General features: G+C 60.8%; 183 protein-coding genes and 7 tRNA genes (1 of these 190 cut by a window edge). 121 read left to right on the forward strand and 69 right to left on the reverse strand.

All coding sequences use genetic code 11. The features are described 5' to 3' along the window. Positions 1 to 1,235: the 3' portion of a DNA topoisomerase IV subunit A gene (parC, locus tag AB5Y51_RS04920; RefSeq protein WP_368178119.1), read on the forward strand. It extends 1,060 nt beyond the left edge of the window; 1,235 of the gene's 2,295 nt are visible here — the last part of the coding sequence; its start codon lies beyond the left edge, outside the window; it ends in the stop codon at positions 1,233 to 1,235. A gap of 172 nt (positions 1,236 to 1,407) precedes the next feature. On the opposite strand, the gene AB5Y51_RS04925 is transcribed toward parC, so the two are convergent. The 7 genes from AB5Y51_RS04925 to AB5Y51_RS04955 all read right to left on the reverse strand — a co-directional run bounded on the left by AB5Y51_RS04925 (position 1,408) and on the right by AB5Y51_RS04955 (position 6,112). Beyond that, complete coding sequence (locus AB5Y51_RS04925; RefSeq protein ID WP_319909311.1) at positions 1,408 to 2,097, reverse strand: hypothetical protein; 690 nt, start codon at positions 2,095 to 2,097, stop codon at positions 1,408 to 1,410. Between the two features lie 566 nt (positions 2,098 to 2,663). Then, positions 2,664 to 3,035 (reverse strand): hypothetical protein, encoded by a 372-nt coding sequence (locus AB5Y51_RS04930; RefSeq protein ID WP_319909312.1) that lies wholly within the window; start codon positions 3,033 to 3,035, stop codon positions 2,664 to 2,666. Positions 3,036 to 3,093: 58 nt separating this feature from the next. Next, positions 3,094 to 3,345: a hypothetical protein gene (locus tag AB5Y51_RS04935; protein WP_005305289.1), complete on the reverse strand. Its 252-nt coding sequence runs from the start codon at positions 3,343 to 3,345 to the stop codon at positions 3,094 to 3,096. Between the two features lie 222 nt (positions 3,346 to 3,567). Then, entirely contained in the window at positions 3,568 to 4,470 is a 903-nt protein-coding gene (locus AB5Y51_RS04940) for a hypothetical protein (protein WP_368178120.1), read from the reverse strand. Between the two features lie 11 nt (positions 4,471 to 4,481). After that, complete coding sequence (locus AB5Y51_RS04945) at positions 4,482 to 5,249, reverse strand: hypothetical protein (protein WP_010672787.1); 768 nt, start codon at positions 5,247 to 5,249, stop codon at positions 4,482 to 4,484. Between the two features lie 12 nt (positions 5,250 to 5,261). After that, positions 5,262 to 5,804, reverse strand: coding sequence for a hypothetical protein (locus AB5Y51_RS04950; protein WP_323913773.1), 543 nt, complete (start codon positions 5,802 to 5,804; stop codon positions 5,262 to 5,264). 23 nt (positions 5,805 to 5,827) lie between these two features. Continuing rightward, positions 5,828 to 6,112 carry a DnaJ domain-containing protein gene (locus AB5Y51_RS04955; protein ID WP_024943298.1) on the reverse strand — a complete coding sequence of 95 codons (285 nt, stop codon included), beginning with the start codon at positions 6,110 to 6,112 and terminating at the stop codon, positions 5,828 to 5,830. 267 nt (positions 6,113 to 6,379) lie between these two features. On the opposite strand from AB5Y51_RS04955, the gene AB5Y51_RS04960 reads away from it, so the two are divergent. Further along, complete coding sequence (locus AB5Y51_RS04960; RefSeq protein WP_368178121.1) at positions 6,380 to 6,790, forward strand: EF-hand domain-containing protein; 411 nt, start codon at positions 6,380 to 6,382, stop codon at positions 6,788 to 6,790. A gap of 76 nt (positions 6,791 to 6,866) precedes the next feature. Here the strand turns inward: AB5Y51_RS04960 and AB5Y51_RS04965 are convergent, their stop codons facing one another. The 4 genes from AB5Y51_RS04965 to AB5Y51_RS04980 are packed head-to-tail and all read right to left on the reverse strand — an operon-like array spanning position 6,867 to position 10,624. Next, a complete protein-coding gene (locus AB5Y51_RS04965) occupies positions 6,867 to 7,391 on the reverse strand; it encodes a protein disulfide oxidoreductase (RefSeq protein WP_042014965.1) in 525 nt (174 codons plus the stop codon). A 3-nt stretch (positions 7,392 to 7,394) separates the two neighbouring features. Next, on the reverse strand, positions 7,395 to 8,135 hold the full coding sequence (locus AB5Y51_RS04970; RefSeq protein WP_113069041.1) for a DsbA family protein: 741 nt from the start codon (positions 8,133 to 8,135) through the stop codon (positions 7,395 to 7,397). A 10-nt stretch (positions 8,136 to 8,145) separates the two neighbouring features. Further along, the gene (locus tag AB5Y51_RS04975; RefSeq protein ID WP_368178122.1) at positions 8,146 to 10,188 is read right to left on the reverse strand and encodes a protein-disulfide reductase DsbD family protein; all 2,043 of its coding nucleotides are present in this window, start codon (positions 10,186 to 10,188) and stop codon (positions 8,146 to 8,148) included. Positions 10,189 to 10,243: 55 nt separating this feature from the next. Next, on the reverse strand, positions 10,244 to 10,624 hold the full coding sequence (locus AB5Y51_RS04980; protein WP_103244692.1) for a hypothetical protein: 381 nt from the start codon (positions 10,622 to 10,624) through the stop codon (positions 10,244 to 10,246). Between the two features lie 163 nt (positions 10,625 to 10,787). Here AB5Y51_RS04980 and AB5Y51_RS04985 point away from each other — a divergent pair, with 163 nt between their 5' ends. The 4 genes from AB5Y51_RS04985 (at position 10,788) to pspG (ending at position 12,860) form a co-directional block, all read left to right on the forward strand. Beyond that, positions 10,788 to 11,516, forward strand: a complete 729-nt coding sequence (locus AB5Y51_RS04985; RefSeq protein WP_039039739.1) for a 1-acylglycerol-3-phosphate O-acyltransferase — start codon at positions 10,788 to 10,790, stop codon at positions 11,514 to 11,516. Positions 11,517 to 11,722: 206 nt separating this feature from the next. Then, positions 11,723 to 12,385, forward strand: coding sequence for a phage shock protein PspA (gene pspA / locus AB5Y51_RS04990; RefSeq protein WP_010672795.1), 663 nt, complete (start codon positions 11,723 to 11,725; stop codon positions 12,383 to 12,385). A gap of 2 nt (positions 12,386 to 12,387) precedes the next feature. Then, a complete protein-coding gene (locus tag AB5Y51_RS04995; protein WP_010672796.1) occupies positions 12,388 to 12,594 on the forward strand; it encodes a PspC domain-containing protein in 207 nt (68 codons plus the stop codon). A 47-nt stretch (positions 12,595 to 12,641) separates the two neighbouring features. After that, complete coding sequence (gene pspG / locus AB5Y51_RS05000; RefSeq protein WP_010672797.1) at positions 12,642 to 12,860, forward strand: envelope stress response protein PspG; 219 nt, start codon at positions 12,642 to 12,644, stop codon at positions 12,858 to 12,860. A gap of 50 nt (positions 12,861 to 12,910) precedes the next feature. On the opposite strand, the gene AB5Y51_RS05005 is transcribed toward pspG, so the two are convergent. Further along, complete coding sequence (locus AB5Y51_RS05005) at positions 12,911 to 13,246, reverse strand: GIY-YIG nuclease family protein (RefSeq protein ID WP_045523126.1); 336 nt, start codon at positions 13,244 to 13,246, stop codon at positions 12,911 to 12,913. Further along, positions 13,243 to 14,136, reverse strand: a complete 894-nt coding sequence (gene rarD / locus AB5Y51_RS05010) for an EamA family transporter RarD (RefSeq protein WP_183149261.1) — start codon at positions 14,134 to 14,136, stop codon at positions 13,243 to 13,245. Before rarD ends, AB5Y51_RS05005 begins: the two co-directional genes overlap by 4 nt. Before the next feature lie 102 nt (positions 14,137 to 14,238). Between rarD and AB5Y51_RS05015 the strand changes: the two genes are divergently transcribed. Beyond that, positions 14,239 to 14,829, forward strand: a complete 591-nt coding sequence (locus AB5Y51_RS05015; protein WP_010672800.1) for a uracil-DNA glycosylase family protein — start codon at positions 14,239 to 14,241, stop codon at positions 14,827 to 14,829. On the opposite strand, the gene AB5Y51_RS05020 is transcribed toward AB5Y51_RS05015, so the two are convergent. Beyond that, the gene (locus AB5Y51_RS05020) at positions 14,826 to 15,683 is read right to left on the reverse strand and encodes a DMT family transporter (RefSeq protein ID WP_010672801.1); all 858 of its coding nucleotides are present in this window, start codon (positions 15,681 to 15,683) and stop codon (positions 14,826 to 14,828) included. The genes AB5Y51_RS05015 and AB5Y51_RS05020 overlap by 4 nt on opposite strands. A gap of 91 nt (positions 15,684 to 15,774) precedes the next feature. Between AB5Y51_RS05020 and AB5Y51_RS05025 the strand changes: the two genes are divergently transcribed. Then, positions 15,775 to 16,692: a LysR substrate-binding domain-containing protein gene (locus AB5Y51_RS05025; protein WP_042014956.1), complete on the forward strand. Its 918-nt coding sequence runs from the start codon at positions 15,775 to 15,777 to the stop codon at positions 16,690 to 16,692. Between the two features lie 104 nt (positions 16,693 to 16,796). Here AB5Y51_RS05025 and znuB read toward each other — a convergent pair whose 3' ends face one another. After that, positions 16,797 to 17,576 (reverse strand): zinc ABC transporter permease subunit ZnuB, encoded by a 780-nt coding sequence (znuB, locus tag AB5Y51_RS05030; RefSeq protein WP_010672803.1) that lies wholly within the window; start codon positions 17,574 to 17,576, stop codon positions 16,797 to 16,799. Positions 17,577 to 17,585: 9 nt separating this feature from the next. Further along, entirely contained in the window at positions 17,586 to 18,350 is a 765-nt protein-coding gene (znuC, locus tag AB5Y51_RS05035) for a zinc ABC transporter ATP-binding protein ZnuC (protein ID WP_010672804.1), read from the reverse strand. 94 nt (positions 18,351 to 18,444) lie between these two features. On the opposite strand from znuC, the gene znuA reads away from it, so the two are divergent. Beyond that, complete coding sequence (gene znuA / locus AB5Y51_RS05040; RefSeq protein ID WP_010672805.1) at positions 18,445 to 19,383, forward strand: zinc ABC transporter substrate-binding protein ZnuA; 939 nt, start codon at positions 18,445 to 18,447, stop codon at positions 19,381 to 19,383. A gap of 76 nt (positions 19,384 to 19,459) precedes the next feature. Then, entirely contained in the window at positions 19,460 to 20,134 is a 675-nt protein-coding gene (locus tag AB5Y51_RS05045) for a transglutaminase-like cysteine peptidase (protein WP_182935190.1), read from the forward strand. Here AB5Y51_RS05045 and AB5Y51_RS05050 read toward each other — a convergent pair. Then, on the reverse strand, positions 20,129 to 21,070 hold the full coding sequence (locus AB5Y51_RS05050; protein WP_183149262.1) for a TAXI family TRAP transporter solute-binding subunit: 942 nt from the start codon (positions 21,068 to 21,070) through the stop codon (positions 20,129 to 20,131). The genes AB5Y51_RS05045 and AB5Y51_RS05050 overlap by 6 nt on opposite strands. Next, positions 21,067 to 22,368, reverse strand: coding sequence for a LapD/MoxY N-terminal periplasmic domain-containing protein (locus AB5Y51_RS05055; protein WP_368178123.1), 1,302 nt, complete (start codon positions 22,366 to 22,368; stop codon positions 21,067 to 21,069). Before AB5Y51_RS05055 ends, AB5Y51_RS05050 begins: the two co-directional genes overlap by 4 nt. A 270-nt stretch (positions 22,369 to 22,638) precedes the next feature. Between AB5Y51_RS05055 and mepM the strand changes: the two genes are divergently transcribed. Beyond that, positions 22,639 to 23,976: a murein DD-endopeptidase MepM gene (gene mepM / locus AB5Y51_RS05060; RefSeq protein WP_041212320.1), complete on the forward strand. Its 1,338-nt coding sequence runs from the start codon at positions 22,639 to 22,641 to the stop codon at positions 23,974 to 23,976. 63 nt (positions 23,977 to 24,039) lie between these two features. Here the strand turns inward: mepM and AB5Y51_RS05065 are convergent, their stop codons facing one another. Next, complete coding sequence (locus AB5Y51_RS05065) at positions 24,040 to 24,984, reverse strand: D-2-hydroxyacid dehydrogenase (protein ID WP_039039728.1); 945 nt, start codon at positions 24,982 to 24,984, stop codon at positions 24,040 to 24,042. A 161-nt stretch (positions 24,985 to 25,145) separates the two neighbouring features. Here AB5Y51_RS05065 and AB5Y51_RS05070 point away from each other — a divergent pair, with 161 nt between their 5' ends. After that, positions 25,146 to 25,727 carry a YjaG family protein gene (locus AB5Y51_RS05070; protein ID WP_010672811.1) on the forward strand — a complete coding sequence of 194 codons (582 nt, stop codon included), beginning with the start codon at positions 25,146 to 25,148 and terminating at the stop codon, positions 25,725 to 25,727. A 61-nt stretch (positions 25,728 to 25,788) separates the two neighbouring features. Here the strand turns inward: AB5Y51_RS05070 and AB5Y51_RS05075 are convergent, their stop codons facing one another. After that, positions 25,789 to 26,268 carry a MarR family winged helix-turn-helix transcriptional regulator gene (locus AB5Y51_RS05075; protein ID WP_010672813.1) on the reverse strand — a complete coding sequence of 160 codons (480 nt, stop codon included), beginning with the start codon at positions 26,266 to 26,268 and terminating at the stop codon, positions 25,789 to 25,791. 163 nt (positions 26,269 to 26,431) lie between these two features. Here AB5Y51_RS05075 and AB5Y51_RS05080 point away from each other — a divergent pair, with 163 nt between their 5' ends. Further along, positions 26,432 to 26,959 (forward strand): hypothetical protein, encoded by a 528-nt coding sequence (locus AB5Y51_RS05080; protein WP_010672814.1) that lies wholly within the window; start codon positions 26,432 to 26,434, stop codon positions 26,957 to 26,959. A 9-nt stretch (positions 26,960 to 26,968) separates the two neighbouring features. Continuing rightward, positions 26,969 to 28,567, forward strand: coding sequence for a BCCT family transporter (locus AB5Y51_RS05085; protein WP_010672815.1), 1,599 nt, complete (start codon positions 26,969 to 26,971; stop codon positions 28,565 to 28,567). A 70-nt stretch (positions 28,568 to 28,637) separates the two neighbouring features. Here the strand turns inward: AB5Y51_RS05085 and mutS are convergent, their stop codons facing one another. Next, positions 28,638 to 31,208 carry a DNA mismatch repair protein MutS gene (mutS, locus tag AB5Y51_RS05090; protein WP_368178124.1) on the reverse strand — a complete coding sequence of 857 codons (2,571 nt, stop codon included), beginning with the start codon at positions 31,206 to 31,208 and terminating at the stop codon, positions 28,638 to 28,640. A 263-nt stretch (positions 31,209 to 31,471) separates the two neighbouring features. Continuing rightward, complete coding sequence (locus AB5Y51_RS05095) at positions 31,472 to 31,879, reverse strand: Spy/CpxP family protein refolding chaperone (protein WP_010672817.1); 408 nt, start codon at positions 31,877 to 31,879, stop codon at positions 31,472 to 31,474. A gap of 199 nt (positions 31,880 to 32,078) precedes the next feature. On the opposite strand from AB5Y51_RS05095, the gene pncC reads away from it, so the two are divergent. The 3 genes from pncC to AB5Y51_RS05110 all read left to right on the forward strand — a co-directional run bounded on the left by pncC (position 32,079) and on the right by AB5Y51_RS05110 (position 34,263). Next, complete coding sequence (gene pncC / locus AB5Y51_RS05100) at positions 32,079 to 32,570, forward strand: nicotinamide-nucleotide amidase (protein WP_368178149.1); 492 nt, start codon at positions 32,079 to 32,081, stop codon at positions 32,568 to 32,570. An 80-nt stretch (positions 32,571 to 32,650) separates the two neighbouring features. After that, on the forward strand, positions 32,651 to 33,715 hold the full coding sequence (gene recA / locus AB5Y51_RS05105; RefSeq protein ID WP_010672819.1) for a recombinase RecA: 1,065 nt from the start codon (positions 32,651 to 32,653) through the stop codon (positions 33,713 to 33,715). Between the two features lie 41 nt (positions 33,716 to 33,756). Further along, a complete protein-coding gene (locus AB5Y51_RS05110) occupies positions 33,757 to 34,263 on the forward strand; it encodes a regulatory protein RecX (protein ID WP_041212324.1) in 507 nt (168 codons plus the stop codon). A gap of 21 nt (positions 34,264 to 34,284) precedes the next feature. On the opposite strand, the gene AB5Y51_RS05115 is transcribed toward AB5Y51_RS05110, so the two are convergent. Further along, entirely contained in the window at positions 34,285 to 34,452 is a 168-nt protein-coding gene (locus AB5Y51_RS05115; protein ID WP_368178125.1) for a hypothetical protein, read from the reverse strand. Positions 34,453 to 34,535: 83 nt separating this feature from the next. Between AB5Y51_RS05115 and alaS the strand changes: the two genes are divergently transcribed. From alaS to AB5Y51_RS05160, 9 genes are all read left to right on the forward strand, one after another. Next, positions 34,536 to 37,160 carry an alanine--tRNA ligase gene (gene alaS / locus AB5Y51_RS05120; protein WP_010672821.1) on the forward strand — a complete coding sequence of 875 codons (2,625 nt, stop codon included), beginning with the start codon at positions 34,536 to 34,538 and terminating at the stop codon, positions 37,158 to 37,160. A gap of 16 nt (positions 37,161 to 37,176) precedes the next feature. Next, a complete protein-coding gene (locus tag AB5Y51_RS05125; protein WP_010672822.1) occupies positions 37,177 to 38,424 on the forward strand; it encodes an aspartate kinase in 1,248 nt (415 codons plus the stop codon). A gap of 93 nt (positions 38,425 to 38,517) precedes the next feature. After that, positions 38,518 to 38,706 carry a carbon storage regulator CsrA gene (csrA, locus tag AB5Y51_RS05130; RefSeq protein ID WP_005315760.1) on the forward strand — a complete coding sequence of 63 codons (189 nt, stop codon included), beginning with the start codon at positions 38,518 to 38,520 and terminating at the stop codon, positions 38,704 to 38,706. 212 nt (positions 38,707 to 38,918) lie between these two features. Next, a tRNA-Ser gene (locus AB5Y51_RS05135) sits at positions 38,919 to 39,011 on the forward strand. A 4-nt stretch (positions 39,012 to 39,015) separates the two neighbouring features. Then, a tRNA-Arg gene (locus tag AB5Y51_RS05140) sits at positions 39,016 to 39,092 on the forward strand. Between the two features lie 94 nt (positions 39,093 to 39,186). After that, positions 39,187 to 39,263, forward strand: a tRNA-Arg gene (locus AB5Y51_RS05145). Positions 39,264 to 39,288: 25 nt separating this feature from the next. Continuing rightward, positions 39,289 to 39,365, forward strand: a tRNA-Arg gene (locus AB5Y51_RS05150). Between the two features lie 27 nt (positions 39,366 to 39,392). Then, a tRNA-Arg gene (locus AB5Y51_RS05155) sits at positions 39,393 to 39,469 on the forward strand. A gap of 27 nt (positions 39,470 to 39,496) precedes the next feature. Beyond that, positions 39,497 to 39,573 (forward strand) — tRNA-Arg (locus AB5Y51_RS05160). A 327-nt stretch (positions 39,574 to 39,900) separates the two neighbouring features. On the opposite strand, the gene pbpG is transcribed toward AB5Y51_RS05160, so the two are convergent. From pbpG to pepA, 6 genes are all read right to left on the reverse strand, one after another. Then, positions 39,901 to 40,728, reverse strand: a complete 828-nt coding sequence (gene pbpG, locus AB5Y51_RS05165) for a D-alanyl-D-alanine endopeptidase (protein ID WP_041214408.1) — start codon at positions 40,726 to 40,728, stop codon at positions 39,901 to 39,903. A 136-nt stretch (positions 40,729 to 40,864) separates the two neighbouring features. Beyond that, positions 40,865 to 41,530, reverse strand: a complete 666-nt coding sequence (locus AB5Y51_RS05170; protein WP_039040923.1) for a DedA family protein — start codon at positions 41,528 to 41,530, stop codon at positions 40,865 to 40,867. A gap of 18 nt (positions 41,531 to 41,548) precedes the next feature. After that, the gene (locus AB5Y51_RS05175) at positions 41,549 to 42,841 is read right to left on the reverse strand and encodes a hemolysin family protein (RefSeq protein WP_029313724.1); all 1,293 of its coding nucleotides are present in this window, start codon (positions 42,839 to 42,841) and stop codon (positions 41,549 to 41,551) included. A 207-nt stretch (positions 42,842 to 43,048) separates the two neighbouring features. Next, a complete protein-coding gene (locus AB5Y51_RS05180) occupies positions 43,049 to 45,901 on the reverse strand; it encodes a valine--tRNA ligase (protein WP_368178126.1) in 2,853 nt (950 codons plus the stop codon). Between the two features lie 65 nt (positions 45,902 to 45,966). Beyond that, positions 45,967 to 46,422, reverse strand: a complete 456-nt coding sequence (locus AB5Y51_RS05185) for a DNA polymerase III subunit chi (protein WP_010672959.1) — start codon at positions 46,420 to 46,422, stop codon at positions 45,967 to 45,969. 169 nt (positions 46,423 to 46,591) lie between these two features. Further along, positions 46,592 to 48,103 (reverse strand): leucyl aminopeptidase, encoded by a 1,512-nt coding sequence (gene pepA, locus AB5Y51_RS05190; protein ID WP_010672960.1) that lies wholly within the window; start codon positions 48,101 to 48,103, stop codon positions 46,592 to 46,594. A gap of 172 nt (positions 48,104 to 48,275) precedes the next feature. On the opposite strand from pepA, the gene lptF reads away from it, so the two are divergent. After that, positions 48,276 to 49,388, forward strand: coding sequence for an LPS export ABC transporter permease LptF (lptF, locus tag AB5Y51_RS05195; protein ID WP_029313726.1), 1,113 nt, complete (start codon positions 48,276 to 48,278; stop codon positions 49,386 to 49,388). Between the two features lie 25 nt (positions 49,389 to 49,413). After that, positions 49,414 to 50,484: an LPS export ABC transporter permease LptG gene (gene lptG, locus AB5Y51_RS05200; RefSeq protein ID WP_010672962.1), complete on the forward strand. Its 1,071-nt coding sequence runs from the start codon at positions 49,414 to 49,416 to the stop codon at positions 50,482 to 50,484. A gap of 144 nt (positions 50,485 to 50,628) precedes the next feature. On the opposite strand, the gene AB5Y51_RS05205 is transcribed toward lptG, so the two are convergent. Continuing rightward, a complete protein-coding gene (locus AB5Y51_RS05205; RefSeq protein ID WP_010672963.1) occupies positions 50,629 to 51,141 on the reverse strand; it encodes an RDD family protein in 513 nt (170 codons plus the stop codon). A gap of 143 nt (positions 51,142 to 51,284) precedes the next feature. On the opposite strand from AB5Y51_RS05205, the gene AB5Y51_RS05210 reads away from it, so the two are divergent. Beyond that, positions 51,285 to 51,369, forward strand: a tRNA-Leu gene (locus AB5Y51_RS05210). A gap of 233 nt (positions 51,370 to 51,602) precedes the next feature. Here AB5Y51_RS05210 and AB5Y51_RS05215 read toward each other — a convergent pair. Beyond that, a complete protein-coding gene (locus tag AB5Y51_RS05215) occupies positions 51,603 to 51,971 on the reverse strand; it encodes a VOC family protein (RefSeq protein ID WP_045523149.1) in 369 nt (122 codons plus the stop codon). Positions 51,972 to 52,504: 533 nt separating this feature from the next. Here AB5Y51_RS05215 and amt point away from each other — a divergent pair. From amt to AB5Y51_RS05235, 4 genes are all read left to right on the forward strand, one after another. Further along, positions 52,505 to 53,932 (forward strand): ammonium transporter, encoded by a 1,428-nt coding sequence (gene amt / locus AB5Y51_RS05220; RefSeq protein WP_010673021.1) that lies wholly within the window; start codon positions 52,505 to 52,507, stop codon positions 53,930 to 53,932. 231 nt (positions 53,933 to 54,163) lie between these two features. Beyond that, positions 54,164 to 55,516, forward strand: a complete 1,353-nt coding sequence (gene rlmD, locus AB5Y51_RS05225) for a 23S rRNA (uracil(1939)-C(5))-methyltransferase RlmD (protein ID WP_368178127.1) — start codon at positions 54,164 to 54,166, stop codon at positions 55,514 to 55,516. Between the two features lie 112 nt (positions 55,517 to 55,628). Beyond that, positions 55,629 to 56,138, forward strand: a complete 510-nt coding sequence (locus AB5Y51_RS05230; RefSeq protein ID WP_368178150.1) for an N-acetyltransferase family protein — start codon at positions 55,629 to 55,631, stop codon at positions 56,136 to 56,138. Between the two features lie 81 nt (positions 56,139 to 56,219). Then, positions 56,220 to 56,390, forward strand: a complete 171-nt coding sequence (locus AB5Y51_RS05235; protein ID WP_164882078.1) for a DUF5363 family protein — start codon at positions 56,220 to 56,222, stop codon at positions 56,388 to 56,390. Here AB5Y51_RS05235 and tppF read toward each other — a convergent pair. After that, entirely contained in the window at positions 56,359 to 56,973 is a 615-nt protein-coding gene (gene tppF, locus AB5Y51_RS05240) for a type IVa pilus pseudopilin TppF (protein ID WP_029313748.1), read from the reverse strand. The two genes, AB5Y51_RS05235 and tppF, sit on opposite strands and share 32 nt — an antisense overlap. A gap of 40 nt (positions 56,974 to 57,013) precedes the next feature. On the opposite strand from tppF, the gene AB5Y51_RS05245 reads away from it, so the two are divergent. The 7 genes from AB5Y51_RS05245 to deoD all read left to right on the forward strand — a co-directional run bounded on the left by AB5Y51_RS05245 (position 57,014) and on the right by deoD (position 64,232). Continuing rightward, entirely contained in the window at positions 57,014 to 57,802 is a 789-nt protein-coding gene (locus tag AB5Y51_RS05245) for a TatD family hydrolase (protein ID WP_368178128.1), read from the forward strand. A 213-nt stretch (positions 57,803 to 58,015) separates the two neighbouring features. Beyond that, positions 58,016 to 59,290 (forward strand): NupC/NupG family nucleoside CNT transporter, encoded by a 1,275-nt coding sequence (locus tag AB5Y51_RS05250; protein ID WP_039039944.1) that lies wholly within the window; start codon positions 58,016 to 58,018, stop codon positions 59,288 to 59,290. A 123-nt stretch (positions 59,291 to 59,413) separates the two neighbouring features. Then, the gene (locus AB5Y51_RS05255; protein ID WP_010673027.1) at positions 59,414 to 59,584 is read left to right on the forward strand and encodes a XapX domain-containing protein; all 171 of its coding nucleotides are present in this window, start codon (positions 59,414 to 59,416) and stop codon (positions 59,582 to 59,584) included. Between the two features lie 387 nt (positions 59,585 to 59,971). Continuing rightward, complete coding sequence (deoC, locus tag AB5Y51_RS05260; RefSeq protein ID WP_039039946.1) at positions 59,972 to 60,745, forward strand: deoxyribose-phosphate aldolase; 774 nt, start codon at positions 59,972 to 59,974, stop codon at positions 60,743 to 60,745. A gap of 82 nt (positions 60,746 to 60,827) precedes the next feature. Next, positions 60,828 to 62,159, forward strand: coding sequence for a thymidine phosphorylase (gene deoA, locus AB5Y51_RS05265; protein ID WP_041210927.1), 1,332 nt, complete (start codon positions 60,828 to 60,830; stop codon positions 62,157 to 62,159). Positions 62,160 to 62,173: 14 nt separating this feature from the next. After that, positions 62,174 to 63,382, forward strand: coding sequence for a phosphopentomutase (locus AB5Y51_RS05270; protein WP_039039948.1), 1,209 nt, complete (start codon positions 62,174 to 62,176; stop codon positions 63,380 to 63,382). Positions 63,383 to 63,515: 133 nt separating this feature from the next. Next, the gene (deoD, locus tag AB5Y51_RS05275) at positions 63,516 to 64,232 is read left to right on the forward strand and encodes a purine-nucleoside phosphorylase (RefSeq protein WP_005341325.1); all 717 of its coding nucleotides are present in this window, start codon (positions 63,516 to 63,518) and stop codon (positions 64,230 to 64,232) included. A 64-nt stretch (positions 64,233 to 64,296) separates the two neighbouring features. Here the strand turns inward: deoD and AB5Y51_RS05280 are convergent, their stop codons facing one another. Together AB5Y51_RS05280 and AB5Y51_RS05285 are read right to left on the reverse strand one after the other, a co-directional pair. After that, positions 64,297 to 66,543: a PAS domain S-box protein gene (locus tag AB5Y51_RS05280; RefSeq protein WP_368178129.1), complete on the reverse strand. Its 2,247-nt coding sequence runs from the start codon at positions 66,541 to 66,543 to the stop codon at positions 64,297 to 64,299. A 66-nt stretch (positions 66,544 to 66,609) separates the two neighbouring features. Beyond that, positions 66,610 to 67,218, reverse strand: a complete 609-nt coding sequence (locus tag AB5Y51_RS05285) for an AhpA/YtjB family protein (RefSeq protein WP_010673032.1) — start codon at positions 67,216 to 67,218, stop codon at positions 66,610 to 66,612. Positions 67,219 to 67,411: 193 nt separating this feature from the next. Here AB5Y51_RS05285 and serB point away from each other — a divergent pair, with 193 nt between their 5' ends. Beyond that, positions 67,412 to 68,416, forward strand: a complete 1,005-nt coding sequence (gene serB, locus AB5Y51_RS05290) for a phosphoserine phosphatase SerB (RefSeq protein ID WP_368178130.1) — start codon at positions 67,412 to 67,414, stop codon at positions 68,414 to 68,416. Positions 68,417 to 68,444: 28 nt separating this feature from the next. Continuing rightward, positions 68,445 to 69,350, forward strand: coding sequence for an alpha/beta fold hydrolase (locus AB5Y51_RS05295; RefSeq protein WP_043153013.1), 906 nt, complete (start codon positions 68,445 to 68,447; stop codon positions 69,348 to 69,350). Positions 69,351 to 69,407: 57 nt separating this feature from the next. Here the strand turns inward: AB5Y51_RS05295 and AB5Y51_RS05300 are convergent, their stop codons facing one another. Then, a complete protein-coding gene (locus AB5Y51_RS05300; protein WP_368178131.1) occupies positions 69,408 to 71,783 on the reverse strand; it encodes a PilZ domain-containing protein in 2,376 nt (791 codons plus the stop codon). Between the two features lie 100 nt (positions 71,784 to 71,883). Between AB5Y51_RS05300 and radA the strand changes: the two genes are divergently transcribed. Beyond that, the gene (gene radA / locus AB5Y51_RS05305; RefSeq protein ID WP_323891685.1) at positions 71,884 to 73,248 is read left to right on the forward strand and encodes a DNA repair protein RadA; all 1,365 of its coding nucleotides are present in this window, start codon (positions 71,884 to 71,886) and stop codon (positions 73,246 to 73,248) included. Positions 73,249 to 73,301: 53 nt separating this feature from the next. On the opposite strand, the gene AB5Y51_RS05310 is transcribed toward radA, so the two are convergent. Further along, positions 73,302 to 73,688, reverse strand: coding sequence for a PilZ domain-containing protein (locus AB5Y51_RS05310; protein ID WP_029313755.1), 387 nt, complete (start codon positions 73,686 to 73,688; stop codon positions 73,302 to 73,304). Between the two features lie 102 nt (positions 73,689 to 73,790). Beyond that, positions 73,791 to 74,273, reverse strand: a complete 483-nt coding sequence (locus AB5Y51_RS05315) for an Rsd/AlgQ family anti-sigma factor (RefSeq protein ID WP_029313757.1) — start codon at positions 74,271 to 74,273, stop codon at positions 73,791 to 73,793. A 338-nt stretch (positions 74,274 to 74,611) separates the two neighbouring features. On the opposite strand from AB5Y51_RS05315, the gene hupA reads away from it, so the two are divergent. Both hupA and AB5Y51_RS05325 read left to right on the forward strand, forming a co-directional pair. Further along, positions 74,612 to 74,884: a nucleoid-associated protein HU-alpha gene (hupA, locus tag AB5Y51_RS05320; RefSeq protein ID WP_005305063.1), complete on the forward strand. Its 273-nt coding sequence runs from the start codon at positions 74,612 to 74,614 to the stop codon at positions 74,882 to 74,884. Positions 74,885 to 74,997: 113 nt separating this feature from the next. Further along, positions 74,998 to 75,423, forward strand: coding sequence for a hypothetical protein (locus AB5Y51_RS05325; RefSeq protein WP_029313758.1), 426 nt, complete (start codon positions 74,998 to 75,000; stop codon positions 75,421 to 75,423). Positions 75,424 to 75,505: 82 nt separating this feature from the next. Here AB5Y51_RS05325 and AB5Y51_RS05330 read toward each other — a convergent pair whose 3' ends face one another. Both AB5Y51_RS05330 and dusA read right to left on the reverse strand, forming a co-directional pair. Beyond that, on the reverse strand, positions 75,506 to 75,655 hold the full coding sequence (locus AB5Y51_RS05330) for a hypothetical protein (RefSeq protein ID WP_082180920.1): 150 nt from the start codon (positions 75,653 to 75,655) through the stop codon (positions 75,506 to 75,508). 2 nt (positions 75,656 to 75,657) lie between these two features. Further along, positions 75,658 to 76,644 (reverse strand): tRNA dihydrouridine(20/20a) synthase DusA, encoded by a 987-nt coding sequence (gene dusA, locus AB5Y51_RS05335; protein WP_323891683.1) that lies wholly within the window; start codon positions 76,642 to 76,644, stop codon positions 75,658 to 75,660. Between the two features lie 136 nt (positions 76,645 to 76,780). Between dusA and zur the strand changes: the two genes are divergently transcribed. From zur to AB5Y51_RS05350, 3 genes are read left to right on the forward strand one after another with little or no spacing between them, the layout of a single operon-like run. Further along, the gene (gene zur / locus AB5Y51_RS05340; protein WP_010673042.1) at positions 76,781 to 77,239 is read left to right on the forward strand and encodes a zinc uptake transcriptional repressor Zur; all 459 of its coding nucleotides are present in this window, start codon (positions 76,781 to 76,783) and stop codon (positions 77,237 to 77,239) included. Further along, positions 77,229 to 77,690, forward strand: coding sequence for a chemotaxis protein CheX (locus AB5Y51_RS05345; protein ID WP_010673043.1), 462 nt, complete (start codon positions 77,229 to 77,231; stop codon positions 77,688 to 77,690). The genes zur and AB5Y51_RS05345 overlap by 11 nt, the downstream gene beginning before the upstream one ends. 5 nt (positions 77,691 to 77,695) lie before the next feature. Next, the gene (locus AB5Y51_RS05350; protein WP_039039956.1) at positions 77,696 to 77,923 is read left to right on the forward strand and encodes a hypothetical protein; all 228 of its coding nucleotides are present in this window, start codon (positions 77,696 to 77,698) and stop codon (positions 77,921 to 77,923) included. Positions 77,924 to 78,012: 89 nt separating this feature from the next. On the opposite strand, the gene brnQ is transcribed toward AB5Y51_RS05350, so the two are convergent. Together brnQ and AB5Y51_RS05360 are read right to left on the reverse strand one after the other, a co-directional pair. Further along, positions 78,013 to 79,320, reverse strand: a complete 1,308-nt coding sequence (gene brnQ / locus AB5Y51_RS05355) for a branched-chain amino acid transport system II carrier protein (RefSeq protein WP_041211055.1) — start codon at positions 79,318 to 79,320, stop codon at positions 78,013 to 78,015. A gap of 190 nt (positions 79,321 to 79,510) precedes the next feature. Beyond that, the gene (locus AB5Y51_RS05360; protein WP_052816059.1) at positions 79,511 to 80,221 is read right to left on the reverse strand and encodes a tRNA1(Val) (adenine(37)-N6)-methyltransferase; all 711 of its coding nucleotides are present in this window, start codon (positions 80,219 to 80,221) and stop codon (positions 79,511 to 79,513) included. Positions 80,222 to 80,348: 127 nt separating this feature from the next. On the opposite strand from AB5Y51_RS05360, the gene srmB reads away from it, so the two are divergent. Continuing rightward, positions 80,349 to 81,569 (forward strand): ATP-dependent RNA helicase SrmB, encoded by a 1,221-nt coding sequence (gene srmB / locus AB5Y51_RS05365; protein WP_041210934.1) that lies wholly within the window; start codon positions 80,349 to 80,351, stop codon positions 81,567 to 81,569. Positions 81,570 to 81,756: 187 nt separating this feature from the next. Here srmB and yaaA read toward each other — a convergent pair whose 3' ends face one another. Genes yaaA through tapT form a run of 3 tightly spaced genes read right to left on the reverse strand, consistent with a single transcriptional unit; the run spans position 81,757 to position 84,730 of the window. Next, complete coding sequence (gene yaaA / locus AB5Y51_RS05370) at positions 81,757 to 82,530, reverse strand: peroxide stress protein YaaA (RefSeq protein WP_368178132.1); 774 nt, start codon at positions 82,528 to 82,530, stop codon at positions 81,757 to 81,759. Positions 82,531 to 82,562: 32 nt separating this feature from the next. Continuing rightward, positions 82,563 to 83,672, reverse strand: a complete 1,110-nt coding sequence (locus AB5Y51_RS05375; protein ID WP_010673049.1) for a PilT/PilU family type 4a pilus ATPase — start codon at positions 83,670 to 83,672, stop codon at positions 82,563 to 82,565. A gap of 23 nt (positions 83,673 to 83,695) precedes the next feature. Continuing rightward, a complete protein-coding gene (gene tapT / locus AB5Y51_RS05380) occupies positions 83,696 to 84,730 on the reverse strand; it encodes a type IVa pilus ATPase TapT (RefSeq protein WP_010673050.1) in 1,035 nt (344 codons plus the stop codon). 39 nt (positions 84,731 to 84,769) lie between these two features. Here tapT and AB5Y51_RS05385 point away from each other — a divergent pair, with 39 nt between their 5' ends. The 5 genes from AB5Y51_RS05385 to AB5Y51_RS05405 all read left to right on the forward strand — a co-directional run bounded on the left by AB5Y51_RS05385 (position 84,770) and on the right by AB5Y51_RS05405 (position 87,731). After that, entirely contained in the window at positions 84,770 to 85,471 is a 702-nt protein-coding gene (locus AB5Y51_RS05385; protein WP_368178133.1) for a YggS family pyridoxal phosphate-dependent enzyme, read from the forward strand. A 123-nt stretch (positions 85,472 to 85,594) separates the two neighbouring features. Next, positions 85,595 to 86,419 (forward strand): pyrroline-5-carboxylate reductase, encoded by an 825-nt coding sequence (proC, locus tag AB5Y51_RS05390; RefSeq protein WP_368178134.1) that lies wholly within the window; start codon positions 85,595 to 85,597, stop codon positions 86,417 to 86,419. Positions 86,420 to 86,442: 23 nt separating this feature from the next. After that, positions 86,443 to 86,994: a YggT family protein gene (locus AB5Y51_RS05395; protein WP_010673053.1), complete on the forward strand. Its 552-nt coding sequence runs from the start codon at positions 86,443 to 86,445 to the stop codon at positions 86,992 to 86,994. Beyond that, positions 86,994 to 87,293, forward strand: coding sequence for a DUF167 family protein YggU (gene yggU, locus AB5Y51_RS05400; RefSeq protein WP_010673054.1), 300 nt, complete (start codon positions 86,994 to 86,996; stop codon positions 87,291 to 87,293). Before AB5Y51_RS05395 ends, yggU begins: the two co-directional genes overlap by 1 nt. 18 nt (positions 87,294 to 87,311) lie before the next feature. Next, positions 87,312 to 87,731, forward strand: a complete 420-nt coding sequence (locus AB5Y51_RS05405) for a DUF4426 domain-containing protein (RefSeq protein ID WP_029313762.1) — start codon at positions 87,312 to 87,314, stop codon at positions 87,729 to 87,731. A 75-nt stretch (positions 87,732 to 87,806) separates the two neighbouring features. Here the strand turns inward: AB5Y51_RS05405 and AB5Y51_RS05410 are convergent, their stop codons facing one another. From AB5Y51_RS05410 to AB5Y51_RS05420, 3 genes are all read right to left on the reverse strand, one after another. After that, positions 87,807 to 88,637, reverse strand: coding sequence for a lysostaphin resistance A-like protein (locus AB5Y51_RS05410; RefSeq protein WP_368178135.1), 831 nt, complete (start codon positions 88,635 to 88,637; stop codon positions 87,807 to 87,809). A 161-nt stretch (positions 88,638 to 88,798) separates the two neighbouring features. Then, positions 88,799 to 89,089: a hypothetical protein gene (locus AB5Y51_RS05415; protein ID WP_039039963.1), complete on the reverse strand. Its 291-nt coding sequence runs from the start codon at positions 89,087 to 89,089 to the stop codon at positions 88,799 to 88,801. A gap of 49 nt (positions 89,090 to 89,138) precedes the next feature. Next, entirely contained in the window at positions 89,139 to 89,513 is a 375-nt protein-coding gene (locus AB5Y51_RS05420) for a YacL family protein (RefSeq protein ID WP_039039964.1), read from the reverse strand. Between the two features lie 206 nt (positions 89,514 to 89,719). Between AB5Y51_RS05420 and AB5Y51_RS05425 the strand changes: the two genes are divergently transcribed. The 7 genes from AB5Y51_RS05425 to AB5Y51_RS05455 all read left to right on the forward strand — a co-directional run bounded on the left by AB5Y51_RS05425 (position 89,720) and on the right by AB5Y51_RS05455 (position 97,179). Next, complete coding sequence (locus AB5Y51_RS05425; protein WP_039039965.1) at positions 89,720 to 90,835, forward strand: sugar diacid recognition domain-containing protein; 1,116 nt, start codon at positions 89,720 to 89,722, stop codon at positions 90,833 to 90,835. A 119-nt stretch (positions 90,836 to 90,954) separates the two neighbouring features. Then, positions 90,955 to 92,217, forward strand: a complete 1,263-nt coding sequence (locus AB5Y51_RS05430) for a GntP family permease (RefSeq protein WP_323932705.1) — start codon at positions 90,955 to 90,957, stop codon at positions 92,215 to 92,217. A 9-nt stretch (positions 92,218 to 92,226) separates the two neighbouring features. Continuing rightward, positions 92,227 to 93,360, forward strand: a complete 1,134-nt coding sequence (locus AB5Y51_RS05435; protein ID WP_010673061.1) for a glycerate kinase — start codon at positions 92,227 to 92,229, stop codon at positions 93,358 to 93,360. Positions 93,361 to 93,621: 261 nt separating this feature from the next. Beyond that, the gene (locus AB5Y51_RS05440; protein ID WP_368178136.1) at positions 93,622 to 94,185 is read left to right on the forward strand and encodes an NnrU family protein; all 564 of its coding nucleotides are present in this window, start codon (positions 93,622 to 93,624) and stop codon (positions 94,183 to 94,185) included. Between the two features lie 59 nt (positions 94,186 to 94,244). Next, positions 94,245 to 94,781 carry a glutathione peroxidase gene (locus AB5Y51_RS05445; RefSeq protein ID WP_010673063.1) on the forward strand — a complete coding sequence of 179 codons (537 nt, stop codon included), beginning with the start codon at positions 94,245 to 94,247 and terminating at the stop codon, positions 94,779 to 94,781. An 82-nt stretch (positions 94,782 to 94,863) separates the two neighbouring features. Then, positions 94,864 to 95,799, forward strand: coding sequence for a LysR family transcriptional regulator (locus tag AB5Y51_RS05450; RefSeq protein ID WP_010673064.1), 936 nt, complete (start codon positions 94,864 to 94,866; stop codon positions 95,797 to 95,799). A gap of 183 nt (positions 95,800 to 95,982) precedes the next feature. Then, complete coding sequence (locus AB5Y51_RS05455; protein WP_041214468.1) at positions 95,983 to 97,179, forward strand: NupC/NupG family nucleoside CNT transporter; 1,197 nt, start codon at positions 95,983 to 95,985, stop codon at positions 97,177 to 97,179. Positions 97,180 to 97,785: 606 nt separating this feature from the next. Here AB5Y51_RS05455 and AB5Y51_RS05460 read toward each other — a convergent pair. Further along, a complete protein-coding gene (locus tag AB5Y51_RS05460) occupies positions 97,786 to 98,280 on the reverse strand; it encodes a methylated-DNA--[protein]-cysteine S-methyltransferase (RefSeq protein WP_266140393.1) in 495 nt (164 codons plus the stop codon). 26 nt (positions 98,281 to 98,306) lie between these two features. Further along, complete coding sequence (gene arfB / locus AB5Y51_RS05465; protein ID WP_053288110.1) at positions 98,307 to 98,723, reverse strand: alternative ribosome rescue aminoacyl-tRNA hydrolase ArfB; 417 nt, start codon at positions 98,721 to 98,723, stop codon at positions 98,307 to 98,309. Positions 98,724 to 98,924: 201 nt separating this feature from the next. Between arfB and glnK the strand changes: the two genes are divergently transcribed. From glnK to AB5Y51_RS05490, 5 genes are all read left to right on the forward strand, one after another. Beyond that, complete coding sequence (glnK, locus tag AB5Y51_RS05470; RefSeq protein WP_005332325.1) at positions 98,925 to 99,263, forward strand: P-II family nitrogen regulator; 339 nt, start codon at positions 98,925 to 98,927, stop codon at positions 99,261 to 99,263. A gap of 228 nt (positions 99,264 to 99,491) precedes the next feature. Next, positions 99,492 to 100,499: a Fe(3+) ABC transporter substrate-binding protein gene (locus tag AB5Y51_RS05475; protein WP_039039971.1), complete on the forward strand. Its 1,008-nt coding sequence runs from the start codon at positions 99,492 to 99,494 to the stop codon at positions 100,497 to 100,499. Positions 100,500 to 100,538: 39 nt separating this feature from the next. After that, positions 100,539 to 102,164 (forward strand): iron ABC transporter permease, encoded by a 1,626-nt coding sequence (locus AB5Y51_RS05480; protein ID WP_039039972.1) that lies wholly within the window; start codon positions 100,539 to 100,541, stop codon positions 102,162 to 102,164. 40 nt (positions 102,165 to 102,204) lie between these two features. After that, on the forward strand, positions 102,205 to 103,239 hold the full coding sequence (locus AB5Y51_RS05485; RefSeq protein ID WP_323882158.1) for an ABC transporter ATP-binding protein: 1,035 nt from the start codon (positions 102,205 to 102,207) through the stop codon (positions 103,237 to 103,239). A gap of 89 nt (positions 103,240 to 103,328) precedes the next feature. Then, complete coding sequence (locus AB5Y51_RS05490) at positions 103,329 to 104,234, forward strand: Dyp-type peroxidase (protein ID WP_323882157.1); 906 nt, start codon at positions 103,329 to 103,331, stop codon at positions 104,232 to 104,234. Between the two features lie 79 nt (positions 104,235 to 104,313). On the opposite strand, the gene argR is transcribed toward AB5Y51_RS05490, so the two are convergent. Next, a complete protein-coding gene (gene argR, locus AB5Y51_RS05495; protein ID WP_005308670.1) occupies positions 104,314 to 104,784 on the reverse strand; it encodes a transcriptional regulator ArgR in 471 nt (156 codons plus the stop codon). A gap of 200 nt (positions 104,785 to 104,984) precedes the next feature. Between argR and AB5Y51_RS05500 the strand changes: the two genes are divergently transcribed. The 6 genes from AB5Y51_RS05500 (at position 104,985) to AB5Y51_RS05525 (ending at position 109,984) form a co-directional block, all read left to right on the forward strand. Then, on the forward strand, positions 104,985 to 105,725 hold the full coding sequence (locus AB5Y51_RS05500; protein ID WP_041214472.1) for an ATP-binding cassette domain-containing protein: 741 nt from the start codon (positions 104,985 to 104,987) through the stop codon (positions 105,723 to 105,725). A 24-nt stretch (positions 105,726 to 105,749) separates the two neighbouring features. Continuing rightward, positions 105,750 to 106,487 carry an arginine ABC transporter substrate-binding protein gene (locus tag AB5Y51_RS05505; protein ID WP_042882134.1) on the forward strand — a complete coding sequence of 246 codons (738 nt, stop codon included), beginning with the start codon at positions 105,750 to 105,752 and terminating at the stop codon, positions 106,485 to 106,487. Between the two features lie 3 nt (positions 106,488 to 106,490). After that, positions 106,491 to 107,141 carry an arginine ABC transporter permease ArtQ gene (artQ, locus tag AB5Y51_RS05510; protein ID WP_042014905.1) on the forward strand — a complete coding sequence of 217 codons (651 nt, stop codon included), beginning with the start codon at positions 106,491 to 106,493 and terminating at the stop codon, positions 107,139 to 107,141. A gap of 2 nt (positions 107,142 to 107,143) precedes the next feature. Beyond that, the gene (gene artM, locus AB5Y51_RS05515) at positions 107,144 to 107,806 is read left to right on the forward strand and encodes an arginine ABC transporter permease ArtM (RefSeq protein ID WP_010673075.1); all 663 of its coding nucleotides are present in this window, start codon (positions 107,144 to 107,146) and stop codon (positions 107,804 to 107,806) included. Positions 107,807 to 108,048: 242 nt separating this feature from the next. Next, positions 108,049 to 108,984, forward strand: a complete 936-nt coding sequence (mdh, locus tag AB5Y51_RS05520; RefSeq protein ID WP_010673076.1) for a malate dehydrogenase — start codon at positions 108,049 to 108,051, stop codon at positions 108,982 to 108,984. A gap of 409 nt (positions 108,985 to 109,393) precedes the next feature. Then, positions 109,394 to 109,984 (forward strand): flagellar protein MotX, encoded by a 591-nt coding sequence (locus AB5Y51_RS05525; RefSeq protein WP_323891765.1) that lies wholly within the window; start codon positions 109,394 to 109,396, stop codon positions 109,982 to 109,984. An 82-nt stretch (positions 109,985 to 110,066) separates the two neighbouring features. On the opposite strand, the gene hmpA is transcribed toward AB5Y51_RS05525, so the two are convergent. Further along, the gene (hmpA, locus tag AB5Y51_RS05530; protein WP_368178137.1) at positions 110,067 to 111,260 is read right to left on the reverse strand and encodes an NO-inducible flavohemoprotein; all 1,194 of its coding nucleotides are present in this window, start codon (positions 111,258 to 111,260) and stop codon (positions 110,067 to 110,069) included. 111 nt (positions 111,261 to 111,371) lie between these two features. Between hmpA and AB5Y51_RS05535 the strand changes: the two genes are divergently transcribed. Beyond that, a complete protein-coding gene (locus tag AB5Y51_RS05535; protein ID WP_039039978.1) occupies positions 111,372 to 111,839 on the forward strand; it encodes an Rrf2 family transcriptional regulator in 468 nt (155 codons plus the stop codon). 30 nt (positions 111,840 to 111,869) lie between these two features. Here AB5Y51_RS05535 and AB5Y51_RS05540 read toward each other — a convergent pair whose 3' ends face one another. After that, the gene (locus AB5Y51_RS05540) at positions 111,870 to 113,150 is read right to left on the reverse strand and encodes an HlyC/CorC family transporter (protein WP_010673081.1); all 1,281 of its coding nucleotides are present in this window, start codon (positions 113,148 to 113,150) and stop codon (positions 111,870 to 111,872) included. 39 nt (positions 113,151 to 113,189) lie between these two features. Then, on the reverse strand, positions 113,190 to 113,981 hold the full coding sequence (gene ccsA / locus AB5Y51_RS05545) for an inner membrane protein YpjD (RefSeq protein ID WP_039040017.1): 792 nt from the start codon (positions 113,979 to 113,981) through the stop codon (positions 113,190 to 113,192). Positions 113,982 to 114,266: 285 nt separating this feature from the next. On the opposite strand from ccsA, the gene ffh reads away from it, so the two are divergent. The 5 genes from ffh to rplS all read left to right on the forward strand — a co-directional run bounded on the left by ffh (position 114,267) and on the right by rplS (position 117,784). Then, positions 114,267 to 115,646, forward strand: coding sequence for a signal recognition particle protein (gene ffh / locus AB5Y51_RS05550; protein ID WP_010673083.1), 1,380 nt, complete (start codon positions 114,267 to 114,269; stop codon positions 115,644 to 115,646). A gap of 179 nt (positions 115,647 to 115,825) precedes the next feature. Next, the gene (gene rpsP, locus AB5Y51_RS05555) at positions 115,826 to 116,074 is read left to right on the forward strand and encodes a 30S ribosomal protein S16 (protein WP_010673084.1); all 249 of its coding nucleotides are present in this window, start codon (positions 115,826 to 115,828) and stop codon (positions 116,072 to 116,074) included. A gap of 24 nt (positions 116,075 to 116,098) precedes the next feature. Beyond that, positions 116,099 to 116,620 (forward strand): ribosome maturation factor RimM, encoded by a 522-nt coding sequence (rimM, locus tag AB5Y51_RS05560; protein WP_039039979.1) that lies wholly within the window; start codon positions 116,099 to 116,101, stop codon positions 116,618 to 116,620. Positions 116,621 to 116,654: 34 nt separating this feature from the next. Then, positions 116,655 to 117,404 (forward strand): tRNA (guanosine(37)-N1)-methyltransferase TrmD, encoded by a 750-nt coding sequence (gene trmD / locus AB5Y51_RS05565; RefSeq protein WP_010673086.1) that lies wholly within the window; start codon positions 116,655 to 116,657, stop codon positions 117,402 to 117,404. A gap of 32 nt (positions 117,405 to 117,436) precedes the next feature. Continuing rightward, the gene (rplS, locus tag AB5Y51_RS05570; protein ID WP_005313505.1) at positions 117,437 to 117,784 is read left to right on the forward strand and encodes a 50S ribosomal protein L19; all 348 of its coding nucleotides are present in this window, start codon (positions 117,437 to 117,439) and stop codon (positions 117,782 to 117,784) included. Positions 117,785 to 117,886: 102 nt separating this feature from the next. On the opposite strand, the gene AB5Y51_RS05575 is transcribed toward rplS, so the two are convergent. Beyond that, complete coding sequence (locus AB5Y51_RS05575; protein WP_010673087.1) at positions 117,887 to 118,216, reverse strand: isoamylase early set domain-containing protein; 330 nt, start codon at positions 118,214 to 118,216, stop codon at positions 117,887 to 117,889. 83 nt (positions 118,217 to 118,299) lie between these two features. Further along, complete coding sequence (gene mutH, locus AB5Y51_RS05580; protein ID WP_042014896.1) at positions 118,300 to 118,974, reverse strand: DNA mismatch repair endonuclease MutH; 675 nt, start codon at positions 118,972 to 118,974, stop codon at positions 118,300 to 118,302. A gap of 731 nt (positions 118,975 to 119,705) precedes the next feature. On the opposite strand from mutH, the gene rppH reads away from it, so the two are divergent. The 8 genes from rppH to AB5Y51_RS05620 all read left to right on the forward strand — a co-directional run bounded on the left by rppH (position 119,706) and on the right by AB5Y51_RS05620 (position 127,352). Beyond that, positions 119,706 to 120,233: an RNA pyrophosphohydrolase gene (gene rppH, locus AB5Y51_RS05585; RefSeq protein ID WP_010673089.1), complete on the forward strand. Its 528-nt coding sequence runs from the start codon at positions 119,706 to 119,708 to the stop codon at positions 120,231 to 120,233. A gap of 13 nt (positions 120,234 to 120,246) precedes the next feature. Further along, a complete protein-coding gene (ptsP, locus tag AB5Y51_RS05590; protein ID WP_041214477.1) occupies positions 120,247 to 122,526 on the forward strand; it encodes a phosphoenolpyruvate--protein phosphotransferase in 2,280 nt (759 codons plus the stop codon). 66 nt (positions 122,527 to 122,592) lie between these two features. After that, positions 122,593 to 123,417, forward strand: coding sequence for a prolipoprotein diacylglyceryl transferase (gene lgt / locus AB5Y51_RS05595; RefSeq protein WP_039039982.1), 825 nt, complete (start codon positions 122,593 to 122,595; stop codon positions 123,415 to 123,417). After that, entirely contained in the window at positions 123,417 to 124,211 is a 795-nt protein-coding gene (thyA, locus tag AB5Y51_RS05600) for a thymidylate synthase (protein ID WP_039039983.1), read from the forward strand. Before lgt ends, thyA begins: the two co-directional genes overlap by 1 nt. A gap of 279 nt (positions 124,212 to 124,490) precedes the next feature. Then, positions 124,491 to 125,681, forward strand: a complete 1,191-nt coding sequence (nhaA, locus tag AB5Y51_RS05605; protein WP_010673093.1) for a Na+/H+ antiporter NhaA — start codon at positions 124,491 to 124,493, stop codon at positions 125,679 to 125,681. Next, positions 125,678 to 126,082 carry a hypothetical protein gene (locus AB5Y51_RS05610; RefSeq protein ID WP_041201435.1) on the forward strand — a complete coding sequence of 135 codons (405 nt, stop codon included), beginning with the start codon at positions 125,678 to 125,680 and terminating at the stop codon, positions 126,080 to 126,082. The genes nhaA and AB5Y51_RS05610 overlap by 4 nt, the downstream gene beginning before the upstream one ends. Continuing rightward, a complete protein-coding gene (gene nhaR / locus AB5Y51_RS05615) occupies positions 126,069 to 127,001 on the forward strand; it encodes a transcriptional activator NhaR (protein ID WP_219604073.1) in 933 nt (310 codons plus the stop codon). The genes AB5Y51_RS05610 and nhaR overlap by 14 nt, the downstream gene beginning before the upstream one ends. A gap of 48 nt (positions 127,002 to 127,049) precedes the next feature. Next, a complete protein-coding gene (locus AB5Y51_RS05620; RefSeq protein ID WP_029313781.1) occupies positions 127,050 to 127,352 on the forward strand; it encodes a metalloregulator ArsR/SmtB family transcription factor in 303 nt (100 codons plus the stop codon). A gap of 48 nt (positions 127,353 to 127,400) precedes the next feature. Here the strand turns inward: AB5Y51_RS05620 and rpsT are convergent, their stop codons facing one another. Beyond that, a complete protein-coding gene (gene rpsT / locus AB5Y51_RS05625; RefSeq protein ID WP_005308808.1) occupies positions 127,401 to 127,664 on the reverse strand; it encodes a 30S ribosomal protein S20 in 264 nt (87 codons plus the stop codon). Positions 127,665 to 127,855: 191 nt separating this feature from the next. Here rpsT and murJ point away from each other — a divergent pair, with 191 nt between their 5' ends. From murJ to AB5Y51_RS05685, 12 genes are all read left to right on the forward strand, one after another. Further along, the gene (gene murJ, locus AB5Y51_RS05630; protein ID WP_043153060.1) at positions 127,856 to 129,418 is read left to right on the forward strand and encodes a murein biosynthesis integral membrane protein MurJ; all 1,563 of its coding nucleotides are present in this window, start codon (positions 127,856 to 127,858) and stop codon (positions 129,416 to 129,418) included. Positions 129,419 to 129,627: 209 nt separating this feature from the next. Then, positions 129,628 to 130,602, forward strand: coding sequence for a bifunctional riboflavin kinase/FAD synthetase (ribF, locus tag AB5Y51_RS05635; protein ID WP_010673098.1), 975 nt, complete (start codon positions 129,628 to 129,630; stop codon positions 130,600 to 130,602). Next, positions 130,602 to 133,463 (forward strand): isoleucine--tRNA ligase, encoded by a 2,862-nt coding sequence (gene ileS, locus AB5Y51_RS05640; RefSeq protein ID WP_368178138.1) that lies wholly within the window; start codon positions 130,602 to 130,604, stop codon positions 133,461 to 133,463. Before ribF ends, ileS begins: the two co-directional genes overlap by 1 nt. Next, on the forward strand, positions 133,463 to 133,966 hold the full coding sequence (gene lspA / locus AB5Y51_RS05645; RefSeq protein ID WP_010673100.1) for a signal peptidase II: 504 nt from the start codon (positions 133,463 to 133,465) through the stop codon (positions 133,964 to 133,966). The genes ileS and lspA overlap by 1 nt, the downstream gene beginning before the upstream one ends. Next, entirely contained in the window at positions 133,963 to 134,415 is a 453-nt protein-coding gene (gene fkpB, locus AB5Y51_RS05650; protein ID WP_041210958.1) for an FKBP-type peptidyl-prolyl cis-trans isomerase, read from the forward strand. Before lspA ends, fkpB begins: the two co-directional genes overlap by 4 nt. Continuing rightward, on the forward strand, positions 134,415 to 135,350 hold the full coding sequence (ispH, locus tag AB5Y51_RS05655) for a 4-hydroxy-3-methylbut-2-enyl diphosphate reductase (RefSeq protein ID WP_039039990.1): 936 nt from the start codon (positions 134,415 to 134,417) through the stop codon (positions 135,348 to 135,350). The genes fkpB and ispH overlap by 1 nt, the downstream gene beginning before the upstream one ends. A 110-nt stretch (positions 135,351 to 135,460) precedes the next feature. Continuing rightward, positions 135,461 to 135,868: a type IVa pilus pseudopilin TppA gene (tppA, locus tag AB5Y51_RS05660; RefSeq protein WP_041210959.1), complete on the forward strand. Its 408-nt coding sequence runs from the start codon at positions 135,461 to 135,463 to the stop codon at positions 135,866 to 135,868. 3 nt (positions 135,869 to 135,871) lie between these two features. After that, positions 135,872 to 136,435, forward strand: a complete 564-nt coding sequence (pilV, locus tag AB5Y51_RS05665; RefSeq protein WP_368178139.1) for a type IV pilus modification protein PilV — start codon at positions 135,872 to 135,874, stop codon at positions 136,433 to 136,435. Continuing rightward, positions 136,432 to 137,433 carry a PilW family protein gene (locus AB5Y51_RS05670; RefSeq protein ID WP_113069608.1) on the forward strand — a complete coding sequence of 334 codons (1,002 nt, stop codon included), beginning with the start codon at positions 136,432 to 136,434 and terminating at the stop codon, positions 137,431 to 137,433. The genes pilV and AB5Y51_RS05670 overlap by 4 nt, the downstream gene beginning before the upstream one ends. Next, a complete protein-coding gene (tppD, locus tag AB5Y51_RS05675) occupies positions 137,430 to 137,873 on the forward strand; it encodes a type IVa pilus pseudopilin TppD (protein WP_049636457.1) in 444 nt (147 codons plus the stop codon). Before AB5Y51_RS05670 ends, tppD begins: the two co-directional genes overlap by 4 nt. Positions 137,874 to 137,938: 65 nt before the next feature. Continuing rightward, positions 137,939 to 141,460 (forward strand): pilus assembly protein, encoded by a 3,522-nt coding sequence (locus tag AB5Y51_RS05680; RefSeq protein WP_048209289.1) that lies wholly within the window; start codon positions 137,939 to 137,941, stop codon positions 141,458 to 141,460. After that, positions 141,457 to 141,741 carry a TapY2 family type IVa secretion system protein gene (locus AB5Y51_RS05685; protein ID WP_041210962.1) on the forward strand — a complete coding sequence of 95 codons (285 nt, stop codon included), beginning with the start codon at positions 141,457 to 141,459 and terminating at the stop codon, positions 141,739 to 141,741. Before AB5Y51_RS05680 ends, AB5Y51_RS05685 begins: the two co-directional genes overlap by 4 nt. Before the next feature lie 13 nt (positions 141,742 to 141,754). Here the strand turns inward: AB5Y51_RS05685 and AB5Y51_RS05690 are convergent, their stop codons facing one another. Continuing rightward, positions 141,755 to 142,258 (reverse strand): GspH/FimT family pseudopilin, encoded by a 504-nt coding sequence (locus tag AB5Y51_RS05690; protein WP_010673109.1) that lies wholly within the window; start codon positions 142,256 to 142,258, stop codon positions 141,755 to 141,757. Between the two features lie 137 nt (positions 142,259 to 142,395). On the opposite strand from AB5Y51_RS05690, the gene AB5Y51_RS05695 reads away from it, so the two are divergent. Genes AB5Y51_RS05695 through luxS form a run of 4 tightly spaced genes read left to right on the forward strand, consistent with a single transcriptional unit; the run spans position 142,396 to position 145,543 of the window. Next, on the forward strand, positions 142,396 to 144,018 hold the full coding sequence (locus tag AB5Y51_RS05695; protein WP_323944016.1) for an NAD+ synthase: 1,623 nt from the start codon (positions 142,396 to 142,398) through the stop codon (positions 144,016 to 144,018). A 9-nt stretch (positions 144,019 to 144,027) separates the two neighbouring features. Further along, positions 144,028 to 144,366: a nitrogen regulatory protein P-II gene (gene glnB, locus AB5Y51_RS05700; protein WP_005308848.1), complete on the forward strand. Its 339-nt coding sequence runs from the start codon at positions 144,028 to 144,030 to the stop codon at positions 144,364 to 144,366. 46 nt (positions 144,367 to 144,412) lie between these two features. After that, positions 144,413 to 145,015, forward strand: a complete 603-nt coding sequence (locus tag AB5Y51_RS05705) for a transglycosylase SLT domain-containing protein (protein ID WP_049636455.1) — start codon at positions 144,413 to 144,415, stop codon at positions 145,013 to 145,015. Positions 145,016 to 145,033: 18 nt separating this feature from the next. Then, positions 145,034 to 145,543 carry an S-ribosylhomocysteine lyase gene (gene luxS, locus AB5Y51_RS05710; RefSeq protein ID WP_010673112.1) on the forward strand — a complete coding sequence of 170 codons (510 nt, stop codon included), beginning with the start codon at positions 145,034 to 145,036 and terminating at the stop codon, positions 145,541 to 145,543. A gap of 61 nt (positions 145,544 to 145,604) precedes the next feature. Here luxS and AB5Y51_RS05715 read toward each other — a convergent pair whose 3' ends face one another. Next, on the reverse strand, positions 145,605 to 146,627 hold the full coding sequence (locus AB5Y51_RS05715; protein WP_041214487.1) for a GGDEF domain-containing protein: 1,023 nt from the start codon (positions 146,625 to 146,627) through the stop codon (positions 145,605 to 145,607). A gap of 133 nt (positions 146,628 to 146,760) precedes the next feature. Here AB5Y51_RS05715 and rnr point away from each other — a divergent pair, with 133 nt between their 5' ends. The 4 genes from rnr to AB5Y51_RS05735 all read left to right on the forward strand — a co-directional run bounded on the left by rnr (position 146,761) and on the right by AB5Y51_RS05735 (position 151,084). After that, a complete protein-coding gene (gene rnr, locus AB5Y51_RS05720) occupies positions 146,761 to 149,154 on the forward strand; it encodes a ribonuclease R (protein ID WP_010673114.1) in 2,394 nt (797 codons plus the stop codon). Continuing rightward, positions 149,151 to 149,900, forward strand: coding sequence for a 23S rRNA (guanosine(2251)-2'-O)-methyltransferase RlmB (rlmB, locus tag AB5Y51_RS05725; RefSeq protein ID WP_010673115.1), 750 nt, complete (start codon positions 149,151 to 149,153; stop codon positions 149,898 to 149,900). The genes rnr and rlmB overlap by 4 nt, the downstream gene beginning before the upstream one ends. Before the next feature lie 7 nt (positions 149,901 to 149,907). Beyond that, complete coding sequence (locus AB5Y51_RS05730; RefSeq protein WP_368178140.1) at positions 149,908 to 150,477, forward strand: Crp/Fnr family transcriptional regulator; 570 nt, start codon at positions 149,908 to 149,910, stop codon at positions 150,475 to 150,477. A 151-nt stretch (positions 150,478 to 150,628) separates the two neighbouring features. Next, positions 150,629 to 151,084 carry a GNAT family N-acetyltransferase gene (locus tag AB5Y51_RS05735; RefSeq protein WP_368178141.1) on the forward strand — a complete coding sequence of 152 codons (456 nt, stop codon included), beginning with the start codon at positions 150,629 to 150,631 and terminating at the stop codon, positions 151,082 to 151,084. Positions 151,085 to 151,271: 187 nt separating this feature from the next. On the opposite strand, the gene AB5Y51_RS05740 is transcribed toward AB5Y51_RS05735, so the two are convergent. After that, complete coding sequence (locus AB5Y51_RS05740) at positions 151,272 to 152,120, reverse strand: hypothetical protein (protein ID WP_368178142.1); 849 nt, start codon at positions 152,118 to 152,120, stop codon at positions 151,272 to 151,274. Between the two features lie 100 nt (positions 152,121 to 152,220). After that, positions 152,221 to 153,444, reverse strand: a complete 1,224-nt coding sequence (locus AB5Y51_RS05745) for an Nramp family divalent metal transporter (protein ID WP_323912518.1) — start codon at positions 153,442 to 153,444, stop codon at positions 152,221 to 152,223. A gap of 236 nt (positions 153,445 to 153,680) precedes the next feature. On the opposite strand from AB5Y51_RS05745, the gene rpsF reads away from it, so the two are divergent. From rpsF to AB5Y51_RS05765, 4 genes are all read left to right on the forward strand, one after another. Beyond that, positions 153,681 to 154,067 carry a 30S ribosomal protein S6 gene (gene rpsF / locus AB5Y51_RS05750; protein ID WP_005331771.1) on the forward strand — a complete coding sequence of 129 codons (387 nt, stop codon included), beginning with the start codon at positions 153,681 to 153,683 and terminating at the stop codon, positions 154,065 to 154,067. Between the two features lie 32 nt (positions 154,068 to 154,099). Continuing rightward, a complete protein-coding gene (rpsR, locus tag AB5Y51_RS05755) occupies positions 154,100 to 154,330 on the forward strand; it encodes a 30S ribosomal protein S18 (protein WP_005313392.1) in 231 nt (76 codons plus the stop codon). Positions 154,331 to 154,382: 52 nt separating this feature from the next. Further along, complete coding sequence (gene rplI, locus AB5Y51_RS05760) at positions 154,383 to 154,829, forward strand: 50S ribosomal protein L9 (RefSeq protein ID WP_010673120.1); 447 nt, start codon at positions 154,383 to 154,385, stop codon at positions 154,827 to 154,829. Between the two features lie 101 nt (positions 154,830 to 154,930). Further along, entirely contained in the window at positions 154,931 to 155,674 is a 744-nt protein-coding gene (locus tag AB5Y51_RS05765) for a ferredoxin--NADP reductase (RefSeq protein WP_052814586.1), read from the forward strand. A 54-nt stretch (positions 155,675 to 155,728) separates the two neighbouring features. On the opposite strand, the gene AB5Y51_RS05770 is transcribed toward AB5Y51_RS05765, so the two are convergent. After that, a complete protein-coding gene (locus tag AB5Y51_RS05770) occupies positions 155,729 to 156,073 on the reverse strand; it encodes a hypothetical protein (protein WP_010673122.1) in 345 nt (114 codons plus the stop codon). A gap of 25 nt (positions 156,074 to 156,098) precedes the next feature. Further along, entirely contained in the window at positions 156,099 to 156,374 is a 276-nt protein-coding gene (locus tag AB5Y51_RS05775; RefSeq protein WP_270825118.1) for a hypothetical protein, read from the reverse strand. Positions 156,375 to 156,620: 246 nt separating this feature from the next. Here AB5Y51_RS05775 and AB5Y51_RS05780 point away from each other — a divergent pair, with 246 nt between their 5' ends. Continuing rightward, positions 156,621 to 157,616 carry a Preprotein translocase subunit SecY gene (locus AB5Y51_RS05780; protein WP_128343454.1) on the forward strand — a complete coding sequence of 332 codons (996 nt, stop codon included), beginning with the start codon at positions 156,621 to 156,623 and terminating at the stop codon, positions 157,614 to 157,616. A 7-nt stretch (positions 157,617 to 157,623) separates the two neighbouring features. On the opposite strand, the gene fos is transcribed toward AB5Y51_RS05780, so the two are convergent. Together fos and AB5Y51_RS05790 are read right to left on the reverse strand one after the other, a co-directional pair. After that, the gene (gene fos / locus AB5Y51_RS05785; RefSeq protein WP_039040005.1) at positions 157,624 to 158,025 is read right to left on the reverse strand and encodes a fosfomycin resistance glutathione transferase; all 402 of its coding nucleotides are present in this window, start codon (positions 158,023 to 158,025) and stop codon (positions 157,624 to 157,626) included. A 29-nt stretch (positions 158,026 to 158,054) separates the two neighbouring features. Beyond that, a complete protein-coding gene (locus AB5Y51_RS05790; protein WP_005308905.1) occupies positions 158,055 to 158,222 on the reverse strand; it encodes a hypothetical protein in 168 nt (55 codons plus the stop codon). Between the two features lie 56 nt (positions 158,223 to 158,278). Here AB5Y51_RS05790 and AB5Y51_RS05795 point away from each other — a divergent pair, with 56 nt between their 5' ends. From AB5Y51_RS05795 to gshA, 4 genes are read left to right on the forward strand one after another with little or no spacing between them, the layout of a single operon-like run. Beyond that, positions 158,279 to 159,256, forward strand: a complete 978-nt coding sequence (locus AB5Y51_RS05795; protein ID WP_368178143.1) for an NADP-dependent oxidoreductase — start codon at positions 158,279 to 158,281, stop codon at positions 159,254 to 159,256. Next, a complete protein-coding gene (locus AB5Y51_RS05800) occupies positions 159,253 to 159,690 on the forward strand; it encodes a YqaA family protein (RefSeq protein ID WP_029313803.1) in 438 nt (145 codons plus the stop codon). Before AB5Y51_RS05795 ends, AB5Y51_RS05800 begins: the two co-directional genes overlap by 4 nt. Before the next feature lie 25 nt (positions 159,691 to 159,715). Further along, positions 159,716 to 162,529, forward strand: coding sequence for a M16 family metallopeptidase (locus tag AB5Y51_RS05805; RefSeq protein ID WP_368178144.1), 2,814 nt, complete (start codon positions 159,716 to 159,718; stop codon positions 162,527 to 162,529). A 58-nt stretch (positions 162,530 to 162,587) separates the two neighbouring features. Then, complete coding sequence (gene gshA / locus AB5Y51_RS05810; RefSeq protein ID WP_029313807.1) at positions 162,588 to 164,186, forward strand: glutamate--cysteine ligase; 1,599 nt, start codon at positions 162,588 to 162,590, stop codon at positions 164,184 to 164,186. Between the two features lie 118 nt (positions 164,187 to 164,304). Here gshA and AB5Y51_RS05815 read toward each other — a convergent pair whose 3' ends face one another. Further along, positions 164,305 to 165,624 (reverse strand): anaerobic C4-dicarboxylate transporter, encoded by a 1,320-nt coding sequence (locus AB5Y51_RS05815; protein ID WP_010673132.1) that lies wholly within the window; start codon positions 165,622 to 165,624, stop codon positions 164,305 to 164,307. Between the two features lie 131 nt (positions 165,625 to 165,755). Beyond that, positions 165,756 to 167,198, reverse strand: coding sequence for an aspartate ammonia-lyase (gene aspA / locus AB5Y51_RS05820; RefSeq protein WP_010673133.1), 1,443 nt, complete (start codon positions 167,196 to 167,198; stop codon positions 165,756 to 165,758). A gap of 473 nt (positions 167,199 to 167,671) precedes the next feature. Between aspA and AB5Y51_RS05825 the strand changes: the two genes are divergently transcribed. After that, a complete protein-coding gene (locus tag AB5Y51_RS05825) occupies positions 167,672 to 168,151 on the forward strand; it encodes an FxsA family protein (protein WP_368178145.1) in 480 nt (159 codons plus the stop codon). Positions 168,152 to 168,173: 22 nt separating this feature from the next. On the opposite strand, the gene AB5Y51_RS05830 is transcribed toward AB5Y51_RS05825, so the two are convergent. Next, positions 168,174 to 169,508: an MATE family efflux transporter gene (locus AB5Y51_RS05830; RefSeq protein ID WP_368178151.1), complete on the reverse strand. Its 1,335-nt coding sequence runs from the start codon at positions 169,506 to 169,508 to the stop codon at positions 168,174 to 168,176. A gap of 242 nt (positions 169,509 to 169,750) precedes the next feature. Here AB5Y51_RS05830 and AB5Y51_RS05835 point away from each other — a divergent pair, with 242 nt between their 5' ends. The 5 genes from AB5Y51_RS05835 (at position 169,751) to AB5Y51_RS05855 (ending at position 174,518) form a co-directional block, all read left to right on the forward strand. Continuing rightward, on the forward strand, positions 169,751 to 170,044 hold the full coding sequence (locus tag AB5Y51_RS05835) for a co-chaperone GroES (RefSeq protein WP_005309514.1): 294 nt from the start codon (positions 169,751 to 169,753) through the stop codon (positions 170,042 to 170,044). 43 nt (positions 170,045 to 170,087) lie between these two features. Continuing rightward, positions 170,088 to 171,722: a chaperonin GroEL gene (gene groL / locus AB5Y51_RS05840; RefSeq protein WP_010673136.1), complete on the forward strand. Its 1,635-nt coding sequence runs from the start codon at positions 170,088 to 170,090 to the stop codon at positions 171,720 to 171,722. 94 nt (positions 171,723 to 171,816) lie between these two features. Continuing rightward, positions 171,817 to 172,314, forward strand: coding sequence for a molybdopterin-binding oxidoreductase (locus AB5Y51_RS05845; RefSeq protein WP_029313815.1), 498 nt, complete (start codon positions 171,817 to 171,819; stop codon positions 172,312 to 172,314). A gap of 25 nt (positions 172,315 to 172,339) precedes the next feature. Then, positions 172,340 to 174,271, forward strand: coding sequence for a bifunctional diguanylate cyclase/phosphodiesterase (locus AB5Y51_RS05850; protein ID WP_029313817.1), 1,932 nt, complete (start codon positions 172,340 to 172,342; stop codon positions 174,269 to 174,271). A gap of 58 nt (positions 174,272 to 174,329) precedes the next feature. Beyond that, positions 174,330 to 174,518 carry a hypothetical protein gene (locus tag AB5Y51_RS05855; protein ID WP_010673139.1) on the forward strand — a complete coding sequence of 63 codons (189 nt, stop codon included), beginning with the start codon at positions 174,330 to 174,332 and terminating at the stop codon, positions 174,516 to 174,518. A gap of 64 nt (positions 174,519 to 174,582) precedes the next feature. On the opposite strand, the gene rluA is transcribed toward AB5Y51_RS05855, so the two are convergent. Beyond that, a complete protein-coding gene (rluA, locus tag AB5Y51_RS05860; protein ID WP_042014863.1) occupies positions 174,583 to 175,239 on the reverse strand; it encodes a bifunctional tRNA pseudouridine(32) synthase/23S rRNA pseudouridine(746) synthase RluA in 657 nt (218 codons plus the stop codon). Between the two features lie 119 nt (positions 175,240 to 175,358). Next, the gene (gene rapA, locus AB5Y51_RS05865; RefSeq protein ID WP_323891636.1) at positions 175,359 to 178,226 is read right to left on the reverse strand and encodes an RNA polymerase-associated protein RapA; all 2,868 of its coding nucleotides are present in this window, start codon (positions 178,224 to 178,226) and stop codon (positions 175,359 to 175,361) included. Between the last annotated feature and the right edge of the window lie 489 nt (positions 178,227 to 178,715).

Below are 178,715 nucleotides of genomic sequence, written 5' to 3' on the forward strand. Positions count from 1 at the left end.
TCACCGAGTGGCTGAGCTTTCGCCGCGAGACGGTGCGCCGCCGCCTGCAGTATCGCCTCGACAAGGTGCTGGCCCGCCTGCACATCCTCGAAGGCTTGCTCATTGCCTACCTCAACATCGACGAGGTGATCGAGATCATCCGTACCGAAGAGGAGCCGGGCCGGGTGATGACGGAGCGTTTCAACATCAGCGAGACCCAGGCCGAGGCGATCCTCGAGCTCAAACTGCGCCACCTGGCCAAGCTCGAAGAGTTCAAGCTGCGCGCCGAGCAGAATGAACTGGCGGAAGAGCGCGACAAGCTGGAACTGATCCTGGGTTCCGAGCGTCGTCTCAGCACCCTGCTGAAAAAAGAGATCCTGGCGGACGCCGAGAAGTACGGTGACGATCGCCGCACCCCGCTGGTGGAGCGTGCCACCGCCGTGGCTCTGACCGAGAAGGAGCTCACCCCGAGCGAGCCGGTCACCGTGATCCTGTCCGACAAGGGGTGGGTGCGCGCCGCCAAGGGCCACGACGTGGATGTGGAGGGCCTCTCCTACAAGGCGGGGGACAACTACCTCACCCACGCCTTTGGCCGCAGCAACCAGCAGGCGGTGTTCCTCTCCACCCTGGGGCGCACCTACTCCCTGGAGGCCCATACTCTGCCCTCTGCCCGCAGTCAGGGCGAGCCGCTCACCGGCCGCTTCGCGCTGGGGGCCGGTGAAGAGGTGCGTCATCTGGTGATGGGTAACGAGGGCGAGCCGTATCTGATCTGTTCTGATGCCGGTTACGGCTTCGTCTGCCAATACGACGACCTGACGGCTAAGAACAAGAACGGCAAGGCGCTGCTGACCGTGCCGGAAGGGGGCATCGTCATGGCGCCCCAGAGGATAGGCGCGCCGGACACGGATCTCTGCATGGCCATCTCCAACGAGGGGCGCATGCTGCTGTTCCCGCTCAATACCCTGCCGGTACTCGGCAAGGGCAAGGGCAACAAGCTCATCAGCATCCCGTCGGCGCGGGTGAAGGCGCGGGAGGAGTTTGTGGTGATGGCCGCCGTCATCCCGCAGGGCCAGTCGGTGACCCTGTTTGCCGGCAAGCGCAAGCTGACCCTGAAACCTTCGGATCTCGATTACTACCGCGGCGAGCGCGGTCGCCGCGGCGCCAAACTGCCCCGCGGTCTGCAGCGAGTCGATCGCATCGAGATTGAAACCGTCGTCGGCGCCGAGCCGGCAGCCGGGGAAAATCAGGAAGGGTAATAAATAGAAGGGAGCATTAATTGCTCCCTTCTTTTGAGTAAACGGATGACCTAATGTATTACCTTTGTTCTCGACAAAACAGTGCTTCCTAATTTTTAATTAAGTCTGAGTATGTACAGGTTTGATTAAAATCATATACCCCTGAATATAGCTCGGGATTTAAATAATCATGTTATTGTAGGGATATAAAGCCTTTGCCTATTGCATAAATTGAAATAATTGATGGGGCAAGAGTCTCTATGCCAAATTGAATAACCCCCAGCCTCTTATATTTAATTAAGACAGAATGTAATAACTCTAAGTTAATGCTCTTATTTGTGGCAAGGCAGTGTAATTCTTCTATAATACAATCAAGGCCGTCATTTTTTATAATCTCATCATATTCTTTTCGGTGTGATTCGTGGTCGTCACCTTTTAGAATGGACAGTTCATCATGCATTTTTTTTCTAATGTTTATTTTTTCTTCAGATTTTTTTGCTAGTAAAACAGCTCGATCATAATTAGCTTTAGATTGAGATGAATATATCCTATTTAAGTCGTTTATTTTAGCGATAGCGGGTAATATATGGTGGTAACGAATGCGATAATCAATGGCTGCCCCAAGACAAAATAGTATGAGGGTAGCGATGGAAAGTGACATTAGTATAATTGTTAGACTATCTATCCCGTTGGTTTTAAAACTAAACCATGCAACATCAGTTTTGGTTATTTCAATTATATCCATGCTAACAAAAATCAACATAATAGAAAATAATAGTAATGCTAATTGACGTTTTCGAGTTAGTTCACTAAAAGGGTCATGAAATAGAGTTTTTCCGATATTAGATATGTGTTCGTGGATATCTTGATTATCTTCGCTCATCTTTATAGCCTATTAGTATTAAATGAAGAATTAGGGCGTTGTAGGGTGATATAAAATGTCGATTCAATTTATTGGTTAGTTATTTTATTAATTTTTATCCTCGTAAATATATAAGATTATAAAAGTTAGTATGTATTGCCATGCAGATTCCTCATTTGGAGCTCAGCTGATGTTACAGCAGTTTCCGATAGCATGCAAAATCGTCTGCCCTTATTATGGTTCGATCTTTCTGGTTTTTAGGGGATTTAGCTCAGGGGAGGAACGTTCAAGTCTAAGGGTCGTAGGTTTGATTAGCGAAGCGTAATCAGACGTTCGCGAAAACAGGTTGCCGCCATTCTGCTGGTAATTCATCTGCTCTCTATACCCATAACCACGAGTCTGCGGTGTGGCCGATTACGCTTCGCTAATCGACCCTACTTGATCCAACTCTCTGCTGCTTGCCGATTGTTGCTGCCTTGATGGCTTGACGTTGGCTCGATACGGTTCCCTCTCCCTTGGGAGAGGGCTAGGGTGAGGGGGGCGGGCTGGTCGGGTGTAGCAACCTGGCGGCATTACACCTCTGAATCTCAGTTATTGAAATTCCACGCAATCGGCAGCTCGACGTCGAAGACAAGTACATCCCCGTCGAGGTGAAAGGGCAGGCTGGTCTGGTGTTGGTCGTACTCATTGATAATCAGGCAGCTCTCGGCGAAGTTGGACTCGTAGTTGATATGGGCCAACCCCTCACGGTCGTCAGCGAGTTCGATGCTGAGCACCCGCAGCGGATCTTTCTGGCTGAGCTTGACCCGGCTGTCCCCCACGTCCACCAGCCGCTCCAGCAGGGGGAAGAAGTCCTGCTTGTTCGCCTCGATGGCCCGGGTGATGGCCTGCTCCAGCTCGGCGCGGCTGGCAAGGGGGCCATTTAGCGTATAGCGGGTCTGTATCCTCTCCTGGGTCATAAACGGTTCCTCTCAGATGTTGCCGGCGGGGGCCTTAGTCCTGGCTGCGATGGGGCGCTCAGGCGGGGATGCGGCCATTGCGCACCAGCGCCCGGCGGATGTTCTTGCACAGCTTGCCGAAGCTGTAGAGCTCGTCGAAGGTGGGCGGGATGCCGCGATCGATCTGATATTGCCAGTAGCAGAGGTCCGTATCCACCAGCTCCATCAGCTTCTTGGGGCAGCCGATGCAGGTGTTGTCCGGCCCGCACTTGAAGGTATCCGGTTGGTAGAGCGGAAATTCCGCCTTCACGGCGTCGATGATCTGCTGCATCGCGGTGATCCTGTCGGGCTTTCTGCTCACGGCCTTGCTCCCCTGCGGCTTGTATGGGGGAGTCATTATATCCCTGTCAAAAATGGGGCCAATGACGCTTACGGGGTAGTTTTCTGCCGAGGGTGGTGGCCATTGCTAGTGTTCGTGCTAAAAACGGGACGCTGGATAGCACAACGCCCGGCAAGCCGGGCGTTGGAACAGCGTGAAGGGGAAAGCCCGTCATCAGAAGTCGTGATAGAGGGGCCAGCCGAGCAGGGGGTGGCGGATCCCGGCGCGCATCTCCATGTTGTCGAGCTTCTCCGGCGAGGCGTCCTCTTTTTGCAACTGCTGGTACTGACGCACAAAGCCGAGGGTATGCAGCAGGTTGGGCACAAAGCCCGGGCTCAGCTCCTGACGCAGGGCGGCGGCCATGTCGACGGGCAGCGCGCTCAGCATCAGGGTGAGCTGGGCGGCGAGGTAGTCTGTGTCGTACCAGCCCTCGTCGAGCTCAATCTCCCGCGCCAGTTTGCGCTTGAGATCCTGCTTCACCTTGAGCGGGGCGGCGCCACTGCCCTTGCCGCAGAGGATGCGGTAGAGCAGCGCCTCGGCCAGCTTGTCCTCCATGGTGGGGTGGTCGCTCTCGCAGGCGAAGAAGTGCTGGTCGATGAGCTCCATCAGGCGGCTCTTGTTGTGCTCGGTCAGCGCCTTCTCGTACTCCTGCCACCCTTGCCACTCCTCCACATCGGGCGGGCTCGAGATCTTGTCCAGCAGGCGCGCATCCACGTCACCGTAGAGGCTGTTGCCAGCCTGCTTGGGGCTGACGGTGATGAGCATGGACCAGCCTTTCTGGAACGGCTTGATGGGGCCTTCCGGTGCCTGCAACAGGGCCAGGGCCTTGGCCGGATCCCGTTGGGAGAGCTCCTGCAGACCGAGGCTCACCACGCCGATGACGTCGTGGGCGGCCTGCTCCAGCAGGTGCATCTTGTACTTGTTGTAGTACTTGTCGGCGAATTTGAGGCTCATCAGCACCGCCTTGCCCTTGATGGCGGCGAGCTGCTGCTGACTCAAGAGTTCGTTGTCGCGGCCAAAGCGCAGCACCTGGGTCAGAAAGGGGCCCTGGTTGGCATCGCGAATGACTAACTGCATGAATGGGCTCCTTAATCCAGAAAGCTGAACATGTCGTCGACGTCACCGTACTCGTCTTCCTCGACCTTGTTCTTCTCTTTGGCCTGCATCACCAGCTCGGCGGCAAACTTGTTGATGATGCCGTCCCAGGTGGAGTGCTCGTTGCGCAGCAGCGACTTGATGGATTTTTCCACCTCGGGGGCCAGCTCGCGAATGAGCATCAAGAGGCTGCGCGGGTCGTCCAGCGCATAGTCGTGGCTGTCTTCGGCCTGCTGGCGCTCGCTGTAGCGCAGGGACTCTTCGAGATCTTCCTCTTCGGCGTGCAGCACGTCGCGATAGCCTTCGTCCTCTTCATAGCGATCGCCGCGATAGAACTCGATAAAGGGGATGGCGAGGTAGAAGAGACCGGCCGGATCTTCGGCCACGCACTCGAGGATCTCCCGCTGCTTGGCCTCGCTCTCCTGGGTGCGGATCAGGTAGTTGAGGAAGTCGAAGGTGTGCTGTTGCAGCTCGTCGGCGTTGTTCTTGATCGCCTCTTCCCAGTAGAGGGGCTGCTGGCAGACGATGTCGCGGATCCGCTCCGGGGTCATCAGCTCGGAGATGATGGAGGGGAAGGAGATGTCGTGCTGGCCGTTGATCTGGGTCAGGGTAACGATATCAATGTTTTCAATCACTTCTGCCAACTGGTCGTCAGACATGGTCTTGGCGATCAGCTCGAACTTCTCGCTGGCCTGCTTCGGCTCGATGACGGCCAGCTCTTTGATCTCGATGGCGGTAATTTCTATCAGACTGTTGCTCATGCCTTGCCCCAATTAGAAACGGACTTCGTCGTACATATCCTGATCGCCGTCGTCATCACCATAGCGGCCACTGCCGCCGTGGTAGTCGGCGTCGGCATCTTCCCCGTCTTCCTCTTCTTCGTCCCGCAGCTCGTAATCGTCATCAGCGCGGTGGCTGCCGCGCGGCAGCGGGTTGTCCAGCAGGAACAGCACGGCGCAGGCCTCCATCAGCTGATCTTCGCTCTGTGCCCGCACCGCCTTGACCAGCGGCAGGATGGCGTTGTTGAAGCCGACGCTCACCTTGAACTCGTCCCAGGAGGGCTGCTCGCCGCTGGCGAGCCACTTGTTCCACTGCGACTTGGCCTTGGCCGGGAACTGCACCCGGCCATAGAGGGCGAGCGGCAGGTATTCGGGCATGAACTCCAGCATGCTCATGTCGGCCAGCAGCAGGGCCTTCATCTGGTCGGTGAACTGCTCGAGCCCCTTGGGGTCATCCTGATCCCGGTAGGATTCGATGTTCTCGCTGGCATCGCTTTGCAGGGCCTTGAGCCGTGCCTGGTCCCATTTTTTTTGCATAGTCGCTCTTCTTGCCTGGTGGCTCAGGGGTAGAACTGGTCCCACATCTCCTGCATGGCAGCAGCGGGATCGGTCACGATGACGTTGTTGAAATCCTTGATAAAGGCGGCCCGCTGTTTCGGATCGGACAGCACTTCATAGGCCTGCTTTACCTGGTGCAGCCGGGCGGCTGCCTGCTCTTTCTCTTCTTCGCTCGCCCCGTGCAGCTTGTCGGGGTGGTACTGGTTCGACAGCCGTCGATAGGCTTTTTTGATGTCGTTTTCACTGGCGTTGGACTTGACGCCCAACACCCGGAAGTAGTTGTTCATGACGGATCCTGCCTCACTGGCATGGTGGAATTCATCCTGTGTCGACCTGGTGGCGCAACGTCGGCAAACCAGGCTCGGCAAAAACCGGAGATTTTAACGGAAAGCCGGCGCCTCTGCCATGAAAGTGCGGTCTTTCTGTACGAAAAGAGCGGGCGGTGCGAGATGGCGGCGGGGCTACACTGGCAGAGGGGGGCGGCAGGCCCCGGCGTTGCCCGACCCCCTCTTGTCCGAACCATCCGGATTCTGCCGTCACAAGGAGTCATCGCCATGGTCAAGTCCGCGTTTTTCGTGCTCGCGCTGGCAGGCAGTGCCGCCTCTGCCAGCGACATATTGCCCGTCTCGCCGCTGATGGGGGATGTCACCAAGGCCCAGTTCATGGAGCGCGCCGCCCAGCGCTTTGCCCTGCAAGACAAAAACGGTGACGGCGTGCTGTCGGTTGCCGAGAAAGAGGCCAGCCTGGCAAAGCTGGCTGGCGTGATGCAACAGGCTGGCAAGCCGGTCCCGGAGCGGATGAGCCAGCTCAAGCCGTCGCGGGAGACCACCAGGGCCCAGTTCATGGCGCGGCAGGAGGCGCTCTTCTCTCGCCTGGACAAGAACGGTGACGGGGTGATCGGGGAGTCTGAGCGTCTCGACATCAAGGCCAATCTGGAGAAGCGGGCGATGGAGGCCGCCCAATAGGGCGGGTTGTCAGCCCTCTGATGAAAAAGAGCCCGGTAGCGATACCGGGCTCTTTGCATCTCTGGCATGAAGGGGACTACCAGCTTGCCCAGAGCAGCCGCAACCTGAGCCCCCAGGCGCTGCTCCAGCCGGTGGTGCTGCTCACCAGAGCCCCATCCTTGATGACGAGGAAGGTTGGTGTCACCCCCACCTGCCAGCGGGCGGCCAGATCCCCGGACTCGTCGTTGTGGGTGGGGAAGGTCAGCCCCTTCTTCGCCATCCCGGCGCGCAACGGCTCATCGCTGCCGGAGCGCAGGGCCACCGTCAGCACATTTTCGCCCTCCTGCCAGAGCTGCTCCACCGTGGGAGTGGTGAAGCGGCACACCCCGCACCAGCTGGCCCAGTAGTAGACCAGCAGGGGCTTGCCGCGGCTCTGCTCGGCCAGCGTGGTGGTGGTGCCGTCCTGCAGGGTGAAGGGGGCCTCCATGGCCCCCGCCGGCAGGGTGGGGCTGCGCCACAGATCCACCAGGGTGGTGATGACGAGCGCCATCAGCAGCAGCCAGAGCGCCTCCTTGCCCCAGCGGCGCCAGCGGGGGGCCTTTATGCCTGCATCCTCGGCCATGGCTTAGCTCCGCTTGGCCAGCTCGGCTTTGACCAGCTGCTCCAGCTCGTCATAGGGAATGGCGCCCGGCACCAGCTGGTTGCCGATAAGGGTCGCCGGGGTGCCTTGCACGCCCAGCAGGGTGCCGATGCGCAGGCTGTTGCGCAGCTCCTCGGTGGCCTTGCCTGCGGGCTTGAGGGCCAGGTTGTCGGTGGCGGCCAGCGCCTTGTTGATGTCCGTCTCGGTCAGCATCCCCTGCTTGCTCATGAGCTTGTCGTGCAGGGGGAGGAAGCGGGCAGGATCCTGTTGCCACAGGGTCAGGCTGTACTGGGCCGCCTTGGCGGAGGTCTGCCCCTTGAACGGCAGCAGCTTGATCACCAGCCCCAGATCGTCCGGATAGGCCGCGAGCAGCTTGGCGACCGCCGGGTCGAACTGCTTGCAGTAGGGGCAGTTGTAGTCGGTGAACAGCACCAGGGTCAGCTTGGGATGCTTGGCACCGAGGCGCGGGCTGGTGGGGCTGTTGAACAGCACATCCTGGTTGCCCTTGATGAAGTCACCCATCTGGGCCTGCTGGGTCGCGGCGTTCTGTTTCTCCCAGGATTCGGCTGCCTCGTCGAGGATCCCGGGGTTGGCGATCAGGGTCTCGCGAATGAGCTCCTTGATGCGGGCCTCCTGCTCCGGGGTGAAGGGGGCGGCGTGCAGCGTGGGGGTGCCCAGGGTGGCGGCTACCAGGGCGGTGCAGAGGGTCAGGGTTCGCAGTCTCATGGCATTCTCCTTAGAAATGGGTGGCATCGGCCTGAACGAGGCCGGCCTTGTGCAAGCTGTCGAGCAAGTCGGCCTTGTCCAGCAGGGGAGAGAGGATCTCCCCTTCCGGCAGGCCGGGCCCGTAGATCTGGTTGAAGGGAACGGCGGCGGCGCCACGCTGGCGCAGGAAGACGGAGATGGCATCGCTCGGCCGGCTCCAGTCGCCGCGAAGGGCTACCACGTCCGGGGCCGACAGGGCGCGCTGCACCTCGTCACGCAGCAGCACGTTGTATTTGTTGGCCTTGCAGGTGACGCACCAGTCGGCGGTGACATCCACGAAGACCCGCTTGTTCTGGGCCAGGGCGTCGGCGATGGCCTGCTCGGAGAGCGGCTGCCAGGCGATGCGATCGACGCTGCCACTCCCTTTCACCGTGAGGGCGCCCCCCAGCAGCAGGGCGCCGCCGATGAGTGCCGAGAGGGAGAGGGCCAGCGTGAAACCGCGCAGGCCATAGCGCCAGAGGATGCCCATCAGCAGCGCCAGCACCATGGCGGCCATCAGCCAGCCGGTGGCCGTGCTGCCCAGATGGTTGCCAAGCAGGCTCGCCAGCCAGAGGCTGGAGCCCAGCATCATCAGCCCGAGCAGGATGCGCAGTCGCCCCATCCAGCGGCCCGGTTTGGGCAGCCAGAGGGCGAGGCGCGGCAGGGCCGCCACCAGCAGCCAGGGCAGGCTCATGCCAAGGCCGAGGGCCGTGAAGATGAGCCAGAGCTGGCCGAGGGGCGCCGCCAGGGCAAAGGCCACCGCGGTGCCGAGGAAGGGGGCCGAGCAGGGGGTCGCGAGCAGGGTGGCGAAACTCCCCTGCAGGAAGTGGCCGCCGAGCCCCTTGCCGCCACGGGTGGCGAGGCGAGTGCTGAGATTGCTGGGCAACCTTATCTCGAACAAGCCCAGCAGGTTGGCGCAAAACAGCAGGGTGACCAGCACCATGAAGCCGATGAAACCGGCGCTCTGGAACTGGATCCCCCAGCCGACCGCCCCTTGTGTGGCGCGCAGCAGGCTGCTCATGGCCGCCAGCACCCAGAAGGAGGTGATTATCCCGGCGCTGGCGGCGAGGAACTGCTTGCGCACGCCTCCTTGTTCGCGCCCCTGCTGCTGCAACACGGTGCCGAGTTTCAGGGCCAGCACCGGCAGCACGCAGGGCATCAGGTTGAGGATGAGGCCGCCGAGCAGCGCCGCCCCCAGCAGCCATAGAAGTGGCTGCCCCGGGGCCGGCAGGGCGAGGGGATCGGCGATGGTGGCGCGGGTCTGCCAGGCCTGATCGCCGCTGGTGAGCAGCAGGCCGAGGGATTGACCGCGCAAGTCAGGGGCATCCCCCTGCCAGCCGTCGCTGACCGGCACCCGGGCGATCAGGGTGGTGCCGCTTACCTCGAGCGCGGGCTTGCCGAACTCGGCCCCCTCCAGCGCATCGATGAAGAGCGCAGGTTCCTGCCAGCCTTCTGCCCGCTCGGCCCGCAGTTGCAGCTGGTTATGCTGGTAGCCGAGCTCGACCCGGGTGTCGGCGGGCAGCGTCTGTGGCAGGGTGCTCATGGCCCGGGCCCAGGCGAAGTCAAAGCCGGCCGGCGCCTGCCCATCCGCCGCCAGGGTGAAGGGGTAGTCGGTCAGGATGCAGACATTGCTGCAGGTGGAGAGGCGCAAGGTGCCCTTGAGCGGCTGTCCGGCCGGGTAGCCCAGGTTCAGGGGGAAGCGTACCTGCTCCTGATAGCCCTGGGTGCTGAGCCCGGCCACCTCGAAGGGACGCGGAGTGGGCCAGTGCCACTGGAAGTCGCCGACCGGCTCATCCCACAGGATCTGGGGCGCTATGCCCCCTTCACCCGGGCTGTGCCAGTAGGTCTTCCAGCCTGACGCCAGCTGGACATCGAGCAGGATGCGGGTCTGATCCGGGACGCTGCGGTCGGCTTGCAGCCTGACCTTGGCGTGACTGTTCTGGGGGCGGGTGAGCCACCCCGTATCGCTGGCCAATCCGCTGGATTGCCACAGCAGGCTGCCCAGTAGCAGGGCCGCCTTGAAGAGATTCGACATGTGTTGGGTCTCGCAAAAAAATGAGTGACAGCAGGCTGAAAAAGCGCGGCTGAACTCATTCCCGCCAGACGCAGAGGGTGAGGTGCAGTCGCCGCTCCGGCGGCGAGACATTGATGGGGGGAGGCAGTGCCGGCGCGCGCCGTGACAGGGGCACCAGCAGGGCAATCACGAAGGCGATGGCGAAGAAGAGTTGCTCCACGCACAGCAGACTGGCGGCGCTCAGCCACTTGCCGTTGAGCTGGCAGCTATTGGGCTGCACACTGGCGGGCGTGCTCTTGTCGGCCTGGTCGTCGGCTGAGGCGAACTGGGGCAGGGTCTGGCAACTCACTGCGTGATCGAGCAGGGCGAGGCGGGCCAGCGGCTGGGCCGCGCAATTGAGCACCAGCAGGCAGACCAGCAGCAGGAGTCGTGTCGCCGCGCGTTGTTGCAAAATCATGCTCGCCCCGTTCATCAAGATGGCCACATCCTAGCGGGCAATGGCGGGTGGGGCAAGCCGGGGTGGCCGGTGGCGTCCGGGGCTGGTCGGTTCTGTCTGGCGAACGCTTGTTCGCTAAAAGGGGGACCAGTATACTGCGCCGAGTCAAATTCCGAGGTGTTCGATGCTCAAACTTGCCCGTGTGCTGCTGCTGGCACTGCTGCTCGTCTTCTGGTTCCTGTTCGGCCTGTTGCTTTGTCTGGTGCGCCCGCGCCACCCGAACAACGTCTATGTCTTCGCCCGCATGTATCATGCGGTCTGCCCGCTGATCGGCCTCAAGGTCCGGGTGACGGTGGCCGACGAGGTCAAATCGGTGGGACCTGCGGTCTACGTCTGCAATCACCAGAGCAACTACGACATCTTCACCGTGACCGGCGCCGTGCAGCCCGGCGTGGTGGCGGTGGGCAAGAAGAGCCTGCTGTGGCTCCCCTTCTTCGGTCTCATCTTCTGGCTCTCCGGCAACGTGCTGATCGACCGCTCCAACCGCTCCCGCGCCATCGGCACCATCGGCCAGGTGGTGGATCGCATCAAGCATCGCGGCACCTCCATCTGGATGTTCCCGGAGGGGACCCGCTCCCAGGGGCGTGGTCTGCTGCCGTTCAAAGCGGGGGCCTTCCACACTGCCGTCCAGGCCGAGGTGCCCGTGGTGCCCATCGTCTGCTCCAGCTACTTCGGTCAGGTCGATCTCAACCGCTGGGACAACGGCGAGGTGCTGCTGGAAGTGATGGCCCCGGTGTGCAGCAAGGAGCACGGCGCCGCCGGCATCCGCGAGCTCTCCGACACCTGCCGGGAGAAGATGGAAGCCAAGCTGGCGGAGCTGGATGGCAAGCTTGGCCATCGGCCGGCGGCCTGAGCCCGGTTGCAGAGAAGAGAGGGAGCCGCTGGCTCCCTTTTTTATTGGTGAAAATCACCATCTTGTTGGTTTTTTTCACCACGCTGTATCCGGTGAACATCCATCGTTAACTTTCATCTAATTGTAAATAAAGGAAAAAATATTCTGGCACGGCTCTTGTAATGTCATGGGAAGAGAGTGACACCCCATCAACAAGGAGCCAGACCATGAGCGTATTCAGCCGCCTGACCGACGTGATCAATGCCAACCTGCACAGCCTGCTCGACAAGAGCGAAGAGCCGGAGAAGATGCTGCGGCTGATGATCGAGGAGATGGAGCAGGTCCAGGTCGAGATGAGAACCCAGGCCGCCCGCGTCATCGCCGAACAGAAACAGCTGGAGCGCCATCAGCAGGCGCTGCGCAACCAGATCCAGGAGTGGGCAGCCAAGGCCGAACTCGCCATCCAGAAGGGCCGCGAAGATCTGGCCCGTGCCGCCCTCACCGAGAAGCTGGCGGAGATGAAGCAGTGCGAGCGGCTGGAAGAAGACAAGGCGCGGGTGGCCGAGGTGCTGGCCCAGCTCACCGCCGACAGCGAGCGACTGGCGGCCAAGCTGACCGAGGCGCGGGAGAAGCAGAAGATGCTGACCCTGCGCGAGCAGACCGCCCACAGCCGCATCCGCGCCCGTGCCCAGGTGGACAACCAGCGCATGCACGAGCTGGTGGCCCGCTTCGACGGCTTCCAGAACCGGGTCGATCAGCTGGAGGCCCAGCTGGAGGCGGCGACCCTGGGGCAGAATCCGTCCCTCGAGGCCCAGTTCCGCGAGCTGGAGCTGAACGACGAGATTGAGCGGGAACTGGCCCGGCTCAAGGGTCAGAAGGTGGAGGCATAACCATGACACCCTGGCCCAAGGATCTCGCCCATCGCAAGCTGACCGGGGTCTGCGCCGGTCTTGCCAGAGGGCTGGGGGTGTCCAGAGTGACGGTGCGGGTGGTGGCCCTGCTCGCCCTGATCCTGATGCCGCCGCTGGCCCTGGCGCTCTATCTGGTGGGGGTGCTCGTCATGCCTCCCCGCCGTGAACTTCAACGCTGGCTGGGGTGATCTCCGGATCGCCCCGTCGGCAAGTGCAAGCCCGTGAGGAGCACAACATGCTGGAATTTATCGTCTTGATCCTGGTGCTGATCGGCATGGCGCTGACCGGATTCACCGTGCTGGCCATGCTGCTGGTGAGCGGGGTCTTCGTGCTGTTTGGCGCCCTGGCCGGCATGTTTGCCCTCATCATCAAGCTGGCGCCCTGGTTGCTGGTGGTGCTGGTGGTGTGCTGGCTCCTCAGCAACAGGCGCAAGCAGTCGAACACCTACCGTTAAGCCTCCCTGATTTCGCATCCTTCCTTGGCCACTGCTTGCAGTGGCCCTTTTTATGGGGGCGACACAGGGTCGGTGTGCGGGGTGGCAAGCCAGGAAAGGCTCCAGCCGTGCCACAGCGCCGGCTCGTGTACCAGGCGCTCCTTGAACGCCTTGCTCTGCTGCTTGAGGCGGTACTCGAGGCGCAGCGCCTCGGGTTTGCCGGGGACTTCCTGCTGCCATACCAGGGAGAGGGGTCCCTTGCCGCGCAGGGCTCTGGCCCCCTTGCCGCTCTGGTGCTGACGCAGTCGCCGCTCGGGATCCGTGCTGATCCCCGCATAGAGTGCCCCGGTGCCGGTGCGCACCAGATAGACAAACCAGCGGGAGGGAGTGGGGGTGGCGAGGGTCACGAGGTGCGCCACCTGGCCCGCTGGCGCCCAAGCCGGTGCAGGGGCAGCAGGCTCACCAGCAGGCCGGCCCAGACGAAGGCAAAGCCCACGGATTTCACCGGATCCGGGATCTCGCCAAACCAGAAGAGGGCGAGCAGGAAGGCGAGGCTCGGCTCTATGTATTGCAACAGCCCCACCGTGCTCATGGGCGTGCGCGCCACCGCATAGCAGAACAGCCCCACCGGCAGCAGGGTGGCGGGGGCACTGCCCATCAGCAGCAGGCGATCGGTCCAGTCACCGGCCATAAACTGGCTGGTGCCCTGCAAGGTCAGCCAGCCGATGATTAGAAGGGCGACGGGCAACTGCACCAGGGACTCCAGATAGAGGCTGGTTCCGGCGTCCAGTCTCACCTTCTTCTTGATGAGGCCGTAGAGGGCGAAGTTGGCCCCCATCACGAGGGAGAACCAGGGCAGCTTGCCGTAGGAGAAGAGCATGTAGGCGAGCCCCGCCAGGGCGAGCGCCACCGCCAGGTGTTTTTGCGGGGTGAGCTTCTCTTTGAGGAAGAGCACCGCAAAAGCGATGTTGAAGAGCGGGGTCATGAAGAAGGCGAGGCTGGTGGCCAGCACCTGGCCCGTGGTCAGGCACCAGGTGAACATGCACCAGCTGATGGACATCACGGGGCCCGCCAGCAGCACAAGGCCGAGCTGCCGGGGATCGCCGCGCAGGGGCCCCCAGGGCACCCGCTGGCCGAGGAGCAGAAGCAGGCCTCCCAGCAGCACCACGGACCAGAGCACCCGGTGGGAGAGCAGTTCCCACATGTTGATCTCGGGCATGAACTGGTAATAGAGGGGCAGCATGCCCCACAGCACGAATGAGAGGGCTGCGCTGCCGGTGCCCATCCAGTTCTTCATCTCTCTCCGTTTATTAAACTAAACAATGGCGGCTGCATGATAAGTATCCGCCGCCTCTTTCACAAGCGGGAGCGGGGAGAAAACTCTGGTACTATCGGGCCCATGAACCGACTCGATCCCCTGTTTGAACAGATCCGGGCCTGCCGCCTGTGCGAGGCCCACCTGCCGCTCGGCCCAAGGCCGGTGATCCGCGGCAACGAGCGCGCCCGTCTGCTCATCATCGGCCAGGCCCCCGGCACCCGGGTACACGCCAGCGGCATCCCCTGGGACGATCCCTCCGGCGATCGGCTGCGCTTGTGGCTCGGGGTGGACAAGGCCACCTTTTACGATGAGTCCCGCATCGCCATCATGCCCATGGGGCTCTGTTACCCCGGCAGGGGCAAGTCGGGGGATCTGCCGCCGCGCCCGGAATGTGCCCCCACCTGGCACGACAAGGTACTGATGCTGCTGCCCAACATCGAGCTGACCCTGCTCATCGGCCAGTATGCGCAGGCTTACTACCTGAGGGCGGCGGCGAAAGGATCGCTCACCGAGACGGTGCGACACTGGGCGGACTATGGCCCAGCCTGGTTGCCGCTGCCGCACCCGTCCCCGCGCAATACCCTCTGGCTCAGGAAGAACCCCTGGTTCGAGCAGGCGGTGATCCCCCATCTGCAGCAGAGGGTCGCCCCCCTGCTTGACCCGGCAGGCTAGAGCGCCGGCTCGGCCTGGGGCTTGGGCTTGCTGCGGGCCATGGCGACCAGCGGCAGTATGATGCACAGGCACCCCAGCAGCAGCGGCAGCCCCGGCTGTTCGTCAAACAGCCAGACCCCGATGGCGACCGCCATCAGCAGCCCGGTGTACTCCGCCGAGGCGATCTTGCTCGCCTCCGCCTTGCGGTAGGCCATCACGCACAGCCCCGCGTAGACCATGATGAGCGCCGAGGAGCCGAAGGCGGGCCACCACATCTGCCATTGCCACTCGCCCCCTTCCCACCAGGCCAGCGCCAGGATGAAGGGCATGCTCAGCACATTGGTGAAAAACAGGGTCTGGGCGATGGGCTGCTGGAGCGGGATGCGCTTGATCAGCAGGTTGTTGACCGCCAGGGAGAGCGCCACCCCGAGCGCCGCCAGGGCGGCCCAGTTTACCTCGGTCGGGCGCAGCACGATGAGCACCCCGACGAAGCCGAGCAGCGCCGTCAGCACCTTCTGGCGCGAGAGTGCCTCCCCCGCCAGCCAGACCGCGAGCGGCACCATCAGCAGCGGGGCGGCATAGAAGAGGGCGTTGGCGGTGGCGAGCGGCAGTCGGGTGAGGGCGACCACCATCAGGCAGACGCCGACGGCCCAGATGTGGGCCCGCAGCAGGTGCCACTTGAGGGCTACCGGCGGGTTGCGCCGCCAGGACCAGAGCAGCCAGGGGGCGAGCAGCAGGGCTGCGGAGAGCTGGCGGAAAAAGACAAACTGGAAAATGGGCTGGTCCGGCTCCAGCACCTTGACCAGGGCATCGGAGAAGACCGCCACCATGTTGCCGAGCACCAGATAGAGGATGCCTATCCCGACTGCATTCATACCACCTCCAGATTCAGATGAGGGGAGGGTAGCCCGCGGCCTGTTATCCAGTAAAATGATAAAAAATCATCACGCATGAGAAATTTGGATAATGAAGCTGCCCCCCCTGCGCGCCGTTCAATATTTCGAGGTGGTTGCCCGCCTGCTGAGTTTTTCCCGCGCCGCCCTGGAGCTCAATGTCAGCCAGAGTGCGGTCAGTCACCAGATCCGTCTGCTGGAGGATTTTCTGGGGGAGCGGCTGCTGCTGCGCCAGGGGCGGCTGCTCTCCCTGACGCCCCAGGGGGAGATCTATTTCGAGGGGATCGCCGCCGGGCTGGTCCAGATTGCCCAGAGCAGCGAGCAGTTGCGCGGTGGAGGCGAGATGCGGGTGCGGCTCGCGGTCTACAGCTCCTTTGCGGTGAAGTGGCTGATCCCGCGCCTGGCCGGGCTGCGCCAGCTCTATCCCGAGCTGGATCTCAGCCTGGAGATGGTGGCGGAAGATCCCGAGCTCTCCGACAGGGTGGCGGACGGTTTCATCACCGTCTCCCCCGAAGGGCCGGGCTACATGCACGATCTGCTCTATCGGGAGCGGCTGATGCCGGTGTGCAGTCGCCGGATGTGGCAGCAGGTGGAAGGGGAGTGGCCCGCCACCCTGTGGCAGTTGCCGCTGCTCTCCATCCAGGCTATCTACCGCGAGAAGGGAGAAGATTGGCGGCGCTGGGCCGAAATGGGGGGACTGACCATTCCCCCCGAGGCGAGGGTGCACCATTTCAGCCATATCCTGCTCGCGCTGGAGGCGGCGAACTGGGACCAGGGAATGGCGCTCATCAATGACTACATGTTGCAGCCGGAGGATCCGCGTCTGGTGCGGTTGCCCCTGCACGCCCTCGAGACCGGCGACAACTTCTATTTCGTCTTCAAGCGCTCGCGCGCCCATGAACCCGCCATCAGCCGGTTGCGTCAGTGGCTGTGGCAGGAGTCGCAGGCGAGCCTGAGACCCGGGGAAAACGAGCCTCTCAGGCGCGTCTGAACGGGCTGGATGCCCTATGCAGAATGGACGGCGCAGCCCACGACGCAGGAGTCTGATTCGGAAGGCCTGATGGCACTGGCGAGACCAGGGCCATCAGGAGCGGGTCAGGTACGCTTGAACTGGCTCAGTACAAAGAGGGTGGTGGCGCAGACTACGACCGAGGGACCGGCCGGGGTGTCCTGATACCAGGAGAGGGCAAGGCCCCCCAGCACGGCGAGACAGCCTGTCAGGGCGGCAAAGCCGGCCATCTGCTCCGGAGTCTGGCTGAAGCGGCGGGCGGTGGCGGCGGGAATGATCAGCAAGGAGGTGATGATGAGCGCCCCGACGAACTTCATCGCCACGGCGATGACCAGGCCTATCAGCAGCATCAGCACGCAGCGCAGCACATCTACCCGCACCCCTTCCACCCGGGCCAGCTCTTCCGAGATGGTCATGGAGAGCAGGGGATCCCAGAGCCGCCACAGGGTGAGCAGCACCAGGGCGCCGCCGCCGTAGATCCAGAGCAGGTCCATGGGCTGCACCGAGAGCAGGTCGCCAAACAGGTAGGCCATCAGATCCACCCGCACGTTGTCCATGAAGCTCAGGGTGACCAGACCCAGCGACAGGGCGCTGTGGGCCAGAATGCCGAGCAGGGTGTCGGTGGCCACCTGCTGGTTGCGGCTCATGATGACCAGCAGCATCGCCATGGCGAGGCAGCAGACCACGACCGCCAGGGTGAGGTCCACCTGCAGCAGGATGCCGAGGGCGATGCCGAAGAGGCAGGCATGGGAGAGGGTGTCGCCAAAATAGGCCATCTTGCGCCACACCACGAAGCTGCCCAGCGGCCCGGCCAGCAGGGCGATGCCGAGTCCGGCCGCGAGGGCGTATAACAGAAAGCTGTCCACGTGAAGATCCTAGTTGTTGCGAGAGGGCAGGCGGATGACGGGAGCCTGCGGTTCATGATGATGGTGTTCGCCATCGCAGTGGTGATGGTGGGTATAGACCGCCAGCACCTCCCGCTCCGGTCGCCCGAACAGGCGGGCAAATTCCGGGTGGCGGGCCACGCTCTGTGGCTCGCCGTGGCAGCAGACGTGGCGATTGAGGCAGATCACCTCGTGAGTGCTGGCCATCACCAGGTGCAGATCGTGGGAGACCATCAGCACGGCGCAGTGGAACTCGGCGGCCAGCTGGCTGATGAGGGCATAGAGCTCGATCTGGCCCGTGATATCTACCCCTTGCACCGGTTCGTCCAGCACCAGTAGCTCGGGCTTGACCAGCAGGGCGCGGGCCAGCAGTACCCGCTGCATCTCGCCACCGGAGAGCTTCTGCATCCGGTTGTCCAGCAGATCCTGGGCACCGACCCGATTGAGGGCCTCCTCGATGGAGAGGCGGCTGTTCTTGCCAAGCTGCAGGAAGCGGCGCACCGTCAGGGGGAGGGTGGGGTCCAGATAGAGGCGCTGGGGTACATAGCCGACCCGCAGATCGCGGCGGCGGACGATGTCCCCCGAATCTGGGCGGAGCAAGCCCAGCACCAGCTTGCTCAGAGTGCTCTTGCCCGCCCCGTTGGGGCCGACCAGGGTGGTGATTTTGCCTTTGTTCAGGGTAAAGGAGACCTTGTCGAGCACGAGTCGTCCGTCAAATGAGAGACAGACCTCTTTCAGCTCCACCAGTTGGGTCATGACAGCTCCGGGGTTTACAGCCTGTGAGAGTTATAATATAACAGCGATGTTGGTTTGTTATATTATCACACACATACTCCCTGACGAGATCTCTATGCGAATTCTTGCTCTGATCACTGCCCTGATGGCGGTGAGTCTGCCTGTCCGTGCCCTCGAGGTGCTGACCACCATCAAACCCCTGGGCTTCATCGCGGCGGCGATCACCGATGGCGTGAGCGAGCCCGGGGTGCTGCTGCCCACCGGCGCGTCGCCCCACGATTTTTCCCTGCGCCCTTCCGATATTCGCAGCATCAACGAGGCCGATCTGGTGGTGTGGGTCGGTCCGGAGCTGGAAGGCTTCATGGCCAAACCCCTTGCCCGGCATCCTCATGTATTGACCCTGACCCAGGTTCCCGGCATGTCGCTGTACAACTATGCGACCCAGGGGGAGCATGACGATCATCACCATGATGACAAGGATCATGACCATGCCGCCCATGACCACGGCTCGCACGACGAGGGCCATGAAGGGCACCACCACGAAGGGGTGGATCCCCACATCTGGCTGGGTCCAACCCAGGCCAAGGTGATTGCCAAGGCGATTGCAACCGAACTGGGCAAGCTGGACCCTGCCAACCAGGCGCGCTATGCCGCCAATCTCGCGGCCTTCGAGGGCAAGGTGAACGCCCTGGACAAGGTGATCGCCGTGCAGATGGAGGCGGTGGATCAGAAGGGCTACTTCGTGTTCCACGAAGCCTATGGATACTGGGAGCGTCACTACGGCATGAGCTCCAAGGGACACTTCACCGTGAGTCCGGAGCGTCGCCCGGGAGCCAAGACGCTGATTGATATCCGCAAGGCGCTGGAAGAGAAAAAGGCGAGCTGCATCTACGCCGAGCCGCAGTTCTCCCCGGCGGTGATCGAGTCGGTTGCCCGCAATACCGGGGCCAAGGTGCTGCTGCTGGACGAAGTCGGCGAGCAGGTGCCGCTCGGTCCGGACGGTTATCCGCAATTCATGCAGCAGTTGGCGGATGCCTTCGCCCAGTGCCGCTAGGCCTTGCCCGACATTGACGATAGAGGCGGCGCGGCCAACTATACTGACCTCCAGCATCTGATATGGAGTGTCAGTCATGAAATGGTTGCTCGTCTCTGCCTGCACGCTGACCCTGCTGGGATCCGGCATACAGGCATCCGGTCTTTCCGAACACATCGCCAGCCCGGAACTCAGGGCAAAAATGCAGGCGGTCTATGGCGCCAGAGCGATCCAGCGGTCCGAGGCCTTCTCTCGGCTGCTGACGCCAAGGGCCGGAACGACGGACCAGCAGAAGCTGGAGTTGGTGAACAACTACTTCAACAACCTGACCTACAGCGAGGATCCCAGACTGTGGGGGGATGATGATTATTGGGCCAATCCGCTGGAGTTCATCGGGGCGAGAGGGGGGGATTGCGAGGACTACAGCATCGCCAAGTACTACACCCTGATGGAGCTGGGGGTCGACGAGAAGAAACTGCGGCTGGCCTATGTGAAGGCACTCCGTTACAACCAGTTCCACATGGTGACGTTGTACTTCCCGACCATCAAGTCAGATCCCCTGGTGCTGGACAACATCAATGGCCGCATCTTGCCGGGGAGCAAGCGCAATGATCTGCAGCCGGTTTACAGTTTCGATGCCAAAAGCATCTGGATCATGAAATCCCGCCGCGAAGGAACCCTGGCGGGGAGCGCCGATCGCCTGGCCCAGTGGACCTCGATGCAGAGCCGCTTCTCCAGCGAGCATTTGCGCTCCCCCCGTCGCCAGCTATAACTTGTCCGCCGCCTTCAACTCCTCGAAATATTTTGCCGCGCCCGGATGCTGTTCGACACTCAGCACCGGGCCTATCTTGTTGCGCGCCTTGTGAAACAGGTTCGCATAGCCATAGGTCTGTTCGTTGAAACTGGTTTGCTGGCTCAGCATGGCCCGGGTCAGCCGATAGACCTCGTCATTCGGGGTGGCGGCATTGGTCACCAGGGTGGCCGCGATGGCGAAGGTCGGGGTTGCCTTGAGGTTGCCCGGGTAGATGCGTGCCGGCACCTGGCTGCGCTGATAATACCTGACCCCCTTGAGCAGCTGGTCCCTAACGGGCCCCTCGATCGCCAGGAAGCGCACGTCGCAGCGCTTGGCGGTGTCGAGCACGATGCGGTTGGGATGGCCCATGACGAGGCCATAAGCATCGATCTGTTTACTGCACAGTGCTTCGGAGAGATTGGCGACGCTCTTCAAATCGAGATCCTGCTCCTTTGCACCCAGAGCATTGAACAGGGCCAATGCCGTTTGCCGAGTCCCTGAACTCTTCAGGCCCATGTCGATGGGGGCCAGCTTTAGCTGCTCCAGGGTGGTGATATCTCCATCCGCTCGCACCACTATGGTGAAGGGCTCTGCGTGGGTGGCAAAGAGAGCCCTCAGCTCGGGTTGTGGCTGGGAAACGAAAGGCCCGGTGCCCTGGCTGGCCTGATATAGCCAGTCTGACTGGACGAGGGCATAGGGGACCTCTCCCGCTTTCAGCTGGCGGAGATTTTCGATGGACCCGGAGCTGGCCTGCAGTTTGCAGGGCATCGTGGGGTCACTTTTTTTGGCCAGTCTGCAGAACTCCTTGATGACCTGGTAATAGATGCCTTGCTCCCCCCCGGTGCCTATGGTCATGGTGGTCGCGTACAGGGTCGGTTGCCACAGCAGGGCAAGCAGCAGCAGCGGGATCCTCATGATGCATTCTCCTGAGTGGCATAACCATCGATGCCCCAACTGCGCAGCATGTCCACATCGCTCACGTCGCCGGCTTCCGCCAGCAAGGTGTAGCCGGAAGCATGGAGGCATTGGGAGAGCAGGTTCCAATAAAGGGGGGACTGGGTGAGCTGGCAACTGATGAAGACGGGTCTGATGGGGTCGAGTCTGGCCAGATTGTCGTTGTTCATCGGGATGTTGCTGAACGCCAGCTCAATCCCCTGGGACTGGAGTGCAGTCAGTCGCTCCTCGGCCAGGGGGGGGAAGATAGCCAGATCCCAGCGCCAGTCCAGCGTCTTGCCACGAGCGCTGGCCAGCACGGGGGCAAACTGCGCCCAGTCTGGATGGCCGAGCAGGCTGAGAGGCAGTTGGAGCCCTTCCGCCTTCTGGGTCAGCCAGTCGTTGAGCAGCGCCCGAATTTCATCCGGCGAGCTGTCCGTGGTGGGGGGGTGCTTGGGTAACAGGCGGCTGTAGAGCCTGATACTCCCCTGAGTGGAGAAGAAATGCTGCTGATAGGTGTTGCCATCGGTGTCGACCAGACCAACGAGCTTCTGGTGGGTCGGGAGGGCGTCGTGCTTGCCAAGCTGGGTGATCTTCAGCCGTTGTTGCAGCAGGTCCCGTTTGCGTTCGGAGACCAGCTGGTTGATGGAGACGACGACTTCCTGCAATTCGCGAAGCCACGGGGTTGGCAGGTTGCCGCTGAACTGGCGTTTGCGGATCCGGGTCAGCTGCAGACTGATCTGTTCGAGGGGGCGTAGCAGGCGGCGGCACACCCAGGTGATCACCAGACTGAACACCAGCAGGCCGGCGAGCAGCGCAAGTCCGGTACGACTGATGGCGTTCCACAGATGCTGGTAGGCGTAACCCTTGTGTCCCTCGAGCGTGAGGGTACCGAGAATGCGCCAGCCGTCGGTCAACTCCTGCTCAATCTTGACCGGTGGCATGTCGATAACTGAGGGGAGCCAGCCTGGAATATTTTGCTGTGCGGTCTGGAACACCTTCTGGAACAGCACCTGGCCATCCGGATCCAGCAGGACGACGGAGTTGACGAAGCCTCCGTCGAACATGGCGTTCACTATGGTCTCGGCAAGGACCTTGTCATCGTTGAGCAGAGTGCCCTGCAGCACCAGCCCCAGTGCGGTGATGGCGGTTTCAAGGTTGGCCGACATCTGGTCGAGAATAGACTGTCGTACCGTCGTGATCTCCAGCACGAGCAGCAGCGCGGCGCCGATGGTGAAGAGGATTAGGATGATTACATTTAACAATTTTGCCAATGACATACCCACTCCATGGAGATGTTTTTGCAACATTTTCTGGGCCGGAGAGCACCACAACCGGACTTGGTTCTTAAAAATAGAAAAAAATGGCTGAAAATGACGATCATTTCTGCCCATGCTGGAAGGTTATGCATAAAATGTGAGTTTCGTGCATGGAGCTATGAACTTTTTGTAAGTATTTAGGTCTAAAAGCCAGATATTCGGTTTTCATAATAAAAACTCATAAAAACAGACCCACAACCACCACCCTTAGATCTAATAACAGGATAGCGGATGAAACGTCTCCGTCCCTTGGTAGCTCAGGCTGCCAATTGGGAACCCCCGGTTCCCCGCAAGCATTTCTATGCCATGCTATTGCTCACGGCCATGACGCTGTCAGCGGTAGCCGTATTGCCAGCTCCAGGTGACATCCTGGAGCGGCCACTGCGTCTGGAGTTGCCGATCGCCACCACGGGCACAGCAACCAACGAAGACAACACCGACTTCAACGACATCCCGGATCACGAGCTGGTCGAGTCAGCCGCTCCCGAAGACGACATCCCGGCCGATGCCACGCCTCAATGGCAGGATTACCGGGTGCGCAACGGCGAGAATCTGACCACCATCTTCAACAACCTGGGGCTGTCCACCACCACCCTCTACAAGGTGTTGGATGCGGATGCCAAGAACAACCTGGCGCGTCTCAAACCCGGTCAGACCATCGAGTTGCTGATCGATCAGGACAACATTCTGCAGCAGCTGAAGATCCGCCTGAACATCAAGCAGACCCTGGTGCTGGAGCGTACCGACGACACCTATAGCGCCAACATGCTCAATGAAGAGGTGGAGTGGCAGCAGAAGAGCTATGACGGTGTCATCAACGGCAGCTTCTACGTCAGCGCCCGCAATGCCGGTATCCCGGCCAACCACATCCAGAAGATTGCCAACCTGTTCCAGTGGCGCCTCAACTTCGCCAAGGATTTGAAAAAGGGTGACAAATTCAAGGTGCTGGTCCGTCAGGAGACGGTCGACGGCAAGAGTACGGGCAATACCCAGTTGCTGGGGGTCGAGGTGTTCAGTCAGGGCAAGGCCGTGTCAGCCTGGTTGTCGGAAGATGGCAACTATTATGACGGTCAGGCAAACAGCCTGGAGCGCGGCTTCCGCCGTTATCCGACTCACAGCCGTTATCGGGTCAGCTCCAGTTTCAACCCGAATCGCCGTCATCCCATTACCGGGCAGGTCCGGCCCCATGAGGGGACCGACTTTGCCCTGCCGGTAGGCACGCCCATCATGGCGACCGGTGACGGTGTGGTCCTCAAGGCAACCAGCCACCCGCTGGCAGGCACCTATGTCGTGATCAAGCACGGCCGTACCCTGATGACCCGTTATCTGCACCTGAGCAAGCTGCTGGTCAAGCCGGGCCAGAAGGTGAAGATGGGTGACAAGATTGCCCTCTCCGGCAACACGGGCCGTTCCACCGGTGCTCACCTGCACTACGAAGTACGCATCAACAACCGGCCGGTGGATCCCATGAAGATCAAGCTGCCGATGGCGGAGCCGCTCTCCGGCAAGGACAAGCGTCAGTTCCTCGCCAAGGTGAAGAGCTACCGCAAAGAGATGGAGGCGGGCTGAACGGCGCCCTCCTGACGAAAAAGGCCCCGCCAACTGGCGGGGCCTTTTCATTGCAGAACGGCTTCAATAACCCTTGTCAAAGTCGATCCGGCCGTCCAGCTGCTGACCATCAATGAAGCGGATGTAGTTGCGGATGAAGATCTGGGCTACATCTTCCGGGAAGCTGTAGGCGCTGTTGTGGGGCGTCACGATGAGATTGGGCTGGTGCCAGAGTGGGCTGTCAGCGGGCAGGGGTTCCTGCTCGAACACATCTAGCACCGCCATGGCGGGTTTGCCGGCTTGCAGTGCCGCCAGCAGGTCCCCCTCATGGACGGCATTGCCCCTGCCGACGTTGAAGAAGATGGCGCCCGGTTTGCAGTGGCTGAAGCGTTCGGCGGTGAAGAGATGGCGTGTCTCTCGGGTGGCGGGCAGTACGCTGACGATGACATCGGCCTGGGCCAGCATCTTGTTGAGTGCCGGCAACTGGTACACCTGATCGAACCCGGCACGTTCACGGCCACTGTGGCTGATGCCGAGCACCCTCATGCCAAAATGCTTGCCGGTGTGGGCGATATGCTGCCCGATGCTGCCGGTGCCGAGCAGCAGCAGCGTCTTTCCCTTCAAGCCCTGGTAGGGATGGCTCTGCCAGACGCCCTGTTGCTGCTGCTCGCGATAGAGTGGCAACTGGCGGGTCAGGCTGAGCAGATGGCCGAACACATACTCGCTCATCAAGGGGCCGAAGATGCCGCGGACATTGGTGAGCAGGTAGTCGCGGCGGCAACTGGCGTCCAGCAGCACATCGACCCCGGCATAAGTCGACTGGAGCCAGCTGAGCTTGCCGGCCTTGGCCAGCAGCGGCTTGGCCCGGGCAGGCTCGGCCATCAGGATATGAGCGTCACCGATAAGCTGTTCGGCCTCGGCCTGATTGTCGGCCCGAAGAATGTGCAGATGGGGAAGATGGGCCGCCTTGAGCAGGCGTTCATAGTGGCTGTTGTCCTGACTCAACAGCAGCAGGGTACGTTGGCTCATACTCTTGTTCCTTATCGTGTTTATGGCAAGGCGAGAGGGATGCTGTCTCCATCTTACCCCAGTTGATCGGGCAAGATAGTCGAGCAGGGCGCTTTTTCATTTTTAGACGGGGCCCTCGTGGGCTACAATCTGCCCCACATTTTGCAAAGGATCCGACTCCAGTGTTTGGTGACAAGTTTTATAAGCGACTGGCCGAGCTGCAGCCCTGGCAGCAAACCGTCTATACCCTGGCGCTGGCAGAGCGCATGTACCCCAACTATGTGCTCTTTACCCAGGCTTCCGGTTTCGGGGATGCGAGGGCATTCCGTCACGCGCTGGATCAGATGTGGAACTACCTGACGGTCAAGGGATCCCGCGTCAATCTTGGTGCCATTCTGGAAGCGTTTGAAGTCTACATTCCCGATCCCCGCAAGTTTGAATCCTACGGCGCCTATCCGGCACTGGACGCCTGCGTGGCGCTGGGTTGTGCCTACAACTCGGTGATCTGCCGGGTGGGGGAAGAGGCCAACGACGCCAGCCATGCGTCTGTCGGCACGGTCGCCGGCTTCATCGAGATGCTGGAAGAGCGGGATCTCAGCGATGATGAGCTCTATGAGCACGAGTACATGGAGGCGGAGTTGGAGTTCCAGGTCGAACTGCTCAAACGGGTGGCCCATGAACGGGACAGCGACCGCATCCTTGCCATCCGCGCCTTCGCGGCCCAGGACGGCGTCTCCAACATCGGCATCAGCCTGGAGGCGTAACGCCATCGCGTACTGCCCATAAAAAAAGCTCCCGGTCGGGAGCTTTTTTTATGGCCGCGGTTCAGGCCCGCTCTTCGGTCAGGGGGCTGACACTCAGCACGGGGGCGGCATCGATGCCGTCGGCATTCATCATGGCGGAGATGCGTTGCAGGGATGAGAGCAACAACCCCTGCTCCCAGTTTTCCAGCGCCTGAAAGCGTTGAATGAAACTCTCCTGCAAGGGGGTCGGAGCCTGGGCAAGCAGGGCGCGTCCCGCGTCAGTGAGCGTCGCATGCACCTTGCGTTTGTCGGTTTCGCTGCGAATGCGCTGCACCAGCTGGCGGCTCTCCAGCCGGTCCATGATGGTGGTGGCGGTGGCCTGGCTCATGTTGGTGTGATCCGCCAGCTGGCGCATGGAGATCTGGCCAAGCTCGTCGATCCCCTTGAGCAGCAGGAGCTGGGGCGAGGTCAGGCCGGCCTCCTTGATCAAGCGCTTGGAGTGCATGTCGATGGCACGGATGATCTGGCGCAGGGCGATCAGCACTTCATCATGTTTTTCCATGGGGTCTGGGTCATCGCAGGGCTGTGGAGAGGCGCGAAATTCTCCGCCTAATCCATAACAAGGTCAATATGGTTTTTGATGTAATGGTTTTAGCTCTAATGAATATTGTGTTAGGTTATCGGACAATTGCCCCATTCCAACCCGATATTTGAGGAGTGAAATCATGCATGACGACCTGGATATCAAGTCCCTGGTTGCCGACCTGCGTGTGGTCAGAGTTCGCTATGAACTGCCGGATACCGCGGCGTTTGTGCGTTATCAACCTGCCTATGACGAGGACCCCAACAACCTCAAGGTACACCACTACGATGGTGAGCTGCCGCTCTCTTGCAGCAACACAGGTTCTTTCAGTCTAAAGGAGTTGGTCAATGAGTTGCGCTATGCCTATGTGCTGGTTCACCTCTTCCCCGACGAGAGTGCCATGAACTTTTATCTGGCGGGTCTGGACAATGGACTGGCACAGCTCGAGTTCATCGGTGGCTCCTATGACTTCAACCGCCTCTGGATCACCAGCGGTGTCTCCAATCTGGGGGTGCCGATGGCTATCTTCCTTGGCAAACGCCACGCAGTGAACGGTCAGCCGTCGGTGACCCTGGTGGATCACCGTGAGCAGGTGGCAGGTCGTCTGGCCTATCGCGCCATCGGCGGTGCCGGCGATCACGTGGGTGAAGACTTTTTCAACAACGACTAAGGAGGCCCGATGCGAGCAACCAAAGGGCTTTTGAAAGGCCTCAATCCCACCATGGCCATGACGGCCCTCACCGTCGTGACCCTCTTCCTGCTGTTCGGCGTCTTTGATCCGGATACCGCAGGCACCTGGTTTACCGGGGCCAAGGACACCATCATTGCTGGCTTCAAGTGGTATTACATCCTGGTGGTCGCCCTGTTCCTGTTCTTCGCCGTCTACCTGATGTTCAGCCGCTTTGGCAGCATCCGGCTGGGCGACGACGACCAGGTACCGGAGTTTGGCTACTTTGCCTGGTTCTCCATGCTGTTCAGCGCAGGCATGGGCATAGGCCTGGTGTTCTGGAGCATCGCCGAGCCCATGTATCACCTTCAGGGCAACCCCTTCATCACCGAAGGCATGACGCCGGAAGCGGCCCAGATCGCCATGCGCCTCACCTTCTTCCACTGGGGTCTGCACCCCTGGGCCATCTATGTGATCGTCGGCCTGTCGCTGGCCTTCTTCAGCTACCGGCGCAAGTTGCCGCTGGCCATCCGCTCCGTGCTCTATCCCATTCTTGGCGATCGCATCTACGGCTTCTGGGGCCATGCCGCCGACGTGCTGGCGGTGTTCGGTACCGTGTTCGGGGTGGCGACCTCCCTTGGGCTGGGGGTCTCCCAGATGAACACCGGCCTCAACCAGATGTTCGGCATGGGCGTGTCACAAGCGAACCAGCTCTGGCTCATCGGTGGCATCAGCCTGATTGCCACCCTGTCGGCCATCTCCGGTGTCGGGCGCGGGGTGAAGATCCTCTCCGAACTCAATATCTGGTTGAGCGTGTTCGTGCTGGGCCTCTTCCTGGTGCTGGGGCCGACCACCTACATCCTCAACGCCTATGTGCAGAACATCGGTGATTACCTGCAGAACATCGTCAAGCTGAGCTTCTGGACCAATACCGAAGCCAACGGTACCTCGGCCTGGCAGTCCAGCTGGACCGCGTTCTACTGGGGCTGGTGGATTGCGTGGGCCCCCTTTGTCGGCATGTTCATCGCCCGCATCTCCAAGGGGCGCACGATCCGTGAATTCGTGCTCGGTGTCCTGCTGGTGCCCTCCCTGCTCGGCATGCTCTGGCTCACCGTGTTTGGCGGGACTGCCATGAACCTGGAGCTGTTCGGTGGCGGCGGCGTAGTGGAAGCGGTCAATCAGGATGTCACCATGGCGCTCTACAAGACGGTGGAACTGCTGCACTGGGAGACCTTCGGCTGGATTGCCAAGGGGGTGCTGACCCTGCTTATCTGCACCTACTTCATCACCTCCAGCGACTCGGGCACGCTCGTGATTACGACGCTGCTCTCCATCGGCGATCAGGATCCCCCGGTGCTGCACCGCGCCATCTGGGGGCTGGGCCAGGGGCTGGTCGCGGCCATTCTGCTGGTCTCCGGCGGACTTGCCGCCCTGCAGGCCGCCAGCATCATCGCCGCGCTGCCCTTCTCGGTCATCATGCTGGCCATGTGCTACTCCCTGATGCAGGGGCTGAAACAGGAGAGCCAGCACCAGTTCGAATACAGGCAGAAGCTCAAGCGCCATCCGGGGTCGGTCAATCTGAGCCTGATGGATCGCATCGGTCCGGGCTGATGACAGGTTCGGTCAAACGAAAGGGGAACCTCGCGGTTCCCCTTTTTCATGCCTGTTCGGCGGTCGTTAGCTACAGCATCTGCTTGAGTCGATAGAGCAGGTCAAGGGCCTGTCGCGGGGTCAGCTCGTCCGGGCGTACTGCTGCCAGCTCCTCCACCACAGGATGGGGTTGCGGGGCGAGAGTGACCGGAGCCGGACGGCTTTCGCCGGCGGCCACCGGAGTGGCACTCTCCAGCTCGTGCAGCTTGTGGCGGGCCTGGTGGATCACCGATTTCGGCACCCCGGCCAGCGCCGCTACCTGCAGGCCGTAGGAGCGGCTGGCCGCACCTTCCTGCACCGCGTGCATGAAGGCGATGGTGTCGCCGTGCTCCACCGCATCCAGGTGGACGTTGGCCAGCCCGCTCATCAGCTCGGGTAGGCGGGTCAGCTCGAAGTAGTGGGTGGCAAACAGGGTGTAGGCGCCAATCTTGCTCGCCAGCTGCTCGGCGCAGGCCCAGGCCAGGGAGAGGCCGTCGTAGGTGCTGGTGCCGCGGCCAATCTCGTCCATCAGCACCAGACTGCGGGCGGTGGCGTTGTTGAGGATATTGGCGGTTTCGGTCATCTCCACCATAAAGGTGGAGCGGCCGGAGGCGAGATCATCCGACGCTCCGATGCGGGTGAAGATGCGGTCGATGGGGCCGATGCGGGCGCTGTCGGCGGGCACGAATGCGCCGATATGGGCCAGCAGCACGATGAGTGCGGTCTGGCGCATGTAAGTGGATTTACCGCCCATGTTGGGGCCGGTGATGATCAGCATCCGCCGCTCCCGCTCCAGCCGTATCGGGTTGGCGATAAAGGGGTCGGTCATCACCTGCTCCACCACCGGATGGCGGCCCGCCTCGATGATGATCTGATCCTCGTTGATGAGGGTGGGGCAGCGATAGTCGAGGGTCTCTGCCCGCTCGGCCAGGTTGGCCAGCACGTCCAGCTCCGCCAGTGCGGCAGCAGACTCCTGCAGATCGCCGAGGTGGGGCAGCAGGGCGTCGAGCAGCTCTTCGTAGAGACGTTTTTCCAGCGCCAGCGCCTGTGCCTGGGCGGTGAGCACCTTGTCCTCGTACTTCTTCAGCTCATCGATGATGTAGCGCTCGTTGTTTTTCAGCGTCTGGCGGCGGATGTAGTGGGCCGGCACCAGGTGGCTGTTGGCGCGGCTCACCTCGATATAGAAGCCGTGCACCTTGTTGTAGCCCACCTTGAGGGTGTTGATGCCGGTGAGCGCCTTCTCCCGCTCCTCAATGCGGGCCAGGCTGGCGGTGGCGCCATTGGCCAGATCCCGCAGCTCGTCCAGCTCCTGATTGAACCCTTCACGGATGACGCCGCCATCGCGGATGAGCACCGGCGGCACCTCCATCACGGCACGCTCCAGCAGGTCGAACAGCTCGGGGAAGGTGCTCGCCCGCTCGCGCAGCTGCTGCACCGCCTCGTGCTCGCTCTCCGCCAGCAGACGCTGCAACTCGGGCAGCTGAGCAAAAGCCTGCCGCAATCGGGTCAGATCGCGCGGGCGGGCCGAGCGCAGGGCGAGGCGGGCCAGCACCCGCTCCACATCGCCGACCTGGCGCAGCAATCCGCCCAGCTCGTCATAGAGGTTCTGCTCGATGAGCTCCTTGATGGTGCTCTGGCGACCTTTGAGGATCACCCGATCGCGGATCGGCTGGTGGATCCAGCGCTTGAGCAGGCGGCTGCCCATCGGCGTGGCGGTGCAATCGAGCACGGCGGAGAGGGTATTGTCGTGACCGCCGGCCAGATTCTGGGTCAGCTCCAGATTGCGGCGGGTGGCGGCATCCATGATGACCGCATGGTCGGGCTGCTCCAGGCGCACGCTGCGAATGTGGGGCAGGGCGGTGCGCTGGGTGTCTTTCACGTACTGCATCAGGCAGCCGGCGGCGCACAGGGCGGTCTCGCTCTGCTCGACCCCAAAGCCCACCAGATCCTGGGTGCCGAACTGCTGGCACAAGAGCTTGCGGGCGGTGCCGAGCTCGAACTCCCACTCCGGGCGGCGGCGCAGACCGCGGCGACCCTCGACATGGTGCAGGAAGGCGAACGATTCGGGGTAGAGCAGCTCCGCCGGATTGGTGCGTTGCAGCTCCGCCAGCAGGGTCTCTTCTTTCTCGAACTGGTTGATGAAGAAGCGTCCGGAGCCGATGTCCATGGTGCCGTAACCGAAGCGGCGGCCATCGTGGTAGACGGCGGCGATCAGGTTGTCCTGCCGCTCGCTGAGCAGCGCCTCGTCGGAGACGGTACCCGGGGTGATGATGCGAATGACCTTGCGTTCCACCGGCCCCTTGCTGGTGGCGGGATCCCCCACCTGCTCGCAGATGGCGGCCGATTCGCCGAGCTGTACCAGCTTGGCGAGATACCCCTCGATGGCGTGATAGGGCACCCCGGCCATCGGGATGGGGCTGCCGGCCGACTGGCCGCGCTTGGTCAGGGAGATGTCGAGCAGCTGGGAGGCCTTGCGGGCGTCGTCGTAGAAGAGCTCGTAGAAGTCGCCCATGCGATAAAACAGCAGGATCTCCGGGTTCTCGGCCTTGAGGGTCAGATACTGCTGCATCATGGGGGTGTGGGCGCTCAAGTTGGCGCCTGGCGCTTGGTATTGTGCTGTCATGTGCTATTCCAGAAGGTGCTCTTGCGGGCAAACGTCTGCCGTCATGGGTCTGAATCTGGGGGCCATTCTACATGCTCGAGGCAAGATGGTGAGGAGGAATCTCCGTCTTGGGGGCAAAGCCGGCGTCCCGTCGCGGATCTGTGCATCCGGCTGATGCTGACCAGAGTGGCCTGGGGGGAGCCTGGCCGAGAAGAGGCATGGGGGAGGAGAAATAGCATCCCCGCACGGATGCGGGGATGGGAGAGACGGGGAGAGTGTCGCTCTCAGTACATGGCTTCGTCGCCGCTCAGCATCTCGTGCAGTTTGGCTTTCTGCTCGGGCGTCAGCACCCGGCTCACCTCGAACAGGTAGTGGGCGCGATGGTAGCGGGCCTCGGCCTGTACGTCGCTGATGGTCTGCAACTGCTTTCTCGCCGCCACTTCATCCCATTTGCCGGACTTGATCATGTTGACGATGACGTCCTGGCCGATTGCGTCGAGCTTGATTGAGCCCAGCTCCCTGGTGGCCTGCTCGCGCAGCCCCTTGATCTGCTCCACCTGGGCGCTGGAGAGGTTCAGCTCCTGGGCCAGGGTGGTCTCGCTCTGCAGCTCGGCGGTACCCTCGGTGGCAAAGGCATGGGTGGCGATACACATTGCGAGGGCTGTCATGGCGACGTTGAACGGATGCTTCATCCGGCTTTCTCCTTGGTCTGATGGGATGGAAACCGCATGCATGGCGGTGTTGGAACATGATAACGAGCAGCCATGTACTGGAGCTTAAGCGACGACAACTTGCTGACGCAGTGGCCCCGGGGTCGGTTGCCCGAGGAGCGGGGCAACTGCATAATGAGCGCCATATTTCGCCTGGAAGAGGCCGGAAGAGGACGCGATGATGGGACTTGAAGCAGAGATCTCCCGCTTATCCCGGGAATTGGGCGAGGCACTGCTGACCAGAGGCTGGCTGGCCGCCACGGCGGAATCCTGCACCGGCGGCGGGGTTGCCACTGCCATCACGGATACTGCCGGCAGCTCTGCCTGGTTCGATCGCGGTTTCGTGACCTACACCAACGAAGCCAAACAGCAGATGCTCGGCGTCAGCATCGACAGCCTGTTGCGCCACGGCGCCGTCAGCGAACCCGTGGTGCTGGAGATGACCCGGGGCTGCCTGGCCCGCTCCGATGCGGGTATCTGCGTGGCCATCAGCGGTATCGCCGGGCCTGGTGGTGGCAGCGAGGAGAAACCGGTCGGCACTGTCTGGTTTGCCTGGGCAGATCGTACCGGTCGTCACCACTCCCTGCTTGCCCGTTTCGATGGGGATCGCCATCAGGTGCGCCAGCAGGCGGTCAGACAGGCCTTGTCCGGACTCCTGGCACTGCTCAAATAAATTGGGCTTGATACTGTATGCATAAACAGTATACTTAGCCCAACTTCACTTCTTACTCACGATTCCCAGCGGAGATTGGCATGGATCAGAACAAACAGAAGGCACTGGCGGCTGCGCTGGGCCAGATCGAAAAGCAGTTTGGCAAAGGCTCCATCATGCGTCTGGGCGACAGCAAGACCATGGATATCGAAGCCATCTCCACCGGCTCTCTCTCTCTGGACGTGGCGCTGGGGATCGGTGGTCTGCCGTGCGGTCGTATCGTCGAGATCTACGGTCCGGAATCCTCCGGTAAAACCACGCTGACCCTGCAGGTGATCGCCGAAGCCCAGAAGAAGGGCAAGACCTGTGCCTTCGTCGATGCGGAGCACGCACTGGATCCTATCTATGCCGCCAAGCTGGGCGTCAACGTTGACGACCTGCTCATCTCCCAGCCGGATACCGGTGAACAGGCACTGGAGATTTGCGACATGCTGGTGCGCTCCAATGCCGTCGACGTCATCATCGTCGACTCCGTGGCGGCCCTGACCCCGAAAGCGGAAATCGAAGGCGAAATGGGTGACTCCCACGTCGGCCTGCAGGCTCGTCTGATGTCCCAGGCGCTGCGTAAATTGACCGCCAACATCAAGAACGCCAACTGCCTGTGCATCTTCATCAACCAGATCCGGATGAAGATTGGTGTCATGTTCGGCAGCCCGGAGACCACCACCGGTGGTAACGCTCTGAAGTTTTACGCCTCCGTGCGCCTTGACATCCGTCGTACCGGCGCCATCAAGGAAGGGGACGAGGTGGTCGGCAACGAAACCCGCGTCAAGGTCGTCAAGAACAAGGTGGCGCCACCCTTCAAGCAGGCTGAGTTCCAGATCTTCTATGGTGCCGGTATCTCCAAGGAGGGCGAGCTGGTGGATCTCGGCGTCAAGCACAAGCTGATCGACAAGGCGGGGGCCTGGTACAGCTACAACGGCGAAAAGATCGGCCAGGGCAAAGCCAACGTGATGAAGCTCTTCTCCGAAAACAAGGCACTGGCTGCCGAGGTGGAAGTGAAGCTGCGCGAGCTGCTGCTCTCCGGCGCCGCGCCGGTGGAAGAGAAGGCCACGGCTGCAGAATACGACGAGTTTGAAGCCGAAAACGAACAAGAGTTCGAATAAGGAATGAGGAAAGGCCGGGTTGATACCCGGCCTTGTTGTTTATGGTGGATGAATCAGTGAACGAAACGGGCGAGCCCGTCGAATTGACCTTTGAAGAGCTGGTCGCCGCCGCCCGCGCCTTTGCCATGCGCAGTCTTGCTCGCCGCGAAAGTGCGGAGTCCGAGCTGGCCAGACGCCTGCGTCAGAAGGGATTCGAGGAGGAGGTGGTCGCCGTTGTACTCGACCATTGCCGTGGCTATGGCTGGGTCAATGACGATCGTTACGGTGCCATGGCGGTGCGTGCTGGTGCGGCCAAAGGCCATGGTCCGCTCAGGATCCGCTTCGACCTGCGCCGCAAGGGGCTGGATGACACCCAGATCGAGGCGGCCCTGGATCAACCCGAGCTTGATTGGTTCGAACTGGCGCTTGCGTTGTTGTCGCGTCGGGCAAAGGCGACCGACCTTGCCGACTTCAAACTGCGCATGAAGTGGCTCAAATATCTGATGGGGCGTGGTTTTACCCAGGAACAAGCCCGTTACGCCCTCTCAGCCATGCAAGGTGAGCAATAGTGGCGCGCCGAGGTTGAACACCTATAGCAACTGGCGTGCGGTGCGGCTGGTGGGGAATATCAGCCCTTCGCCGGGTCTGTCGATGGCGGCCCTGTGGTCGAGCGAGGCATCCTGAAGCCGCCCTGTTGTGACGTCCTTGCGGGTGCTGCTGCCAAGCGCTGGCCCCTTGGGGGCTATTTCACCCGCCAAGGGTCCCCACGTTTTACTTTACCTTGCAGAAAACTTACATTAATGCGGTTAAAAGTCCGTATTCGAATCAAGCAGGATTTTCCATGTACATGTCCACGTCAGAGATTCGCGCTGCGTTTCTCGAGTATTTCCGCACCCAGGGGCACCAGGTTGTCTCTTCCAGCTCGCTGGTACCGCACAACGATCCGACCCTGCTGTTCACCAACGCAGGGATGAACCAGTTCAAGGACGTGTTCCTTGGCGCCGACAAGCGTGCCTATCACCGTGCCACCACGGCCCAGCGTTGCGTGCGGGCTGGCGGCAAGCACAATGACCTGGAAAACGTCGGCTATACCGCCCGTCACCATACCTTCTTCGAGATGCTGGGCAACTTCAGCTTCGGTGACTACTTCAAACAGGACGCCATCCGGTTTGCATGGGAATTCCTGACCGGTACCCTCAAGCTGCCCAAAGAGCGCCTGCTGGTGACCGTCTACGCGACTGACGACGAAGCCTTCGACATCTGGGAAAAAGAGGTCGGCGTGCCGGCCGATCGCATCGTGCGCATCGGTGACAACAAGGGTGCTCCTTATGCATCCGACAACTTCTGGGCCATGGGCGATACCGGCCCATGTGGTCCCTGCACCGAGATCTTCTACGACCACGGCGATCACATATGGGGTGGCCCTCCCGGTTCACCGGAAGAGGATGGCGACCGCTTCATCGAGATCTGGAACGTGGTTTTCATGCAGTTCAACCGTCAGGCTGACGGCACCATGGAGCCGCTGCCCCGTCCGTCCGTGGATACCGGCATGGGTCTGGAGCGTATCTCCGCCATCATGCAGGGGGTGCACTCCAACTATGAGATCGACATCTTCCAGGCGTTGATCAAGAAGGCGGCCGAGATTGTCGGCACCACGGATCTGAGCAACCAGTCCCTGCGCGTCATCGCGGACCACATCCGTTCCTGCGCCTTCCTGGTGGCTGACGGTGTCATGCCCTCCAATGAAGGTCGCGGCTACGTGCTGCGCCGCATCATCCGCCGCGCCGTGCGTCACGGCCGCAAGCTGGGTGCTACCGACGTCTTCTTCTACAAGCTGGCTGCCGAGCTGGCCGTGCAGATGAAGGATGTGGCGGCAGAACTGATCGCCCAGCTGCCGCTGGTCGAGCGAGTGTTGCGCATCGAGGAGGAGCAATTCGTCCGCACGTTGGACAGAGGTCTGCTGCTGCTGGAAGACGTCCTGGCCAACCTCGGTGATGCCAAGGTTATCCCGGGTGAAGTGGTGTTCAAGCTCTATGACACTTACGGCTTCCCGGCCGACCTGACCGCCGACGTGGTGCGCGAGCGCGAGATCGGCATCGACGAAGAGGGCTTCAAGGCCGAGATGGAGAAGCAGCGCGCCCGCGCGAAAGAGGCTTCCAGTTTCGGCGTGAACTACAACGACGTGCTGAAGCTCGATTTCGAGACCCCCTTTACCGGTTACAAGCAGCTGAGCCAGAACACCCAGGTGGTCGGTATCTACAAGGATGGTGTCGAGGTCAATGGCCTCATCGCCGGTGAAGAGGCAGTGATCGTGCTGGCGGAGACCCCCTTCTATGCGGAGTCCGGCGGTCAGGTGGGTGACAGCGGCATCCTCAAGGTGGATGACGGCATCTTCGCCGTCACCGACACCCAGAAAGCGGGCAAGGCGATCATCCACAAGGGCTATCTGGAACTGGGTACCCTGGAGAAGGGAGCCGAGGTCGAGGCCGTGGTCGATGGCGACCGTCGTCAGGCCATCGCCCTTAACCACTCCGTGACTCACCTGCTGCACGCGGCCTTGCGCCAGGCGCTGGGTGAGCATGTGACCCAGAAAGGATCCCTGGTGGGCGCCGAGCGCATGCGCTTCGACTTCTCCCACTTCGAAGGGCTGACCATGGCGACCATTCGCCGGATCGAGGAGCTCGTCAACGCCCAGATCCGTGCCAACCACGAGGTGGCCACCCAGCTGATGGGGCTGGAAGAGGCCAAGTCAGCCGGTGCCATGGCGCTGTTTGGCGAGAAATATGAAGACGATGTGCGCGTGGTACGCATGGGCGACTACTCCACCGAGCTGTGTGGCGGTACTCACGCCAAGCGCACCGGTGATATCGGCTTCTTCAAGATCATCGCCGAGAGCGGCATCGCGGCTGGCGTGCGCCGTATCGAAGCGGTCACCGGCAAGAGCGCCATCGATCTGATGCACCAGCTGGGTGAACAGATCGAAGAGGCCGCCGCGCTGGTGAAGGGCGATCAGTTCTCCATCGCCGACAAGGTTCGCCAGGTACTGGACAAGGCCAAGATGATGGAGCGCGAGCTGGAACAGCTCAAGGCCAAGCTGGCGGCGCAGGCGGGTAACGACCTGCTGAGTCAGGTCATCGACATCAATGGCCAGAAGGTGCTGGTTGCCGCCCTGGAAGGGGTCGACCCCAAATCCCTGCGCGGCATGCTGGACGAGCTGAAGAACCAGATGAAATCCGGTGTCGTGCTGCTGGCAACCAGCAGTGATGGCAAGGTCAACCTGATCGCGGGCGTGACCAATGACCTGACCGGCAAGGTCAAAGCTGGTGAGCTGGTCAATCTGGTGGCCCAGCAGGTGGGTGGCAAGGGCGGTGGTCGTCCCGACATGGCACAGGCGGGTGGTACCCAGCCTGAGGCGGTGCCGGCGGCGCTGCAATCCGTTCACTCCTGGCTGGAAGAGCGCCTGTAAGCGGGCGAGGTGATCTGTGGCACTCTATGTACAGAAGTACGGTGGCACCTCGGTCGGCACGCTGGAGCGGATCGAGGCAGTTGCTGAGCGGGTTCAACTGACCCGTGCCCAGGGACATGATGTGGTGGTGGTGGTCTCCGCCATGTCGGGCGAAACCAACCGGTTGCTGGGCATGGCCCAGCAGCTGGACCAGGATGCCAATCGGCGTGAGATGGATGTGCTGATCTCCACCGGTGAGCAGGTCACCATTGCACTGCTGGCGATTGCGCTCAACAAGCGCGGTTGCCCCGCAGTCTCGATGACCGGTGATCAGGTCCGCATCCATACCGACTCCGCCTATGGCAAGGCGCGCATCACCCGTATCGACACCGAGCAGGTGGAAGCCGCACTCGGGGCCGGCAAGGTGGTGGTGATTGCCGGTTTCCAGGGGCGCGATGAGCACAATGCCATCACTACCCTGGGCCGAGGGGGTTCGGATACCACCGCGGTGGCCGTGGCTGCGGCCATCAAGGCCGATGAGTGCCAGATCTTTACCGATGTGGACGGGGTGTATACCACGGATCCGCGCATCGAACCCAAGGCGCGTCGCCTCGATACCATCACCTTCGAGGAGATGCTCGAGATGGCGAGTCTCGGAGCCAAGGTGTTGCAGATCCGTTCGGTCGAGTTCGCGGGCAAGTACCGCGTGCCGCTAAGGGTGCTGTCGAGTTTCGTCGACGGAGAGGGAACCTTAATCACATATGGAGGTGAGAGGATGGAAGCACCCCTGGTATCCGGCATTGCGTTCAATCGCAACGAGGCCAGCCTGACCATTCTGGGTGTGCCGGACAGGCCGACCGTGGCCGCGCAGATCCTGAATCCGATCAGCGACGCCAACATAGATGTCGACATGATAGTGCAGAACACCATGGGGGATGGTACCGCCGACTTCACCTTCACGGTGAATCGCGATGATTATCGCCGGGCCCGCGCCTTGCTGGAGGAGACCGCCAGCGAGCTGGGGGCCGCCTGCGTGCAGGGCAACGGAGAGATCGCCAAGGTCTCCATCGTCGGGGTCGGCATGTGGAATCATCCTGGTGTAGCGCGCACCATGTTCAAGGTATTGGGTGAGGAAGGGATCAACATGCAGCTGATCTCCACCTCTGAAATCAAGATATCCGTGGTGATTGACGAGAAGTACCTGGAGCTGGCCGTGCGTTCGTTGCACTCGGCGTTCGGGTTGGATCAAGAGCCTCATGAGCAGCCCTTGGGAAACAATCCCTGATTGATTTAGTTTCAACCATTTACCATATCGGTATCTTTGTAAGATAATGGCGCATATCGATATAAATACAAAACAGGATACAGGAGCAAGCGAATGCTTATTTTGACTCGTCGTGTAGGGGAAACCCTGATGATTGGTGACGAAGTAACCGTTACCGTACTGGGCGTAAAAGGGAACCAGGTTCGTATCGGTGTGAATGCACCGAAAGAGGTTTCCGTACACCGCGAAGAGATCTACATGCGGATACAGGCCGAGAAAGTCCCGGGCCAACCGAATTTCTAAGCCATTTCATGGCTGCCTGAAGGCGACATCCCGGATGTCGCCTTTTGTTTTTCAGGGGCCTGCAAATCGGCCTGCAGAGCGCGTAACTACTGGGTAAGTGTCGATATTGCTTGAATATTCCACTCTTTGGCCAAATGCTGAGCGAACGCTCTGTTTTCTCCAAAAAAGTGTTTGACTAAAAATCCCTGTGAAGTATTATCAGCCCCGCAAACGGAGAGGTGGCCGAGAGGCTGAAGGCGCTCCCCTGCTAAGGGAGTATGCGGCTTATACCCGCATCGGGGGTTCGAATCCCCCCTTCTCCGCCATTTTGCGCCCGTAGCTCAGCTGGATAGAGTACCTGGCTACGAACCAGGTGGTCAGAGGTTCGAATCCTCTCGGGCGCACCATATTTGACTCTTGGAGTCATGTGTTGACCATCAGCAAGTCGGCACTAAAGAAGGCTTACTGTTGAGTAAGCTTTTTTTATCGTTTGAAAACAGGGCGCCCGTAGCTCAGCTGGATAGAGTACCTGGCTACGAACCAGGTGGTCAGAGGTTCGAATCCTCTCGGGCGCACCATTTCAAGCAATACAATGATTTATGAGCGCCCGTAGCTCAGCTGGATAGAGTACCTGGCTACGAACCAGGTGGTCAGAGGTTCGAATCCTCTCGGGCGCACCATTTTTAAAGCAGTGCAACAATTTATGAGCGCCCGTAGCTCAGCTGGATAGAGTACCTGGCTACGAACCAGGTGGTCAGAGGTTCGAATCCTCTCGGGCGCACCATATTTCAAGCAGTGCAACAAGTTGTGAGCGCCCGTAGCTCAGCTGGATAGAGTACCTGGCTACGAACCAGGTGGTCAGAGGTTCGAATCCTCTCGGGCGCACCATACAGACAGCCTCGACGTCAGTCGGGGCTGTTTTTTTATGGGCGATTTCCTCCTCCCCATCATGGGGTTGCCTCTCTCGTGTCCTTCTCCCTGACGCTCCCACGGGGGACGGTTCCCCCTGGCTGCACGTGCCCCTGGGTAACCATTCTCGACGTATCTTGCGTGGCAGGCTGCTGACGCATCCCGTGGCCGTGCCTGTGGACCTGGGTGCCCTTACCATAACGCACTATGCTGTGCGGGGCTGGCGCCCTCTGGCGGCCTGCTGAGGCATTTGGCGGGCAATAAAAAAGGATGCCGCGGCATCCTTTCATATCTTCGTGGAGAGAATCAGCTTTTCAGCCACTTGCGGATGCGGTTGGCATCCCCGACAGGGGTGCGTTTGCCCACCGAGTTGAGCAGTACGATGGCGAGCTCCTGACGATCCGGTTTGGCACGCATCAGCAGGCAGCGGCCCGCCTCGTCGGTATAGCCTGTCTTGGAGAGGCGTACATCCCAGTCCGGGTTCTTCACCAGCGGGTTGGTATTGTTGAACATCAGGCTGTAGGCCGGCTTGCGAAAGCGCATCTCCCTGCTGGTGTCCTGGGTGAATTCACGGATCAGCGGCTGTCGATAGGCCGCAGAGAGGAGCTTGGCCAGATCCTGGGCGGTGGAGACGTTGCGGGTGGAGAGACCGGTGGAGTCATAGTAGCGGGTGTTGCGCATGCCGAGCTGTCGGGCCTTGTTGTTCATGGCGCGGATGAAGGCCTGGCGACCCCCCGGGTAGTGGCGGGCAAGCGCCGAGGCCATGCGGTTCTCGGAGGACATCAGCGCCAGATGCAGGGCGTCGCGGCGGCTGACCTGGGTGCCCATGCGCACCCGTGAATAGGTGTGCTTGATGTTGTCCCTGTCGTTCTGATCGATGGTCAGGGTCTGATTGAGGTTCTGGCGGGCATCCAGCACCACCAGCGCCGTCATCAGCTTGGTGAGGGAGGCGATGGGGCGCACCCGGGTGGGGTTTTTCTGATACAGGGTCTTGCCGGTGTTGACGTCCATCACCAGGGCACTGCCCGATTTGAGCTGCAGCTTGGCCGGGTCGGGGGTCGCCAGGGCTGTCTGCGAACCCAGCAGTCCCATCAATCCACCTACCAGCGCGATTGCGCGAATCCAACACCCCATACAACCAACTCCATCCACAGCGAAAAAAGGCGCTAGATTCACTCATTTTTGCCCCTGCTTTACAAGAGCGAGCAGGGGGAATTCTCCACTATTTTCCATAAAAAAGGGCCGCCTGTGGGCGACCCTGTGGTTTGTCTCACTCTCTGGAGACGCCGGGCTTGCGTCTGCTCCACCAGCGCCAGACCAGAGCGATGAGGCCGCCCACCAGCAGCACGACCGGCAGGTAGATAATGACGCTGAGAAATTGGGACTCATACTGCGCGGCCAGCTTGGTGTGGCTCAGGTAGTAACCCAGCCCGACCAGGGGGCAGATCCACATGATGGAGCTGATCAGGTTGACCACCAGGAAGCGCCCCTGGGGGATCTCGTTGGCACCGACGATGTAGGGGTAGGCGGTACGCACGAAGGCGATGTAGCGGGCGGTGATCAGGGTGATGATGCCGTACTTGTTGAGCAGGTAGTGCACCTTCTCCTTGTGCTTGTCATCGAGATGGGACATCAGCCTGTGATACATCCGGGTGTGGCCGAGGAAACGCCCCTGCATGTAGCCAAGCCAGGTACCGACGAAGGTCGCCATGATCAGCAGCGGGACCACTGCCATCGGCAACACCCCCTGATAGATCAGCACGCCGGTCAGGATCAGCAGGGTATCCCCTGGCAGGAAGGCGGTGGGGATAAAGCCATTCTCGAGCACCAGGAAGGTCAGCAGGACGACATAGACCATGAAGACCATCTTGGGATCAGAGAGTGTCGCCAGATCCTGATGCATAAAGGCGTGAGCCAGGTGGTAAAACTGCTCCATACATGCAAACTCCGCAGGTTAGCTGGGTTGGTCGGTCAAGGGCATGGCAAGCACCTTGTCGATGCGCAGGCCGTCCATATCCACGATTTCCAGTTGCCACTGTTCCAGGGTGACCAGGTCTCCGGTCTGGGGAAGGCGGCCAAGGAGCAGCATGATAAGCCCTCCAAGGGTGTGATAGTGATGTTTTTCTTCTTCCGGCAGACGAACCAGCTCCAGACAGTCCTTCAATTCTGGCAGCGGAATGAGGCCGTCGAGCAGCCAGCTGCCGTCGGCGCGCTGGAAGGCCCAGTTGTCTTCCCCATCTTCCTGCTGGAAGTCGCCGGCCAGGGTTTCCAGCAGATCCTGCTGGGTGACCAGCCCCTGCAGTTCGCCATACTCGTCCACCACCAGCACCATGTGCTCGGAGTGGGTACGGAAGTGGTTGAGCAGCTCCAGGCCGTTGAGGGTCTCCGGCAGCAGGCTGCCGTCCTGGGTCAGCGCCGCCAGATCGATGGGCTCTCCCTTGATGTAGGCGTGCAGCACCTTGCTGACGTTGAGGATGCCGACGAGATCCGACAGGCTGCCGTCACAGACAGGGAAGAAGCTGTGGCGATACTCCACCAGACGTTGGAGGTTCACTTCCAGCGGCAGTGACAGGTCCAGATAGCGGATGTCGCTGCGCGGCACCATCAGGGAGGCCAGGCTGCGTTCGTCGAGGCGGAACACGTTGCGCAACATAGTGTGCTCATGGTCCTCGATCACCCCCGCTTCGGAGCCCTCCACCAGCATGGCGTGGATCTCCTCCTGAGTGACGTTGTTGCTGCTGCGCTGATCGACCCGCAGCAGCCGCAGGCTGGCGTTGGTGGAGGCGGAGAGCAACCAGACGAAGGGACGGGTCAGGGTCGCCAGCCAGAGCATGGGGCGGGCTACCAGACAGGCGATGCGCTCGGCGCTGAGTTGTCCGAGGCGTTTGGGCACGAGCTCCCCTACCACGATGGAGAGATAGGTGACCAGCACGACCACGATGACGGTGGCGAGCAGGCTGCTGCTCTTGGGAGAGAGCCCCCACTCCTGCAGCCAGAGAGCGAAGGGCTGGGCCAGCAGGGACTCGCCATAGATACCGTTGAGCAGGCCGATGCTGGTGATGCCGATCTGCACGGCGGAGAGGAAATGGGTCGGATCTTCCCCGAGCTTGAGGGCGATGGCGGCGGAGCGGCTCCCTTCGCTTGCCATTTTGGCGAGGCGTGCCTTGCGTGCCGTCACGATGGCGATTTCCGACATGGCGAAGACGCCATTGAGCAAAATCAATCCAAACAGGATCAATATTTCCATACTGCAGCAGCACTCCCGATAGAAAAGACCGCTGGCAGTGTAATGAATTTGCGGGCTCTGCGCTTGTGAAAGGAGGTGATTTGGCTCGTGAATTTTTGAATATCGCCCCGGCGGGAGGGATAAAACTGCGGGGCAGGAGAGGGAGAACTGAACCCATGACATGAAAAAGCCCCCGATAAACGGGGGCTTGTCATGTTGCGCTGTGGCTTAGAGCGCTGCGATCTCGGCCTGCTGGGCTTCCAGCTTGGTCAGCTGGAGACGGTAATCTTCCAGCTTCTCGCGCTCCTTGATGATGACCGCTTCCGGCGCCTTGGCGACGAAGGCCTCGTTGCCGAGCTTGCCTTCGATGCGGCCGCACTCGCCCACCAGACGGGCCACCTCTTTGGCCAGACGGGCCAGCTCGGCTTCCTTGTCGATGAGACCAGCCATCGGGATCATCAGCTCGGTAGCGCCGATCAGCTTCTTCACCGACAACGGGGCGGTTTCACCTGCGCCAAGCACGCGAATGGATTCCAGACGGGCCAGGGATTTGAGGAAGGCCTCGTTGCCCTGGGCGCGCTGGGTATCCTTGGCATCGCACTGGAGCAGCACGTTGAGGGGCACGCTCGGCGCCACGTTCATCTCGGCGCGGATGTTGCGTATGCTGACGATGAACTCCTTCACCCACTCCTGATCCGCCATCGCGGCGTCGTCCACCTTGGCGGCGTCGAATTCCGGGAAAGCCTGAATCATGATGGTGTCGGCGTGCACGCCGGCCAGCGGGGCGACCGATTTCCAGATGGTTTCGGTGATGAACGGGATGATCGGGTGTGCCAGGCGCAGCAGGGTCTCGAGGACACTGACGAGGGTGTGGCGGGCAGCGCGCTGCTCGGCCTCGGAGCCCTTGGTCAGTACCGGCTTGGTCAGCTCCAGATACCAGTCACAGAACTGGTTCCAGATAAATTCGTACAAGACGCCTGCAGCGATGTCGAAGCGGTAGGTATCGAGGGCGGTGCGGAAGTCACGGATGGCCACTTGCAGCTGGGACTGGATCCAGCGATCCGCCAGGCTGAACTGCATCTCGCCACCGGCAAAGCCGCAATCCTGATCTTCGGTGTTCATCAGCACATAGCGGGAGGCGTTCCACAGCTTGTTGCAGAAGTTGTTGTAGCCATCCAGGCGCTTCATGTCCCAGTTGATGTCACGACCGGTGGAGGCCAGCGCCGCCAGGGTGAAGCGCAGGGCGTCGGTGCCGTGGGCATTGATCCCTTCCGGGAACTGCTTGGCGGTGCGCTTGGCGATCTTCTCGGCCATCTGCGGCTGCATCATGTTGCCGGTGCGCTTCTCCAGCAGGTCTTCCAGGGAGATGCCGTCGATCATGTCGAGGGGGTCCAGCACGTTGCCCTTGGACTTGGACATCTTCTGGCCTTCTTCGTCACGGATGAGGCCGGTGATGTAGACGGTCTTGAACGGGACTTGCGGCTGGCCGTTCTCGTCCTTGATGAAGTGCATGGTCATCATGATCATCCGGGCAATCCAGAAGAAGATGATGTCGAAGCCGCTCATCAGCACGTCGGTCGGGTGGAAGGTCTTGAGTGCCTCGGTGTTGTTCGGCCAGCCCAGGGTGGAGAAGGTCCACAGGGCGGAGCTGAACCAGGTGTCGAGCACGTCTTCGTCCTGACGCAGCACGGTCACGGACGGGATGCTGTGCTTGGCGCGCACTTCCTCTTCGTTGCGGCCCACGTAGACGTTGCCGGCATCGTCATACCAGGCCGGGATGCGGTGACCCCACCACAGCTGACGGGAGACGCACCAGTCCTGAATGTCGCGCATCCAGGAGAAGTACATGTTTTCGTACTGCTTCGGCACGAACTGGATGCGGCCATCTTCCACCGCCTCGATGGCGGTCTTGGCCATGGGGGCCACGCGCACGTACCACTGGTCGGTCAGCATGGGCTCGATGGGCACGCCGCCGCGATCGCCGTAAGGCTGTTGCAGCACATGATCCTTGATCTCGGCCAGGAGGCCCAGCTCGTCCAGCTTGGCGACGATGGCCTTGCGGGCGGCGAAGCGCTCCATCCCGGCGAACTCGGTCGGCAGGGCGGCGTCATAGGCGGTGCTCGGGTTGCCATTGGTATCGACCACTTCGGCCTCGGCACGCACGTGGGCGTCCAGGGTGAAGATGTTGATCATCGGCAGGTTGTGGCGCTTGCCCACTTCGTTGTCGTTGAAGTCGTGGGCCGGAGTGATCTTCACGCAGCCGGTGCCCTTCTCCATGTCGGCGTGTTCGTCGGCAACGATGGGGATCAGACGGTTCACCAGCGGCAGCAGAATGTGCTGACCGATCAGCGCCTTGTAGCGCGGGTCTTCCGGGTTTACCGCGACGGCGGTATCACCCAGCATGGTCTCCGGACGGGTGGTGGCGACGATCAGGTGATCCTGGCCTTCGGCGGTCTTGGCGCCGTTGGCCAGCGGGTAGCGCAGGTGCCACATGTGGCCCTTGATCTCGCGGTTTTCCACTTCCAGGTCGGAGATGGCGGTGTTGAGCTTGGGATCCCAGTTCACCAGACGCTTGCCACGGTACATCAGGCCATCTTCGTAGAGACGGACAAACACTTCCTGTACGGCGGCGGAGAGGCCTTCATCCATGGTGAAGCGCTCGCGCTCCCAATCCACGGAGTCACCCAGACGGCGCATCTGGCGGGTGATGGTGCCGCCGGACTCTTCCTTCCACTGCCAGATCTTGTCGATGAAGGCTTCCCGGCCGTAATCGTGGCGGGTCTTGCCCTCTTCTGCAGCGATCTTGCGTTCAACCACCATCTGAGTGGCGATACCGGCGTGGTCGGTACCCGCCTGCCACAGGGTGTTCTTGCCCTGCATGCGGTTGTAGCGGATCAGGGTATCCATCAGGGTTTGCTGGAAGGCGTGACCCATGTGCAGGCTGCCGGTGACGTTCGGCGGCGGGATCATGATGCAGAAGGAGTCTTTGCTGGTGTCGCCGTGGGGCTTGAAGTAACCCTGGGCTTCCCAGTGCTGATAGAGCGCCTGTTCGATGGCGTTGTGATTAAAAGTCTTTTCCATGGTCTCGCCGTATTCTGGATGGATGGATTCTGGTGTTGATTCGTCGTGGATCGAGGGTGGCACAGTCAGGGCTGCGCCGGATCCGGTGCGGCAAGGACGGGCTGATCCCTCATCTCGAGGGTATGGCCCGCCTGGCGATAGTGCTTGTAGCGCTCGCGGGCTTGCTGCTTTTGCGTTTCGTCAGTGGGGACAAAATCTACCACTTGAGCGAAGTGTCCTGCAAACAAAGGTGTCTGCCGGGCCAGGTTGATGAGGCAGGCATAGCGCCGCCGTGGCGGCTGATGGCCTATCTCCACCGGAGCCTGACCGCTCTCCCCCTGCAACTGGTGCGGCACGAAGCGATCCGGCGGCAACTGCCACAACAGCTCGTCCAGACGCAGGGCCTGGGCCTCGTCCTCGCACAGCAGATAGAGGTGGCCTGCGCTCCAGCCATCGGCCGCAAGTTGGCAGGCGAGGCGCTCGACGGCGGAGGCATCCGCATCATCGGGCTGGCTCATCAGGTAAAAGGTCACTTGGCTCATCAGGTCGGTCCCGTTTGGCTGTGACGGACAGCGATTGGCCGTCTTCGGGAGCCGCGTCTGGCACGGACTTCCCGGATTCTCTCAATGAAACAAGGAAGAGGCAGGCCTCTTCCTTGTGATACAGGGTAACGCCTTCTCGCATCGCTCTTCGAGTCGATGGGGAAGGGGATCACTCCTTGTCTTCGACGTCCGCCACGCCGGCCCGGTTGAGCAGGAACTGGGTCAGCAGGGGCACAGGACGGCCGGTGGAGCCCTTCTCCTTGCCGCTCTTCCAGGCGGTTCCTGCGATATCCAGGTGGGCCCAGTTGTACTTCTTGGTGAAGCGCGACAGGAAGGCGGCGGCGGTGATGGTACCGGCCGGACGGCCACCGATGTTGGCCATGTCCGCGAACGGGCTTTCCAGCTGCTCCTGATACTCGTCGAACAGGGGCAGGCGCCAGGCGCGATCGCCGGCCTGTTCGGAGGCGTTGAGCAGCTCGTGGGCCAGGGGGTTGTGGTTCGCCAAGAGGCCAGAGGTATGGTGGCCCAGGGCGATGATGCAGGCACCGGTCAGGGTCGCCACGTCGATCACGGTCTCGGGATCGTAGCGGTCCACATAGGTGAGGGCATCGCACAGCACCAGGCGGCCTTCGGCGTCGGTGTTGAGCACCTCGACGGTCTGGCCGGACATGGTAGTGAGGATGTCACCGGGGCGGTAGGCGTTGCCCCCCGGCATGTTCTCGCAGCCCGCCAGCACGCCGATGACGTTGATGGGCAGCTGCAACTGGGCCAGGGCGTGCATGGTGCCGAGCACGGAGGCGGCGCCACCCATGTCGTACTTCATCTCGTCCATGCCGTCTGCCGGCTTGATGGAGATGCCGCCGGAGTCGAAGGTCAGCCCCTTGCCCACCAGCACGATGGGCTTGGCGTCGGCGTTGCCCTTGTACTCGATGATGGCCATCATGGCTTCGTTCTCGGAGCCGCGGGCCACTGCGAGGTAGGAGTTCATGCCGAGCTCGGCCATCTCCTGCTCCCCCACCACCCTGGTGGTGATGTTGTCATAGGCATCCGCCAGACGGCGGGCCTGGGAGGCGAGGTAGGCGGGATTGCAGACGTTGGGCGGCATGTTCGCCACGTCGCGGCAGATGCGCACCCCTTTCGCCACGGCCAGGCCGTGGTTGATGGCGCGCTCGCCTATGGTCAGTTCCCGACGCGTCGGCACGTTGAAGACCAGCTTGCGCAGCGGACGACGTGGCTCGGCCTTGTTGGTCTTGAACTGATCGAAGCTGTAGAGGCCCGCCTTGGTGGTTTCCACCGCCTGACGCACCTTCCAGTAGGTATCCCGACCCTTGACGTGCAGCTCGGTCAGGAAGCAGACCGCTTCCATGGAGCCGGTTTCGTTCAGGGTGGTGATGGTCTTGTTGATGATCTGCTTGTACTGGCGCTCGTCGAGTTCGCGCTCCTTGCCGCACCCGACCAGCAGTACGCGCTCGCTGAGCACGCCCGGTACTTGATGCAGCAGCAGCATCTGGCCCGGTTTCCCTTCCAGGTCGCCACGGCGCAGCAGCGAGCTGAGGTAGCCGTCGCTGATCTTGTCCAGCTGTTCGGCAACCGGAGAGAGGCGGCGGGGCTCAAAAACGCCGACCACGACGCAGGCACTGCGTTGCTTCTCAGGACTGCCACTCTTTACACTGAACTCCATGGAATCTCCTACATCCTAAAGACAAAAGGCACCATTTATTGAATAATGCGGTGCTTGTTGGGGTATCAGAGGCGGAGCGAACAGTCACAGGCTCCGCAGTTCAAACTGGTAAAAATCCAATATAGGGCCCTATTTTTCAGGCATTCGACTAAAAACACAAGTTTACTTGGGAATGACTGTGATCGTTTTCCGATATTTGTTCAGGGAGACCCTGAAAACCCAGCTGGCGGTGCTGTTCGTGCTGCTGCTTATCTTCGTCAGCCAGCAATTTATCCAGATCATTGGCGATGCCGCCGATGGTGAGGTGCCGACGCGCCTGGTATCCACCCTCCTGCTGCTCAACCTGCCGAATATGGCGTTGTTGATGCTGCCTATCAGTCTGTTTTTAGCCATTCTGTTTGCTCACGGCCGTTTGTACGCTGAAAGCGAGATGACGGTGATGCACGCGGTGGGTTTCAGTCACCGTTTCATCATGGGCAGCGCCCTGGTGCTGGCCCTGCTGACCGCCGCCGTCGCGGCGTTCAACACCGGGTGGGTCGCCCCCCAGGCCAAGGAGCGGGAGTACCAGGTGATCGACGAGTTCAAGGCCGATCCCGGTATCTCTTTCCTGCAGGCCGGCCGCTTCATGGAGCTCGACAAGGGGCGCCTGGTGGCCTACATCCAGGATCTGAACGACAAGGGGTCGGAGTTGCAGAAAATCTTCGTGCTGCAACGGGCCGAGGGGGGCTCACCCCCGTCAGTGGTGGTGGCCAACGAGGGGCAGGTGACTGCCGACAGCAACGGCTTGCAGTGGCTGACCCTGAAGGATGGCTCGCGCTACGAGGGGCATTTCACCGGCAAGCAGTTCCAGGTCTCGGAGTTCCGTGAATACAGCCTGGTGATCCGCCAGCAGGAGATGGAGCGATCCAACCGCAAGGCGGCGGCCAAGCCGACCCTGGCATTGCTCGGTACCCAGGACAACCAGCTGATGGCCGAATTGCAGTGGCGCCTGTCGCTGCCCCTCTCCATACTGGTGCTCACCTTCCTGGTGGTGCCGATGGCGCGGGTCAATCCCCGTCAGGGGCGTTACGCCAAGCTGCTGCCGGCCATCCTGCTCTATCTCTCCTATTTCCTGCTGCTCAGCGCCGCCCGGTCGGCCATCGACAGCGGGCGTCTGCCCCACTGGCCCGGGATGTTCCTGGTGCCCCTGGTCTATCTGCTGCTGATAGGGTTGCCTCTCAACCTGCAGGGCACCAGCTGGTGGAACGGGGTCAAAGGGCAATTGTTCAAGAGAAAGTCAGCATGATGCTGCAACCTGGGAGTCTCTGCTGATGTTCGGCATTCTCGATAGATACATAGGCAGGGTCATCTTCATGTCGATCCTGCTGTGCGAGCTGACCCTGGTCGGGCTGGCCGCGCTCATCAAGTACGTGGAGCAGTTGAAGGCGGTCGGGGAAGGCAACTACGACATGCTCAACGCCCTCTACTACGTGCTGCTCTCCATGCCCAAGGAGGCGGTGCTCTTCTTCCCCCTGGCGGCCCTGCTCGGTGGCCTCATCGGTCTGGGCCAGCTCGCGACCAGCTCCGAGCTGGTGGTGATGCAGGCGGCGGGTCGCTCCAAGATCAGCATCGTCATGGCGGCGCTCAAGACCGCCATTCCCCTGATGCTGCTGGTGGGGCTGATGGGCGAGTACGTCGCACCGGCCGCCAAGCGGATGGCGGATGACATCAAGGCGGGGGCCATGTCGGAAGGGCGGCTGACCGTCTCGGCCTACGGGGTCTGGGCACGGGATGGCAACAACTTCGTCAATATCAACGGGGTGCGCAACGATGGCGCCCTGACCGGCATCACCCTCTACCGCTTCACTCCGTCCCGCAACCTGATCGACGTGGTGCAGGCGAAGGAGGGGGTGTTCGAGGATCACCACTGGCTGCTGAAACAGGTGCACATCACCCGGTTTGACGATCCCACCCGGATCCAGGACGAAGAGCATGCCCAGATGGCCTGGCAATCCGAGCTGACCCCCAAGCAGCTCGGGGTGGTCAGCATCGATCCCGAGAACCTGCCCATCTCGGGGCTGCGGGACTACATCGGTTATCTGGATGCCAACAAGCAGGATGCCGGACGCTACAAGCTGGAGATGTGGCGCAAGCTGCTCTCACCGCTCTCCGTGGTGGCCATGATACTGCTCGCCTCCTCCTTCATCTTCGGCCCGCTGCGCTCGGTGAGCATGGGGGCGCGGATGCTGATGGGGATCATGACCGGCTTCGCGGTCTATGTGAGCGACAGGGTGTTCGGCCCGGTCAGCCTGGTCTATGCGGTCCCGCCCATCCTCGCGGCCATCGCACCCAGCCTGCTGTTTGGCGGCATCTCCTTCTATATCCTGAGCCGCAAGCAGTAGCGGCCTGAAGGACGGCGGGCTGCTGACAACAGGCGGCCATTGCTCTCGATGCACCGTTTCCGTCAAGGTTCTGGGCTGCAAGCCGTCAGTTCTGGTCAACAAAAAGGGCACCTCTGGGTGCCCTTTTTCGTTGCCGTCTTGGGATCAGCGATTGAGCTGCTCCAGGTTTTCCGTCTTGCCAAGCACCACCACCTCGCACTCGGCCCAGATGTCCTGGAAGGCGCGGGGGCGGGCGCGATTGAACACACACAGCAGGTTGCCCAGGCCAAAGGCCGAGGTGGCGAGCCGGATCAGGGCCTGGGTGACGCGAATGTTGCTGCCGTCCAGGTTCTGGATGCGCAGGCGCCAGGCCCGCATGCCGATGGTCTGGCCGGCGCGGACCCAGAACCAGGTGTAGAAACCGCAGATGACGAAGGCCAGCCAGGCGCTGTAGAGGGGGCTGGTGAGCAGCCAGGCGGCATCCTTGCCCTCGGGAACGTGCGCCATGCCGGTGGCCAGCAGCAGGTGGGCCACACCCATGCCGATGAAGCCGGCGATGATCAGCAGGGCAATCACCACCAGATAGTCATAGAGCAGGGCGCCGAGACGGCGCAGCAGACCGGCAGACGGATGCCGGGGAGCAGGCTGGAGAGGGGAGGGGGTCTTGCGCTTGGCCATGATGATTATTCCATTAATATGATGCGGGCATTCTATGTAACTGGCCTGGCATCGGCAAGGCGTTGAATAAATGAGCAAACAACGGTGGGCGCAAGAAAAACACCTTGCATGGCCAAGCGCCATTCGTATAATCCCTCGCAGCTGCCCGGGTGGCGAAATCGGTAGACGCAGCGGATTCAAAATCCGCCGTAGCAATACGTGTCGGTTCGAGTCCGACCCCGGGCACCATCAGATTCCATGACAAAAGGCCATCCTCGCGGATGGCCTTTTGTTTTTCCGGGCGGTGCGAAGAGGTGTACCCACAGACCCACAGACCCACAAACCCACAGACCCACAGACCCACAGACCCACAGACCCACAGACCCACAGACCCTCAGACCCTCAGACCCTCAGACCTTCAGACCTTCAGACCTTCAGACCCACAGGCTGTCAGGCCATCAACCTCTCGGACTGCCATCTCCTCAGTCGATATTCTGCGCGATGCGCCACAGCACGCCTGAGGGGTCGTACAGACAGAACTCCTTCATGCGCCACGGCTGGGTGACGAGCTCCGTGACCCTGACGCCATAGCGGGCGGCGACCTGGCTCGCCTCCACTTGGGCCTGCCAGGCGGCCACGTCCTCCACCAGGAGGTGCATCATGAGCTGCTCGGCCAGCCCCGGGGGGTTGCCATCCTGCAGCAGGAAGCTTGCGTTGCCGAGATGAAAATAGGCCACGCCGTCGCCATCGGAGGCCAGGGTAAAGCCGAGATCCTGATAGAACTGTTTTGACAGTGTGAAATCCCGGGCAGGCACGAAGGCCTTGATTTCGGTCACGTTGAGATTGGGCATGGGCTCCTCGCGGCGCTGGGAACAGGGGAAGATGGCTTGCCAGTATGACCGGGCATTTCGGGGCAGGCCAGACGAATGGCGCGAGTTTGCACTCTTATCGTGCTTGTGCCCCTCGGGTGGGGGGATATTGGCCGTCAGCCTCATTTGATTTCACCATGGTATGGCCCATTTCATTTATTTCATAAATACCTTAGCGGGATAGATAAGCCTGCCAGGGTGACATCACCACGGGTTCGCCCCGTCATTGTGAGGTGGTTGGGTCATCCTGGTGCATTTTCCCGGCAATGCACAGCCAAAGTGCGATTTTCCCTCTGTAACCGGGCATCGTGCGCCAAGATGGTGCGTGTTGAATGTGATAAAAACATAACGCCATGAAATAAAAGGATTATTTTTCTTGGCCTGCTTTATGCTTTCCCCATGTCATGTCGCCATGATGTCTCCGTGAGCCACACAGGTACGGTGGGCAGGTGGCCAGGTTGGAAATGCATATCAGGAAATGGACCCGGATGCCGGGACGACAAGGAGAGGGCTGTATGTTCAAGAGACTCGTAATGACTGGCCTGCTGGCGCTGGCCGCCACCATGGCCGCCCCGGGCTGGGCCGAAGAGGTGGCCGCGCAGGCCGATGTGGTACAGGCGGCCGCGACCGTGACCATCAACAAGGGGGACAATACCTGGCTGATGGTGGCAGCGGCCCTGGTGATCCTGATGTCCGTGCCGGGCCTCGCCCTCTTTTACGGCGGCCTGGTGCGCGCCAAGAACATGCTGAGCGTGCTGATGCAGGTGTTCACCCTGTTCTGCCTCATCACCGTCCTCTGGGTGGTCTACGGCTACTCCCTGGCCTTCACCGAGGGCGGCGCCTTCTACGGCTCCTTCGACAAGGTGCTGTTGATGGGGGTGACGCCGGATTCCATCGCCGCCACCTTCAGCAAGGGGGTCGGGATCAGCGAGTTCATCTACGTGGTGTTCCAGGGTGCCTTTGCCGCCATCACCTGCGGGCTCATCGTCGGCGGCTTTGCCGAGCGGATGAAGTTCTCGGCGGTGCTGCTGTTCGCGGTGATCTGGTTCACCTTCGCCTATATCCCGATGGCGCACATGGTGTGGTACTGGGCGGGTCCGGATGCCTACACGGATGCGGCCGCCGCCGAAGCGGCCGGTGCCACCGCAGGCTATCTGTTCCAGCACGGCGCTCTGGACTTCGCCGGCGGCACCGTGGTGCACATCAACGCCGCGGTGGCCGGTCTGGTTGGGGCCTTCATGGTGGGCAAACGGGTTGGCTATGGCCGTGACCCCATGACCCCCCACAGCCTGACCATGACCATGATCGGGGCCGCCCTGCTCTGGTTCGGCTGGTTCGGCTTCAACGCAGGCTCCTCCCTCGAAGCCAACGGCACGGCGGCCCTGGCCTTCGCCAACACCTGGATCGCACCGGCCGCTGCCGCCCTCTCCTGGACCTTCGCCGAGTGGGCGATGAAGGGCCGTCCCTCCCTGCTTGGCGCTGTCTCCGGTGCGGTGGCGGGTCTGGTCGCCATCACCCCTGCCGCCGGTTTCGTCGGTGTGGGGGGCGCCCTCATCATCGGCCTGCTCAGCGGGGTGGCCGGTCTGTGGGGCGTGCACGGTCTCAAGCGTCTGCTGGGGGCCGATGACAGCCTGGACGTGTTCGGCCTGCACGGGGTGTGCGGGATCCTGGGGGCCGTGCTGACCGGGGTGTTCGCCAGCCCGGATCTGGGTGGCACCGGGGTGTGGGACTATGTGACCAACCAGGTGGCCGAGGGATACTCCATCCTGGCCCAGGTCAAGGTACAGGTCATCGGCGTGGGGGTGACCGTGGTCTGGACCGCCCTGGTCTCGGCCGTGGCCTACAAGCTGGTGGACCTGCTGATCGGTCTGCGGGTGAAGGAAGATGCCGAGCGCGAAGGGCTGGACGTGACCAGTCACGGCGAGAAAGCCTACAGCCATTGATCCTGCTGCCATGAATGTCATACCGCCGGCCCCGTCCGGCGGTTTTTTTATTGGGGCGGGCTGGCCAGGCTGCCCGGACCGGGCCGCTGGTGGCCGGGGTCGCTATTTGTGTTTGCAGGGTCTTTTATGCCTGCATTTTGGGCGGATCTCCGCTAAACTCTGCCACCCTTTATTCGGGGTCGTCGGGTCTGCCCCGTCGTCACCCTCTCTTTCATGCCTTCGGAGCCGCTCATGCCGTTAGTGGGACACCAACATCAGATCGATATTCTGGAACTGACCGACAAGGGGGATGGCAAGGGTCGCCTGTTCGATCGCCCCCTGTTTGTCGAGGGTCTGCTGCCCGGTGAGCAGGCGCTGGTCGAGTTGACCGAGGTCAAACCGAACTACCTGCACGGCAAGCTGGTCGAGCTGACCCAGCCCTCCGTCGATCGGGTGGCCGATTTTTGCCCCAACACCGAGTGCGGTGGCTGCCAGGTGCGCCCGCTGGCCTATCCGGCCCAGCTTGCCCTCAAGCAGAGCCTGGTGCAGAGCGCACTGGAGCAGGTCGGGCTGGGTGAGGCCGTGGTCAACCCCATCCTCGGCATGGAGACGCCGTTTGCCTATCGCAACAAGGCCCAGTACGCGGTGCGTGGCAGCGAGGCGGGCGCCGAGATCGGCTTCTACCGCAAGCACTCCCATGACCTCATCACCGCCGATGATTGCGCGGTGCAGGACTCGCTGCACGTGGAGCTCAATGCCCGGGTACGCAACTGGATGCGCGAGCACGACATCGCGGCCTATGACGAGGTGGCCCACACCGGCTGCGTGCGCAACCTGATGACCCGCAAGGGCTTCAAGAGCGGCGAGCTGATGGTGGTGCTGGTGACCCTGGGCGAAGCGCTGCCGTTCGAAGCCGAGCTGCTGGCGGCCCTGGCGGATCTGCCGGTCACCACCCTGGTGCAGAACATCAACGAGGCGCGCACCAACCGCATCCTGGGTGACAAGAACCGGGTGCTGCTGGGCAGCGGGGTGATCCGCGACAAGATCCACGAGCTCGAATTCGAGATCTCGCCCCTCTCCTTCTTCCAGAACAACCCGAGCCAGACCGACGTGCTCTACTCCAAGGCGCTGGAGTATTGCGAGCTGACCGGCAGCGAGACGGTGTTCGACATCTATTGCGGCATCGGCACCATCTCCCTGTTCCTGGCAGGCAAGGCCGCCAAGGTGGTGGGGATCGAGTCGGTGGAGAGCGCCATCAGCGACGCCCGTCGCAATGCGGCCCTCAACGGCATCGAGCAGACCGAGTTCCACGTGGGCAAGGCGGAGCAGCTGATGCCTGCCCTGCACGCCGAAGGGGTGAGCGCCGATGTGGTGGTGATGGATCCGCCGCGCAAAGGCTGTGACAAGGCGGTATTGCAGACGCTGGTGGCCATGGCGCCGCGCCGTCTGGTCTATGTCTCCTGCAACCCCCAGACCCTGGCCCGCGATCTCGCCTGGCTGGTCAAGCAGGGCTTCGTGCTGGACGAGGTGCAGCCGGTCGATATGTTCCCGCACTCCATGCACGTCGAAGCAGTTGCTCGCCTGAGCCTGCCAGCGAAAGCCTGATCGGGCCGAGGGCGTGGCGTTAGCCAGATGGCTCTGATAAAAACGACTCCTGAGGGAGTCGTTTTTTTTATGGTCGTGGTCGGCAGAACCACCAGGCAGGGAGGTCGGCGTGATGATTCGTATGGCAGGGGTGGAGGATGCGGCGGTGCTGGATCGCTTCTTCGGGCAACTGGACAGGGAGACCCGCTTCATGCTGTATGAAGCGGGAGAGCGCCCCTCGGACATTGAGGGGCAGCGCAGGCGGCTCGAGGCCATGGTCGCGGCCCCCAATCAGGCCATGTGGCTGCTGGAGCTGGCGGGGGAGGTGCAAGGGTTTGCCGCGCTCCTTGGTGGCGGCCTGGCACGCAACCGCCACTGCGCCCTGGTGGTGATGGGGCTGCGTTCGGGGGCGCGTGGGCAGGGATGGGGGGAACGGTTGCTGCGTACCCTGATCGCGACCGCGAGGGATCTCGGTATCCACCGGCTGGAGCTGGGAGTGATGGCCCACAACGAGGTGGCCCACGCCTTGTATCGCAAGTGCGGGTTCGTGGAGGAAGGGGTGAGACGGCAGGCCTATCGGCTGGACGAGGGCTATGTGGACGAGATTTCCATGGGGCTGCTGCTGCCGCTGGACAGGCCATGACGCCGCTAGCCCCGAGATGCTGGTCTGGGGAGTTGGATTGGGGCAGGCTTGTGGGGAAACCATCAAGACAAGGAGGCGCCCATGAAGGGGATATTGCTGCGTTGGCTGGCTCGCTACGATGCCTGGTGCCAGGAGTGGGGACTCACACCGGAGAACCGGCGCTGCTGCGCGCCGGTACGCCATGATGAAGACGAGAAGCGCCCGGAGAAGGGCGACGACCTCACTGGAACTGGCGGGTCACGGCGCCAGTGACGCTGTTGTAGTCGAACGAGAGCCCGTCGGGGTATGCCGGGAAGCGGCCAACGGAGCTGCGCAGGGTATAGCGGCAGTTGTCGTGACGAAGGGCGCCGTCAGCCTGAGCGTCTGCCGGGATGAGCCGGGAGATGTAGTCACTGTCTGAATCCTGGTGCAACTCATCGGCCACCGTCAGATCGGTATCGAGCAGGGCGCCAAACAGGCTCTCGCAGTCGTCCCGGCTGCTGACGGAGATCTGATCGCTGTCGCCACCGGGGAAGACGGTATCGGGCCCCTGACCTCCCTGGTCCTCCTTGGTGCCAACCGGCCAGCCATGGCTGTTGATGTCGAGATCCTGCCTGCCCATGCCGCTAAAGTTGTAGAGTGCCAGAGGCTCCCCCTTAACCTTGACCGCCCAGCCGGCGTGGGCGAGCCGGGCGGCACTGGCAAAGCTGCCCGCCGTGGCCGAGACGCTGCTCTTGAGCCCGTCGTCCTGGATGTTGATGAAGCGGGGCAGGGCGGTCACGGCCAGGATCCCCAGCACGATGATGACCAGCACCAGTTCTATCAGGGTAAAGCCTCGGGAAACGTGTGTTGGCATGGAATGAACCCATTGAGTACGACAGACAGGTAAGCGCGACATGGAATTGATAGACACCCACTGCCACCTCGATTTTCCGGTCTTTGACGCCGATAGGGAGGCGCTGCTGACCCGGTGGCGCCAGCTGGGGGTGGGCGAGTATATCATCCCCGCCGTGGGAGAGGAAAACTGGGGGCGGGTGATGGCGCTGGCCGGACGCCACGACGAGATCCGCTATGGCCTGGGGATCCATCCCTGGTATGTGGGCAAGCAGCCCCGGGATGCACTGACCCGGCTGGAGACCCTGCTGGCGAGTCGGCCCCGTGGGCTGGTGGCCGTGGGGGAGTGCGGGCTGGATCTGCGCTCCCATGTGCCGCAGGAGGGGCAGGTCGAGATGTTCGAGGCGCAGGTGCGACTGGCCATGGCGCATGAGCTGCCCCTCATCGTCCACTCGGTGCGTGCCAACGACACGGTCGCCAAGATCCTGCGGCGCTTCACTCCGCCACAAGGGGGGGTCATTCACGCCTTCAGCGGCTCCCTGCATCAGGCGGAGGTGTTCTGGCAACTGGGTTTCAGGCTGGGGATCGGGGGGGTCATCAGCTATGAGCGGGCCAACAAGACCCGGGAGGCGATACGCCAGATGCCGCTGGAGGCCTTGCTGCTGGAAACTGACGCTCCCGACATGCCGCTGCAAGGCCAGCAGGGGGAGGTGAACACGCCAGCCAGCCTGCCGACCATAGCCCGCTTGTTGGCACAATTGCGGCAGCAACCGCTGGAGGATGTTATTTCGGTGTTACATGACTCCACCCGGCGGCTGTTCCCCCCAGGAAATCATGAAATTAACATTTGATTATCAAATGATGACCGAGTGATAAAAAACAGGGCCCATAAAAATCGTTTGCGGTCTAATTAAACGATGTTCAGGCCATTTGTGGCTTATAAAATGTGACCAGTATTCTATTTTGTCGCACCGTAATTAGTATAATGCGCACCCTTGATTAGCGGCTTCAATACACAAATCGTTAACAAGCTGGCAGGTGCTACTAAAGAGGAAGTGTTAATAATGAATCTGATAATGGGTCTGGTAGGGATGGCGACGCTCGTCCTGATTGCGGTGCTGTTCTCCAGCAACCGCAAGGCAATCAAAATTCGTACCGTAGGTGGCGCCTTTGCCATCCAGGCCGGTCTGGGGGCCTTCGTGCTCTACGTGCCGGTCGGTCGTGACATCCTGGTAGGCGTGTCCGACGCCGTCTCCAGCGTCATCGGTTATGGCCAGAACGGCATCGAATTCCTGTTCGGTGGTCTGGTTGGCAACAAGATGTTCGAAGTGTTCGGTGGCGGTGGCTTCGTCTTCGCCTTCCGCGTCCTGCCCGTCATCATCTTCTTCTCTTCCCTGATCGCGGTACTCTACTACCTCGGCATCATGCAGTGGGTGATCAAGCTGCTGGGCGGCGGTCTGCAGAAGGTGCTGGGCACCTCTCGTACCGAATCCCTCTCCGCCACTGCCAACATCTTCGTCGGTCAGACCGAAGCCCCGCTGGTGGTACGTCCCTTCATCTCCAAGATGACCGACTCCGAGCTGTTCGCCGTCATGTGTGGTGGTCTGGCTTCCGTTGCCGGCTCCGTACTGGCCGGTTACGCCTCCATGGGTGTCAAGATGGAATACCTGATCGCCGCCTCCTTCATGGCTGCCCCGGGTGGTCTGCTGTTCGCCAAGCTGCTGGTACCGGAAACCGAGACCCCGAGCTACGACGAGAACACCGCAGAAGGTGAGCTGGACGACAAGCCTGCCAACGTGATCGACGCCGCTGCCGCCGGTGCCTCCGCCGGTCTGCAACTGGCCCTGAACGTGGGTGCCATGCTGCTGGCCTTCATCGGCCTCATCGCCATGATCAACGGCATCTTCTCCGGTGTGGGCGGCTGGTTCGGTTACCCGCAACTCTCCCTGGAGCTGCTGCTGGGCTGGCTGTTCTCCCCGCTGGCCTTCCTGATCGGCGTGCCCTGGAGCGAAGCGGTCGTGGCCGGTTCCTTCATCGGTCAGAAGCTGGTGGTCAACGAGTTCGTGGCCTACCTGAACTTCGCTCCCTACCTGAAGGATGAAGTGCTGATCAACGGTGTGGCCATGTCCGAGCACACCAAGGCGATCATCTCCTTCGCCCTGTGCGGCTTCGCCAACCTGTCCTCCGTCGCCATCCTGCTGGGTGGTCTGGGCTCCATGGCACCGAACCGTCGCGGCACCATCGCCAAGTTCGGTCTGAAGGCCGTGCTGGCAGGTTCCCTGTCCAACCTGATGTCTGCGACCATCGCAGGCTTCTTCCTGGCGCTGTCCGGCATGTAACATCGCCTGACTGACAGGATAAAGACGAACGCCACAGCGATTTGCTGTGGCGTTCTCGTTTGGGGTGGTGACAACCGTTTTCCTGTCAAGACTAATAATAAAGTGAGTCAAATCGGAGGTTCTATGAATGAAGTGCTACTGGCTATGGCGGCCGGCTTTATCGTTGGGGTGTTGTTTTCTTTCCTCAAGTTGCCGATACCGGCGCCGCCCGTCCTCTCCGGCGTCATGGGGATCGTGGGGGTTTATCTGGGGGGCATTGCCTACTCCTGGATCCTGACCCGCTTCTTCTCTTAAGCGCCTTCCAGCGCTGGATTTGCCGGGTGTGAGGTACCTCTGAAATTGGCAAATCCGGCTTGCAAACACGGGGTATCTCGGCTGAAATAGGCGATGCCAGCAGGGTGCTGGCATTGACTAATGCCCGGTGAATCCGGGTGTTGGCGGTCAAATGGAATTGATTGGGAAGTCGGGTCTGCGTAGTCGGCCTTTCTCAAGTCTTCATGGAACCAAGTCCGCACTTTTGTAAGAAAGTGACAGGGCTCTTGCCTTATTTGCAGCCGTATTGCCTGTGCATTTGCGCTGCAATTCCATATCCCGTTGCTCCGGGAACGTCTCTGCCGACCCTTGGTGTTCGGTGAAGCCGATCGCGGGTGATGGGGCTTAACAAGACTTTGGAGACATAGCATGACTGATCTGAAAGTGGCCGCCCAACGCGCCCTGAACCTGATGGACCTGACCACCCTGAACGATGACGACACCGATCAGAAGGTGATCGACCTGTGCCACAAGGCCAAGTCTCCGGCCGGCCTGACCGCCGCCGTCTGCATCTACCCCCGTTTCATCCCCATCGCGCGCAAGACCCTGCGTGACATCGGCGCCGCCGACGTGCGCATCGCGACCGTGACCAACTTCCCCCACGGCAACGACGACATCGAGATCGCCGTGGCCGAGACCCGTGCCGCCGTGGCCTACGGTGCCGACGAGGTGGACGTGGTCTTCCCGTACCGCGCCTTCATGGCCGGCAATGAACAGGTCGGCTTCGATCTGGTCAAAGCATGTAAGGAAGCCTGCGGCGCCAAGGTACTGCTGAAAGTGATCATCGAGACCGGCGAGTTGAAGGAAGAGGCGCTGATCCGTCGCGCCTCCGAGATCTCCATCGACGCCGGTGCCGATTTCATCAAGACCTCCACCGGCAAGGTGCCGGTGAACGCGACCCCTGAAGCGGCCCGCATCATGATGGAAGTGATCAAGGCCAAGAACCCGAAAGTGGGCTTCAAGCCGGCTGGTGGCGTGAAAGACGCCGCCGTGGCGGGTCAGTATCTGGCCATGGCCGAAGAGATCCTGGGCAAGGACTGGGTATCCGCCCGCACCTTCCGTTTCGGTGCCTCCAGTCTGCTGGCCAGCCTGCTGGCGACCCTGGGGCATGGCGACAAGCCTGCCAATACCAGCGGTTACTAAGCGGCGGCAGGGGGCGGTGCGCCGCCCCCTTTCGGATCTGGTTCGGTCTGTGTTCGTGCGTGATGCACGGAGGGAATGAAAGATGTTTTTGCCTCAAGAAATTATTCGCAAGAAGCGCAACGGTGAAGCGCTCAGTACCCAAGAGATTCAATTCTTCGTCCAGGGCATTACCAACAACACCATCGGCGAGGGGCAGATCGCGGCCCTGGCCATGGCGGTCTACTTCAAGGACATGACCATGGATGAGCGGGTCGCCCTGACCTGCGCCATGCGCGACTCCGGCATGGTGCTGACCTGGGATCACCTCAATCTGGGCGGCCCCATCGTCGACAAGCACTCCACCGGCGGTGTGGGTGACGTGGTCTCCCTGATGCTGGGCCCCATGGTCGCTGCGTGCGGCGGTTTCGTGCCCATGATCTCCGGCCGTGGTCTCGGTCACACCGGCGGTACCCTGGACAAGCTGGACGCCATTCCCGGCTACCAGACCTCGGTCGACAACGACCGCTTCCTGAAAGTGGTGAAAGAGGCGGGGGTCGCCATCATCGGCCAGACCGGCGATCTCGCCCCGGCGGACAAGCGTATCTATGCAGTACGGGATATCACCGCCACCGTCGAGTCCATTGCCATGATCACCGGCTCCATCCTCTCCAAGAAGCTTGCCTCCGGGCTCGAAGCCCTGGTGATGGACGTGAAGGTGGGCTCCGGCGCCTTTATGCCGACCTTTGAAGCCTCCGAGGAACTGGCCAGGAGCATCGTCGCCGTGGCCAACGGTGCCGGCTGCCGCACCTCTGCACTCCTGACCGACATGAACCAGGTGCTGGCCTCCAGCGCCGGCAACGCCGTGGAAGTGCGCGAAGCGGTGCGCTACCTGACCGGTGAGTATCGCAACCCGCGCATCCATGAAGTGACCATGGCCCTGTGTGCCGAGATGCTGATCTCCGCCGGTCTTGCCAGCGATGACGGCGATGCCCGCACCAGGTTGCAGGCGGTGCTCGACAACGGCAAGGCCGCCGAGATCTTCGGTCGCATGGTGACCGGCCTCGGTGGCCCGGCGGACTTCATGGAGCGTTATGACGCCTACCTGCCCAAAGCCGCCATCGTGCGCCCCGTCTACGCGGCCCACAGCGGATTCGTCACCGCGATGGATACCCGTGAACTAGGCCTGGCGGTGGTCGCCATGGGGGGCGGTCGCCGCGCCGCCGCCGACAAACTCGATTATGCCGTCGGTCTGACCGACTTTATCCGCCTGGGTCAGAGCGTCGATGCTGACAAGCCGCTCGCCCTGATCCACGCTCAGACAGAAGCTCAATTTGCCGAGGCTGCCCGCATGGTGCAGGCTGCCGTGAAGATCGGCGACACCCGACCAGAGGCGCTGCCCGAGGTTTACCGTCGCATCGGTCTGGCTGATTTGTAACAAGGGGAAGTCCCATGAAACGTACCTTTATTCTGATGATGGACTCTTTCGGTATTGGTGCTGCCGCCGATGCCGACAAGTTCGGCGACGTGGGTGCCAATACCCTTGGCCATATCGCCAAGGCGTGCGCCGCCGGTGAGATCGAGGGCCGTGGCGCTCTCAACCTGCCAAACCTCAGCAAGCTGGGTCTGGGCCACGCGGGCGAACTCGCCAGCGGCACCTTCCCGGCCGGACTGAACAAGGATGTCGAGGTGATCGGTGCCTACGGCTTTGCCCAGGAGCTCTCCTCCGGCAAGGACACCCCGTCCGGTCACTGGGAGATTGCCGGCGTGCCCGTCTTGTTCGAGTGGGGTTATTTCCACGACCATCACAATAGCTTCCCGCAGGAGCTGCTGGATGCCATCGTCGAGAAGGCCGGTCTGCCCGGGTATCTGGGCAACTGCCACGCCTCCGGTACCCAGGTGCTGGACGATCTGGGCGAAGAGCACATGCGCACCGGCAAGCCGATCCTCTACACCTCTGCCGACTCCGTGTTCCAGATTGCCTGCCACGAAGAGACCTATGGCCTCGAGAAGCTCTATGAGCTGTGCCACATCGTGCGCGAGCTGCTGGAGCCCTACAACATCGGCCGCGTCATCGCGCGTCCGTTCGTGGGCAGCGGCAAGGGCAACTTCAAGCGCACCGGCAACCGCCACGACTACTCCGTGCTGCCGCCGGCGCCGACCGTGCTGGACTACATGAAGGAAGCGGGTGGCCAGGTGGTCTCCATCGGCAAGATCGCCGACATCTATGCCCAGCAGGGCATCACCAAGCAGGTGAAGGGGACCGGTCTGACCGAGCTGTGGGACAGGACTCTGGAAGAGGTGAAAGCGGCCGGTGACCAGACCATCGTCTTCACGAACTTCGTGGACTTCGACTCCTCCTACGGTCACCGCCGTGATGTCAAGGGCTACGCCGATGCGCTGGAGTACTTCGACTCCCGCCTGCCGGAGCTGTTCGACCTGCTGCAGGATGGCGACGTGGTGGTGCTGACCGCCGACCACGGCTGTGACCCGACCTGGAGCGGTACCGACCACACCCGCGAATACATTCCGGTACTGTTCTACGGCAAGCCGGTCAAGGCGGGCTCCGTCGGTCGTCGCGAGACCTTCGCCGACATCGGCCAGAGCATCGCGGCCTACCACGGCCTGCCCAAGCTGCAATACGGTACCAGCTTCCTGTGATGGTGACCCCGGGCCGGTTCGCCTGCCCGGGGTGCCACAGGGCCCCGGTTTCCTGTAATGTACCGCCGCCGTGCAGGCAGCGGACAATCCATAAAGACAATAAAACTCAACCTAGTGTGAAGGAATAAAGAGAATGGCAACTCCTCATATCAATGCGAAAGATGGCGCCTTTGCTGATACCGTGCTGATGCCGGGCGACCCCCTGCGTGCCAAGTACATCGCCGAAACCTTCCTGGAGAACGTCGAGCAGGTGTGCGACGTGCGCAACATGTTCGGTTTCACCGGCACCTACAAGGGTCGTCGCATCTCCGTCATGGGTCACGGCATGGGCATCCCGTCCTGCTCCATCTACGCAAAAGAGCTGATCACCGACTACGGCGTGAAGACCCTGATCCGCGTGGGCTCCTGCGGTGCCGTGCGTGAAGACGTGAAACTGCGTGACGTGGTGATCGGCATGGGTGCATGCACCGACTCCAAAGTGAACCGTCTGCGCTTCAAGGATCACGACTTCGCCGCCATCGCCGACTTCGACCTGGTGGCCAATGCCGTTCAGGCCGCCAAGAACAAGGGCGTGGCCGTGCGCGTGGGCAACATCTTCTCCGCCGATCTGTTCTACACCCCGGACCCCTCCATGTTCGACGTCATGGAAAAATACGGCATCCTGGGTGTCGAGATGGAAGCCGCTGGTATCTATGGCGTGGCCGCCGAGTACGGTGCCAAGGCGCTGACCATCTGCACCGTCTCCGACCATATCCGTACTGGTGAGCAGACCACCTCCGAAGAGCGTCAGCTGACCTTCAACGACATGATCGAAATCGCGCTGGACTCCGTCCTGCTGGGTGACAACTGATCCCCCTCGCGCATAAAAAAACGGTGGCCCTCGGGCCGCCGTTTTGCATTTTTGCGAAGCACGGTCAGAGATCGAGGGCGAAGCGCCCCTTGCCCGCCTGTTTGGCCTGGTACATGGCGGCATCGGCCCGGTGCAGCAGATCGTCGATGTGACAATACTGGCCCGAGTGGCAGAGGGCGCCCCCTATGCTGCCGGCAAGGGGCAGCCGATGACCGGCCACGTCTCCAGGAACCGCCATGGCCGCCAGCAGCCGCTCGCACAGGGCAGGCAGCTCCTGCGCGGGTTGGCGCAGGGCAGGCAGTATGATGGTGAACTCGTCACCGGCCAGGCGCGCCACCATGTCCCCCGGGCGCACCTCGGCACTCAGCACCTGGGCGAAGCGTTGCAACAGGGCATCGCCGACATGGTGGCCCAGCCTGTCGTTGATCCCCTTGAAGCCGTCGAGATCGAGGAACAGCAGCCCCAGGGGTTCGGCATTCTGGCGTACCCGCTCCAGTTCCCGGGAGAGGCGCAGGGTGAAGGCGCGCCGGTTGGGCAGGCCGGTGAGGGGGTCGTGAGCCGCCTCGTGTTCCAGCTGGCTTTGCAGCGCCTTGAACTCGGTGATGTCGCTGCCAAGGATGTAGACCCCGGGCTCGTCGCCCCGGCTCGGGATCATGGTGATCCTGAGGTCACGCTGACCTATGGGCAGATCGAAGCGGCGCTCGAAACTCACCTGCTCACCAGCGAGGGCCTTTGCCACATAGGCCATGGCCCTGTCGTGGGCCTCCTCGCCGATGACGTCCCGCACGCTCATCTCCCGCATCTGTTCGGTATCGAGGCCGAAGTAGCGGCAATAGGCCTGGTTGGCGAAGAGGTAACGCCCCTCGGGTGACACCATGCTGATGGTGACCGGCAGGCCATCGGTGATGGCCCGCAGCCGGGCCCGGCCACGCTCGATCTCCGCGAGCACCTGGCGGCGGGCGGAGATGTCGTGCAGGAAGAGGGCGAGGCGCACCTTGCCGTCGAACTGGTAGCGCTCGGCGATCACCTCGACCGGGATGTGCCGGCCTGTGCGGGTGCCGATGTCGCACTCCAGCCGCCGTGGCGGACTCTGCGGGTTGCCTGACAGGCTCAGCAGGGGGTGATCGGCGCCGAGCAGCCCGAAGAGGGGACGGCCCAGCATCTCGTCGGCGTGCCAGCCGAGCAGGGTGGTGGAGGCCGGGTTCCAGCCTGTGATGATGAAATCGGCATCGAGCTCGAGGAAGGCATTGCTGGTGTGCTCCAGCATGTGCTGCAGACGGCGCTGCTCCTGCCACAGCTGTTGCTGCATGGCGCCGCGCTCGCGCATCTCCTGATGCAACTGCTCCACCGTGCGGGAGAGCTCACTGGTCCGTGACTGCACCTGCTGCTCGAGCCCTTGCTGCAGCCGCACGAGTTCGGCTTCGGCCTGTTTGCGCTCGGTGAGGTCGGCAAACACGGCGATCATGTGGGGGGCCATGGTACGGCTCTGGCAGAGGGTCACGCTGAGCTGGACCCAGCACTGGGTGCCATCGGCCCGGATCATCCGCTTCTCCAGCCGGTAATCCTGCCGTTGCCCCGCGATCAGGGCATCGAACAAGGGCTGCTCCCGCTGCAGATCTTCGGGATGGGTCATGGCGAGCCAGGTCCGGCTCAGCATCTCGTGCTCGCTGTAACCGAGCAGCCGCTCCAGCCCCGGGTTGGCTCTCAGCCATTTCCCCTCGAGGGAGGAGAGGGCCATGCCCACCGACGACTGGTTGAAGGTGAGGGTGAAGAGATGCTCCTTGTCTTCCAGCACCTGGTTGAGGGTGCGCACCTGGTGGCGCCGCTCCAGATCGTGCAGGGTGTTCTCCACCAGGCGGCCGAAGTCGTCGAGATCCCGGCAGGCATCTTCGTCGAGATGGCGTGGCACATGGTCCACCAGGCAGAGGGTGCCGAGCACCACGCCATCGAGGGCGCGCAGGGGTCGACCGGCGTAGAAGACCACGCCGGGATCATCGGTCACCAGCGGATTGTCGGCAAAGCGGAGATCCCGTCTGGCATCCGGTACCTGCATGATCTCGGGGCGCAAAATGGCATGACCGCAGAAGGAGTGCTCCCGGTTGATCTCGCACATATCGACCCCGGTGCGGGCGAGAAACCACTGCCTGTTCACGTCGGTCAGGGAGACCATGGCGATGGGGAGTGCGAAATGGCGGGTGATGAGCCGGGTGAGGCGATCAAGCTGATCGATGGGCTCGTGGTCGAGCAGGCCGAGGATGCGCAGTCGTTCCAGTCGACTGTGTTCATCCCGCGGCAAGGGGGGGGCAATCATGTGGCTCTCCTGCCAGTGATCTTGCCAGTGTTATATACAAGCCGGAGGATGGGATCCACCCCCTGCTTATTGCGGAGCGGCGGGTTTGCTCTGTTTCTTGTGCTTGCGCACCCGCATGTAGTTGCGACGGACTCCGTAGGAGATGAGCAGGCCGGCCAGCAGCATCACCAGCAGCATCAGGCGCTGTTTCTCCTGGTTGACCTTGAGATGGGTATCCTGTGCGGCCAGCAGTTTCTGCTCTTCCAGGGTGATCCTCAGATAGCCCAGGGTCAGGTTTCCGTCCTGGATCTCCTGGACGAACTGGATGCGCCCCTTGCCCTGCTCCGGCAGGGATTTGTTGTCGCTGCCGATGGGCAGCAGGCTGTCCAGCGGCAGGGCGTTGTCCGACTGGGCGAGGGGAATGCCGCGGGCGTCGTAGAGGGTGACATCCAGAATGTCAGGCTCGGCGGCCAGATCCTGCGCCAGTCTCTCCAGTTCGCTCTCCTTGTCCTCCTTGATCCAGCGGCGCATGTCCCGGGCGGCATAGGCGACCAGCGCCTGTGCCCTGTCCCGTGCCGCCGCGTGCAGGGCGGCCTGGCTCTCTCCCTGCATGTGAATGAGCAGCACCAGCACCCAGAGACCGAGCAGGACTCCCGCCGCCAGGCTGACAACACGTTTGATGGGAAGATGACGCACAGAACCGGGCCTCTGGTAATGGATGAGCGGGGCTGGCTGGTGCCCCGGTGCCGCGAAGCGGGAAACAGGGTGGTCTGTTTCCATGTCTGCCCGCACCGCAGGCGGGATCTTGGCGCTTGCCTGTACAAAAAGCAATACGCTACTCTGGGCCCGCATGATGAACCCCATGATTTCCAAGGAAGGCGTCTCTCTTATGTTGTTGTCCCAACTTCCCCGCTCCCTGCACGACTTGTCCGGGGCCCTGAGCTGTGCCCCCTGCTGGCAGCTCACCAACGAAGCCCTGCTGCCCGCGACCAACGCCCACGACAGCGCCTGGATTGTCCTGTTTGGCAAGGGGCTGGAGGCCGGTCATCTGGCCCGCCTGGCCCAGCAGCTGGATGCCCTGGGGCTCGAGGCCAGCCTCTATCCCGCAGGGGAGCAGGCCGGTATTCCGCTGCTGCTGCTTGGCACCAACCGCTTCTCCCCCGAGCTGGTGCAGGCGCTCAAAGCCCAGGAGTGGGACATCGACCTGTGTCATCTGGCCGCCCTGCCCACCCTGAGTGAGCCCGGTCTGCTGGTGATGGACATGGATTCCACCGCGATCAGGATAGAGTGCATCGACGAAATCGCGCGGCTGGCCGGGGTCGGTGAGCAGGTGGCGGCCGTTACCGCGGCAGCCATGCAGGGCAAGCTGGAGTTTGCCGACAGTCTGCGTGCCCGGGTGGCGCTGCTGGAAGGGGCGCCGGTCACCATCCTCGACGAGGTGGCGGCCGACATGCCCTGGATGCCGGGCCTGCCACTCATGGTCGATGCCCTCAAGCAGGCTGGCTGGAAGGTGGCGATCGCCTCCGGTGGCTTCACCCGCTTTGCCGGCGAGTTGCAGCGTGCTCTGGGTCTGGATGCCATTTTCGCCAACGAGCTGGCGGTGGAAGGGGGCCTGCTGACCGGCAAGGTGAGCGGCCCCATCGTCGATGCCGCCGCCAAGGCCGAGGCGCTGCAACAGCTGGCCTCGGAGTACGGGGTGGTTGCATCCCAGACGGTCGCGGTCGGCGATGGTGCCAACGATCTCAAGATGATGGGGGTGGCGGGGCTTGGCATTGCCATTCATGCCAAACCCCTGGTTCGTGCCCAGGCGGCGGCGACCCTCAATCACCACGATCTGGAAGGGGTGCTCTGCCTGCTCGGCGCCCTGGCTTGTCGCGACCGACGCTGGTGCTGATCCCGCTCAAGGAGGAGTCGATCACGAGATGGAACTGTTACAGCAATCCCTGTTTGTCCCCTGCGGTGAGCATCGACTCCATGTGCGCCATATCCAGCCCGGTGTCGCGGTGCATGCCGACCCCATCCTGATGGTGCACGGGGCCATCGAGAACGGCCGCATCTTCTACACCGAATCGGGCAAGGGGCTGGCCTGCTTTCTGGCTCGCCACGGGTATCAGGTCTATGTGGCGGATCTGCGTGGTCGGGGTCTGAGCACACCGACCATCGCCGAGCGGGCCGGCCACGGCCAGCATGAGCTGATCACCGAGGATCTGCCCGCTCTGCAGCGCTGGGTATCGGCCCGCCATGCCGGTGCCCGGGTGCACTGGATGGCCCACTCCTGGGGCGGCGTCATCATGGCCTCGACCCTGGTGCGCTTCCCCGAGCTGGCGGAGCAGGTTGCCAGCCTGGTGTTCTTCGGCACCAAGCGGGGGGTCTCGGTGCAGAACCCGGAGCGCTGGTTGAAGGTGGATCTGATCTGGAACCGGCTCGCCCCCTGGCTGGCGCGCCGCCGGGGGTTTCTGGCCGCCCGCCGGTTGAAGATAGGGGCCGATGATGAGCCCCTGCGCTACTTGCAGGAGACCATCCCCTGGGTCAAGTGCGGGCCCTGGTTGGACCCCTTTGACGGCTTCGCCTATGACGAGGCGGCGAGCCGGGTCAACTGGCCCCCGCTTTGGATGATCTCCGCCAAGGCGGACAAGGTACTTGGCCACCCCGTCGACGTGCGCCGCTTCAGCGACGAGATGGGCTCGGCTGCCCGCCACACCCGCCTTGGGCGGGACAACGGCAACCGGCTCGATTACGACCACATCAACATGCTGACGGCGCCCCAGGCACAGGAGGATCACTTCCCCGACATCCTCGCCTGGCTGCGCAACCCCCAGGCTGCCTGATAGACAAAAAAACGGGCACTTGCGTGCCCGTTTTTTGTTGTCTCCCGGCCCTGCTGGCTAGCGGGGCCCGGATGGTATGCCAAGGCGGAACAGGGTCGCCTCGGTGGTATCGGTCAGTTCACCCACGCCCACGACACTCCAGAGCTCCTCTTCCAGCTTCTTGGCCTTGTGAATGGCGAACTTGGCGATGTAGTCCAGTTCACCCGCGATGAAGCTGGTGTCCGGGCGGCCGGTGCGCGAAATACCCACCAGTACCGAATAGAACTCGCCCTGTTGCCGGGCCAGCTCGATGAAGCGGCGCTTTTGATCCGGTGAGCTGAAGCTGCTGGCCAGGTGGCTGCGAAACAGGGGGGTTCCCCCCTGGGAATGGAGGGCGGCGATGTAGACCTCCTCCTCTTCCGGCTTGTCTTCCCGCTCGATGGCGCGCAGGGGATTGAGCAGCAGGGCCTTGAGCAGCGCCCCCTGGAACAGGGGATACAGGTTCAACTGCTGATCCTGCTCGGCACAGATGCGCAGAAGACGGGAAAGGCTGCGTGGTTGTGGCGAGAGGCCGGCCGCGGCCAGTTTCGGGGCGGCCTTGAGTTTGTTCACATAGACGGGGGTGTTGAACAGGTGGTGGGTGTAGAGGTTGCGCAGCGCCCTGGCCATGCCGCGATAGCGATTGAACTCCCGGGTGGTCTTGAGCTTGTTCTGGTTGCTTTCGATCAGCAGGCTGAAGAACTGGTGGCCGGTATGGCGCTCGGCCGTCCCCTCGATGCACAGATGCAGCACGGTTCTGCTCAGGTTGAGGCTGACCAGCCGATAGGGCAGGCGTTGCAGGTCCATGTTCCTGGCGAGCTCCTGCAAGCGGGGCAGAGCCACCGTGATGATGTCTCCCTTCTCCCCGTCGAACGGCTCCTCCAGCTCGATTTGCATGCCGTGGGCCGAGATGTCTCGGGTCCAGCCGACCCAGGATCGCTCCTTGTGATGCAAGACGATGGCCGTCTTGTGCATGTAGCGCGCCTCCTTGCGCAGTTGCACATAGTGCAGCGTCTCTATCTCGAAGGGGGCGGCATGGATGTCATGGCCAAAGCGCTGCAAGGCGTTGGCGTTGAGCGGATCCTGACCCGTCTCTCGCTGGAACTCGTCACGCTGGTTGTCCAGGTTTATCTCCTGCAGCATGCCCACGTATCCGAGCTGGGCCAGGCGCTCGCGCAGCAGCCTGTCCTGCAACGGGCTCGCCCCGCCCTGGGGGTTGTCGAGGTCGGCCTCCCGCAGGGTGCAGGCTTCCATGCTGAACTTGTATACCCGCCAGCTGGGGCGGCGGGCGCCGATCTGGAAGAAGAGCGCGGTCAGTCCGCTCTGTTCCAGCTCCTCCCGGGTCGCGGAGAAGAAGTAGAGGTGGCTGCGTACCGCATGGGTAAAGCAGTAGATCAGCGTCTCGCGCAGCCCCTCCTTGCCCGGGAGCAACGAGGGCATGCGGGCCGCAGTGAAGAGGCTGGCGAGCATGTCGCGGTTCTTGGCGTCGCGCCAGTATTCGAGAATGTGCTGGTTGTTCTCGGTGCGCAGGGCGATCTCGAGGGCGGGGACGCTGCCCTTGCCGAAATAGAGGGGCATGCCGGTCATGCGCGGCAGATAGAACTGCTCATACCCCTTGATGACGGCGGCGGAGAGCAGGTAGTCGACGCTGACGCGATAGCGGCTGCGGTTGCGCTCGATGAAATCGCGCAGGAACTCGTCAAACACCGGATGCTCGCCGTTCTTGAGCAGCCTGAGCCAGAATTTGTCCTCTTTTCTCTCCTCCCCCAGGATCTGGTAGCTGACCGGGTCACGCAGCAGGGGATGGGGATGATCGCGTTCCAGTCCGGTGAAGAAGACGGCTATCAGGTCGCCTGTCTGGTAGTCGGGCAGATAGGGCACGGATACCCGGATGCCGCCGAGGGAGATGTCGGAGCTCTTGGCGAGGATCTTCTCGCCGTTGGCGAGCTGGAGCTCCATGGGAGAGCTGAAGTGCATGCGCTCTTCCTGTCGCCCGTAATGGCTGGCGAAGGGGATGGCGCTGACATCGAACGGGCGAAACGGGCTGATGGGCAGCGCCAGATTGTCGCTGCGCCCCTGGTTGAGTTTGTACCAGGCTTGCAGCGCCTCGTAGACCCCCAGGGTGTAGCTGTCCCGGTAGAGGTAGCACTGGGATTGAAACAGCTCGATGGCCTCGGCGGGCATGAAGTGGGTCACCCCGTCGAACTCATGCACCTGACAGAGGGCGCCCAGCTCGTTGCGCATGTCGATGACGCGCCGGCAGGGGGTGCACTTGCGCTTGAGTTCCATCTTCAGCAGGAACCGGCTGTTGGTATTTTCGTTCTGGGTCAGACGGTTGAAGATTTCGTCGAAGTCCTTTTCCCGGAGCAGGGGGACAAGTTGTTCTATCAGATGTAGTGGTTGTTCTGAATCCATGTATTCCTGCCGCGGAAAGTCACTTTTCCGATTCTGGGTTTGATCTGCCGGTCGCAAACAAGTATATCAAGCAGGAATTCATCCTGTCCCCGAGTTATCCATGGCCAAAAACAAAACCGCCTATGTTTGTTCCGAATGTGGAGCCGACTTCACCCGCTGGCAAGGCCAGTGCAGCGAGTGCAAGGAGTGGAACACCATCACCGAGGTGCGACTGGGGGTGACGATACCCGGCAAGAGTGCTCGCTATACCGGTTATGCGGGCGCCGTCGGCAGCCAGGTGCAGACCCTGGCAGAGATCGCCACCACGGAGATCCCCCGTTTCAGCTCGGGCTTCAAGGAGCTGGACCGTGTACTCGGTGGCGGCGTGGTCCCCGGTTCGGCCATTCTCATCGGCGGCAACCCCGGGGCCGGCAAGTCGACCCTGTTGTTGCAGACCATGTGCGGCCTGGCGCAGCGCATGAAGACCCTCTATGTGACCGGTGAGGAATCACTGCAACAGGTGGCGATGCGGGCCGGTCGGCTGGGTCTGCCCACGGACAAGCTGCGCATGTTGTCCGAGACCAGCGTAGAGCAGATCTGCCTCATCGCCCAGCAGGAGCAACCTCAGATCATGGTCATCGACTCCATCCAGGTGATGCACGTGGCGGATGTGCAGTCTGCGCCGGGGTCCGTCTCCCAGGTGCGGGAGTCGGCGGCGCTGCTGACACGCTATGCCAAGCAGAATCATGTGGCCATCTTCATGGTGGGCCACGTCACCAAGGACGGCACCCTGGCGGGCCCCAAGGTGCTGGAGCACTGTATCGACTGCTCCGTGCTGCTGGATGGCGGGCACGACTCGCGTTTTCGCACCCTGCGCTCCCACAAGAACCGCTTCGGTGCGGTCAACGAACTGGGGGTCTTCGCCATGACCGGGCAGGGAATGAAGGAGGTGAGCAACCCTTCCGCGATTTTCCTCAGCCGCGGGGAGGAGCAGGCTCCGGGCTCCATCGTCATGGTGATCTGGGAAGGCACGCGCCCCCTGCTGGTGGAGTTGCAGGCGCTGGTGGATTACTCCCAGCTCTCCAATCCGCGCCGGGTGGCGGTGGGGATGGACCACAACCGTCTCGCCATGCTGCTGGCGGTGCTGCATCGTCACGGCGGGTTGCAGATGGCGGATCAGGATGTGTTCATCAACGTGGTGGGTGGCGTCAAAGTCGAGGAGACCAGCGCGGATCTGGCGCTGCTGCTGGCCATGGTGTCGAGCTTCCGGGATCAGGCCCTGCCCAAGGATCTGGTGGTCTTTGGCGAGGTGGGACTCTCCGGCGAGATACGGCCCGTGCCCTCGGGTCAGGAGCGACTGCAGGAGGCGGCCAAGCACGGTTTCCGCCGAGCCATCGTCCCGCATGCCAATGCGCCCAAACATCCCATCGAGGGGATGGAGGTGGTGCCGGTGAAGAAACTCTCCGATGCCCTCGAGGCCCTGTAACCAACCATGAAAAAGGAGCGTATGAACGCTCCTTTGTTTTTCTGCCCGCCCGCTCAGGATTCGGGGGGGACGTGGTCTCGGTGCTCTTGCAGCAACTGCTCCAGCTCGCGATGGAGCAGTTGCTCCTCTCCGATGTTCAGCTCGATCATCCGCTTGAGGTGAGTGGCGCTGTCGATGTCGATGTGGTGGCAGTAAAACCCCAGCTTCTTGCTGGCTTCGTGGGTCAGCTCGACCTGCATCTTGATCTCGATGTCGCTGCCCCCGAGCACGAAGCAGATCTCGTACTCCTTGTCCTCGCTGGCGACCCAATCCTCGGGTCTGAGCAGCAGGGCTCCCTGCAGGGAGACATCGACCAGCTGGGTGCGCCACTGGTGTTCACCCTGGGTGAGCTTGGCGGCGGTCAAATAGAAAATACGAGTAAAGTGGCGGCGCTCGGCCATGGTCGTCTCCGGTCTGCGTGCGAGCAAGATGCTCATCCTTCATGTTGCAGAGTGTAATCCAGCTGGCACGCCAGGATATTGAACTGGCTCCGATATTGAATATCAGACCTGCTGATGGCTGAGGGATTCCACCACCTGCAGCGCCTTGACCAGCCGATCCTCCTGTTTGAACCTGTCTTCCAGCACGGGGCCGAGTTGGTTCAGATCCTCGTCCAGTTGCAGCAACTGGGCTTCGTCGGCGTTGCTGTACTTGTCGTTGAACTCCAACGCGAATTCGGTACAGGCACGGATATGGGGGTAGATGCGCTTGGCCAGCTCCAGTTTGTCGCCGCTGGCTTGCTCAAAGGCGGTGACGACGTGGTTGTAGATCTCGAAATGGCCTGCGCTGACGTAGTCGACCAGTTGTTCGCAAAAACGTTGCAGTTCTACATGGCCTGGGAGGGTGCGTTGCTTGCACTTGGCGGGCATGAGGCCTGCCAGTCGCATGTACTCGACCAGCAACGCCTGTCTGGCATCCAGCCAGTCATCTATTGCTCTGTGCTTGCCTGCCAGTGCGCGCTTGGTTTTTTCCAGTTCAGTTAACATAGTCCCTCCATGGGCATGACATGCGGCTCTCGGGTCGCATGCCTCCGGTCATTCTCATCGACTGACGACACTCCTATAACTAGGGAAAATCCAGTTGACCGTCAATAGGAGTGTAGGGATATTGTTACATCAGGCGGGGATTTGCATGCCTCTCCCCACCGGTACTTCGCATCCTGTCGCCCATCCAGGGGACAAGGGGGCGATATATGTGACTATTTCCGCAGATCTTGATGAAAACCCCAGCATTCAAGCCAATCCGGCTGATAAAGCCTTTGCCTGAGTGTTTTTTTTTGAATAGAGTGGCCCGGTGCTAAATGCCCGATCATAAAGGAAATGTTATGAACAAAGCTCAACTTGTCGATGCAATTGCCGCCAAAGCAGACCTGAGCAAAGCTCAGGCCAAAGTCGCTCTGGAAGAGATCATCAATGGTATTACCCAGAGCCTGAAAGAGGGCGATGCCGTTCAGTTGGTGGGTTTTGGTACCTTCAAGGTCAACCATCGCGCGGGCCGTACCGGTCGCAACCCGCAAACCGGTAAAGAGATCCAGATTGCAGCTGCCAATGTGCCGTCCTTTGTGGCTGGCAAGGCGCTGAAAGACGCCGTCAAATAAGGTCGTCTTGTAATCAAATGAAACCCGGCTTGTGCCGGGTTTTTTCTTGCCATCTTCGTCAAAATTTGTTTCAGATACACTCAGGATATGGCATGCGCTGTAGCGAGGTGGATATGGAACAGAAAAATGCCATTCGGCAGGTAGCCGTCCCCTGGGCTCCCTCTCGTCAACTCCCTCCCGGCCTGGTCGTGGCCGAACTGCATCAGGATATCTGGAGCGACACCCTGACCGTCATGCTGGGGCGTGCTCGCAGCATCGATCTGCCTCCGTTGCCCCTGTGCCGGGTGAGTTTTCGCCACATCTTCGCGGTGCGGGTGATGGAGGACTGCGATCTGGCGGAGGGGCGTGATAGCCACGTCATCGAGGAGCAGATCCAGCTCATCACCCCGTCCCGTTTTGCCAGCTGGTTCCATCAGGAATCCGATGGACTGCACCTGGATGAAGATTTGCAGCACTACCGCATCTCGACCTGGGATTACTGCGCCGATGTGCTGACCTCTTCTCCCCCTGAACTCCAGTTCATGGTTCAGGAGGAGTAAGCTAGACTGTCGGGTCACCTCCGTGGTGACAAAAAAGCCGGCGCAGGGGCGCCGGCTTTTTCTTGTTCGGGAGAGGTGGCGTTCAGCCCAGGAGTTGGTCCCGGTGCAGCCCCAGCACGATCAGCAGCCCGATGAAATAGAAGGCGCTGAGCTTGATGCCGAGAATGGTGAGCAGGCCGGCGCACAGACGCACCACGGCCTTGTGCAGCCAGGAGCCGGTGAAGCGGTACATGATCACTCCACCGCGTCGGCTGGCACGAACTCCGGCACCTTGGCCATGGCGTCCAGCACCACTTGAATGTCGGCCCCCGGCTTGCAGGCATTCTCGCTCAGATGGCGACGCCAGGCACGCGCGCCCTGCATGTTCTGGAACAACCCCAGCATGTGGCGGGTCATGTGGGAGAGGTAGTTGCCCTTGGCCAGTTCTTGTTCGATGTAAGGCAGCATCATCCGCACCACCTCGTGGCGGCTCGGCACGGCACGGTTCTCGCCGAACACCAGATTGTCCACCTGGGCCAGAATGTAGGGGTTCTGGTAGGCTTCGCGGCCCATCATGACCCCGTCGAGGTGCTGCAGATGTTCAAGAGTCTGCTCCAGACTGGTCACCCCGCCGTTGATGGCAATGGTCAGATCCGGGTAATCCTGCTTGACCCGGTAGACGCGAGGATAATCGAGGGGCGGGATCTCGCGGTTCTCTTTCGGACTCAGACCGCTCAGCCAGGCCTTGCGGGCATGGACGATGAAGGTATCGCAACCGGCGTCCCTTACCTGCTCGATGAAGGCCTGCAAGAACTCGTAGGAGTCTTGATCGTCGATGCCGATACGGGTCTTCACGGTGACCGGAATGTTGACCACGTCGCGCATCGCCTTGACGCAATCGGCCACCAGTGCGGGTTCACCCATGAGGCAGGCGCCGAAGCGGCCGTTTTGCACCCGATCGGAGGGGCAGCCGACGTTGAGGTTGATCTCGTCATAGCCGCGCTCCTCGGCGAGCCTGGCGCAGCGGGCCAGGTCTGCCGGGTTGCTGCCACCCAGTTGCAGGGCGAGAGGGTGTTCCTGCTCGCTGTAGCCCAGATAGTCGCCCTTGCCGTGGATGATGGCGCCCGTGGTCACCATCTCGGTATAGAGCAGGGTCTGGCGGGTCATCAGACGGTGGAAATAACGGCAATGCCGATCGGTCCAGTCCAGCATGGGGGCGATGGAAAAGCGCTGCGCCTGCATAAAAATCATCCGGGTTGGCCAAACAAGGGGCGGGATTCTATCACAACGTGAGACAGCCCCAGAAAATGAATTTTGTCGCCGCGCACTGGGGGCCCTGTGATAGTATCCGGCTAATTGACAGGGTATCTGCGTGAACATGAATCAAGACCAACTTCTACAACGAGCGGAACGCCTCTGCGAGCAGCGCGGGATCCGTTTCACCCCGACACGGCGCCAGGTGCTCCGGCTGCTTGCCGCCCACGGCAATGCCATCAGTGCCTATGATTTGCTGGCCCAGTTGCAGCAGACCGAGGCTCATGCCAAACCACCTACCGTCTATCGGGCGCTCGACTTCCTGCTCGAACAGGGCTTTGCCCACAAGGTGGAGTCGCTCAACGCCTTCATCTTCTGCTGCCACTTCGACCATGCCCACCCGATGCAACTGCTGATCTGCGATCGTTGCGGTGAGGTAGTGGAGCTGCACGATCCCGCCATCGACGGCGCCTTTTCCGAGCAGGCTCATCAGCATGGTTTTACTATTACCAACAAGACCATAGAAGCCCATGGTCAATGTGCCCGCTGTTCCGCTACCGTAGGAAGTCAAGATGAAGGCTGATTTTGTAAACCCGTTCCTGCTCTCCCTGCTCAACGTGCTCTCCACCATGGCACAGCTGGAACTCAAACCGGGCGCGCCCAAGCGCAAGACGGACGAGCTGGCTCGGGGAGATGTCTCCGGCCTGATTGGCATGGTGGGTCCGCAGACCCGGGGTTCCCTCTCCATCAGCTTCGAGAAGGGGCTGGCACTGGAGATCATGCGTCGCATGCTGGGGGAGGCGCCGGCCACCATCAACGAGGAAGTGACCGACATGGTGGGCGAGATCACCAACATGGTGACGGGCGGCGCCAAACGCATGCTGGGGGAGAAGGGCTATGAGTTCGACATGGCGACCCCGGTCATCGTCTCCGGTCCCAATCACACCATCACTCACCGGGCCGACGGCGCCAAGATCATGATGCCGTTCGAATCGGAGTATGGCCGTGCCACCATCGAGATCTGCTTCGAGTAATCGCCATGTGGAAGATGCTGAAATGGAGTGTCATCGGTGGGGTGGTGCTGCTTATCCTGTCGGATATCGAGATCAGCACCTCTCTCTACAAGTACGAAGACAACCGCGTGGAGATCAACTTCCCGCGCTGGCAGGCTGACCAGCCCTGGGGCACCCTGCGCTGGCATGCGGGCCGGTTTGAGCATCACTGGTACGGTCTTGCAGGCAAACCCAAGCCAGCAACCGTACTCTGACGAGCGCTCTCCACAACGGATGGATCAGATTGCACCAACAAAAAAGAGGCCAGCGAATGCTGGCCTCTTTATTGGGTCAAGATCTGTTATCAGGCTGCTTCTGCTGCCAGCTTGCCATTGCCACGCACCATGACACCGAGGCCACAGGCCAGCAGGGTCGGCAGCAACCAGGCCAGGCCCTTGTCAAACAGCGGCAGGAAGGCGAACGCATCCATCTTCATGCCGGCGGCGCCCAGGCCGTCCAGGCAGCCGAACAGGAAGGCGACCAGCAGCACGGAGCGGAACACCAGGCGGGGGCGACCGAAGTAACCCTTCAGGAAGGTGACCAGCACCAGCGCCACGGCAACCGGGTAGATGGCGACCAGCACCGGAATGGAGAGGCTGATGAGCTGGCTCAGGCCCACGTTGGCCACGACGCCGCAGATGACACCCAGCAGCACGACCAGCTTCTTGTAGCTCATGCCGGTCAGGTTGTGGAAGAAGTCGGAGCAGGCGGAGATGAGGCCGACGGCCGTGGTGAAGCAGGCCAGGGTGATGATGGCAGCCAGGATGAACTGACCCGGTTGGCCGAACAGGCTCAGCACGTAGGCGTTGACGATGGCACCGCCGTTGCTCACGTCGGTGGCGACGCCGGCAGCGGTGTTGCCCAGTTGGAACAGGGAGACATAGACCACGGAGAGACCGATGGCGGAGATGATGCCCGCGATGGCAAGGTACTTGAACTGGCTCTGGTAGTCATGGATGCCTTTCTGGCGCAGCAGGTCGACGATCAGGGCGCCGAACATCAGGGACGCCAGGGTGTCCATGGTGTTGTAGCCTTCCAGAATGCCCTTCACGAAGGGGGTGCTCTGGTAGTCACCGGATGCGGCAGGCATGCTTCCTTGCGGTGCGACGAAGACACCGATGGCCAGGGTCAGCAGCAGCAGCATCAGCAGCGGGGTCAGGTACTTGCCGATGGCATCCATCAGCTTGCCCTGGTTGAGTGAGACCAGGATGGCCACGCCGAAGAACAGTACTGTGTAGGCAGCCAGACCGGATGGTCCCATGTCGCCAAGGAAGGGCTTGAGGCCCATCTCGTAGGCCACTAGGCCGGTACGGGGGGCGGCGAAGGCCGGGCCGATGATGATGTAGATGGCGACGGCCAGTGCGGTGGCCACGCCGACCGGCAGCAGCTTGGTCATGCCGGCCCAGCCGTTGCCAGCCTTGGCGACGGCGATGATGGTGATGAGGGGCAGGCCCACGGCGGTGACCAGGAAGCCCAGCATGGCCAGGGAGAGGTGCTCACCCGCCATGAAGCCGGCCAGGGGCGGGAAGATGATGTTGCCTGCGCCCAGATAGAACGCAAAGGTCATGAAGCCCAATCCGAGTACATCGGACAATGTGAGTGATTTCGTCAAGTTCAACCTCGTCTGTCTTGTAAACTATTGCTTGTTATAGTTTTTTATTTGTCAGTGACCGGCACTTTCCGGGGGTAAAAAAAAGAGCCCCGCTGGTTTTTTCATCGCGACCAGTGGTTTGAACTGGTCTTGAGCGGGCGCTCATTTAGCAGTCAGCATAATGATGTGAAAAAATAGTTCAAGGCAAAATTTACATCTTCAAATAGAAGGGGCTGGTTAGTTGGATATATCTGTCGGAATAGCCTCCTGTGGCAGAATGGATCACAATTTCACCCCTCTCACACTTGTTTAATCCTCTGCCAAGCAGCAATAAAACACGATTTGCCTCTTTCCCCTCTCTGGTGGTAACAGCCAGATAACAACGCTCATACAGATCATAACTCGACGAAATGCATAAAATTTCATCCGCCATCGCCGTGGGCAGCACCAGGGCCAGTTGCCCGGTACGGCTCAGCAGGCGATCGCTGGCGGCCAGCAATCCCCTGGGGTCGAGCCCCCCGGTATGACGGGCCAGAGCCCTGGCCGGATCGCGGAGTGTCTGGCCTGCCGGGAAATAGGGCGGGTTGGAGACGATGAGATCGTAAGGGGGGGCGAGGTGATCCTGAATGGCGCTCTCTATGATGGTGACCCGCTCACGCCAGGGGGAGGCCGCCACATTCTCCTGGGCCTGCATGGCTGCATCCATATCCAGTTCCACCCCGTCTATGTGGCAGTCGTTCGTGCTGCGCTGGGCCAGCATCAGGGCGATGAGGCCGCTGCCGGTGCCGATGTCCAGCACCCGGCGGGCGCTGTCGACCGGCGCCCAGGCTCCCAGCAGAATGCCGTCCGTACCGACCTTCATGGCGCAGCGGTCGTGATCGATGTGAAATTGCTTGAACGTGAAACCGTTGTTGCGCCCCATTCGGCCCTCCTCCTGTGCCTGCCCGCGGAAAATGGCCGGCGATTATAGCGGCTAAGCCACAGTCACCATAGGAGCCGGCGGCATAATCGCCTATAATCTGCCGCTTCCTTAATGACCGAGTATTGCCATGAGCCAGTCCTTTGATGATTTCGACCTGAATCCAGCCCTCAGTCGGGCCTTGGCCGAGATGGGTTTCACCCGCCCCACCACCATCCAGCAGATGGTGCTGGAGCCAGCCCTGGACGGCCGCGATATTCTGGCCTCTGCGCCGACCGGAACCGGCAAGACCGCCGCCTTCCTGCTGCCCGCGATGCAGCACCTGCTGGACTTCCCGCGCCGCAAGCCGGGTCCGTGCCGCATGCTGATCCTGACTCCGACCCGCGAGCTCGCGCTGCAGGTGAGTGCTCACGCCAAGGCCCTGGCGGTGCACACCCATCTCAGCATCGAGACCATCATCGGTGGTGTCAGCCATGAAGAGCAGCTGCCTGCCCTGACCAAGACCACCGACATCGTGGTGGCCACCCCGGGCCGTCTGCTCGAGTACATCGAGAAAGAGGAGTTCGAGAGCCACGACATCGAGGTGCTGGTGCTGGATGAAGCGGACCGGATGCTGGACATGGGCTTCATCAAGGACGTGAACCGCATCGTGGAAGAGGCGCGCTACCGCAAGCACACCATGCTCTTCTCCGCCACCCTGGAAGGGGCCGGCCTCGAGAAGTTTGCGAGCGAGATCCTCAAAGACCCGGTTGAGCTGCACGCCGAGCCGCCCCGCAGCGAGCGCCGCCCCATCACCCAGTGGATCCACCTGGCCGATGATGCCGCCCACAAGCTGGCTCTGCTGGTGCACATCCTGAAAAACCCGGAGACCCAGAAGGCCATCATCTTCGTCAAGACCCGTGAGCGACTGGCGGAGCTTTCCGGCCAGTTGCAGGCGGCAGGCGTGCCCTGTGCCTGGATCCGTGGCGAGATGGAGCAGGCCAAGCGCATCGAGTCTATCCGCAAGTTCCATGAAGGGGAGGTGCCCTTCCTCATCGCCACTGACGTGGCCGCCCGCGGTATCGACCTGCCGAACGTCAGCCATGTCATCAACTACGACATGCCCTACGGCGCGGATGTCTATGTGCACCGCATCGGTCGTACCGGTCGTGCCGGCAACCGTGGCTGCGCCATCAGCCTGGTGGAAGCCCACGACATGGCCATGGTCGCCAAGATCGAACGCTACACCGAGGAGCGCCTCAAGCGCCGGGTGATCGATGAGCTGCGCCCCAGACACAAGGAAGCGCGGGTGCCGGTGAAGAAGAAAAAGCCGAAGGATGCCAAGAAGTCGGCAAAGAAGAAAAAGAAGTAATGCCCTCGAGCACAGTTGAAACGGCCATCCCAGGATGGCCGTTTTGCTGTCTGCTGCCTGGGGAGTGGCCTGAGAGAGGCGCAGAAAAAAGCCGACGCAAGGACGTCGGCCAACAAAAAGTGCTTACAACAGAGGATTCACAGAGTCAGACCCGAGGATCTCCGACTTGGTTCCCTTGAATGTGTAATTAATTTTCAGCGCGCTTGAACATCAGGGTATTGGCGTCGGACTCTTCCGGTACGAAGTAGTAGCCGTCGGCATTGAAACCGGTCAGCTGTTCCACCCGGGTGAGCCGATGCTTGATGATGTGGCGTGCCATCATGCCGCGGGCCTTCTTGGCGTAGAAGCTGATGATCTTGAACTGGCCGTTCTTCTCGTCCTTGAAGACCGGGGTGATGATGCGCCCCTGCAGGGCTTTCGGGCGCACCGACTTGAAATACTCGTCGGAGGCGAGGTTGATCAGCACGTCGTCCCCCTGGGCTGCCAGCGCCTTGTTCAGGTGCGCTGTGATGATGTCGCCCCAGAACTGGTAGAGGTCCTTGCCGCGCGGGTTCTCCAGCCTAATCCCCATCTCCAGGCGGTAGGGCATCATGAGGTCAAGCGGCCGCAGCACGCCATAAAGGCCGGAGAGCATGCGCAGGTGGGTCTGGGCGAAGTCGAGGTCGGCCTCGCTGAAATCTTCTACGGCCAGACCGGTGTAGACGTCCCCCTTGAAGGCCAGCAGCGCCTGGCGGGCGTTGGCCGGCGTGAAGTCAGGCTGCCACTCGGCAAAGCGGGCGGCGTTGAGGCCGGCGAGCTTGTCGCTGATCTTCATCAGGCTGGCGATCTGGTCCGGGCTCAGTTGACGAGCCCGGGTGATCAGTGCTGCGGAGTGGTCCAGCAGTTCGGGTTGGGTGAAACGGGAGGTCACCAGGGGTGACTCGTAATCCAGCGTCTTGGCCGGGGAAACCACAATCAGCATAACGGTCCTTTACTAGCGGTGACGCACGCCCCTCATTCATCCAGGGTCACGTTGTCGAGAGTGCCTGCGCCCAGCTGCTCGCGACCCGACAGCTTGATGAGCAGTCGCAGGTCGTTGGCGGAGTCGGCATGGGCAAGGGCCTCACTGTAGCCAATTTGGCCGGCGCAGAACAGGGTGAACAGCGCCTGATCGAAGGTCTGCATGCCGAGCTCGCCGGATTTGGTCATCACCTCCTTGAGTCTGTGCATCTCTCCCTTGCGGATGATGTCGGTGACGAGCGGGGTGTTGAGCAGGATCTCGAAGGCGGCGACCCGGCGCTGCCCGTGAGCGGAGGGGAGCAGCTGCTGGGCGACGATGGCGCGCAGGTTGAAGGAGAGATCGAACAGGAACTGGCGGTGCTTCTCCTGGGGGACCAGATGCAGGATGCGATCCAGCGCCTGGTTGGCATTGTTGGCGTGCAAGGTGGCGAGGCAGAGGTGCCCCGTCTCGGCGAACTGGATGGCGAACTCCATGGTCTCCTGGGAGCGGATTTCACCGATGAGGATGACATCCGGGGCCTGGCGCAGGGAGTTTTTGAGGGCGACATCGAAGGATGCGGTGTCGATCCCCACCTCCCGCTGGGTCACCAGACAGCGATCGTGCTGATGGACGAACTCCACCGGATCCTCCACCGTCAGGATGTGGCCGTCACCGTGCTGGTTGCGAAAGCCGATCATGGCCGCCTGGGTGGTGGACTTGCCGGCGCCAGTGGCGCCGACGAAGAGCACCAGCCCGCGTTTGGCCATGGCGACCTCCTGCAGGATGGGGGGCAGCACCAGCTCGTCAAAGGTGGGGATGCGGGTCTCGATGCGGCGCAGCACCATGCCCGGCATATCCTGTTGCCAGAAGGCGCTGACCCGAAAGCGCCCCAGCGAGCCTCGCTGGATGGCGTAGTTGGCCTCGCGGGTGTGCAGGAAGCGCTCGAAGTGGGTCTCGTCCAGGCTCTCCCTGATCAACGCCAGCGCCGTCGTCTTGTCGAGGGGAGCCGGCCTGAGCGACACCAGACGCCCGTTGACCTTGAGGGTCGGGGGGGCATCGACCGTGATGAAGAGATCCGAGCCCTTTTGTTCAACCAGTGCGGCGAGCAGAACATCCATGTTCATGGCGACTCCTTGGGTGTGCGAGCTTAAATGGTATTGGGATCGACCGCCTTGGCCTTGGCATCGAGGGAGGCGACGACCCCCCGGTTGACCAGCTGCTTGAGGCTCTGGTCCATGGTCTGCATGCCGTGGGTCATCCCGGTCTGGATGACGGAATAGAGCTGGGCCACCTTGTCTTCCCGGATGAGGTTTCGCACCGCCGGGATCCCCAGCATGATCTCGTGGGCCGCCACCCGGCCGCCACCGATACGCTTGAGCAGGGTCTGGGAGATGACCGCCCGCAGGGATTCGGAGAGCATGGATCGCACCATGTCCTTCTCCGAGCCGGGGAAGACGTCGATGATACGGTCGATGGTCTTGGCGGCCGAGGAGGTGTGCAGGGTGCCAAACACCAGGTGACCGGTTTCGGCGGCGGTCATGGCGAGACGGATGGTTTCGAGGTCCCGCATTTCACCTACCAGGATGATATCCGGGTCTTCCCGCAGGGCCGAGCGCAGGGCGTTGCTGAAGCTCTTGGTGTCGCGGTGTACTTCCCGCTGGTTCACCAGGCAGCGCTTGTTCTCGTGCACGAATTCGATGGGGTCCTCGATGGTGAGGATGTGGTGGTGGAAGTTGTCATTGATGTAATCGACCATGGCGGCCAGGGTGGTGGATTTGCCCGAGCCGGTGGGCCCAGTCACCAGTACCAGGCCGCGAGGGTACTCCGCTATCTTGCGAAATATCTCCGGCGCCCCCAGATCGTCCAGGGTCAGAACAGTGCTCGGGATGGTACGAAACACCGCGCCCGAGCCGCGCGCCTGCTGGAAGGCATTGACCCGAAAGCGTGCCATGCCGGGTACTTCGAAGGAGAAGTCCACCTCGAAGTTCTCCTCCAGCTCCTTGCGCTGGTGGTCATTCATGATGTCGTAAATGAGGGCATGGACTTCCCGGTGATCCAGGGCGGGCAAATTGATCTTGCGAACCTCCCCATCAACCCTGATCATCGGGGGGACCCCGGCCGAGAGGTGTAGATCCGAGGCCTTATGCTTTACACTGAATGCCAATAACTCTGTGATATCCATAGATTTGTTATTCTCCCATCACAAGATTACGAACGAAATATGAGCCAGATTGCCCAGCACCTGCTTCAGGTAAAGGAACGTATTGTAGAGGCTGCCCGGCGTGTTGGCCGCAGCCCAGATCACATCCAGTTGCTTGCTGTCAGCAAAACCAAGCCGCTGGGGGACATTCAGGCTGCCTATGCCGCCGGCCAGCGGCGCTTTGGCGAATCCTACGCCCAGGAGGCCGCGCTCAAGATTGATGCCTTGCGCGAGCAGAACGCCTGTACAGACATAGAGTGGCACTTTATCGGCCCGCTGCAATCGAACAAGTCCAAGCTGGTGGCGGAGCGGTTCGACTGGGTTCAAAGTGTCGATCGCGACAAGCTCATCGAACGCCTCAACAACCAGAGACCGAGTGGGCTCGCGCCGCTAAATATCTGTCTGCAAATCAATATTAGCGGAGAGAGCAGCAAATCCGGTACGTCGGAGCAAGAGATTTTCCGCCTGGCCTCCCTGGTGGCCCAGAGCGAGCGGCTGCGGCTGCGCGGCCTGATGGCCATCCCCGAGCATACCCGCGACGAGGGGGTGCTCGCGGCCCAGATGGCGCGCATGCAGGCTCTGTTCACCGAACTTGCGCAACAATACCCGAACGTCGACACCCTTTCGATGGGGATGACCGAGGATCTTGAGCCTGCCATTGCCCACGGCAGCACCATGGTGCGGGTCGGGACCGCCATCTTCGGGGCCCGTGACTATTCATGAGCAAGAGCTGGGGCGAGAAACATCCCGGTCGTGCTTTTTTTCAGGTAAACAGGCGCGTGTGATGCTGTCAGCCCGCACAGGCTGGGTCGGCATCCGCTGCGATGTCAGTAACAGGAGTGTTTGATGCAGCAGAGAACCCTCGCCTTCATCGGGGCAGGCAACATGAGCCGCAGTATCATTGCCGGCCTCATCCAGGCGGGTTACCCGGCAGAGCGTATCATCGCCGCCAATCCCAGCCGCCCCAAGCTGGACGAACTGGCCAGCCAGTTCGGCATCCGTATCACTCAGGACAACGCCGAGGCGGCCCGGGAGGCCGAGGTGATCGTGCTGGCGGTCAAGCCCCAGCTGATGGCGGGCATGCTGACGGCGCTGGTGGCCGAGCTTGGCTCGCTGGATGGCAAGTTGCTCATCTCCATCGCTGCCGGCATTCGCGTCGCACGCTTGCAGGAGATGGCAGGCGGTCACGATCGCATCATTCGCACCATGCCCAACACCCCCTCCTTGCTGGGGCTGGGGATGACCGGGCTCTATGCACAGCCCGCCATCGGGCAGGCCGATCGGGCGGTGGCCGAACAGATGATGCAATCCGTGGGCAAGACCCTCTGGGTGGAGCAGGAGGCCGGCATCAACGGCGTCATTGCGGCGGCGGGCAGTGCACCGGCCTACTTCTTCCTGTTCATGCAGGCGATTGCCGAGGAGGCCGAGGCCATGGGCTTTACGCCGGAGCAGGCCCGCCTGCTGGTGCAGCAAACCGCCCTGGGGGCGGCCGCCATGGTGGAGCAGAATCCCGAGCTGTCGCTGCAGACCCTGCGCGAGCAGGTGACCAGCAAGGGCGGGACCACGGCCGAGGCCGTCAAGACATTCCAGGAGCAGGGGCTGATGCCGCTGACCGCAAGAGCCATGCAGGCGGCCGTTACCCGGGCCGGCGAAATGGAAACCCTTTTCTGAATCCCTTTTAGCAAGGAGCCCGGATGAACACGGCTTACTTTTTGATTAACACTGTCTTTGATCTCTACCTCATGGTGGTGCTGCTGCGGGTCTGGCTGCAGTGGGCGCGGGCCGACTTCTACAACCCCATGAGCCAGATGGTGGTCAAGCTGACCAACCCGCTGGTGGTGCCCCTGCGCCGCGTCATCCCGGGTTTTGGCGGGCTGGACATGGCCTCTGTGCTGCTGGCGCTGCTGATCGCCTTTGGCAAATTGGTCCTGCTCAAGAGCATGAATGTGCTGCAGGCGGACTGGCTCACTCTCTGTCTGTTTGCGACGCTCACCGTGCTGAAGAAGGCGGGTTCCATGATCTTCTGGATCCTGCTTATCCGCGCCATCCTGAGCTGGGTCAGCCAGGGTCGCAACCCCATTGAATACGTGATGCACCAGCTCACTGAACCCTTCCTGGCCCCCATTCGCCGCATCCTGCCTGCATTGGGCGGGCTGGATCTCTCCGTGCTGGTCGCCTTCATCGCGCTGCAGGCCATCAACTACCTGATGGGGGATCTGTTCGGCCAGTTGTGGTGGATGATCTGATGCCCGCCGTCCTGCTGGAAGGGGACGAGCTGGTGTTGCATCTGATGATCCAGCCCAAGGCGAGCCGGGATCAGATCATCGGATTGCACGGTGACGAGTTGAAAGTGGCCATCACGGCACCGCCGGTGGATGGTCAGGCCAACAGTCACCTGATCAAGTACCTGGCCAAGCAGTGCAAGGTGGCCAAGGGGCAGGTTCGCATCCTGCGGGGGGAGCTGGGTCGGCACAAGACGGTCGCCATCGACGCGCCAAAGCAGATCCCCGCCGAGATTGCCGCTCTGCTCGATAATCAGGGTTGATACGAGAGGGATGACATCATGAAAACAGCCTGGATGAGTTGCCTGCTGGCACTCCTGATGACGCTGCCGCTGCGGGCTGAGCAGATGCAGGAGCTGGGCCCCTGGAAAGTGCACTACAGCGCGTTCAACTCCAGCTTCCTCACCCCCGAGGTAGCCAGGACCTATGGCCTGGAGCGCAGCCGCTATAACGGCATCGTCAATATCGCGGTGCAGAACAAGCAGGGGGTGGCACAGGCGGTGGGGATCAGCGGCGAAGCCCGCAATCTGACCGGCACCCTTCGCACCCTGAATTTTCAGGAGGTGAAAGAGGGGAATGCCATCTATTACCTGGCAGTGCTGCCCTATCGCAATGAGGACACCTACCAGTTCACCCTGAAGATCATGGGGGAGGGGCAGCAGCAGACGCTGACCTTCCAGCAGACCTTCTACGTCGACTAGATTGCAGGGTGAATGCAGATGCCCTGCCCCCACGGGGGCGGGGCATTTTTTTGCCCGGTGAACCTGTGCTCGACGTCAGTGGCTGGCCAGGGGATAGGTAAACAGGGCCAGGTGGGCGAAGTTGAACAGGAAGTGGAGCAGGATGGCGATACTGAGGCGCCCGCTCAGCTGGAACGCCAGGCCATAGCAGGCCCCCGCCAGCGCGGCGAACAACACCAGCAACGGGCCACCGGCAAGATGGGCTGCGCCGAACAGCAGGCTGGCGACCAGGAGACCTGCCCAGGGCGTGCTTCGGCTTGCCACCCCTTGCTGGATGCATCCCCGGAACAGCGCTTCTTCCGCCACACAGGTGAACAGCAGGTTGTTGAACGCGAACAGCCACCACCAGTGGGGCAGTCCCGCTTCGGGTTTGAGGGCGCCCAGTTGCCAGGCGGTGATGAGCAGGGCCGCGAGCGGCAGGATGAGCAGGGCCAGCGGCCGCCAGCGCATCGTTCCACCCGGGCCGAGCAGGCCGGGGATGGCCAGCAGCAGGGCGAAGAAAATGAGCGGCTTGTCCAGATTGAGGTAGAGGGTGAAGGGCACGCTGGCCGGGCCCGCCTGTACCTTGTCGAGCACCCTGAGATTGTCAAAGCCGGGCACCAGATGCAGCGTCAGGGCGAGGGACCACAGCAGGATCAGCGTCAGTGCGACGCCGCGCCAGGGTGGGGGCAGGGTGGGGGTGCGCCAGGCCAGCAGCAGACCGGCGAGGCTGACAAGAGCGGCGAGGGGCGCGAGTCGCTCAAGCCAGAGGGCGGTGAGCAGGGCAAGTCCCAGCAGGAGCATGCCGGGCCTGGTCCGGCGGGCGAGGCAGCAGAGTACGGCGAGCCCCAGGACGAGCCAGATGAGGATATCGGGGTGTGGTAACATCGAGTCTCCTTGTATGAATGAAGGGCGCACCTTAACGATCCCCATGGTCTGGTTCAAGGAAAAGGGACTGGCCGGCAGAAGACGCGCAATGAAAAGCCGGAGCTGGGCTCCGGCTTGGGCGGCGGCAAGATGTCACCGAGAGAGGCGATGGCCTTCCCGTATCAGCGACCGGACTCGGCGATGACCCGGGCGATGATGTCGGCGCGTTTGCTGGCTTCCAGCTCGCCCAGGGCGATGAGACCGGCCTTGAAGATGACGTTCTTCGGCAGACTGACGTCATCCAGAGTGGTGATGGCCTCGACGTGCATGCCGTTCAGGCGGCTGGCATCGCGCGGGCTCAGGTTGACCTGGGTGTTCAGCACCTGCTTGCCCTTCTTCTTGGGCTGGGCGGGTTTCTTCGGTTGATCCAGCTCGTCTTCCGGCAGTTCGTCATCAAAATCGTAAATGGACATAGTCAATCCTGTTGGGTTGCAAGGGGCATGCTCGCCCGAATGGGGGTAATCAGCCCATATCCTCGTTGCGGATAAAGGCGCGCCAGGAGCCGAGTACCTGGGCAAAATCTTCCAGCCCGCACATGGCCAGCTGTTCATCATCGTAGTAGGCGAGATCGTCGAGATCCTCGTCCTGCTCGATATTGAGGACATTGGCCTTCACCTCGGCTTCCTCGTGGGTCAGCAGCAGGGAGTAGTCGCCCCCCAGCAGCCGGTATTCGGTGCGGGCCCGGCTGGAGAGCTGGTCGATGATGGCGAACAGCTCGTCGAGCTTCTCCTCGTCCTTGCCTACCTCGTCGATCAACCACTGGCCGATGGCTTCATGGCCCATGGAGAACCGGGCGCGATAGCCACCGAACGGGTCGCGGCGAAATTCATAATCCATAGCGGAGTCCATATCGGAGGGTGAAACCACCACGGCGCAAAGCGGCATGATGCCGGATCCTTGATCCATGGTGGGGCACTGATAGCGTAAAGTGGCCTATTCTAGCGATCCCCCCCGCGCTTGTCTTGATGATGTGGGATCTTTAACGGGTGATCCCGGTGATGGCGCACGCCGGGGACCCTGTCAACGAATGGTATGGAGAGGCAATGCAGCTCAACGACGCGCTCGCGCATCAGATAGTCAGCCGGGCGATGAAGATCCTCTCGTTCTCGGTCAACGTCATGGATGAGCGGGGACTCATCATTGCGTCCGGCAATCCGGAGCGGCTGCACCAGCGCCACGAGGGGGCCGTGCTGGCCCTGACCGAGAACCGGGTGGTGGAGATAAGCGAGGCCACCGCCCGGGAGCTCAAGGGAGTGAGGCCTGGCATCAACCTGCCCATCGCCTATCAGGGGGAGCTGCTCGGCGTCATCGGCATCTCGGGGGATCCGGACATCGTGCGTGCTTACGCCGAGCTGGTGCGCATGACCGCCGAGCTCATCCTGGAACAGGCGGCACTCACCGAGCAGTTGCAGTGGGACAAGCGCCACAAGGAGGAGCTGGTGTTGCAGCTCATTCGCGGCGAAGGGCGGGCCGATCAACTGCAACAGGTGGCCCGCTTCCTCGAGCTGGATCTCGCCCAGCCCCGGGTGGTGGCCGTGCTGGCGCTGGAGGAGGCCGAGCCCGCCCAGGTGAGGGAGCTGGTTCACCTGCTGGAAAACCCGGAGCGGGACAACCTGGTGGCCATCAACGGCCTGGACGAGATAGTGGTGCTCAAACCCGCCCAGCTCAGCGACGGCGTCTGGCAGTCGGCGCAGGAGCGCAGCCGGATCCGGCAGCTGCTCTCCCGTATTCCCCATTTCAAGGTTCGCATCGGTGTGGGTGATTACTTCGCCGGCATCCCCGGGCTGGCGCTCTCCTACCAGACGGCGCGAGACACCTTGCGCCGTGGCATGCGCCAGTCGCCCCGCAAGCAGGTCTATTTCTTCGAGGATTACCGGCTTTCAGTGCTGCTCGGCACCCTGGCGGACTCCTGGCAGGCGGATCAGCTACGGGCTCCGCTGCAAAAGCTGGCGCAGGAGGACACAAAGGGAACGCTGCAAAAGACGCTGCGCCAATATTTCTTGCAGGATTGTGATCTGCATCCCTGTGCCGAAGCCCTGTTCATTCACCCCAACACCCTGCGTTATCGACTGACCCGGATAGAGCAGATAACCGGCTTGAATTTCAACAAGTTAGATGACAAGTTTCTGCTCTATCTCGGGCTCAGTCTCGATAGCTGATTTGTCTTTTCCAACAAAAATACAAGGCCGGTAAATGCTTTTTTTGGTTTTATGGCCAAAGCATTCCAGGCGGGGATCCCCATAATGGCGCCACTCATTACAACAACAAGGTGCCCGTCATGATCCCAGTCTCCGCGCTCGGCGCGCTCGCCGCGCTTTCCATCGCCATCTTCCTCATCCTGAAGAAGGTGCCGCCCGCTTACGGCATGATTGTCGGTGCCCTGGCCGGTGGCCTGATCGGTGGCGCCGACCTGACCCAGACCGTCGCCCTGATGATCGGCGGCGCCCAGGGGATCACCACGGCGGTGATGCGGATCCTGGCGGCGGGTGTGCTGGCCGGGGTGCTCATCGAATCGGGCGCCGCCACCACCATCGCCGAGACCATCGTCAAGAAACTCGGCGAAACCCGCGCCCTGCTGGCCCTGGCGCTGGCCACCCTGATCCTGACAGCGGTCGGCGTCTTCGTGGACGTGGCCGTCATCACGGTCGCCCCCATTGCGCTGGCCATCGCCCGCCGTGCCGATCTCTCCAAGGCGGCCATCCTGCTGGCGATGATAGGCGGTGGCAAGGCGGGCAACGTCATGTCTCCCAACCCCAACGCCATCGCGGCAGCCGATGCCTTCCACCTGCCTCTCACCTCGGTGATGGCGGCGGGCATCATTCCCGGCCTGTTCGGTCTGGTGATGGCCTACTGGCTCGCCAAGCGCCTCAACAACCGGGGCAGCAAGGTGGCCGCCGATGAGGTGGTGAGCTTTGACGGTGCCAAGTTGCCCGGCTTTGCCGCCGCCATCAGTGCGCCCCTGGTCGCCATCCTGCTGCTGGCCCTGCGTCCCATCGCCGGCATCGTGGTGGACCCGCTCATTGCGCTGCCCCTCGGCGGCCTGGTGGGGGCCCTGATGATGGGCAAGTTCGGCAAGGTGAACCAGTTTGCCGTCTCGGGCCTGGCCCGCATGGCGCCGGTGGCCATCATGCTGCTGGGGACGGGTACCCTGGCGGGCATCATCGCCAACTCCGGCCTGAAAGATGTGCTCATCAGCGGCCTGACCGCCTCTGGTCTGCCCTCCTATCTGCTGGCCCCCATCTCCGGTGCCCTGATGTCGCTGGCGACCGCCTCGACCACGGCCGGGACCGTGGTGGCCTCCAACGTGTTCAGCGCCACTCTGATTGAACTGGGGATCAGCAGCCTGGCAGGGGCCGCCATGATCCACGCCGGCGCCACCGTGTTTGACCATATGCCCCACGGCTCCTTCTTCCATGCCACCGGCGGCAGCGTCCACATGGGCGTCGGCGAGCGGCTCAAGCTCATCCCATACGAAACCGCGGTCGGTCTGACCATCGCCGTTGTCTCCACCCTGATGTTTGGCGTGTTTGGCCTCGCCTAAGGAACTGATATGAAAATTGTGATCGCCCCCGATTCATTCAAGGAGAGCCTGAGCGCCATGGCGGTGGCCGATGCCATTGAGGCCGGTTTCAAGCAGGTGCTGCCGGATGCCACCTACGTCAAGCTGCCCATGGCCGATGGCGGCGAGGGGACGGTGCAGTCTCTGGTGGATGCCACCGGTGGTCGCATCCTGCCGGTCGAGGTGACCGCCCCCCTCGGCAACAGGGTGCAGGGCTTCGTGGGCCTGCTGGGGGATGGCAAGCGCGCCGTCATCGAGATGGCGGCGGCCTCCGGCCTCCATCTGGTGGCGCCCGAGCTGCGCAATCCGCGGCTCACCTCCAGTGTCGGCACCGGGGAGCTGATCCTGGCCGCGCTGGAGATGGGGGTGAACCACCTCATCCTCGGCATCGGCGGCAGCGCCACCAATGACGGCGGTGCCGGCATGATCCAGGCACTCGGCGGCAAGCTCCTGAAAGCAGATGGTACCCCCATTGCGCCGGGCGGTGCCGGTCTTGCCGAGCTGGCCACCATCGACCTGAGCGGGCTGGATCCCCGTCTGAGCGGACTCACCATCGAGGTGGCCTGCGACGTGGACAATCCGCTGTGCGGCCCCAAAGGGGCGTCCGCCGTGTTCGGTCCGCAGAAGGGGGCAACTCCCGAGATGGTGGCCGAGCTGGATGCCAATCTGGCCCGTTACGCGGACTGCATCGAGCAGGCGCTTGGCAAGCAGGTGAAGGAGATCCCGGGAACGGGGGCCGCAGGCGGCATGGGGGCAGCCCTGGTGGGGCTGCTCGGCGCCGAGCTCAAACCCGGCATCCGGATCGTCATAGAGGCGCTGAACCTGGCCGAGGCGGTGGCCGATGCGGATCTGGTCATCACCGGCGAGGGCCGCATCGACAGCCAGACCATCCACGGCAAGACGCCCATCGGGGTGGCTCGCTGTGCCAAGCAGTTCGGCAAGCCGGTGATCGGCATCGCCGGATGCCTCACCGATGACTGCGGCGTGGTGCATGAGCACGGGCTGGATGCGGTGTTCGCCGTGGTCAATCGGGCCATGTCCCTGCCGGAGGCGCTGGCCACCGCCACCACCAACCTGCAGCTCACGGCTCGCAACGTGGCGGCTCTCTACCTGCTGCGCAAATGACCCTCTCTCCTGGCCGATGCGGTGCATCGGCCTGACCCTGCCCCGTGCAGCAGAGTGAGCGGCCCGGCGTGGCACCTCTGACGCACTTGCCGATCCTTGGGTCGGCTTTTTTTGTTATCCTGCTGTCTTTCATATGGTTTTTGTATTCTGAGAAGGGGCTTTGCGGCATAGTGATCTCCCGACAGTGAGGGAGCCACGAGAAACAAGGCCCGCCTGAGGGAGGGCTTCCCATTCCGGGGGGCAATATGCGAGGAGCGAGCCATGATCCTGCTGACCCTGGGGGTGGTGTTGTTCACCCTGACTCATCTTTACCCCTGTTTCGCGGCACAGCACCGCGCCCGTCTGCGGGAGCGGCTGGGGGAGAACCGCTACAAGGGGCTCTTCTCGCTGCTGGTGTTCGTCGCCATCGGCTGCATCCTCGCAGGCTGGCGCAGTGCCAGCCCCATGCCCCTCTATTTTCTGCCTGTCTGGGGCCCCACCCTGGTGATGGGGATCATGCCGATCGCCCTTGTCCTGCTGTGTGCGGGGCAGGGGGCGAACCATTTCCGCCGTTGGCTGGTGCATCCCCAGCTGCTCGGGGTGATGCTCTGGTCGGGGGCCCATCTGGCGGTGAACAGCGAGGCGCGTTCTCTGGTGCTGTTTGGCGGGCTCGGTCTCTGGGCACTCATCAGCATCGTCTGGATTTCGATGCGGGAGTGGGGCCGTCACCCCCGTGCCGCCGCCACCTGGCAGGGGACGGGGATCAGTCTGGGGGCGGGGCTGGCCCTCACGGCTCTGCTTATCTTCTGGGGACACGGCTGGCTGACCGGGATCCCCCTGCACTGATCCCTGAACCAGATTCCGGGGTCTTGCGTATGATGGACAAAACAATGGGAGTCACGTCGATGAAATGGTTCACCCTGCTGCTGATGCTCGGCTCGGGCGCGGTCTCCGCCGCCTGCCCCGATTACTTCAACGTGGAGATGCGGGAGCTCAACAGCACCCAGCGCCACAACCTCTGCCAGTTGACCGAGGGCAAGGTGGTGCTGGTGGTCAACACCGCCTCCTACTGCGGTTACAGCGGTCAGTTCCGGGATCTGGAAGCCCTCTATCAGGGCTACAAGGAGAAGGGACTGATGGTGCTGGGCTTCCCCTCCAACGATTTCTGGCAGGAGGCGGGCAACGAAAACAAAACCGCCGAGGTGTGCCGCCGGGACTACGGGGTGACCTTCCCCATGTTCAACCGGGTGGCGGTGCGGGGTTCGGATGCAGTGCCGCTGTTCAAGGGGCTGGCCGCGGCTGCCGACGGTGATGCGCCCAACTGGAACTTCCACAAGTACCTGGTCGGGCGGGACGGCAAGCTGATTGCGAGCTATGGCGCCAACCAGAATCCGTCGGATGATCCTCTCAAACAGCAGATCATCGATGCCCTGGGGCACTGACCCTACCCCATGGCGGGCCACTCTGGAATAATGCGGCCCCGCCATCCACTCCGGTGACACCGTGCTGCAACGTCTTCCCCAAATGGTGATCTTCGATGCCCTGGTTCGTGAACAGGGCATCTCGGCGGCTGCGCGCCGCCTCGGGGTCTCCAAATCCCACATCAGCAAGCAGCTCGCCCTGCTGGAAACCGCGCTCGGCGCCCAGCTGGTACAGCGCACTACCCGCCGTTTCGGGCTCACCGAACTGGGTCAGGAGTATGCCCGCCACTGCCGCGCTCTGGTGGCGGTGGCGCTGGAGGCGGAATCCATGGTGGCGGAGCGCCGTGGCAAGGTGAGCGGCGTGCTCCATCTGGGGGTTGGTCAATCCTTCGGGCGATTGCACGTGATCCCGCGCCTCAAGGCGTTTCAGGCACGTTATCCGGATCTGGAGCTGGAGGTGTCCCTGTTCGATCACCGCACCAATCTGGTGGATGAGGGGCTGGATCTCTGGATCACCACCTACGAGGACAAACCCGAGTCCCTGGTAGGGCAGCGACTGGCAGACATTGGTTTCGTGCTGGTGGCCTCGCCGGATTATCTGCTGAGTCACGGCACGCCACTGCACCCCAGGGATCTGGCCCATCACAATTGCATCACCTACCAGAGCCGGGAGCGGCGCTACCACGAGTGGTCATTTCGCCAGGGCAAGGAGCGCCAGACGGTGCAGGTGGCGGGCAACTATCGGGTGGATCTGGCGGAAGCGGTGCGGGACGCCGCCCTGGCCGGGCTCGGCATCGCCTATGTGGCCAACTACCTGCTGGACAAGGAGCTGCAATCTGGTCAGCTCATCCCTCTGCTGCCCCAGTGGCAACCGAACCAGAAGATGGCGGTGCACGCCGTCTATGCCAGGCGAGAGCATCTGGATCCCAAGATCCGCCTCTTCATCGACTTCCTCAAGGAGAGCTTCGGACCCGGGCCCTACTGGGCGCAGCGACTCGCACCCTGGCTCGGGGGGAAATTGTCCGGCACCGAGGAATAATCGTTTCCATACAAGAACACTGGCGTGAGTGCGGTTTCAAAGTTGTGTCAAATCAGTCAGTTGGCGCAACCGATATCGTGCAAACGTTTTTGCTAACAGGGTTGTAACCCGGCGGGGTTGCGGCGGTGAGGGGAGGGGAGCAGAATCCGCGCCCATCTTCAGCCTCACTGGATGGAATCCCCCATGATTGCCCTGCTTGGTATCCTGAGCATCCTGGCCCTGGCCGCACTCTGCTCTGATAATCGTCGTCGTATCCCGTTGCGAACAGTGGGCTTTGCTCTCTGCCTGCAAGTGCTCTTCGCCGCCCTGGTGCTCTGGCTGCCCGCCGGTCAACAGGTCTTGAACGGTGTCAGCGAGAGCGTCAGCAGCGTCATCGGCTACGGCCAGGAGGGGATTGCCTTCCTGTTCGGGGATCTGGCCAAGTTCAAACTCGGTTTCATCTTCGCCTTCAACGTGCTGCCGGTGATCATCTTCTTCTCCGCGCTGATCGCCATCCTCTATCACATCGGCCTGATGCCCAAAGTGATCGCCCTGCTCGGCGGCGGCCTGCAGAAATTGCTGGGCACCGGCCGCGCCGAGAGCCTCTCTGCCACCGCCAACATCTTCGTCGGCATGGTGGAAGCGCCGCTGGTGGTCAAACCCTATCTCTCCAGGATGTCCGATTCCCAGTTCTTTGCGGTGATGAGCTGCGGGCTGGCCTCGGTAGCCGGCGGCACCCTGGTGGGCTACGCCAGCATCGGGGTCGAGCTGAAATACCTGATTGCGGCGGCCTTCATGTCCGCCCCTGCCGGGCTTGCCATGGCCAAGATCTTGGTGCCGCCCGCCGCGCAAGAGGAAGATCACCACGAAGACGTGGAGATCCCCCGCGCCACCAACGTCATTGAAGCGGCCGCCGATGGCGCCATGGCGGGTCTCAACATCGCCGTCGCCGTGGGGGCGACCCTGCTGGCCTTCGTCGGCGTGATCGCCCTGCTCAACGGCCTGCTGGGCTGGGCCGGCGACCTGGTGGGGCTGGAGCTGAGCTTCCAGATCATCCTGGGCTGGCTGTTTGCCCCCGTCTCCTGGCTCATCGGCGTCCCCTGGGATCAGGCCCAGGCGGCCGGTGCCCTGATCGGCACCAAGATCGTCATCAACGAGTTCGTCGCCTTCATCGCCCTGGTGCAGGATCAGACCCTGAACGAGTCGAGCAAGGCCATCGTCACCTTCGCCCTGTGCGGTTTCGCCAACATCTCTTCCATGGCGATCCTCATCGGCGGCCTGGGGGCCATGGTGCCGGAGCGCAAGTCCTTCATCGCCCGCTACGGCATGCGCGCCATCCTGGCGGGGGTGTTGGCAAACCTGATGAGCGCCTCCCTGGCAGGCTTGTTCCTCGCCCTCTGATAGACCCTGGAAGTCAGCACCTTCCGGTCATTGCCCGCTTCGGCGGGCTTTTTTGCACCCGCTTGCAGGCAAAAAAAGCGCCTCTGGGGAGGCGCGGGGAAAAGACAGATTGGAAGCGTCACATGGGTGCCACCTGAATGAGGGATGAGCCGTCCCATCCAAGTGTGAAGCCATGATGCCTGATACTCTCTGAAGCGCTTCTGAGGCGATTCTTCATACTGTGTTCATTTTCAAAATGCTGCTGCAATGTGATTTTTAAATAATTGATGCTGAAATAAAATAAATAATCAGTGATTTATTTTGCTGTACAGCTCAAAGGAAAGATGAATCGGGGCGGTGGGCATGCTCCTGCCATGGGGCGGATCCGGCGGCAGATTATCCCGGTGCAGGCTCAACACATCACGCAACCATACTGCCAGATGGCAAGCAACCAGCATGTGATGGAGATGCTGTCCGTCATGGGCAGTGCAACGCCGCCTGCGGTCTGCTGTTGGGCCCAGCAACTCGTATGTGATGAAGATGCCGCTCGTCAGAGGATCCGCGCGAGTGGCCTGCGGTCTGTGGTGCCTGCACCCGCAACCCGCATTTGACAGGAGTAGCACCCTTTCATGGGGTCAGCGCGAAGTGGTCTGCGGTCTCCTGCTCCAGTGCCAGCAACCAGCGCTTGATGGGGATGCCTCCCCCGTAGCCGGTCAGTTCACCGCTGCGCCCTATGACCCTGTGGCAGGGCACTATGATGCTGAGGGGATTGCGGCCGTTGGCGGCGCCTACTGCCCGCACGGCCCTGGGGTTGCCGATGGCCTCTGCAATCTGGAGGTAGCTGACGGTCTCGCCGTAGGGAATGTCGCACAACGCCTGCCACACGGCCTGCTGGAATGGTGTGCCCGTGGCGGCCAGGGGGAGATCGAAGCGCCGCAGGCGGCCGGCAAAGTAGGCGGAAAACTGCTCGACGAAGGGGGCCAGGGCGGCATCATCCCGCTGCCACTCCGGTTGCGGCAGGACGGGGCGCTCCCCTTGCACGAATTCCACGTGGCGCAGCCCGGCCCCATCGATGGCGATGAGCAGGGGCCCCTTGGCACATTCACAAAAGCTGTACTGCATTCTCTTGTCCTCGGGGTTGTGGCAGGTCACTCCAGCACGGGCTTGCCGCGGGTGGATTTGATCTCTCCCTTGCGTTTCTTGGCATCGACCCGCTTGCGTTGGGAGCTGCGGGTCGGCTTGGTGGCGTGGCGGGCCTTGGGGCGCCAGGCGGCTTTTTTCAGCAGCTCGGTCAGGCGGCTCATGGCCTCCTTGCGATTCATGTCCTGGCTGCGATGGGTCTCGACACGGATCTGGATGAAGCCGTCGTGAACCCGGTTGTCGCTGAGCCGCTCCAGTCCCTCCTTGTAGAGCGGCGGCAGGCTGGGGGAGTCGCGATAATCGAAGCGCAGCCAGACGGCGGAGTCGGTCTTGTTGACGTGCTGGCCGCCATTGCCCTGGGCCCGCATGGTCTGGAATTGCAGTTCATGCCAGGGGATGATCACGCTGTTGGAGATGACTAACATGGGGTGATGCTCTCATTTGGTGCATCAAGGGAGTCTGGTGCAGCTTGGTGCCTCATTATGGGGCGAGATGCGCTTCCTTGGTGATCCTGAGCCTTTCTGGCTCAGTGTGTCATATCTATCTATATGAAAATAAACGATAAAAATACTTGGCACAAGAATTGATGACCCATTCGTGACATACCATGGATTGGGAGCAACCAGATGAAGCTGATTACTGCGATTATCAAACCTTTCAAGTTGGACGACGTGCGCGAGGCCATCGCCAACCTGGGGGTGGAAGGCCTGACCGTCTCCGAAGTGAAGGGTTTTGGTCGCCAGAAGGGGCACACCGAATTATACCGGGGGGCCGAGTACCAGGTCGACTTTCTGCCGAAGGTGAAGCTGGAGATCGCTACCGCAGACGAGAACGTCGAAGGGGTGATCGAGGCCATCTGCAAGGCGGCCTATACCGGCAAGATCGGTGACGGCAAGATTTTCGTCTATGACCTGCTGCAAGCGGTGCGTATTCGTACTGGTGAGAGCGACGACGAGGCGCTCTGAGTACGCCCCTTTGCCCGGCCGGGTCGGGCAAAGGTCCGGGCAGGTTCTGCCGACAGTGTGAATGGGTGGTCGTCGAAAGACCGGATGGGATTCCATCCGGTCTTTTTGTTTGGCCGCTGATTAAATAGATCGTTCCAACCCAGCAAACCGCCTTGATCCTCTCCTCCTGATTCATGCAGAATGCAAACGAAAATGGTTATCACTCTTTACGCAGACAAGGAACGGATGATGAAAATGAAGATGTTGGCACTGGCTTTCTCCACGCTTGTCGCCCAGTCGGCGTTCGCCGCCCAGGAGGTAAACGTCTATTCGAACCGTCAGGATGAGCTGATCAAGCCCATCATCCAGCAGTTCGAGAAGGAGACCGGGATCAAGGTCAATGTGGTGTTTGCCAAAGAGGGGCTGAACGAGCGTCTGGAACGGGAAGGCAAGCTCTCTCCGGCCGATCTGATGCTGACCGTGGACATCAGCCGTCTGACCGAGCTGGTGGACAAGGACCTGGTGCAGCCGGTGGACAGCAAGACGCTGCAGGAGAACATCCCCTCCATCTATCGCGATCCGGATAACCGCTGGTTCGCCCTGACCACCCGGGTGCGTGCCATCTACTCCAGCAAGGAGCGTCTTGGCAAGCTCGACACCATCCGCTACGAAGATCTGGTCAAGCCTGAATTCAAAGGAAAAATTTGTACCCGTAGCGGCAAGCACGAGTACAATGTGGCGCTGGTTTCGTCCATGATTGCCCATCACGGCATGGCGGATACCAAGACCTGGCTGGAAGGGGTCAAGGCCAACCTGGCGCGCAAGCCCCAGGGCAACGACCGTGATCAGGTCAAGGCGATCAAGGACGGCATCTGTGATGTCTCCCTGGGCAACAGCTACTACCTGGGTGCCATGTTGAAGGACCCGGCGCAGAAGTCCTGGGCCGACGCGGTGGAAATCAACTTCCCGAACCAGGGTGATCGCGGTGCCCACGTCAACGTGAGCGGCGTGGCCATGACCAAGTATGCCAAGAACAAGGACGCAGCACAGAAGCTGATGGAGTTCCTCTCCGGGGATACCGCCCAGCACATGTATGCGGACGTGAATGCCGAGTACCCGGTCAAGGCGGGGGTCGAGCCTTCTGCCATGGTCAAATCCTGGGGCACGTTCAAGTCTGACCCCATGCCGGTCAGCGATTATGCCAAGCACCGCAAGGACGCCTTGCAACTGCTGGATGAAGTGAAATTCGACTTGTAATCAGATGGGGCCAACGGCCCCATCAACTTCTGTGGACTCATGAAACATTTTGGATGGATTGCCGGCAGCTGGGTCACCGCCCTGCTGCTGGGTTTGCCGGTACTCGCCCTGGTCTTCTCCGCCTTCTCGGCTGATGGGGAACTGTTTGCCCACCTCGCCGATACCGTACTGCCCGACTATCTGCGAAACACGTCCGGTCTGGTGCTGGGGGTGGTCTGCCTCAGCCTGCTGTTCGGGGTGCCCACCGCCTGGCTGGTGGCCATGTGCGAGGTGCCGGGGCGCCGCGCCCTGCAATGGGCGCTGATGCTGCCCATGGCGATGCCCTCCTATATCGTTGCCTACGTCTATACCGACCTGCTCGACTACTCGGGCCCGCTGCAGGCGGGGCTGCGTGCCCTGTTTGGCTGGCAGGGACCTGCCGACTACTGGTTCCCGGCCATTCGCTCCCTCGGGGGCGCCGCCTGGGTGCTGGCGCTGGTGCTCTTCCCCTATGTCTATCTGCTGGCACGGGCCTCCTTCCTGGAGCAGTCGGTCAGCCTCATTCACTCCAGCCGTCTGCTCGGCTGCACCCCCTGGCAGAGCTTTCGCCGCCTGAGCCTTCCCCTGGCCCGCCCGGCCATCATGGTAGGAGCATCTCTGGTCGCGATGGAAACTCTGGCGGACTTTGCCACCGTCCACTTCTTTGCCATCAACACCCTGACCACCGCCATCTACGACACCTGGCTCGGCTACGGCAGCCTGGCGACCGCCGCCAAGCTCTCCTGTCTGATGCTGCTGGCGGTGGTGCTGCTCATCGCGCTGGAGCGCCGCTCCCGCCAGCGCCAGCAGGTGTTCCAGAAGTCCATGGGCTTCGAGCAGCCCCTGCGTTACCCCCTCGGGGGCCTGAGGGGCGTGCTGGCCGGGCTCTGGTGCTGGGGCCTGGTGCTGGCGGGGTTCGCCCTGCCGTTCGTCATCCTGCTCGATTACGGGGTGCGTTACTTCGCGCTGTCGTGGACGCCCGAATTCGTGCGCTTTGCGGGCAACAGCCTCGCCATCTCGGCCCTGACCGCCCTGCTGGCCATGGCCATTGCCCTGCTGCTCGGCTTCTTCCGTCGCCTCGATGGGGGGACTCGCAGCCTGCTGCCCCTGCGCCTCGCCGCCATGGGCTATGCCATGCCGGGGACCGTGCTGGCCATCGGCGTGCTGGTGCCGCTCACGGCCCTGGATTTTGGCATCAACGATCTGGCCGAGTGGCTCGGGATGCCGGGCCCCGGTCTGCTCCTGACCGGCACCCTCACCGCCATCGTGTTCGGCTATCTGGTGCGCTTCGTGGCCATCGCCATCGGGTCGGTGGAGAGCAGCATGAGCAAGATCTCCCCCAGCCTCGACATGGCGGCCCGCTCTCTGGGGCAGGGGGCGGGCGGCATGCTGCGTCGCATTCACCTGCCGCTGGTACGGCGCGGCCTCTTTGCCGGCGCCATGCTGGTGTTCATCGAATCCATGAAGGAGCTGCCCGCCGCCCTGCTGCTGCGGCCGTTCAACTTCGAAACCCTGGCGACCCACGTCTATCAGTTCGTCTCGGACGAGATGCTGGAGCGGGGGGCGCTCGGTGCCATCGTCATCGTGCTGGTGGGGCTGATTCCCCTGCTGTGGATCAACCGTACCCTGGATGGTCCAGGCCATTGAGCGGCCCCGTCCGGCATCACTACGCGAGAGGAAAAGAACCTTGTCCTGCCTGAATATCGAGAAGGTCAGCTGTCACTACAATGGCCGCCCCGTGCTGGAGCAGCTCTCCCTGCAGGTGGCCGACAACGAGATTGTCTGTCTGCTGGGGGCCAGCGGCTGTGGCAAGACCACGCTGCTCAAGGCGGTGGCCGGTCTGCTGCCCCTGGCCCAGGGGGAGATCCGGCTGGGAGAGACCCTGCTCGATGCCCCCGGCGTGAGTGTGCCGCCGGAGGCCCGCCATATCGGCATGATCTTCCAGGATTACGCTCTCTTTCCTCACCTGACGGTGGCCGAGAACGTCGGCTTCGGCCTGACCGGGCAGGATCGCGGCCGCCGCCAGCAGCAGGTGAACGAGGCGCTGGCGCTGGTCAACCTGCAGGGGCTGGGGGAGCGCTATCCCCATCAGCTCTCCGGCGGCCAGCAGCAGCGGGTGGCCATCGCCCGTGCCCTGGTGTGCAAGCCGCGCCTGATGCTGCTGGACGAGCCCTTCTCCAACATCGACACCCAGGTGCGGATGAAACTGATCCTCGAGATCCGCACCCTGCTCAAACAGCAGGGCATTGGTGCCATCTTCGTCAGCCACAGCAAGGAAGAGGCCTTCGCCTTCGCCGACCGGCTGGCCCTGTTTCGCGCCGGTCGCATCGAGCAGGTGGGGGAGCCGGAGCAGCTCTATCGCCGCCCCGGGAACCGCTTCGTGGCGGAGTTTCTCGGCGGGGTCAATTATCTGGCGGCCGAGGTGGTGGACAGCCACTGCGTGCAGACCCTCCTTGGAACCATCTGCGGTCAGGAGCCCCATGGCCGCGCGGTGGGGGAGCGGTTGCAGCTCATGCTCAGACCCCAGCAGTTGGCGCTGACGGCGGCGGATGACGGTGAGCTCCGGGTGCGTGAGCAACAGTTCCTGGGCCATCACTGCCGGGTACTGGTGGAGTGTGGCGGCCAGCAACTGGAAGCCAGCATCGGTGAGCCCCTGGAAGGGGAGCGCGCGCGGGTGACCGTGGCGCCTCATGCCCTGGTGTTGTTTGACCCCTTGCCCTGAGTGCGTGGTATTGTCGTGAAATCAATGAACTGGAAGCGCGCTGGTTTATAATCGCGCCACGCCCATAGCCAACGCACTTGGAGAGAGACATGAAAGCCCAAGCCGGGATCTGCGCAGAGCCGAATCTGCACGCCCTCTATCTGATGTTCAATCGCACCGGTGACGCCGCTGCCCTGACCTCCCGCCTGGCCAGCCTGCCAGCACTCTGGGAGGCGGTGAGCGCCGACTTCCCCGATGCGGCCTTCAGCGGTCTGGTCGCCGTCGGGGCCGACGCCTGGGATGATCTCTATCCTGCCGCCCGGCCGCCCCAGTTCCGCAGTTTCATGGCGCAATCCGCCAACGGTCAGGAGGCCCCCAATACCCCGTTCGATCTCTTCGTACAATTGCGTGCTGATCGGGTGGACGTGCTGCATCATGCCGGTCATCGCGTCATGGCCCTGCTGGCCGGGCTTGTTGAATTGGCCGAGGAAGTTCGCGGTTTTCGCAACCAGGATTGCCGGGATCTGACCGGTTTCGTCGACGGCACCGAGAACCCGCAGGATGAGCACCGCGCCGAGGTGGCGTTGCTGGACGGTGGCGAGTTCGCCGGTGGCTCCTACATCCACGTGCAGCGCTGGGTCCACGCCATGAGCGACTGGGAGAAGCTGGCCCTGAAGGAGCAGGAAGACATCATAGGCCGCACCAAGGTCGACAACATCGAATACGAGTCCGCCGACAAGCCGCTCACTTCCCACATCAAGCGGGTCAACCTCAAGACCCCGAAGGGGGAGTCCATGGAGATCCTGCGCCAGAGCATGCCCTGGGGCACCATGAGCGAGCAGGGGCTCTACTTCATCTCCTGCTGCCGCACACCGCTGCACTTCAACGCCATGCTGGCCAGCATGTACAAAGGGGAGGGGAGCCACTTCGACCACCTGCTGCGCTTCACCCGGGCGGTGACCGGCGCGGCCTTCTTCGCCCCTTCCGTCGATTTTCTGGTGGCCGAGGGCAAATAAGCCCGGCCTGCCGACCGCTCAAAACAAAAAATCCCGGCCAAGGCCGGGATTTTTGTGCGGATCGCTCAAGGCGACCGGATCAGGGCGTCTGCTCGAACAGCTCTAGGGCGGAGAGGTAGAGTTCCTCGATGTCGGTATCGCTGGTCGGTGTGATGAAGATGGTGTCATCACCGGCGATGGTGCCGAGGATCCCTTCGGCCTTGCCGAGGGAGTCAAGCAGGCGGGCGATCAGCTGGGCTGCGCCGGGACTGGTGTGGATCACCACCAGAGCGCCGTTGTGGTCGACATCCAGCACCAGGTTCTTGAGGGGGCTGGAGGTGGTGGGCACGCCCAGTTCCACCGGCAGACAGTAGACCATCTCCATCTTGGCATTGCGGGTGCGAACGGCGCCGAAGCGGCTCAGCATGCGCGAGACCTTGGATTGGTTGATGTTCTCGAAGCCCATCTCTTGCAGGGCAGTCACTATCTCTGCCTGGGAGCCGAAACGCTCCTCTTTCAGCAAGGCTTTAAAGGCCTTGGCCAGTTTTTCTTGCTTGTCGTTATGTTTCATCTTGGACTCACGAATGAGGGGAGTGACCGCCTGTCACGCTCAGGCGGCAGATACGAACAGCGCTGCTATTTTGCATTCATATGCCTGTTTTGGCAAGGAAGCGGCGCTTGTTCTGCATATTGATTCAAATATAGCTTGCATCAACTTATGCTGGCGCTAGAATCAGGACGAAATTTTGAAAACTTATTCAATTGGGCTGTATGGGTATCGAATTAATCGGCATCGAAAAATCCTGGCACAAGGTGCCGGTACTGCAGCAGGTGAGCTTTCGGACTGCTCCCGGCGAGACCTTGGTATTGCTGGGCCCGAGCGGGGCAGGCAAGAGCTCTCTGCTGCGCATGATGAACTTGCTGGACACGCCGGATGCCGGTGTGTTGCGCATCGCAGACAGTGAATTTTCTTTCCCGTCCAGCCTCTCTACTGCCGAATTCAACCGTCAGGCACAGGCGCTGCGCCGCAAGGTGGGCATGGTGTTCCAGCAGTACAATCTGTGGCCGCACCTCACCGTGATGGAGAATCTGATTGAAGCGCCCGTCAAGGTGCTCGGCATGAGCCGCGAGGCGGCCATCGAGAAAGGGGCCTATCTGCTGGCCCAGCTGCAACTGGCCGACAAGCGGGACGCCTGGCCCGCACGGCTTTCCGGTGGCCAGCAGCAGCGGGTCGCCATTGCCCGGACCCTGATGATGGATCCCCAGGTGCTGTTGTTTGACGAACCGACGGCTGCCCTGGATCCCGAAATTACCAAAGAGGTGGCGGAGATCATCCGCACCCTGAGCCAGACCGGCATCACCCAGGTGGTGGTGACCCACGAGGTGGAGTTCGCCCGCAAGGTGGCCAGTCAGGTGATCTATCTGGAGAAGGGGCGGATCATCGAATCCGGCACCGCCGCCATCTTCCAGTCCCCGCAAACCAGCCGGTTTGCCGAATTCTTGATGCATTGATATTGAGTCGATAAGGAAGCTGTCATGAAAAAGAGTCTGTTGCTGATCGCCGCCATGGGTCTGCTGAGCACTTCTGTGCTGGCCAAAGAGATCAAGTTCGCCACTGAGGCAACCTATGCGCCGTTCGAATACCTGGATGACAAGAACGAGTTCCAGGGGTTTGACATCGATCTGGCCCGCGCGGTCTGTGAGCAGGCCAAGCTGGAGTGCAGCTTCCACAACCAGGCCTTCGACAGCCTGATCCCCAGCCTCAAGTTCCGTCGCTATGACGCCGTCATCGCCGCCATGGACGTGACCCCGGAGCGGGCTGCCCAGGTCGACTTCTCCGATATCTATTACGAGAACTCCGCGGTGTTCGTCGCCAAGAAAGAGACCTTCAAGGGGCCGGACGATCTGGTGGACAAGACAGTCGGCGTGCAGAACGGCACCTCTCACCAGTCCTATCTGGTGGACAACTGGGTGAGCAAGGGTCTGCTGACCGTGCCCTACGCCAGCTACCAGAGCGCCTTCCTCGACATGATGAATGGCCGCACTGACGGCGTGTTTGCCGATACGGCGGTGGCCGCCGACTGGCTCAAGCAGCACAAGGAATACGCCGTGGTCGGTACCCCGGTGACCGACGCCAAGTACTTCGGTACCGGTTTTGGCATCGCGGTGGCCAAGGGCAACCAGGAACTGCTGACCCAGCTGAACAAGGGGCTGGCCGAGATCAGGGCCAACGGCACCTATCAGAAGATCTATGACAAGTACTTCGCGCAGTAAGCCATGTTGAGCCTGTTGTTGGATGCAGCCTGGATGACCCTCGGGCTGGCCCTGGCATCCCTGGTCGGTGGCATGGTGCTGGCACTGGCATTCAGTGCGGCTGAGTTGAGCAAGCAGCGTGCGTTGGTGTGGCCCGTGGCCACCCTGACCACCTTGATCCGTGGTCTGCCCGAGTTGCTGGTGGTGCTCTTCATCTACTTCGGCTCGACCCAGGTGCTGTTCCTCATCACCGGGGAGTATGTGGAGTTCAGCCCGTTCGCCTGCGGTGTGCTGGCGCTCTCCCTGCTGTTTGCGAGCTACGCCACCCAGACCCTGCGTGCCGCCCTCAATGCGGTGCCCCCTGGGCAGCGGCTGGCGGCGCAGGCGCTCGGCCTGGGCAAGGGGCACACCTTCTTTCGCATCGTGCTGCCCCAGGCCTGGCGTCACGCCCTGCCCGGGCTCGGCAACCAGTGGCTGGTGCTGTTGAAAGACACCGCTCTGGTCTCCCTCATCGGGGTGAACGAGATGATGCGTCAGGCACAGATGGCTTCGGCCAGCACCTATCAACCCTTCACCTGGTACGCCGCTGCCGCCCTCATCTATCTGGCCATCAGTCTGGTGAGTGAATTCGGCTTGAAGCAGGCGTCCCGCTATACCCGCCGTTACGGAGGCTGATCATGCAGGATTACCTGATGACCCTGCTGGGAGGGCTGGCGATCACCTTGCAGCTCACCGCATTCAGCTTGCTGCTGGGCGTGCTGATGGCGGCCGGCATGACCTGGGTGCTGGAGCGCCGCATTCCGGTGGCGACCCAGCTGGTGCAGCTCTGGGTACTGGTCTTTACCGGTACGCCGCTGCTCATCCAGATCTTTCTCATTTACTACGGGCCTGGCCAGTTTGAATGGCTCAAGGCGGGGCCGCTCTGGCCGCTGCTCAAGCAACCCTGGTTCTGCGCCGTGCTGGCGCTCGGTTTCAATACAGCAGCCTACTCCACCCGGTTGTTCAAGGGGGCGCTCGACGCCATCCCCGCCGGTGAAGTGGAGGCCTGCCGTGCGCTCGGCTTCTCCGCCGGACAGACCCTGTGGATGAAGACCCGCCATGCCGCCCGTCGGCTGGTCCCCGCCTATTCCAACGAGGTGATCCTGGTGCTCAAGGGGAGTTCGCTCGCCAGTACCATCACCATCATGGACATCATGGGGCTGGCCCAGCGTCTCAATGCCCAGACCTATGACACCCTGGCGGTGTTCACCGTGGCCGGAGCGCTCTATCTGACCATGAATGGATTGTTAACAATTGGTTTCCGCTGGTGTGAGCGTCGGGCACTGGCTTTCCAGTCCTGAAGCAGTCACATTTACCTCTTAATGGTGAGGGGAGCACAGGAAATCTGTGTCTTTCCTCCCATTTATCGCATATTCCTCTCCGCTTTCATCGCCGCTTGTTCCCTGGCTCACAGAACCCGTGATTACAACTGTTATCAGATTGTTTTTTAGGAGGGGATCCTTTAAGGTGAGGCGCACAATAAGAATCAGCGTTAACCCAACTAGAAACAACCTTAAACCTACGCTTAGACATGGAGTTGATCATGAAAGTTGCCGTTCTGGGTGCCGCCGGTGGCATCGGCCAAGCCCTCGCTCTGCTGTTGAAAAACCGCCTGCCTGCCGGTTCCGAACTGAGCCTGTATGACATTGCCCCGGTCACTCCGGGCGTGGCGGCGGACCTGAGCCACATCCCGACTGACGTGAAAGTAAAAGGTTTCTGCGGTGAAGATCCGAGCCCGGCTCTGGTCGGCGCCGATGTCGTGCTGATCTCTGCCGGCGTGGCGCGCAAGCCCGGCATGGACCGTTCCGACCTGTTCAACATCAACGCCGGGATCGTCAAGAACCTGGTGGAAAAGTGCGCCGCTTCCTGCCCGAAAGCACTGATCGGCATCATCACCAACCCGGTCAATACCACGGTCGCCATCGCCGCCGAAGTGCTGAAGAAAGCCGGTGTCTATGACAAGCGTCGTCTGTTCGGCGTGACCACCCTGGATGTGATCCGTGGCGAGACCTTCGTGGCCGAAGCCAAGGGCCTGAACGTTGACAAGGTACGTGTCAACGTCATCGGCGGTCACAGTGGCGTGACCATTCTGCCGCTGCTCTCCCAGGTTGAAGGCGCCAGCTTCACCGCTGAGGAAGTGGCTGCCATGACCAAGCGCATTCAGAATGCCGGTACCGAAGTGGTGGAAGCCAAGGCCGGTGGCGGTTCTGCCACTCTCTCCATGGGTCAGGCAGCCTGCCGTTTCGGTCTGTCGCTCATCAAGGGTCTGCAAGGGGAAGCCAACGTCATCGAGTGTGCCTATGTGGAAGGCAACGGTGAGCACGCCACCTTCTTCGCGCAGCCGGTGCTGCTCGGCAAGAACGGCGTCGAAACCGTGCTGGACTACGGCAAACTGAGCGCCTTCGAACAGGAAGCGATGGACAGCATGCTGGCCACCCTGAAGGCCGACATCCAGTTGGGTGTCGACTTCGTCAAATAAGTCGCCGCGTTTATCGCAAGGGGAGCCCAGGCTCCCCTTTGTCATTTTCGGGGTTGGGTGTGGCGGGCTAATGTGGTGGGCTAAGGAGATGGCCCTGGCTGCCGATAACAGAAGGCAGCAGGAGATCCCTATGATAAAACCAAGAACCCTCATCGCCATTATCGGTGTGTGCAGCTTCCCCTTGCAGGGTGCGGAGCCCACCTCGGCCGCCGCGCCCACCCAGGCGGTGGCGGTTGCTGCCGCGCCGCCATCCGCGGCGTTTGCACCCTTGTCACCGGCCTCATCATCGGCCCAGCCAGCCCTGACGCCAGCCTCTTCTGTCGCCACGCCATCCCTCCCTGTGTCAGCAGCGCCAGCCCAGGCGCCATCCGCATCCGCACCTGTACCGTCCGCACCGGCAGCTGCGCCGCTGCCCAGGGCGACGACGCAGGCATCCGCTGCTGCGGGAGAGTTGCAGGCCGTGCCGCTTTATCGCCAGGACGAACTGCTCAACTGGATAGAGCAGGGGCGCCATCTGGCCCGGGTGAAGCAGGACAGGTGCCAGCTCACCCAGGATATCGAGGCGCGGGCCTCGGTGATGAAGATCCCCGCCTATCAGTTCCTCTGGGGAGACATGCTCGCCTGGGGCGTCTGCATCAAGCCGGACGCCCAGATCGGGGTGCAATACATGTGGGAGGCGGCGAACCAGGGGCTAGCACCCGCACTGGAGCAGCTCGGCCGCTATTACTGGAAGGGCATCCTGGTCCAGAAGGATCTGGCGCGGGCCGAGACCCTGATGCGGGAGGCCGCCAGCCTCGGCTTCCTGCGGGCCCAGATGGAGTGGGTCGAGATGCTGTTGCAGGGCATGGGGAGTCCCCTGGATTACGAGGAGGCCTATCACTGGCTGCACGGCGCCGTCATCGGCGACAAGGCCATGCACCAGAAGGCGGCGAGCCTGCTCAGCCGGCTCGGCAACCGGATGCCCGCCAATGCCATCGCTCGTGCCAAGGCGATGCACTGAGTCCTGGTAGCCCGCTTTGATATTACAAGGCCCACGAAGCTGTGCTTGTGGGCCTTGTGCATTCTCCCGGTCAGGGGAGGGATCAGAGGCCCTGATGGGGGCCGAAGACCTCGTAATGCATCCGCCCTGCAGGCACGCCCACATTCTCCAGCTGAGCTTTGACTGCCTTCATGAACGGGACAGGGCCGCAGAAATAGTAGTGGGCGTCGGCCGGAATGAGGTCGGTGACCTGCTCCAGTGCCAGAGTGCCGCTGAAGTCGTAATCCTCTCCTTTGACATCCTGCTCCCCCGGCTCCCGATACCAGATCCGGCTCTCCAGTTTCCCGTATTGCCTGCTCTTTGCCCGGATCTCGTCCCTGAACGCGTGGTGGGCGCCATGTTCGCAGGCGTGAAGCCAGCGAATATCCATATCCGGGCCCTCGGCCAGCAAGTGGTTGAGCATGCTCAGCATGGGGGTGAGGCCGACCCCGGCGGAGATCAGCACCACGGGCGTGTCTATCTCCTCTTGCAGGAAGAAGTCGCCGGCCGGCGGCATGATGTCGACCGTGTCACCGATGTGAAGATGATCATGCAACAGGTTGGAGGCCTGACCCCTGGGTTCGCGCTTGACGCTGATGCGGTAGTCGCGGCCATTGGGGGCGTCCGAGAGGGAGTACTGGCGGATCTCCTGATGCTCGAGGGCGGGATGAACCAGCTTGATACTGAGATATTGCCCCGGTTTGAAACGCAACACGGGGTTGCCATCGAGGGGGGCCAGGACGAAAGAGGTGATGAGTTCACTCTCCTGACGCTTCTCCTTGATGATGAAAGGGCGGGTTCCCTGCCAACCACCGTCCTGGCTTGCCTTTTCCCGATAGAGCTCGCTCTCCCGGCCGATAAAGATGTCGGCCAGCACACCGTACGCCTTGCCCCAGGCGGTAAGGACCTCCTCCGTGACAGCGTTGCCACCCATTTCTTTGAGCGTGGCCAAGAGATGACTACCCACAATGTGATATTGTTTCGGCTGGATCAGGAAACCCGTGTGTTTGTGGGCGATGCGTTCAACGGCTCCGGCCAGGGCCCCCAGATTGTCGATGTTCCTGGCATAGGCCGCCACCGCACTGAACAGTGCCAAGGGCTGTCCCCCGCTACGCTGGTGAGCCAGGTTGAAGAGATCCTTCAACTCGGGATTGTGGCTGAACATGCGCTGATAAAAGTGCCGTGTGAGGTCAGGGCCCGCCGATTCGAGCAAAGGAATGGTGCTCTTGATGACGGCGATGGTGGCTTGGTCTAACATAGGAGGTCCTTTCTAATTGAACATCTGGAATGTCACTTATTAAGTTGCATCCTAAATGTTTAATTGATCTGGATCAATCATCAATTCTTCGCGCTAGGCGCTACAGGCACTATGAGACTAACGAGCTATACCGATTTTGGATTGAGAGCCCTGCTCTATCTGGCCACCCTGCCGGAGGGGGAACTGTCGAGCGTGGCCAAGGTATCCGCCTTGTACGACGTATCCCGCAACCACATGGTGAAGGTGGTGAACCAGTTGGTAAAACTGGGCTATCTGCAGTCACAACGCGGCAAGAATGGTGGCATCCGCATGGCGCGCTCCCCCGACGAGATCAATATCGGACAAGTGATCCGGGCGTTGGAAGGCAATCTGGACGGGATCGACTGCAGCTCCCCGGTCTGCCATATCGTCTCCGTCTGTCTGCTCAAGAGTGCCTTGAAGGAGGCGATGAACGCCTTCCTCGCGGTGATGGATGGTTATACGCTGCAGGATTTGCTGGCAAACCGTGACGAGTTGCAGCAGGTGTTCGGTGAGCTCATCCCCACTCTGGTGCTGGAGCCGGATGACGAGAGCGAGTGAAACAAAAAGGCTGCCATTGGCAGCCTTTTTTCAATCCTCGTACCCTGAATCGTCCCGGTACAGGTGCGGCATGATCCTCGCCATCTTCACCATGTTGTTCTCCACTTCGAGAATCTCGATAGGGTAGCCCGCCAGCCTGACACTGATGTTGGGTTGGGGGATCTCCTCAAGGTACTCCAGGATGGCGCCATTGAGGGTCCGTGGGCCGTCCATGGGCAGGTGCCAGTCCATCTCCTTGTTCAGCTCGCGGATGCTGGCGGAGCCTTCGACCAGGAAGGAGCCGTCCGGCTGGGGATGGATCTCGTCACTCGGGGTCGGTGTCATGGAGGTGGTGAAGTCACCGACAATCTCTTCCAGGATGTCGTCCAGGGTGATCAGCCCCTGAATATCGCCATATTCGTCGACGATAAGGCCAATTCGCTCCTTGTTGCGCTGGAACTTGGCCAACTGCACGTTGAGGGGGGTTCCCTGGGGGATGAAATAGATGGGGTCGACTTCCCGCAGCAGGCTGGACTTGCTGAACTGATCCCGGGCGACCAGTCTCAGGGCATCCCGTGAGTGCAGGAAGCCGACGACGTCATCGATGTTGTCGCGATAGAGCAGGATCTTGGTGTGGGCGCAGTGGGCCAGCTGGCGCAGTATGATCTTCCAGTCGTCATTGATGTCGATGGCGGAGATCTCGCTGCGCGGGACCATGATGTTCTCCACCGTCATCTTGTCGAGATCCAGGATGCTTATCAGCATCTCCTGGTGGTGCTTGGGAATGAGATTGCCCGCCTCGTTGACGATGGTGCGCAGCTCTTCGGAATTGAGGGAGTCATCCTTGTTGTGCTCTAGACGCAAGAGTTTCAGCAGCAGGTTCGTGATGCTGTTGATGAGCCAGACAAGGGGAGCGAACGGCACCATCAGCCCCTTGAGGATCCAGGAGGCAGGGTAGGCTATCCGCTCGGGGAACATGGCCGCCAGTGTCTTGGGGGTGACTTCCCCGAATACCAGTACCACCAGGGTCAGCCCGAAGGTGGCAATGGCGACGCCGAGATCCCCGAACAGCCGGATGCAGACGATGGTCGCGATGGCGGAGGCCAGGATGTTGACCAGATTGTTGCCGATGAGAATGAGGCCAAGCAGGCGGTCCGGCCTAGCCAGCAGCTTCTCGACCCGGCGGGCAGCTTTGTGCTTGGTCTGGGCCAGATGCCGCAGCTTGTAGCGGTTGAGCGACATCAGACCGGTTTCGGAACTGGAGAAGAAGGCTGACAAAAGGATCAAGATAACGAGAACAATCAGCAATGTACTCGTTGAGATACTGTCCAAGAAGGGCTCCTGTAAGGATGGTTGGGGAATGTTCGTGCGTCAGCTAAGCAGCACTTCCTTGACGAAGCGGCTGCCAAAATAGGCCAGTGTCAGGATGAAGCTGCCGATGAGGCTCAGCATGATGACCTTGCGGCCGCGCCAGCCACGGGTATGGTGACCCCAGAGCAGCAGAGCGTAGACGCACCAGGCCAGGATAGAGAGGATGGCCTTGTGGGACTTGCCCTGGGCAAACATGTCTTCCAGGAAGAACAGGCCGGATGCGATGGAGAGGGTCAGCAGCAGCAGACCTGCGGAAATGAGCTGAAACAGGCGCTTCTCCACTGTCATCAGCGGTGGCATGGCTGGCAGGTGGCTGATCTTTCTGGATTTCAGTTGCCTGTCCAGGCAGGCAAGCTGGAGGGCAAACAAGCAGGCGATCATCAGTACCGAATAGGCCATCAGCGCGAGGCCTATGTGCAGCAGTAACTGGGGGTGCGCTTCCAGATGGGTGATGTAGCGCCCGGGAATGAGCGCGCTGGCTGCCAGCAGCAGGGCTGAAAAACTGTAGACGACGGGCAGCAGGATCCAGCCGTTGAAGCGTCGGGTGACGCAGGTCATGAAGCAACTGATGATAAGGCTGACCAGGGACGCCACGTTCAACATGCTGAGATTCTGGCCGGAATGGGTGGCCAGCACTTCGCTGCCCACCGCCATGCCATGGGCGGTCAGGGCCAGGCCGACACAGGCGAACAGCGATACTTGCCCGACGGGCTTGGCGCTGAGCAGCAGGTGCAGTGAAGCGATGATGGCCAGCAGGTAAAACGCCAGGGCCAGAACAGAGATCACGATCATAACCAGGTCGTTGTCAAACAAGCTTTATGGATAAGAGGGGCAGTATACCTTGCGCAAGATATGCTCGCCAGTTGTGCCAGAGGCTAACTGCCCACATATAAGTAGGCGTTGATGGTCACCGTGCGGCGAATAATCGTCCTCCGGCGTTGACTGGGGTATACTGCCCTTCATTTGTTGACCTGCCCGTTCGATGGCAGGCCGCCGCGGCAAGCGGCGAGTAATCGTCCCTAGAGTGCTGACCGGGGTATAATGCCCCCAGTGTCACGCCAAGAACCGGAAAGCGTCATGTTTGAGAATTTGACTGAACGACTCTCGCGCACCCTGCGCAATGTCAGCGGCCGCGGCCGCCTGACCGAAGAGAACATCAAGGATACCCTGCGCGAAGTCCGCATGGCGTTGCTCGAGGCGGACGTCGCCCTGCCGGTGGTGCGCGATTTCGTGGCGCGCGTTAAGGAACGTGCCGTGGGCCAGGAAGTGGCCAAATCCCTGAGCCCGGGCCAGGCCTTCATCAAGATCGTCCATGGCGAACTGGTCACCGTGATGGGGGAGGCCAACGAACAGCTCAACCTGGCTGCCCAGCCGCCGGCCATTATCCTGATGGCAGGTCTTCAGGGGGCCGGTAAGACCACTACGGTCGGCAAACTGGCCAAACTGCTCAAGGAGCGCAGCAAGAAAAAGGTGCTGGTGGTCAGTGCGGACGTCTACCGTCCGGCGGCGATCAAGCAGCTTGAGACCCTTGCGGGCGACATCGGTGTCGACTTCTTCCCGAGTGATGCCAGCCAGAAACCGATCGCCATTGCCACTGCCGCCATCGATCAGGCGCGCAAGAAGTTCTATGACGTGGTGATCGTCGATACTGCCGGTCGTCTGCACGTCGATGGCGAAATGATGGCGGAGATCCAGGATCTGCACGCCACCATCAAGCCGGTCGAAACCCTGTTCGTGGTGGATGCCATGACAGGCCAGGATGCTGCCAATACCGCCAAGGCCTTCAACGAAGCGCTGCCGCTCACCGGTGTCATCCTCACCAAGGCAGACGGTGATGCCCGCGGTGGTGCCGCACTGTCGGTGCGTCACATCACCGGCAAACCGGTCAAGTTCATCGGTATGGGCGAGAAGACCGACGCGCTGGAGCCGTTCCATCCGGATCGTCTCGCCTCCCGCATCCTCGGCATGGGGGATGTGCTCTCTCTCATCGAAGAGGTGGAGCGCAACGTCGATAAAGAGAAGGCGGCCAAGCTGGCCAGCAAGGTCAAGAGCGGCAAGGGCTTCGACCTGGAAGACTTCCGTGAGCAGCTGGCCCAGATGCGCAACATGGGTGGCATGATGGGGATGCTCGACAAGCTGCCCGGTATGTCCGGCCTGCCGGACAACATCAAGGATCAGATGGATGACAAGCTCACCGTGCGGATGGAGGCCATCATCAGCTCCATGACGCCGAAAGAGCGTGCCCATCCCGATCTCATCAAGGGCTCCCGCAAGCGCCGCATCGCTGCGGGCTCCGGCATGCAGGTCCAGGATGTGAACAAGTTGCTCAAGCAGTTCACCGAGATGCAGCGCATGATGAAGAAGATGTCCGGCAAGGGCGGCATGCGCAAGATGATGGGCCAGATGAAGAACATGCTGCCCCCCGGATTCGGTGGTGGCGGTCGCGGTCCGTTCTGATTTTCCTGCTGGTCAGGCAGAAAGGCTCACCCTGGTGAGCCTTTTTCATGCCAATCCCTGCGCAAAAAATAGCTGGCTTGGTTGCAATTATTACGAATCCAAGTAGAATTACGCGGCTTATTTTAAGCTAGGGTCTGCGTATTTGCAGGCCTTGTTCATTAGATGTTTATGAGGACGATATGGTAACCATTCGTTTACAACGTGGTGGCGCGAAAAAGCGTCCGTTCTACCAGGTAGTAGTTGCTGACAGCCGTAACGCCCGTGACGGTCGTTTCATCGAGCGCGTCGGTTTCTTCAACCCGGTTGCTGCTGGTAACGCTGAAAAGCTGAACCTGGACCTGGCTCGTATCGAGCATTGGGTTGCTACTGGTGCCGCTGTTTCTGACCGCGTTGCCAAGCTGATCAAAGACGCTGCCAAAGCTGCTTAATCAGCCAAACGGTAGGGAGTTAAGGTGGAAAAACCTGTAGTTCTGGGCACCCTGGGGACCGTTTACGGGATCAAGGGCTGGCTTAAAGTGAACTCCTTCACCGATGTTGCCGAAGCGATTTTCGATTACAACCCCTGGCTGATCAATCAGAACGGGGCGTGGCGTGAAATCCGGGTGTCATCCTGGAAGCGTCACAACAAGGGTCTGATCTGCAAACTCGATGGTATCGATGTGCGTGAGGATGCCCTGGCATTGACCAACGTCGAGATTGGCGTCCCCGCCGATCTGTTGCCTGCGTTGCCCGAAGGGGAGTTCTACTGGCGTGACCTCATTGGTTGCACCGTGGTAACCACCAAGGGATACGACCTGGGCAAGGTGACCGAATTGATGGAAACCGGCTCCAACGATGTGTTGGTGGTTGAGGCCAATGTAAAAGATGCCTTTGGTGCAAAGGAGCGGTTGATACCGTTCCTGGAAGAGCAGGTGATCAAGAATATTGATCTGACTGCTCGAACAATCGAAGTTGATTGGGATCCTGGTTTCTAGTTTCCCGCGCTAACACGGGTGCCGGAGGTTTCTCATGTGGATTGGGGTGATTAGCCTCTTCCCGGAAATGTTCCGAGCCATTACCGAGCACGGGGTAACGGGTCGGGCCGTCAAGAGTGGCCTGCTGCAGATTGAGTGCTGGAACCCTCGGGACTTCACCCACGACAAACACCGTACGGTCGATGATCGTCCTTATGGTGGTGGGCCCGGCATGTTGATGATGGTTCAGCCGCTGCGTGATGCCATTCATGCAGCCAAGCAAGCGGCGGGAGACGGGGCGAAAGTCATCTATCTCTCTCCTCAGGGACGCAAGCTGACTCAAGCGGGCGTGACCGAGTTGGCGACGAATCAGAAACTGATTCTGGTCGCCGGTCGATACGAAGGTATCGATGAGCGCGTGATACAAACCGAAGTCGACGAAGAGTGGTCTATCGGGGATTACGTGTTAAGTGGTGGCGAGTTGCCTGCCATGACTCTGATCGATGCGGTTTCGCGTCTGGTCCCGGGGGTCTTGGGTGATCAGGCCAGTGCCGAGCAGGACTCCTTCACGGATGGGCTGCTGGATCATCCCCACTATACTCGGCCGGAGGTGTTGGATGGGCTGACGGTGCCCGAGGCGCTGACAAGCGGCAATCACGAAGTGATTCGGCGCTGGCGACTCAAGCAATCGCTCGGACGAACCTGGCAGAGAAGGCCGGAACTTATTAACAACCTAGCTCTGACTGACGAGCAAGAATCACTTCTTGCCGAGTATGTCCGCGAAGTGCGTGACAGCGTTAAGTAGAGTTTTCAGTTTATCCTAGGTAAGGAAAGACAATGAGCAAGATTATTCAGCAGCTTGAACAAGAGCAACTGCGTACCGACATCCCGGCTTTTGCCCAGGGCGACACCGTACGTGTTCAAGTTCGTGTTAAAGAAGGTGGTAAAGAGCGTCTGCAGGCTTTCGAAGGCATCGTGATTGCCAAGCGTAACCGCGGTCTGCACTCTGCTTTCACCGTTCGCAAGATCTCCAACGGCGAAGGTGTTGAGCGTGTATTCCAGACTCACTCTCCGCTGATCCACAGTGTAGAACTGAAGCGTCGTGGTGATGTTCGCCGCGCCAAACTGTACTACCTGCGCAACCTGTCCGGCAAAGCTGCTCGTATCAAAGAGAAGCTCAACTAATTCGATTCGAATTGGTGTCGGTATGTCGGCGAAAAGCTCGACAGGTAGTGAAAAGGCTCGCCAATGGCGAGCCTTTTTTGTATCCGTGTGCGGGGTATTGGCTCAACCGGGCTGGCTGACCCGCACCACCGAGTTGTCACGCCCGAAGGGGCCAGGCACATAGTCGTCCGCCTCCCAGTCGTTGTCATAAAGGGTTTCACCATCGGGTTGCACTAGCTGATAGCAATACTCGAAATGGCTGGGGCCATCGGTCGGCAGGTTGAGTGTCGCCTTGAACTCCCCGTTTTTCATCCTCTTCAGTTCAATGGGCTGCCACTGGCTGAATTCACCCAGCAGCAAGACCTGCTCGGCATCACCGGCGGCCTCCTTTTCGACGGCAAAGGTCACCTTGACCTCGGGACGGGATTTGAGGAATTGCTTGTTGATCGGCATATGGACTCCTTGTCACTGGCTGCGAAGAAAGTAGCGCTGGTTATTTTTATATCACTTTATGACAAGGATGTTGATAAACAGGATCAAAGGGGGAGGGCAAAATGGCGCTGCAGGAGTTGATGGGTGAACTCGATCTTGAGGTAGAAGCCCCGTGGTAGCGTCATGATGGGTTGGCCATTGCGGCCGATGGCGCGGGTCAGCGCCTTGCTGTTGGCCGCCTTGGGGCGCAGCTGCAATACCTGGCCGTGGCGGGCGCTGATCTGCTCCACTTCCCCCAGCACTATCATGTCCATCAGCTCTTCCCAGTCCTGGCGCAGCAGTCCTTCTTCCTCTTCATTCGGGCTCCATAGCAGCGGCATGCCGACGCGACGGTCGCCGACAGGGATGTCGCGGCTGCCTTCCACCGGGATCCAGAGCACCCGCGACAGCTTGTTGCGCACGTTCGACTCCTCCCAGCGCTGGCCGCTGACCCCGATGAGGGGGGCCACGCAGACAAAGGTGGTTTCCAGCGGGCGCCCTTGAGGATCGACGGGGATCGTCTTGAGCTCGATACCGAGATCCGGAAAATCCTGCTCGGGACGGCTACCTGCACTGGCCCCCAGCTGCCACTCGATCAACTGCCCTGTCCAGCCCTTGTCACGTCTGAGATCCCGCGGTACGGGGATGCCCGCCGTTGCGGCAAGCTGGGCCAGAGTGAAGCCAGCCATGGCGTAGGCTCGACTGAGCAGCTCTTGTTCTGACTGGGGATTGGCAGGCATGAGGGCTCCTCTGGAGATAATAGACATCGCAATACGGATCCTTGCATGGTATCGCTGATTTTATAACCGATCCTCGCCGGACTATACACAGGGAGACATGGGGGACAGAATTCAACATATCTAAATGATTTTAAAGGGTTTTACTTTATTTATCCAGTATATTAGCCCGCCGGATCCCCGCATAAACGAGTTGTCCAAGGGTTTGTGCAAGCTGTTGCACACAGTTATCCACAGAAATCTTGGATAACTGGCGTAAAGTGGTGAAAGGAAGCGTGGCACCAGAAATAAATGTGAGAGTACGCCGATTTTCAGCGCCATTTCGGTGCAGATAATGCGCCATATCTGTGGATAAATCCGTCTTGGTGGATCTTTGAACAGTCGAACTTGTTCACAATTGACAGGCTGGATCCTCTTAGGCAAAAGACATGGATCTTGATCCAGCAATTAAACTATAACCTTATGTATTTAAATGTATATTTTGTTTTTAAGTGAATCGGGTATGATATGCTTCCGTGCAATGCCACAGTATAAAACTACTGTATATACCTGCTTGATCACAGGTTTATGCACAGTCTGGGTGGGCAACTTGCCTAGCATGAACCTTCAATTTGTTTATAACTTTGCTTGAAATGCCAAGTTATTCATGAATGGAAGATGACAGTCCCTGTTTGCCGCCACGGGGTGAATGTGGAACAATCTCGTTATAGATTCAGCCTTTATAAGGTGATCACGTGATAGATGGTGACGGATTTCGTCCCAATGTCGGCATCGTGATCTGTAACCGTGACGGACAAGTATTGTGGGCTAAGCGCTATGGGCAGCACTCCTGGCAGTTTCCGCAGGGGGGGGTTGATGATGGTGAATCGCCGGAACAGGCCATGTATCGTGAGCTGTATGAGGAGATAGGCCTCAAGCAGGACGATGTGACCATACTGGCGACCAGTCGCAACTGGCTGAAGTATCGCTTACCCAAACGACTCGTCCGCTGGGACAGTTCACCGGTCTGTATTGGCCAGAAGCAGAAATGGTTTTTGTTGCAGCTCGATCCTGGCAAAGAGTCCAGGATCCAGTTTGGCTGTCATGGTCACCCGGAATTTGATGATTGGCGTTGGGTCAGCTTCTGGTACCCGGTTCGTCAGGTCGTCTCCTTCAAGCGGGAGGTTTACCGCCGGGTGATGAAGGAGTTTGCCCCGCTGGCCATGCCAGTCCCCGTGGTGCAGGCTAACCGAAAAGATGGGCGGCGCAACCGCTCGCGTTAAGGAGCACAACTAGTTGCTGACGGAACTCAGACGCATCGTGGAAAGCATGGCCGAGGCCAACACCCTCGAACAGGCCTTGCAAGCATTGGTGAGCCAGACCCGGCTCGCCATGACGGTGGACTGCTGCTCCGTCTACGTGGCCGAGCCCGACATGCGCCGCTATCGACTGGCTGCGACCGATGGTCTGGCCGAATCGGCCGTGGGCAAGGCCACCCTGCCGTTCGAGCAGGGTATCGTCGGTCTGGTGGGTCAGCGTGAAGAGCTGATAAACCTGGCCGATGCCCCCTCCCATCCCAGTTTCAAGTTCCTGCCCGATGTGGCGGAAGAGGCGTTTCGCTCCTTCCTCGGCGCTCCCATCATGCATCAGCGTCAGGTGGTGGGGATTCTGGTCGTGCAGCAGAAGGAGAGCCGCCTCTTCGATGAGGGGGAGGAGTCCTTCATGGTCACCCTGGCAGCTCAGCTGGCTGCCCGCATCGCCCAGGCCCAGGCCAAGGGGTGGCTGCAGAAGACCGACTGGAGCAAGCCGCTGCGCGGTATTGCCGGGGCGAGTGGCATCGCCATCGCCAAGGCCTGGGTGTGGCGTCCGCGCAAGGCGCTCAATACCATCACGCCGCGCAAGGATGAAGATCATGCCAAGCAGCTTGCCCGTCTCGAGCTGGCGGTGGAGGAAGTGCGCCATGATCTGGAGAGCCTGGCACTGCGCTTTCGCGAGAGCTACAGCCAGGACTCGGTCGCCATCTTCGACATCTATCTGCACCTGCTTAACGATCCCGGCTACATCAAGCCCATCCGCAACAAGGTCAGCAAGGAACACTGGACGGCGATCTCGGCGGTCAAACTCATCAGCGATCGGCTGATAGAGCAGTTCAAGGGGATGAAGGATCCCTATCTGCGGGAACGCTCCACCGATGTGAAAGACATCGCCCAGCGGCTCATCAGCCGGCTGGTGCAGGACGAACCCGAGCAGCTCACCATCGGCGAACCCGTGGTGCTGGTCGCCGATGAAGTGACGGCCACCATCCTTGCGGAGATCCCGAGGGAATTTCTGAGCGGTGTGGTGTCGCTCAAGGGCGGGACCAACTCCCATGCCGCCATCCTGGCCCGTGCCATGGGGGTGGCGGCCATCATGGGGGTGGATCTGCCCCTCGGTGACATCGGCGGGCGCACTCTGGTCATCGATGGCTACAGCGGCGATCTCTTCATCGAACCCAACCAGGTGATCCTGACCGAGTACCGGCAACTGCTGAGTGAGGAGCGGGCACTCGACACCCTGGTGCGTAGCGTCGACAACCAGCCCTCCGAGACCGCGGATGGCACCAAGGTCTCCCTGCTGCTCAACGCAGGGCTGAGTGCGGATACCGAGATCTCCCTCAATCATCTGGCGGACGGGGTGGGGCTCTATCGCACCGAGATCCCCTTCATGCTGCAGGACAGCTTCCCTTCGGAGTGGGAGCAGACTGCCCGCTATCGCGGGATCCTGGAAACCTATCGGGATCGCCCGGTTTGCATGCGGACTCTGGACGTAGGGGGGGACAAGCAACTGCCCTATTTCCCCATCGTGGAGGAAAATCCCTTCCTTGGTTGGCGGGGGATCCGGCTCACCCTGGATCACCCCGAACTCTTCCTGGTGCAGCTCAAGGCCATGTTGCGGGCCAGCGAAGGGCTGGACAACCTGGCCATCATGCTGCCGATGATCAGCAGCGTCAGTGAAATCAAGGCCTCCCGTCGTCTGCTGGATCAGGCGTGGCGCGAGGTGTCGGAAGAAGCGGCCAGCCGCGATGCGGTGATCCGCTACCCCAGTCTCGGGGTGATGATCGAAGTCCCCTCCGCGCTGTACATCCTGCCGGAGATGGCGCCGCTCATCGACTTCTGGTCGGTGGGCAGCAACGACCTGACCCAGTACCTGCTGGCGGTGGATCGCAACAATGCCCGTGTCGCCAGCATCTACGATGCCTTCCATCCCGCGGTGATCCGCGCTTTGCAGCTGCTGGTCGATGCCTCCCGGCGCTATCACAAGCCGGTTTCTGTCTGTGGCGAGCTGGCTGGCGATCCGGTCGGGGTGCTGCTGCTGCTGGCCATGGGCTATCGCCGTTTCAGCATGAATACCCACAACATCTCCCGCATCAAATACGTGCTGCGGCAATCCGACCTTGGCGAGTTGAAGGCGCTGATGGCGGATGGTCTCAAGCATGACAATCCTCACGTGCTGCGGGGCCTGTTTGCCCGCTATCTGGAAGAGCACGGTCTGGGCGGATTGCTGCGGGCTGGGCACAAGGTCAGGCTGCCCGATTGATATTCCACCTTGTTACTGCGTAAGAATGATCGGAGAATGCGGCTTTTCTTATGATTGGGGCCGCCTATGCAGCACGACGGATATTGGGTTTTCTCGCAGATTGATCCCGTAGCATTCAGTTTGGGACCATTATCGGTACGCTGGTATGGTCTCATGTACCTGTTCGGTTTTGCCTTCGCCATGTGGCTGGCAGGTCGCCGCGCCGATGCACCCAATAGCGGCTGGACCCGCAACGAGGTATCCGACCTGCTGTTTTATGGCTTCCTTGGGGTGATCCTGGGTGGCCGTATCGGCTATGTGCTGTTCTACAACTTCGATCTCTTCCTCGCCGACCCGACCTATCTGTTCAAGATATGGACCGGTGGCATGTCGTTCCACGGTGGCCTCATCGGGGTGATCACCGCCATGATCTGGTTTGCCCACAAAACCCAGCGCCACTTCTTCACCGTGGCGGATTTCGTGGCGCCGCTGATTCCGTTCGGCCTCGGTGTTGGCCGCATCGGCAACTTCATGAACGGCGAGCTGTGGGGTCGGGTGACCGATGTCCCCTGGGCAATCATCTTCCCCGAGGCTGGCCCCGAGCCGCGTCACCCGTCCCAGCTCTATCAGTTCGCGCTGGAAGGGGTGGTGCTCTTCATCATCCTGAACCTGTTCTGGCGCAAGCACCCACCACGTGGCGCCATTTCCGGGATGTTCCTGCTCTTCTACGGTCTGTTCCGCTTCCTGGTGGAGTTTGTTCGTCAGCCTGACAGCCAGCTGGGTCTCTACTTCAACGAGATCAGCATGGGCCAGATCCTCTCTACCCCGATGATAGTGGCGGGTGCGCTCATGGTCTGGGCCGCCTACAAGCAGCCCCGTCTGTTCGGCAATGCACCCAAGGAGGCGAAGTAATGCGTGCCTATCTCGACCTGATGCAGAAAATTCTGGATGAAGGGACCGTCAAATCCGATCGCACCGGGACCGGGACCGTCTCCCTGTTCGGTCATCAGATGCGCTTCAACCTGGCCGAGGGATTCCCGCTGGTGACCACCAAGAAGTGCCACCTGCGCTCCATCATTCACGAGCTGCTCTGGTTCCTCAACGGCGATACCAACACCGCCTATCTGAAAGAGCACGGTGTCAGCATCTGGGACGAGTGGGCCGACGAGCACGGTGATCTGGGGCCTGTCTATGGTGCCCAGTGGCGCTCCTGGCCGGCGGCCGATGGGTCTGTCATCGACCAGATCCAGAAGGCGGTGGACGATATCAAGCACAACCCGGATTCCCGCCGCATCATCGTCTCCGCCTGGAACGTGGGCGAGCTGGACAAAATGGCGTTGGCACCCTGCCACGCCTTCTTCCAGTTCTATGTGGCGGATGGCAAGCTCTCCTGCCAGCTCTACCAGCGTAGTTGTGATGTTTTCCTTGGCCTGCCGTTCAACATTGCCAGCTATGCGCTGCTGACCCACATGATGGCGCAGCAGTGCGATCTGGAAGTGGGTGACTTTGTCTGGACCGGTGGCGATGTGCACCTCTATTCCAACCACATGGAGCAGACGGCACTGCAACTCACCCGCGAGCCGCGCCCCCTGCCGCAACTGGTGATCAAGCGCAAACCTGACTCCATCTTCGATTACAGATTCGAGGATTTCGAGATCCAGGGCTATGATCCCCATCCTGGGATCAAGGCGCCTGTCGCTATTTGAGTAGGTAATGAGCCTGGGGCGAGTATCGTCTCCCAGGTGACGATGAATCGACACTCAGCTGTTAGAGGCACCTTCGGGTGCCTTTTTGCATTTTCTGTGAATTAATATGCAACATTCCGGGTGGAGAGATGGCTCCTGAAAAGGGGAAATAACCTGCTTATAGCAGGCATTATCTGTTTTGCTTTCGGTTTTTTCGTTGTTATCAGCCGTAAGAAACGATTTTTCATTGAGCTACTCGAGCCCTAGACTGAAAAGATGCAATTTTATGGGTAGTTAGATATGAGCGATGTATTCAAGCGTTTTCTCAAACTGGAGTCCGCTTCCGGGATCATTCTGATCCTGGCCGCCCTGCTTGCCATCGGCCTGGCCAATTCGGCGCTGGCGCAACACTATCAGAGCTTCCTCAATACCGAGGTGCAGGTTCGCATCGCGGCCCTCGACATCAACAAGCCGCTGCTGCTCTGGATCAATGATGGCTTCATGGCGATCTTCTTCCTGCTGGTGGGTCTCGAGGTGAAGCGAGAGATGCTGGAGGGAGCGCTTTCCTCCCGGGTGCAGGCAACCTTCCCGGCCATTGCTGCCGTGGGGGGCATGTTGGCACCGGCACTCATCTATAGCTTCTTCAACTACGGGGACGAGGCGACCCGTGCTGGCTGGGCGATTCCGGCCGCAACCGACATCGCCTTCGCTCTCGGGGTCATGGCGCTGCTGGGCAAGCGGGTACCGACCAGCCTCAAGGTCTTCTTGCTGGCGCTGGCTATCATGGACGATCTGGGGGTCATCATCATCATTGCCCTCTTCTACACCCAGCAACTGTCGCTGACTGCGCTGGCGATAGGTGTGGTGGCCACCCTGGCCTTGCTCTGGATGAATCGCCGTGGTGAGGACAGGATTGGACTCTATATGCTGGTCGGCCTGGTGCTCTGGGTTGCCGTGCTCAAGTCCGGTGTCCATGCGACCCTGGCGGGGGTCATCGTGGGCTTCATGATCCCCCTCAACGGCAAGCGTTACGCATCGCCACTCAAGCATCTGGAGCATGTGCTGCACCCCTGGAGCGCCTTCCTGATCCTGCCACTTTTCGCTTTCGCCAACGCCGGGGTATCGCTGGAGGGGATCTACTTCTCGGCTCTGCTCAATCCGCTCCCCATGGGGATCATCCTGGGGCTCTTCGTCGGCAAGCCGCTCGGGATTTTCACCATCAGCTGGCTGGCAGTGAAATCAGGCATTGCCCAACTGCCGCAAGGAGTGAACTTCAGACAGATCTTTGCCGTCAGCATTCTGTGTGGCATCGGCTTTACCATGTCGATGTTTATCGCATCGCTGGCATTCGAGCATGGCGGACTGGACTACGGCAGCTACTCGCGCCTCGGGATCCTAGCAGGTTCCACACTCGCGGCTGTGATCGGTTACATCGCACTGCGGATATCGCTGCCCAATCGGGAGGCGAATCAAAGTACGGAGGGGTTATGAGAAAACTAGGATGGTTAGTCATGCTGGCGAGCCCTGCAATCTGGGCAAATGGTCTGGTCGATTGTCAGCGGGATGCCACCTCGGCAAGTTGCTCTGCCTATCTCAACGGGGTGGTCGACAGCGCACTCATGCTGGGGGACTCACAGGTAAAAGCCCGGTTCGGAGAGACCTTCGCCGAACGGGCACTGAGCAGTCGTGCCGGCGAGCGAGTCAAGCTGTCCAACAAGCGCTATTGCACCGAGCGAATGCCGGATGCCGGTCGTCTCAAGGCCCATCTGCAGGCACAGTTCGACGCGAACAAGGTTGACTCGATCAGCGACATGTATGACATTCTGGCGGTTGAACTCAGCTGCTACCGGAGCCCGCCTGGCGCGGGAACCCCATCGGATGTCACACCTTAACTACAACCATCTCTACTATTTTTGGATGACTCAGAAGAAGGGCTCCGTCACGCAGGCGGCGGAAGCCCTCTTTTTGACTCCGCAGACCGTGACTGGTCAGATCAAGCTGCTCGAACAGCGTCTTGGCGGCAAGTTGCTGATCAGAAAGGGACGCACCCTTGAGGCCACCGAGCTTGGCCAACTGGTGTTTCGCTATGCGGACAAGATGTTCAGCCTCTCCTACGAGATGCTGGATATCGTCAACTACCGCAAGGAGAGCCAGATCCTGTTCGATGTGGGCATCGCCGATGCTCTCTCCAAGCGGCTCGCCAGCCGGGTACTGCTCTCCGTGATCCCCAATGATGGTTCCATTCACCTGCGCTGCTTCGAGTCGACCCATGAACTGCTCCTGGAGCAGTTGAGCGAGCACAAGCTCGACATGATCCTCTCTGATTGCCCGGTGGACTCCAGCCAGCATGCCGGGTTGCTGTCCAAGCGTCTGGGGGGATGCGGCGTCAGTTTCTTCTGCAAGGCGCCTCTGCCCTCCCAGCCTTTCCCTGCTTGCCTGGAAGAGCGCAAGCTGCTCATCCCGGGCCGCCGTACCGCCATGGGGCGTCAACTGACCCAGTGGTTCGAGCAGCAGGGGATTTCCCCCAGTATTCTGGGAGAATTCGATGATGCGGCGCTGATGAAGGCGTTCGGCTTCTTCAACCAGGGCATCTTCATGGCTCCGACCATCTATCGGGAAGAGATCCTGGAGGGGGAGGAGGTGATGCTGCTGGGTGAAACCCAGGATCTGATGGAGGAGTATTACGTCATCTTTGCCGAGCGGATGATCCAACATCCTGCGGTCAAGCGAGTATGCGAGAGTGATTTCTCCTTCCTCTTTGCCGGGCAGGAGGATTTCACGGCCATTCAGCCGGCAAGCCTCTCGTTTTAAATCGACGGTGACGGCGCTATGATGCCTGTCTTGGAAGAGGAGGGTGAGATGCAATTGGAAGAGATGGAAGCGAATGCCGGGCGTGCCGTCACCCTGCTCAAGGCATTGGCCAATGAACGGCGGCTGTTTATCTTGTGCCAGTTGCTGGATAGGGAGCTGTCGGTCGGCGAGCTGAACGAGGTATTGGGATTGAGCCAGTCAGCCATGTCGCAGCATCTGGCGGTGTTGCGCCGGGATGAGCTGGTGGCGACGAGGAAGGAAGCCCAGACGGTCTATTATTCCCTGCGCAGCCATGAAGTGCGTGAGATGATCGGACTGTTGCACAGACTGTACTGTAGCGACCCCAAATAAAAAACCGGCACTAGGCCGGTTTTTTCAGCTTTCATCAGCGGATGCTGATTAAGCCATGGCTTTGATCTGGGCAGACAGGCGGCTCTTGTGACGAGCAGCTTTGTTCTTGTGGATCAGGCCTTTGGTCGCCATACGATCCATGATCGGCTGAGCAACAGCGAAAGCGGCAGTGGCAGCAGCCTTGTCACCAGAGGCGATGGCAGCGATCACTTTCTTCAGGTAGGTACGGGTCATGGAACGACGGCTGGCGTTGTGCTGACGACGTTTCTCTGACTGAAGAGCACGCTTCTTAGCAGATTTGATGTTAGCCAAGGTAAAACTCCTAAAACTGTCTTAGCGAGTGTATTGAAAAGGCCCGGAAATATGCCTTCCCAACCACATATTGTCAAATGATTTGTGCAAATAAACACCGCCCCCCGGTGGTGTGTCAGATGGGAGACGGTTAAACTGTCGGCCGATTCTAACAGCATTCTTTTCTTTCCGACAGTTCCAGAGGCCTCGTCTTGAGTAAGAAATTGATCAAATCCGGCATGATAGTGTCCGGAATGACGCTGGCATCCCGTGTGATGGGCTTGGTGCGCGATGTGGTCATCGCCAATTTGCTCGGTGCCGGGGTGGCCGCAGACGTCTTCTTCTTCGCCAATCGCATTCCCAACTTCTTGCGCCGGCTCTTTGCCGAAGGGGCATTCAACCAGGCCTTCGTGCCCGTGATGACGGAGTACAAGAAAAATGGTGACGAGCAGGCGGTTCGCGAGTTGCTGGCGGCGGTGGCGGGCACCCTGGGTGGCATCGTCACCGTGGTCACCTTGCTCGGGGTGCTGGGTTCCGGTGTCCTGACGGCCCTCTTTGGCTGGGGCTGGTTCTGGGACTGGCTGCACGGCGGACCGGCGGCGGAGAAGTTCGAGTTGGCCAGTCTGATGCTCAAGATCACCTTCCCCTATCTCTGGTTCATCACCTTCACCGCCATGGCGGGGGCCATTCTCAATACCTTTGGCCGTTTTGCCGTGTCCTCCTTCACGCCGGTGTTCCTCAATATCACCATGATTGCAGCGGCCTGGTGGATAGCGCCCTTGATGGAGCGCCCCGAGATCTCCCTGGCGATCGGTGTCTTCCTCGGCGGTCTGGTCCAGTTTTTGTTCCAGTACCCTTTTCTGCGCCAGCTCAACATGCTGGTCTGGCCCAAGTGGGGTTGGCACCATCCCGGGGTGGTGAAGATCCGTACCCTGATGATCCCGGCCCTGTTCGGTGTGTCGGTCAGCCAGATCAACCTGCTGATCAACACCATGCTGGCCTCGTTTCTGGCTACCGGTGCCATCAGCTATCTCTATTACTCGGACAGGTTGCTGGAGTTTCCCCTTGGCCTCTTTGCGGTGGCCATCAGCACGGTGATCCTGCCTGCCCTGGCCAGAAAACACGTGGATGCGGATCCGGCGGATTTCTCTCGCACCATGGATTGGGGAGTACGCATGGTGATGCTGCTCGGCTTGCCAGCCATGGTCGGTATCGCCGTGCTGCGCGAGCCCATACTGCGGGTGCTTTTCATGCGTGGTGAGTTCGGTCTGCACGAGGTGAGCATGTCCAGTGCCAGCCTGCTGGCCTCCACCACGGGGCTGCTCTCCTTGATGCTCATCAAGGTGCTGGCCCCCGGTTATTACGCCCGCCAGGATACCAGGACGCCGGTGCGTATCGGCATCATGGCCATGGTAGCCAACATGGTGTGCAACCTTATTTTCATCTATCCGCTCGGCTACGTCGGGCTGGCGCTGGCGACCGCCTGCTCCGGCACCCTGAATGCCGTACTGCTGTTCAAGGGGCTCTATCAGCAGGATGTTTATCGCCCTTCCCGCAACACCGGGCTGTTCTGCCTCAAGCTCTTGGCGGCAACGGTCTTGATGGGGGGGCTTCTGGCCTATTTGTCACCGGATCTCGCCCAGTGGGGCGCCTGGAGCATGGGCAAGGCCAGTCTGGAGTTGACCCTGCTGCTCTGCCTGGGCGGAGCACTGTATGGCATTGTCCTCTTGGCATTGGGGATCCGGCCACGGCACCTGAGAGCCGATCAGCAATAACGAACCAGCGGCAAGGGAGGGGACAGCACAAGGGAGATGGGGGGGCGGTCTCAGAGGCTGTCGGGTTGGCCCGCCAACGAGGTGCGATGCTCCTGGCCGAGTCCGAGAAGCGAGCGGGATGGCTAAATCGGGTCAACGGCAGGGCTGACCCTGCCTGCTGCCTGATATATAATCCGCCGATTTCCATGGCAGCAACGCACAAGGCACTGATGGAGCTTATTCGCGGCATTCACAATATCAAGCCCCGTCACCGGGGCTGTGTATTGACCATAGGCAACTTCGATGGGGTTCATCAGGGGCACCACGCGGTGTTGGCCCGTTTGCAGGAGAAGGCCGCCCAACTTGGCCTGCCGGCCTGCGTCATGTTGTTCGAACCCCAGCCGCTGGAGCTGTTTGCGGGCAGTGCCGCGCCCGCCCGCCTCAGCCGCTGGCGGGAGAAGTACGAAGCCCTCAAGGGAATGCAGATCGATCGCATGCTCTGCGTGCGTTTCACCCATCGTTTTGCCGAGCAGGCAGCCAGCACCTTCATCGAGCAACTGCTGGTGGAGAAACTCGGCGTGCACTATCTGGTGGTCGGCGACGATTTTCGCTTCGGCAAGGGGCGGGAAGGGGACTTCCACCTGCTGGAGGAGGCAGGTCGGCGCTTCGGGTTCGAGGTGATCAGTACCCAGAGTTTCCAGCTTTCCCGCCAGCGGGTCAGCAGTACGCTGGTGCGCGAGGCCCTGAAAGCGGGCCGCATGGCGGAGGTGGAGTTGATGCTCGGTCGCCCCTATGCCATCAGCGGCCGGGTGGCCCATGGCGACAAGCTGGGGCGCACCATAGGTTTTCCCACCGCGAATCTGGCCCTCAAACGCCAGGTTGTCCCGGTCGGTGGCGTGTTTGCGGTGGAAGTGATATGTTCCGGCAAGACTTTCCCCGGTGTCGCCAATGTGGGTGTACGTCCGACCTTGAGTGGTACACAAGCCAGATTGGAAGTACATCTATTTGATTTTTCTGGTGATCTATATGGTCAGCAGGTCAAGGTGCTGCTTCGCCACAAGCTGCGCGAAGAGCAGAAATTTGACTCTTTCACCGCCTTGAAAGAGCAGATCGAACGAGATGCCCTGGCGGCCCGAGCCTGGTTCGGGCTGCCACAATTTCATTTACCCAGCACTCTTTTAGAAAAGAAGGGAACCCAGGACTGATGAGCGACTATAAACACACCCTGAATCTGCCGGAAACCGAGTTTCCGATGCGTGGCGATCTGGCCAAACGCGAACCCAACATGTTGAAACGTTGGTACGATCAGGATCTTTACGGCGCCATTCGCCGCGCCAAAGCGGGCAAGCCTTCTTTCATTCTGCACGATGGCCCCCCCTATGCGAACGGCAGCATTCACATCGGTCACTCGGTCAACAAGATCCTCAAAGACATCATCATCAAGTCCAAAGGCCTCTCTGGCTTCGATTCCCCCTATGTACCGGGCTGGGATTGCCACGGTCTGCCCATCGAGTTGAAAGTGGAAGGCATGGTCGGCAAGCCGGGCGAGAAGGTTTCCGCCGCCGAGTTTCGCGCCGAGTGCCGCAAATACGCCAAAACCCAGATCGAAGCGCAGAAGACCGACTTCATCCGTCTGGGCGTGCTGGGTGACTGGGAACACCCCTACCTGACCATGGATTTTGGGACCGAAGCCAACATCATCCGTTCCATGGCCAAGATCGTTGAAAACGGCCACCTGCATAAAGGCTCCAAGCCGGTGCACTGGTGTACCGATTGCGGCTCCGCGCTGGCTGAAGCAGAAGTGGAATACTACGACAAGAACTCCCCCTCCATCGACGTGCGCTTCAAGGCCGTCGACGAGGCTGCCGTTGCCGCCAAGTTTGATTGCGCCGAAGGCCACACCGGCAAGGGCGCGCTCTCTGCCGTGATCTGGACCACTACCCCGTGGACCCTGCCGGCCAACCGCGCCATCGCCATGCATGCCGATCTCGACTACGCGCTGGTGCAGGTTGAGGGCGACAATCCCGAGCGTCTGATCCTGGCCGCTGAGCTGGTGAAGGATGTGATGGATCGCGCAGGCATCGAGCACTTCCACAACCTGGGTTACGCCAAGGGTGCCGCACTCGAGCTGCTGCGCTTCAACCACCCCTTCTACAGCTTCGACGTACCTGTGGTGCTGGGTGACCACGTTACCCTGGACGCCGGTACCGGCGCGGTGCACACCGCCCCTGGTCACGGTCAGGAAGACTTCGTGGTCGGTCAGAAGTACGGTCTGGAAGTGGCCAACCCGGTTGGCAGCAACGGCGTCTATCTGCCGGATACCGAACTGTTTGCCGGCCAGCACGTGTTCAAGGCCAACGCCTCCGTGGTCGAGGTGCTGACCGAGCGCGGTGCCCTGCTGCATCACAAGGTATTCAACCACTCCTACCCGCACTGCTGGCGTCACAAGACCCCGATCATCTTCCGTGCCACCCCCCAGTGGTTCATCAGCATGGAGCAGAAGGGTCTGCGCAAGCGTGCCCTGGAAGAGATCGAGCGTATCGAGACTCAGGGCATTGCCGAACACGGCCAGAGCGGCTGGGTCCCGGCCTGGGGCAAGAATCGCATCCAGGCGATGGTCGAGAACCGTCCCGACTGGTGTATCTCCCGTCAGCGTACCTGGGGCGTGCCCATCTCCCTGTTCGTTCACAAGGATACCCAGGCGCTGCACCCGGAATCCGTGCGCCTGATGGAAGAGGTGGCCAAGCGGGTCGAGCAGTCCGGCATCCAGGCCTGGTGGGATCTGGACAAGGCCGAACTGCTGGGCGCCGATGCCGACAACTACGAGAAGGTGCCTGATACCCTGGACGTCTGGTTTGACTCCGGTTCTACCCACGCCTCCGTGGTCGACGCCCGTCCCGAGTTCAACGGCAAGCCGGCCGACATGTATCTGGAAGGCTCTGACCAGCACCGTGGCTGGTTCATGTCCTCCCTGATGATCGGCGTCGCCATGAAGGACAAGGCACCCTACAACCAGGTGCTGACTCACGGCTTCACCGTGGACGGTCAGGGCCGCAAGATGTCCAAGTCCATCGGCAACGTGGTAAGCCCTCAGGACGTGATGAACAAGCTGGGTGCCGACATCCTGCGTCTGTGGGTAGCGAGCACTGACTACACCGGTGAGATGACCGTCTCCGACGAGATCCTCAAGCGCTCCGCCGACGCCTATCGTCGTATCCGCAACACTGCCCGTTTCCTGCTGGCCAACCTGAACGGTTTCAATCCGGCGACCGACATGGTGGCGCCTGCCGAGATGGTGGTGGTGGATCGCTGGGCAGTGGGCCGTGCCAAAGCGGTACAAGCCGAGATCGTAGCCGCGTTCGATGAGTACAACTTCCACGGCGTGACCCAGAAGCTAATGCAGTTCTGCTCCATCGAGATGGGCTCCTTCTATCTGGATGTCATCAAGGACCGCCAGTACACCGCCAAGGCTGACAGCCTGGCCCGTCGCTCCTGCCAGACCGCCCTTTATCACATCGCCGAGGCCATGGTGCGCTGGATGGCGCCGATCATGAGCTTCACTGCCGACGAGATCTGGGCCCTGCTGCCGGGTGAGCGCGGCGAGTTCGTGTTCACCGAGGAGTGGTACGACGGCCTGTTCGGGCTGGAAGCGGGCGAAGTGCTGAACGACGAGTTCTGGGCCGAGATCCTCACCGTGCGCGGTGAAGTGAACAAGGCGCTGGAAGTGGCCCGTGGCGAGAAGCGCATCGGCGGTTCTCTGCAGGCCGAGCTGACCCTGTTCGCCAAGCCGGAGCTGGCCGCGCGTCTGAACGCCCTGGCCGATGAGCTGCGCTTCGTGCTGCTCACCTCCAAGGCCAAGGTGGTCAGCGTCGATGCTGCACCGGCAGAGGCCGTGGCAACCGAGCGTGATGACCTGTGGCTCTGCGTGGCCCAGTCTGCCGCCGCCAAGTGCGACCGCTGCTGGCACCATGTAGAGGACGTGGGTACCATCGCGGGTCACGAAGAGATCTGTGGCCGCTGCGTCACCAACGTCGAGGGTGACGGCGAAACGCGTCAATTTGCCTGATGAACATGACTCAACATAAAAGCGGCCTGCGTTGGCTGTGGCTGGCGGTGCTGGCCTTCGTACTGGACCAGGCGAGCAAGCTCGCCGTGGTCAAGCTGCTGCCGTTTGGCTACCCGGGGGTGGAGATCACCCCCTTCTTCAACCTGGTCCACGTCTACAACAAGGGGGCGGCTTTCAGCTTCCTGGCAGATCAGGGAGGCTGGCAGCGCTGGTTCTTCGCTGTGCTGGCGTTCGCCATCTGTGGCCTGCTGATCCACTGGCTGCGCAAGCAGTCGGTCACCCAGCGCTGGAGCGGTATCGCCTACAGCCTGATCATCGGCGGGGCGCTCGGCAACGTCTTTGATCGACTGGTGCTGGGCCATGTGGTCGACTTCCTCGACTTTTACTGGCAGCGCGCCCACTGGCCGGCGTTCAATCTGGCTGACAGCTTCATCTTCATCGGTGCCGCCATGATCGTGCTGGATGGCTTCCGTGGCGAGAAAAAACAGGACGCGACCTCATGAGCCAGCTGATTGCTGCGGACAGCAGCGTGCTGTTCCATTTCTCTATCAAACTGGAAGATGGCTCGGTGGCGGACAGCACGGCGCTGCACGGCAAGCCTGCCCGTCTGCGGATGGGAGACGGCAGTCTGACGCCGAGCTTCGAGCAATGCCTGCTGGGGCTGCGCGAAGGGGAGAGCAAGAGCTTTACCCTGGCGCCGGAAGAGGCGTTCGGCCTCTCCAATCCCGACAACATCTACCATCTCGATCGCGCCAAATTCGGTAACGAAGTTGAGCCCAAGGTGGGTACCATCATTCTGTTCGACCAGCCCAACGGCAGCGAACTGCCCGGGATCATCCGGGCGGTGGAAGGGATGTCGGTCACGGTCGATTTCAACCACCCCCTGGCCGGTCACACCGTCACCTTCGAGGTGGAGATCCTGGGGGTTGATGACGAGGAGAAGGTGCACTGATGGATATTCTGCTGGCTAACCCCCGTGGCTTCTGTGCCGGTGTCGACCGGGCCATCAGCATCGTCGAGAGCGCGCTGGAGAAGTTCGGTGCCCCCATCTATGTCCGTCACGAAGTGGTGCACAACCGCTACGTGGTGAACAAGCTCAAGGAGGCGGGTGCCGTTTTCGTCGAAGAGCTGGACGAGGTGCCGGATGACAGCATCGTCATCTTCTCCGCTCACGGTGTCGCCAAGGTCGTGCGCGAGATGGCCAAATCCCGCGCCCTCAAGGTGTTCGATGCCACCTGTCCGCTGGTGACCAAGGTGCACATGGAGGTCCATCGCGCCAGCCGCAAGGGTTCCGAAGCCGTGCTCATCGGCCATGCCGGCCACCCCGAAGTGATCGGCACCATGGGACAGTACGAGAACAGTGAGGGTGGCATGTATCTGGTGGAGACGCCGGAAGATGTGGCCAAACTCAAGGTGAAGAACCCGGACGACCTCTGTTTCGTCACCCAGACGACACTCAGCGTGGACGAGACCTCGGATGTCATCGATGCCTTGCGTGCGCACTTCCCCAAGATCCAGGGGCCGCGCAAGGACGACATCTGCTATGCCACCCAGAACCGCCAGGATGCGGTGCGGGAGATGGCCGGGCTGGTGGACGCCATGCTGGTGGTGGGATCGCGCAACTCTTCCAACTCCAACCGTCTGCGGGAGCTGGCCGAGAAGGTGGGCGCCAAGGCCTACCTCATCGACGATGCCTCCATGATTGAGCCGCAATGGCTGGACGGGGTTGCCCGTATCGGTGTCACGGCGGGTGCGTCAGCCCCCGATGTGCTTGTTCAGAATGTCATTGCCCGTCTGCGCGAGCTGGGAGGCAAGATAGTGACCGAGCATCCTGGCCGGGAAGAGAATGTGGTGTTTGAAGTGCCGCCCGAGCTTAGAATTATTTGAATGTGGCCAGGATGGCCTGAGAATAAAGAGTTATGTTCCTGATGCCGGATTTGTCGTTGCGACCTATCCGGCATTAGACTATATGAACCGCCAGTCACCAAGGATGGGTTATGATTGGGTTCTATCGAGGCTTTTCTCTCATTGAATTGATGATTGTCGTCGCAATCGTGGCGATTCTTGGCACTATTGCCTATCCCTCCTATCAGCGTTACCTGCTGTCCAGCCACCGAATTGATGCAAAAAAAATGCTGTTGGACGCCGCCAACAGACAAGAAACCTATTTTATGGACTTCAATCGGTATACCTCATCCGCAGCCGATTTGAATATCCCGGAGAACTCCGAATCCGGCTTCTATCACCTGGTCATCTCGGCCGGGGTCAATACATACATCCTGTTTGCCACGGCCTCTGGTGCGCAGGGGTCAGACAGCGACTGCATCATTTTCTCCATCGACCAGGATGGCACCCGGAGTGCCACCCGGCTCGGGGATACCGTCAACAATGCTTGCTGGGACTAGGCGATGAAACCACTGCACCATCGACACACGAGGGGATTCAGCCTGCTGGAGGTGATGATTGCGGCCGTGGTGCTCTCCTTCGGCTTGCTGGGATTGGTTGCTATGCAGGTTACCGCCAAGTTTTCCAGCTACGAAGCGCGTCAGCGCACCATCGCCAACTGGCTGGCCAATGATCTGGTGGAACGCGCCAGGATCAACAAAGACAGCTGGGCTGGTCAGGGAACGACAGTGGTATCCGGCAACGCGATCCTGGATATGCCGAGCTGTGCCAACAACAATGGCACCATGTCGGATTGCAGCAGGACAGAGCGGCAGACACTGGACCTCTTCTACTGGCAGCAGTCCCTGCTGGGAACCGCGGTATCCGGTGCCGCGTCACCTCTGCAATCTCCGGTCGGCTGCGTGATTCGTGGCGCCAACAACAGTTTGACCATAGGGATCTTCTGGCAGGGGCGGGAGTCTCTGTCCGATGGTGCCGGTGCAGTGGCCGCAGTGCGCAACAGTTGTGGGTTGGGCAATGCGGCAGACAGACAGAGGCGTCAGTTCGTACTGACGACCACACTATGAATGCCCGTGGCTTCACCCTGATTGAATGGCTGATTGCCATGTTGATCGGCGTATTTCTGGTCGGTGGCGGCTTGAGCATCTTCGTGGCTTCCCGTGCCACAACGGAGGATGCTTTCGATCAGAGCGAGTTGCAGGAGAACGGTCGTATTGCGATGCGTTTGGTGACCCAGGACCTGAAGTGGGCGGGCTTCTGGGGGGACTACACCGGTTCCCCCATGGCAACGGGGCAAGGCGTGACTCTCAGCAGCGGGTCTGAGGTGCTTTCGGTGAACGATTGTCTGGACAATTTGGGGCGTGGCAGCTTGCCGCCCAGCGTGGGAACAAATCGGGGTGTCTGGGTCGCTCGGGTGGACAACAACAGGGCGATTAACGGGGGGGCTTTTGCCTGTATTCCCGTGACGTCACGTGTTGCCAATACGGATGTCATCAGCATCAAGCGATTGATTGGGCAGCCCCTGGCCGATGCCGCAGCTACTGGCAATCGCTTCTATCTTGCTACTACGACGCAAGCGGCATTGATGTTCAAAGGGGGAGAAACAGTGCCCACGTTGACAAATATGCCGGCTCGTCAGCTCTGGGAATACCAGCACTTTATCTATTATCTCGCTCCCAATGCCGCAGGCAACCCGGAGCTGAGAAAGCGTTACCTGACTGCCAATGGGGGCTCGGTTCTGATCGGAGGCCCCATGGCGGAAGGGATTGAGCGCATGACGGTGCTGTTTGGTGTTGACGACACTCCTGTTGCCGATGGGGTCATTGATCGCTATGTCGCATCTACAAACGTGACCGAGCAGGAATGGAGCGAAGGGCGTGTCGTTGCTGCCCGTGTCTTTATTCTGGTGCGGTCGTCGCAAGCATCCAGCAGCTATGTGAACAACAACATCTATCAGGTAGGCAGTACCAGCGTATCAGGCAATGGGGATGGATTTCGTCGTTTGCTGCTGGAGAGCAGCGTGTCGCTGCGCAACCCGGTGGTCATGACTGGAGGTGGTTCATGAGGTCTCAGCATGGCGTTGCCCTGATCGTCGCTCTGATCATCCTGGTACCTCTGACGCTGATCGCCGTGGTGGTGATGCAGTCCTCCGGGCAGGATCTCAAGATGGCAGGCTCTGCGGCCAATTTCAGGCAGGCAGAACACAGACTGGAAGGCATCATCGAAGCAGCGGTACAGAGCAATAACATATCGACGGTGATTGCAGGCATGGGGTCTGCGCTGGGGGCGAGTGCTGCCATCAGTGTCAATAGCAGCAATAATTCAGCCAGTGTGGCCCTCACGAATCGCACGGAAACTGTCTGCAAACGCAAGGTGGATGCCAGCAGCAGCAATGTGATTCCTGTATGCAAATATGTCGAGCTACAGGCCGGTGTCAATTATGGAAAATATTCTCGCCCGCTGACCTGGACTGCGGGTGTGGAACAGCCACTGCTCACAAAATAGGAGCGAAGGATATGTGGTTACAACGATTCGGTTCAATTTTATGCTGGTGCAGTCTTGTTTTTGGCATGACGTCAACACGAGCCGATGACACCGAGCTTTTTATATACGACTTTAATAAGGCTGGTGATTTCAGACCTAAAGTGCTGCTGATATTTGATAACTCCGGCAGTATGGCTGATACCATGGAACAGATAAAGGAAGCTTATAATCCAGCGACTGTCTATCCAGCCTTGAGCAATGATCCCGACACAAGCAATACTAAACGATATATCTATTTTTCAACCGATGGGAGCATTCCCGCTATTAACAGCAACAAGCGTTTCTCCGACAAACTGAACGCTTGTGCCACCTCCAAGGGACCTCTTGCAAGTATCGGTTATTTTCAGTCGCAAGTCTGGACTTATGAAGTGACAAGTGGCAACCCTCCGGGGAGAGGAAGGGGAAGCTGGTATTCAATTAGTGGTTATCAGGAAAACAACATCGACTTGGTCGATTGCAAGCAGGATGTGACCGCAAATAACCCTGCCAACCCATACACAGGCACCTGGAGTGTTGGCACCGGGTATCCGGTCAATAAAACCAGCAATAATCAAGGCTCATGGTTTTATACAGCGGCAACAAGAGACTCTGTTAATGCCAGCAATACGGCCGTGGTGCTTTATTCTGCCAACTATATCAGGTGGTATTACGGGCCTACGGGTTACTCTATAGAATCCCGGCTGCGTATTGCCAAAGATGCAGTCAAAGGATTGATATCATCTGCCCCCGGGGTTGATTTTGGTCTGGCTATTTTCAACAGGAATGACAGTAGCAGTACCAATGGCGGCAGAGTTGTCCGGGATATTCTGGGTAGCGAGATCACGTTGTCGAATGGCAAGACCGGAGAACAAGACCTGCTCGACAGGGTCGAAGGACTGACTGCCAGTACCAACACACCATTATGCGAGACGTTGAGTGAGGCGTATCGCTTCTTCGGGGGACGAAGCGTTGTTTATGGCTTGCAAGGAGGCACGAGAGACACGACCGCCGAAAGCCCGACAGGTACCTATCAAGCCCCCTATGACAACTGCTCAAACAACGGTTACGTCATATACATCACCGATGGGGAGCCGACTCAGGACGGGGATGCCAATACCTTTGTCCAGGGATTGATAAATACATTGTCCAGCGATGAAAAAGCAGCTTATGGCACTACCGTTTCTTATGGTTCGGGGAACAGGTCCAGCAGTTATCTGGCCGCATTGGCGGGCTATATGAAACACAAGGATGTGAATGCCGTTTCTCCTGGTACCCAGACAGTCACGACCTTTACCGTCGGGTTTGGTGACGAGGCGATCAGCGGGGCCGGTAATTTGCTTGCTGAAACCGCCCGTCGTGGTGGCGGCGTTTATTATCCGGCAACCAACGCCTCTGCCCTGAGTGATGCGTTGAAGGCGTCGCTGCTGGCGATCCTGCGGATCAATACCTCGCTGGTGTCCCCCGCTATTGCCAGCAACAACTTTGACCGGACTCGCAGTCTCAACAACATCTATTACGCCATGTTTGAGCCGGATGATGGTCCCAGATGGCGGGGCAATCTGAAAAAACTGATCTTTTCTCCTGACGGTTATGTGGCTGACAGCCGGGGACTGCCTGCTATCAAGTTTGATGGCACCATCATCGACAGTGCCCAGACGTTCTGGTCATCCGGCCGTGACGGCAACGTTGTGGCCGAAGGTGGGGCGCAAGAGATGTTGGCGGGGAAAAGCAATCGCAGTCTCTATGTCATCAACAATGCCCAGAACCGCCTCGATCAGCTGACCAAGGCCAATCTGGTGACGCAGGCTGGCAGTGAAGCTGCGCTCATGACCTTCATGCAGGCAGATACGACGACTGAACTCGATTCCCTGATCAACTGGACCAAGGGGTTGGATGTCGACGATGAGGACTTTGATACATCAACCCTGATCCGCGCCCATATCATGGGTGACCCCCTGCACTCACGTCCCCTGGTGCTGAATTATGGCCCGCAATCCGGTAACCCGACGGATGCGCCGGACTTGCGTATCCTGTTTGGGACCAACGCTGGTTTTCTGCATATGTTCAAGGACATGGGGAGCACCATAGACGAAAGCTGGGCGGCTATACCTTATGAGTTCATGGCCAATCAGAAGGCGCTGCGTCTCAATGCGGAATCAGCCGAACATATCTATGGTGTTGACTCTTCTCCGGTTGCCCTTATCAAGGATGCCAATCGCAACGGGGTGCTGAAATCCTCCGAGAGCGATTTTGTCTGGGTATTTACCGGCTTGAGGAGCGGCGGCAAAGCCTATTATGCATTCAACGTTTCCAGCCCGGATACGCCGACACTGAAGTGGCGTCTGAACAGTCTGACGACTGGTTTTGGTGAGCTGGGGCTGACCTGGTCGGTGCCGGAAGTCGCGTTTGTGCCGGGAGTCAGTGATCCCGTGCTCATCTTTGCTGGCGGTTATGACGTGAACAAGAGCGTGCTGGGACTGGGAACCAGTGACAGCATGGGCAGAGGTATCTACATCGTCAATGCCGATACTGGGGCGCTGATATTCAGTGCGACCCCTGCTGCGACTTCAACCAGCAACCTCAGGGTCACGGGGATGACCGACAGTATGCCCGGGTCGGTAGCTACGCTTGACAGCGATGGTGATGGCAAAGTCGATCGCATCTATGTGGGTGATACGGGGGGCAATATCTGGCGCATGGATCTCCCAGGCACCAACAAATCTGACTGGAGCGTCTTCAAATTTGCCAGCCTGGGGTCGGATGTCACTCAAGCCGATGATCGCCGTTTCTTCACCCAGCCTATCGTGGTGCGTACCATCAACAAGCAGGTCACCCGCACCGTTGTGGGGGGGAATGTGGTCTATTCCTATCAGGATCGTCCCTTTGATGCAGTGCTGATTGGGAGTGGAGACCGCAATCGCCCCTCATCGGAAGCGACCGTCCGCAATGGCTATTTCATGTTGCGTGATTATGATGTCGTGCCGCGTGCCGCCAATGCGCAGGCGAGAAGCCCCATCTTGATTACTGACCTTTATGATGTGACCTCTGATCCTTTGTCTGCCCAGACAAACACGGATGGAATATTGGCGACCAAGGCGGGAATTACCACTGCCAAAGGGTGGGTCAATTGGTTGAACGAACCGGGTGAGAAATCCATGGGGGCCGGGGTCGTACTTCAGGGCAAGCTTTACTTCACCTCGTTCCTGCCGCAAGTGCAGTCGTTCCAGCAATGCACCATTCAATCCATCGGGGCTGCACGCCAATACATGGTAGACATGCATTATGGCAGTTCCTTCCGTTATGTGGTTGATCTTGAAGGCAACCAGACACCTGAGCGTTATGTCGAAGTACAGAACAAGGTTGCCGACGATTTGGTGGTGCATGCAGGAGACGATGCCAAGATCCGCATTATTGGAGGCGGTGTCGGGGAAGAGGTCATCCTGAAAGATGAAGGGGATGGTGAGCCTGAGCGTTGTACCGGAGCGGGAGAGTGCAACCAGGGGGCAGAGGAGGCTGAGATGGATATGTCGCCCAAGAAAATTTACCTCTACGAAGGAGAGGCACAATGAAAACACGCAGCGGGGTGTTGGGTTTGTGCCTCTTGTTATCCGGGTCCGTCTTGGCAGATGACATAAAATGTTATGTCGAGTTGGTTAACGGCCAGAAGGTTGTCCTGCACGGTACTGTGGCAGACAACACGCCAAAGGCGGTGCAGGATAAATTCAAACAAAGAGGATACGAGGTGGATGGTGCGGTACAGCCTGTGAAGAAAATCCTGGAATGCCGCACTGCGGAGGAAAATTTCCAGTCAAAAGAGGGTCAGCAACAGGATGCCCGTCAACTGCGATAGCGAAGGACTTCATTCAGAGGCAGATATTTGCCTGGGTAGATTGGGTGGTGCGGCCGGAGGGAGAGATGACCAGATTTATCTGGGCATTTCCTGAACGACACAGCGTGATGGTGGCATTGGTACCCAGGCTGGTGCCATCAGGGCTGAAGGTAGTGGAAGTTCGATTGTTTGCAGCAGTCAGCGAGTCAGATAGCTGAGGGCTTCTTGCCAGAATCTGCTCACCGTTATTGAAAATGTCATTGCCATTACCGTCGACGAACACGAGGAATTGGGTCGGATTGGCGGTGACACAATTGTCACTGGCATTGGCAAGGCACACAGTGACAGATTGCTGGTTGTCGATGGCTTGGCTACGAGCAAAACGCAGATATTTCAAGAGTGTGCGAGATTCAAATTTCAAGGCATTCTCATTGAGCAGGCTCGACATGGCCGGTGCGCCAATACCAAGCAAGATGACCCCCAGACTGACGGCGATCATCAGTTCCAGCAGGGTGAATCCTTTCTCGTCCTTGATCATGGCAATATCTCCCTCGATTAGTTACATCTTATCTCCAGACAGCCAGAACACCAGCGCAAAGCCCAAGTGTTGAGCTGGCACAGCCAGCGCCTTTTCTTTATCATTCCCCATCATTTTCGAATTCAAGATGCATCGCCATGGCAAAAGCCCTCTCTCTGATGCTTGCCCAGTTAAATCTGACGGTAGGCGCCATCGAAGATAACTGTGACAAGGTACTGGCGGCAGCAGCCCTGGCCGATCAGCAAGGGGCCGATCTGCTGGTTTGCTCCGAGCTGGCCCTGACAGGATACCCGCCTGAGGATCTGCTGCTGCGCGCCGACCTGATGATCCGGGTCGAGGCCGCGCTGTCCCGCATCGCGGCATGGCAGGGACAATGTGCCATTCTGGTGGGCCATCCCTGGTGCGAAGCGGGGGCGCTTTACAATACGGCGTCTCTCTATGAGCGCGGTCAACTGCGGGCACGTTATTTCAAACAGGACTTGCCCAACTACGGGGTGTTCGACGAGAAGCGCTACTTCACTGCGGCGACCGATACCTGTGTGGTGCCGTTCCGTGGCCATCAGCTGGGTTTGCTCATCTGCGAAGATCTCTGGCAGCCGGGTCCGGCGCTGGCCGCCAAGGCGGCGGGGGCCGAGCTGCTGCTCACCATCAATGCCTCTCCTTATGATCAGGAAAAACCCTGGATCCGCCGCGAGCTGATGGCGGAACGCTGCGATCAGACCGGCCTGCCGCTCATCTACCTCAACCAGGTATGCGGCCAGGACGAGCTGATCTTCGACGGCTGCTCCAAGGTGTTCAACAGCCAGGGCGAGCTGACCCACAAGCTGGCTCCATTTGCCGAAGAGCTGGCGCTGGTGCGCTTTGCCGATGGTCAGCCGGTAAAGGAGCGGGAACCCTCGGCGCCGCTGGAGCCGTTGGCCGAGACCTATCAGGCCCTGGTGCTGGCGGTGCGCGACTATGTCACCAAGAACGGTTTTCAGGGCGCCGTGCTGGGCCTCTCCGGTGGTATCGACTCGGCGCTGACCCTGGCCATTGCGGCCGATGCCATCGGGGCGGACAAGGTGCAGGCGGTGATGATGCCGTTCCGCTACACCGCCCAGATGAGCGTGGAGGATGCCAAGGAGCAGGCCGAGCGGATGGGGGTGGAGTTCAACATCATCTCCATCGAACCCATGTTCGAAGGCTTCATGACCCAGCTGGCACCTCTGTTTGAAGGGACCGCCCGCGACACCACCGAAGAGAACCTGCAGGCCCGCTGCCGCGGTGTGCTCTTGATGGCGCTGTCCAACAAGCGCCGCCGTATCGTGCTGACCACTGGCAACAAGAGCGAGATGGCCGTGGGATATGCCACGCTGTATGGCGACATGGCGGGTGGCTTTGATGTGCTCAAGGATGTCCCCAAGACCCTGGTCTTCAAGCTGTGCGAATATCGCAACAGCGTGGAGTACGTGATCCCGCAGCGGGTCATCGATCGTCCCCCGTCGGCCGAGCTGGCACCGGATCAGGTGGACCAGGACAGCCTGCCCCCCTATGACATTCTGGATGCCATCCTCAAGCGCTACGTGGAAGAGGATGCGTCTGTCGCCGACATGGTGGCGGAAGGTTTCGAAGAGGCGGTGGTACGCAAGGTGATCCGCCTGGTGGATCTCAACGAATACAAGCGCCGTCAGGCCGCCGTCGGCCCTCGCATCACGGCTCGCAACTTTGGTAAGGACCGCCGCTATCCCATCACGTCCGGGTTCGGCAAACAGAACTGGTAAGGAGTCACCATGAAGAAGATTGAAGCCATCATCAAACCGTTCAAGCTGGACGATGTACGCGAGGCCCTGGCCGAGATCGGCATCAACGGCATGACAGTGTCCGAGGTCAAGGGGTTCGGCCGCCAGAAGGGCCATACCGAGCTCTATCGCGGTGCCGAGTACATGGTCGACTTCCTGCCCAAGGTCAAGGTGGAGCTGGTGGTGCAGGACGAGGATCTCGATGCCTGCCTGGAAGCCATCCAGAACACAGCGCGTACCGGCAAGATCGGTGATGGCAAGATCTTCGTCTGCGAGGTGGAGCGCGTCATTCGTATTCGTACTGGTGAAGAGAACGAAGACGCGATCTGATGTGGTGGATGTGCCCTGTGATGAACAGCAAGAGTCTGTCGTTCTGATGTCGTTGTACCGTATCGGGGTCGTGGCGGCGTGCCTGATGGCACTCACCGCGTGCAGTACCCGGCCGCCGGCCCAGCCGGAAAACCTGTGCCAGATCTTTCGGGAGAAACCCGAGTGGCACGAGGCGGCGCTCAAGATGAACGAGAAGTGGGGGACACCTGTCCAGGTAGTGATGGCCATGATGTACCAGGAGTCCTCCTTCGTGCATGATGCCCAGCCGCCGATGCAGTATTTCCTCTTCATCCCCACCGGGCGGGCCAGTTCAGCCTACGGCTATGCCCAGGTGAAAGACGAAACCTGGGCCGACTACCAGCGGGAAACCGGCAACAGCTGGAGCGATCGCGACGACTTTGCCGACGCCATCGATTTCATGGGCTGGTACACTCACAAGGCACAGCGGCTCAACGGCACGTCCAAGTGGGATGCCTATGGCCAGTATCTCAATTATCACGAAGGCTGGGGGGGCTACCGACGTGGCAGCTACCGCAGCAAGGGATGGCTGATGAAGGTCTCCCGCAAGGTGGAGGCCCGTGCCCAGCGCTACGGTGCCCAGTATCGACAATGCAAGGATCAGCTCTCCAGCGGGGGCTGGTTCTGGTAACCAAATCAGGAGTCAGAAATGCCGTTATTGGACAGTTTTACCGTCGACCATACCCGCATGGCCGCCCCGGCAGTGCGGGTGGCGAAGACCATGCAGACCCCGAACAAGGACACCATCACCGTGTTCGACCTGCGTTTCTGCGTGCCGAACGAGGAGATCCTCTCCGAGCGCGGCATCCATACCCTGGAGCATCTGTTTGCCGGCTTCATGCGTGATCATCTCAATGGGAATGGGGTGGAGATCATCGACATCTCTCCCATGGGTTGCCGCACCGGCTTCTACATGAGCCTGATCGGTGCGCCGGATGAAGCCCGTGTTGGCGCTGCCTGGCAGGCCGCCATGAGCGACGTGCTGACCGTGCAGGATCAGGGCAAGATCCCCGAGCTGAACGAATACCAGTGCGGTACTTACAGCATGCATTCGCTGGAAGAGGCCCATGCCATCGCCCGCCATGTGCTGGAGCGCGGTATCGGTGTCAACCACAATGACGAGCTGGCCCTGCCGGAAGAGAAGCTGAAAAGCCTCTGATCCCGAGAAGGGAAGCATGAAAAAGGCCGGTCAATGACCGGCCTTTTTGCATCTGGTGGGATCAGGAGGGCAGTGGCATCACCCGATTGCGTCCCAGCTCCTTGGCCTTGTAGAGCAGCTTGTCGGTACGCTCGATCAGGGTGTCTGCCGTCTCCTGAGGGATGTATTCCCCCACGCCGAACGAGGCGGTGATGTGATCGATGCGTCGCCCGGATTTGCGATCCAGAATCGACATCCGCTCGATGACGCGACGCAGGCTCTCGGCCATCTGGCGGGTCAGCGCCAGAGCGCGGTTTGGCACCAAGAGGGCAAACTCCTCACCCCCCAGGCGATAGGCGGTTATGCCCTCCTTGCTGGCCTCTCGCAGCCGCTTGCCGACGATGCGCAGCACCTGGTCCCCCAGCAGATGTCCGTATTCGTCGTTGAAGTTCTTGAAGCGATCGATATCGGTCAGGATCAGGGAGAAGGGCTGCTTGCTGCGGATGAGGCTGTCCATCTCGAGATCGAAGGCGCGTCGATTGAGCAGAGACGTGAGCGGGTCCTCGGTGGCCAGCTTCCTCGTCTCGTTCAGGGCCTGTTTCAGCTCCTTTATCTCTTTCTCGGCGCTGCTGAGCTGGTTGCGAAAGTGGAGGGTGGACATGCGTACGTCACGCGACTCGCGCACGAGATCCCGCAGGATCCCCATGGTGTCTTCCAGGCTGAGCCCCTCGTCGTCTATCTTGCTCAGCTTGTCGAAACTCTTGTCGAGCATCTCCTGAAACAGCCCGGTATCGGAGATGGCATCCTGCATCGAGTGACTCAGCTCGCTGGCCATGGCGGCCAGATTGAGTTTCATCGCCTCCATCTGCTGCTCGTCCTGGGCCGCAAGGTGCTGGTGGTAGAGACGCTCGCAGGTGGTCAGGGAGAAGGTTCCCTGCTGCTTTATCGCCTGATCGACGGCATGGTTGAGTTCTGGCATGTCGCCGGAGACATAGCTGTACCAAAGGTGATAGTTGTTCGGCGTGGTGGGAATTTGATACTTGATCATCAGGGGAACCGCCTGTTTCAAATAGGCGGCAGATTGGGCGAACGAGTCCTTGCTCATGAGTTCCGAGTCTCACATACCTGCAAACTGTGTCCAGTATGACAGAGAGAATGGCCAAAAGGCAGTCGATGGATGCCATTAGCTCCCCCCTCCGATATAATGTCTGCGTTATTACCTACCCTAAGGCCTGCTTATGTCTCAAAAAGATCCTTTCCTCCAACGCGAGGCCGAAAAATACGAAAACCCCATCGCCAGTCGCGAGATGCTGCTGGAGCTCATCAAGGGCCATGAGAAACCCATGTCCCGGGAAGAGCTGGCCAAGGTCCTCAAGCTGACCGATGAAGAGCCGTTGGAAGCCTTGCGACGTCGTCTGCGCGCCATGGAGCGCGACGGGCAGCTCGTGTTCACCCGCAACCAATGTTACGCCCTGCCGGATCGCCTGAATCTGGTCAAAGGCTATGTGCTTGGCCACAAAGATGGATTCGGTTTTCTGCGCCCCGAGGGTGGTGGAGCGGATCTCTTCCTGAACAACCGCGAGATGCAGCGCCTGATGCATGGCGACTATGCCCTGGTGCAGCCGACCGAGATCGATCGCAAGGGTCGTCAGGAAGCGCGTCTGGTGCGCCTGCTCAAATCCCGGGAGGCGGACATCGTCGGTCGTTACTTCGTCGAGAACGGCGTCGGTTTCGTGGTACCCGATGACAGCCGCATCGGCCAGGACATCATCATCCCGGAAGGGGAGAACAAGGGGGCTCGCCAGAGCCAGGTCGTAGTCGTGCGCATCAACCAGCGCGCCACTGCCCGCTTCAATGCGGTCGGTACCGTCTTGGAAGTCCTGGGTGAGAACATGGCGCCCGGTATGGAGATCGAGATCGCCCTGCGTACCCACGGCATTCCGCACACTTGGCCGGAAGAGGTGACCAAAGAGGTCGCCGGTCTCGGTGAGCAGGTGCCGGAGAAGGCCAAAGAGGGTCGCATCGACCTGCGCGCCCTGCCGCTGGTGACCATCGACGGGGAAGACGCCCGCGACTTCGATGACGCTGTCTTCTGTGAAGCCAAGCGCGGTGGCGGCTGGCGCCTGTGGGTCGCCATCGCCGACGTCTCCGCCTACGTGAAGCCGGGCACCGCCCTCGACACCGAAGCCTATCAGCGCGGCAACTCGGTCTACTTCCCCGAGTTCGTGGTGCCCATGCTGCCGGAGGTGCTCTCCAACGGTCTGTGTTCCCTGAACCCGCAGGTCGACCGGCTCTGCATGGTGTGCGAGATGACCATCTCCGCCGCCGGCCGCATGTCCGGCTACAAGTTCTACGAAGCGGTAATGAACTCCCACGCTCGCCTGACCTACACCAAGGTAGCGGCGATCCTGGACGGGGATCCCAAGCTGCGTCAGCAGTATGATCCGCTGGTGGGCCACATCGAGGAACTGAGCAACCTCTACAAGGCGCTCAAGCATGCCCGCCATCAACGCGGTGCGGTGGAGTTCGAAAGCGAGGAGACCCGCTTCATCTTCAACGCCCAGCGCAAGATCGACCGTATCGTACCGCTGGTGCGCAATGACGCCCACAAGATCATCGAAGAGTGCATGATCCAGGCGAACGTGGCGGCCGCCCGCTACATCGAGAAGAACGAGGCCGCCGCCCTGTTCCGGGTGCACGACCGCCCGGGCGAGGAGCGTCTGACCGGCTTCCGTGACTTCCTGGCCGAACTGGGTCTGGAGCTCAAGGGGGGCCTGGAGCCCGAGCCGAAGGACTTTGCCGACCTGGCCGCCAAATTCGAAGGGCGCCCGGATGCGGAATTGCTCTCCACCATGCTACTGCGCTCCATGCGTCAGGCCATCTATCAGGCCGACAACATCGGTCACTTCGGCTTGGCCCTGAAGTCCTACGCTCACTTCACCTCGCCGATCCGTCGCTACCCGGATCTCATCCTGCACCGGGCGATCAAGTACCAGACCGCCAAGGAGCAGCAGGGCAACCTGCGCCACAAGTGGACGCCGAGCGGTGGCTACCACTACCAGCTGGAAGAAGTGGACCCCATGGGCGAGCACTGCTCCATGACGGAGCGCCGTGCTGATGACGCCACTCGCGACGTGGCAGACTGGCTCAAGTGCGAGTACATGCTGGATCACGTGGGTGACGAGTTTGACGGCGTCATCGCCAGCGTCACCGGTTTTGGTTTCTTCGTGCGTCTGGCGGAGATCCACATCGACGGTCTGGTGCACGTCAGCACCCTCACCAACGACTACTACCAGTTCGACCCGCTGCACCAGCAGCTGATCGGCGAGAACTTCCGCCGCCGCTACCGTCTGGGCGACAAGGTGCGGGTCAAGGTGATGGGCGTCAATCTGGATGATCGCAAGATCGACTTCGTGATGGTGGAAGAGCCCCTCAAGGCCACCGGCAAGAATGCCAAGGAGATGGCGCGCAAGCAGGCCGAGATCAAGAAAGAGAAGGCCAAGAGCGCCCAGCGCCACGAGAAACGCAAAGAGGGCAAGGAGAGCGGCAAATCCGACAAGGGTGGCCGTGCCAAGCCCAGCAACAGACGACCGAGCAAAAAGGCTCGCGACAAGGCCAAGAGCACTAAATGAGTACTGAACTGATCTACGGCATTCACGCCGTCTCCGCGCTGCTGGAGCGCACCCCCGAGCGCTTCATCGAGGTGTGGGCTCTCAAGGGCCGCGATGACGAGCGGCTGCATCCCCTGCTGGCCGAGCTGGAGTCCCTCGGTATCAGGGTGCAGAGCGTGAACCGCAAGACGCTGGATGACAAGGCGGAAGGCAACAATCACCAGGGCATCATGGCCAAGGTGATTGAAGCGCCCAAGCTGGCCGAGCACGACCTGGCCAGTCTGCTGGACGATCTGGCGGCGCAAGAGACAGCGCCCTTCCTGCTGGTACTGGACGGGGTGACCGATCCGCACAATCTCGGCGCCTGTCTGCGCAGTGCCGATGCGGCCGGGGTGCATGCGGTGATCGTGCCGCGGGACAAGGCCACAGGCCTCACGTCCGTGGTGCGCAAGGTCGCCTGTGGCGCCGCCGAAGTGGTGCCGCTCATCCAGGTCACCAACCTGGCCCGCAGCCTGCGCGAGCTGCAGGAGCGCGGCGTCTGGATCGTGGGTACCGCCGGCGAGGCGGATCACGATCTTTATCAGGCCAAACTCACCGGCCCCATGGCGCTGGTGATGGGGGCCGAAGGCAAGGGCATGCGCCGCCTGACCCGCGAACATTGCGACGAGCTGGTGAGCATCCCCATGGCGGGGGCTGTCTCCAGCCTCAACGTCTCGGTGGCGAGCGGTGTCTGCCTGTTCGAAGCCGTGCGCCAGCGCCGCGTCTGACAAGACGATGACCGACAGACCCCCCTTTGTCTGGGAACGGGTTGCAGATGAGCAGGAGGCCGAGCGCCTCCTCTCTTTTGCCCGCTCCCTGACCTTGCCCCCTCGCACCTGCCTCTGGCATGCCGGTGACAGTCCGGCGCTGCTGGTCAGGGTGGAAGAAGGGTTGCTGCGGGCCAAGGTGGTGCTGGCGGATGGCCGCGAGTACATCAAGGAGTTCTATTGGGAGGGGGACGAGTTTCTCGACTTCCACCACCTGCTCAGTGGCGAGCCGGCCCGCTACAGCGTTGAAGCGCTGGAGCCCTGCCGTCTGCAGCTTCTTCCGCTGGCGGATCTGCGCCGACTCCCTTGCTGGCCCGCCTGGTATCACCATCTCCTTGAAGTGCAACTGCGCATCAAGGAGGAGAAAGAGCTGTTGCTGCTGACCGGGGGCCCAGAGGTGCGCTATCAGCATTTTCTGCGAAGCTTCCCCGCGCTGGATGCCAGGGTTCCGGATCACCAGATTGCCGCCTATCTGGGGATCACCCCCATCAGCCTGAGCCGCATCCGCAGGCGGCTGAAAACGCGCGATCAGGGTTGAGCCAGAAGGGATTGCCGATGAACCTGGGCAGAGATCGGCTCTTTGCCGGCCATGTCCGCATTGGATGAGAAGGGGGGCAACTTAACCAAGGTTAATGCCCCTCGTCGGGAGCAAGATTATGCTGTCAGACCCCATTAAACAGGAGTCATTCATGAACTGGAGTATGAAATCCTGGTCCGAGCTGACCACTGATGAATTGTATGAGCTGCTTGCCCTGCGCGCCGAGGTGTTCGTGGTGGAGCAGACCTGCGCTTTCCAGGATCTGGACGGGCTGGATCGCCGTGACGGCGTGTTGCATCTGCTCGGTCGTGAGGGGGATCACCTGGCGGCCTATGCCCGCATCATGGCGCCCGGCATTGGTGATGGCAGCGGCGCCGCCATCGGCCGTGTGGTCACCTCTCCCACGTCGCGGGGGGGCGGACTGGGTCACCGCCTGCTGGCGCAAGCGGTCAGAGAGTGCGAGGCTCGCTGGCCTGCACACAGCATCTGGCTCGGTGCACAGGCCCACCTGCAAGGTTTTTACGGCCAGCATGGTTTCGTGGCCGAAGGGGAAGGATATCTGGAAGATGACATCCCTCACATGGGGATGCGAAGGGAGCCTGCCTGACATCGTCAGGCGCCAGGAAAGGGGCAAGTGGCCCCTCATCCGTGGTGCATTGCATGGTTTTTTGCTACCCCGTGGCCATGGGGTCGCAGCCCGGGGTGAGATACCGCCGCGCTGATCTGCCTGCGGGTCTCTCTGTCGGGACACCGCCCCGGTCAGGGCGGTGCGACATCAGGAAGGCTGTGGTGGTTCAGGGAGTGACCCGGGTGGTGAGGGTAAATCCCTCTTCACTGGAGGCCAGCGTCACCTGAACCTGGCCCAACTCGGTCAGAGTGCTTACATGGGTGCCGCCACAGGGAATGGTGATCTCCCGACCGTCCAGCATGCCATGCCAGTAGCGGGAATCGATGATGGCATCACCGGCCCGGCTGCGGCGGATCTCGCCTCCCTCTTTGAGCCAGCGCATCAGCTGCTCGTTGACCTGGAGCGCTATCCTGTCGAGGTCGGCCAGCAGTGCCTCGCTGTTGATTCCCTTTTTCCGAAGGCTCTTGCCGATCCGGTACTGCTCCTTTGATCCTCTGGGCTCGACCCGGGAGTGCTGGATGGCGAGGCGGTCGAAATCCGGCTGCCCGAGAGCGTCCAGCTCGCTTGTCTCCTTTCGCCAATAGGGCGTGAGCGCCCGATTGAGGGCCAGTGCCACCAGGTGGCAGGCGCTGTGGCCCAGGCTCAGGGCATGGCGAGCCTCGGCATCCACTGTCAGTTCCACAGGCGAGCCAATGGCAAGGTGATGGGAACCGGCGAGGGGATGCACCACCACGAAAGCCCACCCATCCGCCCCCCGCTTGACCGGAATCTCCGTATCCACGAACAGCTCGCCCTCGGGACTGATGGCGCCCATGCGGCATGGGCCCACGGCCGCTTCCCCCCCTTCCCAGCGCACTGTGCCCACGTCACCGGGTTGATCGGGCCAGAGGTGGCTCTGGGGATGAAAGGGGGTGAGGTCGGTGACCAGCAGGGTCGGATCCCCCTGTTTGCAACAGACGACGCTGGCCTGTTCCTGATGGTGGCCCAGTACGAAGCTGGCTCGGGTATGTTCCATGGCAGGGCTCCCGCAACGAGATGATGAGAAGGGAAAGGAGCAGCATACGCGAAAGTGCGAAGAGGCTCATCAACCCGGGTCAATGAGCCTCAAGATGGCGTTAGAGGGTGGTGACCAGCAGATATGCATTGAGGCCGATCACCAGGGCGACGATGAGGCGCCCCACGGCCTGGGTGACGGGGTGATTGCGATGTGTCCCCATCAGGGCGCGATCACCGGTCAGGATCAGCAGCGGAATAAGGGCGAGGGCGATGCCGAAGCTCAGCACTACCTGGCTCAACACCAGGATTTCAGTGGTGTTGAGGCCCATGGCGATCACCACGAAGGCGGGGGCCATGGTGATGGCTCGGCGCAGCCAGAGCGGAATGGTGAAGCGCACGAAGCCCTGCATCACCACTTGCCCCGCCAGCGTCCCGACCACGGTGGAGGAGATGCCGGAGGCGACCAGGGAGAGGCCGAACAGAGTGGCGGCTGCCGGTCCCAGCAGGGGCGTGAGGGTCTGGTAGGCCGATTCCAGCTCGGCCACCTGCTGGTTGCCGGAGCTGTGGAAGGCGGCCGCCGCCATGGCCATCATGGCCAGGTTGACGAAGCCGGCGATGGTCATGGCGATGGCCACGTCGACCCGGGTGCTGTGCAGTCGCTGGGTCACCGTGCCCTGCTCCTGGGTGTGCTGGGTCAGGGCCGAGTGGAGATAGATGACATGGGGCATCACGGTGGCACCAAGCACGCCGGCGGCAAGATAGACAGCATCACCATTGGGGAGGCCGGGGAAGAGTGCCCCTTCCAGCAGGCTCGGCAGATGGGGGCGCGAGAAGATCAGCTCGACGATGTAGGCGGCGGCCACGAACAGCAGCAGGCCGCCCACCACGAACTCCAGCGGCTTCTGGCCGCGGGATTGAAGCATCAGGATCCCCCAGGTGACCACGGCGGTGATGCAGGCCCCTTCCAGCAGGGTGATGCCGAGCAGCAGCTTGAAGCCGACCGCAGCGCCAATGAACTCGGCGAGATCGGTGGCCATGGCGATGATCTCGGCCTGCACCCAATAGGCCCAGACTGCGGGCCTGGGCAGACGATCACGAATGTGTTCCGCCAGGTTCTTGCCAGTGACGATACCGAGCTTGGCCGAGAGGGTCTGCACCAGCATGGCCATGAGGTTGGCCCACACCACTACCCACAGCAGTTGATAGCCGAAGGTGGAGCCGGCCTGGATATTGGTCGCAAAATTGCCCGGGTCGATATAACCGATGGCGGCGATGAAGGCGGGGCCGAGCAGGGTCAGCTTGAATTTGCGGGCCGGGATGGCCGTGGTGAGCGCAGGTTGCATACTGTCATCCTCCGTGGGGATATGAGGAGAGTATGGATCTAAATGATAATTGTTATCAATTAAAGTTTTGTATCGGGCTCATCGAGAAAAACATCTTGCTTCGCCAGTTGCAGTGGGAGAGGTGATTTCGTACAATACGCCGCCCTAGAAAGCAGCGTCTAAACATCACTATGTTCCTTGCCTCCGAGGTCTGGCTGCACCTGGGCGGAGGCTGAATTAATCCGTAAGGAGCTAAAATGCGTCATTACGAAATCGTCTTCATGGTTCATCCGGACCAGAGCGAGCAAGTACCTGGCATGATCGAGCGTTACACCGGCGCTATCACCACCGCTGGTGGTACCATTCATCGCCTGGAAGATTGGGGCCGTCGTCAACTGGCTTACCCGATCGACAAGCTGCACAAGGCTCACTACGTTCTGATGAACGTAGAAGCTGAACAGGCCGTTATCGATGAGCTGGAAACCAACTTCCGCTTCAACGATGCCGTTATCCGCAACATGATCATGCGCACCAAGCACGCCGTGACTGAAGTTTCTCCGATGGCCAAGGCCAAGGAAGAGCGCTTCACCCGTCGTGACGACGAGCGTCGCGAAGATGCTGTTGAAGCGTCTTCCGAAGAGTAATTCTTAGATCACCGCATTAGAGGATAAAGGCCATGGCACGTTATTTCCGTCGTCGTAAGTTCTGCCGCTTCACCGCCGAGAACGTTACCGAGATCGACTACAAAGATATCGTTACTCTGAAAAACTATGTCACTGAATCTGGCAAGATCGTACCGAGCCGTATCACCGGTACCCGCGCCAAGTATCAGCGTCAGCTGGCACGCGCCATCAAGCGTGCTCGTTACCTGGCTCTGCTGCCGTACACCGATCTGCACAACAAGTAAGAATCGGCCCGGCGCTTACGCCTAACTCAACGAAATTTATAGAGGAAAGGTAATGCAAGTTATCCTGCTCGATAAGATCGCCAAACTGGGCGGTCTGGGTGACCAAGTTTCCGTAAAAGCTGGTTATGCCCGTAACTACCTGATCCCGCAAGGCAAAGCTGTTATGGCCACCAAGGCCAACATCGAAGCCTTCGGTGCTCGTCGCGCTGAGCTGGAAGCCAAACTGGCTGCCAACAAGGCTGCTGCCGAAGAGCGCGCTGCCAAGCTGGGTGAGCTGGCTGCCGTTGTCATCGCCTCCAAGTCTGGCGACGAAGGCAAGCTGTTCGGTTCCATCGGTACCCGTGACGTGGCTGAAGCCATCACTGCTGCCGGCGTAGCCGTTGCCAAGAGCGAAGTCCGCATGGGCAACGTTCTGCGTAACACCGGTGAGTACGAAGTTGTTGTTCAGCTGCACGCTGACGTCAAAGCAACCGTACAAATCCAGGTTGTTGCTCTGTAATAGCGTTCAGCTCTTGCAGAAAAACCCGCGCACATGCGCGGGTTTTTTATTTTCAGATCAAGGGGTAAAGTGAAGGTCTGTTCCTCTGGAGGAGAACCTTTATGGCTGCCTGGGTCGAAGGTCGGGTCATCGAGCGCATCGAGTGGACACCCACCCTGCTCTCCCTGCGTGTGGAGGCGGAACTTGCCCCCTACAAGGCGGGTCAATTCACCAAGCTGGCCCTGGAGCAGGGCGAGCGTCGCGTCCAGCGTGCCTACTCCTTCGTCAATCCTCCCGGCACGCCCTATCACGAATTCTATCTGGTGGAGATCCCCGGCGGTGAACTGAGCCCCTCTCTCGGTTCCCTGCAGGTGGGCGACGGCCTGCTGGTGCAGTCCCAGGCCACCGGTTTTCTGACCCTGGATGAGATTCCCCCGGGACGGGATCTCTGGCTGCTCTCAACCGGCACCGCCATCGGCCCCTTCCTCGCCATGCTGGCAGAAGGACAGGTCTTCGACCGCTTCGAGCATCTGGTGCTGGTACATGGGGTGAGAAAAGGGGAAGAGCTCAGCTATCAGCCGCTTATCGCCAGTTTTGCCGAGCAGCATGGCGAGCGTTTTCGCTATGTTCCCTTCGTCAGTCGTGAGACCTGGCCGGAGGCGATGGCAGGGCGCATCCCGGCAGCCATCGTCGATGGCAGCTTGCAGGCGAGGGTGGGGCTGAACTTCTCCCCCGAGTTGAGCCAAGTGATGATCTGCGGCAACCCCGCCATGGTGAAAGAGACTCAGCAGACCCTGCTCGGGCTGGGGCTTGCCAAGAACCTGCGTCGCGCCCCCGGCAATATCAGCATGGAAAACTACTGGTAGGGGACATGACTCCAGGGGCCACAGGCCCCTCAACCATGTCCATGGGCATGCTGGTCAGTGTTTTTGGTGGCCGTTGCCGCCGTGCTTGTTCCTGGGCTTGTCATGGCCCTGACCCGGGTTGTTGCCACTGTGAATGCTGCGGTTGTAATGGTCGCGGTATTTGCCATCCATGTTGTCGCAGTTGAGCTGGATGCGGCTGGTCCGGGTGCTGACATCCAGGCAGTTGTGCTGCCACCACTCGTACTCCTTGTCGTCCCAATCCAGGCTTACCCGGCCCTGGTCGGTGGAGATCCGGATGTCGTCATCGTGTTTGGAAGGGGGGGCAGCAAAGGCCATTCCCTGAACCAGAAGCAGGGAGAGCAGCAGTGCGCCGCGGGAAGTCATGGTCATGTGGGTCATCACATCAAGGCTCCTGTCAGGGGGATCATTGATCCGGTTGCGTGCTGATCTGATTGGTGCTGGGGGGCTGGTTGCGCTGCGTCTCATCCTCCAGATTGAGGTTGATCCTCTTGCAGTCGGCGGCTGTGTCACCGCTCCCGAGATCGAAGCAGTTGCTCTGGGACCAGTCAAACTGCGTGTCATTCCAGTCCAGATTGAAGGTCAGCGCATCCACGGAGAAGGTCTGGCTCCCTTCGTCCTGTGCCAGGGCGCTACCAGTGATCAGAAAAAGAGAGAGCAACAAAGCCGTCGTTCTGTTCATGATGTCCTCGAGTCGTGTTCGGTGGAAATGAGTGTAATGCGGCGGGCTTAACCCGAGCATAACCGCAGATGTTCTTCAGGTACGGGGTCGATTGTAGTGTTTTTCTGCTGCCGATTTGCACGTTTTGGTCGCACTCTGGGCAGCTGATCGTCCATCGGCGGGAATTCGGGGATTTGCCCTTCTCTCCGGGGGAGTGGCGACTATAATCGGCAGCCAACTTTTCCTGCAGATGTTTCCCGTTTCATCATGACTACTCAGGCTTGCGCCGCATTGCGTTACCCCAAGGGATGGTTCGCCCTCACGACTGTCTACAGTTTTACCGGGCTGGCCATTCTGGCTTCCATCGTCTTCTCCCTGCTGCTGTTTCTCTCCATCGACGAAAACCCCCTGATGAAGTGGCTGTTCGGCGGGCTGGCCATCATCTTCGAGCTGGGCAAGTTCTACGTCTGGTACGAGTACGGCGAGTGCAAGGCGAGGCGGGATCTGGGCGGCGCCTTCTGGTCGCTGCTGTTCTACAGCGTGCTGGCCGCCATCTCCATCGGGGGCAGTATCGGCGGCATCAACAGCGCCACCAACACCATCCTGAGCCAGCAGGCGCGTCACGAGCGGGAGATAGCCCGTTTCGACGAGCAGATAGCCAGCATAGAGCGGCAGATCCAGCTCAACGAAGAGGCGGCCCGCAAATACATCGAGATGGCGCGTATCTCGAGCGGCGTCAGCGGTCTGCAGCAGGCCAACACCAAGCTCAGGCTGCGTCAGGACGAGCTGCGCCAGGAGCGGGACGCCAAGCCGCTGGGGGAGCAGTCCTCCATGCTGGGGCTGATGAGCAGTCTGGCGGACGGGGTGGGCATGAGCATCGGTCAGGTGCAGTTCCTGCTGGTCTGCTTCCTGTCTATCCTGCTCGATGCATTTGGTGCCTTTTTCGTCAGCCTGATCGGTGAGGAGAACCGCTTCCGCCGTCAATGGATGTGGCAACGGGAGAAGGCGCAAGCCGAGGCCCGGGTCGCAGCGCCGACCCCGGAGCCGCCAGCCATCAGCAGACCCATGCCCGAGCCAGCCGTGGTCGCCCAGGTGCGCGACGCGCTGGAGAGCGGCGAGCTCAAATGCAGCAAACGCAAGGTGGCAGAGGCATTGTCACTGTCTCTGGAGGAGGTGGACCGGGTGTTCCAGCATCTGCTGGCGCAGGGCGTGCTGGGGCAGGGCAGCAATCGTCACTACCATCTTCGTGCCGAGCAGGGGTGAATCCGGCTCAGTCGAACCAGATAAGACCCTCATAGGGTTGCTGTCTGAGGGAGGCGAGCCGGCTATCCAGGTTGCCTGCATGGATTTCCAGCCGGTGCCCGTCGGGATCCAGCAGATAGAGTGAATCCCCTTCGCTGCTGTTCTTCTTCCACTCCACGACGCCCGCCGCGCGCAGACGGGCGCAGAAAGCTGGAAACTGTTCAGGCGAGATGCCAAACGCGACATGACTGTAATCTCTGGCCGGTTGGGGAGGATCGCAGGAGAGACAGAGCCAGAGATCGCCGAGGGTGAGATAGGCTCCCCGTGCCCATCTCACCCTGGGGCGACATCCCAGCAAGTCGACATAAAAGGCAACGCTGCTGTCGAGATCGCCGGTTGCCAGCGTGAGATGGTTCAGTCCATGCAGCATCTTCTCTTCTTCCCCCTTGTCCCCGAACCCTAGTGAGTGAGCACCATCATCAGGCTGAGGAAGGCGGCAAGCCCGCCGCCGATGCCGATGATCCAGTAAAAGCCCTTGGCCCCCTGTTTGAGCGGAATGCGGAAGTAGAGCAGAAACGCCCACCACCCCAGGGCCAGCAACAGAGGAATAAGAAACATTCGAGCCATGGTGTCCTCGCTGTTATTCTGTTGACCCTTGATCAATCAACAGGATGGATTGTGCAATGACGCAGCTACAGATTACCGCATTCGGCGACCCCTCGGTACTCAGGCTCAACCCTTCCCTGGACAAGGTGCCCGCGGAGGGAGAGGTCCGGGTGCGCATCTGCTTTGCGGGGGTCAACCCCATCGATGCCAAGACCCGGGCCGGTCTCGGCTGGGCGGCCGCCCAGAACAAGGACAACCTGCCCTGGACGCCGGGCTATGACGTCTCCGGTGTGGTGGAAAAGGTGGGGCCCGGCGTGACCTCCCTGGCCGAGGGGGATCAGGTGTGCGGCATGGTGGGTTTCCCCCTCGCCGCCGGTGCATATGCCGAATCCGTGGTGGCCCGCGAGGAGGAGCTGGTCAAGCTCGATGGGGTGAGCCTCAGGCAGGGAGCGGCCCTGCCGCTGGCGGGACTCACCGCCTGGCAGGGGCTGCTGGAGCACGGTGGCTTGCAGTCGGGGCAACGGGTACTGATCCTGGCCGGTGCCGGTGGCGTCGGCCATCTGGCGGTGCAGTTTGCCGCCGCCTATGGTGCCCACGTGGTTGCCACGGCAAGCGGCGACAATCACAGCTTCCTTCATAGTCTCGGGGCGAGCCGGATGGTGGATTACCACCAGGCCGGGTGGTGCACCGAGGCGATCACCGATGGTCCGTTCGATCTGGTGCTGGATCTGGTGGGGGGCGAGAGCGGCAAGGCGGCGCTCGCCTGCGTCAAGCAGGGCGGCCGTCTGGTAACGGTCCCCACCATCACGGCCCAGCAGATCAAGGACGCGGGGGCCGAGCTCGGCGTCGAGGTTGTCGGCATGCTGGTCCATCCCGATCGAACGCAGCTGACCCAGATGCTGACGCTGCTTCGCCAGGGGGAGGTGAAGATCACCGTCTCCGGTGAATACACGCTGGCAGAAGGGGCGCTGGCCCATCAGGCCATCGAGCAGGGCCATGTGCGCGGCAAGCTGTTGCTGCGCATGTCCGCCGCAGAAGACGGTCAGCCCGGATGATAGACTTCACCGGGATGGGGCTGGGAGGGCTGTTTCTGAGCGCCTTCACCTCCGCCACCCTGTTGCCCGGCAGCTCGGAAGTGCTGCTGGGCGCCATGGCGGTCAAGGGGGAGTGGAGCATGACCAGCCTGCTTTTCTGGGCGACGCTGGGCAATACCCTGGGTTCCATGACCACCTGGTGGCTCGGCTGGCTCGCCACCCACAAGAAAAAACCGGAAGATTTTCAAGGCCGTGGGGAACAAAAAGCCCTTGGTTGGCTCAAACGTCATGGCCACTGGTGTCTACTGCTTGCCTGGACGCCTGTGGTCGGCGATGGTCTCTGTCTACTGGCTGGTTGGCTGCGCCTCTCCTTCTGGCGCTCCCTCATCTTGATCGGGCTCGGCAAATTGCTTCGTTATGCCCTGGTGTTTCTGCTGGCCAGTCAGATCTTCTAGCCCTTTTGTCACTCACGAGGTACCCGTGAACAAACTCATTCCATTAAGCATGCTGCTGGGCTTCTCCCTTCCCGTGCTGGCGGCCCCGACCCTGGTGTCCGAGCAGGTCAAGCAGGAGGGCAAGCTCGGCATTCCCTACCAGATGTACAAGCTGGACAACGGTTTGACCGTGATCCTGGCCCCCGACCACTCCGATCCCCTGGTGCATCTGGACGTCACCTATCACGTCGGCTCCTCCCGGGAAACCGTGGGCAAGTCGGGCTTTGCCCACTTCTTCGAGCACATGATGTTCCAGGGCTCCAAGCACGTTGGTGATCAGGAACACATGCGGATCATCAACGAGGCGGGCGGTGACATGAACGGCACCACCAACAAGGACCGCACCAACTACTACGAAACCGTGCCGGCCAATCAGTTGGAGAAGGTGCTCTGGCTGGAGGCGGACCGCATGGGTTTCCTGCTCGATGCGGTGAGCCAGAAGAAGTTCGAGATCCAGCGCGCCACCGTCAAGAACGAACGGGCCCAGCGTATCGACAACCAGCCTTATGGCCTGGTGGGCGAGCGGGTGGGGGAGGCACTCTATCCGCGCACCCACCCCTACTCCTGGCAACCCATCGGTTATGTGGAGGATCTCGACCGGGTCGACGTCAACGACCTCAAGCAGTTCTTCCTGCGCTGGTATGGTCCAAACAACGCGACCCTGACCCTGGGCGGCGACTTTGATACCAAGCAGGCGCTGGCCTGGATTGAGCAGTACTTCGGTTCCATCCCGCGCGGTCCGGATGTGGCAGAACCGACGCCTCAGCCGGCCACCCTGCCGGCAACCCGCTACGTGACGCTGGAAGACAAGGTGCATCTGCCGCTCCTGTATATCAGCTACCCGACCGTCTCCCTGGGTGACCCGCAGGAGCCGGCGCTGGACATCTTTGCCGATGTGCTGGGGGGCTCTGCCAGCTCCATGCTCTACCAGTCCCTGGTGAAAACCGGCAAGGCCATCGAGGCGGGCGCCTCCCACTCCTGCGAAGAGCTGGCCTGCACCCTGACGGTCTATGCCTACCCCAATCCGGCGGCGGATGGCAGTCTCAAGACCCTCAAGGGCGAGGTGGACAAGGTGATCGGCGAGTTCGCCCAGCGCGGCATCAAGCCCGCGGATCTGGAGAAGGCAATCAGCAGCTATCGCGCGTCCGCCATCTGGGGACTCGACAGCATTGAGGGCAAGGTCAGCCAGCTTGCCATGGGGCAGGTGCTGGCCCGGGATCCCGACTATGTGTTCAAGAATCTGGATGCCATCGCCCGGGTCAAGGGGTCTGACGTCAAGGCTGCCTACGACAAGTTCATCCAGAACAAGCCTGCCGTGGTGCTGAGCGTGGTGCCCAAGGGCAAGAGCGACTGGCAGGCCGCGACCCCGAACTTCACTCCCGCCAAGCGGGAGCTGCCGGATTACAGCAAGCATGACAAGGTGCTGGCCGAGCGGCCGGTGAAAGATGACTTCGATCGCAGCGTGCAGCCCAAGGCGGCCGATGCGGTGAGCGTCAAGGTGCCCGCTATCTGGCGTGGCAAGCTCGACAAGGGGATCGAGATCATCGGCACCCACAGCGACGAGATCCCGGCCGTCTCCATCATGATCGCCCTGCCGGGTGGCATCCGGGCCGAAGGCAAGGGAGAGCTGGGGCTGGCCAGCCTCACCGCCGCCATGCTGGAGCAGGGGACGACGCGCCTCTCCGAGGCCGAGCTGAGCGACGAGCTGCAAAAACTCGGCGCCAGCATCAGCGTCTCCAGCGCCCAGTACAACAACCTCATCACCATCAGCAGTCTGGCGGACAAGCTGCCCGAAACCCTGGCGCTGGTGCGGGAAGTACTGCTGCAACCCGGCCTGCGGGAAGCGGACTTCGAGCGGCTCAAGACCCAGATGCTGCAAGGCATGAAGCAGAGCGAGCAGCAGCCGGAGTGGCTGGCGGGTCAGGCGTTCCGCGAACTGGTCTATGGCAAGCAGAACCGCCTCGGCCAACCCTCTGACGGGGTGCTGGCGGACGTTGAGAAGCTGACCCTGGCGGATGTGAAGCGCTTCTATGAGGCCTATTACAATCCGGCCAATGCCAAGGTGGTGGTAACAGGTGATGTGACCGCCCAGCAGGTGGAATCCGGTCTCGCCTTCCTGACCCAGTGGCAGGGAGCCGCCCCGACCCTGGGGGATCTCAAGCCCGGGGGAGAGCAGGCCAAGCCAGGCATCTATCTGGTGGACAAGCCGGGGGCCCCCCAGTCGGTGATCCGTATCGGCCGTCGCGCCATGCCGTTTGACACCACGGGAGACTATTTCATCGCCAACCTGATGAACTTCAACCTGGGTGGCAACTTCAACAGCCGCATCAACCTCAACCTGCGGGAAGACAAGGGCTACACCTATGGTGCCAGCTCGGGCTTCCAGGCCAACCGCGAGGCGGGTGTTTTCGCGACCGGCGCCAATGTGCGCACCGATGCGACCGTGGATGCCATCCGCCAGTTCCTCAAGGAGATGGACGGCTACCGCAAGAGTGGGCCGACCCCTGTGGAGCTGGCCTACATGCGCAGCGCCGTCTCCCAGCAGGATGCGCTCTCCTACGAGACCCTGGGGCAGAAGGCTGGCTTCCTGCTGCAGATGATCATGTACGACCTGAAGCCGGACTATGTGCAGGCCCAGAACAACCTGATCAAAACGGTGTCACCCGAGACGCTGAAGGCCAGTGCAGCCCGCTGGCTGGATCCGGCCGAGATGGTGATTGTGGTGGTGGGAGACAAGCAAAAGCTTGAAAAACCCCTGAGCGAGCTTCATCTTCCCATCTATCCACTGCGACTGCCCTGAGGGGCGTCGCAACAATAAGTGCCGCCCCGGGTGGGGCGGCCACACATGAGCCGTGAATATGACTACTACTAGCTTGTCGCTCACCGAGTTGCTGGCTGCGCTGGGCACCCCGGAACGGGTGACCGCCCTCAAGGGGATCCGGCGCGGGATCGAGCGCGAATGTCTGCGCATCACCCCCGAAGGGACCCTGGCCCAGACCGATCACCCCAGAAGCCTGGGGTCGGCCCTGACCCATGCCAACATCACCACCGATTACTCCGAGAGCCTGCTGGAGTTCATCACGCCGGCCACCGACTCCATCGAGAGCCTGATCGAGCAGCTCGGCGACATTCACCGCCACACCATTCATCATCTGGGAGAGGAGCGGATCTGGCCCCTCTCCATGCCCTGCTTCGTCGGTGACGAGGAGAGCATCCGCCTGGCCCAGTACGGCAGTTCCAACATCGGGCGGATGAAGACCCTCTATCGCCAGGGGCTGAAGAACCGCTACGGCAGCCTGATGCAGGTGATCGCCGGGGTGCACTTCAACTTCTCCATGCCGGACAGCTTCTGGTGCGAGTGGCAGGATCTGGTGGGAGAGGGCTGTTGCAGCCAACGCTTCATCTCCGACAAGTACATGGGGCTTATTCGCAACGTCTACCGCTTCGGCTGGCTGGTGCCCTATCTGTTCGGCGCGTCTCCGGCCATCTGCGACTCCTTCCTCAAGGGGCGCAAGAGCAGCCTGCCGTTCCAGAAGACCGGCAAGGGCACCCTTTACCTGCCCTATGCCACGGCTCTGCGCCTGTCCGATCTCGGTTACACCAACAGCGCCCAGGCGGGTCTCAAGATCAGTCATGACAGCCTGCCCGCCTATGTGAGCAGTCTGCGCCGGGCCATCAATACCCATGATCCCGACTTCGCCAGGATAGGGGTCAAGGTGAACGGCGAGTACCGCCAGCTCAACGACAACGTGCTGCAGCTGGAAAACGAGCTCTACGCGCCGATCCGCCCCAAGCGCACCCCCCGCAGCGGCGAGAAGCCCTCGGATGCGCTGGAGCAGCGCGGCATCGAATACATCGAGCTGCGCACGGTGGACGTCAATCCTTTCACCCCGTTCGGTATCGAGGTGGATCAGATCCGCTTCTTCGATCTCTTCCTAGTCTGGTGCCTGTTGCGCCCGTCCCCCGTGCTCTCGGATGACGAGGTTGCCCGCAACCGCCGCAACCAGAACAAGGTGGTGCTGGAGGGGCGTCGCCCCGGCCTGACGCTTGAAGATGAGCAGGGCAATGCCATCGGCCTCAAGGAGTACGGCCTCAAGCTGTTCGACGAGCTGGCCGAGGTCGCTGCGCTGCTGGACCGCTGCTGTGGCCGCAACCGCTATCGCGAGACGCTGGCGATGCACCGTGAGAAGCTGCTCGACCCCGAGCAGACCTACTCCGCCCGCCTGCTCAAGCAGTTGCTTTCAAGCGGCCAGGACAACGGCTGCTTCGGCGATGCGCTGGCGAGCCGCTACCGGGAAGAGATGCTGGCCGGCGAGCTGCAGTACTGGGACGAGGCCTACTTTGCCGGCGAGGCGCGGGACTCCCTGGCCAAGCAGCGGGAGCGGGAACGCAGTGACAGTCTGTCGTTCGACGACTTCCTGGCTGACTATTTCGGTACCCGCCAGACCACGGTCTGAGGATGCCGCCAGGATGACGAAAGCCGCTCCCGGGAGCGGCTTTTTCATGGGAGCCCGGCGGTGGCCTGGCATAAAAAAACGGCCCGTTCGGGCCGTTTTACATGGGGTGGTTCACCGGTCAGAGGATGAGACCACCGAAGAAGAAGCCCAGCGCCACAGCCATGGCGATGGTGGCTACACCCGGGATGAAGAAGGGGTGGTTGAACACGGCCTTGCCGATGCGGGTGGAGCCGGTGTCGTCCATCTCGACCGCGGCCAGCAGGGTCGGGTAGGTCGGCAGCACGAACAGGGCGCTCACGGCGGCGAAGGAGGCGATGGCCGCCAGCGGGCTGACACCCAGTGCCAGGGCGGCAGGCATCAGGGCCTTGGTGGTGGCACCTTGCGAGTAGAGCAGCATGGAGGAGAAGAACAGCACCACGGCCAGCAGCCAGCTGTATTGGCTCAGCAGATCGCCGGCGAACGCCTGGATCTCGACCATGTTGCCCTTCACGAAGACGTTGCCCAGCCAGGCCACGCCCAGCACGCAGATACAGGCGGACATACCGGACTTGAAGGTCGGCATGTTGGTGATCTGGGCCGCGTCCAGTTTGCAGAACAGGACCATCAGGGTGGCGGCGGAGAGCATGATGCCCATGATGGCGCCATCGCGGGGGATCGGCGGATTGCTGATGAGGCCGACATTGCCGGAGATGGCGGTGGCATAGGCCATCACGGCCACGATGGAGGCGACGAAGATGCCGACGGAGAGCTTGGCATAAGGCTTGATCTCAACCTGGCTGGTACCGCGCAGCTTGATGAGTCCCTTGGCTTTGCGCTCCAGATAGACTTCGTCCTGATCCAGCGGCTTGCCCAGCAGGTTGGCGATGAAGGCCCCCAGCAGACAGGCGATGAAGCTGGACGGGATGCAGATGGCCAGCAGGGTCAGGTAGTCGACGCCAAGCGGCTCCAGCATACCGGAGAAGGCGACCACGGCCGCCGAGATGGGGGAGGCGGTGATGGCAATCTGGGAGGCAACGACCGCGATGGAGAGCGGACGGGACGGGCGAATGCCCTGCTCCTTGGCCACTTCGGCGATCACCGGCAGGGTGGAGAAGGCGGTGTGACCGGTACCGGCCAGCATGGTCATCAGGTAGGTGACGACCGGCGCGGCGAAGGTGATGTGCTTGGGATTCTTGCGCAGGGCTTTTTCGGCCAGGTGCACCAGATAATCCATCCCGCCGGCCAGTTGCATACAGGCAATGGCGCAGATGACGGACGCGATGATCATGATCACGTCCCACGGGAGATAGGTCACCAGCTGATCGCTCGGGATGGGCATGCCCAGCCCCCAGGTCAGCACCAGTACCCCCAGACCACCGGCAAAGCCGATACCTATGCTGCCTATCCGGGCCCCCAGATAGATAGCGGCGAGCACGACAAGTAACTCGATTCCAATCATAGCGAACACTCCATTTTCCAGTTTTTTTTAGGTTTTATTAGGCTGAAAAGCCAATTCCCGATGGGGCTGTGGGGAGACCGCTCGGGAATTGACTTTAAATGGGCCGGGATAACCCCGGCCCATCTGCTCGCTTATACGGTGGCTTCGCGGGTGTAACGCTTGGCTTTGTATTGCGGGTTCATCAGGTTCTCGATGGAGAGGATCTCGTCCAGCTGTTCGGCGGTCAGCAGGCCGCGTTCCAGCACGACTTCGCGGACGTTCTTGCCGGTCTGGGCACAGATCTTGCCGACGATGTCGCCTTCATGGTGACCGATGAAGGGGTTCAGGTAGGTCACGATGCCGATGGAGTTCAGCACGTGGTTCATGCAGATGTCCGGGTTGGCGGTGATGCCTTCCACGCACTTCTCGCGCAGGGAGATGCAGGCTTTTTCCATCAGGCTCAGGGATTCGAACATGGCCTGACCGATCACCGGCTCCATGACGTTCAGCTGCAGCTGACCGGCCTCGGCGGCGAAGGTGATGGTGACGTCGTTGCCGAATACCTTGAAGCAGGACTGGTTGACCACTTCCGGAATGACCGGGTTGACCTTGGCCGGCATGATGGAGGAGCCAGCCTGCATTTCCGGCAGGTTGATCTCTTTGAGCGCGGTGCGCGGGCCGGAGGAGAGCAGACGCAGGTCATTACAGATCTTGGAGAGCTTCATGGCCAGACGCTTGACCGCACCGTGCAGCATCACATAGGCGCCGCAGTCGGAGGTCGCTTCGATGAGGTCCTCTGCCGGCACGTAGGCACGACCGGTGATCTCGGCCAGACGCTTGATGGCAAGACCGGAGTACTCGGGCGGAGTGTTCAGACCGGTACCGATGGCGGTGGCGCCCAGGTTCACTTCCAGCAGCAGCTCCTGGCAACGCTTGATGGATTTGATCTCTTCACGCAGGGTGACGGCGAAGGCGTGGAACTCCTGACCCAGGGTCATGGGCACGGCGTCCTGCAACTGGGTACGGCCCATTTTCAGGATATGTTTGAATTCCTTGGCTTTGACATCGAAGGCGGCGATGAGGGCTTCCAGAGCGTGCAGGGTGGTGTCGGTGCTGTTGACCACGGCCACGCGGAAACCGGTGGGGTAGGCATCGTTGGTGGACTGGCACTTGTTGACGTGATCATTGGGGTTGATGACGTCGTAGCGACCCTTTTCAAGTCCCATCAGCTCGAGGGCGATGTTGGCCAGCACTTCGTTGGTGTTCATGTTGACGGAGGTACCGGCGCCGCCCTGATAGACATCGACCGGGAACTGATCGAAGCACTTGCCGGTGTTCAGCATCAGGTCGCAGGCTTCGACAATCTTGTCTGCGATCTCGGGACGGATGGTGCCCAGTTCACCGTTGGCCAGTGCAGCCGCCTTCTTGGTCAGGACCATGCCACGAACAAACTCGGGAACGTCAGAAATCTTCTGAGTGCTGATCTTGAAGTTTTCAACAGCGCGCAGGGTATGCACGCCGTAGTAGAGGTCGTTGGAAACTTCTTTGGTGCCCAGCAGGTCTTCTTCAATGCGGACGTTCTTGATGTCGCTCATTGTTATGCCTCAGAAATCAAATAAATGGAAACGATCCTCACCGAGTGGTCGCGATTTCCCTACGCACATTTCATCCTGAAGCACCACACATCGGGTGGGGCAGTTGGGAGCCAGTTGCTCCCTGTGCAATGACTGGTGTTGATGTTACCCCAATTGAGGTATCCGGTATTAGACCTGGATCACTAAATTTGAGGCAACCTCAAATTTCTTGTGGTCATTAAACAGATATTGCAATCGGGCGATTAACTTTGACAGAACAACCACCTCAATCCCAGTTGGGCGGACAAATATTTATCCGTATTCCGGGGCCTGCGGCAGGAGAGGCTTGAAAAATGATCAACCAGCCCCATGTTAATGTCAGAAGACCTGAACCCGGCGCGTCAGCATCAGCATCAGCATCAGCATCAGCATCAGCGATGTGCGGCTGCCGACCGGACACCCCGGGTCCATTCATTCATCGCTCCGAGGTTGCTATGGGCAAGTTGTTACTGTTGTTGGTCGGGCTGGTATTGCTGGAGCTCACCGTCATGATCAAGGTGGGCTCCGTGATCGGGGCCTTGCCGACCGTTGGCTTGCTGGTGCTGACCGCCGTGCTGGGATCGTCGCTGGTGCGCAGCGAGGGGATCAAGACCCTGCTCACTGCCCAGCAGAAGATGCAGCTGGGGGAGATGCCCGGCCGCGAGGTGATGGGTGGCATGATGCTGGCGCTGGCGGGCTTGCTGCTGATTATCCCGGGATTTGTGAGCGATATTGTCGGCATCCTGCTGCTGCAGCCCTGGCTGCGCAACATGCTGGCCGACAAGCTGATTGGCAGCAATCAGTTCAGGATGCAGATGGGGGGCTTCCAGGCTCGCCAGCAGCCGTTCGAGCCGAGTCCCGGCGATGACAGGCCCGGACAATCCCCGCGAGGGGGTGGCAACACCATCGAAGGGGAGTTCGAACGCAAAGAGTAATCGCGAGCCCCGAGCTGTGCTGTCAGGGTTTCCCCTGATGGCACAGCCGCTCGAATCTGTGGCGGGCATACCCCCAAGCCAGCAATCCGGCGGCCAGGTTCGCCAGCAGCATCCCCAGATAGATCCCCTGTTCTCCCCCCAGTTTTGCCCCCAGCCAGGCCCCCGGCAGCAAGAAGACAAACAGTCTGATGCCGTTTATCAGCAGTGACACCGCCGATGCCCTGACGCCGTTGAGGGCCGAGGCCAGCAGCATCACCATGCCCTGAAAGCCGTAGCCGATGGGGACCAGATGCAGATAGAGCACGATGAGGCGCACCACTTGCGGATGATCGCTGAACAGATCGGCGATGAAGGGGGCGAGAAGCCAGGTCAGCGCGTAGACCCCAAGCTGGAATATCAGGGCAAAGCGCATGCAGAGCAGCAGGGCGGCCTTGGCTCGGGCCGGATTCCCGGCGCCGCAGTTCTGCGAGATGAAGGGGGCCAGCACGGAGGAGAGCGCCATCATCACGATGAGCAGCAAGGCCTCGACCCGGGATGCCGCGCCGTAGGCGGCGACCACCTCGGTTCCGAGCCCGGCGAAAATGATCATCAACACGGCGTTGGCCAGTGGGTTGAGCATGTTGGTAAACGATGCGGGCACCGCCACATGGAGCAGGGCGCGCCAATGGGCCAGCAGCTGAGGGCGGGGAGAGAGGCGCCAGCGCAGCAGGCCCTCGCGGTGGCGCAATATATAGAGGCTGACCAGCATGGCCATCAGCCAGGAGAGGGAAGTGGCGATGGCGGCTCCCCGAATGCCCCACTCAGGGAAGGGGCCCGGCCCGAAGATGAGCAGAGGATCCAGCACGCCGTTGACCAGACCGGCGACCCCCATCACCAGACTGGGGGTCTTGGTATCCCCCGTGGTCCGGATAGCCGCATTGCCGACCATGGGCACGACCAGCATGGGGACGGTCAGATACCAGATAAGTATGTAGTCGTGGATGAGGGAGATGAGCTCGGCGCTGGCCCCCAGCAGGGTGAACAGAGGGGTAATGGTCATTGCCCCCAGCCCGGCGAGCAGACTCACCAGGATGACGGCAAGGAACAGACAGTCTGTGGTGATGCGGGCTGCCTCGTCATGGCGACCCTGCCCCAGGGCATGACCGAGCAGGGCACACAGGCCAGCCCCCAACCCCATGGTCAGGGAGGTGACGACAAAGGTGACCGGGAAGGTGAAACTGATGGCGGCCAGCGCCTGGGTACCCAGCATGCCGATGAAGAAGGTATCGACCAGGTTGAAGGCCAGGATGGCGATGATGCCCAGGATCATGGGGCCCGTCATGCGCAGCAGCATGGGTGTCATGGGGGCGGTCAGCATGGGATTGGGTCGGCTCAAGGCAGAGTCTCTAGGTGCTTTGGGCCTGAATGCTGGCCGTGTCCATCCGCCTTCCTGATTGGGGATGGGTGATCCATCGAAGGTGTTCATAGTACGTGAAAATATTTTTTTTGTATTTGCCCTTGAAGGGCTAGCCCTGTTGCCCCAGATCAGGGGCATGACAAATTTGGCCGATTGCGGCCATTCCTCAAGCAACACAGAGACTCATTTTGGGAGAGTTATCGATGAAAATTCGTCCACTGCACGACCGCGTCATCATCAAGCGCATCGAAGCTGAAGCCAAATCCGCTGGCGGCATCGTCTTGACTGGCACTGCGGCCCAGAAGTCCACCCGTGGTGAAGTTCTTGCCGTGGGGACTGGTCGAATTCTGGACAATGGGGATGTCAAAGCACTGGCCGTCAAGGTGGGTGACAAGGTGATCTTCAACGAAGGCTACGGCGTGAAGACCGAAAAGCTGGATGGCCAGGACGTACTGATCCTGTCCGAAACCGACATCCTGGCGATTGTCGAAGAGTAATCACCCTCCCTCTTTTCCCGAATTGATTTAAGGATTGAAGAACATGGCAGCTAAAGAAGTTAAGTTTGGCAACGAAGCTCGCATCAAAATGCTGGAAGGCGTCAACATCCTGGCCGATGCCGTCAAGGTGACCCTGGGACCGAAAGGCCGCAACGTGGTGCTGGACAAGTCCTTCGGCGCCCCGACCATCACCAAGGATGGCGTCTCCGTTGCCCGTGAAATCGAACTGGAAGACAAGTTCCAGAACATGGGTGCCCAGATGGTCAAGGAAGTCGCTTCCAAGGCCAATGACGCCGCCGGTGACGGCACCACCACTGCCACCGTACTGGCTCAAGCCATCGTCAACGAAGGCCTGAAGGCCGTTGCCGCCGGCATGAATCCCATGGATCTGAAGCGTGGTATCGACAAGGCCGTTGTGGCTGCCGTTGCCGAGCTGCAAGCTCTGTCCACCCCCTGTGCCGACAACAATGCCATCGCCCAGGTAGGCACCATCTCTGCCAACTCCGACGAGAAGGTCGGCAAGCTGATTGCCGAAGCCATGGACAAGGTCGGCCGTGACGGCGTCATCACCGTGGAAGACGGTCAGGGCCTGGACGACGAGCTGGCGGTGGTAGAAGGCATGCAGTTCGACCGCGGCTACCTCTCCCCCTACTTCGTGAACAAGCCGGAAACCGGCTCCGTCGAGCTGGATGACCCCTTCATCCTGCTGGTGGACAAGAAAGTCTCCAACATCCGCGAAATGCTGCCGGTGCTGGAAGGTGTGGCCAAGGCTGGCAAACCGCTGATCATCGTGGCCGAAGACGTGGAAGGCGAAGCGCTGGCGACCCTGGTGGTCAACACCATGCGTGGCATCGTGAAAGTGGCCGCCGTCAAGGCGCCGGGCTTCGGTGATCGCCGCAAGGCCATGCTGCAGGATATCGCCATCCTGACCGGTGGTACCGTGATCTCCGAAGAAGTGGGCATGGAGCTGGAAAAAGCGACCCTGGAAGATCTGGGCCGTGCCAAGCGCATCGTCATCACCAAAGAGAACACCACCATCATCGATGGCGTGGGTGATGCTGCCCTGATCGAAAGCCGCGTGGCCCAGATCCGTCAGCAGATCGAAGAGACCTCTTCCGATTACGACCGTGAGAAGCTGCAAGAGCGCGTGGCCAAGCTGGCCGGCGGTGTTGCCGTGATCAAGGTGGGTGCTGCCACTGAAGTTGAAATGAAAGAGAAGAAAGCCCGTGTTGACGATGCCCTGCACGCCACTCGCGCAGCCGTGGAAGAAGGCGTGGTTGCCGGTGGTGGTGTAGCGCTGGTGCGCGTTGCTGCCAAGCTGGCCTCCCTGCGTGGTGACAACGAAGACCAGAACGTCGGTATCAAGGTTGCCCTGCGCGCCATGGAAGCCCCGCTGCGTCAAATCGTCATCAACGCCGGCGAAGAAGCCTCCGTCATCGCCAATGCCGTGAAGAACGGTGAAGGCAACTACGGTTACAACGCCTACACCGAACAGTACGGCGACATGCTGGCCATGGGTATCCTGGATCCGACCAAGGTAACCCGTTCTGCCCTGCAGTTCGCCTCGTCCGTCGCTGGCCTGATGATCACCACAGAGTGCATGATCTCCGAGCTGCCGAAGAAAGATGCACCTGCCATGCCTGATATGGGTGGCATGGGCGGTATGGGTATGATGTAATCCCGTCAAGTCATCAAACGGCTCGCTTTTGCGGGCCGTTTTTTTTAGTGCTACTAAGCTGAAGTTGTTGATAGTGAAATGATCTGAGGTGAACATGCGATACTTAGGGCTTCTCCCGTTACTCCTTTCCCTGGCCTTGCCGGGCATGGCGCAGGCGACACCGCAGGGGCCGGTCATTCTCAAGGTGACGGGGAATCTGGACCCTGCCGATCCGGCAGATGGAGAGGTGCTGTTCGATATGGCCATGATCCAGGCGCTGCCGCAGCATGAGGTGGTGACGAGCAATCCCTGGGTGGACAAACCGCACAAATACGTAGGGCCGAAACTGGCGGACGTGCTGACGGAGGTGAAGGCCAACGGCAAGAGCATCACGCTCACCGCCCTGAACAGTTTCCAGATCCGGATCAACTGGGATAAGGTCAAGCAATACGATCCTATCCTGGCCTGGCAGGATGACGGGATGACCATGCGGGTACGTGACAAGGGGCCGCTCTGGTTTATCCTGCCACTGGATCAGCATCCCGAACTCAGGCGTTCCGAGTTCACCGACATGATGATCTGGCAACTGAGTGCGATCGACATTCAGCAGTAAAAACGGTGGTTTACGGGAGTACTGGGTGAAAGCGAAGACCAGGGCATGGCCCTTACTCGGCGTTCTTTATCTATCCATTCTGTTGTTCACGGGTAGCACCCTCTATTGCCTGGTGCAGATACAAAATGCGACCCGGGTGATGGAGAAGTACACCTATGACGTCTCCTGGGCATTGATGCAGTTGCAGCTCGAGCTGGGCCGCTTTCTCAATGCCGTCGAGATTTACCACTATGGCGGCATAGACCAGGAAGCCCTGCTGCTCCGCTATGACATTCTCTGGAGTCGTACCCCCATCCTCCTGAGCGGCCAATTGAGAAAAAGCCTCGCGGACAATCCGAAGACGCTGCGGCTGGTGAAACTGACCGAAAGCAGCATTCGCAAGCTGGAGCCTGATTTGGTCAGGCTCAAACCGGGGACGCCGGATTACCAGCAAGTCATGATGACACTGGCGCCCTTGCAGGAACCCCTCTCTTACTCTCTTGCTTCCGTCATGCAGAACAACATCAACGTCTATACGGGCAACGACGCGCGTTTTGGCCAGTTGCGCAATGCCCTGCTGTTCATGGTGTCGGGGCTGGTGGTGTCCGTCATTCTGCTCAGCGGCCTGCTGGTGCGAGAAGCCAGGCGCCATTTCAGGACCGCTAGGATCGATCCCCTCACCGGGCTCGCCAACCGGCTGGCGCTGCTGGAAAAGATGGATGCCTATGTCACCCGTGACACCTCCTTCGGACTGGTGCTGGTCGACATCAACGACTTTCGTGATATCAACAGCAAGTTTGGCTACAACACAGGGGACCTCCTGCTGCAAGAGGTGGCAAAGCGGCTGCGCGCCCTGTGCGAAAACGGGGAGTGGGTGGCGCGTTTGGGGGGAGATCAGCTTGCCATGCTGCAACGGGAGGGGAGCGATCTTCGCCAGGTCAGGGAGCTCGTGGCCAGAGTACTCCACTCCATCAAGCAAGACATCATCATCGACAACTACCCTTTCCGGCTTGAGGTCGGTATCGGTATCGCCTTCTTCCCGACCGACAGCAACCAGACCCAGGAGTTGCTCAGCCGGGCGGAGCAGGCCCTCTCTCACAGCCGCAAGACCCATGTTCCCTATGTCATCTATGACAGTTCCCTGCTCAACGAGACGGCCAGGCGCAAGCATCTTGCGTCCGACATGGTGATGGCACTGGAGCACAATGCGCTCGAGCTCTATTACCAGCCCATCGTCAATCTGGAAAGTGGCCGCTGTGAAGCCGTGGAGGCGCTGCTGCGCTGGCGCCATCCCGAGCTTGGCTTTATCCCGCCCAACGAGGTGATCCAGGTGGCGGAAGAGTTTCAGCTGGCTGAGAAACTGGGTGGCTGGGTATTGAATACCGCATGTGAGCAACTTCATCAGTGGCAGCACCTGGGTTTGGTGGACTTGCAGATGTGCGTGAACATCTCCCCGGGCATGTACCAGCGCAACCTCTTGAAGTTGGTGGCCAGAGCGCTGATGGAGCACCATATTCCCGCGTCCAGCCTGGTGCTGGAGGTGACGGAAGACACCACCATGCGCGAGGTCAAGAACTCGCTGCAGTTGATGCAGGATCTCAGCCAGCAGGGTGTGCATCTGGCCCTTGACGACTTCGGCACCGGCTACTCCTCCCTCAGCTATCTGCAGAAGCTGCCGGTGAGCAAGGTGAAGATAGACAGGTCCTTCATCCAGGGTATCGACACCTCTATCGAGGCGGCCGAACTGGTCGCCAACATCTGCCGTATGGGCTCCATGCTTGGCAAGAAACTGGTATGTGAAGGGATCGAGACTCAGGGGCAGCTCGATGTGCTGCGTTCATTGACCGACATACATCTGTATGGGCAGGGATATCTGTTCAGTCGCCCGGAGCATGCCGAAAAGGCCTATCAGACATTGCTGGAGATGGAAGAGCGCTGGTTGGCCCGGCGCTCGCCGGACAAGGCATATCTGCGTTGAACGATATGGCTCATGTCTCACCGGGCCCGGCCGATAGTCTCTTGGCAGGAGGTACACAATGGATATTTCTAGTTCTGCAAATGCGTCGTTCGGTTCTGCACTGATGGTGGCCAGCCTGGCCAAAAAGCAGCAGACCCAGGAAGGCGAATCCGCACTGAAACTGCTGGAAACAGCAGCGCAATCCGCTCCGGCTGCGCCGACATCGGCCAGCGCTTCCCTCGGAAGCAAGATCGATATCCGCGTCTGAGCGATAAAAAAGCCCCCATCTCTCGATGGGGGCTTTCTTTTTATTTGGTTGTTACCTGTCAGGCTCAGACCGGGAAAGGGGCCGGTGCCTCGAAGGTCATCCGCTCGCCGCTGCGGGGGTGGCTGATGGTCAGGCTGGCCGCATGAAGATAAAGGTGCGGTGCAGCCGTCAGCGCATCCGGGTTGGCGTAGAGGTTGTCGCCGAGGATGGGGTGACCCAGCTCCAGCATGTGTACCCGCAACTGATGGGAGCGACCGGTAATCGGGGTCAGCTTGATCAGGCTGTTGCCGTTCTCCACCTTCAGCTTCTGCCACAGGGTCAGGGCATGACGCCCCTCCTCAAAATCCACCTTCTGCTTCGGCCGGTTGGGCCAGTCGACGCAGAGCGGCAGATCCACTTCGCCCGCATCCAGCACCGGTTCACCCCACACCCAGGCGAGGTAGTGCTTCTCGGTCTCACGCTCTCGGAATTGCCGGCTCAGCTCCCGGTGGGAGTTGGGGGTGAGCGGGATCACCAGCACGCCGGTGGTCGCCATGTCGAGGCGATGGGCAGCCGCCGCTTTGGGGTGCTGCTGCTTGACCCGATGGAGCACGCTGTCTTCATTCTCGGGGCCGCGCCCGGGGACGCTCAGCAGGCCAGTGGGCTTGTTGACCACCATGATGTCCTTGTCCTTGAACAGGATATCGAGCCAGGGTTCCAGGGGCGGGGAGTATACAAACATAGCGTCTCGCATCTTGAGTCAAAGCGGGGGCAAGCCCCCATCAGTTATGGGTAACCACGACAAAGCTGCCTTGTGTATCCAGTTTGAGCTGGGTCTGGCCGCTGTCGGTCGCTACCTTGTCAGTTATGGGTAACCACGATAAAACGGATGGCATCCAGCTTGAGTTGGGTCTGGTCGATCAGGTGGTGCAATTCTGCCTGCAAATTGCGCAGATAATCCAGCTCGCTGACGCGCACGTTCGGGTTGACCGCCTTGAGTGCCTCCAGCCTGTCCAGATCCTGTTGCAGGGTCTGCGCCATCTGGGCACGGGCCTTGTCGACAATCCCGGCTTTCAGTTCGTTGGCAATGACCTCGCCCTTGCCAATCAGGCCGTGGATTACCGGCTGGGATGCGGTAACCAGCTTGCTGCCAAGGTGGCGGTTGACCGGTGTCAGCTGGCGGTTGAAGGCATCAAACGCCACTTTCTCGCCCAAATTCTGGCCGTTCTTGTCCATCAGCAGACGGATCGGCGTCGGCGGCATGAAGCGGTAGAGCTGGGGATGAGCTGCGGACTCGGCAACGAAGATCAGCTCAAGCAAGATGGAGCCGACCGGCAGCGCCTTGTTCTTGAGCAGTGCGACCGAGGTGGCACCGATCTCGGAACCCAGGATCAGGTCGATACCGCCGCGCATCATGGGGTGATCCCAGGAGAGCAGCGCCATGTCATCCCGCGACAGGGCGGTGTTGCGATCGAAGGTGATGGTCATGCCGTCTTGCGGCAGGCCCGGGAAGCTCGGCACCAGCATGTGATCCCCGGGAGTCAGCACCAGCGCATTTTCACCACGATCATCCTGGTTGACGCCGATCTCGTCGAACATCTTGAGGGTGAAGGAGATCATGCCGGTGTCGTCATCTTCGGCGGCGAGCTTCTCGACCAGCTGCTGGGCGGCCTCGCCACCGCTGGAGTGGATTTCCAGCAGGCGATCGCGACCCTGTTCCAGTCGGGCCTTGAGCGGCTCGTGCAGTTCGCGGGTCTTGGCCAGCAGGGCGTCGAGGGGGCCCTGCTCGCCGGTGTTGGCGGCCAGCAGCTCGAACAGCTCGTCACGTACCGCTTCGAACACCGGGCGGGCCGTCGGGCAGGTCTGCTCGAATGCATCCAGACCATCGTGATACCAGAGCTGCAGGGCGCGCTGTGCAGTCCCTTCCAGATAGGGGACGTGGATCTCGACGGTATTCTGCTGACCGATACGATCCAGTCGGCCGATACGCTGTTCCAGCAGATCCGGGTTGAGTGGCAGATCGAACAGCACCAGATGGCTGGCAAACTGGAAGTTGCGGCCTTCTGAGCCGATCTCGGAGCAGAGCAGCACCTGAGCGCCCCCCTCTTGCTGGGCGAAATAGGCGGAGGCCTTGTCCCGCTCGAGGATCGACATCCCTTCGTGGAACACGGCGCCACGGATCCCTTCACGGGTGCGCAGCGCCTCTTCCAGGGCGATGGCGGTGGCTGCTTCGGAGCAGATCACCAGCACCTTCTGCTGACGGGCGGAGAGCAGCAGTTCCAGCAACCATTCGACGCGCGGGTCGAACTGGGTCCAGGTAGCGTTGTCGCCTTCGAACTGCTGGAAGATCTTCTCGGGATAGAGGTAGCGCAAGGCACGGGTCTGCAGATCGCCGCCATTGCCACCCATCATGCCCATCACCTTGATGGCGGTCTTGTACTGCTCCGGCAGCGGCATGGGGTAGACGTTGAGGTGGCGCTCCGGGAAGCCCTGAATATTGGCGCGGCTGTTACGGAACAGCACCCGGCCGGTGCCATGCTGATCCAGCAGCTTGGCGACCGCCTGCTGACGGGCGGCTGCATCGTTTAAGTCCAGCCCTTCCAGCTGGCTGGCGAGGATTTGCTTGGCTTCATTGCTCAGGGTTTCGCCATCCAGCAGCTCCTGGGCTGCGCTCGCGACCTGACCGTAGGCCTGCTCCTCGGCGAGGAAGGCGTCGTAGTCGTAGAAACGCTCCGGGTCGAGCAGGCGCAGACGAGCAAAGTGACTCTGGTGGCCCAGCTGATCAGGGGTCGCGGTCAGCAGCAGCACGCCCGGTACCTGTTCGGCCAGCGCTTCCACCATTTCGTAGGCGCGGCTGGGGGCCTCCTCACTCCACTCCAGATGGTGCGCTTCGTCGACAACCAGCAGATCCCACTCGGCTTCCAGCACTTGTTCGAAGCGACGACGCTTCTTGCGCAGGAAGTCGAGGCTGCAGATCACCAGCTGTTCGGTCTCGAAGGGGTTCTCCGCATCGGCGAACGCCTCGATGCAGCGCTCCTCGTCAAACAGGGAGAAGTGCAGGTTGAAACGGCGCAGCATCTCGACCAGCCACTGGTGCTGGAGCGTTTCGGGCAGCAGGATCAGCACCCGATGGGCGCGGCCGGAGAGCAACTGCTGGTGAATGATCATGCCTGCTTCGATGGTCTTGCCCAGACCCACCTCGTCTGCCAGCAATACGCGCGGGGCGTAGCGGTGACCCACTTCATGGGCGATGTAGAGCTGGTGCGGGATCAGACTGACTTTCCCGCCAGCCAGGCCGCGAGTCGGGTTGCGGCGACGCTGGTGCTGGTTGACCAGCGCTTCGTAGCGCAGGGTAAAGCGGGACATCCGGTCAATCTGGCCGGCGAACAGGCGATCCTGCGGCTTGTTGAACTTGATGAAGTTGTTGAGAAACACTTCCTTGAGGGCAACCGGCTCACCATTGTCGGTGCGAACACCTACATATATAAGCAGGCCATCTTTCTCCTGCACTTCGTCGACCGTCATGGTCCAGTCTTCGTGGCTGGCTATCTGATCGCCCACATTGAAGCTGACCCGGGTGACCGGTGCCTCTTCTTTGGCATACATGCGGTTTTCACCGGTAGCCGGAAACAACAGGGTAACCATGCGTCCTTCAACAGCAACGACAGTCCCCAAACCCAGATCCGTCTCTGTATCACTAATCCAACGCTGGCCAAGTGCAAAAGGCATTAAACTCTCCAAAGCCCAAGAGTGTGAGAATCGCAAAGGGGCGCTATGTTACCCGAAGGCGGAAAGCCGATCATCATGGTTGTGCTGCAAGGGAAAGCCAAACTGATACAAGCTTGATCTGTCAACCTGCCGGCCTCAATACAGCATCCGGAATACCAATCTGCAGACCCTTTTCGTGCATTAATTCATCGCCGTGGTCGCTTTGTAAGCGGTTGAACGATGAAAGTCATTTTTTTGCAATTATCTCCTTGCCAGAACGAATTCGCTCCCTATAATGCGCCTCCATCGACAGGGCAAGCGGCAACGCAAACAACCCGGTCGGTAGCCTCGAAAAGCCTGTAAAAATAAGGCTTGACTCGAGAAGGCGGTTGAGTAGAATGCCACTCCCGCAGCGGCCAAAAGCTGCGTCGCTCTTTAACAATTTGAATCAAGCAATCTGTGTGGGCACTCACAGCATCGAGCATCAAAAACAATTTTTGATATCAATGT

The organism is Aeromonas sp. R7-1 (assembly GCF_040908115.1).
GTDB lineage: Bacteria > Pseudomonadota > Gammaproteobacteria > Enterobacterales > Aeromonadaceae > Aeromonas > Aeromonas caviae.

Bases quoted from the DNA above. Each gene is read 5' to 3' on its own strand.
- AB5Y51_RS05045 (WP_182935190.1), top strand. From the start codon at position 19,460: ATGAAATGGTTGCTCGTCTCTGCCTGCACGCTGACCCTGCTGGGATCC.
- yggU (WP_010673054.1), top strand. From the start codon at position 86,994: ATGCCCGCCGTCCTGCTGGAAGGGGACGAGCTGGTGTTGCATCTGATG.
- AB5Y51_RS04940 (WP_368178120.1), bottom strand. From the start codon at position 4,470: ATGCAGTTAGTCATTCGCGATGCCAACCAGGGCCCCTTTCTGACCCAG.
- pncC (WP_368178149.1), top strand. From the start codon at position 32,079: ATGGGACTTGAAGCAGAGATCTCCCGCTTATCCCGGGAATTGGGCGAG.
- AB5Y51_RS05795 (WP_368178143.1), top strand. From the start codon at position 158,279: ATGACGCAGCTACAGATTACCGCATTCGGCGACCCCTCGGTACTCAGG.
- rnr (WP_010673114.1), top strand. From the start codon at position 146,761: ATGTCTCAAAAAGATCCTTTCCTCCAACGCGAGGCCGAAAAATACGAA.
- AB5Y51_RS05080 (WP_010672814.1), top strand. From the start codon at position 26,432: ATGCATGACGACCTGGATATCAAGTCCCTGGTTGCCGACCTGCGTGTG.
- AB5Y51_RS05245 (WP_368178128.1), top strand. From the start codon at position 57,014: ATGGAATTGATAGACACCCACTGCCACCTCGATTTTCCGGTCTTTGAC.
- AB5Y51_RS05705 (WP_049636455.1), top strand. From the start codon at position 144,413: ATGTCGTTGTACCGTATCGGGGTCGTGGCGGCGTGCCTGATGGCACTC.
- lgt (WP_039039982.1), top strand. From the start codon at position 122,593: ATGCAGCACGACGGATATTGGGTTTTCTCGCAGATTGATCCCGTAGCA.
- AB5Y51_RS05535 (WP_039039978.1), top strand. From the start codon at position 111,372: ATGAGACTAACGAGCTATACCGATTTTGGATTGAGAGCCCTGCTCTAT.
- gshA (WP_029313807.1), top strand. From the start codon at position 162,588: ATGACTACTACTAGCTTGTCGCTCACCGAGTTGCTGGCTGCGCTGGGC.
- AB5Y51_RS05215 (WP_045523149.1), bottom strand. From the start codon at position 51,971: ATGCCCAATCTCAACGTGACCGAAATCAAGGCCTTCGTGCCTGCCCGG.
- AB5Y51_RS05460 (WP_266140393.1), bottom strand. From the start codon at position 98,280: ATGCAGTACAGCTTTTGTGAATGTGCCAAGGGGCCCCTGCTCATCGCC.
- trmD (WP_010673086.1), top strand. From the start codon at position 116,655: ATGTGGATTGGGGTGATTAGCCTCTTCCCGGAAATGTTCCGAGCCATT.
- AB5Y51_RS05055 (WP_368178123.1), bottom strand. From the start codon at position 22,368: ATGTCATTGGCAAAATTGTTAAATGTAATCATCCTAATCCTCTTCACC.
- znuC (WP_010672804.1), bottom strand. From the start codon at position 18,350: ATGACCCAACTGGTGGAGCTGAAAGAGGTCTGTCTCTCATTTGACGGA.
- alaS (WP_010672821.1), top strand. From the start codon at position 34,536: ATGTACATGTCCACGTCAGAGATTCGCGCTGCGTTTCTCGAGTATTTC.
- AB5Y51_RS05015 (WP_010672800.1), top strand. From the start codon at position 14,239: ATGAACCGACTCGATCCCCTGTTTGAACAGATCCGGGCCTGCCGCCTG.
- AB5Y51_RS04970 (WP_113069041.1), bottom strand. From the start codon at position 8,135: ATGAGACTGCGAACCCTGACCCTCTGCACCGCCCTGGTAGCCGCCACC.
- nhaR (WP_219604073.1), top strand. From the start codon at position 126,069: ATGTCACACCTTAACTACAACCATCTCTACTATTTTTGGATGACTCAG.
- lptF (WP_029313726.1), top strand. From the start codon at position 48,276: ATGACTGTGATCGTTTTCCGATATTTGTTCAGGGAGACCCTGAAAACC.
- fkpB (WP_041210958.1), top strand. From the start codon at position 133,963: ATGAGCCAGCTGATTGCTGCGGACAGCAGCGTGCTGTTCCATTTCTCT.
- pspA (WP_010672795.1), top strand. From the start codon at position 11,723: ATGAGCGTATTCAGCCGCCTGACCGACGTGATCAATGCCAACCTGCAC.
- AB5Y51_RS05330 (WP_082180920.1), bottom strand. From the start codon at position 75,655: ATGTACCGCTTCACCGGCTCCTGGCTGCACAAGGCCGTGGTGCGTCTG.
- rapA (WP_323891636.1), bottom strand. From the start codon at position 178,226: ATGCCTTTTGCACTTGGCCAGCGTTGGATTAGTGATACAGAGACGGAT.
- AB5Y51_RS05835 (WP_005309514.1), top strand. From the start codon at position 169,751: ATGAAAATTCGTCCACTGCACGACCGCGTCATCATCAAGCGCATCGAA.
- AB5Y51_RS05110 (WP_041212324.1), top strand. From the start codon at position 33,757: ATGGTGGATGAATCAGTGAACGAAACGGGCGAGCCCGTCGAATTGACC.
- AB5Y51_RS05180 (WP_368178126.1), bottom strand. From the start codon at position 45,901: ATGGAAAAGACTTTTAATCACAACGCCATCGAACAGGCGCTCTATCAG.
- AB5Y51_RS05450 (WP_010673064.1), top strand. From the start codon at position 94,864: ATGGTGATCTTCGATGCCCTGGTTCGTGAACAGGGCATCTCGGCGGCT.
- mepM (WP_041212320.1), top strand. From the start codon at position 22,639: ATGAAACGTCTCCGTCCCTTGGTAGCTCAGGCTGCCAATTGGGAACCC.
- pbpG (WP_041214408.1), bottom strand. From the start codon at position 40,728: ATGGGGTGTTGGATTCGCGCAATCGCGCTGGTAGGTGGATTGATGGGA.
- rlmD (WP_368178127.1), top strand. From the start codon at position 54,164: ATGCCGTTAGTGGGACACCAACATCAGATCGATATTCTGGAACTGACC.
- rlmB (WP_010673115.1), top strand. From the start codon at position 149,151: ATGAGTACTGAACTGATCTACGGCATTCACGCCGTCTCCGCGCTGCTG.
- rpsR (WP_005313392.1), top strand. From the start codon at position 154,100: ATGGCACGTTATTTCCGTCGTCGTAAGTTCTGCCGCTTCACCGCCGAG.
- argR (WP_005308670.1), bottom strand. From the start codon at position 104,784: ATGAAACATAACGACAAGCAAGAAAAACTGGCCAAGGCCTTTAAAGCC.
- luxS (WP_010673112.1), top strand. From the start codon at position 145,034: ATGCCGTTATTGGACAGTTTTACCGTCGACCATACCCGCATGGCCGCC.
- mdh (WP_010673076.1), top strand. From the start codon at position 108,049: ATGAAAGTTGCCGTTCTGGGTGCCGCCGGTGGCATCGGCCAAGCCCTC.
- yaaA (WP_368178132.1), bottom strand. From the start codon at position 82,530: ATGCTGATTGTGGTTTCCCCGGCCAAGACGCTGGATTACGAGTCACCC.
- artQ (WP_042014905.1), top strand. From the start codon at position 106,491: ATGTTGAGCCTGTTGTTGGATGCAGCCTGGATGACCCTCGGGCTGGCC.
- AB5Y51_RS05300 (WP_368178131.1), bottom strand. From the start codon at position 71,783: ATGGATTCAGAACAACCACTACATCTGATAGAACAACTTGTCCCCCTG.
- AB5Y51_RS05250 (WP_039039944.1), top strand. From the start codon at position 58,016: ATGAATCTGATAATGGGTCTGGTAGGGATGGCGACGCTCGTCCTGATT.
- tppF (WP_029313748.1), bottom strand. From the start codon at position 56,973: ATGCCAACACACGTTTCCCGAGGCTTTACCCTGATAGAACTGGTGCTG.
- AB5Y51_RS05845 (WP_029313815.1), top strand. From the start codon at position 171,817: ATGCGATACTTAGGGCTTCTCCCGTTACTCCTTTCCCTGGCCTTGCCG.
- AB5Y51_RS05325 (WP_029313758.1), top strand. From the start codon at position 74,998: ATGGAACAGAAAAATGCCATTCGGCAGGTAGCCGTCCCCTGGGCTCCC.
- rplS (WP_005313505.1), top strand. From the start codon at position 117,437: ATGAGCAAGATTATTCAGCAGCTTGAACAAGAGCAACTGCGTACCGAC.
- AB5Y51_RS05715 (WP_041214487.1), bottom strand. From the start codon at position 146,627: ATGAGCAAGGACTCGTTCGCCCAATCTGCCGCCTATTTGAAACAGGCG.
- mutS (WP_368178124.1), bottom strand. From the start codon at position 31,208: ATGACAGCACAATACCAAGCGCCAGGCGCCAACTTGAGCGCCCACACC.
- AB5Y51_RS05690 (WP_010673109.1), bottom strand. From the start codon at position 142,258: ATGATCAAGGACGAGAAAGGATTCACCCTGCTGGAACTGATGATCGCC.
- lspA (WP_010673100.1), top strand. From the start codon at position 133,463: ATGAACATGACTCAACATAAAAGCGGCCTGCGTTGGCTGTGGCTGGCG.
- AB5Y51_RS05025 (WP_042014956.1), top strand. From the start codon at position 15,775: ATGAAGCTGCCCCCCCTGCGCGCCGTTCAATATTTCGAGGTGGTTGCC.
- csrA (WP_005315760.1), top strand. From the start codon at position 38,518: ATGCTTATTTTGACTCGTCGTGTAGGGGAAACCCTGATGATTGGTGAC.
- thyA (WP_039039983.1), top strand. From the start codon at position 123,417: ATGCGTGCCTATCTCGACCTGATGCAGAAAATTCTGGATGAAGGGACC.
- AB5Y51_RS05350 (WP_039039956.1), top strand. From the start codon at position 77,696: ATGTGGAAGATGCTGAAATGGAGTGTCATCGGTGGGGTGGTGCTGCTT.
- ileS (WP_368178138.1), top strand. From the start codon at position 130,602: ATGAGCGACTATAAACACACCCTGAATCTGCCGGAAACCGAGTTTCCG.
- AB5Y51_RS05440 (WP_368178136.1), top strand. From the start codon at position 93,622: ATGATCCTGCTGACCCTGGGGGTGGTGTTGTTCACCCTGACTCATCTT.
- AB5Y51_RS05620 (WP_029313781.1), top strand. From the start codon at position 127,050: ATGCAATTGGAAGAGATGGAAGCGAATGCCGGGCGTGCCGTCACCCTG.
- AB5Y51_RS04930 (WP_319909312.1), bottom strand. From the start codon at position 3,035: ATGACCCAGGAGAGGATACAGACCCGCTATACGCTAAATGGCCCCCTT.
- AB5Y51_RS05280 (WP_368178129.1), bottom strand. From the start codon at position 66,543: ATGATTGCCCCCCCCTTGCCGCGGGATGAACACAGTCGACTGGAACGA.
- AB5Y51_RS05490 (WP_323882157.1), top strand. From the start codon at position 103,329: ATGAAAGCCCAAGCCGGGATCTGCGCAGAGCCGAATCTGCACGCCCTC.
- AB5Y51_RS05475 (WP_039039971.1), top strand. From the start codon at position 99,492: ATGAAAATGAAGATGTTGGCACTGGCTTTCTCCACGCTTGTCGCCCAG.
- fos (WP_039040005.1), bottom strand. From the start codon at position 158,025: ATGCTGCATGGACTGAACCATCTCACGCTGGCAACCGGCGATCTCGAC.
- glnK (WP_005332325.1), top strand. From the start codon at position 98,925: ATGAAGCTGATTACTGCGATTATCAAACCTTTCAAGTTGGACGACGTG.
- AB5Y51_RS05765 (WP_052814586.1), top strand. From the start codon at position 154,931: ATGGCTGCCTGGGTCGAAGGTCGGGTCATCGAGCGCATCGAGTGGACA.
- AB5Y51_RS05405 (WP_029313762.1), top strand. From the start codon at position 87,312: ATGAAAACAGCCTGGATGAGTTGCCTGCTGGCACTCCTGATGACGCTG.
- AB5Y51_RS05430 (WP_323932705.1), top strand. From the start codon at position 90,955: ATGATCCCAGTCTCCGCGCTCGGCGCGCTCGCCGCGCTTTCCATCGCC.
- zur (WP_010673042.1), top strand. From the start codon at position 76,781: ATGAATCAAGACCAACTTCTACAACGAGCGGAACGCCTCTGCGAGCAG.
- ffh (WP_010673083.1), top strand. From the start codon at position 114,267: ATGTTTGAGAATTTGACTGAACGACTCTCGCGCACCCTGCGCAATGTC.
- hmpA (WP_368178137.1), bottom strand. From the start codon at position 111,260: ATGTTAGACCAAGCCACCATCGCCGTCATCAAGAGCACCATTCCTTTG.
- AB5Y51_RS05020 (WP_010672801.1), bottom strand. From the start codon at position 15,683: ATGAATGCAGTCGGGATAGGCATCCTCTATCTGGTGCTCGGCAACATG.
- artM (WP_010673075.1), top strand. From the start codon at position 107,144: ATGCAGGATTACCTGATGACCCTGCTGGGAGGGCTGGCGATCACCTTG.
- pspG (WP_010672797.1), top strand. From the start codon at position 12,642: ATGCTGGAATTTATCGTCTTGATCCTGGTGCTGATCGGCATGGCGCTG.
- AB5Y51_RS05685 (WP_041210962.1), top strand. From the start codon at position 141,457: ATGAAAACACGCAGCGGGGTGTTGGGTTTGTGCCTCTTGTTATCCGGG.
- mutH (WP_042014896.1), bottom strand. From the start codon at position 118,974: ATGCCTGCCAATCCCCAGTCAGAACAAGAGCTGCTCAGTCGAGCCTAC.
- AB5Y51_RS04935 (WP_005305289.1), bottom strand. From the start codon at position 3,345: ATGCAGCAGATCATCGACGCCGTGAAGGCGGAATTTCCGCTCTACCAA.
- AB5Y51_RS05735 (WP_368178141.1), top strand. From the start codon at position 150,629: ATGAACTGGAGTATGAAATCCTGGTCCGAGCTGACCACTGATGAATTG.
- nhaA (WP_010673093.1), top strand. From the start codon at position 124,491: ATGAGCGATGTATTCAAGCGTTTTCTCAAACTGGAGTCCGCTTCCGGG.
- AB5Y51_RS05505 (WP_042882134.1), top strand. From the start codon at position 105,750: ATGAAAAAGAGTCTGTTGCTGATCGCCGCCATGGGTCTGCTGAGCACT.
- ispH (WP_039039990.1), top strand. From the start codon at position 134,415: ATGGATATTCTGCTGGCTAACCCCCGTGGCTTCTGTGCCGGTGTCGAC.
- AB5Y51_RS05205 (WP_010672963.1), bottom strand. From the start codon at position 51,141: ATGGCCAAGCGCAAGACCCCCTCCCCTCTCCAGCCTGCTCCCCGGCAT.
- AB5Y51_RS05770 (WP_010673122.1), bottom strand. From the start codon at position 156,073: ATGACCCACATGACCATGACTTCCCGCGGCGCACTGCTGCTCTCCCTG.
- AB5Y51_RS05695 (WP_323944016.1), top strand. From the start codon at position 142,396: ATGGCAAAAGCCCTCTCTCTGATGCTTGCCCAGTTAAATCTGACGGTA.
- AB5Y51_RS05780 (WP_128343454.1), top strand. From the start codon at position 156,621: ATGACTACTCAGGCTTGCGCCGCATTGCGTTACCCCAAGGGATGGTTC.
- AB5Y51_RS05075 (WP_010672813.1), bottom strand. From the start codon at position 26,268: ATGGAAAAACATGATGAAGTGCTGATCGCCCTGCGCCAGATCATCCGT.
- AB5Y51_RS05800 (WP_029313803.1), top strand. From the start codon at position 159,253: ATGATAGACTTCACCGGGATGGGGCTGGGAGGGCTGTTTCTGAGCGCC.
- AB5Y51_RS05170 (WP_039040923.1), bottom strand. From the start codon at position 41,530: ATGGAGCAGTTTTACCACCTGGCTCACGCCTTTATGCATCAGGATCTG.
- AB5Y51_RS05855 (WP_010673139.1), top strand. From the start codon at position 174,330: ATGGATATTTCTAGTTCTGCAAATGCGTCGTTCGGTTCTGCACTGATG.
- pilV (WP_368178139.1), top strand. From the start codon at position 135,872: ATGAAACCACTGCACCATCGACACACGAGGGGATTCAGCCTGCTGGAG.
- AB5Y51_RS05065 (WP_039039728.1), bottom strand. From the start codon at position 24,984: ATGAGCCAACGTACCCTGCTGCTGTTGAGTCAGGACAACAGCCACTAT.
- AB5Y51_RS04985 (WP_039039739.1), top strand. From the start codon at position 10,788: ATGCTCAAACTTGCCCGTGTGCTGCTGCTGGCACTGCTGCTCGTCTTC.
- tppA (WP_041210959.1), top strand. From the start codon at position 135,461: ATGATTGGGTTCTATCGAGGCTTTTCTCTCATTGAATTGATGATTGTC.
- AB5Y51_RS05395 (WP_010673053.1), top strand. From the start codon at position 86,443: ATGAACACGGCTTACTTTTTGATTAACACTGTCTTTGATCTCTACCTC.
- ribF (WP_010673098.1), top strand. From the start codon at position 129,628: ATGGAGCTTATTCGCGGCATTCACAATATCAAGCCCCGTCACCGGGGC.
- AB5Y51_RS04980 (WP_103244692.1), bottom strand. From the start codon at position 10,624: ATGATTTTGCAACAACGCGCGGCGACACGACTCCTGCTGCTGGTCTGC.
- AB5Y51_RS05745 (WP_323912518.1), bottom strand. From the start codon at position 153,444: ATGCAACCTGCGCTCACCACGGCCATCCCGGCCCGCAAATTCAAGCTG.
- glnB (WP_005308848.1), top strand. From the start codon at position 144,028: ATGAAGAAGATTGAAGCCATCATCAAACCGTTCAAGCTGGACGATGTA.
- AB5Y51_RS04955 (WP_024943298.1), bottom strand. From the start codon at position 6,112: ATGAACAACTACTTCCGGGTGTTGGGCGTCAAGTCCAACGCCAGTGAA.
- AB5Y51_RS05310 (WP_029313755.1), bottom strand. From the start codon at position 73,688: ATGGCCGAGCGCCGCCACTTTACTCGTATTTTCTATTTGACCGCCGCC.
- pepA (WP_010672960.1), bottom strand. From the start codon at position 48,103: ATGGAGTTCAGTGTAAAGAGTGGCAGTCCTGAGAAGCAACGCAGTGCC.
- AB5Y51_RS05095 (WP_010672817.1), bottom strand. From the start codon at position 31,879: ATGAAGCATCCGTTCAACGTCGCCATGACAGCCCTCGCAATGTGTATC.
- AB5Y51_RS05315 (WP_029313757.1), bottom strand. From the start codon at position 74,273: ATGTTAACTGAACTGGAAAAAACCAAGCGCGCACTGGCAGGCAAGCAC.
- AB5Y51_RS05830 (WP_368178151.1), bottom strand. From the start codon at position 169,508: ATGCTGACCGCCCCCATGACACCCATGCTGCTGCGCATGACGGGCCCC.
- AB5Y51_RS05445 (WP_010673063.1), top strand. From the start codon at position 94,245: ATGAAATGGTTCACCCTGCTGCTGATGCTCGGCTCGGGCGCGGTCTCC.
- AB5Y51_RS05235 (WP_164882078.1), top strand. From the start codon at position 56,220: ATGAAGGGGATATTGCTGCGTTGGCTGGCTCGCTACGATGCCTGGTGC.
- groL (WP_010673136.1), top strand. From the start codon at position 170,088: ATGGCAGCTAAAGAAGTTAAGTTTGGCAACGAAGCTCGCATCAAAATG.
- rpsF (WP_005331771.1), top strand. From the start codon at position 153,681: ATGCGTCATTACGAAATCGTCTTCATGGTTCATCCGGACCAGAGCGAG.
- deoD (WP_005341325.1), top strand. From the start codon at position 63,516: ATGGCAACTCCTCATATCAATGCGAAAGATGGCGCCTTTGCTGATACC.
- AB5Y51_RS05500 (WP_041214472.1), top strand. From the start codon at position 104,985: ATGGGTATCGAATTAATCGGCATCGAAAAATCCTGGCACAAGGTGCCG.
- AB5Y51_RS05815 (WP_010673132.1), bottom strand. From the start codon at position 165,624: ATGATTGGAATCGAGTTACTTGTCGTGCTCGCCGCTATCTATCTGGGG.
- AB5Y51_RS05730 (WP_368178140.1), top strand. From the start codon at position 149,908: ATGACCGACAGACCCCCCTTTGTCTGGGAACGGGTTGCAGATGAGCAG.
- znuA (WP_010672805.1), top strand. From the start codon at position 18,445: ATGCGAATTCTTGCTCTGATCACTGCCCTGATGGCGGTGAGTCTGCCT.
- tapT (WP_010673050.1), bottom strand. From the start codon at position 84,730: ATGGATATCACAGAGTTATTGGCATTCAGTGTAAAGCATAAGGCCTCG.
- rpsP (WP_010673084.1), top strand. From the start codon at position 115,826: ATGGTAACCATTCGTTTACAACGTGGTGGCGCGAAAAAGCGTCCGTTC.
- AB5Y51_RS05345 (WP_010673043.1), top strand. From the start codon at position 77,229: ATGAAGGCTGATTTTGTAAACCCGTTCCTGCTCTCCCTGCTCAACGTG.
- AB5Y51_RS05255 (WP_010673027.1), top strand. From the start codon at position 59,414: ATGAATGAAGTGCTACTGGCTATGGCGGCCGGCTTTATCGTTGGGGTG.
- AB5Y51_RS05480 (WP_039039972.1), top strand. From the start codon at position 100,539: ATGAAACATTTTGGATGGATTGCCGGCAGCTGGGTCACCGCCCTGCTG.
- AB5Y51_RS05435 (WP_010673061.1), top strand. From the start codon at position 92,227: ATGAAAATTGTGATCGCCCCCGATTCATTCAAGGAGAGCCTGAGCGCC.
- AB5Y51_RS04950 (WP_323913773.1), bottom strand. From the start codon at position 5,804: ATGCAAAAAAAATGGGACCAGGCACGGCTCAAGGCCCTGCAAAGCGAT.
- AB5Y51_RS04995 (WP_010672796.1), top strand. From the start codon at position 12,388: ATGACACCCTGGCCCAAGGATCTCGCCCATCGCAAGCTGACCGGGGTC.
- AB5Y51_RS05270 (WP_039039948.1), top strand. From the start codon at position 62,174: ATGAAACGTACCTTTATTCTGATGATGGACTCTTTCGGTATTGGTGCT.
- AB5Y51_RS05740 (WP_368178142.1), bottom strand. From the start codon at position 152,120: ATGGAACATACCCGAGCCAGCTTCGTACTGGGCCACCATCAGGAACAG.
- AB5Y51_RS05455 (WP_041214468.1), top strand. From the start codon at position 95,983: ATGATTGCCCTGCTTGGTATCCTGAGCATCCTGGCCCTGGCCGCACTC.
- AB5Y51_RS05185 (WP_010672959.1), bottom strand. From the start codon at position 46,422: ATGAGCCAAGTGACCTTTTACCTGATGAGCCAGCCCGATGATGCGGAT.
- hupA (WP_005305063.1), top strand. From the start codon at position 74,612: ATGAACAAAGCTCAACTTGTCGATGCAATTGCCGCCAAAGCAGACCTG.
- lptG (WP_010672962.1), top strand. From the start codon at position 49,414: ATGTTCGGCATTCTCGATAGATACATAGGCAGGGTCATCTTCATGTCG.
- AB5Y51_RS05420 (WP_039039964.1), bottom strand. From the start codon at position 89,513: ATGGATTATGAATTTCGCCGCGACCCGTTCGGTGGCTATCGCGCCCGG.
- ccsA (WP_039040017.1), bottom strand. From the start codon at position 113,981: ATGATCGTGATCTCTGTTCTGGCCCTGGCGTTTTACCTGCTGGCCATC.
- AB5Y51_RS05085 (WP_010672815.1), top strand. From the start codon at position 26,969: ATGCGAGCAACCAAAGGGCTTTTGAAAGGCCTCAATCCCACCATGGCC.
- AB5Y51_RS05825 (WP_368178145.1), top strand. From the start codon at position 167,672: ATGGGCAAGTTGTTACTGTTGTTGGTCGGGCTGGTATTGCTGGAGCTC.
- AB5Y51_RS04945 (WP_010672787.1), bottom strand. From the start codon at position 5,249: ATGAGCAACAGTCTGATAGAAATTACCGCCATCGAGATCAAAGAGCTG.
- proC (WP_368178134.1), top strand. From the start codon at position 85,595: ATGCAGCAGAGAACCCTCGCCTTCATCGGGGCAGGCAACATGAGCCGC.
- recA (WP_010672819.1), top strand. From the start codon at position 32,651: ATGGATCAGAACAAACAGAAGGCACTGGCGGCTGCGCTGGGCCAGATC.
- radA (WP_323891685.1), top strand. From the start codon at position 71,884: ATGGCCAAAAACAAAACCGCCTATGTTTGTTCCGAATGTGGAGCCGAC.
- AB5Y51_RS04975 (WP_368178122.1), bottom strand. From the start codon at position 10,188: ATGTCGAATCTCTTCAAGGCGGCCCTGCTACTGGGCAGCCTGCTGTGG.
- tppD (WP_049636457.1), top strand. From the start codon at position 137,430: ATGAGGTCTCAGCATGGCGTTGCCCTGATCGTCGCTCTGATCATCCTG.
- aspA (WP_010673133.1), bottom strand. From the start codon at position 167,198: ATGAGCGACATCAAGAACGTCCGCATTGAAGAAGACCTGCTGGGCACC.
- AB5Y51_RS05230 (WP_368178150.1), top strand. From the start codon at position 55,629: ATGATTCGTATGGCAGGGGTGGAGGATGCGGCGGTGCTGGATCGCTTC.
- serB (WP_368178130.1), top strand. From the start codon at position 67,412: ATGTTGTTGTCCCAACTTCCCCGCTCCCTGCACGACTTGTCCGGGGCC.
- arfB (WP_053288110.1), bottom strand. From the start codon at position 98,723: ATGTTAGTCATCTCCAACAGCGTGATCATCCCCTGGCATGAACTGCAA.
- AB5Y51_RS05415 (WP_039039963.1), bottom strand. From the start codon at position 89,089: ATGTCCATTTACGATTTTGATGACGAACTGCCGGAAGACGAGCTGGAT.
- AB5Y51_RS05295 (WP_043153013.1), top strand. From the start codon at position 68,445: ATGGAACTGTTACAGCAATCCCTGTTTGTCCCCTGCGGTGAGCATCGA.
- AB5Y51_RS05375 (WP_010673049.1), bottom strand. From the start codon at position 83,672: ATGAACATGGATGTTCTGCTCGCCGCACTGGTTGAACAAAAGGGCTCG.
- AB5Y51_RS05425 (WP_039039965.1), top strand. From the start codon at position 89,720: ATGCAGCTCAACGACGCGCTCGCGCATCAGATAGTCAGCCGGGCGATG.
- rluA (WP_042014863.1), bottom strand. From the start codon at position 175,239: ATGTTTGTATACTCCCCGCCCCTGGAACCCTGGCTCGATATCCTGTTC.
- amt (WP_010673021.1), top strand. From the start codon at position 52,505: ATGTTCAAGAGACTCGTAATGACTGGCCTGCTGGCGCTGGCCGCCACC.
- AB5Y51_RS04960 (WP_368178121.1), top strand. From the start codon at position 6,380: ATGGTCAAGTCCGCGTTTTTCGTGCTCGCGCTGGCAGGCAGTGCCGCC.
- AB5Y51_RS04965 (WP_042014965.1), bottom strand. From the start codon at position 7,391: ATGGCCGAGGATGCAGGCATAAAGGCCCCCCGCTGGCGCCGCTGGGGC.
- AB5Y51_RS05175 (WP_029313724.1), bottom strand. From the start codon at position 42,841: ATGGAAATATTGATCCTGTTTGGATTGATTTTGCTCAATGGCGTCTTC.
- AB5Y51_RS05385 (WP_368178133.1), top strand. From the start codon at position 84,770: ATGAGCCAGATTGCCCAGCACCTGCTTCAGGTAAAGGAACGTATTGTA.
- rplI (WP_010673120.1), top strand. From the start codon at position 154,383: ATGCAAGTTATCCTGCTCGATAAGATCGCCAAACTGGGCGGTCTGGGT.
- AB5Y51_RS05790 (WP_005308905.1), bottom strand. From the start codon at position 158,222: ATGGCTCGAATGTTTCTTATTCCTCTGTTGCTGGCCCTGGGGTGGTGG.
- AB5Y51_RS05775 (WP_270825118.1), bottom strand. From the start codon at position 156,374: ATGAACAGAACGACGGCTTTGTTGCTCTCTCTTTTTCTGATCACTGGT.
- AB5Y51_RS05610 (WP_041201435.1), top strand. From the start codon at position 125,678: ATGAGAAAACTAGGATGGTTAGTCATGCTGGCGAGCCCTGCAATCTGG.
- deoC (WP_039039946.1), top strand. From the start codon at position 59,972: ATGACTGATCTGAAAGTGGCCGCCCAACGCGCCCTGAACCTGATGGAC.
- AB5Y51_RS05360 (WP_052816059.1), bottom strand. From the start codon at position 80,221: ATGGGGCGCAACAACGGTTTCACGTTCAAGCAATTTCACATCGATCAC.
- AB5Y51_RS05410 (WP_368178135.1), bottom strand. From the start codon at position 88,637: ATGTTACCACACCCCGATATCCTCATCTGGCTCGTCCTGGGGCTCGCC.
- dusA (WP_323891683.1), bottom strand. From the start codon at position 76,644: ATGCAGGCGCAGCGCTTTTCCATCGCCCCCATGCTGGACTGGACCGAT.
- AB5Y51_RS05670 (WP_113069608.1), top strand. From the start codon at position 136,432: ATGAATGCCCGTGGCTTCACCCTGATTGAATGGCTGATTGCCATGTTG.
- AB5Y51_RS04925 (WP_319909311.1), bottom strand. From the start codon at position 2,097: ATGAGCGAAGATAATCAAGATATCCACGAACACATATCTAATATCGGA.
- AB5Y51_RS05680 (WP_048209289.1), top strand. From the start codon at position 137,939: ATGACGTCAACACGAGCCGATGACACCGAGCTTTTTATATACGACTTT.
- rarD (WP_183149261.1), bottom strand. From the start codon at position 14,136: ATGAAGAACTGGATGGGCACCGGCAGCGCAGCCCTCTCATTCGTGCTG.
- AB5Y51_RS05575 (WP_010673087.1), bottom strand. From the start codon at position 118,216: ATGCCGATCAACAAGCAATTCCTCAAATCCCGTCCCGAGGTCAAGGTG.
- AB5Y51_RS05050 (WP_183149262.1), bottom strand. From the start codon at position 21,070: ATGAGGATCCCGCTGCTGCTGCTTGCCCTGCTGTGGCAACCGACCCTG.
- deoA (WP_041210927.1), top strand. From the start codon at position 60,828: ATGTTTTTGCCTCAAGAAATTATTCGCAAGAAGCGCAACGGTGAAGCG.
- srmB (WP_041210934.1), top strand. From the start codon at position 80,349: ATGAGCCAGTCCTTTGATGATTTCGACCTGAATCCAGCCCTCAGTCGG.